The organism is Azotobacter salinestris, from assembly GCF_009363155.1.
Classification (GTDB): Bacteria; Pseudomonadota; Gammaproteobacteria; order Pseudomonadales; family Pseudomonadaceae; genus Azotobacter; species Azotobacter salinestris.
On sequence record NZ_CP045302.1, the window covers coordinates 3,931,415 to 4,157,408 of the forward strand.

At 66.5% G+C, this 225,994-nt stretch carries 204 protein-coding genes and 1 tRNA gene (1 of these 205 only partly in view); 141 read left to right on the plus strand and 64 right to left on the minus strand.

Annotated elements, in window-relative coordinates; all coding sequences use genetic code 11:
* The 5 genes from GCU53_RS18440 to GCU53_RS18460 all read left to right on the plus strand — a co-directional run.
* Window positions 1–1,218, plus strand: partial view of a TolC family protein gene (locus GCU53_RS18440; protein ID WP_152388888.1) — the 3' portion only. 39 nt of this gene lie to the left of the window's left edge; only the last 1,218 of its 1,257 coding nucleotides appear in the window; the start codon falls outside the window, past its left edge; its stop codon occupies window positions 1,216–1,218.
* On the plus strand, window positions 1,215–2,699 hold the full coding sequence (locus tag GCU53_RS18445; RefSeq protein WP_152388889.1) for an efflux RND transporter periplasmic adaptor subunit: 1,485 nt from the start codon (window positions 1,215–1,217) through the stop codon (window positions 2,697–2,699). The genes GCU53_RS18440 and GCU53_RS18445 overlap by 4 nt, the downstream gene beginning before the upstream one ends.
* Window positions 2,696–5,860 (plus strand): efflux RND transporter permease subunit, encoded by a 3,165-nt coding sequence (locus GCU53_RS18450; protein ID WP_152388890.1) that lies wholly within the window; start codon window positions 2,696–2,698, stop codon window positions 5,858–5,860. Before GCU53_RS18445 ends, GCU53_RS18450 begins: the two co-directional genes overlap by 4 nt.
* Window positions 5,857–6,219 carry a copper-binding protein gene (locus GCU53_RS18455; protein ID WP_152388891.1) on the plus strand — a complete coding sequence of 121 codons (363 nt, stop codon included), beginning with the start codon at window positions 5,857–5,859 and terminating at the stop codon, window positions 6,217–6,219. The genes GCU53_RS18450 and GCU53_RS18455 overlap by 4 nt, the downstream gene beginning before the upstream one ends.
* Window positions 6,220–6,590: 371 nt before the next feature.
* The gene (locus GCU53_RS18460) at window positions 6,591–7,736 is read left to right on the plus strand and encodes a hypothetical protein (RefSeq protein WP_152388892.1); all 1,146 of its coding nucleotides are present in this window, start codon (window positions 6,591–6,593) and stop codon (window positions 7,734–7,736) included.
* A 22-nt stretch (window positions 7,737–7,758) separates the two neighbouring features.
* Here the strand turns inward: GCU53_RS18460 and GCU53_RS18465 are convergent, their stop codons facing one another.
* From GCU53_RS18465 to xseA, 3 genes are read right to left on the minus strand one after another with little or no spacing between them, the layout of a single operon-like run.
* Window positions 7,759–8,583, minus strand: coding sequence for a peptidoglycan DD-metalloendopeptidase family protein (locus tag GCU53_RS18465; protein ID WP_152388893.1), 825 nt, complete (start codon window positions 8,581–8,583; stop codon window positions 7,759–7,761).
* A 21-nt stretch (window positions 8,584–8,604) separates the two neighbouring features.
* Complete coding sequence (locus GCU53_RS18470) at window positions 8,605–9,369, minus strand: M15 family metallopeptidase (protein WP_152388894.1); 765 nt, start codon at window positions 9,367–9,369, stop codon at window positions 8,605–8,607.
* A gap of 4 nt (window positions 9,370–9,373) precedes the next feature.
* A complete protein-coding gene (gene xseA, locus GCU53_RS18475) occupies window positions 9,374–10,744 on the minus strand; it encodes an exodeoxyribonuclease VII large subunit (protein WP_152389959.1) in 1,371 nt (456 codons plus the stop codon).
* A gap of 161 nt (window positions 10,745–10,905) precedes the next feature.
* Between xseA and GCU53_RS18480 the strand changes: the two genes are divergently transcribed.
* Window positions 10,906–11,562, plus strand: a complete 657-nt coding sequence (locus tag GCU53_RS18480; RefSeq protein WP_152388895.1) for a TIGR02117 family protein — start codon at window positions 10,906–10,908, stop codon at window positions 11,560–11,562.
* A 170-nt stretch (window positions 11,563–11,732) separates the two neighbouring features.
* Here the strand turns inward: GCU53_RS18480 and GCU53_RS18485 are convergent, their stop codons facing one another.
* Window positions 11,733–12,710 carry a D-2-hydroxyacid dehydrogenase family protein gene (locus tag GCU53_RS18485; protein ID WP_152388896.1) on the minus strand — a complete coding sequence of 326 codons (978 nt, stop codon included), beginning with the start codon at window positions 12,708–12,710 and terminating at the stop codon, window positions 11,733–11,735.
* A gap of 185 nt (window positions 12,711–12,895) precedes the next feature.
* On the opposite strand from GCU53_RS18485, the gene GCU53_RS18490 reads away from it, so the two are divergent.
* The 6 genes from GCU53_RS18490 to tadA all read left to right on the plus strand — a co-directional run bounded on the left by GCU53_RS18490 (window position 12,896) and on the right by tadA (window position 21,168).
* Window positions 12,896–14,746 carry a DEAD/DEAH box helicase gene (locus GCU53_RS18490; RefSeq protein WP_152388897.1) on the plus strand — a complete coding sequence of 617 codons (1,851 nt, stop codon included), beginning with the start codon at window positions 12,896–12,898 and terminating at the stop codon, window positions 14,744–14,746.
* Between the two features lie 63 nt (window positions 14,747–14,809).
* Window positions 14,810–16,279, plus strand: a complete 1,470-nt coding sequence (gene guaB, locus GCU53_RS18495) for an IMP dehydrogenase (protein ID WP_152388898.1) — start codon at window positions 14,810–14,812, stop codon at window positions 16,277–16,279.
* A gap of 224 nt (window positions 16,280–16,503) precedes the next feature.
* Window positions 16,504–18,084, plus strand: coding sequence for a glutamine-hydrolyzing GMP synthase (guaA, locus tag GCU53_RS18500; RefSeq protein WP_152388899.1), 1,581 nt, complete (start codon window positions 16,504–16,506; stop codon window positions 18,082–18,084).
* A gap of 506 nt (window positions 18,085–18,590) precedes the next feature.
* A complete protein-coding gene (locus GCU53_RS18505; protein WP_152388900.1) occupies window positions 18,591–18,959 on the plus strand; it encodes a 2Fe-2S iron-sulfur cluster-binding protein in 369 nt (122 codons plus the stop codon).
* A 310-nt stretch (window positions 18,960–19,269) separates the two neighbouring features.
* Window positions 19,270–20,640: a multicopper oxidase family protein gene (locus GCU53_RS18510; protein WP_152388901.1), complete on the plus strand. Its 1,371-nt coding sequence runs from the start codon at window positions 19,270–19,272 to the stop codon at window positions 20,638–20,640.
* 51 nt (window positions 20,641–20,691) lie between these two features.
* Complete coding sequence (gene tadA / locus GCU53_RS18515; RefSeq protein ID WP_152388902.1) at window positions 20,692–21,168, plus strand: tRNA adenosine(34) deaminase TadA; 477 nt, start codon at window positions 20,692–20,694, stop codon at window positions 21,166–21,168.
* A 13-nt stretch (window positions 21,169–21,181) separates the two neighbouring features.
* Here the strand turns inward: tadA and mltF are convergent, their stop codons facing one another.
* A complete protein-coding gene (mltF, locus tag GCU53_RS18520; RefSeq protein WP_152388903.1) occupies window positions 21,182–22,651 on the minus strand; it encodes a membrane-bound lytic murein transglycosylase MltF in 1,470 nt (489 codons plus the stop codon).
* Window positions 22,652–22,814: 163 nt separating this feature from the next.
* Between mltF and purL the strand changes: the two genes are divergently transcribed.
* The gene (purL, locus tag GCU53_RS18525; protein ID WP_152388904.1) at window positions 22,815–26,711 is read left to right on the plus strand and encodes a phosphoribosylformylglycinamidine synthase; all 3,897 of its coding nucleotides are present in this window, start codon (window positions 22,815–22,817) and stop codon (window positions 26,709–26,711) included.
* A gap of 112 nt (window positions 26,712–26,823) precedes the next feature.
* The gene (gene cutA / locus GCU53_RS18530; protein WP_152388905.1) at window positions 26,824–27,141 is read left to right on the plus strand and encodes a divalent cation tolerance protein CutA; all 318 of its coding nucleotides are present in this window, start codon (window positions 26,824–26,826) and stop codon (window positions 27,139–27,141) included.
* Between the two features lie 67 nt (window positions 27,142–27,208).
* Here cutA and GCU53_RS18535 read toward each other — a convergent pair whose 3' ends face one another.
* Together GCU53_RS18535 and GCU53_RS18540 are read right to left on the minus strand one after the other, a co-directional pair.
* A complete protein-coding gene (locus tag GCU53_RS18535; protein WP_152388906.1) occupies window positions 27,209–27,715 on the minus strand; it encodes a L,D-transpeptidase family protein in 507 nt (168 codons plus the stop codon).
* Between the two features lie 13 nt (window positions 27,716–27,728).
* Entirely contained in the window at window positions 27,729–28,304 is a 576-nt protein-coding gene (locus tag GCU53_RS18540) for an NUDIX hydrolase (RefSeq protein ID WP_152388907.1), read from the minus strand.
* 112 nt (window positions 28,305–28,416) lie between these two features.
* Here GCU53_RS18540 and GCU53_RS18545 point away from each other — a divergent pair, with 112 nt between their 5' ends.
* The 3 genes from GCU53_RS18545 to purT all read left to right on the plus strand — a co-directional run bounded on the left by GCU53_RS18545 (window position 28,417) and on the right by purT (window position 30,517).
* Complete coding sequence (locus GCU53_RS18545) at window positions 28,417–29,019, plus strand: CoA pyrophosphatase (protein WP_152388908.1); 603 nt, start codon at window positions 28,417–28,419, stop codon at window positions 29,017–29,019.
* A 67-nt stretch (window positions 29,020–29,086) separates the two neighbouring features.
* Window positions 29,087–29,275: a DUF1289 domain-containing protein gene (locus GCU53_RS18550; RefSeq protein ID WP_152388909.1), complete on the plus strand. Its 189-nt coding sequence runs from the start codon at window positions 29,087–29,089 to the stop codon at window positions 29,273–29,275.
* Window positions 29,276–29,335: 60 nt separating this feature from the next.
* Window positions 29,336–30,517 (plus strand): formate-dependent phosphoribosylglycinamide formyltransferase, encoded by a 1,182-nt coding sequence (gene purT, locus GCU53_RS18555; RefSeq protein ID WP_152388910.1) that lies wholly within the window; start codon window positions 29,336–29,338, stop codon window positions 30,515–30,517.
* A 33-nt stretch (window positions 30,518–30,550) separates the two neighbouring features.
* Here purT and GCU53_RS18560 read toward each other — a convergent pair whose 3' ends face one another.
* Window positions 30,551–31,837, minus strand: coding sequence for an HlyC/CorC family transporter (locus GCU53_RS18560; RefSeq protein WP_152388911.1), 1,287 nt, complete (start codon window positions 31,835–31,837; stop codon window positions 30,551–30,553).
* A gap of 105 nt (window positions 31,838–31,942) precedes the next feature.
* Window positions 31,943–32,743: a cytochrome C assembly family protein gene (locus GCU53_RS18565; protein ID WP_152388912.1), complete on the minus strand. Its 801-nt coding sequence runs from the start codon at window positions 32,741–32,743 to the stop codon at window positions 31,943–31,945.
* A gap of 155 nt (window positions 32,744–32,898) precedes the next feature.
* On the opposite strand from GCU53_RS18565, the gene ffh reads away from it, so the two are divergent.
* From ffh to GCU53_RS18620, 11 genes are all read left to right on the plus strand, one after another.
* On the plus strand, window positions 32,899–34,275 hold the full coding sequence (ffh, locus tag GCU53_RS18570) for a signal recognition particle protein (RefSeq protein WP_152388913.1): 1,377 nt from the start codon (window positions 32,899–32,901) through the stop codon (window positions 34,273–34,275).
* 177 nt (window positions 34,276–34,452) lie between these two features.
* Window positions 34,453–34,704: a 30S ribosomal protein S16 gene (gene rpsP / locus GCU53_RS18575; RefSeq protein ID WP_152388914.1), complete on the plus strand. Its 252-nt coding sequence runs from the start codon at window positions 34,453–34,455 to the stop codon at window positions 34,702–34,704.
* 7 nt (window positions 34,705–34,711) lie between these two features.
* Window positions 34,712–35,248, plus strand: a complete 537-nt coding sequence (gene rimM / locus GCU53_RS18580) for a ribosome maturation factor RimM (RefSeq protein WP_152388915.1) — start codon at window positions 34,712–34,714, stop codon at window positions 35,246–35,248.
* A 2-nt stretch (window positions 35,249–35,250) separates the two neighbouring features.
* Window positions 35,251–35,994 carry a tRNA (guanosine(37)-N1)-methyltransferase TrmD gene (trmD, locus tag GCU53_RS18585; RefSeq protein ID WP_152388916.1) on the plus strand — a complete coding sequence of 248 codons (744 nt, stop codon included), beginning with the start codon at window positions 35,251–35,253 and terminating at the stop codon, window positions 35,992–35,994.
* Between the two features lie 42 nt (window positions 35,995–36,036).
* Window positions 36,037–36,387 carry a 50S ribosomal protein L19 gene (gene rplS / locus GCU53_RS18590; protein ID WP_012702467.1) on the plus strand — a complete coding sequence of 117 codons (351 nt, stop codon included), beginning with the start codon at window positions 36,037–36,039 and terminating at the stop codon, window positions 36,385–36,387.
* Window positions 36,388–36,534: 147 nt separating this feature from the next.
* Window positions 36,535–36,966 (plus strand): acyl-CoA thioesterase, encoded by a 432-nt coding sequence (locus GCU53_RS18595; protein WP_152388917.1) that lies wholly within the window; start codon window positions 36,535–36,537, stop codon window positions 36,964–36,966.
* 69 nt (window positions 36,967–37,035) lie between these two features.
* Window positions 37,036–37,932, plus strand: coding sequence for a site-specific tyrosine recombinase XerD (xerD, locus tag GCU53_RS18600; protein ID WP_152388918.1), 897 nt, complete (start codon window positions 37,036–37,038; stop codon window positions 37,930–37,932).
* A 65-nt stretch (window positions 37,933–37,997) separates the two neighbouring features.
* Window positions 37,998–38,732, plus strand: a complete 735-nt coding sequence (locus GCU53_RS18605; RefSeq protein WP_152388919.1) for a DsbC family protein — start codon at window positions 37,998–38,000, stop codon at window positions 38,730–38,732.
* A gap of 146 nt (window positions 38,733–38,878) precedes the next feature.
* Window positions 38,879–40,183 (plus strand): homoserine dehydrogenase, encoded by a 1,305-nt coding sequence (locus GCU53_RS18610; protein WP_152388920.1) that lies wholly within the window; start codon window positions 38,879–38,881, stop codon window positions 40,181–40,183.
* Window positions 40,184–40,268: 85 nt separating this feature from the next.
* Entirely contained in the window at window positions 40,269–41,678 is a 1,410-nt protein-coding gene (thrC, locus tag GCU53_RS18615; RefSeq protein WP_152388921.1) for a threonine synthase, read from the plus strand.
* A gap of 262 nt (window positions 41,679–41,940) precedes the next feature.
* Window positions 41,941–42,225, plus strand: a complete 285-nt coding sequence (locus tag GCU53_RS18620) for a DUF3509 domain-containing protein (RefSeq protein ID WP_152388922.1) — start codon at window positions 41,941–41,943, stop codon at window positions 42,223–42,225.
* Window positions 42,226–42,301: 76 nt separating this feature from the next.
* Here the strand turns inward: GCU53_RS18620 and GCU53_RS18625 are convergent, their stop codons facing one another.
* Window positions 42,302–43,501 carry a CaiB/BaiF CoA transferase family protein gene (locus GCU53_RS18625; protein WP_152388923.1) on the minus strand — a complete coding sequence of 400 codons (1,200 nt, stop codon included), beginning with the start codon at window positions 43,499–43,501 and terminating at the stop codon, window positions 42,302–42,304.
* A gap of 145 nt (window positions 43,502–43,646) precedes the next feature.
* On the opposite strand from GCU53_RS18625, the gene GCU53_RS18630 reads away from it, so the two are divergent.
* The 14 genes from GCU53_RS18630 to GCU53_RS18695 all read left to right on the plus strand — a co-directional run bounded on the left by GCU53_RS18630 (window position 43,647) and on the right by GCU53_RS18695 (window position 57,506).
* A complete protein-coding gene (locus GCU53_RS18630) occupies window positions 43,647–44,792 on the plus strand; it encodes a GGDEF domain-containing protein (RefSeq protein WP_208845315.1) in 1,146 nt (381 codons plus the stop codon).
* Between the two features lie 69 nt (window positions 44,793–44,861).
* The gene (locus GCU53_RS18635; protein WP_152388925.1) at window positions 44,862–45,401 is read left to right on the plus strand and encodes a YaeQ family protein; all 540 of its coding nucleotides are present in this window, start codon (window positions 44,862–44,864) and stop codon (window positions 45,399–45,401) included.
* An 81-nt stretch (window positions 45,402–45,482) separates the two neighbouring features.
* A complete protein-coding gene (recJ, locus tag GCU53_RS18640; RefSeq protein WP_152388926.1) occupies window positions 45,483–47,192 on the plus strand; it encodes a single-stranded-DNA-specific exonuclease RecJ in 1,710 nt (569 codons plus the stop codon).
* Between the two features lie 215 nt (window positions 47,193–47,407).
* Window positions 47,408–48,514: an NADH:flavin oxidoreductase/NADH oxidase gene (locus tag GCU53_RS18645; RefSeq protein WP_152388927.1), complete on the plus strand. Its 1,107-nt coding sequence runs from the start codon at window positions 47,408–47,410 to the stop codon at window positions 48,512–48,514.
* Window positions 48,515–48,553: 39 nt separating this feature from the next.
* Window positions 48,554–49,267 (plus strand): tellurite resistance TerB family protein, encoded by a 714-nt coding sequence (locus tag GCU53_RS18650; protein WP_152388928.1) that lies wholly within the window; start codon window positions 48,554–48,556, stop codon window positions 49,265–49,267.
* A gap of 105 nt (window positions 49,268–49,372) precedes the next feature.
* Window positions 49,373–50,468, plus strand: a protein-coding gene (gene prfB / locus GCU53_RS18655; RefSeq protein WP_152388929.1) for a peptide chain release factor 2 whose coding sequence is annotated in 2 segments (ribosomal slippage) — window positions 49,373–49,444 and window positions 49,446–50,468 — 1,095 coding nt in all. Because the reading frame shifts where the segments join, the coding sequence is not laid out codon by codon here.
* Between the two features lie 171 nt (window positions 50,469–50,639).
* The gene (lysS, locus tag GCU53_RS18660) at window positions 50,640–52,142 is read left to right on the plus strand and encodes a lysine--tRNA ligase (RefSeq protein WP_152388930.1); all 1,503 of its coding nucleotides are present in this window, start codon (window positions 50,640–50,642) and stop codon (window positions 52,140–52,142) included.
* Between the two features lie 169 nt (window positions 52,143–52,311).
* A complete protein-coding gene (locus tag GCU53_RS18665; RefSeq protein ID WP_167520087.1) occupies window positions 52,312–53,034 on the plus strand; it encodes a TetR/AcrR family transcriptional regulator in 723 nt (240 codons plus the stop codon).
* Window positions 53,035–53,093: 59 nt separating this feature from the next.
* Entirely contained in the window at window positions 53,094–53,648 is a 555-nt protein-coding gene (locus tag GCU53_RS18670) for a hypothetical protein (protein ID WP_152388932.1), read from the plus strand.
* 7 nt (window positions 53,649–53,655) lie between these two features.
* Window positions 53,656–54,951: a flavohemoglobin expression-modulating QEGLA motif protein gene (locus GCU53_RS18675; RefSeq protein WP_152388933.1), complete on the plus strand. Its 1,296-nt coding sequence runs from the start codon at window positions 53,656–53,658 to the stop codon at window positions 54,949–54,951.
* Window positions 54,952–55,046: 95 nt separating this feature from the next.
* The gene (locus tag GCU53_RS18680; protein WP_152388934.1) at window positions 55,047–55,793 is read left to right on the plus strand and encodes a TIGR00266 family protein; all 747 of its coding nucleotides are present in this window, start codon (window positions 55,047–55,049) and stop codon (window positions 55,791–55,793) included.
* A complete protein-coding gene (locus GCU53_RS18685; RefSeq protein WP_152388935.1) occupies window positions 55,793–56,683 on the plus strand; it encodes an alpha/beta hydrolase in 891 nt (296 codons plus the stop codon). Before GCU53_RS18680 ends, GCU53_RS18685 begins: the two co-directional genes overlap by 1 nt.
* A complete protein-coding gene (locus GCU53_RS18690; RefSeq protein ID WP_152388936.1) occupies window positions 56,680–57,006 on the plus strand; it encodes a PA3694 family proteiin in 327 nt (108 codons plus the stop codon). Before GCU53_RS18685 ends, GCU53_RS18690 begins: the two co-directional genes overlap by 4 nt.
* Window positions 57,003–57,506 (plus strand): O-acetyl-ADP-ribose deacetylase, encoded by a 504-nt coding sequence (locus GCU53_RS18695; RefSeq protein ID WP_152388937.1) that lies wholly within the window; start codon window positions 57,003–57,005, stop codon window positions 57,504–57,506. The genes GCU53_RS18690 and GCU53_RS18695 overlap by 4 nt, the downstream gene beginning before the upstream one ends.
* 3 nt (window positions 57,507–57,509) lie before the next feature.
* On the opposite strand, the gene GCU53_RS18700 is transcribed toward GCU53_RS18695, so the two are convergent.
* Window positions 57,510–57,854 (minus strand): pilin assembly protein, encoded by a 345-nt coding sequence (locus tag GCU53_RS18700; RefSeq protein WP_152388938.1) that lies wholly within the window; start codon window positions 57,852–57,854, stop codon window positions 57,510–57,512.
* 206 nt (window positions 57,855–58,060) lie between these two features.
* On the opposite strand from GCU53_RS18700, the gene ppc reads away from it, so the two are divergent.
* From ppc to GCU53_RS18730, 6 genes are all read left to right on the plus strand, one after another.
* A complete protein-coding gene (gene ppc / locus GCU53_RS18705) occupies window positions 58,061–60,697 on the plus strand; it encodes a phosphoenolpyruvate carboxylase (RefSeq protein WP_152388939.1) in 2,637 nt (878 codons plus the stop codon).
* A 239-nt stretch (window positions 60,698–60,936) separates the two neighbouring features.
* Window positions 60,937–61,584: an adenylate kinase gene (gene adk / locus GCU53_RS18710; protein ID WP_152388940.1), complete on the plus strand. Its 648-nt coding sequence runs from the start codon at window positions 60,937–60,939 to the stop codon at window positions 61,582–61,584.
* Between the two features lie 111 nt (window positions 61,585–61,695).
* Window positions 61,696–62,373, plus strand: coding sequence for a tRNA (adenosine(37)-N6)-threonylcarbamoyltransferase complex dimerization subunit type 1 TsaB (tsaB, locus tag GCU53_RS18715; RefSeq protein WP_152388941.1), 678 nt, complete (start codon window positions 61,696–61,698; stop codon window positions 62,371–62,373).
* A gap of 4 nt (window positions 62,374–62,377) precedes the next feature.
* Window positions 62,378–63,235, plus strand: a complete 858-nt coding sequence (locus GCU53_RS18720) for a DUF72 domain-containing protein (RefSeq protein WP_208845317.1) — start codon at window positions 62,378–62,380, stop codon at window positions 63,233–63,235.
* Between the two features lie 36 nt (window positions 63,236–63,271).
* Window positions 63,272–63,961, plus strand: coding sequence for an extensin-like domain-containing protein (locus GCU53_RS18725; protein WP_208845319.1), 690 nt, complete (start codon window positions 63,272–63,274; stop codon window positions 63,959–63,961).
* 107 nt (window positions 63,962–64,068) lie between these two features.
* Window positions 64,069–64,848, plus strand: a complete 780-nt coding sequence (locus tag GCU53_RS18730; protein WP_425278154.1) for a class I SAM-dependent methyltransferase — start codon at window positions 64,069–64,071, stop codon at window positions 64,846–64,848.
* Window positions 64,849–64,858: 10 nt separating this feature from the next.
* Here GCU53_RS18730 and GCU53_RS18735 read toward each other — a convergent pair whose 3' ends face one another.
* A complete protein-coding gene (locus GCU53_RS18735; RefSeq protein WP_152388942.1) occupies window positions 64,859–65,536 on the minus strand; it encodes a DUF4197 domain-containing protein in 678 nt (225 codons plus the stop codon).
* A 325-nt stretch (window positions 65,537–65,861) separates the two neighbouring features.
* On the opposite strand from GCU53_RS18735, the gene GCU53_RS18740 reads away from it, so the two are divergent.
* The 4 genes from GCU53_RS18740 to GCU53_RS18760 all read left to right on the plus strand — a co-directional run bounded on the left by GCU53_RS18740 (window position 65,862) and on the right by GCU53_RS18760 (window position 69,854).
* On the plus strand, window positions 65,862–66,782 hold the full coding sequence (locus tag GCU53_RS18740) for an ABC transporter ATP-binding protein (RefSeq protein WP_152388943.1): 921 nt from the start codon (window positions 65,862–65,864) through the stop codon (window positions 66,780–66,782).
* Window positions 66,779–67,513 (plus strand): ABC transporter permease subunit, encoded by a 735-nt coding sequence (locus GCU53_RS18745; RefSeq protein WP_152388944.1) that lies wholly within the window; start codon window positions 66,779–66,781, stop codon window positions 67,511–67,513. The genes GCU53_RS18740 and GCU53_RS18745 overlap by 4 nt, the downstream gene beginning before the upstream one ends.
* Window position 67,514: 1 nt before the next feature.
* On the plus strand, window positions 67,515–69,350 hold the full coding sequence (locus GCU53_RS18750) for a GldG family protein (RefSeq protein WP_152388945.1): 1,836 nt from the start codon (window positions 67,515–67,517) through the stop codon (window positions 69,348–69,350).
* A 294-nt stretch (window positions 69,351–69,644) separates the two neighbouring features.
* On the plus strand, window positions 69,645–69,854 hold the full coding sequence (locus GCU53_RS18760) for a cold shock domain-containing protein (protein WP_152388946.1): 210 nt from the start codon (window positions 69,645–69,647) through the stop codon (window positions 69,852–69,854).
* Window positions 69,855–69,923: 69 nt separating this feature from the next.
* Here the strand turns inward: GCU53_RS18760 and GCU53_RS18765 are convergent, their stop codons facing one another.
* The 4 genes from GCU53_RS18765 to GCU53_RS18780 all read right to left on the minus strand — a co-directional run bounded on the left by GCU53_RS18765 (window position 69,924) and on the right by GCU53_RS18780 (window position 74,983).
* Window positions 69,924–70,298, minus strand: coding sequence for a hypothetical protein (locus GCU53_RS18765; protein ID WP_152388947.1), 375 nt, complete (start codon window positions 70,296–70,298; stop codon window positions 69,924–69,926).
* A gap of 10 nt (window positions 70,299–70,308) precedes the next feature.
* On the minus strand, window positions 70,309–71,112 hold the full coding sequence (locus GCU53_RS18770) for a putative RNA methyltransferase (protein ID WP_152388948.1): 804 nt from the start codon (window positions 71,110–71,112) through the stop codon (window positions 70,309–70,311).
* Window positions 71,106–72,263, minus strand: coding sequence for a succinyl-diaminopimelate desuccinylase (dapE, locus tag GCU53_RS18775; RefSeq protein WP_152388949.1), 1,158 nt, complete (start codon window positions 72,261–72,263; stop codon window positions 71,106–71,108). Before dapE ends, GCU53_RS18770 begins: the two co-directional genes overlap by 7 nt.
* A 128-nt stretch (window positions 72,264–72,391) precedes the next feature.
* Window positions 72,392–74,983, minus strand: a complete 2,592-nt coding sequence (locus tag GCU53_RS18780; RefSeq protein ID WP_152388950.1) for a glycosyltransferase — start codon at window positions 74,981–74,983, stop codon at window positions 72,392–72,394.
* A gap of 243 nt (window positions 74,984–75,226) precedes the next feature.
* Between GCU53_RS18780 and tcdA the strand changes: the two genes are divergently transcribed.
* Both tcdA and GCU53_RS18790 read left to right on the plus strand, forming a co-directional pair.
* Window positions 75,227–76,039 (plus strand): tRNA cyclic N6-threonylcarbamoyladenosine(37) synthase TcdA, encoded by an 813-nt coding sequence (gene tcdA / locus GCU53_RS18785; RefSeq protein ID WP_152388951.1) that lies wholly within the window; start codon window positions 75,227–75,229, stop codon window positions 76,037–76,039.
* A 312-nt stretch (window positions 76,040–76,351) separates the two neighbouring features.
* Window positions 76,352–77,284, plus strand: a complete 933-nt coding sequence (locus GCU53_RS18790) for an alpha/beta hydrolase (RefSeq protein ID WP_244306843.1) — start codon at window positions 76,352–76,354, stop codon at window positions 77,282–77,284.
* On the opposite strand, the gene GCU53_RS18795 is transcribed toward GCU53_RS18790, so the two are convergent.
* The 5 genes from GCU53_RS18795 to GCU53_RS18815 form a co-directional block, all read right to left on the minus strand.
* Window positions 77,281–77,691: a SufE family protein gene (locus GCU53_RS18795; RefSeq protein ID WP_152388952.1), complete on the minus strand. Its 411-nt coding sequence runs from the start codon at window positions 77,689–77,691 to the stop codon at window positions 77,281–77,283. The two genes, GCU53_RS18790 and GCU53_RS18795, sit on opposite strands and share 4 nt — an antisense overlap.
* Window positions 77,688–78,893 (minus strand): aminotransferase class V-fold PLP-dependent enzyme, encoded by a 1,206-nt coding sequence (locus tag GCU53_RS18800; RefSeq protein ID WP_152388953.1) that lies wholly within the window; start codon window positions 78,891–78,893, stop codon window positions 77,688–77,690. Before GCU53_RS18800 ends, GCU53_RS18795 begins: the two co-directional genes overlap by 4 nt.
* A gap of 155 nt (window positions 78,894–79,048) precedes the next feature.
* Window positions 79,049–80,083 carry a 2,3,4,5-tetrahydropyridine-2,6-dicarboxylate N-succinyltransferase gene (gene dapD / locus GCU53_RS18805; RefSeq protein WP_152388954.1) on the minus strand — a complete coding sequence of 345 codons (1,035 nt, stop codon included), beginning with the start codon at window positions 80,081–80,083 and terminating at the stop codon, window positions 79,049–79,051.
* A 39-nt stretch (window positions 80,084–80,122) separates the two neighbouring features.
* Entirely contained in the window at window positions 80,123–80,479 is a 357-nt protein-coding gene (locus GCU53_RS18810; RefSeq protein WP_152388955.1) for an ArsC family reductase, read from the minus strand.
* 159 nt (window positions 80,480–80,638) lie between these two features.
* Window positions 80,639–81,943, minus strand: coding sequence for a sensor domain-containing diguanylate cyclase (locus GCU53_RS18815; protein ID WP_152388956.1), 1,305 nt, complete (start codon window positions 81,941–81,943; stop codon window positions 80,639–80,641).
* Window positions 81,944–82,213: 270 nt separating this feature from the next.
* On the opposite strand from GCU53_RS18815, the gene GCU53_RS18820 reads away from it, so the two are divergent.
* From GCU53_RS18820 to GCU53_RS18840, 6 genes are all read left to right on the plus strand, one after another.
* Complete coding sequence (locus GCU53_RS18820; RefSeq protein ID WP_152388957.1) at window positions 82,214–85,888, plus strand: ATP-binding protein; 3,675 nt, start codon at window positions 82,214–82,216, stop codon at window positions 85,886–85,888.
* Window positions 85,889–86,530 carry a hypothetical protein gene (locus GCU53_RS18825; protein ID WP_152388958.1) on the plus strand — a complete coding sequence of 214 codons (642 nt, stop codon included), beginning with the start codon at window positions 85,889–85,891 and terminating at the stop codon, window positions 86,528–86,530.
* A complete protein-coding gene (locus tag GCU53_RS18830; RefSeq protein ID WP_152388959.1) occupies window positions 86,527–87,747 on the plus strand; it encodes a phosphoenolpyruvate carboxylase in 1,221 nt (406 codons plus the stop codon). The genes GCU53_RS18825 and GCU53_RS18830 overlap by 4 nt, the downstream gene beginning before the upstream one ends.
* Window positions 87,748–87,758: 11 nt before the next feature.
* Complete coding sequence (locus GCU53_RS26240; protein WP_244306846.1) at window positions 87,759–87,980, plus strand: hypothetical protein; 222 nt, start codon at window positions 87,759–87,761, stop codon at window positions 87,978–87,980.
* Window positions 87,977–88,561 carry a DUF7281 domain-containing protein gene (locus GCU53_RS18835; RefSeq protein ID WP_244306848.1) on the plus strand — a complete coding sequence of 195 codons (585 nt, stop codon included), beginning with the start codon at window positions 87,977–87,979 and terminating at the stop codon, window positions 88,559–88,561. The genes GCU53_RS26240 and GCU53_RS18835 overlap by 4 nt, the downstream gene beginning before the upstream one ends.
* 92 nt (window positions 88,562–88,653) lie before the next feature.
* On the plus strand, window positions 88,654–90,291 hold the full coding sequence (locus GCU53_RS18840) for a Na+/H+ antiporter (protein WP_152388960.1): 1,638 nt from the start codon (window positions 88,654–88,656) through the stop codon (window positions 90,289–90,291).
* A 47-nt stretch (window positions 90,292–90,338) separates the two neighbouring features.
* On the opposite strand, the gene dapC is transcribed toward GCU53_RS18840, so the two are convergent.
* From dapC to map, 3 genes are all read right to left on the minus strand, one after another.
* Entirely contained in the window at window positions 90,339–91,535 is a 1,197-nt protein-coding gene (dapC, locus tag GCU53_RS18845) for a succinyldiaminopimelate transaminase (protein ID WP_152388961.1), read from the minus strand.
* Window positions 91,536–91,605: 70 nt separating this feature from the next.
* Entirely contained in the window at window positions 91,606–94,305 is a 2,700-nt protein-coding gene (locus GCU53_RS18850; protein WP_152388962.1) for a [protein-PII] uridylyltransferase, read from the minus strand.
* 47 nt (window positions 94,306–94,352) lie between these two features.
* Window positions 94,353–95,198 (minus strand): type I methionyl aminopeptidase, encoded by an 846-nt coding sequence (map, locus tag GCU53_RS18855; RefSeq protein ID WP_280115842.1) that lies wholly within the window; start codon window positions 95,196–95,198, stop codon window positions 94,353–94,355.
* Between the two features lie 210 nt (window positions 95,199–95,408).
* Between map and rpsB the strand changes: the two genes are divergently transcribed.
* From rpsB to GCU53_RS26245, 33 genes are all read left to right on the plus strand, one after another.
* Window positions 95,409–96,149: a 30S ribosomal protein S2 gene (rpsB, locus tag GCU53_RS18860; RefSeq protein ID WP_152388964.1), complete on the plus strand. Its 741-nt coding sequence runs from the start codon at window positions 95,409–95,411 to the stop codon at window positions 96,147–96,149.
* A 136-nt stretch (window positions 96,150–96,285) separates the two neighbouring features.
* Window positions 96,286–97,155, plus strand: a complete 870-nt coding sequence (gene tsf, locus GCU53_RS18865; RefSeq protein WP_152388965.1) for a translation elongation factor Ts — start codon at window positions 96,286–96,288, stop codon at window positions 97,153–97,155.
* A 305-nt stretch (window positions 97,156–97,460) separates the two neighbouring features.
* Window positions 97,461–98,210 carry a UMP kinase gene (pyrH, locus tag GCU53_RS18870; RefSeq protein WP_131301327.1) on the plus strand — a complete coding sequence of 250 codons (750 nt, stop codon included), beginning with the start codon at window positions 97,461–97,463 and terminating at the stop codon, window positions 98,208–98,210.
* A complete protein-coding gene (gene frr / locus GCU53_RS18875; protein WP_152388966.1) occupies window positions 98,200–98,757 on the plus strand; it encodes a ribosome recycling factor in 558 nt (185 codons plus the stop codon). The genes pyrH and frr overlap by 11 nt, the downstream gene beginning before the upstream one ends.
* A gap of 23 nt (window positions 98,758–98,780) precedes the next feature.
* Window positions 98,781–99,536 (plus strand): polyprenyl diphosphate synthase, encoded by a 756-nt coding sequence (gene uppS, locus GCU53_RS18880; protein ID WP_152388967.1) that lies wholly within the window; start codon window positions 98,781–98,783, stop codon window positions 99,534–99,536.
* Window positions 99,536–100,339 (plus strand): phosphatidate cytidylyltransferase, encoded by an 804-nt coding sequence (locus GCU53_RS18885; RefSeq protein ID WP_152388968.1) that lies wholly within the window; start codon window positions 99,536–99,538, stop codon window positions 100,337–100,339. The genes uppS and GCU53_RS18885 overlap by 1 nt, the downstream gene beginning before the upstream one ends.
* 5 nt (window positions 100,340–100,344) lie before the next feature.
* Window positions 100,345–101,535 carry a 1-deoxy-D-xylulose-5-phosphate reductoisomerase gene (gene ispC / locus GCU53_RS18890; protein ID WP_152389963.1) on the plus strand — a complete coding sequence of 397 codons (1,191 nt, stop codon included), beginning with the start codon at window positions 100,345–100,347 and terminating at the stop codon, window positions 101,533–101,535.
* A 193-nt stretch (window positions 101,536–101,728) separates the two neighbouring features.
* Window positions 101,729–103,081, plus strand: a complete 1,353-nt coding sequence (rseP, locus tag GCU53_RS18895) for an RIP metalloprotease RseP (protein WP_152388969.1) — start codon at window positions 101,729–101,731, stop codon at window positions 103,079–103,081.
* Window positions 103,082–103,152: 71 nt separating this feature from the next.
* Complete coding sequence (gene bamA, locus GCU53_RS18900; RefSeq protein ID WP_152388970.1) at window positions 103,153–105,528, plus strand: outer membrane protein assembly factor BamA; 2,376 nt, start codon at window positions 103,153–103,155, stop codon at window positions 105,526–105,528.
* Window positions 105,529–105,572: 44 nt separating this feature from the next.
* Window positions 105,573–106,076: an OmpH/Skp family outer membrane protein gene (locus GCU53_RS18905; RefSeq protein ID WP_152388971.1), complete on the plus strand. Its 504-nt coding sequence runs from the start codon at window positions 105,573–105,575 to the stop codon at window positions 106,074–106,076.
* A complete protein-coding gene (gene lpxD / locus GCU53_RS18910; RefSeq protein ID WP_152388972.1) occupies window positions 106,076–107,146 on the plus strand; it encodes a UDP-3-O-(3-hydroxymyristoyl)glucosamine N-acyltransferase in 1,071 nt (356 codons plus the stop codon). The genes GCU53_RS18905 and lpxD overlap by 1 nt, the downstream gene beginning before the upstream one ends.
* Before the next feature lie 37 nt (window positions 107,147–107,183).
* The gene (gene fabZ, locus GCU53_RS18915) at window positions 107,184–107,624 is read left to right on the plus strand and encodes a 3-hydroxyacyl-ACP dehydratase FabZ (protein WP_152389964.1); all 441 of its coding nucleotides are present in this window, start codon (window positions 107,184–107,186) and stop codon (window positions 107,622–107,624) included.
* Window positions 107,621–108,397: an acyl-ACP--UDP-N-acetylglucosamine O-acyltransferase gene (lpxA, locus tag GCU53_RS18920; RefSeq protein ID WP_152388973.1), complete on the plus strand. Its 777-nt coding sequence runs from the start codon at window positions 107,621–107,623 to the stop codon at window positions 108,395–108,397. Before fabZ ends, lpxA begins: the two co-directional genes overlap by 4 nt.
* 1 nt (window position 108,398) lies before the next feature.
* On the plus strand, window positions 108,399–109,541 hold the full coding sequence (lpxB, locus tag GCU53_RS18925; RefSeq protein WP_152388974.1) for a lipid-A-disaccharide synthase: 1,143 nt from the start codon (window positions 108,399–108,401) through the stop codon (window positions 109,539–109,541).
* Entirely contained in the window at window positions 109,541–110,176 is a 636-nt protein-coding gene (gene rnhB, locus GCU53_RS18930; RefSeq protein WP_152388975.1) for a ribonuclease HII, read from the plus strand. Before lpxB ends, rnhB begins: the two co-directional genes overlap by 1 nt.
* An 80-nt stretch (window positions 110,177–110,256) precedes the next feature.
* A complete protein-coding gene (gene dnaE / locus GCU53_RS18935) occupies window positions 110,257–113,784 on the plus strand; it encodes a DNA polymerase III subunit alpha (protein ID WP_152388976.1) in 3,528 nt (1,175 codons plus the stop codon).
* A gap of 142 nt (window positions 113,785–113,926) precedes the next feature.
* Entirely contained in the window at window positions 113,927–114,877 is a 951-nt protein-coding gene (locus tag GCU53_RS18940; RefSeq protein WP_152388977.1) for an acetyl-CoA carboxylase carboxyltransferase subunit alpha, read from the plus strand.
* A 131-nt stretch (window positions 114,878–115,008) separates the two neighbouring features.
* Window positions 115,009–116,316, plus strand: coding sequence for a tRNA lysidine(34) synthetase TilS (gene tilS, locus GCU53_RS18945; RefSeq protein ID WP_152388978.1), 1,308 nt, complete (start codon window positions 115,009–115,011; stop codon window positions 116,314–116,316).
* 162 nt (window positions 116,317–116,478) lie between these two features.
* Complete coding sequence (locus GCU53_RS18950) at window positions 116,479–118,110, plus strand: CTP synthase (RefSeq protein ID WP_152388979.1); 1,632 nt, start codon at window positions 116,479–116,481, stop codon at window positions 118,108–118,110.
* A gap of 1 nt (window position 118,111) precedes the next feature.
* On the plus strand, window positions 118,112–118,957 hold the full coding sequence (kdsA, locus tag GCU53_RS18955; protein ID WP_152388980.1) for a 3-deoxy-8-phosphooctulonate synthase: 846 nt from the start codon (window positions 118,112–118,114) through the stop codon (window positions 118,955–118,957).
* Between the two features lie 40 nt (window positions 118,958–118,997).
* Window positions 118,998–120,287 carry a phosphopyruvate hydratase gene (eno, locus tag GCU53_RS18960; protein ID WP_152388981.1) on the plus strand — a complete coding sequence of 430 codons (1,290 nt, stop codon included), beginning with the start codon at window positions 118,998–119,000 and terminating at the stop codon, window positions 120,285–120,287.
* A gap of 123 nt (window positions 120,288–120,410) precedes the next feature.
* Window positions 120,411–120,698 carry a cell division protein FtsB gene (ftsB, locus tag GCU53_RS18965; protein ID WP_152388982.1) on the plus strand — a complete coding sequence of 96 codons (288 nt, stop codon included), beginning with the start codon at window positions 120,411–120,413 and terminating at the stop codon, window positions 120,696–120,698.
* Entirely contained in the window at window positions 120,695–121,402 is a 708-nt protein-coding gene (gene ispD, locus GCU53_RS18970) for a 2-C-methyl-D-erythritol 4-phosphate cytidylyltransferase (RefSeq protein WP_152388983.1), read from the plus strand. The genes ftsB and ispD overlap by 4 nt, the downstream gene beginning before the upstream one ends.
* 115 nt (window positions 121,403–121,517) lie before the next feature.
* A complete protein-coding gene (locus GCU53_RS18975; protein ID WP_152388984.1) occupies window positions 121,518–122,633 on the plus strand; it encodes an S-(hydroxymethyl)glutathione dehydrogenase/class III alcohol dehydrogenase in 1,116 nt (371 codons plus the stop codon).
* Between the two features lie 80 nt (window positions 122,634–122,713).
* On the plus strand, window positions 122,714–123,559 hold the full coding sequence (fghA, locus tag GCU53_RS18980) for an S-formylglutathione hydrolase (protein WP_152388985.1): 846 nt from the start codon (window positions 122,714–122,716) through the stop codon (window positions 123,557–123,559).
* Between the two features lie 69 nt (window positions 123,560–123,628).
* The gene (ispF, locus tag GCU53_RS18985) at window positions 123,629–124,102 is read left to right on the plus strand and encodes a 2-C-methyl-D-erythritol 2,4-cyclodiphosphate synthase (protein ID WP_152388986.1); all 474 of its coding nucleotides are present in this window, start codon (window positions 123,629–123,631) and stop codon (window positions 124,100–124,102) included.
* Window positions 124,099–125,157 (plus strand): tRNA pseudouridine(13) synthase TruD, encoded by a 1,059-nt coding sequence (gene truD / locus GCU53_RS18990; protein ID WP_152388987.1) that lies wholly within the window; start codon window positions 124,099–124,101, stop codon window positions 125,155–125,157. The genes ispF and truD overlap by 4 nt, the downstream gene beginning before the upstream one ends.
* A complete protein-coding gene (surE, locus tag GCU53_RS18995; RefSeq protein ID WP_152388988.1) occupies window positions 125,145–125,894 on the plus strand; it encodes a 5'/3'-nucleotidase SurE in 750 nt (249 codons plus the stop codon). Before truD ends, surE begins: the two co-directional genes overlap by 13 nt.
* On the plus strand, window positions 125,894–126,574 hold the full coding sequence (locus GCU53_RS19000) for a protein-L-isoaspartate(D-aspartate) O-methyltransferase (protein ID WP_152388989.1): 681 nt from the start codon (window positions 125,894–125,896) through the stop codon (window positions 126,572–126,574). The genes surE and GCU53_RS19000 overlap by 1 nt, the downstream gene beginning before the upstream one ends.
* Before the next feature lie 17 nt (window positions 126,575–126,591).
* Complete coding sequence (locus GCU53_RS19005; RefSeq protein WP_152388990.1) at window positions 126,592–127,530, plus strand: polyprenyl-phosphate transporter; 939 nt, start codon at window positions 126,592–126,594, stop codon at window positions 127,528–127,530.
* 50 nt (window positions 127,531–127,580) lie between these two features.
* Window positions 127,581–128,447, plus strand: coding sequence for a peptidoglycan DD-metalloendopeptidase family protein (locus GCU53_RS19010; protein WP_152388991.1), 867 nt, complete (start codon window positions 127,581–127,583; stop codon window positions 128,445–128,447).
* A gap of 99 nt (window positions 128,448–128,546) precedes the next feature.
* Complete coding sequence (gene rpoS / locus GCU53_RS19015; protein ID WP_152388992.1) at window positions 128,547–129,551, plus strand: RNA polymerase sigma factor RpoS; 1,005 nt, start codon at window positions 128,547–128,549, stop codon at window positions 129,549–129,551.
* Window positions 129,552–130,245: 694 nt separating this feature from the next.
* Window positions 130,246–132,063 carry a methyl-accepting chemotaxis protein gene (locus GCU53_RS26245; RefSeq protein WP_152388993.1) on the plus strand — a complete coding sequence of 606 codons (1,818 nt, stop codon included), beginning with the start codon at window positions 130,246–130,248 and terminating at the stop codon, window positions 132,061–132,063.
* Between the two features lie 60 nt (window positions 132,064–132,123).
* Here the strand turns inward: GCU53_RS26245 and fdxA are convergent, their stop codons facing one another.
* Both fdxA and mutS read right to left on the minus strand, forming a co-directional pair.
* Window positions 132,124–132,447 carry a ferredoxin FdxA gene (gene fdxA / locus GCU53_RS19025; RefSeq protein WP_152388994.1) on the minus strand — a complete coding sequence of 108 codons (324 nt, stop codon included), beginning with the start codon at window positions 132,445–132,447 and terminating at the stop codon, window positions 132,124–132,126.
* 134 nt (window positions 132,448–132,581) lie between these two features.
* Window positions 132,582–135,155, minus strand: coding sequence for a DNA mismatch repair protein MutS (gene mutS, locus GCU53_RS19030; protein ID WP_152388995.1), 2,574 nt, complete (start codon window positions 135,153–135,155; stop codon window positions 132,582–132,584).
* Window positions 135,156–135,364: 209 nt separating this feature from the next.
* On the opposite strand from mutS, the gene GCU53_RS19035 reads away from it, so the two are divergent.
* The 3 genes from GCU53_RS19035 to recX all read left to right on the plus strand — a co-directional run bounded on the left by GCU53_RS19035 (window position 135,365) and on the right by recX (window position 137,514).
* A complete protein-coding gene (locus tag GCU53_RS19035; protein WP_152388996.1) occupies window positions 135,365–135,898 on the plus strand; it encodes a CinA family protein in 534 nt (177 codons plus the stop codon).
* A gap of 87 nt (window positions 135,899–135,985) precedes the next feature.
* Complete coding sequence (gene recA / locus GCU53_RS19040) at window positions 135,986–137,035, plus strand: recombinase RecA (RefSeq protein ID WP_152388997.1); 1,050 nt, start codon at window positions 135,986–135,988, stop codon at window positions 137,033–137,035.
* Between the two features lie 11 nt (window positions 137,036–137,046).
* Complete coding sequence (gene recX, locus GCU53_RS19045; RefSeq protein ID WP_152388998.1) at window positions 137,047–137,514, plus strand: recombination regulator RecX; 468 nt, start codon at window positions 137,047–137,049, stop codon at window positions 137,512–137,514.
* Between the two features lie 194 nt (window positions 137,515–137,708).
* On the opposite strand, the gene GCU53_RS19050 is transcribed toward recX, so the two are convergent.
* The gene (locus GCU53_RS19050; protein WP_152388999.1) at window positions 137,709–138,788 is read right to left on the minus strand and encodes an LOG family protein; all 1,080 of its coding nucleotides are present in this window, start codon (window positions 138,786–138,788) and stop codon (window positions 137,709–137,711) included.
* Between the two features lie 145 nt (window positions 138,789–138,933).
* Window positions 138,934–140,340, minus strand: a complete 1,407-nt coding sequence (locus GCU53_RS19055; RefSeq protein WP_152389000.1) for an MBL fold metallo-hydrolase RNA specificity domain-containing protein — start codon at window positions 140,338–140,340, stop codon at window positions 138,934–138,936.
* A gap of 251 nt (window positions 140,341–140,591) precedes the next feature.
* Here GCU53_RS19055 and GCU53_RS19060 point away from each other — a divergent pair, with 251 nt between their 5' ends.
* Window positions 140,592–143,021 (plus strand): phosphoketolase family protein, encoded by a 2,430-nt coding sequence (locus GCU53_RS19060; protein WP_152389001.1) that lies wholly within the window; start codon window positions 140,592–140,594, stop codon window positions 143,019–143,021.
* A 30-nt stretch (window positions 143,022–143,051) separates the two neighbouring features.
* Here the strand turns inward: GCU53_RS19060 and GCU53_RS19065 are convergent, their stop codons facing one another.
* Window positions 143,052–143,450, minus strand: coding sequence for a quorum-sensing-regulated virulence factor family protein (locus tag GCU53_RS19065; protein WP_152389002.1), 399 nt, complete (start codon window positions 143,448–143,450; stop codon window positions 143,052–143,054).
* A gap of 207 nt (window positions 143,451–143,657) precedes the next feature.
* On the opposite strand from GCU53_RS19065, the gene GCU53_RS19070 reads away from it, so the two are divergent.
* Window positions 143,658–144,368 (plus strand): tRNA-uridine aminocarboxypropyltransferase, encoded by a 711-nt coding sequence (locus GCU53_RS19070; RefSeq protein ID WP_208845322.1) that lies wholly within the window; start codon window positions 143,658–143,660, stop codon window positions 144,366–144,368.
* 183 nt (window positions 144,369–144,551) lie between these two features.
* Window positions 144,552–145,199: a response regulator transcription factor ErdR gene (gene erdR / locus GCU53_RS19075; protein WP_152389004.1), complete on the plus strand. Its 648-nt coding sequence runs from the start codon at window positions 144,552–144,554 to the stop codon at window positions 145,197–145,199.
* A 23-nt stretch (window positions 145,200–145,222) separates the two neighbouring features.
* Here the strand turns inward: erdR and GCU53_RS19080 are convergent, their stop codons facing one another.
* The gene (locus GCU53_RS19080; RefSeq protein ID WP_152389005.1) at window positions 145,223–146,149 is read right to left on the minus strand and encodes a LysR family transcriptional regulator; all 927 of its coding nucleotides are present in this window, start codon (window positions 146,147–146,149) and stop codon (window positions 145,223–145,225) included.
* Between the two features lie 112 nt (window positions 146,150–146,261).
* Between GCU53_RS19080 and fpr the strand changes: the two genes are divergently transcribed.
* Entirely contained in the window at window positions 146,262–147,038 is a 777-nt protein-coding gene (fpr, locus tag GCU53_RS19085) for a ferredoxin-NADP reductase (RefSeq protein ID WP_152389006.1), read from the plus strand.
* Between the two features lie 61 nt (window positions 147,039–147,099).
* Here fpr and tsaA read toward each other — a convergent pair whose 3' ends face one another.
* From tsaA to GCU53_RS19100, 3 genes are all read right to left on the minus strand, one after another.
* Entirely contained in the window at window positions 147,100–147,792 is a 693-nt protein-coding gene (tsaA, locus tag GCU53_RS19090) for a tRNA (N6-threonylcarbamoyladenosine(37)-N6)-methyltransferase TrmO (protein WP_152389007.1), read from the minus strand.
* Window positions 147,793–147,851: 59 nt separating this feature from the next.
* On the minus strand, window positions 147,852–148,103 hold the full coding sequence (locus GCU53_RS19095) for a hypothetical protein (RefSeq protein ID WP_152389008.1): 252 nt from the start codon (window positions 148,101–148,103) through the stop codon (window positions 147,852–147,854).
* A 132-nt stretch (window positions 148,104–148,235) separates the two neighbouring features.
* Window positions 148,236–149,756 carry a fumarate hydratase gene (locus GCU53_RS19100; RefSeq protein ID WP_152389009.1) on the minus strand — a complete coding sequence of 507 codons (1,521 nt, stop codon included), beginning with the start codon at window positions 149,754–149,756 and terminating at the stop codon, window positions 148,236–148,238.
* Window positions 149,757–149,940: 184 nt separating this feature from the next.
* Here GCU53_RS19100 and GCU53_RS19105 point away from each other — a divergent pair, with 184 nt between their 5' ends.
* Window positions 149,941–151,098: a GGDEF domain-containing protein gene (locus GCU53_RS19105; protein WP_152389010.1), complete on the plus strand. Its 1,158-nt coding sequence runs from the start codon at window positions 149,941–149,943 to the stop codon at window positions 151,096–151,098.
* Between the two features lie 241 nt (window positions 151,099–151,339).
* Here the strand turns inward: GCU53_RS19105 and pyk are convergent, their stop codons facing one another.
* Both pyk and GCU53_RS19115 read right to left on the minus strand, forming a co-directional pair.
* Window positions 151,340–152,791, minus strand: a complete 1,452-nt coding sequence (gene pyk / locus GCU53_RS19110) for a pyruvate kinase (RefSeq protein WP_152389011.1) — start codon at window positions 152,789–152,791, stop codon at window positions 151,340–151,342.
* Between the two features lie 70 nt (window positions 152,792–152,861).
* A complete protein-coding gene (locus GCU53_RS19115) occupies window positions 152,862–153,779 on the minus strand; it encodes a universal stress protein (protein WP_152389012.1) in 918 nt (305 codons plus the stop codon).
* A 197-nt stretch (window positions 153,780–153,976) separates the two neighbouring features.
* On the opposite strand from GCU53_RS19115, the gene GCU53_RS19120 reads away from it, so the two are divergent.
* Entirely contained in the window at window positions 153,977–154,336 is a 360-nt protein-coding gene (locus GCU53_RS19120) for a PilZ domain-containing protein (RefSeq protein WP_152389013.1), read from the plus strand.
* Here the strand turns inward: GCU53_RS19120 and GCU53_RS19125 are convergent.
* From GCU53_RS19125 to GCU53_RS19150, 6 genes are read right to left on the minus strand one after another with little or no spacing between them, the layout of a single operon-like run.
* Complete coding sequence (locus GCU53_RS19125; RefSeq protein ID WP_152389014.1) at window positions 154,333–155,664, minus strand: DUF58 domain-containing protein; 1,332 nt, start codon at window positions 155,662–155,664, stop codon at window positions 154,333–154,335. The two genes, GCU53_RS19120 and GCU53_RS19125, sit on opposite strands and share 4 nt — an antisense overlap.
* Window positions 155,661–156,647 (minus strand): AAA family ATPase, encoded by a 987-nt coding sequence (locus tag GCU53_RS19130; RefSeq protein WP_152389015.1) that lies wholly within the window; start codon window positions 156,645–156,647, stop codon window positions 155,661–155,663. The genes GCU53_RS19125 and GCU53_RS19130 overlap by 4 nt, the downstream gene beginning before the upstream one ends.
* Window positions 156,644–157,801, minus strand: coding sequence for a DUF4350 domain-containing protein (locus GCU53_RS19135; RefSeq protein ID WP_152389016.1), 1,158 nt, complete (start codon window positions 157,799–157,801; stop codon window positions 156,644–156,646). The genes GCU53_RS19130 and GCU53_RS19135 overlap by 4 nt, the downstream gene beginning before the upstream one ends.
* The gene (locus GCU53_RS19140; protein WP_208845324.1) at window positions 157,798–159,297 is read right to left on the minus strand and encodes a DUF4129 domain-containing protein; all 1,500 of its coding nucleotides are present in this window, start codon (window positions 159,295–159,297) and stop codon (window positions 157,798–157,800) included. The genes GCU53_RS19135 and GCU53_RS19140 overlap by 4 nt, the downstream gene beginning before the upstream one ends.
* Window positions 159,284–160,261 (minus strand): stage II sporulation protein M, encoded by a 978-nt coding sequence (locus GCU53_RS19145; RefSeq protein ID WP_152389017.1) that lies wholly within the window; start codon window positions 160,259–160,261, stop codon window positions 159,284–159,286. The genes GCU53_RS19140 and GCU53_RS19145 overlap by 14 nt, the downstream gene beginning before the upstream one ends.
* Window positions 160,258–160,986: an RDD family protein gene (locus GCU53_RS19150; protein ID WP_152389018.1), complete on the minus strand. Its 729-nt coding sequence runs from the start codon at window positions 160,984–160,986 to the stop codon at window positions 160,258–160,260. Before GCU53_RS19150 ends, GCU53_RS19145 begins: the two co-directional genes overlap by 4 nt.
* Before the next feature lie 119 nt (window positions 160,987–161,105).
* Here GCU53_RS19150 and sbcB point away from each other — a divergent pair, with 119 nt between their 5' ends.
* Window positions 161,106–162,536, plus strand: coding sequence for an exodeoxyribonuclease I (gene sbcB / locus GCU53_RS19155; protein WP_152389019.1), 1,431 nt, complete (start codon window positions 161,106–161,108; stop codon window positions 162,534–162,536).
* A gap of 76 nt (window positions 162,537–162,612) precedes the next feature.
* Here sbcB and mvaT read toward each other — a convergent pair whose 3' ends face one another.
* Entirely contained in the window at window positions 162,613–162,993 is a 381-nt protein-coding gene (gene mvaT / locus GCU53_RS19160; RefSeq protein WP_152389020.1) for a histone-like nucleoid-structuring protein MvaT, read from the minus strand.
* Between the two features lie 522 nt (window positions 162,994–163,515).
* On the opposite strand from mvaT, the gene purU reads away from it, so the two are divergent.
* The 12 genes from purU to pcaC all read left to right on the plus strand — a co-directional run bounded on the left by purU (window position 163,516) and on the right by pcaC (window position 175,119).
* Entirely contained in the window at window positions 163,516–164,367 is an 852-nt protein-coding gene (gene purU, locus GCU53_RS19170; RefSeq protein WP_152389021.1) for a formyltetrahydrofolate deformylase, read from the plus strand.
* Between the two features lie 137 nt (window positions 164,368–164,504).
* Complete coding sequence (gene pcaQ, locus GCU53_RS19175; protein ID WP_152389022.1) at window positions 164,505–165,437, plus strand: pca operon transcription factor PcaQ; 933 nt, start codon at window positions 164,505–164,507, stop codon at window positions 165,435–165,437.
* Window positions 165,438–165,562: 125 nt separating this feature from the next.
* Window positions 165,563–166,282, plus strand: a complete 720-nt coding sequence (gene pcaH / locus GCU53_RS19180) for a protocatechuate 3,4-dioxygenase subunit beta (protein WP_152389023.1) — start codon at window positions 165,563–165,565, stop codon at window positions 166,280–166,282.
* A 13-nt stretch (window positions 166,283–166,295) separates the two neighbouring features.
* Complete coding sequence (gene pcaG, locus GCU53_RS19185) at window positions 166,296–166,901, plus strand: protocatechuate 3,4-dioxygenase subunit alpha (protein WP_152389024.1); 606 nt, start codon at window positions 166,296–166,298, stop codon at window positions 166,899–166,901.
* Window positions 166,891–167,952 (plus strand): cell division protein ZapE, encoded by a 1,062-nt coding sequence (zapE, locus tag GCU53_RS19190; RefSeq protein WP_152389025.1) that lies wholly within the window; start codon window positions 166,891–166,893, stop codon window positions 167,950–167,952. Before pcaG ends, zapE begins: the two co-directional genes overlap by 11 nt.
* Before the next feature lie 110 nt (window positions 167,953–168,062).
* Window positions 168,063–168,902, plus strand: a complete 840-nt coding sequence (locus GCU53_RS19195; RefSeq protein WP_152389026.1) for an IclR family transcriptional regulator — start codon at window positions 168,063–168,065, stop codon at window positions 168,900–168,902.
* A 201-nt stretch (window positions 168,903–169,103) separates the two neighbouring features.
* Window positions 169,104–169,958 (plus strand): CoA transferase subunit A, encoded by an 855-nt coding sequence (locus GCU53_RS19200; RefSeq protein WP_152389027.1) that lies wholly within the window; start codon window positions 169,104–169,106, stop codon window positions 169,956–169,958.
* Window positions 169,955–170,737: a CoA-transferase subunit beta gene (locus GCU53_RS19205; protein ID WP_152389028.1), complete on the plus strand. Its 783-nt coding sequence runs from the start codon at window positions 169,955–169,957 to the stop codon at window positions 170,735–170,737. Before GCU53_RS19200 ends, GCU53_RS19205 begins: the two co-directional genes overlap by 4 nt.
* Window positions 170,734–171,939, plus strand: a complete 1,206-nt coding sequence (gene pcaF, locus GCU53_RS19210) for a 3-oxoadipyl-CoA thiolase (protein ID WP_152389029.1) — start codon at window positions 170,734–170,736, stop codon at window positions 171,937–171,939. Before GCU53_RS19205 ends, pcaF begins: the two co-directional genes overlap by 4 nt.
* Before the next feature lie 208 nt (window positions 171,940–172,147).
* Window positions 172,148–173,500 (plus strand): 3-carboxy-cis,cis-muconate cycloisomerase, encoded by a 1,353-nt coding sequence (locus tag GCU53_RS19215; protein ID WP_152389030.1) that lies wholly within the window; start codon window positions 172,148–172,150, stop codon window positions 173,498–173,500.
* 276 nt (window positions 173,501–173,776) lie between these two features.
* A complete protein-coding gene (gene pcaD, locus GCU53_RS19220) occupies window positions 173,777–174,565 on the plus strand; it encodes a 3-oxoadipate enol-lactonase (RefSeq protein ID WP_152389031.1) in 789 nt (262 codons plus the stop codon).
* 161 nt (window positions 174,566–174,726) lie between these two features.
* Window positions 174,727–175,119: a 4-carboxymuconolactone decarboxylase gene (pcaC, locus tag GCU53_RS19225; protein ID WP_089168853.1), complete on the plus strand. Its 393-nt coding sequence runs from the start codon at window positions 174,727–174,729 to the stop codon at window positions 175,117–175,119.
* A gap of 78 nt (window positions 175,120–175,197) precedes the next feature.
* Here the strand turns inward: pcaC and GCU53_RS19230 are convergent, their stop codons facing one another.
* The 4 genes from GCU53_RS19230 to GCU53_RS19245 form a co-directional block, all read right to left on the minus strand.
* Window positions 175,198–176,031, minus strand: coding sequence for an aldo/keto reductase (locus GCU53_RS19230; protein ID WP_152389032.1), 834 nt, complete (start codon window positions 176,029–176,031; stop codon window positions 175,198–175,200).
* Between the two features lie 17 nt (window positions 176,032–176,048).
* Window positions 176,049–177,758: an FAD-dependent oxidoreductase gene (locus GCU53_RS19235; protein ID WP_152389033.1), complete on the minus strand. Its 1,710-nt coding sequence runs from the start codon at window positions 177,756–177,758 to the stop codon at window positions 176,049–176,051.
* Window positions 177,759–177,971: 213 nt separating this feature from the next.
* Complete coding sequence (locus tag GCU53_RS19240) at window positions 177,972–179,237, minus strand: OprD family porin (protein WP_152389034.1); 1,266 nt, start codon at window positions 179,235–179,237, stop codon at window positions 177,972–177,974.
* Window positions 179,238–179,686: 449 nt separating this feature from the next.
* Window positions 179,687–180,967 carry an OprD family porin gene (locus tag GCU53_RS19245; protein WP_152389035.1) on the minus strand — a complete coding sequence of 427 codons (1,281 nt, stop codon included), beginning with the start codon at window positions 180,965–180,967 and terminating at the stop codon, window positions 179,687–179,689.
* A 432-nt stretch (window positions 180,968–181,399) separates the two neighbouring features.
* On the opposite strand from GCU53_RS19245, the gene quiC reads away from it, so the two are divergent.
* Both quiC and GCU53_RS19255 read left to right on the plus strand, forming a co-directional pair.
* The gene (gene quiC, locus GCU53_RS19250) at window positions 181,400–183,301 is read left to right on the plus strand and encodes a 3-dehydroshikimate dehydratase QuiC (RefSeq protein WP_152389036.1); all 1,902 of its coding nucleotides are present in this window, start codon (window positions 181,400–181,402) and stop codon (window positions 183,299–183,301) included.
* A 91-nt stretch (window positions 183,302–183,392) separates the two neighbouring features.
* A complete protein-coding gene (locus GCU53_RS19255) occupies window positions 183,393–184,058 on the plus strand; it encodes a TetR/AcrR family transcriptional regulator (RefSeq protein ID WP_152389037.1) in 666 nt (221 codons plus the stop codon).
* 75 nt (window positions 184,059–184,133) lie between these two features.
* Here GCU53_RS19255 and GCU53_RS19260 read toward each other — a convergent pair whose 3' ends face one another.
* A complete protein-coding gene (locus tag GCU53_RS19260) occupies window positions 184,134–184,988 on the minus strand; it encodes a shikimate dehydrogenase (RefSeq protein WP_152389038.1) in 855 nt (284 codons plus the stop codon).
* 4 nt (window positions 184,989–184,992) lie between these two features.
* Entirely contained in the window at window positions 184,993–185,436 is a 444-nt protein-coding gene (gene aroQ / locus GCU53_RS19265; RefSeq protein ID WP_152389039.1) for a type II 3-dehydroquinate dehydratase, read from the minus strand.
* A gap of 319 nt (window positions 185,437–185,755) precedes the next feature.
* Between aroQ and GCU53_RS19270 the strand changes: the two genes are divergently transcribed.
* From GCU53_RS19270 to GCU53_RS19295, 6 genes are all read left to right on the plus strand, one after another.
* Window positions 185,756–185,829, plus strand: a tRNA-Gly gene (locus GCU53_RS19270).
* Window positions 185,830–186,006: 177 nt separating this feature from the next.
* The gene (locus tag GCU53_RS19275; RefSeq protein WP_152389040.1) at window positions 186,007–187,293 is read left to right on the plus strand and encodes a tyrosine-type recombinase/integrase; all 1,287 of its coding nucleotides are present in this window, start codon (window positions 186,007–186,009) and stop codon (window positions 187,291–187,293) included.
* A gap of 193 nt (window positions 187,294–187,486) precedes the next feature.
* Window positions 187,487–188,194 (plus strand): hypothetical protein, encoded by a 708-nt coding sequence (locus tag GCU53_RS25800; RefSeq protein ID WP_208845326.1) that lies wholly within the window; start codon window positions 187,487–187,489, stop codon window positions 188,192–188,194.
* A gap of 158 nt (window positions 188,195–188,352) precedes the next feature.
* Window positions 188,353–188,604, plus strand: a complete 252-nt coding sequence (locus GCU53_RS19285; RefSeq protein WP_244306851.1) for a helix-turn-helix transcriptional regulator — start codon at window positions 188,353–188,355, stop codon at window positions 188,602–188,604.
* Window positions 188,605–188,913, plus strand: coding sequence for a helix-turn-helix domain-containing protein (locus GCU53_RS19290; RefSeq protein WP_152389041.1), 309 nt, complete (start codon window positions 188,605–188,607; stop codon window positions 188,911–188,913).
* Complete coding sequence (locus GCU53_RS19295) at window positions 188,910–189,149, plus strand: hypothetical protein (RefSeq protein WP_152389042.1); 240 nt, start codon at window positions 188,910–188,912, stop codon at window positions 189,147–189,149. The genes GCU53_RS19290 and GCU53_RS19295 overlap by 4 nt, the downstream gene beginning before the upstream one ends.
* A 220-nt stretch (window positions 189,150–189,369) precedes the next feature.
* On the opposite strand, the gene GCU53_RS19300 is transcribed toward GCU53_RS19295, so the two are convergent.
* Genes GCU53_RS19300 through GCU53_RS19310 form a run of 3 tightly spaced genes read right to left on the minus strand, consistent with a single transcriptional unit; the run spans window position 189,370 to window position 190,234 of the window.
* A complete protein-coding gene (locus GCU53_RS19300; RefSeq protein ID WP_152389043.1) occupies window positions 189,370–189,621 on the minus strand; it encodes a BrnA antitoxin family protein in 252 nt (83 codons plus the stop codon).
* Between the two features lie 10 nt (window positions 189,622–189,631).
* Window positions 189,632–189,934 carry an addiction module antidote protein gene (locus tag GCU53_RS19305; RefSeq protein ID WP_152389044.1) on the minus strand — a complete coding sequence of 101 codons (303 nt, stop codon included), beginning with the start codon at window positions 189,932–189,934 and terminating at the stop codon, window positions 189,632–189,634.
* Between the two features lie 9 nt (window positions 189,935–189,943).
* Complete coding sequence (locus GCU53_RS19310; protein ID WP_152389045.1) at window positions 189,944–190,234, minus strand: type II toxin-antitoxin system RelE/ParE family toxin; 291 nt, start codon at window positions 190,232–190,234, stop codon at window positions 189,944–189,946.
* Between the two features lie 325 nt (window positions 190,235–190,559).
* Between GCU53_RS19310 and GCU53_RS25565 the strand changes: the two genes are divergently transcribed.
* From GCU53_RS25565 to GCU53_RS19355, 9 genes are all read left to right on the plus strand, one after another.
* Window positions 190,560–190,730, plus strand: a complete 171-nt coding sequence (locus tag GCU53_RS25565; protein WP_167520088.1) for a hypothetical protein — start codon at window positions 190,560–190,562, stop codon at window positions 190,728–190,730.
* Entirely contained in the window at window positions 190,727–191,029 is a 303-nt protein-coding gene (locus GCU53_RS19320) for a hypothetical protein (protein WP_152389047.1), read from the plus strand. Before GCU53_RS25565 ends, GCU53_RS19320 begins: the two co-directional genes overlap by 4 nt.
* Before the next feature lie 365 nt (window positions 191,030–191,394).
* Complete coding sequence (locus tag GCU53_RS19325) at window positions 191,395–191,934, plus strand: hypothetical protein (RefSeq protein WP_152389048.1); 540 nt, start codon at window positions 191,395–191,397, stop codon at window positions 191,932–191,934.
* Window positions 191,931–192,152, plus strand: coding sequence for a hypothetical protein (locus GCU53_RS19330; protein WP_152389049.1), 222 nt, complete (start codon window positions 191,931–191,933; stop codon window positions 192,150–192,152). The genes GCU53_RS19325 and GCU53_RS19330 overlap by 4 nt, the downstream gene beginning before the upstream one ends.
* Window positions 192,149–194,263, plus strand: a complete 2,115-nt coding sequence (locus tag GCU53_RS19335; protein ID WP_152389050.1) for a DUF927 domain-containing protein — start codon at window positions 192,149–192,151, stop codon at window positions 194,261–194,263. Before GCU53_RS19330 ends, GCU53_RS19335 begins: the two co-directional genes overlap by 4 nt.
* A 308-nt stretch (window positions 194,264–194,571) precedes the next feature.
* Window positions 194,572–194,943 (plus strand): hypothetical protein, encoded by a 372-nt coding sequence (locus GCU53_RS19340; protein WP_152389051.1) that lies wholly within the window; start codon window positions 194,572–194,574, stop codon window positions 194,941–194,943.
* A 3-nt stretch (window positions 194,944–194,946) separates the two neighbouring features.
* Window positions 194,947–195,861, plus strand: coding sequence for a hypothetical protein (locus tag GCU53_RS19345; protein WP_152389052.1), 915 nt, complete (start codon window positions 194,947–194,949; stop codon window positions 195,859–195,861).
* A 59-nt stretch (window positions 195,862–195,920) separates the two neighbouring features.
* Window positions 195,921–196,598: a hypothetical protein gene (locus tag GCU53_RS26250; protein ID WP_244306853.1), complete on the plus strand. Its 678-nt coding sequence runs from the start codon at window positions 195,921–195,923 to the stop codon at window positions 196,596–196,598.
* A gap of 182 nt (window positions 196,599–196,780) precedes the next feature.
* Window positions 196,781–197,404, plus strand: a complete 624-nt coding sequence (locus GCU53_RS19355; RefSeq protein ID WP_244306856.1) for a hypothetical protein — start codon at window positions 196,781–196,783, stop codon at window positions 197,402–197,404.
* Window positions 197,405–199,744: 2,340 nt separating this feature from the next.
* Here the strand turns inward: GCU53_RS19355 and GCU53_RS19360 are convergent.
* Window positions 199,745–200,764: a substrate-binding domain-containing protein gene (locus GCU53_RS19360; protein WP_152389053.1), complete on the minus strand. Its 1,020-nt coding sequence runs from the start codon at window positions 200,762–200,764 to the stop codon at window positions 199,745–199,747.
* Between the two features lie 660 nt (window positions 200,765–201,424).
* Here GCU53_RS19360 and GCU53_RS19365 point away from each other — a divergent pair.
* Window positions 201,425–201,652, plus strand: coding sequence for a hypothetical protein (locus tag GCU53_RS19365; RefSeq protein WP_152389054.1), 228 nt, complete (start codon window positions 201,425–201,427; stop codon window positions 201,650–201,652).
* Between the two features lie 345 nt (window positions 201,653–201,997).
* Here the strand turns inward: GCU53_RS19365 and GCU53_RS19370 are convergent, their stop codons facing one another.
* The 7 genes from GCU53_RS19370 to GCU53_RS19400 form a co-directional block, all read right to left on the minus strand.
* Window positions 201,998–206,242, minus strand: coding sequence for a two-partner secretion domain-containing protein (locus GCU53_RS19370; RefSeq protein WP_152389055.1), 4,245 nt, complete (start codon window positions 206,240–206,242; stop codon window positions 201,998–202,000).
* A gap of 102 nt (window positions 206,243–206,344) precedes the next feature.
* A complete protein-coding gene (locus tag GCU53_RS19375) occupies window positions 206,345–208,000 on the minus strand; it encodes a ShlB/FhaC/HecB family hemolysin secretion/activation protein (RefSeq protein WP_152389056.1) in 1,656 nt (551 codons plus the stop codon).
* A 194-nt stretch (window positions 208,001–208,194) separates the two neighbouring features.
* Window positions 208,195–209,289, minus strand: a complete 1,095-nt coding sequence (locus tag GCU53_RS19380; RefSeq protein ID WP_152389057.1) for a DUF1513 domain-containing protein — start codon at window positions 209,287–209,289, stop codon at window positions 208,195–208,197.
* An 8-nt stretch (window positions 209,290–209,297) separates the two neighbouring features.
* Complete coding sequence (locus GCU53_RS19385) at window positions 209,298–210,362, minus strand: imelysin family protein (protein ID WP_152389058.1); 1,065 nt, start codon at window positions 210,360–210,362, stop codon at window positions 209,298–209,300.
* Between the two features lie 14 nt (window positions 210,363–210,376).
* On the minus strand, window positions 210,377–211,792 hold the full coding sequence (locus tag GCU53_RS19390) for a di-heme oxidoreductase family protein (RefSeq protein ID WP_152389059.1): 1,416 nt from the start codon (window positions 211,790–211,792) through the stop codon (window positions 210,377–210,379).
* Window positions 211,793–211,849: 57 nt separating this feature from the next.
* On the minus strand, window positions 211,850–213,175 hold the full coding sequence (locus GCU53_RS19395; RefSeq protein WP_152389060.1) for an imelysin family protein: 1,326 nt from the start codon (window positions 213,173–213,175) through the stop codon (window positions 211,850–211,852).
* A 120-nt stretch (window positions 213,176–213,295) separates the two neighbouring features.
* Window positions 213,296–215,350, minus strand: a complete 2,055-nt coding sequence (locus GCU53_RS19400) for a putative bifunctional diguanylate cyclase/phosphodiesterase (protein WP_167520089.1) — start codon at window positions 215,348–215,350, stop codon at window positions 213,296–213,298.
* Between GCU53_RS19400 and GCU53_RS25570 the strand changes: the two genes are divergently transcribed.
* Window positions 215,351–215,515 (plus strand): hypothetical protein, encoded by a 165-nt coding sequence (locus tag GCU53_RS25570; protein WP_167520090.1) that lies wholly within the window; start codon window positions 215,351–215,353, stop codon window positions 215,513–215,515. It begins immediately after the preceding gene.
* Here the strand turns inward: GCU53_RS25570 and sodB are convergent.
* Window positions 215,503–216,084 (minus strand): superoxide dismutase [Fe], encoded by a 582-nt coding sequence (sodB, locus tag GCU53_RS19405; protein ID WP_152389062.1) that lies wholly within the window; start codon window positions 216,082–216,084, stop codon window positions 215,503–215,505. The two genes, GCU53_RS25570 and sodB, sit on opposite strands and share 13 nt — an antisense overlap.
* A gap of 249 nt (window positions 216,085–216,333) precedes the next feature.
* Between sodB and GCU53_RS19410 the strand changes: the two genes are divergently transcribed.
* Window positions 216,334–217,245 carry an ATPase gene (locus tag GCU53_RS19410; RefSeq protein ID WP_152389063.1) on the plus strand — a complete coding sequence of 304 codons (912 nt, stop codon included), beginning with the start codon at window positions 216,334–216,336 and terminating at the stop codon, window positions 217,243–217,245.
* A gap of 52 nt (window positions 217,246–217,297) precedes the next feature.
* Here the strand turns inward: GCU53_RS19410 and GCU53_RS19415 are convergent, their stop codons facing one another.
* Complete coding sequence (locus GCU53_RS19415) at window positions 217,298–218,347, minus strand: alkene reductase (RefSeq protein ID WP_152389064.1); 1,050 nt, start codon at window positions 218,345–218,347, stop codon at window positions 217,298–217,300.
* Between the two features lie 83 nt (window positions 218,348–218,430).
* The gene (locus GCU53_RS19420) at window positions 218,431–218,733 is read right to left on the minus strand and encodes an ArsR/SmtB family transcription factor (protein WP_152389065.1); all 303 of its coding nucleotides are present in this window, start codon (window positions 218,731–218,733) and stop codon (window positions 218,431–218,433) included.
* Between the two features lie 120 nt (window positions 218,734–218,853).
* On the opposite strand from GCU53_RS19420, the gene GCU53_RS19425 reads away from it, so the two are divergent.
* Entirely contained in the window at window positions 218,854–219,435 is a 582-nt protein-coding gene (locus GCU53_RS19425; protein WP_152389066.1) for an acyl carrier protein phosphodiesterase, read from the plus strand.
* Between the two features lie 4 nt (window positions 219,436–219,439).
* On the opposite strand, the gene GCU53_RS19430 is transcribed toward GCU53_RS19425, so the two are convergent.
* On the minus strand, window positions 219,440–220,210 hold the full coding sequence (locus tag GCU53_RS19430; RefSeq protein WP_152389067.1) for a lysophospholipid acyltransferase family protein: 771 nt from the start codon (window positions 220,208–220,210) through the stop codon (window positions 219,440–219,442).
* A gap of 66 nt (window positions 220,211–220,276) precedes the next feature.
* Window positions 220,277–221,035, minus strand: a complete 759-nt coding sequence (olsB, locus tag GCU53_RS19435; RefSeq protein WP_152389068.1) for an L-ornithine N(alpha)-acyltransferase — start codon at window positions 221,033–221,035, stop codon at window positions 220,277–220,279.
* 273 nt (window positions 221,036–221,308) lie between these two features.
* Between olsB and GCU53_RS19440 the strand changes: the two genes are divergently transcribed.
* From GCU53_RS19440 to GCU53_RS19460, 5 genes are all read left to right on the plus strand, one after another.
* Window positions 221,309–222,094: an oxygen-binding di-iron domain-containing protein gene (locus GCU53_RS19440; RefSeq protein ID WP_152389069.1), complete on the plus strand. Its 786-nt coding sequence runs from the start codon at window positions 221,309–221,311 to the stop codon at window positions 222,092–222,094.
* 84 nt (window positions 222,095–222,178) lie between these two features.
* Window positions 222,179–223,297, plus strand: coding sequence for a serine hydrolase domain-containing protein (locus tag GCU53_RS19445; RefSeq protein ID WP_152389070.1), 1,119 nt, complete (start codon window positions 222,179–222,181; stop codon window positions 223,295–223,297).
* Complete coding sequence (locus GCU53_RS19450) at window positions 223,297–223,629, plus strand: amidase (protein ID WP_152389071.1); 333 nt, start codon at window positions 223,297–223,299, stop codon at window positions 223,627–223,629. Before GCU53_RS19445 ends, GCU53_RS19450 begins: the two co-directional genes overlap by 1 nt.
* Before the next feature lie 198 nt (window positions 223,630–223,827).
* Window positions 223,828–224,988: a phospholipase D-like domain-containing protein gene (locus GCU53_RS19455; protein ID WP_152389072.1), complete on the plus strand. Its 1,161-nt coding sequence runs from the start codon at window positions 223,828–223,830 to the stop codon at window positions 224,986–224,988.
* Window positions 224,989–225,052: 64 nt separating this feature from the next.
* Window positions 225,053–225,640: a DJ-1/PfpI family protein gene (locus GCU53_RS19460; protein ID WP_152389073.1), complete on the plus strand. Its 588-nt coding sequence runs from the start codon at window positions 225,053–225,055 to the stop codon at window positions 225,638–225,640.
* The last annotated feature ends 354 nt before the right edge of the window (window positions 225,641–225,994 follow it).

Consider the following 225,994-nt stretch of genomic DNA (forward strand, 5'->3'; position numbering starts at 1 on the left):
GCCGTCCTGGCCACGATGCTGCTCGCCCTGCCGCGTCAGGGCGCGGCGCTGACGCTGGAAGAGGCCTTGCAGTTGGCCGAGCGCAATGCCCCGTCGTTGACTGCCCAGGCCGCCAAGCTCGAAGCGGCCAGAAACGCGGCCATTCCCGCAGGCGAGCTGCCCGACCCCAGGCTCGCGCTCGGCGTGCAGAACCTGCCGATCGAGGGCGACGGGCGCTGGAGCCTCGACAGGGACTTCATGACCATGCAGATGGTCGGGGTCATGCAGGAGGTGCCCAACCGCGACAAGCGCCGGGCACGGGTCGAGGCTGCCGAGGCGGCCGTCGACCGGGCTGCCGCCGAAAGCCGGATCGAGTATCTGAACGTCCGTCAGGCCACCGCGCAGGCCTGGATCGGCAGTCATGCCATCGAGCGCAAGCAGGCGCTGTTCCGGGAATTCTTCCGTGAGAATCGCCTGCTGGCCGAAGCTGTCCGGGCGCAGATAGCCGGCGGCCGCGCCCGGGCCGCCGATGCCGTGACCCCGCAGCAGGAGGCGGCCCTGCTGGCGGAGCAGGAGGACGAGCTGGTGCGCTCGCGCGCCCAGGCCCGTGCCGCACTCAGGCGCTGGATAGGCCCGGCCGCCGACGAGCCGTTGGCTGGCACTTTGCCCGAGTGGCCCATCGAGGCTTCGGAATATACCCGCAGGCTGCGCCACCATCCGGAACTGGCCGTCTTGGTGCCGATGACCCGCGAGGCCGAGGCCAGAGTGCGCGAAGCGCAGGCGGAGAAGAAATCCGACTGGAGCTGGGAGCTCGACTATCAGCGCCGCGGCCCCGAGTTCGGCGACATGATGAGCGTGCAGGTTTCGGTCGATCTGCCGCTGTTTCCGGGCTCCCGACAGAACCCGAATATCGCCGCCAGACAGGCCGAGCTGAGCCAGGTGGAGGCCGAGCGCGAGGCCCTCATCCGCGAGCATGCCGAGCGTCTGGAGGGCGAACTGGCCGAGTACGAGCGCCTGAGCCGCGCCGTGCGGCGCAGCCGGGACAGCCTGCTGCCCCTGGCCAGGGAAAAGGTCGAGCTGAGCCTGGCCAGCTACCGTGCCGGCATCGGCGATCTGGCCGCCGTCGTCGCCGCCCGCCGCGAGCTGGTCGCGGCGCGCCTGAGGCATATCGACTTCGAGGAGCAGCGCGCCTTGAGCGGCGCCCGCCTGCACTTCACCTACGGGGAGACCCGCCAATGACCGCCCGTATCTGGAAAAGCGTGTTGCTGGCGGGGTTGTCGGCCGCTCTCGGTGCTACCGGCGGCTACTGGCTCGGCCATCGACAGGACATGGGCGGTGCGCTCGGAGGCACGCCGGCCGGACCGGGTCACAGGCCGGACGAGCGCCAGGTCCTGTACTGGTACGACCCGATGTACCCGCAGCAGAGGTTCGACAAGCCAGGCAAATCGCCCTTCATGGACATGGACCTGGTGCCCCGCTATGCCGATGCCGGGGAAGAGGAAAGCGTTGTTAGCATCGACCCGAGAGCGACCCAGAATCTCGGCCTGCGCCTGGCCCGGGTCACCCGCGGTTCCTTTTCCTCCAGCCTGGAGGCAGTCGGCGTGCTGACGCTCAACGAGCGGGACATCGCGGTGATCCAGGCGCGCAGCGCCGGCTTCGTCGAGCGGGTCTATGCCCGTGCCCCGGGGGATGTGCTCAAGGCGGGTGCCCCCCTGGCCGACCTGCTGGTGCCGGAATGGGCAGCGGCCCAGGAGGAATTCCTGGCGCTCAGGCGCAGCGGCGACGCGGGCCTGCTGGCTGCGGCCCGGCAACGTCTGCGCCTGGCCGGGATGCCGGCGGCGCTGATCGGGCGTGTCGAGCGCAGCGGCAGGCCCCAACCGGTGCTGACCATCTCCACTCCTCTGGGCGGCGTGCTGCAGGAGCTGAATGTCCGGGCCGGAATGGCCGTGGCGGCCGGCGATACCCTGGCCCGGGTCAACGGCCTGGACAGGGTCTGGCTGGCGGTGGCCGTTCCCGAGGGCGAGACCGGCGGGATCGCCGTGGGCCTGCCGGCTGAGGCGCGGCTTTCGGCCTTTCCCGGCGAGACGCTGGAGGGGACGGTTGCCGCCATCCTGCCCGAGACGGACCCGAACAGCCGCACGCTGCGGGTGCGCGTCGAGCTGCCCAATCCGGACGGACGCCTGCGCCCCGGCATGACGGCCCAGGTGCGCCTGACCCGTCCGGGCGGGCAGGACGCGCTCTGGGTACCGAGCGAGGCCGTCATCCGTACCGGCCGCCGAGCCTTGGTGATGCGTGCCGAGGAGGCCGGACACTACCGTCCCGTGGAAGTCCGGCTGGGGCGGGAAAGCGACGGCAAGACCCAAGTGCTGCAAGGCCTCGAGGAAGGCCAGCAGGTGGTCGCCTCCGGACAGTTCCTGCTCGACTCCGAAGCCAGTCTTCGCGGGATCGTCGCCTCGGCTCCGGATACGCCGACGTCCGGGCCCGTGTCTGTCCTGCACGAGGCCGAGGGGCGGGTCGTGGCGATCGACGAGGGCGACGTGACCCTGGCCCATGGTCCGTTCAGGACGCTGGGCATGCCCGGCATGACCATGACTTTCCCGGTGGCCAGTGCCGCGCTGCTGCAGGATGTGCAGGTCGGCGACAAGGTACGGGTGGCGGCGAGCCAGAGCGACGAGGGCTTGCGGATCGAGCGCCTGGAGAAGATCGGAGACCGGCCATGATCGCCGCGCTGATCCACTGGTCGGTGGCCAACCGCTTCCTGGTGCTGCTGGCCACGCTGTTCGCCAGCGCCTGGGGCGTCTGGTCGCTGCAGAGCACTCCCGTCGATGCGCTGCCGGACCTCTCCGACGTGCAGGTGATCATCCGCACCTCCTATCCGGGACAGGCACCGCAGATCGTCGAGAACCAGATCACCTATCCGCTGGCCACCACCATGCTTTCGGTACCCGGCGCCAAGACCGTCCGCGGCTTCTCCTTCTTCGGCGACAGCTTCGTCTACGTGCTGTTCGAGGATGGCACCGACCTGTACTGGGCCCGCTCGCGGGTGCTGGAATACCTCAGCCAGGTTCAGAGCCGCCTGCCCCCTACGGCCAAGCCCGCCCTCGGGCCGGATGCCACCGGCGTCGGCTGGATCTACCAGTACGCCCTGGTGGATCGCAGCGGCCGGCACGACCTCGCCCAGCTCCGCGCCCTGCAGGACTGGTTCCTCAAGTTCGAGCTGAAGAGCCTGGCCGACGTCGCGGAAGTGGCCACCGTGGGCGGCATGGTGAAGCAATATCAGGTGCTGCTCGATCCGCTGCGCCTGGCCAGCCTGGGCATCACCCAGGCCGAGGTGATCGAAGCCATCGGCAAGGCCAACCAGGAAACCGGCGGCGCCGTGCTGGAGATGGGTGAGGCCGAGTTCATGGTACGGGCGTCCGGCTACCTGGAGACGCTGAACGACTTCCGCGCCATTCCGCTCAGGCTCGGTGCCGGCGGCATACCCGTCAGCCTCGGCGACGTGGCAAGCATCCAGCTGGGGCCGGAGATGCGTCGGGGAATCAGCGAACTGGACGGCGAGGGCGAGGTGGTCGGCGGCGTGGTGATTCTGCGCAGCGGCAAGAACGCCCGCGAAACCATCGCCAGGGTCAAGGAGCGGCTCGACGAGCTGCGGCAGAGCCTGCCGTCCGGAGTGGAGATCGTCACCACCTACGACCGCAGCAAGCTGATCGACCGCGCCGTGGAGAACCTCGGCCACAAGCTGCTCGAGGAGTTCGTCGTGGTGGCGCTGGTCTGCGCGGTCTTTCTCTGGCACCTGCGCTCTTCCCTGGTGGCGATCATCTCGCTGCCGATCGGCGTGCTGATCGCCTTCATCGTCATGCGCCAGCAGGGGATCAACGCCAACATCATGTCCCTGGGCGGGATCGCCATCGCCATCGGTGCCATGGTGGACGCCGCGGTGGTGATGATCGAGAACGCCCACAAGAGGGTCGAGGCCTGGTGTGCAGCCCATCCGGGTCAGGTGCTGCAGGGCGAGCGGCACTGGCAGGTGATGACCGAGGCGGCGACGGAGGTCGGGCCGGCGCTGTTCTTCTGCCTGCTGATCATCACCCTGTCGTTCATCCCGGTGTTCACCCTGGAGGCTCAGGAGGGGCGCCTGTTCGGCCCGCTGGCCTTTACCAAGACTTACGCCATGGCCGCCGCCGCCGGGCTGTCGGTGACCCTGGTGCCGGTGCTGATGGGCTACTGGATTCGCGGGCGGCTTCCCCGGGAGGAGCAGAATCCGCTGAACCGCTGGCTGATCAGCCTTTACCGGCCAGCCCTGGATGCGGTGCTGCGCCACCCGAAGGCCACGCTGTTGCTGGCGCTGCTGGTCTTTCTCAGCGCGCTGTGGCCGATTTCCCGGCTGGGCGGCGAGTTCCTGCCGCCGCTGGACGAGGGTGACCTGCTGTACATGCCTTCGGCGCTGCCGGGGCTGTCGGCGCAGAAGGCTGCCCAACTGCTGCAGCAGACCGACCGCCTGATCAGGACGGTGCCGGAGGTCGAGCATGTGTTCGGCAAGGCCGGCCGCGCCGAGACCGCCACCGACCCGGCGCCCCTGGAGATGTTCGAAACCACCCTGCAGTTCAGGCCCCGTGAGCAGTGGCGTCCCGGCATGACCCCGGAGAGGCTGGTGGAGGAGCTGGACCGGGTGGTGCAGGTGCCGGGGCTGACCAACATCTGGATTCCTCCGATCCGCAACCGCATCGACATGCTCGCCACCGGGATCAAGAGCCCGATCGGCGTGAAGATCGCCGGCACCAATCTGGCGGAGATCGACCAGGTCGCCCAGACGGTCGAGCGTGCGGCCCGGAGCGTGGCAGGGGTGAGTTCGGCCCTGGCCGAGCGGCTGGTTGGCGGGCGCTATGTCGACGTGGACATCGACCGGCGGGCCGCCGCAGGTTACGGGTTGAACATCGCCGATGTGCAGTCGATCGTGGCCAGCGCCATCGGGGGCGAGAACATCGGGGAAACCATCGAGGGCCTGGCCCGCTTCCCGATCAATGTGCGCTATCCGCGCGAGTGGCGCGACTCGCTCGAGGCCCTGGAGCAGTTGCCGATCTACACTCCGCAGGGGAGCCAGATCACCCTGGGGATGGTGGCGAGGATCAGGGTCGATGACGGCCCGCCCATGCTCAAGAGCGAGAACGCCAGGCCCTCGGGCTGGGTGTATATCGACGTGCGCGGCCGGGACATCGCCTCGGTGGTGGCCGACCTGCGCCAGGCCATCGACGAGCAGGTCGAGCTGCCGGCTGGCACGAGCCTGAGCTACTCCGGCCAGTTCGAGTATCTCGAGCGCGCCACGGCCAGGCTCAAGCTGGTGGTGCCGGCGACCTTGCTGATCATCTTCGTGCTGCTCTACCTGACCTTCCGCCGCCTCGACGAAGCCCTGCTGATCATGCTGATCCTGCCGTTCGCCCTGACCGGCGGGGTGTGGTTCCTCTACCTGATGGACTTCAATCTTTCCGTGGCCAGTGGTGTGGGCTTCATCGCCCTGGCCGGGGTCGCGGCCGAATTCGGCGTGATCATGCTGCTCTATCTGGGGCATGCCTGGCACAGAAGTCTGGCAGCCGGGCAGAGCGGCGATGGCGACCTGCTCGAGGCCATTCGCCAGGGGGCGGTGCAGCGCGTGCGGCCCAAGGCGATGACGGTGGCGGTGATCGTCGCCGGCCTGCTGCCGATCCTCTGGGGCAGCGGCACCGGCGGCGAAATCATGAGCCGGATCGCCGCGCCCATGGTCGGCGGCATGCTCAGCGCGCCACTGTTGTCTCTATTCGTGATCCCGGCTGCCTATCGGCTGCTGCGGCGCCCCGAACATCCGAACACTTCACCCATGAATCCCACAGAAGGAAGTCAGCAATGAAATACGCACTGATCGCCGGCATGACAGTTGTTCTCAGCCAGGCGGCAATGGCCGCAGATGGTCAACCCAAGCCGATGGACAGGATGTCCATGGGCCAACAAGGCACGCCGGCGGAGGAGCCGGGCAGCGTTGCGCCAACGGCCGAGGCCAGCGGTACGATCAAGGCCATCAATACCGAGAAAGGTACGGTCACCATTGTCCATGGTCCGGTGCCCACCTTGAAATGGCCGGCGATGACCATGGACTTCTCGGCCACTCCCGAGCAGATGAAAGGGCTTGAAGCCGGTGACGAGGTGAAATTCCAGTTTCGCGCAGAGGGCATGGAGGCCAAGATCCTTTCCATCCAGCCAATGCAATAAGACTGCGCCGATACTGGCTCAGGAAATTGAGCCAGTATCACTGGCAAAGGCTCACGGGCTTACTGTCGAATTGAGTTCACGGCTTCTATATCGTGCTCACGATAATTGAGTAAAGTCGGGAGCTGACAAGTTGTGGCTCTAAACGGTCAAGTTGGTATTGTTTCGATAGCAAAGTGGTTGTTGTCTTGCTGCTGGCGTTCTGCAGCCGCATTTTTTCTTGAGGCTGACATCTGCGCTTAATGTTTATCGGGTATGCAGAAGAATGCCGGGGCCGCTGTCCATGCAGCGGCCGTGTCGATACGGCGGGCCATCTTCCGGGAAGTGATGGGCGTCTGGAAGGTATCTTTTTACGGAAAAAAGGTTACCTGGTTATGGAAAGGCTCATTGGCATTCTTGCCCGGATAAGCACGACCCGTACTTTCAATTCGACAGTCGTGGCGCTCACCCTCATGGCCGTACTGATTGCGGGAGCCGGTTTTCCGCGTCACGACTGGGATCTGATCGGCTACGTGGCTTCCCTCTACAAGGCCGATGGTCTCGAAGGCCGGGCATTGAAGGACGCCGTGTACGGGGATGTCCTCGACAAGGTCGGAGACGAGGATTTCTCGAGGCTGATCGATGGCGAAGAATTCGGCGGGTACCGGGCAGCGGTATACCAGGATCCGCAGGCGCTGGAAGAGCAGATTCCCTTTTATTCCATAAGGCCTCTTTATCTGGCGGCCATGAAGTTCATGGGTTTGCTGGGCGAGTCCTATGCTTCCGCGGCCTATATGGCGAGCGCCCTGTTTGGCGCACTGTGCGTACTGGTGGCTTCCGGGATTCTGGCCCAGCAACGGATTCCGCAAGTGTTTCTGCCGGTGATGCTGATATTCGCCGGGGTATTCGGTGTGGCCAGACAGGCGTCGCCGGACTCGCTCGCCTGCCTGCTTTCCCTGGGGCTGATGTTCTGCTTTCTGCAAAGAAGCGCACTTTCCCTGCTGCTCGCGGCGCTGCTGCCGCTGGCGCGCACGGACTTCATCCTGCTCTCTCTGCTGTTCGCCGTGGTCGCCTGCTGGTTCTTCCCGAGGAAATGGGTGGCGTTGTCCGCCGGGGTGGCGCTGGCGCTCCATGTCGCCGTGAACCAGGCCAGTGGCAATTACGGTTACCTGACGATCTTCAATTTCACCTTGCTGGGCTTCGATCCCTATCCGGCGAGCATGCGTATTTCCACGGATATCGGCGAGTACGCCCGGGCCTACGCCACGGGCCTGGCGCAGGCGGTGCTCCATCCGCACTTTCTGGTCTATTTCCTGGCCGCGCTTTCGCTGCTGAACGGCTACCGGGCGGGTCGCAGGCTCGATGAGCTCGACTGCACCCTCATCCTCGCCCTGGCCTTCGTCATCTGTCACCTGGCGCTTTTCCCGCTGTACCTGGAGCGGTTCTTCCTGTTCCCGGCCCTCGTGTCCCTGATCTATGTGATCGAGCGGCCCAGGCTGCTCGTCAGATCGAGCGCAAAGCGGCGCCTGCACACCGCCTGAGGAGAGGCCGGGCCGGCGGCACTCACTTGCTGAAGGCGCCGATGAAGATCGCCGGATCGACCCTGGCATCGTTGAGGCTGACGTTCCAGTGCAGGTGCGGCCCGGTGGCCCGGCCGGTGGCGCCGACCCGGCCGAGCACGGCGCCGCGGGGCAGTTCGTCGCCGGTCTTCACCTCGACCTTGGAGAGGTGGCAGAACATGCTCACCAGGCCTTGGCCGTGGTCGACGAACACCGTCCTGCCGTTGAAGAAATAGTCGCCGACCAGGGTCACCCGGCCGGCCGCCGGGGTCTTGACCGGGGTGCCGGCCGGCACGGCGAAGTCCAGCCCGGAGTGCGGGTTGCGTTCCTCGCCGTTGAAGAAGCGGCGCAGGCCGAAGGGGCTGGAGAGGGGGCCGGCGACCGGCTTGTCGAACAGCAGGTTGCTCGGCTGGCGCGGCTCGAAGCGCCGGTAGGCGTCGCTCTGCTCGGCCAGCTCGCGCTCGATGCGTTTGAGGTCGTCCGGGTTCGGGTCGACCTGGCGCTGGTTCTTCAGGGTGATGCGCTGCTCGCGGTAGTGGCGGGGCTCGACCCGGAAGGCGAGGCTGCGGCCGTCCGCCTCGATCCGCTGCTCTCCCGGCTTGACCGACAGCGGGATGCCGACGATGGCGAGCCAGCGCTTGCCGTCCTCGCGGATCGTCAGCACCGGCTTGTCCTGGTAGCGCACCTTCGGCGCCGTGGGGCCGTCGCCCAGCTCGATGACCGCCACGCCGCCGGGGACCGGCTTGTCCAGCAGGCGGGAGATGAAGCCGTCGGCGTGGGCGGGCAGGGCGAGAAGCAGGGCACAGCAGGCGGCGAGCAGGCGTGACATGGCGGGTTCCGGTGGTCGGGTTCAGGTGGGGCTGGCGAAGCGCTCGGCCAGTTGCTGCTGCCACAGGCCTTCCAAGGTCGGCGGTGCGGTCGGGCCGTAGAGCGCCGCCGGCTGGCCGCGATACCAGGCCCACAGCTGGTCGCCATAGTCGTAGTGCCACCACTCGCTCGGCAGGTTGCTGAAGCCGGCCGCGAGCATGGCGTTGTGCAGCAGCCTGCGGCGGTCGCGGATCGCCAGCGCAACGCTGTCGCCGGCGGCCGCGCTCTCGTAGTGGGTGCTCAACGAGCGCGGGCCGACTTCGTCGAAGCGCGAGCCCATGTCCAGCCAGCGGCCCTGGGCGTCGCAGAGGGTCACGTCCACCGCGCCGCCGGTCAGGTGCGGGCTCGGCGCCTCTGGATCGCTGCTGGGCGGCGAGACGAACTGGCGGGTCAGGCGCTGCAGGGTCGCCGCGTCGGCCTGCGGATGATGCTGCGCCATGGCCGCTTCCAGGGTGCGGTACAGGTGCTGCTGCACGGCGATCGGCCGCCAGCCGTCGAGCACCACCAGCATCAGGCCGGCGGGCAGGCATTCGGCGGCGCGCAGAAGGCGCTCGAAGACCTCCTGGCGCACCTGGCAGTCGTCGACCGCCTGGGGGATGCCGAGATGGCGGTAGGCCGGGTAGACCCGCAGTGCGGGGGCCAGGCGCAGGCTGCTCAGCGCCTCGCCGCATTCGGCCACGGGGATGCGGGCGACCTGCGCCCAGTCGGGTTCGGCGAAGGCCGGGATCGCCCGGTTCGGCTCGTTCATCGGTTCAGTCCGGCTGTGGCAGGGAGGAGGAAGCGGCCTCGACCCGCAGCTCCAGCCCGCCCTCGGCGAGACGCGCATGCAGATGCTGGCCGGGCTGGGTCTGGGCGGCGGCGCGGATCGCCCGGCCTCGGTCGTCGAGGAGGATCGCATAGCCGCGGCCGAGGGTCGCCAGCGGGCTGACCGCCTGCAGGGTCTGCGCGGCGGCTTCGAGACGCTGGCGCCGCTCGCGCAGGGTGCCCTGCATGGCGCGCGGCAGGCGCTCGCCCAGGTGCTCCAGGCGTTGGCGCAGCAGGCCGAGCAGGCGTTCGGGATGCTGGGCGGCGAGGCGGGTGTCGAGGCGTGCCAGGCGCTCGCTGCCGTCCTGCAGACGACGCTGCATGGCGCGCCTGAGGCGCAGCTCGAGGTCGTCGAGACGCTGGGCCTGCTGCTGCAGGCGCTCGCCGGGATGGCGCAGGCGCCGGCGCAGGCCGTCGAGCTGCAGGCGGCGGGCGGCGAGCAGGTGCTGCATGCGCAACTGCAGGCGGCGCTGCAGGCCGTCGAGGCGGCGTTCGAGGTCGCTGCTGTCGGGGGCCAGCAGTTCGGCGGCGGCCGAGGGCGTCGGCGCGCGCAGGTCGGCGACGAAGTCGGCGATGGTCACGTCGGTCTCGTGGCCGACGGCGCTGACCAGCGGCGTCGCGCAGGCGGCGACGGCGCGGGCCACGGCTTCCTCGTTGAAGCACCAGAGGTCCTCCAGCGAGCCGCCGCCGCGGGCCAGGATCAGCGCGTCGAAGCCTTGGCGGTCGGCCAGTTCGAGGGCGTGGACGATCTGCGCGACCGCCTCGCGGCCCTGCACCGCGGTGGGCACCAGGGTCAGCTCGACCTGCGGCGCGCGGCGGCGGAACACCGAGACGATGTCGCGGATCACCGCGCCGGTCGGCGAGCTGACGATGCCGATGCGCTGCGGATGGGCCGGCAGTGGGCGCTTGCGCCCGGCGGCGAACAGGCCTTCGGCGGCGAGCCGCTCCTTGAGCGCCTCGAAGGCCAGGCGCAGGGCGCCGTCGCCGGCCGGCTCGACCAGGTCGAGGATCAGCTGGAAGTCGCCGCGGCCCTCGTACAGCGAGACCTTGCCGCGCACCCGCACCGCCAGCCCGTCGCGCAGGATCTCGCGCACGCGCAGGGCGTTCTGCCGGAACAGCGCGCAGCGCACCTGGGCCTGGCGGTCCTTGAGGGTGAAGTAGAGGTGGCCGGAGGCCGGGCGGGCGAGGTTGGAGATCTCGCCCTCGACCCAGACCTGGGCGAACACGTCCTCCAGCAGCATGCGGGCGCGGCCGTTGAGCTGGCTGACGGTGAGGATTTCCCGGTCGAGGCCGAGGCGTTGGAAGGGATCGGTGAGCATGGCCGGCATGATAAGCCGCCACGGCGACGGCGGGAACCGCGCTGGCACCCGCGTTCCGGCCTGGATGTATCGGTGTGTTCACGGCGGAGCGGCCGTGAAGGCCGTGGCGCTCCGGGGTTGTCCGTGTCTTATGCTGAAGTACCGCTCATGAAAGCCATGCCATGAAGAACATTCTGTCGGTAATCCTGGTGGTGCTCATCTCGGGATGTTCGGCGCAACCGGCCGTGGTTCCGCCTTCCGAGGGCAGTGCGGGGAAGGGTCATAACGAAATATACATAGTGAGCCATGGGTGGCATACCGGCTTCGTTCTTCCGGCAGAAGATGTGCAAAGACGGCTTCCTGAGCTGAAGAGGCGGTTCGGAAGCACGGCCTATATCGAGTTTGGCTGGGGTGACGAGGGGTTTTATCAGGCTGAAGAAGTCACCTCGGGGCTAACGCTGAAGGCGATACTCTGGCCGAGCGAATCGGTGATGCATGCGGTTGCTGTGCCGGTTGCGGCCGATGAGTACTTTTCCGGCCATGAGATGGTGAAGTTGTGTCTCACCGGTGGCGAGCTTCGCTCATTGGTGGACTTTATCGAAGGCAGTTTTTACAAGGATGAAAGGGGAGAAATACGCCGGTTGGGAGATGGCATCTATGGGGATAGCCAGTTTTACAAGGGAGTGGGTGAGTATCATCTGATGAATACTTGCAATAAGTGGACGGCGAAGGGCTTGAGAAGCGCCGGAGTGGACATATTTCCTGCATTCAAATTGACTGCGGGCAGCATCATGAAGTCGATCGCGAAGGTTGAGTGCAATACCCGAGCAGTCCCCTGAGCTGCTGGTCTTGCCCAAGGAGTGCAACGGATCGGAGTGTCTTGCAACGCCCTCTCCCCGCGGGGGGAGGCTGGCATCTTGGCCAACCTCCTTCTTCCCGGCTCCTCGGCTTTGGCCTTCTGCACCCATGCGGATGTTTTCCAGGCATGAAAGGGTGAATCCTCGTACGCCTAGTGCCCCGCCAGCACCTGCGGATTGGCCAGGTTGCGCGGCTCGCCGGCGAAGAACGCCAGCAGGTTGTCGAAGGCGTCGCCGAAGTACAGCTCGTAGCCGTGCTTCTCGACATAGCCCAGGTGCGGGGTGCAGAGCACCCGCGGGTGGTTCAGCAGCGGATGGGCGGGGTCGAGGATCGGCTCCTGCTCGAACACGTCGAGGGCGGCGAAGCCGGGGCGGCCGGCGTCCAGGGCGCGGAGCAGGGCGCCGGGGGCGATCAGTTCGGCGCGGCTGATGTTGACCAAGAGGGCGTCAGGCTTCATCCGCGCCAGGTCGTCGAAGCCGACGATGTGCCGGGTGGCGGGTGCCAGGCGCAGATTGAGGCTGAGCACGTCGGCCGCGGCGAAGAAGGCTTCGCGGGAGGCGGCGGCGCGGTGGCCGTGGGCGACGGCGGTCTGGCGCGAGGTCTCACTGCCCCAGACCAGCACCGGCATCTCGAAGGCCTGGGCGTAGCGGGCCAGGCGCTGGCCGATCTTGCCGTAGCCCCAGATACCCAGGGTCAGCCCGGCCAGGCGTTCGCCGAGATTGGTCTGCCAGCGGCCCGCATGGAAAGCGGCGATGGCCGGCAGCAGTTGGCGGCGGGCGTTGAGGATCAGTGCCCAGGCCAGCTCGGCCGGGGCGACCGGCGAGCCGCGCCCCTCGGCCACGGCGACGCCGTGGCGGGTGCAGGCGTCGAGGTCGAGGTGGGCGGCGATCTTGCCGGTCTGGCTGATCAGCCTGAGCCTGGGCAGACGGGCCAGCAGGGCTTCGTCGATGCGCGTGCGCTCGCGGGTCAGCACCAGCGCGTCGGCGTCGGCGAAGCGCTCGGCGAGGCGTTGCGGGTCGCTCTCGGCGTCGTGGAAGACCTCGACGCTGTGGCCGGAGTCGCGCAGGCGGGCGAAGCAGTCGAGGGTGCGGATGACGTCCTGGTAATCGTCGGGGATGACGATGTGCATGGCGGTGTTTCCCTGGCCGGTGGGCCGAGTTCTAGCAGAGAGGAAGTGGGGCCGTCACGCTCGGGAGAGCGTCGTTCCCGGCTCGATCCGTTGTCGAAGTGAGACGTACGTACAGGAAGTCCTCTACCATTTGTGCCTCGTCCTGCCCGTGGGGCGGAGTCATTGCAATCGAAACAGGGGACTTCATGGCCAAACTCATCCCGGCGCCCGACGCCTGTCTTTCGCGCATGACGGCTGGGGAGCGGCAGGTCGCCCGCGTGCTGCTGGACAGGCTCGAGGACGATTGCCTGGTCTGGTACGACCTTTTCCCCGGCGAGCGTCGCTACCCCGGTTTCATCGTCCTGCATCCCGAACGCGGCCTGCTGTTTCTCGAGGTGCGGGATTGGCGGGCGGCCACTCTCAAGCGGATGTCCCGCACCACCTGTACCCTGGAGACCGACGAGGGACGCCGGGAGGTGACGCATCCCCTGGAGCTGGCGCGCCAGTGCGCGCAGCGGGTGCTGAAAGACCTGCTGGGCGATCCGCGGCTGTGCCGGAACGAGGAGGAACATGTTGGCCGACCGGTCTTCCCCTGCGGTTGGGGGCTGGTCCTCACCGGCATCGCGCGTGCCCAACTGGAGCGTGGCATGCCCGCCGAGGCGCGCGAGCAGCTGCTGCCGTCCCGGCGAGTGCTCCATGGGGACGAGCTGCACGAGTTGGAGCCCGCTGTCCTGCGCCGGCGCCTCGAGCAGATGTGCGAGCCGGACGGTTCCGTCCGGCTGACGCGCGCGCAGATCGACGTCATCCGCTGGCACCTGTTCCCCGAGCTGCGCATCGGCGACGACGGCCTGCCATTGCCCCGCAATGCACCGGTGCCGGCCGGCGGCATGCGCGTCATGGACCTGCGCCAGGAGTACATCGCCCGCAATCTGGGCGAGGGGCAGCAGGTCGTCCACGGTGTCGCCGGCTCCGGCAAGACGCTGATCCTCGGCTACCGCTGTCTGCATCTGGCCGCGACGCTGCACCGGCCGATCCAGGTGCTGTGCTTCAACGCCGCCCTGGCGGCCAGGCTGCGCGACTTCGTCGCCGCACATGGGGTCGACGAGCGGGTGCAGGTCCAGCACTTCCACGACTGGTGCGAGCGGCAGCTCGAGACCTGGCGGGTCGAGTTGCTGGAAGGGGAGGACGAGCACTACTGGCGTGTCGCCGATTCGGTGATCGCCGGAGTGGAGCGCGGGCAGATTCCCGACGGCCAGTACGGCGCGCTGCTGATCGACGAGGGCCACGACTTCGAGCCGGAATGGCTGCGCCTGCTGACCCGCATGACCGATCCCGCGGGCGGTTCGCTGCTGCTGCTTTATGACGACGCCCAGTCGCTCTGCCGGAAGCGTTCGGCGCAGGGCTTCAGTCTGGCCAGCGTGGGTATCCGGACGCCGGGCATACGGGCGCCGGGCCGCAGCTCCGTTCTGCGCCGCAACTACCGCAACAGCCGGGAGATCCTCGCATTCGGCCGCCGTCTGCTCGGCGAGCATCTGACCGACGGCGAGGCGGGCATGCCGCTGCTGGAGCCGCAGGTGGTCGGCGATCCGGGGCCGCGGCCGGCGCTGCGGCATTTCCCGCGGCTGTCCGGCGAGACGGCCCATGCCGCCTGCTGCCTGCGCCAGTGGCATGCCGAGGGATTGCCCTGGAGGGATATGGCGGTCCTCTATCCTCAGGGGGGGGCCGGCGAGGCCATGGTCGAGGCGCTGGCTGCGCTCGGCATTCCCCATGCCTGGCTCGAGGAGATCGAGGCACGCCGCGGCTACCGCGCCGATGCGGAGCGGGTGTCGGTCATGCCCATCCAGGCCGCGAGGGGGTTGGAGTTCGCCGCGGTGGTGCTGCTCGACGCCTCCTTCGTGGCGCCGGGCGAGGAGGCCGGCAGCACGTTGCCCGAGCGGCTGCAGCTGCTGCATGTCGGCATCGCTCGGGCGAGGCAGCGATTGGTGATCGGGTTCCACCGCAGCAATGCGGTTGCCCGGGCACTGGTCAGGGACGAACTGAGCTGCTATGCACATTGAGCCGGGCCTGGGGGCTGGGTATAATGTCGCGCTTCCATTTTTTCCCGCCTGGGAGCCCCCGCCATGCTGCGTATCAGTCAAGAAGCCCTGACTTTCGACGACGTTCTTCTCATCCCTGGATATTCTGACGTACTGCCCAAGGATGTCAGCCTCAAGACTCGCCTGACGCGCGGCATCGAGCTCAACATTCCGCTGGTGTCCGCCGCCATGGACACCGTCACCGAGGCCCGCCTGGCCATCGCCATGGCCCAGGAAGGCGGTATCGGCATCATCCACAAGAACATGACCGTCGAGCAGCAGGCCGCCGAGGTGCGCAAGGTCAAGCGCTTCGAGTCCGGGGTGGTCAAGGATCCGATCACCATCGACGCCGATGCCACCGTCCGCGATCTCTTCGACCTGACCCGTCAGCACAACATCTCCGGCGTGCCGGTGCTTTCCAACGGCGATCTGGTGGGCATCGTCACCTCCCGTGACGTGCGTTTCGAAAGTCGCCTGGATGCCCGGGTGCGCGAGGTGATGACGCCGAAGGAGCGTCTGGTCACCCTGCGCGAGGGCGCCGACAAGGAGGAGGCCCGCCAGCTGCTGCACAAGCACCGCATCGAGCGCGTGCTGATCGTCGACGACGCCTTCCGCCTGAAGGGCATGATGACCGTCAACGACATCGAGAAGGCCAAGGCCTACCCGCTGGCCAGCAAGGACGACCAGGGCCGCCTGCGCGTCGGCGCCGCGGTGGGCACCGGCGCCGAGACGCCGGACCGCGTGGCCGCGCTGGTCGCCGCCGGGGTCGACGTGGTGGTGGTGGACACCGCCCACGGCCACTCCAAAGGCGTGATCGAGCGGGTGCGCTGGGTCAAGCAGAACTTCCCCGAGGTGCAGGTGATCGGCGGCAACATCGCCACCGGCGAGGCTGCCCTGGCGCTGGCCGAGGCCGGCGCGGACGGCGTCAAGGTGGGCATCGGGCCGGGCTCGATCTGCACCACCCGCATCGTCGCCGGGGTCGGCGTGCCGCAGATCAGCGCCATCGCCAACGTTGCCGCGGCCCTGCAGGGCACCGGCGTGCCGCTGATCGCCGACGGCGGCATCCGCTTCTCCGGCGACCTGTCCAAGGCCATCGTCGCCGGCGCCTACTGCGTGATGATGGGCTCCATGTTCGCCGGCACCGAGGAGGCGCCGGGCGAGGTCGAGCTGTTCCAGGGCCGCTCCTACAAGGCTTACCGCGGCATGGGCTCGCTGGGTGCCATGGCGCAGAGCCAGGGCTCGTCCGACCGCTACTTCCAGGACTCCTCGGCCGGCGCCGAGAAGCTGGTGCCGGAAGGCATCGAGGGGCGCGTGCCGTACAAGGGCGCGCTGGCGGCGATCATTCACCAGCTGATGGGCGGCCTGCGTGCCTCCATGGGCTATACCGGGAGTGCCGACATCGAAGCGATGCGCACCAAGCCGCAATTCGTGCGCATCACCGGTGCCGGCATGGCCGAGTCGCACGTGCACGACGTGCAGATCACCAAGGAGGCGCCCAACTACCGCGTCGGCTGAAAAATCGATTTGACGCTGCTGCGCTTGGCCATGCCGCGTTGGAAAGAGATTCGGAATGCTCATTTGCTTCAGCAAACTCCGCTTCCTCGCCTCTTTCCGCCTTGCCTGACCTGCGCTCGCGACGCGGCAAATCGATTTTCAAGAACTGAAGACACGGGGCTGCTGCTGTTGTGAGAAACGCGGCAGCCCCGTGTCGTTTGTGAATTCCGCCAAGAGAGATGGCCATGGCCCACCAAGACATCCACGCCCACCGGATCCTGATCCTGGATTTCGGCTCCCAGTACACCCAACTGATCGCCCGCCGGGTGCGCGAGATCGGCGTCTATTGCGAACTGCACCCGTTCGACATGAGCAACGAGGACATCCGCGCCTTCGCCCCGCGCGGCATCATCCTCGCCGGCGGGCCGGAGTCGGTGCACGAGGCCGACAGCCCGCGCGCGCCGCAGGCGGTGTTCGACCTGGGCGTGCCGGTTCTGGGCATCTGCTACGGCATGCAGACCATGGCCGAACAGCTCGGCGGCAAGGTGCAGGGCTCGGACCTGCGTGAGTTCGGCTATGCCCGGGTCGACGTGGTCGGCAAGGCGCGCCTGCTCGACGGCATCGAGGACCACGTGGACGACGACGGCGTGCTCGGCCTCGACGTGTGGATGAGCCATGGCGACAAGGTCACCGAGATTCCCCCGGGCTTCCACGTGCTCGCCAGCACCCCGAGCTGCCCGATCGCCGCCATGGCCGACGACAAGCGCTGCTACTACGGCGTGCAGTTCCACCCGGAGGTGACCCACACCAAGCAGGGCCTGCGCATCCTTTCCCGCTTCGTGCGCGAGATCTGCGGCTGTGAGGCGCTGTGGACCCCATCCAACATCGTCGAGGACGCCATCGCCCAGGTGCGCGCCCAGGTCGGCGGCGCCAACGTGTTGCTCGGCCTCTCCGGCGGCGTCGACTCCTCGGTGGTCGCCGCGCTCTTGCACCGCGCCATCGGCGACCGGCTGACCTGCGTGTTCGTCGACAACGGCCTGCTGCGCCTGCACGAGGGCGACCAGGTAATGGCCATGTTCGCCGAGAACATGGGCGTCAAGGTGATCCGCGCCGACGCCGAGGCGCAGTTTCTCGCCAACCTGGCCGGCGTGGCCGATCCGGAGCAGAAGCGCAAGATCATCGGCCGCACCTTCATCGAGGTGTTCGATGCCGAGGCGGCCAAGCTCGAAGGCATCAAGTTCCTCGCCCAGGGCACCATCTACCCCGACGTGATCGAGTCGGCCGGCGCCAAGACCGGCAAGGCCCACGTGATCAAGTCCCACCACAACGTCGGCGGCCTGCCCGAGGAGATGAACCTCAAGCTGGTCGAGCCGCTGCGCGAACTGTTCAAGGACGAGGTGCGCAAGATCGGCCTGGAGCTGGGCCTGCCCTACGACATGGTCTATCGCCACCCGTTCCCCGGTCCGGGCCTCGGTGTGCGGATCCTCGGCGAGGTGAAGAAGGAATACGCGGATCTGCTGCGTCGCGCCGATCACATCTTCATCGAGGAGCTGCGCAAGGCCGACTGGTACCACAAGACCAGCCAGGCGTTCGTGGTGTTCCAGCCGGTGAAATCGGTCGGTGTGGTCGGCGACGGCCGCCGCTACGCCTGGGTGGTCGCCCTGCGCGCGGTGGAAACCGTCGACTTCATGACCGCCCGCTGGGCGCATCTGCCCTACGAACTGCTGGAGAAGGTCTCCAACCGCATCATCAACGAAATCGACGGCATCTCCCGCGTCACCTACGACGTGTCGAGCAAGCCGCCGGCCACCATCGAGTGGGAGTGAGGCGCCGGCCCGTACGCTCGGCGTCCGTCATCGCGCTTCCCCGCCTGCTGTCTGCTGCCGATGCCCCCTCCGGGCGTCGGCAGCGTCCTTTCCGGACGTTCCCTTTCCATAGCTCCTTCCGCTTCGGGCAAGTTGTGCTGCCTTCCTCGTCCATGCCCTCCGCAGCGCGGAACTATGCTGTGCGGCATGAAGTTGTTATTCGCATTTGAGAAATCAGTGCAAGTAAGAAGCATATGAAAGTTCCGGCGAGACAGCCGTGAAAGTTATTTAGATACTTTGCTAATGATTTGCATGGAAACTTTTTTGAAAAATTTCCATGATTAAAATCATTGTGCTGGCGGATTTCTATAAGTACTATCGTCCTCACGGTCCTTGAGGATAAAGGGCTGTCTCTACAGTGATTTACAACTTTCGCAAGTTGCTATTCAGTGTTGCCGCGCCTCCGCGATTAATGTGGCGGATGCACGTGAGTTGGTCTGGTAATTAATTACGGAAAGGATTTTTGTATGGCTACGATTTATTTCTCTTCGCCGCTCATGCCGCATAACAAGAAAGTCGAAGCAGTCGCCGGCAAGCGTTCCACGCTGCTGGGCGTTGCTCAGGAAAACGGCATCAAGATTCCTTTCGAGTGCCAGGATGGCAACTGCGGTTCCTGTCTGGTCAAGATCACCCACCTCGATGGCGAGCGTATCAAGGGCATGATGCTGACCGACAAGGAGCGGAACGTGCTCAAGTCCGTCGGCAAGCTGCCGAAGTCCGAAGAGGAGCGCGCCGCCGTGCGCGACCTGCCGCCGACCTACCGTCTGGCCTGCCAGACCATCGTCACCGACGAAGACCTGCTGGTCGAGTTCACCGGGGAGCCGGGCGGCGCCTGATCGCCCCGGTCTTCGCCAGAAACCCCATGGCCGTTGCGGTCATGGGGTTTTGCATTTCTGGAAGGCCGATGGCCGTCGTTCTGCCACCTTCTGTCTTTCCTGTCGGCCTTGCCGTGCCTTGTGCATCCTTCCGCGCTCATCGCGCGTCCGACTGGTTGTTGGGGCTTTCGGGCACGACGGGAGAGTGGTTGATGCAGTGTTGGTCGATCTCGATGGATAATGAGAAAATATTTCATCCATGGCGCGAATACCGCGCCCACGATCGACCGCCCGACAATGGCTGTGTCCTGCCGGGCAGGAGACTGATTTCATGAGCTTTACCCGCAGACAGATCCTTGCCGGCCTGGCCGGCGCCTCCGTGCTCGGTCTGGGGGCCGGCGGCGCGCGCTACTGGCTGGGGCGGCCGGAGGAGGCGAAAACCCACGACTACGAGCTCATCGCCGCGCCGCTGGACATGGAGCTGGTGCCGGGGCACAGGACCTCGGTCTGGGCCTATGGCGGCCAGGCGCCGGGGCTGGAGTTGCGGGCGCGGCAGGGCGATTGGCTGCGGGTGCGCTTCGTCAACCGCCTGCCCGAGCCGAGCACCATCCACTGGCACGGTGTCCGTCTGCCGCTGGAAATGGACGGCGTGCCCTATGTGTCGCAACTGCCGGTGCTGCCGGGCGAGTATTTCGACTACCGCTTCCGGGTGCCGGACGCCGGCAGCTTCTGGTACCACCCGCACACCGCCAGCGGCGAGCAGCTCGGCCGCGGGCTGGTCGGCCCGCTGATCGTCGAGGAGCGCGAGCCGACGGGTTTCCGGCATGAGCGCACCTTGAGCCTGAAGAGCTGGCATGTGGACGGGCAGGGCGTCTTCGCCGAGTTCAGCGTGCCGCGCGAGGCGGCCCGCGGCGGTACGCCGGGGCGACTGACCACGGTCAACGGCGAGGCGGCGCCGACCCTGGAGCTGCCCGCCGGGCAGATCGTGCGCCTGCGCATCCTCAACCTCGACAATACCCTGACCTATCGCCTCAACCTGCCGGATGCCGAGGCGCGCATCTACGCGCTGGATGGCAACCCCGTCACGCCGCGCCCGCTGGGCAAGGAGTACTGGTTGGGCCCGGGGATGCGCATCGAGCTGGGTCTCAGGGTGCCGGCGGCCGGGGTGGAGCTGCCCTTGCGCAACGGCCCGCTGCGCCTGGCCACCCTGAAGAGCGTGGACGGCGACGGGGCGTCCGGCGACTGGCCGGCCGCGCTGCCGGCCAATCCCGTCCCGGAACCCGATCTGGCCGCTGCAGAGAGCCTGCGCTTCAACTTCGAGTGGGCCGGCGCCCTGTCGACGAACATGGAGCAGGGCGGGGCCTTCAAGTTCTGGCAGATCAACGGCCAGGCCTGGGATATCAACGACAAGAGCTGCGCCGAGCGGCCCATCGTCACCCTGCGGCAGGGGCGCAGCTACATCTTCGAGCTGCGCAACGTCAGCCAGTACCAGCACCCCATCCATCTGCACGGCATGACCTTCAAGGTGCTGGACTCCAACCGCCGGAAGATCGACCCGTACTTCACCGACACCTATCTTTTGGGGCGCAACGAAACCGCACGGGTCGCGCTGGTGGCGGACAATCCGGGGATATGGATGTTCCACTGCCATGTCGTCGACCACATGGAGACGGGGCTGATGGCGGCGATCAAGGTGACCTGAGCGGCTCCGGCCGCTGGCGCCAGGCGAATTTCCCACCCGCACGACGAGCGAATGAAAAGACCGCAGATCATCGACCGCAGCCACGACGAGCGTTTCATGCGCGAAGCGCTGGTCCTGGCTGCCGAAGGAGCCGAACTGGGCGAGGTGCCGGTAGGGGCCGTGCTGGCGCAGGGCGACGAGATCGTCGGGCGCGGCTTCAATTGCCCGATTTCCCGCCGCGACCCCAGCGCCCATGCCGAGATGGTGGCGATCCGCGCCGCCGCCGCCGCGCTGGACAACTACCGGCTGCCCGGCAGCACCCTGTACGTGACGCTGGAGCCCTGCAGCATGTGCGCCGGGCTGATCGTCCATGCGCGCATCGCCCGGGTGGTATTCGGTGCCTGCGAGCCGCGTGCCGGCGTGGCGGTCAGCCGCGGCAGCTTCTTCGCCCAGGATTTTCTCAATCACCGGGTGCTGGTCGAGGGCGGGTTGCTGGAGGAGGAGTGCGGGGCGATCCTCAGGGCCTTCTTCAAGGCACGGCGCGGCTGAGGCCGGCGGGGGACTACAGCTGCGGCTTCGCGGCCGGCGGCTCGCCCTTCGGCAGGCCGGGCACGTGCAGGCCGCTTTCGGCGATGCGCGAGCCTTCCATCTGCGGCTGGGTCACCCAGGTGAGGATGTCGTAGTAGCGGCGGATGTTGGCCACGAAATGCACCGGCTCGCCGCCGCGGGCATAGCCGTAGCGGGTCTTGCTGTACCACTTCTTCTCGGCGAGACGCGGCAGGATTTTCTTCACATCCAGCCACTTGTTCGGGTTCAGGCCCGCGGCCTTGGTCAGCTTGCGGGCATCGTCCAGGTGGCCGCTGCCGACGTTGTAGGCGGCCAGGGCGAACCAGCTGCGGTCGGGCTCCTGAATGCTGTCCGGCAGGCTCTGGTAGACGTGGACGAAGTATTTGGCGCCGCCATGGATGCTCTGCCGGGGGTCCAGGCGGTTGGCCACGCCCATGGCTTCCGCAGTCCGCTGGGTGAGCATCATCAGGCCGCGGACCCCGGTCTTGGAGGTGGCGCTGGGCTGCCAGTGGGACTCCTGGTAGCCGATGGCGGCCAGCAGGCGCCAGTCGACCTCCTGCTTCTTCGCCGCCTCGCGGAAATGCTGTTCGTAGCGCGGCAGGCGCTGCTGCAGGTGCTGGGCGAAGGTGTAGGCGCCGACATAGCCGAGCACCTCGACATGTCCGTAGTAGCGCTCCTTCAGCTGCTGCAGGATGCCCTTCTTCTGGGCCTGGGCGAGGAAGGCATCGACTTTTTCCAGCAGGCTGCGGTCGCTGCCGGCGGCCACCGCCCAGCTCAGCGCGCGAGCGTCGCCCAGGTCGAAGGCGACGCGCACGTTGGGAAAGTACACCTGGTTCATCGCCAGTTCGTTGGAGTCGACCAGGGTCAGGTCGATCTGGCCTTCGTCGACCATGTGCAGCAGGTCGGCGATTTCCAGCTCGGCGGTTTCCTCGTACTTCAGTTCCGGCAGCTGCCGCTTGATCTCTTCCAACTGGTCGGCATGGCTGCTGCCCTTGAGGACCAGGATGCGCTTGCCGACCAGATCCTGCGGGCGGGTGGGGCGGCGCTGGCCATTGCGGTAGACGACCTGGGGGGTGACCTCCATGTAGGGGCGGGAGAACAGCGCCAGGTGGCTGTGGGCCGCGCTGGGGATCAGGCCGGGCGTGGCCAGCTCGGGGCCGTTGGGCTGGTTGAGCTGGACGAAGATGGCGTCGAGGTTGTCCGCGGTCTCGATCTGCAGGTTGACGCCCAGGTCATCGGCGAAGCGCTTGACCAGTTCGTATTCGAAGCCGGTTTCGCCGTTGCGGTCCTGGAAGTAGGTGGCCGGGCTGTTGCGGGTGACGACCCGCAGCACGCCTTCCTCCTGCACGCGTTGAAGGGTCGACGGCCGGGGAGACTCGCTGCAACCCATGAGCATCAGGAAAAGTAAGGTCGGCAACAGCCGGCGGTGGGCGCGGCGCCCGCGGAGCGCGGTTCGGTCGGTCATCGGCGTAGTATACGCAATTCGACAGGCGAGTGGCGCGGCCGTCGGCGTGCTGCCAGGGGCAGACCTGCCGGCTGGTGCGGCCGGCAGGGCGTCCTTAGCGTCCGACGGCTCCATGGAGTAGAATGAGCGGCTTCCAAGCTCCCCCTTCGAGGCTGTTCCGACGATGTTGATCCTGCGCGGCGCTCCCGCCCTTTCCGCCTTCCGTCATGGCAAGCTGCTCGCTCAGTTGACCCAGAAGGTCCCCGCCGTCAGCGGACTGTATGCCGAGTTTGCCCACTTCGCCGAGGTGAGCGCAGTCCTTTCCGGCGACGAGGAGAAGCTGCTGGCCCGTCTGCTCGAGTACGGGCCCAGCGTGCCGGTGCAGGAGCCCGTCGGCCGGCTGTTCCTGGTCCTGCCGCGCTTCGGCACTATCTCGCCCTGGTCGAGCAAGGCCACCGACATCGCCCGCAACTGCGGCCTGGCCAGGGTCGAGCGCCTCGAGCGCGGCATCGCCTACTACGTCGCCGGCGAACTGTCCGAGGCCGATGCCCAGGTCGTTGCCGCGACGCTGCACGACCGCATGACCCAACTGGTGGTGGACAGCCTGGAGCAGGCGGCCGGCCTGTTCAGCCACGCCCAGCCCAAGCCGCTGAGCGTGGTCGACGTGCTCGGGGGCGGGCGGGCGGCCCTGGAACGGGCCAACGTCGAGCTGGGTCTGGCCCTGGCCGAGGATGAAATCGATTATCTGCTCAAGAGCTTTACAGAGTTGGGGCGCAATCCCCACGACGTCGAGCTGATGATGTTCGCCCAGGCCAACTCGGAGCACTGTCGGCACAAGATCTTCAACGCCAGCTGGGAGATCGACGGACAGGCGCAGGAGAAGTCCTTGTTCGGCATGATCAAGAACACCTACGAGCTGCACCGCGAAGGCGTGCTCTCCGCCTACAAGGACAACGCCGCAGTGATCGAGGGCTTCACCGCCGGGCGCTATTTCCCCGACCCCGGAACCCGTCAGTACGGCGCCAGCCAGGAGCCGGTGCATATCCTGATGAAGGTGGAGACCCACAACCACCCGACCGCCATCGCCCCCTTCCCCGGCGCCTCCACCGGCTCCGGCGGCGAGATCCGCGACGAGGGCGCCACCGGCCGCGGCGCCAAGCCCAAGGCCGGCCTGACCGGCTTCAGCGTTTCCAACCTGAACATCCCCGGCTTCGAGCAGCCCTGGGAAGAGCCCTACGGCAAGCCCGAGCGCATCGTCAGCGCCCTGGATATCATGATCGAGGGTCCACTGGGCGGCGCGGCGTTCAACAACGAATTCGGCCGTCCGGCGCTGACCGGCTACTTCCGCACCTTCGAGCAGAAGGTCGGCAGCCCGCGCGGCGAAGAAGTGCGCGGCTACCACAAGCCGATCATGCTCGCCGGCGGTATGGGCAACATCCGTGCCGAGCACGTGCAGAAGGGCGAGATCTCGGTCGGCGCCAAGCTGATCGTGCTCGGCGGCCCGGCCATGCTGATCGGTCTGGGCGGCGGCGCGGCCTCCTCGATGGCGACCGGCGCCAGCTCGGCGGACCTGGACTTCGCCTCGGTGCAGCGCGACAACCCGGAAATGGAGCGCCGCTGCCAGGAGGTCATCGACCGCTGCTGGCAGCTGGGCGAGGCCAACCCGATCAAGTTCATCCACGACGTCGGCGCCGGCGGCCTGTCCAATGCCTTTCCCGAGCTGATCAACGACGGCGGCCGGGGCGGGCGCTTTGAACTGCGCAACGTGCCCAACGCCGAGCCGGGCATGAGCCCGCTGGAAATCTGGTGCAACGAGTCCCAGGAGCGCTACGTCCTGTCTGTCGACGCGGCCGACTTCGAGCGTTTCAAGGCCATCTGCGAGCGCGAGCGCTGCCCCTTCGCGGTGGTCGGCGAGGCCACCGAGGAGCGCCGGCTGACGGTGAGCGACAGCCACTTCGCCAACGATGCCGTGGACATGCCGCTCGAGGTGCTGCTCGGCAAGCCGCCGCGCATGCACCGCAGCGTCGGCCGCGAGGCCGGGCAGGGCGACGATTTCGCCGCCGGTGGGCTGGACATCGGCGAGGCGGTGTCCCGCGTGCTGCGCCATCCGGCAGTGGCCAGCAAGAGCTTCCTGATCACCATCGGCGACCGTTCGATCACCGGCCTGGTGGCCCGCGACCAGATGGTCGGCCCCTGGCAGGTGCCGGTGGCCGACTGCGCGGTGACCGCCACCAGCTTCGACGTCTATACCGGCGAGGCCATGGCGATGGGCGAGCGCACCCCGCTGGCCTTGCTGGATGCCCCGGCCTCCGGGCGCATGGCCATCGGCGAGACCCTCACCAACCTGGCGGCGGCAGGCATCGGGAAAATCTCCGACATCAAGCTGTCGGCCAACTGGATGGCCGCCGCCGGCCATCCGGGCGAGGACGCCCGCCTGTACGACACCGTGAAAGCGGTCGGCATGGAGCTGTGCCCGGCGCTCGGCATCACCATTCCGGTGGGCAAGGACTCCATGTCGATGAAGACCCGCTGGCAGGAGGTGGGCGAGGACAAGAGCGTCACCGCGCCGCTGTCGCTGATCGTCTCCGGCTTCGCGCCGGTCCAGGACGTGCGCCGCACCCTGACTCCGCAGCTGCGCCTTGACAAGGGCGAGACCGACTTGGTCCTGATCGACCTGGGGCGCGGCCGCAACCGCCTGGGGGGCTCCATCCTCGCTCAGGTGTACGGCAAGCTCGGTCGCGAGGTGCCGGATGTCGACGACGCCGAGGACCTCAAGGCCTTCTTCGCGGTGATCCAGGGGCTGAATGCCGACGGCCATCTGCTGGCCTACCACGACCGCTCCGATGGCGGCCTGCTTGCCACCGTACTGGAGATGGCCTTCGCCGGCCACTGCGGTCTGGACCTCTACCTCGACGGCCTGGCCGACGGTCGCGACGGGCTGGCCGGCGTGCTGTTCAGCGAGGAGCTGGGGGCGGTGATCCAGGTGCGCCAGGACGCCACGCCGGAGGTGCTGGCGCAGTTCAGTGCCGCCGGTCTGGGCGACTGCGTGGCGGTGATCGGCCGGCCGATCAATGGTGCCGAGGTGGCCGTCAGCTTCAACGGCGAGCCGGTGTTCGCCGCCGAGCGCCGCGTGCTGCAACGCCAGTGGAGCGAGACCAGCTACCACATCCAGCGCCTGCGCGACAACGCCGACTGTGCCGATCAGGAGTTCGACGCCATTCTCGAGGAAGACAACCCCGGATTGTCGGTGAAGCTCTCCTTCGATGTGGATCAGGACATCGCTGCGCCCTATATCAAGCGGGGCGTGCGTCCGCAGGTGGCGATCCTCCGCGAGCAGGGCGTCAACGGCCAGGTGGAGATGGCGGCGCCCTTCGACCGTGCCGGCTTCGCCGCGATCGACGTGCACATGAGCGACATCCTCGCCGGGCGCGTCGATCTCGCCGAATTCAAGGGGCTGGCGGCCTGCGGCGGCTTCTCCTATGGCGATGTGCTCGGCGCCGGCGAGGGTTGGGCCAAGTCGATCCTGTTCAACGGCCGTGCCCGCGACGCCTTCCAGGCCTTCTTCGAGCGCAAGGACAGCTTCGCTCTCGGCGTGTGCAACGGCTGCCAGATGATGTCCAACCTTCACGAGCTGATTCCCGGCACCGAGTTCTGGCCGCACTTCGTGCGCAACCGTTCGGAGCAGTTTGAGGCGCGAGTGGCCATGGTGCAGGTGCAGGAGTCGGCCTCGATCTTCCTGCAGGGAATGGCCGGTTCGCGTCTGCCGATCGCCATCGCCCATGGCGAGGGGCATGCCGAGTTCGAGAGCGAGGAGGCCTTGCTCGAGGCCGACCTGTCCGGCTGCGTGGCACTGCGCTTCGTCGACAACCACGGCAAGGTCACCGAGCGCTACCCGGCCAACCCCAACGGCTCGCCGCGGGGGATCACCGGGCTGTCCAGCCGTGACGGCCGCGTGACCATCATGATGCCGCACCCGGAGCGGGTGTTCCGTGCCGTGCAGAACTCCTGGCGGCCGGATGCATGGCAGGAGGATGCCGGCTGGCTGCGGATGTTCCGCAATGCCCGGGTCTGGGTGGACTGACGGCGGGGATGCGTTTTCCTGGGGCGCCGGATCGTCGGGCGCTCCTCCATTACCGGGGAACAGGGGGCAGGCTGCTGTAGTGCCCGAACCTGCCCGCCTTAGGGGAATTCCGATGTACAAGCTGTGCTTTTACGTACCGGAGAGTCACGTGGAAACGGTCAAGGAAGCCGTGTTCGCCGCCGGAGGCGGGCGCATCGGGGCTTACGACAGTTGCTGCTGGCAGGTCCTGGGGCGAGGGCAGTATCGCCCGCTGGAGGGCAGCCAGCCCTATCTGGGGCAGGCCGGCAAGCTGGAGCAGGTGGCGGAGTGGAAAGTGGAGATGGTGGTCGCCGACGAGCGTATCCATGATGCCGTCAAGGCGCTGAAGCAGGCCCATCCTTACGAGACGCCGGCCTTCGAGGTCTGGCGGCTGTCCGACATGCAGTTCTGACTCCGCTCCGGCAAGAACAGGAAAAGCCCCGCCCCGTCGATGACGGCCGGGGCTTTTTCTGCGTGAGTCAGGGGCGGATCTCGATCAGGGTGCCGTCCTTGACCAGGCTCCAGACCTCGCGCATGTCGTCGTTGCGCATGGCGATGCAGCCTTCGGTCCAGTCCAGCCCGTGGAAGTACCATTCGGGATAGGTTTCATCCAGCGGCGTGCCATGGAGCATGATCATGCTGCCGGGTGGTACGCCCTCGGCACGGGCCCTGGCCAGGTCGCGGATGTTGGGGTAGGAGATGTGCATGGACAGGTTGTATTTGTCGCTGGTCTTGCGCCAGTCGAGCCAGTAGAGGCCTTCCGGGGTGCGCTGGTCGCCTTCGCGCTGCTTGGGCCCCTTGGGCTGCTTGCCCAGGGAAATCCGGTAAGACTTGAGCGGTTGGCCCCGACTGAGCAACATGAGCTTGCGTTCGGACTTCACCACCAGCACCTTGTCGACGATCGACTGTGCTTCTCCGGTCGTGGGAACGCTGGCCTGCGAGAGGCCGGCAACGAACAGGCAAAGGGATGCAAGCAACCAGCGCATCGAAAGTTCCATATCAGCGATCAAAGTTGTTCCAAGGGGTTCGTCGGGAGAGTGCAATCAAGGGCGCGAGGGGCTCGTTGCGCACCGGGTAGAGCTGGCGAACCCTGTCTTCGAAAAAATATTCTAGGGTATGACCGACGGTCGGAAAAGCCAGCTCCGGCCAGGGAATCTCGGCTTCATGAAACAGCCCTACTTCGAGGCTTTCCTCGCCGGCGGCAAAGTTCGTGTCGACCAGGCGGGCGCGGAAGAATACATGCACCTGATGGATATGTGGCAGATCGAACAGGGTATACAACTCGAGTCCTTCCACGCGCACGCAGGCTTCCTCCAGGGTTTCCCGGACTGCCGCCTGTTCCATGGTTTCGTTGTTCTCCATGAACCCGCCGGGCAGCGTCCAGAAGCCGCGGCGTGGCTCGATGGCGCGCCGGCACAGCAGCACCTGTCCACGCCAGAGCGGCAGACAGCCGGCGACTATCTTGGGGTTCTGGTAATGCACGGTGCTGCAAGACGAGCAGACGAAACGCGGGCGGTAGTCGCCGCTGGGGGTCTGCCAGCTCACCGGGCTGCCACATTGGCTGCAGAATTTCATGGGTCTTCCCGAAGGTTCGTTGTCGGCCGGTTGCCGCTGGTAGGGCAAGGGTTGGGCCGGTTGTGTGGTTCGTGTCATGATGTTTCTCATGGAGTAAAGATAGAGAATGGCGATGCAGGAAGATCTACTCCGGCGCGTGCGCAACTATTCGCCTCGCCCCCTGAATACCGGCGGGCGTTTTGCCGAGGCGGCGGTGCTGATGCCGATCACCCGCAGCGACGAGCCCGAACTGGTGCTGACCCTGCGTGCCAGCGGCCTGTCCACCCATGGTGGCGAAGTGGCCTTTCCCGGAGGGCGCCGTGACCCCGAAGATCTCGATCTGGTGCATACCGCCCTGCGCGAAGCGGAGGAGGAGGTCGGCCTGCCGCCAGGGCTGGTCGAGGTGGTGGGGCCGCTCAGTCCGCTGGTGTCGCGTCACGGCATCCAGGTGACGCCCTACGTGGCGCTGGTGCCCGATTATGTCGAATACCGGCCCAACGACGGCGAGATCGCTGCGGTCTTCTCCGTGCCTCTGGCGTTCTTCTGCGAGGACCCTCGGGAAACCACCCATCGCATCGACCACCAGGGGCGCAGCCAGTACGTACCCTGTTACCGCTACGGCCCGTACAAGATCTGGGGACTGACGGCGATGATGGTGGTCGAGCTGGTGAACCTGCTGTTCGATGCCGGAATCGAGACCGAGCAACAGCCGGCGAGCTTCGTCGAATTGGGCTGAGGATCATGACGATAGGCTTGCCGTCACCGCGTGCCGGCAGTGCGCAAAGGCTTGCGGTGGAAGATCGATGAGCGAAGAACGGCCCGTCCCTTCGCCCTGCGTACAGTTGTGCGCCCTGGATGAAGACGATGTCTGCCTCGCCTGCCAGCGTACGGTGGATGAAATCAGGCGCTGGCGACGATTGGACAATTCCGAACGCCGCCAGATATTGGCATTGTGTGCCGAACGGGCCCGCGCCAAGGGCCTGCTCTCATAGGTTGCGTCCGTTCTCGCCCACTGGTGCGGGCAAGGCGCGCGCATGTTGAAGGAAACCCCCATGTCCCGTATTGGAACTCCGCTGTCGCCGAGTGCGACCCGTGTATTGCTGTGTGGCTCAGGCGAGCTGGGCAAGGAGGTGGTGATCGAACTGCAGCGCTTCGGTGTGGAAGTGATCGCCGTGGATCGCTATGCCGATGCGCCGGCCATGCAGGTCGCCCACCGCAGCCATGTGCTCAACATGCTCGATGGCGCCGCCCTGCGCGCCGTGATCGAGCAGGAGCAGCCGCACTACATCGTGCCGGAAATCGAGGCCATCGCCACGGCGACCCTGGTCGAACTGGAAAGCGAAGGCTTCACGGTGATTCCCAGCGCGCGTGCTGCCCACCTGACCATGAATCGTGAGGGTATCCGCCGTCTGGCGGCCGAGGAGCTGGGCTTGCCGACCTCGCCCTACCGTTTCGCCGACAGCTTCGAGGAGTGCCGTGCGGCGGCGGAAGCGCTCGGCTTCCCTTGCGTGGTCAAGCCGATCATGAGCTCCTCCGGCAAGGGCCAGAGCCTGGTGAGGGGGCCGGAACAGCTGCAGGCGGCCTGGGATTACGCCCAGGAAGGCGGACGGGCCGGCAAGGGGAGGGTGATCGTCGAGGGGTTCATCGATTTCGATTACGAGATCACTCTGCTCACCGTGCGCCATGCGGGAGGAACCACCTTCTGCGCACCTATCGGCCACCGTCAGGAGAAGGGCGACTACCAGGAGTCCTGGCAGCCGCAGGCGATGAGCGCCACGGCGCAGACCGAATCCGAGCGCATCGCCAGGACGGTCACCGAGGCATTGGGCGGGCGCGGACTGTTTGGTGTCGAGCTGTTCGTCAAGGGCGACCGGGTCTGGTTCAGCGAGGTCTCGCCGCGTCCCCACGATACCGGTCTGGTAACGCTGATCTCTCAGGATCTCTCCGAGTTTGCCCTGCATGCACGGGCCATTCTCGGCCTGCCGATCCCAACGATCCGCCAGCTCGGTCCGGCCGCTTCGGCGGTGATTCTGGTCGAGGGGCAGTCCCGCGAGGTGAGCTTTTCCAATCTGGGTCAGGCGCTCGCCGAACCGGATACCGCTCTGCGCCTGTTCGGCAAACCGGAGGTCGCCGGTCTGCGGCGGATGGGCGTAGCCTTGGCGCGGGATGCATCGGTGGAGGCTGCACGGCAGAAGGCGACGCGTGCCGCGCAGGCGGTCGAGGTGCAGTTGTAACGGTTCGGAGGCTGCTCGCCGGGCAGCCTCTCCTCACTCAGCTTCCGACGTCGTCGAGGAGGAGGTATCGGCCTCCCAGGCGCGCACGTTCTTCACCCGGTTCCCCGAGGTCTCGAGGATCTCCAGGCGATAGGGGCCGATGGCCAAGCAGACCCCGCAATCGGGAAGGCTCTGCAAGACTTCGGTGATCAAGCCGTTGAGGGTGCGCGGGCCGTCGCTCGGCAGCTGCCAGCCGAGCACCTTGTTGACCTCGCGTATGTGGGCGGCGCCATCGATGATCTGGGTGCCGTCTTCCTGCGGCCGGATATCCGGGGCGAGCAGGCTGTCGCGATTGGTGAACTCGCCAACGATTTCCTCCAGGATGTCTTCAAGGGTGACAATGCCCTGCACGTCGCCGTATTCGTCGACCACTATGGCGATGCGCCGCTTCTGTTGCTGGAAATGGATCAGCTGGGTAGCCAGCGGTGTGTTTTCCGGAACGAAGTAGGGCTCCTGACAGGCGGCGCGCAGATTCTCCTTGCTCAGCCGCTTCTCGGTGAGCAGGCGCGCTATGTGGCGCATGTGCACCACGCCCTCGATCTGATTGATGTCTCCGCGGAACACCGGCAGGCGCGTGTGCGAGGTGCTGCGCAGCTGGTTGATGATGGCTTCCATCGGCTCCTCCAGATCGATGCCGATGACCTCGTTGCGCAGAATCATGATGTCGTTGACGCTGACCTTCTCCAGATCGAGTATGCCGAGCAACATGCCCTGGCGGTTCAGCGGCAGCGCCCCGCCGGACTCGTGGAGCACGCTGCGCAACTCCTCGCTGGTCAGGCTCTCGCTGCCCTTGCTCTGCGGACTGATGCCAACCAGCCGGAGCAGGCCGTTGCTGATCCAGCCGAGCAGGATCACCAGCGGATAGAAGATCCTCTGCAGCTGTGCCAGTGGCAGGCTGAAGGGGTAAGCCACTATTTCCGGGCGTACGGCTGCCAGGGTCTTCGGAGTGATCTCGCCGAAGATCAGCAGGGCGAGGGTCAGGCCGAGGGTGGCAATGGCGATGCCAGCCTCGCCCCAAAGGCGTGTGGCCAGCACAGTGGCGATGGCGGACGCGAGGATGTTGACGAAGTTGTTGCCGATCAGAATGGTGCCGAGCAGACGGTCGGGACGCTCGAGCAATGCATTGACGCGCTGGGCGCCGCGATGCCCCTCCCTGGCTCGGTGGCGCAGGCGATAGCGGTTGAGGCTGAGCAAGCCCGTTTCGGCGCTGGAGAAGAAGGCCGAGCATAGCAGCAGAAAGATCAGCAGGCCGATCAGGTAACCGGGATGCAGGGCGTCCATGGGCGGTCCGGGGTGTGCTCGGAAGAATGGGCGAGGCATGCCCCGTGCCGGCTTGCTTGCTGGCAGGGACTGCCCTTGCGTCGGGCGGCCTTTGGGGATGGAGCGTTAGACATGCAGGATGAATTCGCGGACCAGCTTGCTGCCGAAGTAGGCGAGCATGAGCAGGCAGAAGCCGCTCAAAGTCCAGCGGATTGCCGTGTGCCCGCGCCAGCCGAGGCGGTGGCGGCCGATCAGCAGGGCGGAGAAGACCAGCCAGGCCAGGCAGGCGAGCAGGGTCTTGTGCACCAGGTGCTGGGCGAACAGGTCGTCGAGAAACAGCCAGCCGGAGACCAGCGACAGCGAGAGCAGGCCCCAGCCTGCCCAGAGAAAGCTGAACAGCAGGCTCTCCATGGTCTGCAGGGGCGGGAAGTTGCGGGTCAGGCCCGAGGGGTGCTTGTGCTTGAGCTGATAGTCCTGCAGCAGCAGCAGCAGGGACTGGAACATGGCGATGGTGAGCATGCCGTAGGCGAGGATCGACAGCAGGATATGGGCGAGAATCCCGGGCTCCTCATCGATTCCCTGCAGGGTGCCGACCGGCATGAACTGGGCCAGCAGCACGGTGAGCGCACTCAGCGGCAGCAGCAGCAGCAGCAGGTTCTCCACCGGCATGTAGCAACTGGCGAGCAGGGTCAGGGCGATCACCGCGGCGGCGATCAGGCTGGAGGCATTGAAGAAGTGCAGGGTCAGGCCGCTCGGTCCCAGCAGTTGCGGGATCAGGCTGAGGCCGTGGGCGATCAGGGCCAGGATGCCCAGCAGGAGCAGCAGGCGCTTGTTCGGCAGGCTGCGTCTGGCCAGGCGCACGCCCTGGTACAGCGTGGCGGAGGCATATAGACCGGCAGCGGCGAGGCTGGGCAGCAGTGGATGCATGAGTCCGTGTCTGGCAGGTCCTAAAGTCCCGAGTGTGGCACACAACGGGCTTCTCACGAAAGACCGCCAGCGGTGTCGGCTCCAGGCGCCTTCGTTTATAATTGCCGACCCGCTGCAAGCCCACCCAGGGCTCTTCGAGCCTGAAAGGAACGCGCATGTTCGAAAACCTTACCGATCGCCTTTCCCAGACCCTTCGCCATGTCACCGGCAAGGCCAAACTGACCGAGGACAACATCAAGGACACCCTGCGCGAGGTGCGCATGGCCCTGCTCGAGGCCGATGTCGCGCTGCCGGTGGTCAAGGAGTTCGTCAATCGGATCAAGGAGCGGGCCGTCGGCACCGAGGTTTCGAAGAGCCTGACTCCGGGGCAGGCCTTCGTGAAGATCGTCCGCGCCGAGCTGGAAGAGCTGATGGGGGCGGCCAACGAGGATCTGGCGCTGAATGCGGCGCCGCCGGCGGTGGTGCTGATGGCCGGTCTGCAGGGGGCGGGCAAGACCACCACCGTGGGCAAGCTCGCGCGCTTTCTCAAGGAGCGCCGCAAGAAGTCGGTCCTGGTGGTGTCCGCCGACATCTATCGCCCGGCAGCGATCAAGCAACTGGAGACCCTGGCCGGCGAGGTTGGCGTCGCCTTCTTCCCGTCCGATGCCAGCCAGAAGCCGGTGGACATCGCCCAGGCGGCGATCCGCGAGGCCCGGCTCAAGTTCATCGACGTGGTGCTGCTGGATACCGCCGGCCGTCTGCACGTCGATGCCGAGATGATGGAGGAGATCAAGCTCCTGCACGCCGCCGTCAAGCCGGTCGAAACCCTGTTCGTGGTCGATGCGATGACGGGCCAGGATGCCGCCAACACGGCCAAGGCCTTCGGCGATGCCCTGCCGCTGACGGGGGTGGTGCTGACCAAGGTGGATGGCGATGCGCGTGGTGGTGCGGCGCTGTCGGTCCGCCATGTCACGGGCAAACCGATCAAGTTCATCGGCATGGGTGAGAAGAGCGAGGCGCTGGAGCCGTTCCACCCGGATCGCATGGCGTCGCGCATCCTCGGCATGGGTGACGTGCTCAGCCTGATCGAGGAGGCCGAGCACAAGCTCGACCGCGAGAAGGCCGAGAAGCTCACCAGCAAGCTGAAGAAGGGCAAGGGCTTCGATCTGGAGGACTTCCGCGATCAGCTGCAGCAGATGAAGAACATGGGCGGTCTGGGTGGGCTGATGGACAAGCTGCCGTCCATCGGTGGCGTCAACCTGGCGCAGATGGGCAGTGCCCAGGGTGTGGCGGAGAAGCAGCTGATGCAGATGGAGGCGATCATCAACTCCATGACTCCGGCCGAGCGCCGCGATCCGGACATCATCAGCGGTTCGCGCAAGCGGCGCATTGCCCTTGGCTCCGGCACCCAGGTGCAGGATGTCGGCCGACTGATCAAGCAGCACAAGCAGATGCAGAAGATGATGAAGAAGTTCACCGCCAAGGGGGGCATCACCAAGATGATGCGCGGCATGGGCAGCATGTTCCCGGGCGGTCGGCTGCCGAAGATCTAGCGGTCGGTCCGGCCGCCTCGGCCGTTCGCGGCGTCTCGAGTGGGGCGGGGCTCGTCGGGCGGCTGGTGAAAAGCCGTTTGCAAAATGCGGCATAACCTTTAGAATACGCGGCCTTTCGGGCCATGAGCCCAGTGTGCAATCTGGTTTTGCAGCACCGACTACAGGAACGATGTTCACATGGTAACCATCCGTCTTGCCCGTGGCGGCTCCAAGAAGCGCCCCTTCTACCACCTGACCGTGACCAACAGCCGCAACGCCCGCGACGGTCGTTTCGTCGAGCGCATCGGCTTCTTCAATCCGATCGCCTCGGGTGCCGAAGCCAAGCTGTCCGTGGATCAGGAGCGTGCCGCCTACTGGCTGAGCCAGGGCGCCCAGCCGTCCGAGCGCGTTGCCCAGCTGCTCAAGGAAGCGGCCAAGGCGACTGCCTGAGTTCGCTATGGACACGACGCCTGCATCCGCCGACGAACTGATCGTTCTTGGCAAGATCACTTCGGTGCACGGCGTCCGCGGGGAAGTGAAGGTCTATTCCTTCACCGATCCGATCGACAACCTGTTCGACTATCGTCGCTGGATCCTCAGGCGTGGCGATGAGTGGCGGCAGGTGGATCTGGTCCGGGGGCGCCCGCAGGGCAGGCTCCTGGTGGCCAAGCTGAAGGGAATCGATGATCGCGACGAGGCGCGTGCCTTGGCGGACTTCGAGATCTGCGTTCCCATCGCTCAGCTGCCTCGGCTGGGTGAGGGCGAGTATTACTGGCATCAGCTCGAAGGCCTGCGGGTAATCGATCAGGCAGATCGCTTGCTTGGCAAGGTCGATCATCTGCTGGAAACCGGCGCCAACGATGTGTTGGTGGTCAGGCCTTGTGCCGGCAGCTTGGATGACCGCGAGCGCCTGTTGCCCTATACGGAGCACTGCGTGCTGCAGGTGGACCTGGCAGCTGGCGAAATGCGGGTGGACTGGGATGCGGACTTCTGAGCATGCAGGTCGAAGTCATCAGCATCTTTCCGGAGATGTTCGCCGCCATCCGTGATTTCGGCATAACCAGCCGAGCGGTCAAACAGGGCCTGCTCAGGCTCAACTGCTGGAATCCCCGAAGCTTCACGGAGGACCGCCACCAGACGGTGGACGATCGTCCGTTTGGCGGCGGCCCGGGCATGGTCATGAAGATCCAGCCTCTGGAGCGGGCTCTGGCTGCCGCCAGAGCCGCGGTCGGAGGACGGGCGAAGGTGATCTACCTGTCGCCGCAAGGCCGCCAGTTGAAGCAGCAGGCGGTGCGTGCGCTGGCGCAGGAGGAGGCGTTGATTCTCATTGCCGGCCGTTATGAAGGAGTCGACGAGCGCTTCATCGAAGCGCACGTGGATGAGGAGTGGTCGATCGGCGATTATGTCCTGTCCGGCGGCGAGCTGCCGGCCATGGTGCTGATCGATGCGGTTACCCGGTTGTTGCCCGGTGCGCTGGGGCATGCCGGTTCCGCCGAGGAGGACTCGTTCACCGATGGCCTGCTCGACTGCCCGCACTACACCCGACCGGAGGTGTACGAGGGAAAACGTGTTCCTGAGGTGCTGCTGAGCGGCAATCATGAGCACATCCGGCGCTGGCGTCTGCAGCAGTCCCTTGGGCGGACCTCGGAGCGCCGCGCCGATCTTCTGGATAGCCGCTCGCTTTCTGGAGAAGAGCAAAAGCTGTTGGCGGAATACCTTCGCCAGCGGAACGATAGTTGACGTATCGATGGCAGGCCAGGGGTCTGTCTCAGGAGCACTCAGATGACCAACAAGATCATTCAGCAGCTCGAAGCCGAGCAGATGAGCAAAGAGATTCCGGCTTTCGCCCCGGGCGATACCGTGATCGTGCAGGTGAAGGTGAAGGAAGGCGAGCGCCAGCGTCTGCAGGCTTTCGAGGGCGTGGTCATCGGCAAGCGCAACCGCGGCCTGAACAGCGCTTTCACCGTGCGCAAGATCTCCAGCGGCGTGGGCGTAGAGCGTACCTTCCAGACCTACAGCCCACTGGTCGACAGCATTACCGTCAAGCGTCGCGGTGACGTGCGCAAGGCCAAGCTGTATTATCTCCGCGACCTGTCCGGCAAAGCAGCACGTATCAAGGAAAAACTCTCCTGATCAGGGTTTTTCTCCTCGAAAAAGCAGCCGAAAGGCTGCTTTTTCGTTTGCGCGTCCGCCGGCAGGCGTGTAAGTCCTGCCTTGCAGCGCACAACAAAAAAATCCCGCCAGTGGCAGCCACCTATTTTTTCATCTGGAAGTAGTGGCATGACCCCTAGAGAGCAAGAAATCCAGCGTCGGATCGCGTTATCCGAAACCCGCATCACCAAAGCGGTCTTTCCGTTCACCACCAACCACCACAACACCCTGTTCGGCGGCACCGCGCTGGGCTGGATGGACGAGGTCTCGTTCATCACCGCAACGCGCTTCTGCCGCCTGCCGACGGTCACGGTTTCCTCGGACCGGGTCGATTTCAAGCATCCGATCCCGGGCGGCTCGATCGTCGAGCTGGTCGGGCGTGTGGTGCAGGTCGGCAACACCAGTTGCAAGGTCGAGGTGGAAATCTTCGTCGAAGGCATGTATTGCGGTACCCGCGAGAAGGCGATCACCGGCCTGTTCAGTTTCGTCGCCATCGACGAGAACAAGCGACCGCAGGCGATACTGCCCGGCTTTCCCATGGAAAAGGATGAGGCAGCCTGAACAGGCTGCCGCTGCCAGCGGGCCGGCGGTCCTCTGGCAGCACTTCTGTCCGTTCTGGCAAGGATCAGCATGCCCTCCATCGAGCATCCACAGATCGAGCGTTTTCTCGAGGCCCTCTGGCTGGAGAAGGGGCTTTCGACGCATACCCGGGCGGCCTATCGCAGCGATCTCGAGCTTTTCAACGGCTGGCTGGGTGAGCGTGGTCTGGAGCTGGTCGAGGTGGGGCGCGAACTGATCCTCGATCATCTGGCCTGGCGAGTCGACGCCGGCTACAAGGCGCGCTCCACCGCGCGCTTTCTCTCCGGTCTGCGCGGTTTCTTCCGCTACCTGTTGCGCGAGGGCGTGATCGCCAGCGATCCGACCCTGCAGGTGGATCTGCCGCAATTGGGCCGTCCCTTGCCCAAGTCCCTCTCCGAGGCCGATGTCGAGGCGCTGCTGGCGGCGCCGGAAAGCGACGATCCGCTCGGGCTGCGCGACCGGGCCATGCTCGAGGTGCTCTATGCCTGCGGCCTGCGGGTCAGCGAGCTGGTTGGCCTGCGCCTGGAGCAACTGAACCTGCGCCAGGGCGTGGTGCGGGTCTTCGGGAAGGGCAGCAAGGAGCGCCTGGTGCCGCTGGGCGAGGAGGCCATCGCCTGGCTCGAGCGCTATCTGGTCGAGGCCAGGGTACTGCTCCTCGGAGGGCGGCCGAGCGACGTGCTCTTTCCCAGCCTGCGTGGCGAGCAGATGACGCGGCAGACCTTCTGGCACCGCATCAAGCATCACGCCCGGGTGGCCGGGATCGACAAGAGCCTGTCGCCGCACACCCTGCGCCATGCCTTCGCGACCCATCTGCTCAATCATGGCGCCGACCTTCGCGTGGTGCAGATGCTTCTCGGCCACAGCGACCTGTCGACCACCCAGATCTACACTCACATCGCCCGGGCGCGCCTGCAGGAGCTGCACGCGCGGCATCATCCGCGTGGCTGAATAGACCGTCCGGCATGTCCCGCCTGTGATAGGCTCTGCCCATTCGCACCATCCTCGGAGTATCCATGCGCGTTTCCTCGCTTTTCGCTGCCGTGGCGCTTGGCCTGGCAGGCACTCTGGCCCTGGCGGCCGATCCCGACCAGGCCATTCGCAAGGCCCTGCAGCAGATGCAGCCGGGATTGCCGATCGAGTCCATCGCCGAAAGCCCGATGACAGGTCTCTACCAGGTCCAGCTGAAGGGTGGACGGATGCTCTATGCCAGTGCCGACGGCCAGTTCGTCATGCAGGGCTACCTGTATCAGCTCAAGGACGGCAAGCCGCTCAACCTCACCGAGAAGGCGGAAAGCCGGGCCGTGGCGAAGACCGTCAACGGCATACCGGCCAGCGAGATGGTGATCTTCGCGCCCAAGGAGCCGAAGACCCACATCACCGTCTTCACCGACACCGACTGCGGCTACTGCCAGAAACTGCACAGCGAGGTGCCGGAGCTGAACCGGCTCGGCGTCGAGGTGCGTTACGTGGCTTTCCCGCGCCAGGGTATCGGCTCCCATGGCTACGGGGATCTGGTGAGCGTCTGGTGCGCCAAGGATCGCCAGACGGCGATGAACAAGGCCAAGGCGCGGGAGAAGGTGCCGGCGGCCACCTGCGACAACCCGGTCGCCAGGCAGTTCGAACTGGGCCAGATGATCGGCGTGCAGGGCACTCCCGCCGTGGTGCTGGCCAACGGGCAGATGATCCCGGGCTACCAGCCGGCACCGCAGCTGGCCAAGCAGGCTATCGCCGCCCAGGCGACCAACTGACCGCACGGCCGTCAAGCCGCGCCGTCGGCGCCCTGCGGGCGGTGCGCCAATTGACTAAAGGCCGAGTGCTTCGTAATGTGCGGCTCTTTTCTCTGCGGCCGGGGCATGCCCGGTCGTTCTCTGCGGTGAAGATGGGGAGTTTCAGCGTGAAACCGGTCAAAGTAGGCATCTGTGGACTGGGTACCGTCGGTGGCGGCACCTTCAATGTGCTCAAACGCAATGCCGAGGAGATCGCCCGCCGTGCCGGGCGTGAAATCGAGATCGCCCAGATCGCCATGCGCAGCGCCAACCCGAAATGCGATATCGCCGGCACCCCCATCGCCGCCGACGTTTTCGAGCTGGTCGACAATCCGGAGATCGAGGTCGTCGTCGAACTGATCGGTGGTTGCGGCCTGGCCCGCGAACTGGTGCTCAAGGCCATCGACAACGGCAAGCATGTGGTCACCGCGAACAAGGCGCTGATCGCCGTGCACGGCGACGAGATCTTCGCCAAGGCCCGCGCGAAGGGCGTGATCGTCGCCTTCGAGGCGGCGGTGGCCGGCGGCATCCCGGTGATCAAGGCGATCCGCGAGGGCCTGGCCGGCAACCGCATCAACTGGGTGGCCGGCATCATCAACGGCACCGGCAACTTCATCCTCAGCGAAATGCGCGAGAAGGGCCGGGCTTTCTCCGATGTCCTCAAGGAGGCCCAGGCGCTGGGCTATGCCGAGGCCGATCCGACCTTCGACGTGGAAGGCATCGATGCCGCTCACAAGCTGACCATCCTCGCCTCGATCGCCTTCGGCATCCCGCTGCAGTTCGACAAGGCCTATACCGAAGGCATATCCAGGCTGACCAGCGCCGACGTCAACTACGCCGAGGCGCTGGGCTACCGCATCAAGCACCTGGGCATCGCCCGGCGCACCAGCGAGGGCTTCGAGCTGCGCGTGCATCCGACGTTGATCCCCGCCGATCGGCTGATCGCCAACGTCAACGGCGTGATGAACGCGGTGATGGTCAACGGCGACGCGGTGGGTTCGACCCTGTTCTGCGGCGCCGGCGCCGGCATGGAGCCGACCGCCTCGGCGGTGGTGGCCGACTTGGTGGATGTGGTGCGCGCCATGACCTCCGACCCGGAGAATCGCGTGCCGCATCTGGCCTTCCAGCCCGATGCGCTGTCCGCCCATCCGATCCTGCCGATTTCGGCCTGCGAGAGCGCCTACTATCTGCGCATCCAGGCCAAGGACCATCCGGGCGTGCTGGCCCAGGTGGCGAGCATCCTCTCCGAGCGCGGCATCAACATCGAGTCGATCATGCAGAAGGAGGCCGAGGAGCACGACGGCCTGGTGCCGATGATCCTGGTCACCCACCGGGTCCGCGAGCGCTGCATCGACGAGGCCATCGCCGCCATGGAAACCCTCGAGGGCGTGGTCGGCAAGGTTGTCCGCATCCGCGTCGAACAGCTCAACTAATCCGCTACAAGCCGCCCGCCGCCCGCCGCCAGTGTCCGAGTCGCTGCGGCTCGGGGCCTGCGGCCCGAACCGAAGGTTTGCACACATGCGCTACATCAGCACCCGTGGCCAGGCGCCGGCCCTGAATTTCGAAGACGTGCTGCTGGCCGGCCTCGCCAGCGACGGTGGCCTCTACGTGCCGGAAAACCTGCCGTGCTTCACCGTCGAGGAGATCGCCTCCTGGGCCGGCCTGCCGTACCACGAGCTGGCCTTCCGGGTGATGCGCCCGTTCGTCGCCGGTTGCATCGCCGACGCCGACTTCAAGAGGATCCTCGAAGAAACCTACGGGGTGTTCGCCCACAAGGCAGTGGCGCCGCTGACCCAGCTGGGCGCCAACGAGTGGGTGCTCGAGCTGTTCCAGGGCCCGACCCTGGCGTTCAAGGACTTCGCCCTGCAACTGCTCGGCCGCCTGCTCGACCACGTGCTGACCAGGCGCGGCGAGCGCGTGGTGATCATGGGCGCCACCTCCGGCGATACCGGCTCGGCCGCCATCGAGGGCTGCAAGGCCTGCGAGAACGTCGACATCTTCATCATGCACCCGCACAACCGCGTGTCCGAGGTGCAGCGCCGGCAGATGACCACCATCCTCGGCGACAACATCCACAACATCGCCATCGAGGGCAACTTCGACGACTGCCAGGAGATGGTCAAGGCCAGCTTCGCCGACCAGGGCTTCCTCAAGGGCACCCGGCTGGTGGCGGTCAACTCGATCAACTGGGCGCGGATCATGGCCCAGGTCGTCTACTACTTCCATGCCGCCCTGCAGCTCGGAGCACCGCACCGCTCGGTGGCCTTCTCGGTGCCGACCGGCAACTTCGGCGACATCTTCGCCGGCTACCTGGCGCGCAACATGGGCCTGCCGGTCAACCAGTTGATCGTCGCCACCAACCGCAACGACATCCTGCACCGCTTCATGTCCGGCAACCGCTACGACAAGGACACCCTGCACCCGTCGCTGTCGCCATCCATGGACATCATGGTTTCCTCCAACTTCGAGCGTCTGCTGTTCGACCTGCACGGCCGCAACGGCGCCGCCGTGGCCGCGCTGATGGACAGCTTCAAGGCCACCGGCAGGCTGGCGGTGGAGGACGACCGCTGGACCGAGGCGCGCCGCCTGTTCGACTCGCTGGCGGTGGACGACGAGAACACCTGCGCGACCATCGCCGAGGTGCATGGCGAGACCGGCTACCTGCTCGACCCGCACACTGCGATCGGCGTCAAGGCCGCCCGCGAGTGCCGCCGCAGCCTGGCCCTGCCGATGGTCGTTCTCGGCACCGCGCATCCGGTCAAGTTCCCCGAGGCGGTGGAGAAGGCCGGTATCGGTGCAGCTCCGCAGCTGCCGGCGCACCTGGCCGACCTGTTCCAGCGCGAGGAGCGCTGCAGCGTGCTGCCCAACGACCTCAAGGCGGTGCAGGACTTCGTCAGCCGGCACGGCAACCGCGGCAAACTGCTGTGAAGCATGCAGCTGGCCACTGAAGCTCGCTGACGCTCGAGCAACGAAGCCGCCTCCCGACAGGGGGGCGGCTTTTTTCTTTCATATTCCCTCCGTAGCCTGTCCAGGCATCGCATGGCCGGCCATGGCGACCGCTGGCGGGCTCTGCTCTCCAGTGCGCGCCATGCCCCCGATGCCTGCAGACGAGCCGGATGGAAACTTTCTGCGTGCTGGCAAGTCATTTGCAGGCTGTAAGCAGCCTTCTCGTCACCTGAGGTGTTTGGATATGGAGAGCACGCGTGCATTGCTGGTCGAGGCACTGGCGCCTTACAAGATCGATATAGGAGCGGTTCGCCCGGATGGAGGTCGGTTGCTGACGCTGCAGAGCGGCACTGGCGAGATTCTGATCGAGCGCCTGCTTCGTCCGGCGCAACTGCTGGACAAGTGGTTGCTCATCGATGTGGTGGATGGCCTCCACCGCGACCTGCGCATCCTCGAAGGGCGTCTCCCGCCCAGGGTGATCGCCGCGCTGGAGGGAGGGCAATGCGCTCGGCAGAGCGCCGTGTTCTGAGCATGACGAGCGACGAAAGGGCCCCGCGACCATCGAGGGGCCCTTTCGTTTGTGCCCGGACAGTGCAATGTCGGGGTCAGACCGCTCCGTTTTCGCGCAGGGCGGCAATCCGTTCCGTGCTGTAGCCGAGCGCCTGCAGCAGCTCACTCGTGTGCTCGCCCAGTTCCGGACCGATCCAGTCCGCCGAGCCGGGCGTCTCCGACAGCTTGGGCACGATGCCGGGCACCTTGAACGGCTTGCCGTCCGGCAGCCGGGCGCTGAGAAACATCTCGCGGGCGAGGAATTGCGGGTCGGTGACCATGTCCTCCACCGAATAGATGCGGCTGGCCGGCACCTCGGCGCGGTTGAGCAGGACCATGGCCTGGTCCGCCGGCAGGGACGCGGCCCAGCGGTCGATCACCCCGTAGAGTTCGTCACGGCGCGCATCGCGGCCGGCGTTGTCGGCAAGGCTCGGATCGTCGGCGAGGTCGCCGCGGCCGATGGCCTGCATGAAGCGCCGGAAGATCGCATCGCCGTTGGCGCCGATCTGCAGGTGGCGGCCGTCGGCGCAGGTGTGGATGGAGGAGGGGGTGATGCCGGGCATGATGTTGCCGCTGCGCTCGCGGATGAAGCCGAACACGTCGAACTCCGGCACCAGGCTTTCCATCATGGCGAACACCGCCTCGTAGAGCGCCACGTCCACCACCTGGCCCTGGCCGCCGCCGACCTCGCGGTGACGCAGCGCCATGAGCGCGCCGATCACTCCCCAGAGCGCAGCGATCGAGTCGCCGATGGAGATGCCGGTGCGCACCGGCGGGCGGTCCTCGAAGCCGGTGATGTAGCGCAGTCCGCCCATCGATTCGCCGACCGCGCCGAAGCCCGGCTGGTCCTTCAGCGGCCCGCTCTGGCCGAAGCCGGACAGGCGCACCATCACCAGCTTCGGGTTGAGTTCATGCAGCACCTCCCAGCCGAGGCCGAGTTTCTCCAGCACGCCGGGGCGGAAGTTCTCGATCAGAATGTCCGCGTCGGCCAAGAGCTGCCTGAGGATCGCCAGGCCGTCCGGATGTTTGAGGTTGAGGGTGATCGACTTCTTGTTGCGCGCCTGGACGAACCACCACAGCGAGGTGCCCTCGTAGAGCTTGCGCCACTTGCGCAGCGGATCGCCGCCGTCGGGCGATTCGACCTTGATCACCTCGGCGCCGAACTCCGCGCACAGGCGCGCGGCGAAGGGGCCGGCGATCAGGCTGCCAAGTTCGATCACCTTGAGGCCGGCGAGGGGTTTGGCTGAGCTGGGCATGGCATGGGGTCCGTCGGGCTGGCGATGGCGGCGACTCTAACCCGCGGTGCCATGCCCGACCAGTCCGGGCATGCTATGCCGGGGCTGGCGCCCTGTCCGCGGCGCACGTAAAGTTCCGCCTCCCGGTTCCGGCCCCAGCCTGTCCATGACCCTGCATCTGCCCACTCTGCTGCTGACGGTTGTCTACGTGCTGGTCCTGCTGGGCCTGTTGATGCTGCATGCCTGGTGGCGCAGCGATGGCGAGTCGACCCTCGGCTACATGGCCGGCACGCTTCTGGTGGCCGCGGCGGGCATGTTGCTGGGCAGTCTGCGCGGCATCGGGGTCGACACCCTGTCCATCGTGCTCGGCAACATGCTGCTGCAGCTGTCGGGCGGACTGGGTTGGACGGCCGCGCGCGTGTTCGCCGGGCGCCCGGCCTGCCGCCTGGGAATCCTGGCGGGAGCGCTGCTCTGGGGGCTGCTCTGTCTGTGGCCGCTCTTCCTCGCCTCGCTGCCGCTTCGGGTGGCGGTCAGCAACCTGCTGGTCATTCTCTATACCGGCTTGGGGGCCTGGGAGCTTTGGCGCGCCCGTACGTCCCTGACGGTCTCCATCGCTCCGGCCCTGGTGCTGCTGATTCTGCACTGCGCCTTCTACAGCCTGCGCCTGCTGCTCGATCGCGGCGAATCCATCGGTCAGCACTGGAGCGAGAGCGGCGCCGGCTTCATGGCCTGGCTGGTGCTGGAGGCCTTTCTGTTCGCCAACGGCATCGCCTTCGTCATCCACGCCATGGTCCGCGAGCGCGCCGAGCAGCGCTACCGGACGGTGGCCTATCGCGATCCGCTCACCGATATCGGCAACCGGCGGGCCTTCACCTCCGGCAGCGAGTCCTTGCTCGCCCACTGCGCCGCCGAGGGTCGGCCGGCGACCCTGTTGCTCTGCGACCTCGATCACTTCAAGCGGCTGAACGACACCCATGGGCATGCCGCGGGCGATGCGGCGCTGGTCGCCTTCGGGCGTCTGCTCGCGCTGGGGATCCGCCAGCAGGATGTCTGCGGGCGTATCGGCGGCGAGGAGTTCGCCTGCCTGCTGCCCGGAGGCGACGAGACGGTGGCGCTGCAGGTGGCCGAACGCCTCCGCCAAGCCTGCAGCGAGCTGCTGCTGGAGCCGGGGGGGCGTATCAGCGTCAGCATCGGCATCGCCTCTACCGTGCAGGCCGGCTACGACCTGTCGCGCCTGCTGGCTCTCGGCGATCAGGCGCTGTACCGGGCCAAGGCCAACGGGCGCAACCGGGTCGAGTGCTTCGCCGATTGAGCGCTGCAGCCCGCGCGCCGGATTCGGGGTACACTTGCCGCCCCCTCGGATCGGACCGGATGCCTGCCCATGGCCCTGCAAGCCACCCCCTACAAAGTCGAACTCAACCTCACCGACCTGGACCGCGGGGTCTACGAGAGCCTGCGCTTCACCGTCGCCCGGCACCCTTCGGAAACCGAGGAGCGTCTGGCCGTGCGGCTGATCGCCTATGCCCTCTGGTACGACGAGCAGTTGGCCTTCGGCCGCGGCCTGTCGGACGTCGACGAGCCGGCTCTGTGGCAGAAGAGCCTCGATGACCGCGTCCTGCACTGGATCGAGGTCGGTCAGCCGGACGCCGAGCGCCTGATCTGGTGCTCGCGCCGCGCCGAGCGGGTCAGCCTGCTGGCCTACGGCAGCCTGCGGGTCTGGCAGGGCAAGGTGCTGGACGCGGTGAAGGGTCTGAAGAATCTCAGCGTGGCTGCCGTGGGGCAGGAGGCGCTGGAGGCGCTGGCCCGCGACCTGCCGCGTTCGCTCAGCTGGAGCGTGATGATCAGCGATGGCGCCTTGTTCGTCACCGACGAGCGCGGCCAGCACGAGATTCCTCTGGAGTGGCTGCTCGGCGAACGCTGATTGCTGTCTTCCCATGGGGCGGGAGCAACCCGCCAGGCTTCGAATCCGGCGGCTGCTTCCGCCCTGGAAAATTACCATTCAATGCGAATCGAACCCCGTCCGCTGCCCGAACGCCTGCCCGACCTGGGCGATCTGCCGCCGCTTCTGACCCGCCTCTACGCCGCCCGCGGCGTGCAGTCCGCCGCCGAGCTGGACAAGGGACTGGCGCGGCTGTTGCCTTATAGCCGGCTCAAGGGCATCGAGGCGGCGGTGGAGCTGCTGGTCGAGGCACTGCGCGAGCGCCGGCGCATCCTCTTCGTCGGCGATTTCGACGCCGACGGCGCCACCGCCAGCACGGTCGGCGTGCTCGGCCTGCGCCTGCTCGGCGCGGCGCACGTCGACTATCTGGTGCCGAACCGCTTCGAGTACGGCTACGGGCTGACCCCCGAGATCGTCGCCGTGGCCCTGGCGCGCCAGCCCGAACTCCTGGTGACGGTGGATAACGGCATCTCCAGCCTCGACGGCGTGGCCGCGGCCCGGACCGCCGGCCTGCGCGTGCTGGTCACCGACCACCACCTGCCGGGCCACGAACTGCCGGCGGCGGACGCCATCGTCAATCCCAACCAGCCGGGCTGCGAATTCCCCAGCAAGGCCATGGCCGGGGTCGGGGTGATCTTCTACGTGCTGCTGGCGCTGCGCGCCCGCCTGCGCGAGCTGGGCTGGTTCGCCGGGCGGACCGAGCCGAACCTGGCCGAGCTGCTCGATCTGGTCGCCCTGGGCAGCGTCGCCGACGTGGTGCCGCTGGACGCCAACAACCGCATCCTGGTCCACCAGGGGCTGGCGCGCATTCGCGCCGGGCGGGCGCGGCCGGGGCTGCGCGCGCTGCTCGAGGTGGCCGGGCGCGACCACCGGCGGATCACCTCCACCGATCTCGGCTTCATCCTCGGTCCGCGGCTGAATGCTGCCGGGCGGCTGGACGACATGTCCCTCGGCATCGAATGCCTGCTCTGCGAGGACGAGGGGCTGGCCCGCGAGATGGCGGTGCAGCTCGATCAGCTCAACCAGGACCGCAAGGCCATCGAGCAGGGCATGCAGCGCGAAGCCCTGGCCCAGCTCAAGGAGCTGCCGGTCGAGGCGCTGCCCTTCGGCCTCTGCCTGTTCGAGCCGGACTGGCACCAGGGGGTGATCGGCATCCTCGCCTCGCGCCTCAAGGAGCGCTACCACCGTCCGGCCATCGCCTTCGCCGATGCCGGCGACGGCCTGCTCAAGGGCTCGGCCCGCTCGGTGCCGGGATTCCACATCCGCGATGCGCTGGATGCGGTGGCGGCCCGGCAGCCAAGACTGATCAGCAAGTTCGGCGGGCACGCCATGGCCGCCGGGCTGTCGCTGCCGCAGGCGAACTTCGGCGCCTTCGCCGCGGCTTTCGACGCCGAGGTGCGTCGCCAGCTCTGCGCGGACGACCTGACCGGGCGGCTGCTCTCCGACGGTCGGCTCGGCGTCGAGGAGTTCCACCTCGACCTGGCCCGCGCCCTGCGCCAGGCCGGCCCCTGGGGCCAGCACTTTCCCGAGCCGCTGTTCCACGGGGTCTTCCAGGTCGTCCGGCAGCGGCTGGTCGGCGAGCGTCATCTGAAGCTGGTGGTAGGCAGCGAGTGCGGGGCACTGCAGCTCGACGCCATCGCCTTCAACGTCGACCGCGAGCAATGGCCGAACCCCATGGTGCGCTGGGTCGAGCTGGCTTACCGGCTGGACGTCAACGAGTACCGCGGGCAGGAGCGCGTGCAGTTGGTGGTGGTGCATATCGAGGCACGCTGAGCGGTGCCGAGAAGGGCTGGCCGGGCCGCCTTGCCCGCCTCGTCGGTACCGGTTCGCCGCCGCAGTGGCTGCAGTCATCGCCCGGCGCAGGTAGTCGGCATCGAGGCCAGTCTGCCGGGGAATGCAGGGAGTCTGTTTGCCATATTCCACCGATGCCGGCTTTCCTCCCGTCTAGAGTTGAAGTGTCGACCATTCGTTAGGACCGGAGTGTTGTCATGAGCCTGCTGTTCGAGCCCTTTACCCTGCGTCAGCTGACCTTGCCCAATCGCATCGTGGTATCGCCGATGTGCCAGTACTCGGCCCGTGACGGGCTGGCCAACGACTGGCATCTGGTGCACCTGGGCAGCCGCGCGGTGGGCGGGGCCGGGCTGGTGATCGCCGAGGCCACCGCGGTCACGGCCGAGGGGCGGATCTCCCCTCAGGATCTCGGCCTCTGGTGCGACGAGCAGATCGAGCCGCTGCGCCGTATCACCGCCTTCATCGAGGCCCAAGGCTCGCTGGCCGGTGTCCAGCTGGCCCATGCCGGCCGCAAGGCGGGCGTCTGGCAGCCCTGGCTGGGCCGGCCGGGCAGCGTGCCGCCCGCGGAGGGCGGCTGGACTCCGGTCGGCCCTTCGGCGATCCCCTTCGATCCCCGCCACGCGGTACCCCAGGTCCTTGACGAGAAGGGCATCGGCGGGGTCATCCAGGCCTTCGTGCGTGCCGCCGAGCGTGCCCTGGCCGCCGGCTTCAAGGTCGCCGAGGTGCATGCCGCCCACGGCTATCTGCTGCATCAATTTCTCTCGCCGTTGTCCAATCAGCGTCGGGACCAGTATGGCGGCAGCTTCGACAACCGCATCCGCCTGCTGCTGGAGGTGACCGAGACGGTGCGCGCGGTGTGGCCCGAGAACCTGCCGCTGTTCGTCCGCCTGTCGGCCACTGACTGGGTGGAGGAGGGCTGGAACCCGGAGGAGACGGTGGAGCTGGCCCGGCGCCTGAAGGCGCTGGGCGTCGACCTGATCGACGTGTCCTCCGGCGGCACCGCGGCGGCGGCGGAAATCCCCGTCGGCCCGGGCTACCAGACCCGCTTTGCCGAGCAGGTGCGCCGCGAGGCGGAAATCGCCACCGGCGCGGTGGGCATGATCACCGAGGCAGCGCAGGCCGAGCACATCCTGCGCACTGGTCAGGCCGACCTGATCCTGCTGGCCCGCGAGCTGCTGCGCGACCCCTACTGGCCGCTGCATGCAGCGGACTTTCTCGGCGACAAGACGGTGCCCTGGCCGGCGCAATACGTGCGGGCCGCGCATCGCGACACGCCGTTCCGCGAGGCCGGCGAACTCGACTGACTGCGCCGGCCTCGCCTTTCGACCAGAGGAGACTGCGCGATGAACACCAGCGGATTGCTCGACCAACTTCTCAGGTCCGCCCAGGGCTTTCGCCGTCAGGGGCAGTCAATGCCCGGCAGCGGGGCTGGTGGTGGTGTACTCGGTGACATCCTCGGCGGTGCCGGCGGCGGCGCTCTGGGTGGCCTTACGGGGGGCGGGGGCAAAGGCGCGCTGGCGGCCGGAGCCCTGGGCCTGCTGCTCGGCAAGCGACGGATCGGCAGGTTGGGCGGCAATGCCATGGCCTACGGCGGCCTCGCTGCCCTCGGGATGCTGGCCTACAAGGCCTTCAGCAACTGGCAGGCCCAGCAGGCCGGCGCTCTCCGGCGCGAGCCGCAGACCCTCGACCGCCTGCCGCCGGAGAAGGCCGAGGGACACAGCCAGGCGGTGCTCAAGGCGCTGGTCGCCGCGGCCAAGGCCGACGGGCACGTGGACGAGCACGAGCGCCAGCTGATCGAAACCGAGTTGGTCAAGGTCGCCGAGGACGACGAGCTGAAGCACTGGCTGCACGGCGAGTTGAACAGGCCGCTGGACCCGGCCGATGTGGCCCGGGCCGCCGACACGCCCGAGCTGGCTGCCGAGATCTATCTCGCCAGTCTTCTGGCGGTCGACGAGGAGCAGTACATGGAGCGTGCCTACCTCGACGAGCTGGCCCGGCAGTTGAGGCTCGACCCGCAACTCAAGGCGGAGCTGGAGGCTCAGGCCCGGGCCGCCTGAGCCCGGCTGCGCGGCACGGCGTGCGGACGCGCGGGCTGTCAGGTACGGCCCGCTGCGTTATACTCCCCGGCTTTTCGTACCGTCCGACCGCGAGTGCTGCCCACCATGGAAATCAACCCGATCCTCAACAGCATCAAGGACCTGTCCGAACGTACCCAGACCATTCGGGGGTATCTTTGACTACGATCACAAGCGTGATCGTCTGACCGAGGTCGAGCGCGAGCTGGAAGACCCGAACATCTGGAACAATCCGGAATATGCGCAGAACCTGGGGCGCGAACGCGCCCAGCTGGCGCAGGCCGTGGAGACCCTGGACGAACTCGCCGGCGGTCTGGCCGATTCTCGCGATCTCCTGGACATGGCCGTCGAGGAAAACGACGAAGGCGCGGTGAACGACGTCGCCGCCGAGGTCGAGCGGCTGCGCGAGACTCTCGAGAAGCTGGAATTCCGCCGCATGTTCAGCGGCGAAATGGACGCCAAGAACGCCTATCTCGACATCCAGGCCGGCTCCGGCGGCACCGAGGCACAGGACTGGGCCAACATGCTGCTGCGCATGTACCTGCGCTGGGCCGACAAGCACGGTTTCGACACCGAGATCGTCGAGCTGTCGGAAGGTGAGGTCGCCGGCATCAAGAGCGCGACCGTGCATATCAAGGGCGAATACGCCTTCGGCTGGCTGCGTACCGAGATCGGCGTGCACCGTCTGGTGCGCAAGAGCCCGTTCGACTCCGGCAACCGTCGCCATACCTCCTTCTCCGCGGTGTTCGCTTCGCCGGAGATCGACGACAACATCGAGATCGACATCAATCCCGCCGATCTGCGCATCGACACCTACCGCTCCTCCGGCGCCGGCGGCCAGCACGTGAACACCACCGACTCGGCGGTGCGCATCACCCACCTGCCGACCAACACCGTGGTGAGCTGCCAAAACGAGCGCTCCCAGCACGCCAACAAGGATCGCGCGATGAAGATGCTGCGCGCCAAGCTCTACGAGCTGGAGGTGCAAAAGCGCAACGCTGCGGCCCAGGCTCTGGAAGACACCAAGTCGGACATCGGCTGGGGTCACCAGATCCGCTCCTACGTGCTCGACCAGTCGCGGATCAAGGATCTGCGCACCGGCATCGAGAACAGCAACTGCGATGCGGTGCTGGACGGCGATCTCGACGACTTCATCGAGGCCAGCCTCAAGCAGGGCCTGTAACGCGCCGCGCCCGCGATGCCTGGCAGCCCTGCGGGGCCTTCGATGCCTTTGACTCCCTCTCCGCGCAGGAGAGGGCGGGGGTGAGGGGCTGGCACCAGCTCCGGCGCCACCCCTCTCCCTAACCCTCTCCCCAGGGGAGAGGGAACGAATCAGTGATGGAAACAGACGACCATGAGCGAACAACCGCTGAACCAGCATGCCCTCCACGAGGAAGAAAACAAGCTGATCGCCCTGCGCAAGGAAAAGCTTGCCGCCGAGCGCGCGAAGGGCAACGCCTTCCCCAACGATTTCCGCCGCGACAGCTACTGCGCCGACTTGCAGAAGCGCTACGCCGAGGCGAGCAAGGAGGAGCTGGAAGCGGCGGCGATTCCGGTCAGGGTGGCCGGGCGCATCATGCTCAATCGCGGCGCCTTCATGGTCATCCAGGACATGAGCGGGCGCATCCAGGTCTACGTCGACCGCAAGGGGCTGCCGGCCGACACCCTGGAGGCCGTCAAGCACTGGGACCTGGGCGACATCATCGCCGCCGAGGGCACTCTGGCGCGCTCCGGCAAGGGCGACCTCTACGTGCACATGACCTCGGTACGCCTGCTGACCAAGTCGCTGCGCCCGCTGCCCGACAAGCACCACGGCCTGACCGACACCGAGCAGCGCTACCGCCAGCGCTACGTCGACCTGATGGTCAACGAGGAAACCCGCCACACCTTCCGCGTGCGCTCGCAGATCATCGCCCACATCCGCAAATTCCTCGCCGAGCGCGACTTCCTCGAAGTGGAAACCCCGATGTTGCAGGTCATCCCCGGCGGCGCCGCGGCCAAGCCCTTCCAGACCCACCACAACGCGCTGGACCTGCCGATGTTCCTGCGCATCGCGCCCGAGCTCTACCTCAAGCGCCTGGTGGTCGGCGGCTTCGAGCGGATCTTCGAGATCAACCGCAACTTCCGCAATGAAGGCGTCTCGACCCGCCACAACCCCGAGTTCACCATGCTCGAGTTCTACCAGGCCTACGCCGACTACGAGGACAACATGGACCTCACCGAGCAGCTGTTCCGCGAGCTGGCGCAGCTGGTGCTGGGAACCACCGACGTGCCCTACCAGGGCAAGGTGTTCCACTTTGGCGAGCCCTTCGCCCGCCTGTCGGTGTTCGACTCGATCCTCCATTACAACCCGGAAATCGCCGCCGAGGACCTGCGCGACATCGAGAAATGCCGCACCATCGCCAGGCAGGCCGGTGCCGATGTCAAGGGCTTCGAGGGCCTGGGCAAGCTGCAGACGATGATCTTCGAGGAACTGGTCGAGCACCGCCTGGAGCAGCCGACCTTCATCACCCGCTATCCTTTCGAGGTCTCGCCGCTGGCCCGGCGCAGCGACGATGACCCGAGCGTCACCGACCGCTTCGAGCTGTTCATCGGCGGCCGCGAGATCGCCAACGCCTACTCCGAGCTGAACGACGCAGAGGACCAGGCCGAGCGCTTCATGCAGCAGGTCAGGGACAAGGACGCCGGCGACGACGAGGCCATGCACTTCGATGCCGACTTCGTGCGCGCCCTGGAATACGGCATGCCGCCGACCGCCGGCGAGGGCATCGGCATCGACCGCCTGGTGATGCTGCTGACCGATTCGCCGTCGATCCGCGACGTGATCCTCTTCCCGCACATGCGTCCGGAAGTCTGACCTGGCGGCTGTGCAGCCGCTTGTCGACAAGGCCCGCACCCTGCTGCGGGCCTTGTCGTTGGTGGAGCATTCGCCCCATCGGTCGCATACTTTGGAATCAAAGTGCCAGCATGGATTGCTTCTGGCGCAGAAAGCCCTAACAATGGGCACAGGTCTTAGTTGGAAAAGGATGCCCGTCTTGACCCAGTTCCTTCCGTTGAACAGTGCCGCCCGCGTGGCCAGCGCTGTTGCCCACAGTGTCCAGTATCAAGGTCGAAAGACCAGCCGGCGCGGCAGCGAGCAGCGCCGTCAGGCGATTCTCGACGCAGCCATGCGCATCATCATCCGTGACGGCGTGCGTGCCGTGCGCCACCGGGCGGTGGCCGCCGAGGCCGGCGTGCCGCTGTCGGCGACCACCTACTACTTCAAGGACATCGACGATCTGCTCACGGATACCTTTGCGTTGTTCGTCGAGCGCAGCGCGGCCTACATGGCCGGCTTCTGGGAGCGTACCCAGGGGCTCCTGCTGGAGCAGGCCGACCGCCTGGACGACAGCGGCGACTCGCGCCGCCAGCTGGCGGAGGAGATCGCTCGGCTGGCGGTCGGCTATGTACGTCACCAGTTGCACTTTCGGCGCGACGAACTGGTCGCCGAACAGGCCTTCCAGCAGGAGGCGCTGATCAATCCGCGCCTGCATGAACTGGCCCGTTCCCATCGGCGGATCCTGCAGCAGGGGGCCATCCAGTTTTTCCAGGTGCTCGGTTCGCAGCATCCGGAGCAGGATGCCAGCGTGCTGACCGGGATCATCGGGCGCATGGAGTACCAGGGCCTGCTCGAAGGCGCGGGGCGCCTGGATGACGAGGAGATGCTGGCCATTCTGAGCCGCTACATGTACCTGGTCCTCGGGCTCTGACAAGGTGGCCGTCCCGCTGGCGGACATCGGGGCGGCCCTTCCTGGCGGAGGAAAGCGTTATGCAAGCCTGGCGTCTTCCGGTCCTCCTGCTGTCCTGCCTTTTGCTCGCCGGCTGCCTGGTAAGCTTCACCGAGCGGATCGCCCCCGGCGAAGCGGCCCCCATTCCCCTGCTCGGAGAATGGAGTCGGCGTAACGAATGGGGCGAGCAACTGGCCCTGGAGATCCGCCAGGCCGGCCCCGGTCGCTATCGTGCCCGGCAATACCTGGAGGGGGCCGATGACGGGCAGAGTCCGCCGCAGGCCGAATTCAGCGTGGCCCGCCATGGCCGGCGCTGGTATCTTTCCGCCGGGCTGCCGGACGACCTCGGCGGCGGTTTCCTCATCCTCGGTTTCGAGCTGACGGCGCAGAACGAGCTGGTGCTCTACAACCTGGAGCCGGCACGGATCCGCCAGGCACTGGAGCAAGGCGCGCTGGCCGGCAAGCCGCTTGCCACCGCCCAGGGTCCCGGGGTGCGCGTTCTCAGCCCGCTGGACAGGGTCTTCGCCTACCTGGACGATCCTGCCAATTCCGATGTTTTCAGCGAAGTGGCGCGCTATCGGCGCGTCGGCCAGTGAGAGCTCGATGAGCAGACGCAAGCAGCAGTACGAGTACCAGCAGATCATCCGCAGTCTTTCCGACCGCCTGGTCGAGGCACAGATGCCGATCCGTGTGCTGGATGCGGTGAAATGGGACGACGAGGTGCGTCAGCGCTTCTTCGCCGCCGGTTGCCGCCAGTTGCCGCCGGTGGATCGGACCTACTATGAGAGTCGCCCGCTATCCTTCGATTCGGTGGCGAAAAAGCAGGAATTTCAAGGTATCGAGCGGGATATCACCCGCCAGCTCGGTCAGTTCAGTCCGGTCGGGCAGATCATGCGGCGCATGTGCAAGGAATACCGCATGGTCATCCGCATGCTCGAGGCGCGCGGCACCCCGGACTTCGGGCTGATTTCCGAGGAGCTCTACGGTGCCGCCTCGGATGCCTTCCATGCCGGCGACCCGACCCTGGCCGATCTGGGCCTGATGCTCTCCGACTACCTCAACCAGATCGCCGATCGCGGCGATCTCAAGGACGAGCCCAAGACCCTCAATGCCGGCGTTGCCGTGCAGATGCTCCAGGAGCGCCTGAATCGGGTGTTCGGCGAGCACGAGGGCACGGTTCGTGTGTTCGAGTCCGACGGCATCGTCGCCGACGCCGCGGCCGGGGCCGACTACATCAAGATCCGCAGCGACGCGCTGTTCAACGCACGCGACGTGCGCGCCCTGGAGGTGCACGAGGGGCTGGTCCACGTGGCCACCACGCTCAACGGGCTGAGCCAGCCGATCTGCACCTTCCTGGCCAAGGGCCCGCCGTCCTCCACGGTGACCCAGGAGGGCCTGGCGATCCTGATGGAGGTGATCGCCTTCGCCTCCTATCCCAGTCGCCTGCGCAAGCTGACCAACCGCACCCGCGCCATCCACATGGCCGAGCAGGGGGCGAATTTCCTGGATATCTTCGAGTTCTTCCGCGACCAGGGGCTGAGCGACGAGGACAGCTACACCAACGTCAGCCGCGTGTTCCGCGGTTCGCGGCCGGACGGCATGCCCTTCACCAAGGATCTGTCGTATCTCAGAGGCTTCATCCTGATCTACAACTACATCCAGTTGGCGGTGCGCAAGGGCAAGCTGGAGCAGATCCCGCTGCTGTTCTGCGGCAAGACCACCCTGGAGGACATGCGCACCCTGCGCCAGCTGGTGGACCAGGGCCTGGTGGTGCCGCCGAAGTACCTGCCGGAGCAGTTCCGCGACCTCAATGCCCTGTCGGCCTGGATGTGCTTCTCCAACTTCCTCAACCACCTCAGCATGGAGCGGATCGAGGCGGACTACGCCAACATCCTCTGAGGCGCGCGGCGTGCGGCGCTTCATGTCGCTGCGCGCCCACCGGCAGGCTCACGGAGTATCCTTGCAGGCTTCCCGCCTCGATAAGGACCGTTTCCATGGCCAGTCATCAGCTCGACTACGAAATCCTCGGTTCCCACGCCCAGTCGGTGGAGATCATCCTCGATCCCGGCGAAACGGTGATCGCCGAGGCCGGCGCGATGAACTACATGACCGAAGGCGTGCGCTTCGAGACCCGCATGGGCGACGGTTCGCAGAGCGGCGTGCTGGGCAAGCTGTGGGGCATGGGCAAGCGCATGCTGACCGGCGAGTCGCTGTTCATGACGCACTTCTCCAATCACGGCAAGCGGCAGGCGCGGGTGGCCTTCGCCGCGCCCTATCCGGGGACCGTGGTACCGGTGGATCTCGCCCGGATCGGCGGCACTCTGATCTGCCAGAAGGACAGCTTCCTCTGCGCGGCCCGCGGCACCGAGATCGGTATCACCTTCAGCAAGCGCATCGGCGCCGGCTTCTTCGGCGGCGAGGGCTTCATCCTGCAGAAGCTGTCCGGCGACGGCCTGGCCTTTCTGCATGCCGGCGGCGCGGTGATCCGCAAGGAGCTGCACGACGAGACCCTGCGCCTGGATACCGGCTGTCTGGTGGGCTTCAGCGAGGGCATCGACTACGACATCCAGCTGGCCGGTGGACTGAGGAGCATGCTGTTCGGCGGCGAGGGCATTCTCTTGGCGACCCTCAAGGGCACCGGCTCCGTATGGCTGCAGAGTCTGCCGTTCTCGCGACTGGCCGAGCGGGTCTACGAGGCGACCGTCAAGGCCCGCGAGGACGTGCGCGGCGGTGGCAACTGATGGCGCATCCGAGCCGGGCGCTACGCCTGGCCCTGCTCGGCCTGATCCTGGCCGGCACCGGCTGCAGCTCCCTGCTGTTCTATCCCGAGTCCGGCCAGCCGCTCACGCCGCGGGCAGCCGGGCTGGACTACCGGGACGTCTATTTGCACGCCGAAGACGGCACGCGCCTGCATGCCTGGTGGCTGCCGGCCAAAGCCGGGCAGGAGGTGCGCGGCACCGTGCTGCATCTGCACGGCAACGGCGGCAACCTCGCCTGGCATCTGGGCGGCAGCTGGTGGCTGCCGGAGCGGGGCTGGCAGGTGCTGCTGCTGGATTATCGCGGCTACGGTCTCTCCGAGGGCTCGCCGGCTTTGCCGGAGGTGTATCGCGACCTGGAGGCGGCCTTCGCCTGGCTCGAGGCCGAGCCTGCGGTGCGTGGCAAACCGCTCGCCGTGCTCGGCCAGAGCCTCGGCGGCGCCCTGGCGGTGCATTTCCTGGCGCAGCGGCGAGAGCGTCGTGCCCGGGTTTCGGCGCTGGTGCTCGACGGCGTGCCGGCCAGCTACCGGGAAGTGGCGCGGCACATGCTGGGCAGCACCTGGCTGACCTGGCCGCTGCAGGTGCCGTTGTCCTGGCTGGTGCCGGACGGCGACAGCGCGGTCGAGGCGATGCCGCAGCTGCAGGGCTTGCCCGTACTGATCTACCATAGCCGCGACGATGCGCTGGTACCCCTGTCCAATGGCCTGCGCCTGTATCGGGCCGCGACCCCGCCGCGGTTCTTCCAGGCGACCCGTGGCGGTCATGTGCAGACCTTCGCCGAGCCGGAATGGCGGGCGCTGATGCTGCGCTTTCTCGCCGATCCCACGAATGGGGGTGGGCTGGCCGAACCTTCTCCAGACGAGATTTCCCGATGAGCGTGACCAACCCCGTCCACCTGATCCTCACCGCTGTCGGCAGTGTCGCCGCCACGGTGGCCGCACTCGGCTATTACGGCTATCTGCATGTGGCCAGGCCGGAAGATGCCCTGCTGCTGGCGGAGTTCACCATGCTCAAGACCATCCCCGGCGAGGACTACCGGCTCTCGCTGAAGCCGGCCACCCAGGTAGCGCAGTGCATCGACGGCGTGCTGGTGTTGTTCGATACCGAACAGAAGGGCCTCACCGGCGTGCTGGTGGACCAGCGCAAGCAGGCGGTGCGCTGCTTCGGCCAGGAAACCCCGCAGGTCGAGCAGCGATGAAAATCTTGCTCTGGCAGGGCGATTTGATCTGTCTGGCGGTGGATGCGCTGGTCAATGCCGCCAATCCGAGCCTGCTCGGTGGCGGCGGGGTGGATGGCGCCATCCATCGCGCCGCCGGTCCCGGGATGCTTGCCGCCTGCCGCCGGCTGGGCGGCTGTCCGACTGGCGAGGCGCGCCTGACGCCGGGCTTCCGCCTGCCGGCGCGCTATGTGATCCACACGGTCGGCCCGGTCTGGCAGGGCGGTGACCGGGGCGAAGCGGAACTGCTCGCCGCCTGCTACCGCAACAGCCTGGCCCTGGCCGAACGGCACGGACTGGAGAGCATCGCCTTCCCGGCGATCAGCTGCGGCATCTACGGCTATCCGCCGGAGCAGGCGGCCGCCATCGCGGTGGCCGAGCTGCGTCGCCCACGGCCGACCGGCAGCTCCCTGCGCCAGGTGCTGCTGGTGGCCTTTTCGGCGGACATGGCCGCGCTCTATCGGCGCCTGCTGGACCCCTGATCCTCAATGGCTGGCGCCGTCGCCCTGTGTACTCATCTCCTGCAGGTAGCGGCGCGACAGGGCGAGAAAGCGCGGTGTCGGGCCGATGTCCTCATAGAGCGGGTCGCCCTGCTCGTCGATGGAGACGATCTGGCTGCCCTTCACGTAGGGCATGCTGGCTTCCAGTTCCTCCAGGGCCGCGCCGATCAGCTCGCCGAGCAGCTCTTCGACGCTGCGTCTGGGGTACATCTCGGTCAGCGCGGCAAGGCGTGCGGCGGACTCCAGATCGAGACGGATCTGATATTGGCTGGGCGTCAGACGACCTCTGGCGCCGCGCTCCCAGTGCTGGAGCAGTTCGCGGATCTTCATGAGGCACCTCATCTGCTGCATGGGCTGCCGGGCGACCCGTCGGACAATGACAGGTCGTGCTTTGGTATGAGTTCAGACTAGCTCAGCAGCGCTCCCCCTTGTCAGAAATCGGCATGGTGGGCACTCTACGGCATGTGATTCGGCACACGGAGAGGTGCCGGAGGTCCGGTCGGCTGGATATTCCCGAACTGCTGCTGGAGGTTGTCATGGAGGAAATCGATGCTCGTCTGCGCGAGGAAGTCCGCCTGCTCGGCGAACTGCTCGGCGAATACATCCATGCCCAGTGCGGCGAGGTCTTCTTCGACAAGATCGAGCGCATCCGTCTGGGGGCCAAGACGGGACGCCTGGGCTCGGAGGAGGGCGCCGAGCAGCTGACCCGCACCCTGGGCGAGCTGCAGGAGGACGAGCTGCTGCCAGTGGCGCGAGCCTTCAACCAGTTCCTCAACCTGGCCAACATCGCCGAGCAGTATCACGAGATTCGCCGCCGCGGCCCCGAAGAGCCGCTACCCTTCGCGATGCGTGCCCTGCCCGAACTGCTCGGCCGGCTGCTCGCCACAGGCCATGCTGCCGACGCATTGGCCCGCCAGCTCGGGCGGCTGGATATCGACCTGGTGCTCACCGCCCATCCCACCGAGGTGACACGCCGTACCCTGATCCGCAAGTACGAGGCGATTGCCGCCGAACTGGTCGTGCTGGATCACAGCGACCTGCTGCCGGCCGAGCGCGAAGAGGTGCACGACCGCCTGCGCCGTCTTATTGCCGAGGCCTGGCACACCGACGAGATCCGCCGCAGCCGGCCGACCCCGGTGGACGAGGCCAAATGGGGTTTCTCGGTGATCGAGCACTCTCTCTGGCAGGCCGTGCCGGCCTTCCTGCGCAGCGTCGACCGTGCGCTGCACGAGGCCACCGGTCTGCACCTGCCGTTGGAGGCGGCGCCGATCCGCTTCTCCTCCTGGATGGGGGGCGATCGCGACGGCAATCCGAATGTCACCGCGGCCGTTACCCGTGAGGTGCTGCTGCTGGCGCGCTGGGCGGCTGCCGATCTCTACCTGCGCGACATCGACCAACTGGCCGCCGAGCTGTCCATGCAGGAGGCGAGCAGCGAGCTGCGCGCCCGGGTCGGCGAGGTCGACGAGCCTTACCGGGTGTTGCTCAAGCAGTTGCGCGAACGCCTGCTCGCCACCCGCGACTGGGCCGCGGCAGCGCTGCACGACGAGCCCGCGCGCACTCCGGCGGTGCTGCAGAACAACCGCGACCTCCTGCAGCCGCTCGAGCTCTGCTACCGCTCGCTGCATGCCTGCGGCATGGGGCTGATCGCCGACGGTCCGCTGCTCGACTGCCTGCGCCGGGCGGCCACTTTCGGCCTGTTCCTGGTGCGTCTGGACATCCGCCAGGATGCAGCCCGGCATACCGCGGCGCTCAGCGAGATCACCGAATACCTGGGGCTTGGCCGCTACGCCGATTGGGACGAGGAGAGCCGTACCGCCTTCCTGGTACGCGAGCTGGACAGCCGCCGGCCGCTGCTGCCGGTGCATTTTCCCGCCTCCGAGGAGACGGCCGAGGTCCTCGCCACCTGTCGCGAGGTGGCAGTGGCGCCAGCGGCCTCGCTGGGCTCCTACGTCATCTCCATGGCCGGTGCTCCTTCCGATGTGCTGGCCGTGCAGCTGCTGCTCAAGGAGTGCGGCCTGCCACGGCCGATGCGCGTGGTGCCGCTGTTCGAAACCCTGGCCGACCTGGACAACGCCGCGCCGACGGTGGAGCGGCTCCTGCTGCTGCCGGGCTACCGCGCCCGCCTGCACGGCCCCCAGGAGGTGATGATCGGCTACTCCGACTCGGCCAAGGACGGCGGCACCACAGCCGCCGCCTGGGCGCAGTACCGTGCCCAGGAGAGCCTGGTCGAGGTTTGCCGGCGGCAGGGTGTCGAGCTGCTGCTGTTCCATGGTCGCGGCGGCACCGTCGGCCGCGGCGGTGGTCCGGCCCATGCGGCGATCCTCTCCCAGCCGCCGGGCTCGGTGGCCGGGCGCTTCCGCACCACCGAGCAGGGCGAGATGATCCGCTTCAAGTTCGGTCTGCCGGACACCGCCGTGCAGAACCTCAACCTCTATCTGTCCGCCGTCCTCGAGGCCACCCTGCTGCCGCCGCCGGCACCGGAGCCGGCCTGGCGCGAGCTGATGGACCGCCTGGCCGCCGAGGGGCTGGCCGCCTATCGCGGCGTGGTGCGCGAGCATCCGCAGTTCGTCGAGTATTTTCGTCAGGCCACTCCCGAGCAGGAGCTCGGCCGCCTGCCGCTGGGCAGCCGTCCGGCCAAGCGGCGGGCCGGCGGGATCGAGAGCCTGCGGGCGATTCCCTGGATCTTTGCCTGGACCCAGACACGCCTGATGCTCCCCGCCTGGCTGGGCTGGGAGACGGCCCTGCGCAATGCTCTGGCGCACGGCGAGGGCGAGCTGCTCGAGCGGATGCGCCGATACTGGCCGTTCTTCGGCACGCGCATCGACATGCTGGAAATGGTCCTGGCCAAGTCCGATGCCTCCATCGCCTGGCTCTATGACGAGCGGCTGGTAGAGCCGGGCCTGCGTCCCCTGGGCCAGCAGCTACGTGGCCTTTTGTCGCAAGCCCGCGATGCGGTCCTCGAACTGACGGGGCAGGAGCGTCTGCTCGGCCACAATCCCGAGGTCCGTGCCGCCTTCAGCGTGCGCAATACTTACCTGGACCCATTGCATCTGCTGCAGGTCGAACTGCTGGCCCGCTACCGGCAACACGAGGGGCAGACCGGCAGCCCGCTGGAACAGGCGCTGTTGGTGAGCGTGGCGGGTATCGCCGCCGGTCTGCGCAATACGGGCTGACGAACGGCAAGACTGGAGGGGGCCGGCGCATGGAGGCTCTGGCATGCTGTGTCATCATTTTTCAGCAAGATTTTCAGTCGTTTGCGGCAAGTTCGCTACGGTTTTGGCTGACTTGTGCGCGCGGGGGCGGCTGTGTATCTTGTGCACCCTTTTGGCTGCCGAAAGCGCCAAATTCGTTGTTTGAATAACCGATCAGAGATAATTCGAAGATTTTAACAATCACTCAAGGAGCTACATCGATGCGCATGATCCTGCTGGGGGCGCCCGGTGCCGGCAAAGGCACCCAGGCCCGCTTCATTACCGAGAAGTTCGGTATTCCGCAGATTTCCACCGGCGACATGCTGCGTGCCGCAGTCAAGGCCGGCAGTCCGCTGGGGCTCAAGGTCAAGGGCGTGATGGACAGCGGCGGCTTGGTTTCCGATGACATCATCATCGATCTGATCCGCGAGCGTATCGCCGAGCCCGACTGCGCCCGGGGCTTTCTCTTCGACGGCTTCCCGCGCACCATCCCCCAGGCCGAAGCCCTGCGTGATGCCGGCGTGACCATCGACCATGTGCTTGAAATCGCCGTGGATGACGAGGAGATCGTCTCGCGCATGTCCGGCCGCCGCGTGCATCCGGCCTCGGGGCGCGTCTACCACGTCCTGCACAACCCGCCGAAGGTGCCCGGCAAGGACGACGAGACCGGCGAGGATCTGATCCAGCGCGAGGACGACAAGGAAGAGACCGTGCGTCACCGCCTGGCGCTCTACCATTCGCAGACCAAGCCGCTGGTTGACTTCTACCAGAAGCTCGCCGCGGCTACCGGCACGCCCCGCTATACCCGCATCGAGGGCGTCGGCTCGGTGAGCGAGATCACCGAGCGCGTGCAGGCCGCCCTGGGCTGATTCGCCGCGCCTGCGCTCGACGGCCCGCCCTGTGCGGGCCGTCTGCTTTTCGGTCTCCGGCCGGACGGATGTTTATAATGTTCGTCCTTTTTCTGCCGCCCGGATGACCCGATGACCACTCTGCTGGCCCTGGATACCGCCACCGAAGCCTGTTCCGTCGCCCTCCTGCACGAAGGCCGTGCATTCGGCCGTTATGCGGTGATTCCGCGGCTGCATGCGCAGCGCGTGCTGCCCATGGTGCAGGAGCTGCTGGGCGAGGCGGGTATCGCCCTCTCGGCGGTCGACGCTATCGCCTTCGGCCGCGGACCGGGCGCCTTCACCGGGGTGCGCATCGCCGTCGGCGTGGTCCAGGGGTTGGCCTTCGCCTTGGAGCGGCCGGTGCTGCCGATCTCCAATCTGGCGCTGCTGGCCCAGCGTGCCTATCGGGAGCAGGGCGCCGAGCAGGTGGCTGCGGCCATCGACGCGCGCATGGACGAGGTCTACTGGGGCTGCTATCGCCTGGAGGAAGGCGAGATGCGCCTGGCCGGCGCCGAGGCGGTACTGCCGCCGGAGCAGGTCGAGCTGCCGCGTATGGCGAGCGGCGACTGGTTCGGTGCCGGGACCGGCTGGGCCTACGCCGAGCGCATGCCGATCATGCCCGTCGCCCGGGACGCCGGCCTGTTGCCCGATGCCCAGGACCTGCTGACCCTGGCCGGCTTCGCTTGGCTGCGTGGCGAGGGCGTGCCGGCCGAGCAGGCGCAGCCGGTCTACCTGCGCGACAAGGTCGCCACCCCCAAGGTCGCCCGGTAGGTCCATGATGCTGCCCTATTGCCTCGGCTGTCCCTCCTGGAGCGAGGCGGCCTGGCGCGGCAGTCTCTACCCGGACGGCACACCGGCGTCCGACTACCTGGCACTGTATGCCCGGGTGTTCAACGCGGTCGAGGGCAACACCACCTTCTACGCCCAGCCTTCGGCGGCGACCGTGCAGCGCTGGGCGCAGCGCATGCCGGCGCATTTCCGCTTCTGTGCGAAGCTGCCGTGGGACATCAGTCATTCAGCCGACCTGCGTCAGCAGATATCGGCTACCCAGGCCTTCGTCGCGCTGCTGGCGCCCTTGGGCGAGCGGGTCACGCCGTTCTGGCTGCAGCTGCCGGCCAGCTTCGGGCCGGCGCGCCTCGGCGAGCTGGCGGACTTTCTCGCCTGTTTCGAGAAGCCGCTGGCTGTGGAGGTCCGCCATCCGGCCTTCTTCCAGCGCGGCGAGGAGGAGCGGGCGCTGAACCGCCTGCTGCGCGACCGGGGCATCGAGCGCCTGTGCCTGGATTCCCGGGCCCTGTTCAGCTGCCACGACGACACGCCGGCGGTGCGCCACGCCCAGGCGAAGAAGCCGCGGTTGCCGGTGCGCCCGGCTGCCCTCAGCGCATTCCCGCAGGTGCGCTTCATCGGCCATCCCGTGCTCGCCGCCAATGACCCCTTCATGGCGCCCTGGGTGGACAAGATCGCCGCCTGGATCGAGGAGGGCTGGCATCCCTACGTCTTTCTGCACACCCCGGACAACCTCCTGGCTCCCGAGCTGGCGCGGCGCTTTCATGAGCAACTGAGGACACGTCTGCCGGGACTGCCGCTGCTGCCGGACCCGCCAGCAGTTGGGAGTTCTCAGCTCGATCTGCTTTAAGGTGCAACCAAGCCGCCTGTTCGTTGCCTCAAGGACATGCCCTTCGTTCGCTGGCTCTTGATGTGTGCGCTGCTGGCAGGGATCGTCTGGATCGGCTGGCAGGCCTGGCCGGCCGTGCCGCCCCGCTGGAGTCCCTGGGCGCCGCTGGATGTGCGGGACCCGCCGAACCTGCTCACCCCCTTCAAGCAGTGGCGTCTGCGGCACGATCCCGCACTCTGCGCCGCGGCGCTGGCCAGCTCCGCACTGCGCTACACCGCCTTGGCTGACAGCCGGCCGGCGCCCGACTGCCCGATCGAGAACAGCGTGCGCTTGTATTCCGCCGAGGTCGCCTTCAATGCCAGCCTCACGGTCACCTGCCCGCTCGCCGTCGGCTATGCCCTGTTCGAGCGCCATGGCCTGCAGCCTGCGGCCCGGCAGGTGTTCGGCCAGCCGGTAGTGCGCATCGATCACTATGGCAGCTTCGCCTGCCGCAACATCGCGCGCAGTGCCAGGCGCAGCCAGCATGCCAGCGCCAATGCCCTGGACATCGCCGGTTTCCGCCTGGGTGACGGCCGGCGCATCACCGTGGCCCGCGACTGGGGCGGCGATGACGAGGCGGCACGCTTTCTGCGCCTGGTGCGCGATGCCGCTTGCCGCTTCTTCAACGTCGCTCTGGGCCCGGATTACAACGCCGCCCACCGCGACCACCTGCACGTCGACATGGGGCCGGGACGGCTCTGCCGCTAGAACCGGAGGCTTCAGCCTTCCGAAGCACCGGGAATGGCTCCGACTCTGGCAGAATGCCGGGCCTGGAGTTGACGGCCGCCGCTGCGGCCCTTTTCGAGCGTGTGGTGATGATCGACGAAAGCCCTGCGGTATGCGTTCGGGTCGAGGCCCTGGACCCGGTATTTGATCAGACGGCACAGGCCCTGGCCGAGCGCCTGGGCCTGCCGCTCGACGGCGAGGCGCAGTTCGCCCTGCAGCTCGGCGAGCAGGGGCTGCAACTGGCCGAACTGGGAGCGCAGGCGCCCGGGCCGGTGCGGGTCGACTTCGTCGAGGGGGCAGTGGCGCACCGGCGGCTGTTCGGCGGCGGCAGCGGACAGATGATCGCCAAGGCGGTCGGCGTGCAGCCGGGCGTGCGGCCTCGGCTGCTCGATGCCACCGCCGGGCTGGGGCGCGACGCCTTCGTGCTCGCCTGCCTGGGCTGCGAGGTGACTTTGATCGAGCGCCAGCCGCTGATCGCCGCGCTGCTCGAGGACGGCCTGGCCCGCGCCGCCCGGAGCCCGGAGGTGGGCCCCATCGTCGCGCGCATGCGCCTGCTGCAGGGCGATGCCATCGCGCGGATGCGCCAGTGGCAGGGCGAGCCGCCGCAGGTGATCTACCTCGATCCGATGTTCCCACACCGCGACAAGAGCGCCCTGGTGAAGAAGGAGATGCGCCTGTTCCGCCCGCTGGTCGGCGACGACCTGGACGCGCCGGCCCTGCTTGAGGCCGCCCTGGCGCTGGCCAGCCACCGGGTGGTGGTCAAGCGTCCGCGCAAGGCGCCGATCATCGAGGGGGGCAAGCCGGGGTACAGCCTGGAGGGCAAGTCCAGCCGCTACGATATCTATGCGCTGCAGTCGCTGAAGGGGTAAGGACGCTTCATCACAGCGTGCCGAACACCCTCTTTGCCAGGCTGGTGGCGGCGGTGCCCGGATTTTCGCGAATTCTGGCTTCTTCTGCGGCAATCACCTCGAACAGCCCGTCGAGCGCCTGCTCGGTGACGTAGCCTTCAAGATTGGCGCTCTTCGCATCGAGCGCACCGAAGCTCGCCGCCTGGGCGGCGAAGGCGTTGTACTTCTGGGCCAGGCCGACCTGGTCGGTCGCCTGCCTGACGATGGGCTGGAATCGGGCGCGGATCTGCTCGCGGCTGCTGCGGTCGAGGTACCGGGTGGCCGCATCCTGCGGACCGGCGAGGATCTCTTTGGCGTCGGCCACGGTCATCCGGCGCACGGCGTCGAGCAGCAGGGTCTGCGCCTGCGGCACGGCGGCCTCGGCGGCCTGGTTCATGCGGGCTTCCAACTGCTCGACCTGGCTGCCCATGCCCATCATTTTCATGGTCTTGGCGATCTTGCCGAGGCGGCCCGGCAGCTCGATGCGCACCGCGGGATCGTTGCTGAAGCCGCCGGGCTGGCCCAGTTGCCGTACGGCTAACTGGGCGCCCTGGCTGAGCGCGTCCTTGAGTCCGCCACTGGCGTCCTGTTGCGTGAGATCGGTGAGGGAGAGGGCGAAGACGTTGGCGCTCAGCAGGAGGCCGGCGAGCAGCGGGGCGATTCGACGCATGATGGCATTCCGTGCGAGAAAGGGGCGGCCAGCTTAGCCGAGGCGGGCGGGGCGGAACATCCGGGCGTTCGAGAAGCGGCCGGTGGCCCCGTGGCAGAGCGATCGGGAGGGGCAGGGCGCGGCGCTGGACAGTGTCTTGCCATGCCGGCGGCGGACTCCTTATAGTCCGCCGGCATTCACCACCGGCCGTGGGAAAGCCCCTTGCATGCGGTCATCGGCACCGAGCCGATCCGGACAGGCCGGGCTTTTTCAACGGATCGAACGAGGCGCTTCCTGCGCACGGCTGTCGGCGGACAGGAAGGCTTCACTGCACGGATGAGAGGCCATGATCGAGATAGACAACCTGACCAGGCGCTTCGCGCAGCATACCGCGGTGGACAATCTGTCCTTCCGCGTTCAGCCGGGGGAGGTGCTGGGCTTTCTCGGCCCCAACGGCGCCGGCAAGTCCACCACCATGAAGATGCTCACCGGCTTCCTCGCGCCGACCTCCGGCACCGCGCGCATCCTCGGCTTCGACATCCGGCGCCAGACCCTCCAGGCCCAGCGGCAGATCGGCTATCTGCCGGAGGGTGCGCCCTGCTATGGCGACATGCGCGTGGCCGGCTTCCTCGGCTTCATCGCCGAGGTACGCGGCTTTCGCGGTGCGGAGAAGCGGCGCCGGATCGCGGTGGCGGTCGAGCGGCTGGAGCTGGAGAGGGTGCTCGGGCAGACCATCGACACTCTCTCCAAGGGCTTCAAGCGTCGGGTCGGTCTGGCCCAGGCGATCCTCCACGAGCCCCCGGTGCTGATCCTCGACGAGCCGACCGACGGCCTCGATCCCAACCAGAAGCACCAGGTGCGCCAGTTGATCGGCGATCTGGCTCGCGACCGCATCGTCATCATCTCCACCCATATCCTCGAGGAGGTGGCGGCGGTGTGCAGCCGCGCGCTGATCATCGCCGCCGGCCGGCTGGTGGCCGACGGTACGCCGCTGGAGCTGGAAAGCCGCTCGCGCTACCACCAGGCGGTGACCCTGGTCGGCGAGGGCCTGGAGCAGGACGCGCTGGCGGCGCTGCCGGGCGTCGTCGGGGTCGAGAGCAATCCCCAGGAGGGCAGTCTCACCGTGCTGGCCAGGCCCGGAGAGGTGATCTTTCCCCAGGTCAATGCACTGATCCACCAGCGCGGCTGGAAGGTGCGCGAGCTGGACGTGGAGCGCGGCCGCCTCGATGAGGTGTTCCGCGCCCTGACCCGGGGGGAGGCGGCATGAGACAGCTACCGGTGGTCTTCAGGCGCGAGCTGGGCAGCTATTTCGCCACGCCCCTGGCCTATGTGTTCATTCTGATCTTCCTGGTCCTCTCCGGGGTGTTCACCTTCTACCTGGGCCGCTTCTTCGAGAGCAACCAGGCGAGTCTCGCGCCCTTCTTCAATTTCCATCCCTGGCTCTACCTGTTCCTGGTGCCGGCCATCGCCATGCGCCTCTGGGCCGAGGAGCGCAAGTCGGGCTCCATCGAGCTGCTGATGACCCTGCCGATCAGCCGCTTCGAGGCGGTCGCCGGCAAGTTCCTCGCCGCCTGGGCGTTCGCCGGCCTGGCCCTGCTGCTGACCTTTCCCCTGGTGCTCACCGTCAACTATCTGGGCGAGCCGGACAACGGCGCGATCCTCACCGGCTACCTCGGCAGCTGGCTGCTGGCCGGCGCCTACCTGGCGATCGGCTCGTGCATGTCGGCGCTGGCGAAGAACCAGGTGATCGCCTTCATCCTCGCCGTCAGCCTGAGCTTTCTGTTCGTCGTCAGCGGCTTCCCGCTGGTGCTCGACGCCTTCGCCGGCTGGGCGCCGCAGTGGCTGCTCGACGCGGTGGCCTCGCTGAGCTTCCTGGTGCGCTTCGACGCGATCAGCAAGGGCGTGCTCGACCTGCGCGACCTGCTCTACTTCGTCTCCCTGATCGCCGCCTGGCTGGCTGCCACCGCCGTGGTGATCGATCTGAAGAAGGCCGACTGACATGAAGAAGATCCTGCATTCCGGCGCCGGGCTGCTGTTCATCGCCGCAGCGTTCCTCGCCTTCAACATCCTCTCCGGCCAGTTGCTGGGCAATGCTCGCCTGGACCTCACCGAGCAGAAGCTCTACACCCTGTCCGCCGGCACCGAGCGCGTCCTCGCCGGGTTGGAGCAGCCGCTCGACCTGTACTTCTTCTACTCCGACCAGGCCACCCGCGAGCTGGCGCCGCTGCGCAACTACGCCCGGCGCGTCGAAGAGATGCTCAAGGCCTACGAGCGGGTCGCGGACGGCAAGCTGCGCCTGCACATCGTCGATCCCGAGCCGTTCTCCGAGGACGAGGACCGCGCGGCCGAGTTCGGCCTGCAGGCGGTGCCGCTGAACCAGGGCGGCGAGCAGATCTACTTCGGCCTGGCCGGCCGCAATCCGGCGGGCAACACCCATGCGATCCCGTTCTTTCCCCTCGACCGCGAGGAGTTCCTCGAATACGAGATCAGCCGCCTGGTGCAGAGCCTGGCGCATCCCGAACTGCCGGTGGTCGGGGTGCTTTCCGGGCTGCAGCTCGGCGGTGGCTTCGACATGCTGGCCGGGCAGCCGATGCCGCCCTGGATGGTGCTCGAGGAAATCCGCCAGCTGTTCCACATCGAGAGCCTGGAGGCCGGCATCGACCAGATTCCCGAGGAGGTCTCGGTGCTGCTGCTGGTGCATCCGAGGCAGTTGCCGGAACAGACCCTCTACGCCATCGACCAGTTCGTGCTGCGCGGCGGCAAGCTGCTGGCCTTCGTCGATCCGCTCGCCGAGAGCGACACCGGCATGAGCCTGTCCGGCGAGATGGGCAGCGGTCGGGCCTCCGACCTGGAGCCGCTGTTCAAGGCCTGGGGCCTGCGCCTGCGCCCCGGCGAGGTGCTCGGCGACGCTGCCTACGCCATGGCCGTGAGCGTCGATCAGGGACAGCGGGCAGTGCGTCATCCCGCCTGGCTGAGCCTGCCGCCCGCGGCACTGGACGAGCAGGATGTCAGCACCGCCGGACTGGAAACCCTGACCGTCGCCAGCGCCGGTATTCTCGACCCCGTGGAGGGTGCCTCGACCCGCTTCGTGCCGCTGATCAAAAGCTCCGTCTACGCCATGCCGCTGGATGCCGAGCGGGTCGCCGCCGTCGACGATCCGCAGGCCCTGCTCGGCGACCTGCAGCCGACCGGCGAACGCTATACCCTCGCCGCGCGGATCAGCGGGCCGGCCAGGTCGGCCTACCCGGAGGGCATCGAAGGGCGCCGGGACGGACTCAAGGGAGCCGACAACATCAACCTGATCGTGGTCGCCGACAGCGACCTGCTCAGCGACCGCATGTGGGTGCGGGTGCAGGACTTCTTCGGCCAGCGCATTTCGCAGCCGTTCGCCGACAACGCCAGCTTCGCGATCAACGCGCTGGACAACCTGGCCGGCTCCGACGCGCTGATCGAGGTACGTTCGCGCGGCCGCTTCAGCCGTCCGTTCGTGGTGGTCGAGGCGCTGCAGCGCGAAGCCGAGGCGCGCTTCCGCGAGAAGGAGGAGATGCTGCAGCAGCGCCTGGCCCAGACCGAACAGCAGCTCGCTGCCCTGCAGCAGAGCGAGGAGCCGGGCAAGGCCCTGGAGCTGAGTCCCGAGCAGCAGGCCACGCTGCAGCAGTTCATGCAGGAGAAGCTGCGCATCCGCAAGGAGCTGCGCGAGGTGCGCTACCAGCTCAACGCCGACATCGAGGCGCTCGGGCGCACCCTCAAGTTCCTCAACATCGCCCTGGTGCCGATGCTGTTGACCCTGGGGGTGCTGGCGGTCTGGCTGTGGCGTCGTCGGCGACGGGTCTGAGGGGATAAATCGCTTACAAGATATGTGGTTATCGCTGCTGGCGCGGGTGAAAACGCTGAAATCAGTCGAAAATAGTCGGATTTTCGACTGATTTATTGACCTGAGGGGCTTGCATACCTGCGACAAAAAGTCCTTTCCAGCCGGATCGGTTGCTTTATACTGCCCGAGCGGTGCTTCCAGGGATGCGCCTTCAACACCCAGGCCTAGAGCATGTTTGAGGGTTTGGAGCACGTCCGCGGGCCTCTGCGGCCTCTGGTAAGGCAAACAAAAATTGTATGTTTGGAGAGAGTGGTAATGGCTGATCGTGAGGTCGGAACCGTCAAGTGGTTCAATGATGCCAAAGGCTATGGATTCATTCAGCGCGAGAGCGGCCCGGACGTGTTCGTCCATTACCGCGCCATCCGCGGCGATGGTCATCGTTCCCTGATCGAGGGACAGAAGGTGGAGTTTTCGGTGATCCAGGGCCAGAAGGGCCTGCAGGCGGAAGACGTCTCCAAGGTGTAAGACCTGACAGGCCCGTCAGCGACGGGCCTGTCTGTTCCTGTCCTCGGCGCTCGCCGATGATTCCGGCCCTCAGTGGGTCCGCCAGATGAACTCCTGCTCGCCCTCGCTGTTGACCTTGATCCAGCGGTCGGCGGCGTCGATGTCTTCCTCTTCCTGCCAGCCCCCCGGTGCACAGCGGATTTCCACGCCCAGTGCGGCGAAGGCAGCGCGCGCGAAGGCCAGGTCATTCTCCCAGGGGGTCTGCTCGCTTTCGATGAACAGGCTGTGCCACTTGCCCACCGCATTCGGCAGCCAGGTGATGGGCGCGCCGTTGGCGGCCTGGCACTTGAAGGTCTGGCCCTGGCGCCGCCAGGGCGTGCAGGGGCCTATCGTTGCGTTCAGCCAGTCGGTGACTGCCTGCTGATCGCCGTCCTTCAGGTAAATCTCGATATCGGGCTGGCGCATGGCGGGTTCCCTAGCTTCGTTCGATCCAATCGTAGCGTATGGCGATCGTGACCTCTAAGGGCGCGGCGATCACCGCGACACGGCGCTCGGCATTGGCGCGCCAGCCGTGCGGAGTCATCGCCAGCAGGTCGGCGCGATCCCCGGCGTTGTCCAGCCGCAGCCGGTAGCTCAGCGTTTCGCTGTGTGCCAGGTGCAGGCCGGACGGAATCAGCGACAGGTGCTTGGCATCCTCGTACTCGCGTACTTCGTCATACAGCAGGCCGCGCAGCTCCAGCAGGTGCTCGCGGGTCGGTCCCATGCGCAGCAGACCGCCGCCGGGGGCCAGCAGGCGCCGGGCCTCCTGCCAGTCGAGCGGGCTGAACACGCTGGCCAGCAGCTCGCAGCTGGCGTTGGCCAGCGGCACCCGCGCCATGCTGGCCACTAGCCAGGTTAGCTGCGGAGCCCGGCGGCAGGCCCGTTTGACCGCCTCGCGGGAGATGTCCAGGGCATAACCGTCGGCCGCGGGCAGGGCCTCGGCCAGCTGTGCCGTGTAGTAGCCCTCGCCGCAGCCGATGTCCAGCCAGCGGCGCGGCGCGCGCTCGGCGGCCAGCTCGGTCAGGCGCCGGGCCAGCGGGGCGTAGTGACCGGCATCCAGGAAGCGCCGGCGCGCCTCGACCATCGCCTGGTTGTCGCCGGGATCGCGGCTCTTCTTGTGCTGCACCGGCAACAGGTTCAGGTAGCCCTGGCGGGCGCGGTCGAAGCGGTGTCCGGCCGGGCAGGCGACGCCTTGCCCGTCCTGTTGCAGCGCGCCTTGGCAGAGGGGACAGATCAGCATGCCAGCAGCCGCACCAGGGTCTGGTAGTAGATCTCGGTGAGCAGGTCCAGGTCGCTGGCCAGGATGCGCTCGTCGAGCTGGTGGATGGTGGCGTTGAGGGGACCGAGCTCGACCACCTGGGTGCCCAGGGTAGCGATGAAGCGTCCGTCCGAGGTGCCACCGCTGGTCGAGGGCGTGGTGTCCCGGCCGGTCACCGCACGGATGCTGGCCGACACGGCATACAGCAGCTCGCCCGGTTCGGTGAGGAAGGGCAGGCCGGACAGCGCCCAGTCGATGTGCCAGTCCAGGCCATGGCGGTCGAGGATCGCTGCGACGCGTTGTTGCAGGTCCTCCACCGTGGACTCGGTGGAGAAGCGGAAGTTGAACAGCACCTGCAGCTCGCCGGGGATCACATTGGTGGCGCCGGTGCCGGCCTTGATGTTGGAGATCTGGAAGCTGGTCGGCGGGAAGAAGGCGTTGCCGTCGTCCCAGTGCTCGGCGGCGAGCTCGGCGAGCGCCGGCGCGGCCAGGTGGATGGGGTTTTTGGCCAGCTGCGGGTAGGCCACGTGGCCCTGCTTGCCGCGCACCCTCAGGGTCGCGCCGAGCGAGCCGCGCCGGCCGTTCTTCACCACGTCGCCGAGCGTCTCGCTGCTCGACGGCTCGCCGACGATGCACCAGTCGAGGCGCTCGCCGCGCGCGCGCAGGCGCTCGACCACCGCCTGGGTGCCGTGCAGCGCCGGGCCCTCCTCGTCACTGGTGATCAGGAAGGCGATTGCCCCGCGATGGCGCGGATGATCGGCGACGAAGCGCTCCACTGCGACCAGCATGGCCGCCAGGCTGCCCTTCATGTCCGCCGCGCCGCGTCCGCGGAGCATGCCGTCCGCATCGAGGGTGGCGGTGAAGGGCGGGGTCTGCCAGGCGTCGTGCGGGCCGGTCGGTACCACGTCGGTATGGCCGGCGAAGCACAGCACCGGGCCCTCGCCCGTACCGCCGTCGCGACGGGCCCAGAAGTTCTCCACGTCCTCGATGCGCATCGGCTCCAGGGCGAAACCGGCAGCGTCCAGGCGGGCCATCATCAGCGCCTGGCAGCCTTCGTCCAGCGGCGTGACCGAGGGACGGTTGATCAGCTCGCAGGCGAGCGCCAGGGTCGGGGAGAGGGCTGGGGCAGTCATTGCAGCTCCGGAGCGGCGGGAAAAGGGCGCCATTTTACGGCAAAAGCCGCTGGCGGGCTGCAGCGGCTTTGGGGAATGAGAGAAGGCCGCATCGCTGCCGGGGATGCCCCCGGCAGCGATGCCCGGCCTCAGGCGGCCTCGGCGAGCGGGGCTTCCTGGACCTTCTTCGGCAGAGACGACAGCAGGGCCATGATCAGTGCCGCCAGGTAGGGCAGCGACTGGATCAGCAGGACCACCACCCAGAAGATCACGTCGTTGCTCGGGAAGCCCTGCACCAGGGCGATGCCGGCTGCGGCGCCCCACAGCACGAGCATGATCACGACTTCCTCGCGGGCCTCCGCCAGCGCCACCAGGAAACCGTGGCTGCTCGCCATCTTCGGCGTGCGGAAGAACGGGATGCTGCTGGTGAAGAAGCCATAGAGCACCGCCTTGGCGATGGTGTGCGACAGCGCCAGGCCGGCGATCGCGGCATAGAAGGCGTCCTTGAGATTGACGCCCACCGCGCGGCGGTAGAGGAACAGGATCTTGCCGACCTTGAAGGCGAACAGCGCCAGCGGCGGAATGGCGAAGATCATCAGCGGCGGATCGACCCGGTGCGGCACGATGATCATCGCCGCCGACCACAGCAGGGCGCCGAGGGTGAAGAAGATGTTCAGCCCGTCGGCGATCCACGGCAGCCAACCGGCCAGGAAGTGGTAGCGCTGGCCGCGGGTCAGCTCGGTATCCCTGCCCCACAGCAGGCTGCGGGTGTGGCGCTTCATGATCTGGATGGCGCCGTAGGCCCAGCGGAAACGCTGCTTCTTGAAGTCGATGAAGGTGTCGGGCATCAGACCCTTGCCGTAGCTGCGTTCCGAGTAGGCGGCCGAGAGGCCCTTCTCGAACACCCGCAGGCCCAGCTCGGCGTCCTCGGTGATGCACCAGTCGGCCCAGCCCAGCTCGTCCAGCACCGAGCGGCGGGTCATGGTCATGGTGCCGTGCTGGATGATCGCATCGCGGTCGTTGCGGGTGATCATGCCGATATGGAAGAAGCCCTTGTATTCGGCGTAGCAGAGCTTCTTGAAGGCGCTTTCCCGGTCGTCGCGGTAGTCCTGCGGCGACTGCACCACGGCGATCTTCGGATCGGCGAAGTGCGGCACCATGTGCTTGAGCCAGTCGCGCTCGACGCAGTAGTCGGAGTCGATCACCGCGATCACCTCGGCATCCGGTGCGGTGTGCTGCATCACATAGTTCAGCGCGCCACCCTTGAAGCCGGCCAGCGGCGCGACGTGGAAGAACTTGAAGCGCGGGCCGAGGCGCGCGCAGTGCTCCTCGAGGGGCTGCCAGACCGCCGGGTCCTTGGTGTTGTTGTCGATCACCAGCACTTCATAGTCCGGATAGTCCAGACGGGCGAGGGCGTCGAGGGTCTGCTTGACCATCTCCGGCGGCTCGTTGTAGCAGGGCACGTGGATCGACACCTTGGGCCGGTAGGCGTCGTCGCCGGTGACCGGCGGGAACGGCCGGCGGCGGTTGTACATCCACACCGTCTCGGCCAGTTCGTGGGCCTCGGTGAGCAGCACGATGAACACGCCGAGTGCGCCGAGGGCGAGGAGGAAGCCGACGGTGAGGCTGAACCAGGTGCTGTACTGCTGGCTGTAGTCGTAGGCGATCCACACCAGGATCGAGCCGCAGGCGAAGGCGACGAAGGTCAGGAAGGTGCGGCCGCGCTGGCGCAACGCGCTGCTGTCGATCAGCAGCAGGGCCAGGGCCAGCAGGGCGAGGACCACCGAGCCGACCGCCAGCAGGCGCCACTGGGGAATGGCTACCACCGGTCCCTCGAAGGCGAACTTGGGCTGGCGCTCGAAGTTGTAGACGCCCCAGTAGGCGCCGACCGAGCCCTCGTCGTCGATCTTCCAGGGCTGGTCGAAGGCCTCGATGACGAAGTAGTTGTAGCCCTGGGCGTTCAGGGTGTTGACCAGGGTGCGCAGGTAGATCGCCTGGTCGATCTGGGAGGCCTCGGCGCCACCGCGGGTGCGGCCGTTGCTCGGCCAGCCGACTTCCGAGAGCAGCAGCGGCTTTCTCGGGAACAGCTTCTTCAGGTCGCGGGCGCGGTCGAGGACGAACTGGACGGAGTCCTCCATCGGCACGAATTCCCAGTAGGGCAGGATGTGCGCGGCGATCAGGTCGACGTGGCGGCCCAGTTCGGGGTATTCCTGCCAGATGTGCCACTGCTCGGAGGTGGTCACCGGCACCTTGACCGCGGAGCGGACCCGGTCGATGTAGGCGATCAGCGCATCCACGCTGATCTCGCTGCGGTACAGCGCCTCGTTGCCGACCACCACGCGCACCACGCTGCGTGAGTTCCTGGCCAGTTCGATGGCCCTGGCGATCTCCCGCTCGTTGCGCTCGATATCCTCGCTGATCCAGATGCCCAGGGTCACGCGCAGGCCGAGCTCCTCGGCCAGGCGCGGCACGTTGGCCAGGGCGCCGTCCACCGAGTAGGTGCGGATGCTGTCGGTCTGCCGGCTGAGCAGCTCCATGTCGGCGCGGACTTCATCGTCGCTCGGGTAGACGTTTTCCTGGGGGTTCTGCCCCGGGCGGAACGGTGAGAAGGAGTAGCCGGAAATCTGCTCGGGCCAGTCCGGTGCGCTGACTGGCAGGTTGTAGAGCGCCCAGAAGCCGGTGAAGAGCGCAGCGACCGCCACGACCACCACCAGGTTGAGTCCGAATTTATGCGATGACATGACTGATTCAGGTTCCAAGGGGTGGAGCTGGGGAAGCCGGCGAGCGCCGTCGGCGCATCCTACTTTGCCATCCCTGACCTGTATAGCTCCCGTCTGTCCCGCCACGCCAGGGCCGGCGCAGCCTGCAGCCGTTTGGCAACGACCGGGCAGGCAAGTTCGGGGCGCTGCTCGCGGGAGCACGGCGAAGGCTTCAATCCCGCCTCGCCAGCGTCGATAATACCCGCCTGTTCGCGAGGTGGGTCAATGACTACAGAGGATCAGCGTTTCGGCGGCATTGCCCGCCTGTACGGCCGTGACGGCCTGTCCCGGCTGGCTGCCGCCCATGTGGCGGTGGTCGGCATCGGCGGGGTCGGCTCCTGGGCGGCGGAAGCGCTGGCGCGCAGCGGAGTCGGCGAGGTTTCCCTGTTCGATCTGGACGACGTCTGCATCACCAATACCAACCGGCAGATCCATGCCCTGGGGGGGGCGGTGGGCCGGCCCAAGGTGGAGGCGATGGCCGAGCGCATCCGGGCCATCAATCCGGCCTGCCGGGTGCATCCGGTGGCCGATTTCGTCACCCGCGAGACCATGGCCGCGCTGATCACCGAGGATCTGGACTTCGTCATCGACTGCATCGACAGCGTGGCGGCCAAGGCGGCGCTGATCGCCTGGTGCAAGCGGCGCAAGATCGGCATCGTCACCACCGGTGGCGCCGGCGGGCAGATCGACCCGACGCAGATCCGGATTTGCGATTTGAACAAGACCTTCAACGACCCGCTGGCCGCCAAGGTGCGCTCGACCCTGCGCCGCGACTACGGCTTCTCGCGCACGCCGGGGCGGACCTACGGCGTGCCCTGCGTGTTCTCCAGCGAGCAGCTGCGCTATCCCAAGCCGGACGGCACGGTGTGCCAGAGCAAGGGCTTCGTCGGTGAGGGCGTGAAGCTCGACTGCGCCGGCGGCTTCGGTGCGGTGACCATGGTCACCGCCAGCTTCGGCATGGCCGCCGCGGCGCGTGCGGTGGACAAGCTGGTGGCCGGCGCGCGGCGGCCGGCGGAGCGGCGCGCACCTTCCGCCTGAGGAGGGGCCGGGATTCTTTACCCGACGCTTACCGAATCCTGACCCCCGCCTGCCGTTCCGGCTGGCAGCATCGACGGCCGTTCCGATCGTTCCGGGGGCCGTGCGCATGCCGAAATCCATGCTCTTGCGCCATTTCCTGCCACTTGCCGTGGGCACCGCACTGGCCGCCTGCGTTGGCCGGCCCGAGCCCCCCGGTGCGCCCGGCAGGAGTCATGAGCAGCACTTGGAGGGTGCCTACCGGCCGCTCGCGCGGCTGCCGGTGCGCGGCTGGGACGGCGAGTTGCAGGTGGCCGGACAGGCGGTCGAGGTCAGTTGGATGGCCCCGGAGCAGGCCCGGGGCGCGCCGCTGATCCTCTCCTGCCCGGGCTCGGCGAGGGCAGCCGGGGCGGCGCCCAGTGGCGACGGGCCTGGGCCGAGGCCGGCTATGCGGTACTCGCGGTGCAGCCCCGGCAGTACGGGCGGGCGATCCATTCCAGCCCCGAGGCGCAGGCCGGGGTATTCCGCTCCCTGGCGCAGAAGAGCTTTGCCGACAAGGCCCTGGCGGCACGCATCGCCGTGCTCGAGCAGGTACTGGCGGAGCTGCGCAGCCGCGCCCAGGCCGGCGAGCCGAGTCTGGCTGGCGTCGACTGGCAGACGCTGACGGTGGCCGGCTTCGACCTCGGCGCGCAGGCCGCCGCCGCGCTGGCCGGCGAGCGTGCTAGCGGGGAGGCGGCGCGGCCCGGCTGGCAGCCGAAGGCGGCGATCCTGCTCAGTCCCTACGTGGCCGAGGTGCGCGAGGATGGGCGCTTCGGGCGCATCGGCACGCCGCTGCTGGCGCTCACCGGGCCGCGCGACGAGGACCCCTTCGGCTGGGGCGAGCCGCCGAGCCGCCGCCAACGGCTCTGGCAGGAGCTGCAGGTGCCCGGCAGCTACCAGCTGATCGCCGGCGAGGCCAGTCATCGGCTGCTGAGCGGCTCGTTCGAGGATATGTCGGGGCTGGGCGGCGGGCGGGAGGCTGGACGTCCGCCGCAGGGTCGGCCGGCAGGAGGCGGCGCTCCGGGCGGTGGTCCCGGCGGTTCCGGCCGGCTGGGACATGGCCAAGGCATGGAGGAGCGCGTCGATCCGCGCCAGATGGCCAGCCTGCTGAGCCTCAGCCTGGCCTTCCTCGACGCCCGGGTGCGCGACGCTGCGCCGGCGCGCCTGTGGCTGGAGCGCGATGCCGCCCACTGGCTGGCGCCGACCGGCCGGCTCGAACGGAAACCCTAACCCGGCGCAGCCAGTTCGCGCATCCGCTGCAGCACGGCGTTCAGGCCGTTGCTGCGCGACGGCGAGAGCTGGCGCGACAGGCCGAGGCGGGCGAACCAGTCGGCCAGATCCACGGCCTGCACTTCTGTCGCGCTGAGGCCATCGACCCGTGCCAGCAGCACCGCCAGCAGGCCGCGCAGCAGCCGTGCATCGCTGCCGGCGCGGAAATGCCAGTGGCCATCCCGCTGCTCGCCGAGCAGCCAGACTTGGCTCTCGCAACCCTGCACGAGGTTGGCCGGGCAGCGCTCTTGCTCCGTCAGCGGCTGCAGGCGTTCGCCCCACTGCAGCAGCAGGCGCGCGCGCTGCTCCCAGCCGGGGCACTGGGCGAAGGCCTCCAGGGCCTCGCGGGCGGTGGCGGGCAGGTTCATCGCAGCAGCTCCAGGGCATGTCGAAGGGCGGCGAAGAGGCGCTCGAGGTCATCGCCGTCGCTGTACAGTCCCAGCGACACGCGCAGTGCGCCGGGCAGGCCGAGGCGGCGCAGCAGCGGCATGGCGCAGTGCTGACCGGCGCGCACGGCGATGCCCTGCTCGGCGAGCAGGTGGGACAGGTCGGCGTTGTGCACCCCCTCGATCACGAAGCTGGCCAGCGCGGTGTGCGGCTCGGCGAGCAGGTGCAGGCCATCGACGGTGCGCAGCCCGGCGAGCAGGCGCGCGTGCAGGGCCGCCTCGTGGGCGGCGACCGCCGCGCCGTCCAGGCTTTGCAGGTAGTCCAGGGTGGCGCCGAAGGCGATGGCCGCGCCGATCGCCGGGGTGCCGGCCTCGAAGCCGAGCGGTGCCGGACGGAAGCGTGCCTCCAGGTAGTCGGCCTGCTGGACCATCTCGCCGCCGAACTGCCAGTGACGCAGCCGCTCCAGCGCCTGCGGGCGGCCGTAGAGCACGCCGAGGCCGTCCGGGCCGTAGAGCTTGTGCGCGGAGAACACGTAGAAGTCGCAATCCAGCGCCTGCAGGTCGTGGCGGCCGTGGACCGCGCCCTGGGCGCCGTCGACCACCGTCAGGACGCCCCGGGCACAGGCCAGGGCGAGCAGCGTCTCGAGCGGCTGCCAGCGGCCGAACACGTTGGACAGCTGGCTGACGGCGAGCAGCCGGGTGCGCGGGCCGATCAGCCGTCCGGCCTGTTCGAGGTCGATGTCGCCGGCCGCATCCAGCGGCAGCACCTGCAGCACCAGGCCACGGCGTTGCGCCAGCTGCTGCCAGGGCAGCAGGTTGGCGTGGTGCTCCAGGGCACTGACGACGATCTCGTCGCCCTCGACGAACAGGTGCTCGAGGCCGTAGGCGAGCAGGTTGAGGGATTCGGTGGCGCCACCGGTGAAGACGATCTGGCTGGCGCTTTCGGCGTTCAGCCAGGCGGCGACCTTCGCCCGCGCGTCCTCGAAGGCGCGTGTGGCGCGCTCGCCGGGGGCATGCTGGGCGCGGTGCACGTTGGCCGCGCCGCCGGCGTAGTAGCCGAGCAGGGCGTCCAGCATCGCCTGCGGCTTCTGCGCGGTGGCGGCGCTGTCCAGGTAGGTCTGGCCGTCCCGGGCGAAGGCGGCGAAGGCCGGGAAGTCGGCCCGCCAGGGGGAGGGGAGGGACATGGTCGGCGCTGCTGTAGTGAGTGGGGGAAGTCGGCAGGATCGCCGGCGATCACTGGTCGGAGTGATGCAGTCCAGTGTAGGAGCGAGCGTGCTAGCGATCCAGACCGCTCGGGCACATCGCCAGCAGGCTGGCTCCTACGTTCGGGCGCTGCGGATCAGTTGTGGGCGTGCAGCGCCTCGTTCAGCTCGATGGCCGACTTGTGGGTCTTGCACTCCACGGCGCCGGTCTGCGAGTTGCGGCGGAACAGCAGGTCCGGCTGGCCGGCCAGGTCGCGGGCCTTGACCACCCTGACCAGCTGGTTCTGCTCGTCGAGCAGGTTGACCTTGGTGCCGGCGGTGACATAGAGGCCGGACTCCACGGTGTTGCGGTCGCCCAGCGGGATGCCGATGCCGGCGTTGGCGCCGATCAGGCAGCCCTCACCCACGGAGATCACGATGTTGCCGCCGCCGGACAGGGTGCCCATGGTCGAGCAGCCGCCGCCCAGATCCGAGCCCTTGCCGACGAACACGCCGGCCGAGACGCGGCCCTCGATCATCCCCGGACCTTCGGTGCCGGCGTTGAAGTTGACGAAGCCCTCGTGCATCACCGTGGTGCCCTCGCCGATGTAGGCGCCCAGGCGGATGCGCGCGCTGTCGGCGATGCGCACCCCGGACGGCACCACGTAGTCGGTCATCTTCGGGAACTTGTCCACCGAGAAGACCTCCAGCAGTTCGCCCTTCAGGCGCGCTTCCAGCTGGCGGGCCGGCAATTCGGCGAGGTCGATGGCGCCCTGGTTGGTCCAGGCCACGTTGGGCAGCAGCGGGAAGATCCCGGCGAGGTTCTGCCCGTGCGGCTTGACCAGCCGGTGGGAGAGCAGGTGCAGCTTGAGGTAGGCCTCCGGAGTGGAGGTGAGGGCGGCGTCTTCGGCCAGCAGGGTGGCGACCAGCGGCTTCTGGGACTCGGCCAGGCGGGTGAGCAGGGCGGACTGGGCCGGATCGATGCTCTTCAATGCCTTGGCCAGCTCGGCGGCCTGGGTGGTGTCGAGGGCGATCGCCTGGTTGCCGCCGGCGTAGCCGAGGATCGGGCTGACCGCATCGACCAGCTCGGCGGCCGGATGCAGCAGCGGCTGGGCGTAGAAGACTTCCAGCCAGGCGCCCTGGCGGTTCTGGGTGCCGACGCCGAAGGCCAGGCTGAACAGGGTAGTGGACATGCGGGTGTTCCTTGTTGCTGATTCGTGGAGGCGCCGGCTTCAGGCCAGCGCGGCGGAATAGAGGTCCGGCTTGAAGCCGACCAGGCTGCGCGCGCCGAGGTCGAGCACCGGGCGCTTGATCATCGAGGGCTGGGCGAGCATCAGCTCGATGGCCCTGGCCTGATCAAGATCGGCCTTCTGTGTGTCATCCAGTTTGCGGAAGGTGGTGCCGGCGCGATTGAGCACGACCTGCCAGCCGTGCTCGGCGCACCACTTCTCCAGTTGCGCGCGGTCGATGCCGGCGCTCTTGTAGTCGTGGAAGCGGTAGGCCACGCCCTGCTCGTCGAGCCAGGCGCGGGCCTTCTTCATGGTGTCGCAGGCCTTGATGCCGTAGAGGACCGGGGTTCCGTCTGTCATCTGGGTATCGTGTGGTCGGGAAGGAGGGCAGGGATTATGCCACGTCGGCTTTCTGCCGGCCGCTGCTCGAAGGCGCGGCGGCCGATCGGCCAAGGCCCGGGGGCGGGCCTGTTCCATCTGGTGCGGCCCCGAGCAGGGCGCGGGGCCAGGCGCCCGCCGCTATGCGCCGCACACCCGGTTGCGCCCTTCCTGCTTGGCCCGGTACAGGGCCTTGTCCACCCGTTCGACCAGGTCCGTCAGGGATTCGCCTTGCCGTGCCTGAGCCACGCCGATGGACAGCGTGATGCGACCCACGCCCGGCTGTGGCGTCCTGTCCAGGCGCTCGCGGATGCGTTCGGCCAGCTTGTTCGCCGCCGCCACTTCGCAGCAGGGCAGCACCAGCAGGAATTCCTCGCCGCCCCAGCGCGCCACGCTGTCGGTGGCCCGTACGCTGGACTGCAGCAGGGCGGCGACCGCCTGCAGGACCGCATCGCCGGCCGGATGTCCCCAGGTGTCGTTGATGCCCTTGAAGTGATCGATGTCGGCCAGCATCACGCAGAAGGACTGGCAGCCCTCGCGCGCGGCCTGGTGGGCCCTCTCCAGCTGCAGCTCGCCGGAGCGGCGGTTCAGCAGGCCGGTCAGTCCGTCCAGCCTGGCCTGCTGGCGCAGCTCCCGCTCGACCTGCACGCGCTCGGTCAGATCCTTGATGATGCTGACGAAGTGGGTGACCTCGCCGTGGTGGTCGTGGATCGGCGTGACGGTTTCCTCGCAGTGGATCAGCCGGCCGTCCTTGTGCCGGTTGGCCACCGTGGCCCGGAACGTCTGGCCGCTCTTCAGGTCGTGCCACAGCCGGCGGTAGAACGCCTCGTCCTGCTTGCCCGACTTGAACAGGGCCGGCGTGCGGCCCTGCACCTCGGCCGCGCTGTAGCCGGTGACCAGCTCGAAGCCCTGGTTGACGAATTCGATCATGCCTTCCGCGTTGGTGATGAAGATCGCATCCTGCGCCACGTCGAGTGCGCGTACCAGCAATTGGCTGGAGTGCTGCGCGGCTACCAGGTCGCTGATGTCCTGCTGCACCGATACGAAGTGGGTGATGGTGCCCGCCTCGTCGCGCACGGGCGATATGCTCCATTCGACCGTGTAGGGCGTGCCGTCCTTGCGGTAGTTGACGGTCGAGCTCCGGAAGTGGCGTCCCGTGCGCAGGTGCTCGCGCAGGGATTCGAGCACCGCAGGATCGGTCTGCGGCCCCTGCAGCAGGCGCGGCGTCTTGCCGAGGAGTTCTTCCACGGCATAGCCGGTCATCCGGCAGAACGCCGGGTTGGCGTACAGGATGCGCGGCCCCGAGGGGCCGGGCTGGGCGTCGGTGATCAGCACGGCGTTGAACGCCTGCCTGATGGCCTGCTGGAGCAGGGCGGGCAGGATGTCCGGTTCGGGAATGAGCGTATCCCTCTCCAGCGTGCCCGTGGTGCCCGGAGCGGGTGCCATGTCGTCGTGCAGGGGGCGTGAAGAGGAAATGGCCGGGTTCTCCAGAGAGGGCTCTTGAGGTCCGCAGGCGAAACCTGACGGATCCAGGGTTCGACAGTGCAACGCGCGGAATGGATGCGAAACATTAAACACAGGACAAAAAGCCCGTCGAGGGCTTTCGTCCGTCGCGGGGCCCGCCGAGAAAAACCCGGCCCTTCGCAAATTCCCTCCAGGCGCTACACTGCCTGTCCCCTCTTTCAGCCGCCACCACCGTTTTTCCGAAGGTCCTGCATGCCCAGCCTGAACCGCATCATCCTGATCAACACCCACCTCCAGGGCGTGGTGGAATTGGTCGTGGACGACCACACCAACATCTGCGGCACCAACGCCTCCGGCAAGACCACCCTGCAGCGGCTGGTGCCGGTGTTCTACGGCGAATACCCGAGCCGCGTGGTGCCGGCCACCCGCGACAGCTTCGAGCGCTGGTACCTGCCCACCGAGCAGAGCTTCATCGTCTACGAATACCAGCGCATGGACGGCCAGCTCTGCCAGGCCGTGCTGGCCGCCGCCGCCGACGGCAAGGGCGTCGCCTACCGCCTGGTGCAGAAGGCCTTCGTCCTCGACGACTACATCAAGAGCCGCCAGGGCGATGCCATCACCTGCCTGAGCATGACCGAACTGGGCCGCCAGCTGAAGCAGGCCGGTATTTTCGCCACCACCCTGCTCAACACCCGGCAGTTCCGCGCGATCATCCAGAACGACCGCGGCCTGCTCGCCGCCGACGGCCAGCGTGCCGAGCTGCGCAGCTGGGCCCGGCAGTTCTCCCTCTGCGACCCCGAGCACTCCCTGCGCCACATCGAGAAGCTGGCCAGGGCCGTGCATTCCCGGGAAGGCAAGATGGAGACCATCAAGTCGATGATCGCCGCCATCCTCGAGGAGGACGGCGTCAGTCCGCCGGCCTCCCACCTCAACCTGCAGCGGGTCGAGGCATGGATCCGCGAGAGCCTGCTGATCCAGGGCTTCAACGCCATCCGCCCGGAGTTCGACAAGCTCGAGCGCGAATACCAGGAACTGCTCGCCTGCGAGCGCCGCCTCGGCGGCCTGCTGCAGGGCTACCGGACCGAGGAGCCGCGCCTGTACCAGCGCCAGGAGGAGAACGCCGCGACCATCGAGCAGACCGGCTTCCAGCTCCGCCAGCTGGAAGAGCGCTGGAAGGACCAGCGCGACGCCCTCAACCTGGACCTCTCCGCGGCCAGGGGCGACATCGCGCGCAGCGAGGACGAGCTGGACCGGATCGAAAGCCAGTATCAGGCCTTCCTCGATGCCGACATCGAGCAGGCCAAGGCCGACTTGGAGCAGGTCGGCGCCTGGCGCGACGACCTGGACAACCTGCAGGCCCGCCACCGCCTGCTGACCGAGCAGCATCAGGACGTGGAGCGCGCCTACCTGGAGCGCCAGCAGGCGATCAAGGACCAGCGCGAGGCCGCCCTGGAGCAGTTGCGCGAGCAGCAGGAGGCTCTGCAGGAGGAGCGCGCCCTGCAACGCGAGCAGCAGGCAGAAGCGCTGGCCAGCCTGGAGCAGGGCTTCAACCAGCGCCGCCAGCAGGGCCAGGACGGCTTCCGCGAGCGCGAATACCAGCTGCAGCTGGAGCAGAACCGCCTGCAGCAGCAGATCGCCAGCGCCGGTTACAGCGAGGAAGAGAACCGCAGCCTGACGATCTTCGACCAGCGCCTGGAGCGCGCCGATGAGGACGCCGAGACGGCCGAAGCCCGGGTTCGTCAACTCGAAATGCAGGAGCGCCAGCTGCGCAGCCGGCGCGACGAGGCCAACACGGCCTTCTCGCTGACCAGCCGGCGGGTGGTCGAGCGCCAGGAGCAGCTGAGCGATGTAGAGCGGATGCTCTATCCCGGCCACCAGACCCTGCTGGAGTTCCTCCGCCGCGAGCAGCCCGGCTGGGAGAGCCGCCTCGGCAAGGTGATCCATCCGGCGCTGCTGCAGCGATCCGATCTCAAGCCGACGCTCGGCGCGGCGGACGCGGACGGCCTGTTCGGCGTGCGCCTGGACCTGGCCGCCATCGACACCCCCGAGCACGCGGCCAGCGAGCAGGAGCTGCGCCAGCGCCTGCAGGTCGCCAGGGATGCCCTACAGGATGCGCAGAACCAGCAGCAGGAGGCGGAAAAGCTGCTGGTCGAGGCCGGCGCCGCGCTGGACGAACTGCAGCGCCAGCTGGTGTTCGCCCGCACCGAACTGCAGAACCGCCGCGACGACCGCCAGCGCCTCAAGGACGAGCGGCGAGCCCAGAAGGACAAACTCGACGCCGCCCTGCAGGAGCGCAAGCTCAAGGCCAGGAAACAGCTCGCCGAACTCGGCGGCGCCCTGCAGCAGCTCGCCGGCGAGCGCGACCAGTGGCTGGCCGAGCTCAAGGAGCAGCACGGCGAGGCCCGCCTGGAGAAGGCCGCCCACTGGCAGCAGGTCATCGGCAGTCTCGATGCCCAGATCCAGCAGCTCAAGTCGGCCGCCGACGAGCGCCGCGGCAAGGCCAGGGCCGAACTCGACGAGTGCGAGCGCTGGTACAGGGCCGAGCTCAAGTCCCGCGGCGTCGACGAGAACGCCATCGTCGCGCTCAAGCAGCAGATCCGCAGCCTGGAGCAGAGAATCCAGCGCACCGAGCAGCGCCGCTCCGAGGTGCTGCGCTACGACGACTGGTACCGGCACAGCTGGCTGCTGCGCAAGCCCAGGCTGCAGGGCGAGCTCGGCGAGAGCCGCAGCCGGGCGAGCAGCCTGGACCAGCAGCTGAAGAGCGCCTCGGCCGACTACAAGGCCGAACGCAGCCGGCTGGAGGAGGCCCGCCAGCAGGCCCTGCAGGAGAAGGGCGCCCTCGACGAGGCGCTGGCCCGCCTGAAATCCCTGCTGCGCCGCCTGGGCGAGCTGAAGCTGCCGCGCGAGGGCGAGCCCGCCGCCGGCGAGCTGGACGAGCGCCTGCGCCTGGGCGAGGAGCTGCTGCACGGCCGCGAGCAGATGCTCTCGGCGATCAGGGGCCATGTGGAGCACTTCGACAGCGTGATCGCCGGCCAGTCCGGCTCCAGCCTGGCGGAAACCTGGGAGCGCAGCCGCGAGGAGTGCACCCTGGTCAGCGACCGCGGCATCCCGAGCCTGGACTACCGCCGGCTGGTGCCGCACCTGGAGCAGTTGCTCAACGTGATGGTGCCGCAGAGCCTCACCGCCCTGCGCGAGCAGGGCAAGATCTTCGGCATCGACCTCAACAACTACTACGACGTGCTGGCCGACATCGACCGGCGCATCGCCTCGCAGAGCGCGCGGATCACCCGCGAGGTGAGCGAGGAACTGTTCCTCGAGGGTGTCTCCGACTCGGCGGTGCGCATCCGCTCGCGGATCAGCGAGCTGGAGTTCTGGCCGGAACTCAAGGCCTTCATCAAGGCCTTCCGCGACTGGCGCGAGGCCGGCTTCAGCGAGCTGCCCGGCGAGGACTACACCAGCAGCATGCGCCGGGCGCTGGACATCATCGGCCGCTCGGCGCTTTCCGGCGGCATCGCGGGGCTGCTGGAGATCGAGCTGCGCCTGCGCGAGGGCAACAGCGACCTGGTGATCCGCACCGACCGCCAGCTCAACGAGTCCTCCAGCCACGGCATGGCCTACCTGATCCTCTGCAAGTTCCTCCTGGCCTTCACCCGCCTGCTGCGCGGCCCGTCGCCGGCGACCATCCACTGGCCGATCGACGAGCTGGGGACCCTGCACCACAACAACGTGAAGAAGATCTTCGAGGCCTGCCGCAACAACAACATCCGCGTGCTCGGCGCCTTCCCCAACCCGGACTCCGAGGTGCTGGCGCTGTTCGCCAACCGCTACATCGTCAACAAGCAGACGCGCCAGCTGCAGATGGTCAAGCCGCGCCCGGACGCGATCGCCGAGAGGCTGAAGAAACTGCACACCGAGGAGGCGCTGTAAATGCTCTCGACGAAAGGACAGGTCATCGAGCGCCTGCTCAAGGGCGACTTCATCTGCCGCACCACCGACGAGGACGGCTGGCGCTTCCTGAAGAACGCCGCCAACCGCGCCCAGGTGGACGACTACCTCGCCCAGCTCAACCGCATGGTCGCCCAGGTCGGCGCCAATGCCGACGGCGAGGTGTTCTTCTGCGGCTACCGGCAGCTCGGCGAGGACGAGCGCAAGGTCATCGGCCAGCAGTTCCGCGACATCTGCAACGCCCTGACGCCGCTGGTCGAGTGGCTGGTGCTGGTGCAGGAGGCCGGCGCCCAGGATGCGCCGCTGACCGAGGGCACGCCGGTGCGCCTCAACGAGCTGCAGGGCATCGTCGAGGACACCCCGGCGTTCCGCGAGCAACTGGCGCGGATCAGCCACTACCGGCTGTTCGGCTCCACCAGCGCCAGCGTCGACGGGCAGATCAAGCAGGTCTTCAAGCGCCTGTGCGAGCTGGGCTACCTGACCCGCCCCAATCCGGACAAGCAGATCTACCTGGCCACCGGCAAGCTGGACTACCTGTACGAGGTGATCCGCTTCATCGACGAGACCGAGGGCCTGGACCTCGAAGGCCGCGCGGAAAGCGCCAGCCAGGGGCAGCTCATATGAGCGGCAACCTGCATCAGGCCGGGGTGCGCTTCCTGCGCCAGCTGGGCCGGCACGCCGAGCCGATCATGGCCGCCTACCTGTCCGGCTCGGTGCCGGACCAGGCGCTGGAGCCGGCGGTCGAGGAGCGGCTGGTCAAGGACGGCATCCTCTACCGGCCCGAGCCCGGCGCCGACCTGCACCTGCGCCGGGCGGTGCGCGCCCTGCTGGAGGAGGCCCTGCGCGACGACCGCAACCGGCAGATCGATGCCAACACCGGCTCCGCGCTGGCCACCTTCAAGACCCTCGCCGCCCACTACAAGGAGGCCCGCCACCAGGGCGACTACGCCGCGGCGGACGCCTACCTGGGCGACCTCAAGGAGCACGTCTACGCCTTCGGCGAGACCCTGAGCCACAGCATCCGCGTACTGTGGAGCCGGCTGAACAACGAGTTCGGCTACGTCGGTACCCTCAACGCGAAGATCCGCGAGAACGAACTGGCCCAGTCCCAGGTGAGCGAGCTGCTCGCCGGGCTGGAGATGATCAGCTTCGAGGAGCTGGCGGAGACCGCCGGCGACCTGCGCGAGCTGCGCCGTCTGCTGGTCACCAGCCTGCAGCGCACGGTCAGTGCCTGCGCCCAGGAGCTGAGCGTGGTCCAGGGACGCCTGCTGGAGCTGCTCGGCCGCTTCCGGCAGATCCGCGGCCGCACCCGCCTGCTCAAGGGCTGGCTGCTGCACATGGAGCAGCAGCCGGACTATCGGGTGGGCAACCACGCCGCCCACCCGAACGTGCCGCAGCTGTTCAACCTGGCGGCACCCGTGCTGGCGCCGGCGGCGCTGGACATCCACAGCCCGCAGCACGAAGCCGACCTGCTGGCGTTGGTGGCGCAGATCCGCGCCCTGCAGCCGCCGGACCGCTTCGCGCCGCCGCCGGGCGAGGCCGGCGAGCTGATCCTCGGCGAGGTGGAGGCCTTCGAGGTGCAGGGCAACCCGATCCGCGAAGCCGTCGAGGCCTATTTCTGCAGGGTCATCGACAGTGGCGAGCGGCTCTCGGCCCTGGAATACCGGGATCGGCACCACCTTCCCTGGGATGCGGAAAGCTGGCTGTACCAGGTGATCGGCGGCTATGAAGGTCTGCCCGAGGAGCAGAAGCGCCACTTCGAGCTGGACGCCATCGGCGAACCGCATCCGCTGTATTCCGGCAATTTCATCGTCCGGGACGTGGCGCTGTGGCTGGCCTGAACCGGAGACACATGCAGGCCGTCCATCGCCTGCTGCGCGAGCGCCTTGAGCGGGTCGAGCTGAATTCGCTCTGGAAGCCGATTCACGCGGCCTTCGAGGTGGGCGAGGCGCTGGGCAACTGGCTGCATTTCAACCGGGAGCAACGGGAAATGCTCCGGGAACTGGCCCGGCGCGCATGGGGCTTCGACCCGCTGGAGGCGTTCCGGACGGCACGCGCCGGGAGGTGGCGATGACGGCCATCGACGAGAAGCTCGCCCGCCAGCGCCCCGACGATGGCTTCGTGCTGGTCAAGGGGCGCCTGCCTGCGCCGCTTCCTCCATTGGGCTCGGAGTTGAGTCTGCGCGTGCCGCTGGTTGGCCTGGACCTCGGGGCCGTCGCGTCGGTCGTGGTGATCGAGAACCTCGACAGCTTCGACGATTGGCACGCCTATCCGGCCCCGGCCGGGCTGACCGACAGCCTGGTGGTGTACCGCGGCCACGGCGGCCTCGCCCGCGGCGCATGCCGGCTGCTGGCGATGCTGCCGGCAGGCTGCGAAGTCACCGTCTTCCCCGACTGGGACCCGGCGGGCCTGTTCATCGCCCAGACTCTGCCGCGGGCCGATGCCTTGCTGGTGCCGCAGTCGATCGAGCCCCTGCTGGTCTTGGGCAGCCGGGAACACTTCGACCGGCAGCATCTGGCTGCCCGTCATCTGGAAGCGGCCGAACTGGACGGCTGGCAGGGCATCTGGGAAGCGATGAAGGCCGCACAGGTCAGTGTGAAGCAGCAGCACATGCTGGCGCTCGGCACTGTCCTGCGGCAGGTGCCACGTCACTGACTCGAAAAGATTTTCACCTCGACCTTCGCAAGGTTCGCCGCTTCGCTTGAGGGAGTAGACTGGAGGCTCCTCCCGGCTGCTCCTTCCCGCGTATGCAACTTCTCTACACCATCCTGATCATGCTGCTGGTCGTCGGCGGCACGCGCATCACTGCGCAGTTCATCCCCATCCCGCTGCCGCTCATCCAGATCGCCATCGGTGCGCTGCTGGCGGTGCCGGCGCTGGGGCTGCACGTGCGGCTCGATCCCGAGCTGTTCCTGCTGCTGTTCATCCCGCCCTTGCTGTTCGTCGACGGCTGGCGGATGCCCAAGGGCGAGTTCTGGCGGCTGCGCACGCCGATCCTGCTGCTGGCCTTCGGCCTGGTGCTGTTCACCGTGCTGGGCGCGGGCTGGCTGATCCATCTGCTGTTCCCGGGCATTCCCACGGCGGTGGCCTTCGCCCTGGCAGCGGTGCTGTCGCCCACCGATGCCGTGGCGGTGTCGGCGATCGTCCACGGCCGCCTGCCGCGCACCTTGATGAACATCCTCCAGGGCGAGGCGCTGATGAACGACGCTTCCGGCCTGGTGGCCTTCAAGTTCGCCGTGGCGGCCGCGCTGACCGGGGCCTTCTCGCCCGCCGAGGCCGGTCTGGAATTCGTCCTGGTAGCCCTCGGCGGACTGGCGGTCGGGGTCGCCCTGAGCTATGCGCTGGGGCGCTTTCGCGCCTGGATGATCGGCCTCGGCTGGGAAGAGCCGGCGCCGCACGTGATGTTCATGCTGCTGCTGCCGTTCGCCGCCTATGTGGCGGCCGAGCACCTGGGCGTCTCCGGGATTCTCTCGGCGGTGGCGGCGGGCATGATGCAGAGCCGTCTCGACCTGCTGCCGCGGCAGACCACCACGCGGCTGCTCAACCGCAGCGTCTGGGCGCTGCTGGAGTTCACCTTCAACGGGCTGATCTTCCTGCTGCTCGGCCTGCAGCTGCCGGACATCGTCAAGGCCTCGCTGGAGGAGGGCGAGCTGCTCTGGGCGAGCGCCGGACAGCTGGCGCTCTACGTGGGCCAGGTGTACCTGGCGCTGATCCTGCTGCGCTTCGTCTGGACCTGGCTCTACTGGCTGGTGTCCGGCGCGCTGCGTCGCTGGCGCGGCCTGCCCAGCGGCTTCGCCGGGCAGTCGTCGCTGCGTCTGGCCGCGCTGCTCACCCTGAGCGGGGTGCGCGGCGCCGTGACCCTGGCCGGCGTGCTGTCGCTGCCCTTGCTGCTGGGCAATGGCGAGGCCTTCCCGCAGCGCGACCTGCTGATCTTCATCGCCGCCGGAGTGATCCTGCTGTCGCTCCTGGTCGCCACCCTCGGGTTGCCGCTGCTGCTGCGCGGTCTGCCGGCGGACAATGAGGAGGCGCGCGAGCAGGAGCTGCGGCGCCAGCGGGCGAAGACCATCGAGGCGGCGATCCGCGCCCTGGAGGCGCAGAGCGACGACCCCGGCCTGAGCCCCGAGGGCATGGCGCTGGCCGCCGAGGTCAAGGCCAGGATCATGGCCGAGTACCGCCAGCAGCTGGAGCGCGACGATTCCGGGGAGGCGCGCACGCGCCTGCGCCAGATGGATGCGCTGGAGCAGCGCCTGCGTCTGCAGGCGCTGCGCTCCCAGCGTCTGGAGCTGTACCGCCTGCGCCACCGCAACCAGGTCGACGACGACCTGCTCGGCGAGATCCTGCGCGAACTGGACATCAGCGAGGCACGGCTGTACCGCAGCAGTTGAGGGAGGGCGGACGGAGCGCCTGGGGCGCCCCGCCGACGGCGTTTGGCTCAGCCCGCGCGGACGAAGTCGCGGATGCGCTCGGCGGCTTCCACGCATTCGGCCAGCGGCGCGACCAGGGCCATGCGCACGCGCTGGGCGCCGGGGTTGAGGCCGTTCACGCTGCGCGACAGATAGCTGCCCGGTACCACGGTCACGTGCTCGCGGGCGAACAGCTCGCGGGTGAAGGTCTGGTCGTCCACCGGGGTGCGTGGCCACAGGTAGAAGCTGCCGTCCGGGCGCTTGACGTCGAGCACCGGCTGCAGGATGTCCAGCACGGCGTCGAACTTCTCCCGGTACAGCACCCGGTTGGCGCGGACGTGAACTTCGTCGTTCCAGGCCGCGATGCTGGCCAGCTGGGTGGGCACCGACATGGCGCAGCCGTGATAGGTGCGGTAGAGCAGGAAGCTCTTGAGGATCTCGGCGTCGCCGGCGACGAAGCCCGAGCGCAGGCCCGGCAGGTTGGAGCGCTTGGACAGGCTGTGGAACACCACGCAGCGGCGGAAGTCGCTGCGGCCCAGCTCGGCGCAGGCGGTGAGCAGGCCGGGCGGCGGGTTCTGCTCGTCGAAGTACAGCTCGCTGTAGCACTCGTCGGCAGCGATCACGAAGTCGTGCTCGTCGGCCAGGGCGATCAGCTTCTTCAGGGTGGAAAGCGGCACCAGGGCGCCGGTGGGGTTGCCCGGCGAGCAGAGGAACAGCAGTTGGCAGCGCTGCCAGACGTCCGCCGGCACCGCGTCGAAGTCGGGGTTGAAGCCGTTCTCCTCGAGGCACGGCAGGTAGTGCGGCGTGGCCCCGGCGAGCAGGGCCGCGCCTTCGTAGATCTGGTAGAAGGGGTTGGGGCTGACCACCAGGCCGTCGCTTGCGCGGTCCACCACGGTCTGGGTGAAGGCGAACAGCGCCTCGCGGGTGCCGTTGACCGGCAACACGTGGCGCGCCGGGTCCAGCCAGCCGGTCGGCACCCGGAAGCGCCGCTCGCACCACTGGGTGACGGCTTCGCGCAGCGCCGGCAGGCCGAGGGTGGTGGGATAGACCGAGAGCTGCTCGAGGTTGGCGGTCAGGGCCTCGGCGACGAAGCTCGGCGAGCGGTGCTTGGGTTCGCCGATGGACAGGGCGATGGGCTTCTTGTCGGCCGGCGGCTGCACGCCGGCGAGCAGCGCGCGGAGCTTCTCGAAAGGATAGGGTTGCAGCAGGTTCAGGGCGTCGTTCATGGGGCTTTCCTGGTGGCCGCAGGCGGCGGCCGCCCGTGGCTTCGGGGCGGGCCGCCGTCTGCTTCAAGGTTCAGATGCTGATCCGGCTCGGCTGGATGTGGCTGTCGCCATCGGCCAGCTGTTCGACGATCGCCAGCTGCAGGCGGGCGCAGAACTCCGGATCTGACAGCGGCTGGTGGTGCGCGTCGGTGACGAAGAACACGTCCTCGATCCGCTCGCCCAGGGTGGCGATCTTGGCGTTCTGCAGCGACAGGTCGAAGTCCAGGAAGATCTTGCCGATCCGCGCCAGCAGGCCGGGGCGGTCCGGGGCGATGATCTCGAGGATGGTCACCGGGCGCAGGGCATCGTTGTGGATGGTGACCTGTGGCGCGAAGGCGAAGTGCTTGAGCTGGCGCGGCACGCGGCGCTGGATGATGGTGGGGTAGTCGGCCGGGTTGCGCAGGGCCTCCACCAGCCCCTGGCGGATCTCCTTGATGCGCGCCGGGTTGTTGCCGATCGAGCCGCCGTCGGCGTCGAGCACTATGTAGGTGTCGAGGGTGAACTGGCTGGTCGAGGTGATGATGCGGGCGTCGTGGATGCTCAGGTTGAGCTGGTCCATGGCGGCCACGGTCACGGCGAAGAAGTCGTGCTGATCCGGTGCGTAGATGAAGATCTGGGTGGCGCCCTCGAATTCGCGCTGGGTGGTTTCCTTGATCAGCACCAGCGGTCCGCCGTTGCTCGGGTGCTGCAGGATCGCCTCGGTGTGCCAGGCGATGTCGTTGGAGGTGTGGCGCAGGAAGTAGTCGTCGCCCAGCTGCGTCCAGAGGTGTTCGGCGTCGTCGGGGTCGGTGCCGCTGCGCACCAGGATGTCCAGCGCGGCGTTCTGCGTCTGGCGGATCTGCTCCTCGCGGGCGACCGGCTGCTCCAGGCCGCGGCGCAGGGCATGCTTTGTCTCGGTGTAGAGCTGGCGCAGCAGGCTGGCCCGCCAGGAGTTCCAGAGGGTCGGGTTGGTGGCGTTGATGTCCGCCACGGTCAGCACGTAGAGGTAGTCCAGGTAGGTCTGGTCGCGGACCTTCTGGGCGAAGTCGAAGATCACCTGCGGGTCGGAGAGGTCCTTGCGCTGGGCGGTGGTCGACATCAGCAGGTGGTTGCGCACCAGCCAGACGATCAGTTGGGTATCCCAGCCCGGCAGCTGGTGGCGCTGGCAGAAGGCCAGGGCGTCGGCGGCGCCGAGGTCCGAATGGTCGCCGCCGCGGCCCTTGCCGATATCGTGGTAGAGCCCGGCCAGGTAGACCAGTTCGGGCTTGGGCAGCTTCTCGATCAGCTTGCTGGCCAGCGGGTATTTTTCCGCCAGTTCCGGCCAGAAGAGTTTGCGCAGGTTCTTGATCAGGTGCAGGGTGTGGGCGTCGACCGTATAGATGTGGAACAGGTCGTGCTGCATCTGGCCGACGATATGGCCGAACTCCGGCAGATAGCGCCCGAGGATGCCGTAGCGGTTCATGCGCCGCAGGTTGCGGTGGATGCCCTGGCGGCTCTTGAACAGCTCGATGAACAGGCCGGTGTTGTGGGGATCGCGGCGGAAGGCATCGTCGATCAGGTAGCGGTGGTCGCGCAGCAGGCGGATGGTGTCGGCGCGCACGCCGCGGATTTCCGGGTGCCGAGCCAGCAGCACGAAGATCTCCAGGAGGGCGGAAGGGGTTTCCTGGAAGACCTTGCCGTGGGTGATCTCCAGATAGCCGTCGCGTACCTGGAAGCGCTCGTTCAGCGGCTCGACGCGCCCGGCGCTGTCGCCGGGCAGGATGACCTCCTCGAAGTGCTGGAAGACCAGCTCGGTCAGCTCGGCGATGCCCATCACCACCCGGTAGTACTTCTGCATGAAGCGCTCGACGGCGAGCTTGGCGTCGCTGTCCTCGTAGCCGAGCAGGCCGGCGATCTGCCGCTGCAGGTCGAACAGCAGACGGTCCTCGGCGCGTCCGGCGAGCATGTGCAGGGCGTAGCGCACCTTCCAGAGGAACTCCTGGGAGGCGGCGAGCAGGGTGTATTCGCTTTCCAGCAGGAAGCCCTGGCCGACCATGGCGTGCAGGTTGATGGTGCCGAACTGGCGGCGGGCGATCCAGAGAAGGGTCTGGATGTCGCGCAGGCCGCCGGGCGAGCCCTTGACGTTGGGTTCGAGGTTGTATTCGGTGTCGTTGTAGCGGGCGTGACGGGCCTTCTGCTCGTCGCGCTTGGCGAGGAAGAAGGCCCGGCTCGGCCACATCCGCTGCGCGCTGGTGACTTCCTGCATGCGCTGGCGCAGGTGTTCGGGGCCGGCGAGGGTGCGGCTTTCCATCAGGTTGGTGATCACCGTCAGGTCGGCCTGCGCCTCCTCGGCGCACTCGGCCAGCGAGCGCACGCTCTGCCCGACTTCCAGGCCGATGTCCCAGAGCAGGGTGAGAAAGCCCTCGATCGGCTCGCGGAAGACCTCATGATCCGCGCCGTCCATCAGGATCAGCAGGTCGATGTCCGAGTAGGGGTGCAGCTCGCCGCGGCCGTAGCCGCCGACGGCGATCAGGGCGATGTCGGCGTCCTCGCTCCAGTCGAAGCGGTTCCAGGCCAGGGCGAGAATCTGGTCGACGAACCAGGCCCGGTCCTCGATCAGCCGGCGGATGTCGCGGCCTTCCCGGAAGCGTGCGTCGAGCACCTCCCGGGCGCGCCGCAGGGCCTTCTTGAAGGCGGGGATGGGACTGGACTTCAGGGCCAGCTCGGCCTGGAACTGGCCAGGGTCGAACAACTCGGGATCCACCTGCGGCATGGCGTCACCTTTCTACTGCGGTCGGATATTCATGGGCCGGTACGGGATCAGCGCGGCGTGCGGGCAAGGGTGTCGTCGCGGCGCAGGGTCAGGACCTCGTAGCCGTCGGCGGTGACCAGTACGGTGTGCTCCCACTGGGCGGAGAGCTTGCGGTCCTTGGTGATGGCGGTCCAGCCGTCGCCGAGCAGGCGGGTTTCCGCGCGTCCCTGGTTGATCATCGGCTCGATGGTGAAGGTCATGCCTTCCTTGAGCTCCAGACCGGTGCCGGCACGGCCGTAGTGGAGCACCTGGGGCTCCTCGTGGAACACCGCGCCGATGCCGTGTCCGCAGTATTCGCGGACCACCGAGAAGCCGTTCTTCTCGGCGTGCTTCTGGATCGCCTCGCCGATGTCGCCCAGGTGGGCGCCCGGGCGCACCAGTTCGATGCCTTTGTACAGGCATTCCTGGGTCACCTGGCACAGGCGTCTCGCCCAATCCGGGGTGTTGCCGACCAGGAACATCATGCTGGTGTCGCCGTGATAGCCGTCCTTGATCACGGTGATGTCGAGGTTGACGATGTCGCCGTCCTTCAGCGGCTTGTCGTTGGGGATGCCGTGGCAGACCACATGGTTGACCGAGGTGCAGATCGACTTGGGAAAGCCCTTGTAGTTGAGCGGGGCGGGAATGGCGTGCTGCACATTGACAATATGGTCGTGGCAGATGCGGTCCAGTTCCTCGGTGGTGACGCCCGGCCTGACGTGTTCGCCGATCATTTCCAGCACCTCGGCGGCCAGGTGGCCGGCTGCGCGCATTTTTTCGATTTCCTCGGGCGTCTTGATGGTGACGGTCATGCGGACTCTCTCTCGGCGCCTGAGGCGCGGGGCATACGTTCGGAAGGCGCGATGATAAACCAAATTGCCCGCGTGCCGCGCGGAAGGCAGGGGCTGTCATCTGTCAGCCGGTAGCCTGCGGTCGGCTTTTATGCTATAAAACGCGCCGCTCGGCGGACTTGTCGTTCGCGAGCACCAAACCCCACACACGTATCGGCACGGTATCCTGGGTGCCCGCAAGGGTTGGATATCGGGATGCGTGGAGGCTTAACCCGACTCGATCGAGGAATTGAAATGTCCCAAGTCAATATGCGCGACATGCTGAAGGCCGGTTGCCACTTCGGCCACCAGACCCGTTACTGGAACCCGAAGATGGGCAAGTACATCTTCGGTGCGCGCAACAAGATTCACATCATCAACCTGGAAAAGACCCTGCCGATGTTCAACGAAGCCCTGAGCTTCGTCGAGAAGCTGGCAGCGGGCAAGAACAAGATCCTGTTCGTCGGCACCAAGCGTTCCGCCGGCAAGCTGGTCCGTGAAGAGGCCGCCCGTTGCGGCATGCCCTACGTCGACCACCGCTGGCTGGGCGGCATGCTGACCAACTACAAGACCATTCGCGCTTCCATCAAGCGTCTGCGCGAACTGGAAACCCAGTCCCAGGACGGCACCTTCGCCAAGCTGACCAAGAAAGAGGCGCTGATGCGCACTCGCGATCTGGAGAAGCTGGAGCGCAGCCTGGGCGGCATCAAGGAGATGGGCGGTCTGCCGGACGCCATGTTCGTGATCGACGTCGACCACGAGCGCATCGCCATCTCCGAAGCCAACAAGCTGGGCATTCCGGTCATCGGCGTGGTCGATACCAACAGCAGCCCCGAGGGCGTCGACTACATCATCCCGGGTAACGACGACGCCATCCGCGCCGTGCAGCTGTACCTGAGCGCCGTGGCCGATGCCGTGCTGCGTGGTCGTCAGAACGCCGGCGCCGGTGACGAGTTCGTCGAGGAAGTTGCTGCCTCCGAGGCTGCGGAAGGCTAAGCGCGGGGCGCCAGGCGGTACCCGCTGCGCAAGAAAGGGGGCTAGGCCCCCTTTTTGCCACTTTTACATTTGAAGATCGGAAACGCCCGGCCCAGCGGGCGGAATGGTTGAAAACCTTTTCAAGAGGATTGCGAACATGGCAGAGATTACCGCGGCGCTGGTCAAGGAACTGCGCGAGCGCACCGGCCAGGGCATGATGGAGTGCAAGAAGGCTCTGGTCGCCGCCGGTGGCGACATCGAGAAGGCCATCGACGACATGCGTGCCTCTGGCGCAATCAAGGCTGCCAAGAAGGCCGGCAACATCGCCGCCGAAGGCTCCATCGCGGTCAAGGTGTCCGACGACAACAAGGCGGCCGTGATCATCGAGGTCAATGCCCAGACCGACTTCCTGGCCCTGCAGGACGACTTCAAGGCGTTCGTGGCCGACAGCCTCGAGAAGGCCTTTGCCGGCAAGCTGACCGACGCCGCTCCGCTGGTCGCGGCCCAGGAGCCGGCTCGCGAGGCTCTGGTGGCCAAGTGCGGCGAGAACGTCAACATCCGCCGTCTGACCCGTGTCGAGGGCGACGTGGTGGGGGCCTATCTGCATGGTCACCGCATCGGTGTTCTGGTCAGCCTGAAGGGCGGCAGCGCCGAGCTGGCCAAGGAAATCGCCATGCACGTGGCGGCCAGCAACCCGCAGTTCCTGGACCCGTCCCAGGTGTCCGAGGAGGCGGTCGCCAAGGAGAAGGAGATCTTCCTGGCGCTGAACGCCGACAAGATCGCCGGCAAGCCGGAAAACATCGTCGAGAACATGGTCAAGGGTCGCATCAACAAGTTCCTCGCCGAAGCCAGCCTGGTCGAGCAGCCGTTCGTCAAGGATCCGGAAGTCAAGGTGGGCGATCTGGCCAAGAAGGCCGGGGCCGAAATCGTCTCCTTCGTCCGCTACGAAGTGGGTGAGGGCATCGAGAAGGCCGAAGTCGACTTCGCTGCCGAAGTGGCTGCCCAGCTCGCTGCCAGCAAGCAATAAGACGGCTTCGACTCCGTCGTCCCGACAAGAGGCTGCCCGCTCGCGCGTGCGGCCTCTTTGTCGAATGGCGGCCCGCGGTTTGCCGGTCCGGCGCCCGACGGCTCGGGACATGGCGATGGGTGATATTGCTGGCCGCAGCACCGGAGTCGGTCGTCAAACCAATTTGCAGGCAGCCGGGGCAACTGGGGCAGCCGCTTCGCCAGCCGCTTCCCGGCCGTCGGTCCGCGCTGGCTGCGGTGCAGGGCAACGGCAGGCACGCGTGCCTGTTTCGACTGATACAGATAGAGCCGCAGGAGAGATACGCAATGGCCCAGCAGGTGAGTGGTCGTCAACCTCGCTATAAACGCATTCTGCTCAAGCTCAGCGGCGAAGCTTTGATGGGCTCCGAAGAGTTCGGCATCGATCCCAAGGTACTGGACCGCATGGCGCTGGAGGTCGGTCAACTGGTCGGCATCGGCGTGCAGGTCGGCCTGGTGATCGGCGGCGGCAACCTGTTCCGCGGCGCCGCGCTGTCCGCCGCGGGCATGGACCGGGTCACGGGCGACCACATGGGGATGCTGGCCACGGTGATGAACGCCCTGGCCATGCGCGATGCCCTCGAGCGCTCCAATATTCCGGCGACCGTCATGTCGGCGATCTCCATGGTCGGGGTGACCGATCACTACGACCGACGCAAGGCCATGCGCCATCTGGTTTCCGGCGAAGTAGTGATTTTTGCCGCGGGAACCGGCAATCCCTTCTTCACCACGGACTCGGCCGCCTGCCTGCGTGCCATCGAGGTCGATGCCGACCTGGTACTCAAGGCCACCAAGGTGGATGGTGTCTATACGGCTGATCCCTTCAAGGATCCGAATGCCGAGAAGTTCGAGTACCTGACCTACGACGAGGTGCTGGATCGCAAGCTGGGCGTGATGGATCTGACCGCCATTTGTCTATGTCGCGATCACAAGATGCCGCTGCGCGTCTTCAATATGAACAAGCCGGGAGCCCTGCTGAACATCGTGGTCGGCGGTGCTGAAGGAACCCTGATCGAGGAAAGCAAGCATGATCAATGAGATCAAGAAGGACGCGCAGGCGCGCATGAAGAAGAGTCTGGAGTCGCTGGAGCACGCCTTCGCCAAGATTCGTACCGGTCGGGCCCACCCGAGCATCCTGGATGGCGTCATGGTTTCCTACTACGGTGCCGATACCCCGCTGCGCCAGGTCGCCAACGTGGTCGCCGAGGATGCGCGCACCCTGGCCCTGACCGTGTTCGACAAAAGCATGATCCAGGCTGTGGAAAAGGCCATCATGACCTCCGATCTGGGGCTCAATCCGGCGACTGCCGGCACCACCATTCGCGTGCCGATGCCGGCTCTGACCGAGGAAACCCGCAAGGGCTATACCCGCCAGGCGCGCGCCGAGGCGGAAAACGCCCGCGTCGCGGTGCGCAACATCCGCCGCGATGCCCTGGCCCAGCTCAAGGACCTGGTCAAGGAGAAGGAGATCAGCGAGGACGACGAGCGCCGTGCGGCCGATGAGGTGCAGAAGCTCACCGACAAGGCCATCGCCGAGGTCGACAAGGCGCTGGAGGCCAAGGAGGCCGACCTGATGGCCGTGTAGTCGCGGCTGCTACGGGAAATTTCATGGATAAATACAAGACCGCTGCTCCTGCTGTGGTGCCGCGCCATGTCGCCATCATCATGGATGGCAACAACCGCTGGGCGAAGAAGCGCCTGCTGCCCGGCATTGCCGGGCACAAGGCGGGAGTCGATGCGGTGCGCGCAGTGATCGAGGTGTGCGTCGAGGCGGGGGTCGAGGTGCTGACCCTGTTCGCCTTCTCCAGCGAGAACTGGCAGCGTCCGGCCGCCGAGGTCAGCGCCCTGATGGAGCTGTTCCTGGCGGCCCTGCGGCGCGAGGCGAAGCGCCTCGGCGAGAACGGCGTCTGCCTGCGCATCATTGGCGATCGCTCGCGCTTCAGCTCCGAATTGCAGGCTGCCATGCGCGAGGCGGAACTGCAGACTGCCGGACAAACGGGCCTGCTTCTGCAGGTCGCCGCCAACTACGGCGGGCAATGGGACATCGCCCAGGCTGCACAGCGTCTGGCGCGCGAGGTTCAGGTCGGCCATCTGCAGCCGGACGACATCACTCCGCAGCTCCTGCAGAGCTGTCTGTCGACCGGCGACCAGCCGCTGCCGGACCTGTGCATTCGCACCGGGGGAGACCATCGCATCAGCAACTTTCTGCTCTGGCAGCTGGCCTATGCCGAGTTGTACTTCACCGATCAATACTGGCCAGACTTCAAGCAGGACGCCATGCGTCAGGCATTGGCCGACTTCGCTTCCCGTCAGCGCCGCTTCGGCAAGACCAGCGAACAGGTGGAAGCAGAGGCACGAACCTGATGCTCAAGCAACGAATCCTCACGGCGCTGGTGCTGCTGCCCCTCGCTCTGGCCGGTTTCTTCCTGCTCGAGGGCGGAGTCTTCGCGCTGTTCATCGGTGCGGTGGTCACTCTCGGCGGCTGGGAATGGGCGCGGCTCGCCGGCTTCGCCGGGCAACTGGTCCGGCTGGGCTTCGCCGCGGCGATCGCCGCGCTGCTGCTCCTTCTCTATTGGTTGCCGGTGCTGGCGGCCGGGGTCATGGTGCTCGGCATCCTCTGGTGGCTGCTGGCCGTGCCGCTGGTCCTGAGCTACCCGCAGAGCAGTCATTGCTGGGCAGGTAGGGAGAGGCGGCTGGCAATCGGTCTGCTGATTCTTCTGCCGGCCTGGCAAGGTCTGCTGTTACTCAAACAGTGGACGCTGGGCAATCAGCTGATTCTGGCGGTGATGGCGCTGGTCTGGACCGCGGATATCGGCGCCTATTTCGTCGGCCGGGCCTTCGGGCGACGCAAGCTGGCGCCGCAGGTCAGTCCCGGCAAGAGCTGGGAGGGGGTGGCTGGTGGCCTGCTCGCCTGCCTGGTACTCACCGTCGCCGTCGGGCTGTTTCGCGGCTGGCTGGCGGGCGAGTTGGTGCTGGCCCTGGCCGGCACGACCCTGGTGGTACTGATCTCGGTGGTCGGCGATCTGACCGAGAGCATGTTCAAGCGCCACGCCGGCCTCAAGGACAGCAGCAATCTCCTGCCTGGACATGGGGGGGTGCTGGATCGTATCGACAGCCTGACCGCGGCCATCCCCATGTTCGTCATCATGCTCTGGTTCGCGGGTTAGGGGGTATTTTGAAGCCGCAGCAGATAACCGTGCTAGGTGCCACCGGCTCCATCGGCCTGAGCACCCTGGATGTGATTGCCCGTCATCCCGAGCGTTACCGGGCCTTCGCGCTGACAGGGTTTGCCCGCCTGGAGGAGTTGCGCGTCCTCTGCCTGCGTTTTGCTCCCCGCTATGCCGTGGTGCCCGAGGAGGGGGCGGCTCGCCGGCTTGAGGACGAGCTGCGCGCTGCCGGACTGACCACCCGGGTACTGGCCGGCGGCGAGGGGTTGTGCGAGGTGGCGGCCCATCCCGAGGTGGATGCGGTGATGGCGGCGATCGTCGGTGCTGCCGGACTGCGTCCCACGCTGGCGGCGGTGGAGGCGGGCAAGAAGGTTCTACTGGCCAACAAGGAGGCGCTGGTGATGTCCGGCGCCCTGTTCATGCAGGCGGTACGCCGCAGTGGTGCGCAATTGCTGCCGATCGATAGCGAGCATAATGCCATCTTTCAGTGCCTGCCCGCCGCCTATGGGAACGGCCTGTCGGCGGTCGGAGTGCGTCGCATCCTGCTGACTGCCTCTGGTGGGCCGTTCCGGGAAACCCCTGCAGTCGAACTGGCCGAAGTGACGCCGGCGCAGGCCTGTGCCCATCCCAACTGGTCGATGGGGCGGAAGATCTCCGTGGATTCGGCCAGCATGATGAACAAGGGGCTGGAGCTGATCGAGGCCTGTTGGCTGTTCGATGCGCGTCCCGCGCAGGTCGAGGTGGTGGTTCACCCCCAGAGCGTGATTCATTCCCTGGTCGATTACGTCGATGGCTCGGTGCTGGCGCAGCTGGGCAATCCGGATATGCGCACGCCGATCGCCCATGCGCTGGCCTGGCCCGAGCGAATCGATTCCGGCGTCGCGCCCCTGGACTTGTTCGCCATCGCCCGTCTGGACTTCCAGGCGCCCGACCATGCGCGCTTTCCCTGTCTGCGCCTGGCCCGGGAGGCGGCCGAGGCCGGCAGCAGCGCGCCGGCCATGCTCAATGCCGCCAACGAGGTGGCCGTGGCGGCCTTCCTCGACGGGCGCGTCCGCTTTCCGGAAATCGCGAGTATCATCGAGGAAGTCTTGCAGGGCGAACCGATCGTAACCATCGACGACCTCGAGACCGTGCTGCACGTCGATGGCCAGGCCCGGGCGCGGGCCGAGGCCTGGCTGCGGCGTCACGATCGCTGAGCTTGGCTGACGGGCCCGGCCGGCGAGCATTCTTCTGCTGTGCCATGCCGGGGCTGGCCGGCCAGTAACAAAGGTGGCGCATGGCGAAGGGGCGAGCACGTCTCTTCCGGCAGGGGGCGGAGTCGCCAGCCTGTTCCGGAGCCTACACCACGACTTGCGTCTGGCGTCACGATCGCCGGACCGGAGGAGTTCAATGAGCGCTCTGTATATGATCATCGGCACTCTGGTCGCGCTCGGGGTGCTGGTCACCTTCCACGAGTTCGGCCACTTCTGGGTTGCCCGTCGCTGCGGAGTCAAGGTGCTGCGCTTTTCCGTCGGCTTCGGTGCGCCCTTGCTGCGCTGGCATGATCGACAGGGAACCGAGTTCGTGATCGCCGCGATTCCCCTGGGTGGTTACGTCAAGATGCTCGACGAGCGCGAGGGCGAGGTTCCTCCGGCGTTGCTCGAGCAAACCTTCAATCGCCAGGGCGTCCGTCGGCGCATCGCCATCGTGGCGGCTGGTCCCGTCGCCAACTTCCTTCTCGCCCTGCTGTTCTTCTGGGTGCTGGCCATGCTCGGCAGCCAGCAGCTGCGTCCGGTCATCGGTGCCGTGGAGGCAGGCAGCGTGGCGGCGGCTGCAGGGCTGCAGGCTGGCGAGGAGGTCCTCGCCGTGGATGGCGAGGAGGCGACCGACTGGGCGGCGGTCAACCTGCAGATGGTGCGGCGCCTGGGGGAGAGCGGCACGCTCGAGATCACCGTGCGCGAATCGGGTTCCAGTGTGGCTGCCCAGCGTCATCTGGTTATCAAGAACTGGCTCAGGGGTGTCGAGGACCCCGATCCCATAGCGAGTCTCGGCATTCGCCCGTGGCGGCCTGCACTGCCGCCGGTACTGGCGCGGCTGGATCCGAAGGGGCCGGCGCAGGCGGCCGGCCTGCAGGAGGGTGACCGCCTGCTTGCGCTCGACGGGGTGCCTCTGGAGGATTGGCAGCAAGTCGTCGATCGGGTGCGCGCCCGTCCCGGTGCCCGCGTCGTCTTCCTGTTCGAGCGGGACAGGCAGCGCGTCGAGCTGCCGGTCGAGCTGGCGGCGCGTGGTGAAGGCGAAGCGCGCAGCGGCTATCTCGGGGCCGGGGTGGAGCCGGTCGGATGGCCGCCGGAAATGGTCCGTGAAGTCCGTCACGATCCCTTGGAAGCGGTCGGCGAGGCCCTCCGGCGGACCTGGAACATGAGCGCTCTTACCCTTGATTCTCTGAGAAAAATGCTCTTTGGCGAGCTCTCGGTAAAAAACTTGAGCGGGCCGATAACCATTGCTAAAGTGGCGGGCGCTTCAGCCCAGTCAGGGGTGGGAGACTTCCTGAATTTTCTCGCCTATCTGAGCATAAGCTTGGGGGTGCTCAATTTGCTGCCGATTCCAGTGCTCGATGGCGGGCACCTGCTTTTCTATTTCGTCGAGTGGGTCCGGGGGCGCCCCTTGTCGGAACGAGTCCAGGCTTGGGGAATGCAGATTGGGATCAGCCTTGTCGTTGGGGTCATGCTGTTGGCTTTGGTCAATGATCTAAGTCGCTTGTGACGCATTGCCGAGTTTCGAAACTGCCGCGTTTCGCGGCGGTTTCTTTATTGTCAGTTGAAAAAAAGGACTTCATGAAACGCCTGCTGCTGCCTGCGGTCCTCGCCGCCATGATGATCGCCGAGGTTCACGCCGAGTCCTTCACCATCTCCGATATCCGTGTCAATGGTCTGCAGAGGGTTTCCGCCGGTAGCGTATTCAGCGCCTTGCCGCTCAGCGTTGGCGATCAGGTGGACGACCGGCGCCTCGTGGAGGGTACGCGTGCCCTTTTCAAGACTGGTTTCTTTCAGGATATCCAGCTTGGTCGCGATGGCAATGTCCTGATCATCACGGTCGTCGAGCGGCCTTCCATTTCCAGTATCGAACTGGAGGGCAACAAGGCTATCAAGTCGGAAGACCTGCTGAACGGACTGAAGCAGTCCGGCCTGGCCGAAGGCGAGATCTTCCAGCGGGCGACCCTGGAAGGGGTGCGCAACGAGCTCCAGCGCCAGTATGTGGCCCAGGGCCGCTATTCAGCCTCGATCGAGGCCGAAGTCGTGCCGCAGCCGCGCAACCGGGTAGCGCTGAAAATCAAGATCAACGAAGGTTCGGTCGCCGCCATCCAGCACATCAACGTGGTGGGCAACACGGTCTTTTCGGACGAGACCCTGCTCAGCCTGTTCGAGCTGAAGACCACCAACCTGCTGTCCTTCTTCCGCAACGACGACAAGTATGCCCGCGAGAAGCTGTCCGGTGACCTGGAGCGTCTGCGCTCCTACTACTTGGATCGTGGCTACATCAACATGGATATCGCCTCCACCCAGGTATCCATCACGCCGGACAAGCGCCATGTCTACGTCACCGTCAATATCGACGAGGGCGAGAAGTACAGCATCCGCGACGTCAAGCTCACCGGCGACCTGAAGGTGCCGGCCGAGGAGATCGAGTCCCTGCTGCTGGTCAAGGAGGGGCAGGTGTTCTCCCGCAAGGTGATGACCAGCACCTCCGAGCTGATCACCCGGCGCCTGGGCAACGAGGGCTATACCTTCGCCAACGTCAATGCCGTGCCCGAGCCCCATGACGAGGACAAGACGGTTTCCGTGACCTTCGTGGTCGATCCGGGCAAGCGGGCCTATGTCAACCGCATCAACTTCCGCGGCAACACCAAGACCGAGGACGAAGTGCTGCGTCGCGAGATGCGTCAAATGGAAGGCGGCTGGGCCTCGACCTATCTGATCGACCAGTCGAAGACCCGTCTCGAGCGCCTGGGCTTCTTCAAGGAAGTCAGTGTCCAGACGCCGCAGGTGCCGGGTACCGACGATCAGGTCGACGTCAATTTCACGGTCGAGGAGCAGGCTTCCGGCTCCGTCACCGCCAGCGTCGGTTTTGCCCAGAACGCCGGTCTGGTGCTCGGCGGTTCGATCAGCCAGAACAACTTTCTCGGCAGCGGCAACAAGGTTACCATCGGTCTGACCCGCAGCGAGTACCAGTCCAACTACAATTTCGGCTTCGTCGATCCCTACTGGACCGAGGATGGCATCAGCCTCGGCTACAACGTGTTCTTCCGGACCACCGACTACGACGATCTGGATGTGGACTATTCCAGCTACTCGGTGGACAGTTTCGGCACCGGCGTCAATATCGGCTATCCGATCAGCGAAACCTCGCGCCTGAGCTTCGGTCTCACCGCCCAGCAGGATACCATCGATACCGGAACCTACACGGTCGACGAGATCTTCGAGTTCCTCGACGAAGAAGGCGACAATTACCTGAACCTCAAGGCCTCGGCAGGCTGGTCGAAATCGACCCTGAATCGCGGGGTGATGCCTACCCGCGGTGCCTCGCAGAGCCTGACGTTCGAAACCACGCTGCCCGGCAGCGATCTGTCGTTCTATAAAATTGATTACAACGCCCAGATGTTCAAGGCGTTGACGGACGACTACACCCTGCGTTTTCATACCAAGTTCGGCTATGGCGACAGCTTCGGCTCCACGTCGAAGATGCCCTTCTACGAGCACTACTATGCCGGCGGCTTTTCCTCGATCCGCGGCTTCAAGGACAACACCCTGGGTGCGCGCAGTACGCCGAGCCGGGGCGAGGCGGTAACCGGCAACGAAGGAACCGAGGAGGATCCGGATCAGGACGAACAGCCGTTCGGCGGCAACGTGCTGATGCTCGGCGGCGTCGAAATGATGTTCCCGATGCCGTTCGTCAAGGATCAGCGTTCGCTGCGTACCTCCGTATTCTGGGATGTGGGTAACGTGTTCGATACCAACTGCAGTTCCTCGCAGGAGGAGCGTAACGACGAAAGTTGCGATATCGACTTCAGCAACATGGCCAGCTCCATCGGGCTGGGCGTGACCTGGGTCAGCGGCTTCGGTCCGCTGAGCTTCAGTCTGGCCGTGCCGGTCATGAAGCCTGACGATGCCGAAACCCAGATATTCCAGTTCTCAATGGGTCAGAGCTTCTAACGAGTCTGCCCAATCACGTAAATGCTGCAAAGCGGGAGTTCATCGTGCGCAAGCTGACTCAATGGGTTTTGTTCAGTGCTGCCCTTCTGGCGACACCGGCCTTCGCGGAAATAAAGATTGCCGTGCTCAATTATCAGATGGCCCTGCTCGAGTCCGATGCGGCGAAGAAATATGCCGTGGATGCTGAGAAGAAGTTCGGGCCTCAGTTGAACAAGCTGAAAACTTTGGAGAGTGATGCCAAGCGTATCCAGGATCGCCTGGTGAAAGAGGGTGAGAAGATGCAGACTGCCGAGCGCGAGCGTCTCGAGCTCGAGTTCAAGCAGAAGGCCCGTGACTTCCAGTTCCAGTCCAAGGAGCTGAACGAGGCCAAGGCAGTCGCCGACCGCGACATGCTCAAGCAGCTCAAGCCCAAGCTGGACAAGGCTGTCGAGGAAGTCATCAAGAAGGGAAGCTACGACCTGGTGCTCGAGCAGGGCTCGGTGGTCGAGGTCAAGCCTCAATATGATATCACTCGCCAGGTCATCGAGCGCATGAACCAGATGCGTTGATGATGAGCATGCCCGCATTCACTCTCGGCGAGCTGGCCGAGCGCCTCGGCGCCACGTTGCGCGGTGCGGCGGACAGAACCGTCCGCGGGCTTGCCACCCTGGAGGAGGCGGGCCCGGAGCATCTGAGCTTTCTCGCCAACTCGAAGTACCGCAAGTATCTGGGGAGCACCCGTGCCGGTGCCCTGCTGCTGACCCCGGAGGACGCCGAGTCCTACGCAGGGGATGCCCTGCTGCTGGGCAATCCCTATCTGGCTTACGCGCAGCTGTCGCATCTGTTCGATCCGAAACCTGCAGCTCCCGCCGGGGTGCACGTCACTGCCCTGGTCGCACCGGATGCCAGTATCCATCCGACGGCCAGCATCGGCGCCTACGCGGTGATCGAGGCCGAGGCGCGGATCGAGGCGGGGGTCACGGTCGGTGCCCACTGTTTCATCGGCGCCCGCAGCCTGATCGGCGAGGGTGGCTGGCTGGCCCCGCGGGTGACGCTCTACCACGACGTGCGGATCGGCCGGCGGGTGGTCATCCAGTCCGGTGCGGTGATCGGCGGAGAAGGGTTCGGATTCGCCAACGAAAAGGGTGTCTGGCGCAAGATCGCCCAGATCGGCGGGGTGACCATCGGCGACGATGTGGAAATCGGTGCCAATACCACCATCGACCGCGGTGCGTTGGCCGACACCCTGATCGGCAACGGTGTGAAGCTGGATAACCAGATCATGATCGCGCACAACGTGCAGATCGGCGATCACACCGCGATGGCCGGCTGCGTCGGTATTTCCGGCAGCACCAAGGTCGGCAGGCACTGCATGATCGCCGGCGGTGTCGGCATGGTGGGGCATATCGAGGTATGCGACGGGGTGTTCGTCACCGGGATGACCATGGTCACCCGCTCGATTCACGAGCCGGGCGCCTATTCCTCCGGCACGGCCATGCAGCCTGCCGCCGAATGGAAGAAGAGTGTCGCCCGCATTCGCCAGCTGGACGATCTGGCGCGGCGCCTGCAACAGATGGAAAAGCGTCTGACGGCCGTGACCTCCGGCGGAGATGCTACATCAGAGGCTGACCCACTTTGATGTGCGTCCCCAACTTTACCTACAGGCTTCCCTGGAAATGATGGACATTAACGAGATTCGCGAATACCTGCCGCACCGCTACCCTTTCCTTCTGGTGGATCGGGTGGTGGACCTTGATGTTGAAGGCCAGCGCATTCGCGCCTACAAGAATGTCAGCATCAACGAGCCGTTCTTCAACGGCCATTTTCCCCAGCATCCGATCATGCCGGGCGTGCTGATCATCGAGGCAATGGCCCAGGCTGCCGGTATCCTGGGTTTCAAGATGCTGGACGTGAAGCCTGCCGACGGCACCATCTACTACTTCGTGGGGTCGGACAAGATGCGCTTTCGTCAGCCGGTGATGCCGGGCGATCAGCTGATCCTCGAAGCCAGGTTCCTCAGCGCCAAGCGCAGCATCTGGAAGTTCGAGTGCCAGGCCATGGTGGACGACAAGCAGGTCTGCTCGGGCGAAATCATTTGTGCGGAACGTAAGCTATGAGTTTGATTGATCCTCGCGCCATCATTGACCCGACCGCTACCCTGGCGCCCGATGTACGTATCGGTCCCTGGACCCTGATCGGGCCGAACGTGCATATCGGCGAAGGCACCGAGATCGGACCCCATGTGATCGTCAAGGGACCCACCTGGATCGGCCGGCACAACAAGATCTTCCAGTTCTCCACCATTGGCGAGGACACCCCCGACCTGAAATACAAGGGCGAGCCGACCCGGCTGGTGATCGGTGACCACAACGTGATCCGCGAGGGGGTCACCATCCATCGCGGCACCGTCCAGGACCGTTCGGAGACCACCATCGGCGATCACAACCTGATCATGGCCTATGTGCACATCGGCCATGACAGTGTGATGGGCAGTCACTGCATCCTGATCAACAATGCCTCCCTGGCCGGCCATGTGCACGTGGGCGATTGGGCGATCCTCTCCGGCTATACCCTGATCCACCAGCATTGTCAGATCGGCGCACACAGCTTCGTCGGCATGGGCAGTGGTGTGTCCAAGGATGTGCCGGCCTTCGTCACCGTTCTCGGCAGCCCGGCCCAGGCCCGCAGCATGAACTTCGAGGGCATGCGCCGGCGCGGCTTCACGCCCGAGGTGATGAATGCGCTGCGTCGGGCCTACAAGGTGGTCTACCGCCAGGGGCTGACGGTGGAGCAGGCGCTGGTGGAGTTGGAGGAGGCGGCCGCGCAGTTCCCCGAGGTCGCCCTCTTCCGCGACTCCGTCCGCGCCTCCACCCGCGGCATCACCCGCTGAGATGGCTAAAATGCTGCGCGTGGCCCTGGTGGCCGGCGAGGCGTCGGGCGACATTCTCGGCGCTAGCCTGATGCAAGCCCTGAAGGCGGCCCGCCCGGACATCGAGTTCATCGGCATCGGTGGCCCGCGCATGCAGGCTGAGGGCTTGCAGTCGTATTTCCCCATGGAGCGCCTGGCGGTCATGGGCCTGTTCGAGGTACTCGGCCGCCTCCCCGAGCTGCTGCTGCGCCGCCAGCGGCTGATTCGCACCCTGATTGAAGCCCGGCCCGATGTGTACATCGGCATCGATGCGCCGGATTTCAACCTGGGGGTCGAGCTCAGGCTGCGTCGCGCCGGCATTCGTACCGTGCATTATGTCAGTCCGACCGTCTGGGCCTGGCGCCAGAAGCGCGTGCTGAAGACTCGCCAGGCGTGCGACTTGATGCTCACTCTGTTTCCCTTCGAGGCGCAGTTCTACGAGGCACAGGACGTACCGGTCCGCTTCGTCGGCCATCCGTTGGCCGATCAAATTCCCCTGCAGACCGATCGCGCCGCCGCCCGCGCCGCGCTGGATCTGACCGCCGGGGAAGCCATCATCGCCCTGCTACCAGGCAGCCGCGGTGGCGAGTTGGCCCGTCTCGGCCCGCTGTTCCTCAAGGCTGCCGAGCGTCTGCTGGTACTGCATTCCGGGGCGTTGCGCTTCGTGGTGCCCTGCTCCAGTCCCGAACGGCGCAGGCAGCTTGAGGAGATGCTCAGCCATACCCGCCGCGACCTGCCGGTGATGCTGCTCGACGGTCGCTCCCACGAGGCGCTGGCTGCTTGCGACGCGGTGCTCATCGCTTCCGGTACCGCGACCCTGGAGGCCCTGCTGTACAAGCGGCCGATGGTCGTGGCCTATCGCCTGGCGCCGCTGACCTATCAGGTCGCTAGGCACCTAGTGAAGACGCCGTTCTTCTCCCTGCCCAATCTGCTCGCCGGCCGAGCGCTGGTGCCCGAGTTGCTGCAGGATCGCGCGACTCCCGAGGCGCTGGCCGAGGCCTTGATGCCGCTGCTGGAGATTGGGCGGGAGCAGACCGAGTGCTTCGATGCCATCCATCGCTCGCTGCGCCGGGATGCCTCGCGCCAGGCGGCCGAGGCGGTGCTCGAGCTGGCGGAGCGCGCCTGATGCAGTTGGGCCTGGATTTCGGCCGGGTCGAGGCGCTGGTCGCCGGCGTCGACGAAGTTGGTCGCGGCCCGCTCTGCGGGGCGGTGGTCACTGCTGCAGTGATCCTCGATCCGGCGCGGCCGATCCTGGGGTTGAACGATTCGAAGAAGCTTTCCGAAGCCCGGCGCGAGGCGCTGTTCGAGGAGATCCGCGAGAAGGCGCTGGCCTGGTGCATTGCCCGTGCCGAGGTGGAGGAGATCGATCGGCTGAACATCCTCCAGGCAACGATGCTGGCCATGCAGCGTGCCGTCGAAGGACTCGCCGTGACGCCGCGTCTGGCGCTGATCGACGGCAACCGCTGTCCGAAGCTGACGATACCCTGTGCGCCGGTAATCAAGGGTGACGCCCAGGTGCCGGCCATTGCCGCGGCCTCCATCCTCGCCAAGGTTGCCCGGGACCGGGAAATGCTCACGCTCGACGCCCTTTATCCCGGCTATGGGCTGGCCCGGCACAAGGGCTATCCCACGGCCATGCACCTGGAGGCCCTGGTCCGTCTGGGGCCGAGTCCGATCCATCGGCGCTCCTTCGCACCGGTGCGCGAGCTGCTCGACGCCGCCTCCCGCTACTGTGCTCTATCCGACGCTCCGGCTTCCTGAGCGAACGCGCGTCGCCAACAGTTGCCGTTGGGCCGGTTACAATTCCGCCTCTGCCGTTTCCCTGTGAGTCAAGGTCTGCCATGTCCGTTTCCTTCGTCCACCTGCGCGTGCACACCGAGTTTTCCCTGGTCGACGGTCTGGTGCGGGTCAAGCCGCTGATCAAGGCGGTGACCGGGGCGGGCATGCCCGCGGTGGCGGTCACCGACCAGAGCAACATGTGCTCGCTGGTGAAGTTCTACAAGGCGGCCATGGCGGGCGGAGTCAAGCCGATCTGCGGCGCCGACCTCTGGTTGGCCAGTCCCGAGCCCGACGGGGCGTTGTCGCGGCTGACCCTGCTGGCGATGGATGCCAAGGGCTACCGCAACCTCACCGAGCTGGTTTCGCGGGGCTGGACCGAGGGGCAGCACGGCGACGGCCTGGTGATCATCCGGCGCGACTGGGTGAGGGAGGCCGCCGAGGGGCTGATCGCGCTGTCCGGGGCCCGGGAAGGGGAGATCGGCCAGGCGCTGCTCAACGGCCATGTCGACCAGGCGGCGGCGCTGCTCGAGGAATGGTCGGCGGTATTCCCCGACCGCTTCTATCTGGAGGTGCAGCGCACCGGCCGAGTCGGCGACGAGGAATACCTGCATGCCGCCGTCGGGCTGGCCGATCGCTGCGGTGCCCCGCTGGTGGCTACCAACGACGTGCGTTTTCTCAGGCAGGAGGACTTCGAGGCCCACGAAACCCGCGTCTGCATCGGCGAGGGACGCGTCCTCGGCGATCCGCGCCGGCCGCGCAACTACTCCGACCAGCAGTACCTGAAGACGCCGGCGGAGATGTGGGAGCTGTTTTCCGACCTGCCCGAGGCGCTGGAGAACAGCGTGGAGATCGCCCGGCGCTGCAACATCGAAGTGCGCCTGGGCAAGTACTACCTGCCGAACTTTCCGGTGCCGGCCGGCATGACCATCGACGACTACCTGCGCCAGGTGGCCTACGAGGGGTTGGAGGAGCGTCTGACGGTGCTCTGGCCGAAGGAGACCACGCCCGACTACGAGGAAAAGCGCAAGGTTTACGTCGAGCGCCTGGAGTTCGAGCTGGGCACCATCATTCAGATGGGCTTTCCCGGCTACTTCCTGATCGTGATGGACTTCATCAAGTGGGCGAAGAACAACGGCGTGCCGGTCGGTCCCGGCCGCGGCTCCGGCGCAGGCAGTCTGGTGGCCTATGTGCTGAAGATCACCGACCTCGACCCGTTGGCCTACGACCTGCTGTTCGAGCGTTTCCTCAACCCCGAGCGGATTTCCATGCCCGACTTCGACGTCGACTTCTGCATGGACGGCCGCGACCGGGTGATCGACTACGTGGCCGAAACCTACGGGCGCAACGCCGTGAGCCAGATCATCACCTTCGGCTCGATGGCAGCCAAGGCGGTGGTGCGCGACGTGGCGCGGGTGCAGGGCAAGTCCTACGGTCTGGCCGACCGCCTGTCGAAGATGATCCCCTTCGAGGTCGGCATGACCCTGGAAAAGGCCTACGAGCAGGAGGAGATGCTCCGCGAGTTCCTCAGGGGCGACGAGGAGGCCCAGGAAATCTGGGACATGGCCTTGAAGCTCGAAGGCATCACCCGCGGCACCGGCAAGCATGCTGGCGGTGTGGTGATCGCGCCGACCAAGCTCACCGACTTCGCGCCGATCGCCTGCGACGAGGATGGCGGCGGCCTGGTGACCCAGTTCGACAAGGACGACGTGGAGGCGGCCGGCCTGGTCAAGTTCGACTTCCTCGGCCTGCGCACCCTGACCATCATCAAGTGGGCGATGGAAACCATCAACCGCGAGCAGGCGAAGAAAGGCCGGCCGGCGGTGGACATCGATCGCGTTCCGCTGGACGACAAGGCCACCTACGCGCTCCTGCAGAAGGCCGAGACCACTGCGGTATTCCAGCTGGAATCGCGCGGCATGAAGGAGCTGATCAAGAAGCTCAAGCCCGACAATATCGAGGACATGATCGCGTTGGTGGCACTGTTCCGCCCCGGTCCGCTGCAGTCGGGCATGGTGGACGATTTCATCAACCGCAAGCACGGGCGTGCGGAGATTTCCTACCCGCATCCCGATTACCAGTATGCGGGCCTGGAGCCGGTGCTGAAGCCCACCTACGGCATCATCCTCTATCAGGAGCAGGTGATGCAGATCGCCCAGGTGATGGCCGGCTATACCCTGGGCGGTGCGGACATGCTGCGCCGCGCCATGGGCAAGAAAAAGCCCGAGGAAATGGCCAAGCAGCGCGGCGGCTTTATCGAAGGCTGCGCGAATAATGGCATCGGTGCCGAGCTGGCGGGTAACATCTTCGATCTGGTGGAAAAGTTCGCCGGGTACGGCTTCAACAAGTCGCACTCGGCTGCCTACGGCCTGGTGTCCTACCAAACGGCCTGGCTGAAGACCCACTATCCGGCGCCCTTCATGGCTGCGGTGCTGTCCGCGGACATGCACAACACCGACAAGGTGGTGACCCTGATCGAGGAGTGCCGCAGCATGAAGCTGCGCATCGTCGCGCCGGACGTGAACAACTCCGAGTTCATGTTCACCGTCGATGACGAAGGGCGCATCGTCTACGGCCTTGGCGCGATCAAGGGGGTCGGCGAGGGGCCGGTCGAGGCCATCGTCGAGTGCCGGGCCGCCGGCGGGCCTTTCCAGGATCTGTTCGACTTCTGCGCGCGGGTCGATCTCAAGCGGATCAACAAGCGCACCCTCGAGGCGCTGATCCGCGGCGGGGCGCTGGACCGTCTGGGGCCGTATTTCTCCGACGAGCCCAAGGCCTACCAGGCGAACATCGACCGCAACCGGGCAGTCCTGCTGGCCTCCGTGGAGGAGGCCGTACAGGCCGCCGAGCAGACCGCGCGCAGTGCCGACAGCGGTCACCTGGACCTGTTCGGGGGGCTGTTCGCCGAGCCTGAGGCGGATGTCTACGCCAATCATCGCAACGCCCGCGAGCTGTCGCTCAAGGAGCGTCTGAAGGGCGAGAAGGATACTCTGGGCCTGTACCTGACCGGGCATCCTATCGACGAGTACGAAGGCGAGATCCGCCGCTTCGCCCGCCAGCGCATCGTCGAGCTGCGCCCGGCGCGCGAGGTCCAGACGATCGCCGGACTGATCGTCAATCTGCGGGTGATGAAGAACAAGAAGGGCGACAAGATGGGCTTCATCACCCTCGACGACCGCTCCGGGCGCATCGAGGCCTCGCTGTTCGCCGATGCCTTCGCCTGCGCCCAGGCGCTGCTGCAGACCGACGCCCTGGTGGTGGTGGAGGGCGAGGTCAGCAACGACGACTTCTCCGGGGGGCTGCGTCTGCGCGCCAAGCGGGTGATGAGCCTGGAGGAGGCGCGTACGGGGCTGGCCGAGAGCCTGCGGCTGCGGGTCGCCAGCGAGGCGCTGGGGGGGGACCGCCTGCGCTGGCTGGCGGAGCTCTGCAGCCACCATCGAGGCGCCTGTCCGATCACCCTGGACTACACCGGGCGCGAGGCGCGCGCCCTGCTGCAGTTCGGCGAGGCGTGGCGGATCGATCCGGCGGACAGCCTGATCCAGGCGCTGCGTGACCAGTTCGGCAAGGACAACGTCTTTCTGCACTACCGCTGAGACGAATGCCGGCGGAATCATCGTGCGCGAGGATCGTTCCGGATTGCTCCGATCCTCGACGCCAGGTGCCCGATCCCGTAAGGTTGGGGCGCCAAACGGAACAGCAAACGGCCGCCTGGCCGTCGACTCAAGACGGAAACTTATGAACCCGAACTTTCTGGATTTCGAACAGCCGATTGCCGACCTGCAAGCCAAGATCGAAGAGCTGCGTCTGGTCGGCGATGACAATGCGCTGAACATCAGCGACGAGATTTCCCGCCTTCAGGACAAGAGCCATGCGCTCACCGCGAGCATCTTCGGCAACTTGACCAGCTGGCAGATTGCCCAGCTGGCACGGCACCCGCGGCGGCCCTATACCCTCGACTACCTCGAACACATCTTCACCGAGTTCGAGGAGCTGCACGGCGACCGTCACTTCACGGATGATGCCGCCATCGTCGGCGGTGTGGCGCGTCTGGACGATCAGCCGGTAATGGTCATCGGCCATCAGAAGGGCCGCGACGTACGCGAGAAGGTGCGTCGCAACTTCGGCATGCCGCGCCCCGAGGGCTACCGCAAGGCCTGTCGCCTGATGGAGATGGCCGAGCGCTTCAAGTTGCCGATCCTGACCTTCATCGACACGCCCGGCGCCTATCCGGGCATCGATGCCGAAGAGCGCAACCAGAGCGAGGCCATCGCCTGGAACCTGCGGGTCATGGCGCGCCTGAAGACGCCGATCATCGCCACGGTAATCGGCGAGGGTGGCTCCGGCGGCGCGCTGGCGATCGGCGTCTGCGACCGTCTGAACATGCTGCAGTACTCCACCTACGCGGTGATTTCGCCGGAAGGCTGTGCCTCGATCCTCTGGCGTACCGCCGAGAAGGCCGCCGATGCCGCCGAGGCGATGGGCATCACTGCCGCGCGTCTGAAGGACCTCGGCATCGTCGACGAGGTGATCGGCGAGCCCCTGGGTGGCGCCCATCGCGATCCGGCCGCCACTGCCGAAGGCGTTCGTCAGACGCTGCTGGCCCAGCTGGACATCCTGCGCAGCCTGGATAGCGACGCCTTGCTCGACCAGCGCTACGAGCGTCTGATGAGCTACGGCAGGGGCTGATGCGCAGCGGCCGGCGATACTCCGCTGGAGCCGGGCGGCGATGCCTGGTCCGTCAGGCCTCTGCCTGGCGACCGGCATGCCGCATGGCGGCTCCCGCTCCGTCGTGTTGAGGCCTTCCAGGTTTCCCCGGCATGTCCCTGGAATCCCGTCTGCTCGCCGCCCTGGCGCCCTGGCGCGATGCGCCGGCCTGGCGCCTGGCCTTCTCCGGCGGGCTGGACTCCACCGTTCTCCTGCATCTGCTGGTACGGCTCGCCCAACATCATGCTCTGCCGCCGCTGACAGTCCTGCATGTCCATCATGGGCTGCAGCGCGTGGCCGACGGCTGGCCGGAGCATTGCCGGCAGGTCTGCGCGCGGCTGGGGGTTCCTCTGGATATCCGCCGGGTTCGGGTCGAGACGGGGGCCAGCCTGGAGCGTGCTGCCCGCGAGGCGCGCTATCGGACCTTCGCCGACGTGCTCGGCGAGGGCGAACTATTGCTGACCGCCCAGCACCGCGACGATCAGGCGGAAACCCTGCTGTTTCGCCTGCTGCGCGGTGCCGGTGTGCGCGGTCTGGCGGCCATGCCGGACGTGCGTCGGCTCGGTCGTGGCTGGCTGGCGCGGCCGCTGCTGGAGGTCTCCCGCAGCGAACTGGAGCAGTATGCCGTCTCGCAGGGCTTGCACTGGGTCGAGGACCCGTCCAACCGGGATCTGCACTTTTCCCGCAATTTCCTGCGTCATCGGATGCTGCCGCTGCTTGCCGAGCGCTGGCCGCAGGCCGTACGGAGCATGGCCCGCAGCGCTGCGCATATGGCCGAAGCGCAGGAGTTGCTGGACGATCTGGCGCGGCTGGATCTGGCCGCCGCCGAGGGGGAGGGCGACTTCGCCTGGCTCGGCCTGCCATCGCTGGCCCGGGTGCCGCTGCTCGGGTTGTCTCCGGCGCGCCAGCGCAATGCCCTGCGCCATTGGCTGGGGTCCTTCACGGCCCTGCCGGACACTGCCCACTGGGCGGGCTGGGAGGCGCTGCGCGATGCGGCGGCGGATGCCTCGCCAGTCTGGCGGCTGGCCAGCGGCGAGTTGCATCGCGCCTCGGGGCGGATCTGGTGGCTTGCCGAGGATTGGCTGCGTCCGCCCGTCGGGCCGCTGTCCTGGAGCCGGCCGGCCGAGCCCCTGATGCTGCCGGGCAATGGTTGCCTGCGGCTGCAGGGCAGGGCGCCGGACGGTCCTCTCGAGGTTCGCTACCGGCGGGGCGGCGAAACGCTGACAGTGCCGGGGCGCGGCCATCGAGACCTCAAGCGGCTGCTCAACGAGCGCGGGCTGCCGGCCTTCGCCCGTGGTCGCCTGCCGCTGCTCTACCGCGGAGGCGAGCTGCTCGCCGTGGCCGCGCTGCCCGGCCTCGACGGGCCGGTCGAGGGGACCTGGCGGCTGCTCTGGAGGCCGCCGGGCAATGTCGAGGTTTGAGCTGAACCCCCCTTTCCGGTAGACTACGCTCCCGTCTTACATTGCTACTGCGGCCTCCGGCCAGGGAACCCGCAGTGCTTTGCTGTTGTCGCACAGTGCGCAATCGCTCCTTCGCTTCCCCGGCGGCGCCAGCCGCTTAAACGCAGACTTCTAGGGTTATTCATGACGCGCTACATCTTCGTCACGGGCGGTGTTGTTTCTTCTTTGGGGAAAGGCATCGCATCGGCATCCTTGGCGGCTATCCTGGAGGCGCGGGGGTTGAAGGTCACCCTGCTCAAACTGGATCCCTACATCAACGTCGATCCGGGCACCATGAGCCCCTTCCAGCACGGAGAGGTGTTCGTCACCCATGACGGGGCTGAGACCGACCTCGACCTGGGGCACTACGAGCGCTTCGTGCGTACCACCATGACCCGCAACAACAACTTCACCACCGGCCGCGTCTACGAGGATGTGCTGCGCCGCGAGCGCCGCGGCGATTACCTGGGGGCCACCATCCAGGTCATCCCGCACATCACCGACGAGATCAAGCGGCGCATCATCAAGGGCGCCGGCAACGCCGACGTGGCCATGGTGGAGATCGGCGGCACCGTCGGCGACATCGAGTCCCAGCCGTTCCTCGAGGCGATCCGTCAACTGCGCCTGGAGGTCGGTGCCAAGCGCGCGATGCTGATCCACCTGACCCTGGTGCCCTACATCGCCACCGCCGGCGAGACCAAGACCAAGCCGACCCAGCACTCGGTGAAGGAGCTGCGCTCGATCGGCCTGCAGCCGGATGTGCTGATCTGTCGCTCCGACCATCCGATCGACATCTCCTCGCGGCGCAAGATCGCCCTCTTCACCAACGTGGAAGAGCGTGCGGTGATCGCCCTGGAGGACGTCGACACCATCTACAAGATTCCTTCGGTGCTGCACGCCCAGGGCCTCGACGACATCGTCGTCGAGCGCTTCGGCCTCGACTGCAGGAGCGCCGATCTCTCCGAATGGGACCGCGTGGTCGATGCCAAGCTGCATCCGGAGAAGGAAGTCACCATCGCCATGGTCGGCAAGTACATGGAGCTGCTGGATGCCTACAAGTCGCTGATCGAGGCCATGGGGCACGCTGGCATCCAGAACCGCACCCGTGTCAACCTGCGCTACATCGACTCGGAAGACATCGAGAATCAGGGCACCGCGCTGCTGGAGGGCGCCGATGCCATCCTGGTGCCGGGTGGCTTCGGCCTGCGCGGTGTGGAAGGCAAGATCGCGGCGGTCAAGTATGCCCGCGAGAACAAGGTTCCCTACCTGGGCATCTGTCTCGGCATGCAGGTGGCGGTCATCGAGTACGCCCGCAACGTGCTGGGCTGGGCGGACGCCAACTCCACCGAGTTCGACAAGGCCTGCGGCCATCCGGTGGTCGGTCTGATCACCGAGTGGCAGGATGCCACTGGCGCCACCGAGACCCGCAGCGAGTCCTCCGACCTGGGTGGAACCATGCGCCTTGGGGCCCAGGACTGCCAGCTGGAGGAGGTCTCCCAGGTACGCCAATGCTACGGCAAGGATGTGATCGTCGAGCGTCACCGCCACCGCTACGAGGTCAACAACAACCTGTTGCCGCAACTGACCGAGGCCGGCCTCAAGATCACCGGCCGCTCCGGTGACGGCGCGTTGGTGGAGGTGATCGAGGTGGCCGACCATCCCTGGTTCGTCGCCTGCCAGTTCCACCCGGAATTCACCTCGACCCCGCGCGACGGCCATCCGCTGTTCAGCGGCTTCGTCAATGCCGCGCTTGCGCAGAAAGCCCGGAAGGCCTGACATGACCCAGAAGACCATTCGAGTCGGCTCTATCGAGATCGCCAACGACAAACCCATGGTGCTGTTCGGCGGGATGAACGTGCTGGAGTCCCGCGATCTGGCGCTGAAGGTCTGCGAGGAGTACGTGCGGGTCACCGAGAAACTCGGCATTCCCTACGTGTTCAAGGCCAGCTTCGACAAGGCCAACCGCTCGTCGATCACGTCCTTCCGCGGCCCCGGTCTGGAAGAGGGCATGCGGATCTTCGAAGAGGTGAAGAAGGCCTTCGGCGTGCCGGTGCTCACCGACGTGCACGAACCCTGGCAGGCGGCTCCGGTGGCGGAGGTCTGCGACATCCTCCAGTTGCCGGCCTTCCTGTCTCGGCAGACCGACCTGGTGGTCGCCATGGCCAAAACCTCCGCGGTGATCAACATCAAGAAGGCCCAGTTCCTCGCCCCTCAGGAGATGAAGCACATCCTCGGAAAGTGCGAGGAGGCCGGCAACGAGCAACTGATCCTCTGCGAGCGCGGCACCTCCTTCGGCTACAACAACCTGGTGGTCGACATGCTTGGCTTCGGCATCATGAAGCAGTTCGGATACCCGGTGTTCTTCGACGTGACCCATGCCCTGCAGATGCCGGGCGGACGCGCCGATTCCGCTGGTGGCCGCCGCGCCCAGGTCTCCGACCTGGCCAAGGCCGGTATCAGCCAGGGGCTGGCCGGATTGTTCCTCGAGGCCCATCCGGACCCCGAGAATGCCAAGTGCGACGGTCCCTGCGCCCTGCGCCTGGACAAGCTCGAGCCCTTCCTCGCTCAACTCGCGCAGCTGGATGCGCTGGTCAAGAAATTCCCGCCAATCGAAACTGCTTGAACCCTGTCGCTTGCAGCTATCTATGGAGTGTTGAACAACAATGGCAAAGATCGTCGACATCAAGGGACGCGAAGTGCTCGACTCCCGTGGCAACCCCACCGTGGAAGCCGACGTGATTCTCGACAATGGCATCATCGGCAGTGCCTGCGCCCCTTCCGGTGCCTCCACCGGCTCCCGCGAGGCACTGGAGCTGCGTGACGGTGACAAGGCCCGTTATCTGGGCAAGGGCGTGCTGAAGGCCGTGGCCAACGTCAACGGCCCCATTCGCGACCTGCTGCTGGGCAAGGATCCGGCCGACCAAAAGGCACTGGACCAGGCGATGATCGAGCTGGACGGCACCGAGAACAAGGCCAGCCTGGGCGCCAACGCGATCCTCGCCGTGTCCCTCGCCGCCGCCAAGGCTGCCGCCAAGGACAAGGGCGTGCCGCTGTATGCGCACATCGCCGATCTGAATGGCACCCCGGGCGTCTACTCCATGCCGGTGCCGATGATGAACATCATCAACGGCGGCGAACATGCCGACAACAACGTCGACATTCAGGAGTTCATGGTACAGCCGGTCGGCGCCAAGACCTTCGCCGACGCGCTGCGCATGGGCGCCGAGATCTTCCACCACCTCAAGGCCGTGCTGAAGGCCCGTGGCCTCAATACCGCAGTGGGTGACGAGGGCGGCTTCGCGCCGAACCTGGCCTCCAACGAGGATGCCCTGGCCGCCATCGCCGAGGCGGTCGAGAAAGCCGGCTACAAGCTGGGCAGCGACGTGACCCTGGCCCTGGACTGCGCTTCCAGCGAGTTCTACAAGGACGGCAAGTACGACCTGGCCGGCGAGGGCAAGGTGTTCGACGCCGCCGGCTTCGCCGATTACCTGGCCGGCCTGACCCAGCGCTATCCGATCATCTCCATCGAGGACGGCATGGACGAGTCCGACTGGGCCGGCTGGAAGGGGCTGACCGACAAGATCGGTGCCAAGGTGCAACTGGTCGGCGACGACCTGTTCGTGACCAACACCAAGATCCTCAAGGAGGGCATCGAGAAGGGCATCGCCAACTCGATCCTGATCAAGTTCAACCAGATCGGCTCGCTGACCGAAACCCTGGAGGCCATCCAGATGGCCAAGGCTGCCGGCTACACCGCGGTGATCTCGCATCGCTCCGGCGAAACCGAGGACAGCACCATCGCCGATCTGGCCGTGGGCACCGCTGCCGGCCAGATCAAAACCGGCTCGCTGTGCCGCTCCGACCGCGTGTCCAAGTACAACCAGCTCCTGCGCATCGAGGAGCAACTGGGCGCCAAGGCTCCCTACAAGGGGCGTGCCGAGTTCCGCAGCTGATCTCGCGGTAGGCTTTGAAAAGGGGCGGCGCAAGCTGCCCCTTTTCGTATGTCAGGCGAGCCAATCCAATGAGCGGAGGCCTGGAGAGGCCTCTGTGCCCCGGTACCCAAGCGAAGTGTCGACATGTCATTCCTGCGTAGTCACTACTGGCTTTTCGTCGTGCTGGCCCTGCTGCTGGGGGGGCTGCAGTATCGCCTGTGGGTGGGCGATGGCAGCCTGGCGCAGGTGGCGGACCTGAAGCGGCAGATCGCCGAGCAACAGAGCGAGAACAAGCTCCTGCACGAGCGCAACCGGATTCTCGAGGCCGAGGTGCGCGAGCTGAAGAAGGGGATGGAGACCGTCGAGGAACGCGCCCGCCATGAGCTCGGCATGGTCAAGGACGGCGAAACCCTCTATCAGTTGACCAAATGAACATTTCCGACCTGCCATTCTTCTGGGTCGTGATCCCGGCGGCCGGCATCGGCAGCCGCATGCGCGCCGATCGTCCCAAGCAATATCTGCCGCTCGGCGGCAGGACCATTCTCGAACATACCCTCGACTGCTTTCTCGGCCATCCCCGCCTGAAGGGGCTGGCGGTCAGCCTGGCGGCAGACGATCCCTACTGGCCGCAGCTGTCCTGCGCCGCCGATGGGCGCATCCTGCGCGCCGCCGGCGGCCGCGAGCGTGCCGATTCGGTATTCAATGCCCTGCAACTGCTCGCCGGGCAGGGCGCGGATGCCACTGATTGGGTGCTGGTGCACGATGCCGCACGACCCAATCTGGCGCGATCCGACCTGGACCGGCTGCTGGCCGAACTGGCCGACGATCCGGTGGGCGGCCTGTTGGCGGTGCCGGCGCGGGACACCCTCAAGCGCATCGATGCCGACGGCCGGGTGCGCGAGACCGTGGAGCGTTCGGTGATCTGGCAGGCTTATACGCCGCAGATGTTTCGCTTCGGTGCGTTGCGTCAGGCACTGGGCGATGCATTGCGGGCCGGCGTGGCGATCACCGATGAATCCTCTGCGATGGAATGGGCTGGACACGCCCCGCGCCTGATCGAGGGGCGTGCGGACAACCTGAAGATCACCCGTCCTGAGGATCTGGAGTGGCTGGCCCGGCGCTGGGTGGACACCTGAGCGCCCAGTCACTGCTCGTCGGAAGGGCTGGCGGGAATCTTTTCCCGATGACCGGTCATCCTCTCCGACCCTTGAATTAGACTTCTGCTTTTCCAACGCATCGAGATTGCCTGTCATGACCATCAAATCCCGTGCCGCCGTCGCTTTCGGCCCGAACCAGCCGCTGCAAGTCGTCGAAGTGGATGTGGAGCCGCCGAAGAAGGGCGAGGTGCTGGTGCGCATTGTCGCCTCCGGGGTCTGCCATACCGATGCCTATACCCTGTCGGGCCAGGACTCCGAAGGCGTGTTTCCGTGCATCCTGGGTCACGAGGGCGGCGGTATCGTCGAGGCTGTGGGCGAAGGCGTCACCTCCCTGCAGGTGGGCGACCACGTGATACCGCTGTATACCGCCGAGTGCCGCGAGTGCAAGTTCTGCAAATCCGGCAAGACCAACCTGTGCCAGGCGGTGCGCGCCACCCAGGGCAAGGGCCTGATGCCGGATGGCACCACCCGGTTCAGCTACCAGGGCCAGCCGATCTACCACTACATGGGGTGCTCGACTTTCTCCGAGTACACTGTGTTGCCGGAAATCTCCCTGGCCAGGATCCCCAAGGACGCGCCGCTGGAGAAGGTCTGCCTGCTCGGCTGCGGCGTGACCACCGGCATCGGTGCGGTGCTCAACACCGCCAAGGCCACCGAGGGCTCCACCGTGGCCATCTTCGGCCTGGGCGGCATCGGTCTGGCGGCGATCATCGGCGCGAAGATGGCCAAGGCTTTGCGGATCATCGGCATCGACATCAACCCGGCCAAGTTCGAAGTCGCCAGGCAGCTGGGCGCCACCGACTTCGTCAACCCGAAGGAACACGCGAAGCCGATCCAGGAGGTCATCGTCGAGATGACCGACGGTGGCGTGGACTACAGCTTCGAGTGCGTCGGCAACGTGCAACTGATGCGTGCGGCGCTGGAGTGCTGCCACAAGGGCTGGGGCGAGTCGACCATCATCGGCGTGGCCGGCGCCGGCCAGGAGATCAGCACCCGGCCGTTCCAGCTGGTCACCGGGCGGGTCTGGCGCGGCAGCGCCTTCGGCGGCGTGAAGGGGCGCACCGAGCTGCCGAGCTATGTGGAAAAGGCGCAGAAGGGCGAAATCCCGCTGGACACCTTCATCACCCACACCATGGGCCTGGAGGATATCAACAAGGCTTTCGACCTGATGCACGAGGGCAAGAGCATCCGTACCGTCATTCACTTCTGAAGGGGACGGCTGCAGGCCTCGTGACCTCGTCCACGCTCCGGCGTGGACGCTCCATTCCGGGATACTGCTCAGGAGCATCCATGACTCTCGAATTGCTCTCCAGCCAGAAAAGCTTCGGCGGCCGGCACAACCGCTACCGTCACCGCTCCGACACCCTGCAGTGCGACATGGTGTTCGCCGTCTACCTGCCGCCGCAGGCAGGGCAGGGCGGCCTGCTGCCGGTGCTCTACTGGCTGTCGGGACTGACCTGCACCGACGAGAATTTCATGCAGAAGGCCGGTGCGCATCGGCTCGCCGCCGAGCTCGGCCTGGTGCTGGTCGCACCGGACACCAGCCCGCGCGGTGCCGATGTGCCGGGCGATCCGGACGGCGCCTGGGACTTCGGCCATGGCGCCGGCTTCTACCTGAATGCCAGCCAGGAGCCCTGGGCGCAGCATTACCGCATGCACGACTACGTGGTGCATGAGCTGCCGGCCCTGGTCGAAGCCGGCTTTCCGGTGAGCGATCGGCGGGGCATCAGCGGACACTCCATGGGCGGCCATGGCGCGCTGGTCTGCGCCCTGCGCAATCCGGGGCGCTACCGCTCGCTGTCGGCCTTCGCGCCGATCGCCAACCCGATCAACTGCCCTTGGGGCGAGAAGGCCTTCAGCCGCTATCTGGGCGCAGACCGCAAAACTTGGAAGAGCTGGGATGCCTGCGCACTGCTCGCCGAGGCTCGGGAGCGTCTGCCGATCCTGGTCGACCAGGGCGATGCCGACGGCTTTCTCGCCGACCAGCTCAGGCCCGAGGCCCTGCAGGCTGCGGCGGCCACCGCTGGCTATCCCCTGACCGTGCGTCTGCAACCCGGCTACGACCACAGCTACTACTTCATCGCCAGCTTCATCGATGACCATCTGCGTCATCATGCCACTGAGCTGAATCTGTAGGCACAGGCAGGCTTTTGCCGGGCGCAAGTCCTGTAGAATCGCGGCCCGACTTCTCAGGGCGTTCTTATCATGCGTATCGGCCACGGCTATGACGTGCACCGCTTCGCCGAGGGAGATTTCGTCACCCTCGGCGGGGTACGAATTCTCCACCGTTTCGGGCTGCTCGCCCATTCCGACGGCGATGTGCTGCTGCATGCGCTCTGTGACGCGCTGCTCGGCGCCGCAGCGCTGGGCGATATCGGCCGGCACTTTCCGGACAACGACCCGCAGTTCAAGGGAGCCGACAGCCGCGTGCTGCTGCGCCACGTCGTGGCGCTGGTACGGGAAAAGGACTGGCGGGTCGGCAACGTCGACGCCACCATCGTCGCCCAGGCGCCGAAGATGGCTCCGCATATCGAACAGATGCGCCTGCTGATCGCCGAGGACCTGCAGGTGAGTGTGGAGCAGGTCAACGTCAAGGCCACCACCACCGAGAAACTCGGTTTCACCGGCCGCGAGGAGGGTATCGCCGTGCATGCGGTGGCCCTGCTGCTGCCGCTATGAGCGAACTCGAACTGCTCGGTCCCAGGGCGTATGGCGAAGCCTGCGGCCAGGCGCTGCTCAAGGCCTGTGCAGAGGACTTCCAGGTCGACGAGGTGCTGGATATCCCGCTGAGCGGGCAGGGCGAGCATCTCTGGCTATGGGTGGAGAAGCGCGGGTTGAACACCGAGGAGGCAGCAAGGCGTCTGGCCCGTGCCGCCGGAGTGCCGCTGAAGGCAGTCAGCTATGCCGGCCTGAAGGATCGTCAGGCACTGACCCGCCAGTGGTTCAGCCTGCACCTGCCGGGCAAGGCCGATCCCGATCTCGCTGCTGCGGAAGGCGACGACCTGCGCATCCTCGAGCGCATCCGCCACTTGCGGAAGCTGCAGCGCGGCGCCCATGCGGCCAACGGCTTCACCCTGCGGCTAACCAGTCTCGCCGCCGATCGCCCGGCGCTGGATGCGCGTTTGGAGCGGCTTGGCCGCGAGGGGGTGCCCAACTACTTCGGCCTGCAGCGCTTCGGCCACGATGGTGGCAATCTCGCCGCGGCCCGGGCCTTCGCCGCGCAGCGGGAGCTGCCGGGCCAGCGCAACCTGCGCTCGCGGCTGCTCTCGGCGGCACGCAGCTACCTGTTCAACCAGGTGCTGGCCGAGCGGGTCGCAGCAGGCAACTGGAACCGGGCGCAGCCGGGGGACCTGCTGGCCTTCACCGACAGCCGCAGCTTCTTTCTGGCGGGAGAGGCCGAATGCGCGGACCCGCGCCTGGCGCTGCTCGACCTGCATCCCACCGGACCGCTCTGGGGCGCGGGCGACTCTCCGGCCGGCGCGGCTGCCAAGGCGCTGGAGGAAGCCGTCGGCCGGCGCGAGGCGCCGTTGTGCGACTGGCTGGGAGATGCAGGCCTGGTGCACGAACGGCGCATCCTGCGCCTCCCCATCGACCGGCTGGCGTGGCATTATCCCACTACCGACATCTTGCAACTGGAATTCGCCCTGCCGGCCGGCTGCTTCGCCACTGTTGTGGTTCGCGAGCTCGTCGATCTGTTGCCGGCGGGCCCAATGGACACTTCATGCGTATTCTGATCGCCAACGACGACGGGGTTTATGCTCCCGGCATAGCCGCGCTTCACGACGCCCTGGCCGACATGGCCGAGTGTGTGGTCGTCGCCCCCATCAAGGACATGAGTGGCGTCAGCAGTTCGCTGACCCTGGACCGGCCGCTGCACCCGCAGCCGCTGCCGAGTGGCTTCATTGCCCTCGACGGAACCCCCACCGACTGCGTCCACCTGGGACTCAACGGCCTGCTGGACCCGGTCCCGGATATGGTGGTGTCCGGCATCAACCTGGGCGCCAATCTGGGGGACGACGTGCTCTATTCGGGGACCGTGGCTGCGGCCATCGAGGGACGCTTCTGCAACCGGCCGGCCTTCGCCTTCTCGCTGCTATCGCGTGAGCCGGACAACCTGCCCACGGCCGGGCACATCGCCCGCATCCTGGTCGAGCATCATGAGCAGCTCAAGCTGCCGCCCCGTACCGTGCTCAGCGTGAACGTTCCCAACCTGCCCTTGGACCATATCCGCGGCATCCGCCTGTGCCGCCTCGGTCACCGGGCCCGGGCCAAGGCACCGGTCAAGGTGGTCAATCCACGCGGCAGGGAAGGCTACTGGATCTCGGTGGCCGGCGATGTCGAAGATGGTGGGCCGGGAACTGATTTCCATGCCGTGATGCAGGGCTATGTATCCATCACTCCGCTACAGCTCGACCGCACCTTCCACGAGGCCTTCGCCGGCCTCGACAGCTGGCTGGAGGACTTGCTCTGATGCGCCGCCGGCCTGAAGACCTGCTGCACAGCGGCATCGGCATGACTTCGCAGCGTACCCGCGAACGGCTGATCCAGCGTCTCTGCGAGGAGGGGCTGTCCAGTGCCGCGGTGCTCGAAGTGATCCGCCGCACACCACGCCATCTGTTCGTCGACGAGGCCCTGGCGCATCGGGCCTACGAGGACACCGCTCTGCCGATCGGCCACAACCAGACGATTTCCCAGCCTTACATGGTCGGTCGCATGACCGAGCTGCTGCTTGCCGGCGGCTCGCTCGACAAGGTGCTGGAGATCGGCACCGGTTCCGGTTACCAGACCGCGGTACTGGCGCAACTGGTGGAGCGGGTGTTCTCCGTCGAGCGGATCCAGACGCTGCAGGAGCGTGCCAAGGCGCGGCTGCTCGAACTCGGGCTGCGCAATGTGGTCTTTCGCTGGGGCGATGGCTGGGAGGGCTGGCCGGCGCTGGCAACCTACAATGGCATCATGGTCACTGCCGCCGCTTCGGATGTCCCTCCGGCATTGCTGGAGCAGCTGGCTCCCGGCGGGCGTCTGGTGATTCCGGTCGGCATCGGCGACGAACAGCAGCTGTTGCTGATCGTGCGCGAGTCCGATGGCAGCTTTCGCCGCCATGTACTGGAGACCGTGCGGTTCGTGCCCTTGCTCCAAGGCTCCTTGTTCTGACCGTTCGGATGGACTCCGTGAAAGCTTCTCTGCTGCTTTTCCTGAAAGGCGCCGCCATGGGGGCGGCCGACGTCGTACCCGGCGTCTCCGGTGGTACCGTCGCCTTCATCACCGGTATCTATGATGAATTGCTGCACTCCATCGGTCGTCTGCCCGACGCGCTGCCGCTGCTGTTGCGCGGGCGTGTCGCGGAGGCCTGGCAGCGTGCCAATGCGACCTTCCTGCTGATCCTGCTGAGCGGCATCCTGGGCAGTGTGTTCAGCCTGGCGCGCTTGATCACCTGGCTGCTGGAGCATCAGCCGATCCCGCTCTGGTCGTTCTTCTTCGGCCTGATCCTGGTGTCGAGCTGGCTGGTCGGGCGCGAGATCAGCCGCTGGAGCTGGCCGAGCTGGCTGAGCCTCGTGGTGGGCGCATCGCTCGCCTGGTGGATCACCGTGTCGGCGCCGATGCAATGGGGACACGACCCGCTGAGCCTGTTCTTTGCCGGCGCCATCGCCATCTGCGCGATGATCCTGCCGGGGATTTCCGGCAGCTTCCTGCTGGTGCTGATGGGGCTGTATGGCTTCGTGCTCGATGCGGTCAAGGGGTTCGATCTGTCCGTGCTGCTGGTGTTCGCCGCCGGCTGTGCCTGCGGCCTGCTCAGCTTCGCCCGTCTGCTGAGCTGGATGCTGGACAACATACGCAACCTGACCCTGACCTTTCTCACCGGCCTGATGATCGGTTCGCTGAACAAGGTCTGGCCCTGGAAGCAGACGCTGGCTTGGCAGACCGGCAGTCATGGGAAGCCTGTGGCGATACTGCAGGAAAACCTGCTGCCGACCGACTTCGCTGCCGTCAGCGGGCAGGATCCGCAGCTGTTGCTCGCCATTGTCCTGGCCCTGTCCGGTATCGGACTGGTGCTGTTCCTCGAGTCGCTGGCAGGGCGCCGCCAGCCGGCAGGCAATGCGGCCGAGTAGCCAGGGCTCGTCTGAATTCCAGAGTCACGTCATCGAAAGGGGATGCACGGGTGCGTTTCAGAGTTCTTCAATTTCGGATTGGCGGTCGTATTTCCCGGCTTGCGCTGGGAGGGGTCGCCTTCACCCTGCTGTTGGCCGGTTGTGCCAACTCCTCCCGGGATAACGTGCAGGTGGTGGAGCGCCAGGAGGTTCCGCGCGTCACCAGCGGTCACCATGTGGTCAGTCGTGGCGAGTCGATCTCATCCATCGCCATGCGCTATGGCTGGGACTGGCGGGAGCTGGCCGCCCGCAATGGCATCGCCGCACCCTATATGATCCATCCGGGCCAGAAAATTCAGCTGGGGCCGGTGCAGCAGACCGGCGCCTCGCCGGTCGTTCGGCAGCCGGCTCCGGCTCCGGTTCCGGCAGCGGCCAGGGCTCCAGTCGCCTCCCCGACGAGCCCGCCTGCCATGGCGGCGCCTCAGGTCAGGCCGGCTCCCGAGAAAGTCCAGCCGAAACCTGCGCCAACGGCGCCTGTCGCGCAGCCGGCGGCGCCTGCCCGATCGCCCTCGGGCTGGGCCTGGCCGGCCGAGGGGCCTTTGGTGGGACGCTTTTCCTCAAACGGCAGTTTGAATAAAGGCATTGATATCGGCGGTCAATTGGGCCAGCCTGTTCTGGCTGCGTCTGATGGATCGGTTGTGTACGCCGGAGGTGGTTTGCGGGGCTACGGCGAGCTGATCATCATCAAGCATAGCGACATTTACGTCAGTGCCTACGGCCATAACCGCAGGCTGCTGGTTCGGGAAGGACAACAGGTCAAGGCGGGGCAGGTTATTGCCGAGATGGGATCGACGGGCACTGATCGGGTGAAGCTCCATTTCGAGATTCGCCGCCAGGGAAAACCAGTGAATCCTCTGCAATATCTACCTTCGCGCTGAACCGTCGCAGCCCGTTCCAGTCAGAAATAAGGGCTCAGGTATCCGCCATGGGATGGTGGCGCCGGAGCTTGTTGTTGAACATAGCAGGGGACAGCAACGATGGCTCTCAATATAAAAGCAAAAGAAGCGCCGGAGTTTGATGTGGACGATGATGTGCTCCTGATGGATGCCGATATCGTGCTGGAGGATGTCCTGGACGAAGAGCCGGACCTTCCTGTCGCGAAATCCAAGCAGGCGAACCTGAAGCAGCACAAATACATCGACTACAGTAGGGCGCTGGATGCGACCCAGCTCTACCTCAATGAAATCGGCTTCTCGCCGCTGCTGACGCCGGCGGAAGAGGTGCATTTCGCACGGCTGGCGCAGCGGGGCGACCCGGCTGGCCGCAAGCGGATGATCGAAAGCAACCTGCGACTGGTGGTCAAGATCGCCCGCCGCTATGTCAACCGCGGTCTGTCGCTGCTCGATCTGATCGAGGAGGGCAATCTGGGCCTGATCAGGGCGGTGGAAAAGTTCGACCCGGAACGCGGCTTCCGTTTCTCGACCTACGCTACCTGGTGGATTCGCCAGACCATCGAACGGGCCATCATGAACCAGACCCGGACCATCCGTCTGCCGATCCATGTGGTCAAGGAGCTCAACGTCTATCTGAGGGCGGCGCGCGAGCTGACCCAGAAGCTCGATCACGAGCCTTCGGCCGAGGAGATCGCCAACCTGCTGGAGAAGCCGGTCGCCGAGGTCAAGCGCATGCTCGGACTCAACGAGCGAGTCACCTCCGTCGATGTCTCGCTGGGCCCGGACTCGGACAAGACCCTGCTCGACGTGCTGACCGATGATCGTCCCTCCGATCCTTGCGATCTGCTGCAGGACGATGATTTGTCGCAGAGCATAGACCAGTGGTTGTTCGATCTGACCGAGAAGCAGCGGGAAGTGGTGGTGCGCCGCTTCGGTCTGCGCGGTCACGAGAGCTGTACGCTGGAGGAGGTGGGCCAGGAGATCGGTCTGACCCGCGAGCGGGTACGTCAAATCCAGGTCGAAGCGCTCAAGCGCCTGCGGGAGATTCTCGAGAAGAATGGCCTTTCCAGCGATGCGCTGTTCCAGTGAGGGCTTCGCTGGAGAAAAATCAGATAGCAAAGCAATCGCACATATGACTAGCCGGAAAGGCCCCGGCTAGCCGGCTAGTTGGTGTGCGAGTCTCGCAGGTGCAAGCCAATATGTAGCGCCTGTGTACTGCTGTAAGAGCAATTGAGCGGCTTGCAGCTCGTGATCCGTACGGACTCGAAAGGGTGGAAGTGTGGCTTCCGCCCTTTTTCATTTTCTGCGGCAGACTTTGATCGCTCCAGAACGATTGGCGGAAAGCTTGTCGGCCAATCACTCGCCTGCCTTTCGAGCCCAAAGGACAGGAGCCGGCTTCTCCGTGCTCCTCTGCATCATCCGGCCTGCTTTTCGCTCTATGGGGGCATGGTTCACGAGAGAGTGAGCATGCCTCGATCGCGGCTGACCGGCCAAGCGCCCTTGCTCCATACCAATGGTGCTTCTGTGCGGGGGACGCAATAGGTCGAAGCGCTTCCGATTGGTGTTTCCCGGTACGCTTTAATGGCGTAAAGCTATCAATGTGCCCTGGAAATTTTGTCGGAAAGCCTGCATTTTTTGTGCTGTCCCGGAAAATCGGGCTCTGCAAAATGTGGCTCATTTCTTGCAAAATCCTAATTTAGAGTTCTCCCCTATGGCAGCCCATACCTGACCGCTGCCTCTCCATGGCGCTCCACTCCCTGCATGCATATCCAAGGTAGTCGACATGAAGTCCAGTTGTCTTGTTACCCAGCATGAATACGAGTTGAGGGACGATCAGAACCTGCTCTCCAGGACTGACCTGAATGGACGCATCACCTACGCCGCACCCGGCTTCATCGAGGCCAGCGGCTACAGCCGAGAGGAGTTGATCGGTGCACCCCATAGTCTGGTACGTCACCCGGACATGCCTGGAGAGGCCTTCGCCAATCTCTGGGAAACCCTCCAGCACGGAGAGGTCTGGACGGGACTGGTCAAAAACCGTCGCAAGAATGGAGATTTCTACTGGGTTCGCGCCAATGTGGCGCCAATCATCGAAAGCGGCAAGGTGCTTGGCTATTCGTCGGTCCGCGTCAAGGCCAGTCCTCAGGAGCGGGCAGAAGCCGAGCGGGTCTACGCGCGGATTCGTGCAGGCGACACCCGGGGCATCCGCCTCGAACGTGGAGCCATCGTTCGAACGGGGATTCCCGGATGGTTCCGGCACCTCAATACGAGTGCCTTCAAGGTCTGTCTGAGCGGCATGATCGGCCTGAATCTGGTATTGCTCGCCATCTGTATCGGTCTTGGTTATCTCGGATACGAGCGGGCCGGCAGCTATATCCAGCAGCTCCAGGCAGACTTGGAGGGCAGTACTTCAGCCACGCTTTTGGTGGCCCTGCAGGATCATCAGCAAAGTCTTTTCTGGGCCCAGCTGGGGTTGCTTCTGCTGGTTGGTTCGGTGATGTCGGTGGCTGGTCTGGCAGTAATGCGTGGCTTCCTGCGCCAGCTTCGGGAGGCCGTGGATTTTTCCATGCAGATCGCCACTGGCAATCTTGCGGCCACGCCGCCAGCTCCGACGAGCAGCGAGATCGGCACGCTGATGGACATGCTGATCATCATGCGCAAGAGCCTCAGCAATATCGTCACCGACGTCTATCAGTGCCTGGGGGAGGTTCAGCCGGCGACCCAGTCGATCGCCAAGGGCAACGTCGATCTGTCCGGGCGTACCGAGCAACAGGCGGGCGCCCTGCAGCAGACTGCTTCGAGCATGGAGCAGATTACCGCCACCGTGCAGCAGAACGCAGCCAATGCGCGGCAAGCCAGCGCCTTGTCCAATAGTGCCGCCGCGGAGGTGCAGGCCACCGGCTCGGCGATGAAGTCGGTGGTGCAGAGCATGGAGCGGATCAGTACCAGCTCCGCAAAGATCGCCGAAATCATCCAGGTCATCGACAGCATCGCCTTCCAGACCAACATTCTTGCCCTCAATGCCTCGGTCGAGGCCGCCCGGGCCGGCGAGCACGGGCGTGGTTTCGCGGTGGTCGCCAGCGAGGTGCACAACCTCGCTACCCGGAGCGCAGCTGCCGCGCAAGATGTACGGGCGCTGATCGAGCTGTCGGGTCGCGAGGTTCATGCCGGCGAGCAGCATGTCGCAAAGGCCGAAGCAGCCATCCAGCAGGTGGTCGAGGCGGTGCTCAGGGTCAACGGCATCATGAACGAGATTGCCGCAGCCTCGGATGAGCAGACCCGCGGCATCGAGCTGGTCAACCAGGCGGTCGCGCAGATGGACGAAGTCACCCAGCGCAACGCCGAACTGGTCCAGCAGTCGGCCAGGAATGCCGCGAACCTGGATACCCAGGTGGCCGACCTGTCCAACGTGATCTCGGTGCTGAGGCTCGGCGGACGGGGCCTGGAGCATGTGAGCCGCGAGGCTCGCTTCGCCGCCCGTGCCGCTCGGCGGCACAGCGAGACTGGTCGGATTGTTGCTGCCAGAAGCGGCAAGGTGGGTTCGCTTCCCAAGCCAGGAGGCGCTGCCGCCACACCTCAAGAACAATGGACTGGATTCTGAGCGTCTTGCCCCAACGAAAAGGGCCCGCCGATTGGCGGGCCCTTTTCGTTTCTTGCCAGCTCAGCGTTCCAGGTGCTGCAGCTTGCCCTTCACGCCATCCCAGTCTTCGGCGTCCGGCAGGGCCTCTTTCTTCTCGGTGATGTTCGGCCAGACCTCCGCCAACTCGGCGTTCAGCTGGATGAACTCCTGCATGTCCTCGGGCACTTCGTCTTCGGAGAAGATGGCCTGGGCAGGGCACTCGGGCTCGCAGAGCGCACAATCGATGCACTCGTCCGGATGGATGACCAGAAAGTTCGGCCCTTCGTAGAAACAGTCTACCGGGCAGACTTCAACACAATCGGTGTACTTGCATTTGATGCAGTTGTCGGTGACGACGAAGGCCATTCCTGTGTTCTCCTCAGGCGCAGCTGTGGAGCCGAGCCGGCTCCCTGCTTGTATGTGAAGGGCGCCGGGCTTCAGGCTAAAGGTTCCGGCGCCTCCTGAAAGCGCGCGATTCTAGCAGTTTACTCGGGTATGCGTTAGAGCCGCGTTTTCCAGGTGTATAACAGTTCAAGCGCCTGGCGCGGGCTCAGATCGTCCGGCTTGAGATATGCCAATTCCTCCAGCAGGGGATGCGGCAGGCTGGCAAACAGATCGTTCTGGATCGGCGGCTGCGGTTTCCCCGCCTCGCGGCGCGGTGCCTCGTGGGGCAGGCTGGTGGTTTCCAGGCGCGCCAGGTGTTCGCGGGCGCGGGCGATCACCGGACCCGGCACGCCGGCCAGCTGGGCGACCGCCAGGCCGTAGCTCTGGCTGGCCGGCCCCGGCAGCACATGGTGCAGGAAGACGATGCGCTCGTTGTGCTCGGTGGCCGAGAGGTGCACGTTGGCTACCACGGGATGGCTCTCTGCCAAGGCGGTCAGCTCGAAGTAGTGGGTGGCGAACAGGGTCCAGGCGCGCAGCCCGGCCAGGTGTTCGGCCGCCGCCCAGGCCAGCGACAGGCCGTCGAAGGTGCTGGTGCCGCGGCCGACCTCGTCCATCAGCACCAGGCTGCGTTCGCTGGCATTGTGCAGGATGTTGGCGGTCTCGCTCATCTCCACCATGAAGGTGGAGCGTCCGCCGGCCAGGTCGTCGCTGGAGCCGATGCGGGTGAAGATGCGGTCCACCAGCGACAGCTCGCAGCTCGCCGCCGGGACGAAGCTGCCGATGTGGGCAAGCAGCACGATCAGCGCGGTTTGCCGCATGTAGGTGGATTTACCGCCCATGTTCGGCCCGGTGATGATCAGCATCCGGGTGCTGTCGTCGAGTTCCAGGTCGTTGGCGACGAAGGGTGTGTCCAGCACCTGCTCGACCACCGGGTGGCGGCCCTGGCGGATGTTCAGACGGGGCTCCTCGACGAAGCGCGGGCGATTGAAGTCGAGGTTCAAGGCCCGTTCGGCGAGGTTGGCCAGCACATCCAGCTCGGCGAGGGCGGCTGCGGTCTCCTGCAGTGGCGCCAACTGGGCGATGAGGGTCTCCAGGAGTTCCTCGTAGAGCGCCTTTTCCCGTGCCAGGGCGCGGCTCTTGGCCGACAGGGCCTTGTCCTCGAAGGCCTTGAGTTCGGGGGTGATGAAGCGTTCGGCGCCCTTCAGGGTCTGCCGGCGGATATAGTCGGCTGGTGCCTGCTCGGCCTGCACCCGGGGCAGTTCGATGTAATAGCCGTGGATGCGGTTGTAGCCGACCTTGAGGTTGGGCAGGCCGGTTCGCGCCTTCTCCCGCGCCTCCAGGTCCATGAGGAACTGGCCGGCGTTCTCGCTGAGCGAGAGCAGCTCGTCCAGCTCGGCATCGTAGCCCTGCTTGAGCACGCCGCCGTCGCGGATCACCGCCGGCGGATTGTCGATGATGGCGCGTGCCAGCAGCTCGGCCAGTTCCGGATAGGTCCGGATGCTGCCGGCCAGTGTCTGCAGGTGCGGCGCCTCCAGAGGGGTCAGCGCCGTCTGCAGCTGCGGCAGCGCGGCGAGGGCGTCGCGCAGGCGGGCGAGGTCGCGCGGGCGAGCGTTGCGCAGGCCGATGCGGGCGAGGATCCGCTCCACATCGCCGATCTCCTTGAGCTGCGGCTGCAGGCTCTCGAAGCGATAGTTCTCCTGCAGGCAGGCGATGGCATCCTGGCGCGCCATCAGCACGACGCGGTCGCGCAGCGGGCGGTTCAGCCAGCGGCCGAGCAGGCGACTGCCCATGGCCGTCTGGCAGCGGTCGACCACCGACTGCAGGGTATTGTCGCGTCCGCCGGCAAGATTGACGTCCAACTCCAGGTTGCGGCGGCTGGCGCCGTCGAGGATCACGGTATCGTCCAGGCGCTCGTGGCGCAGGCTGCGCAGATGCGGCAGGGCGGTGCGCTGGGTTTCCCTGGCGTAGGCCAGCAGACAGCCGGCGGCGCCGATGGCCAGGCTCAGGCCGTCGCAGCCGAATCCCTTCAGATCCTGAGTGGCGAACTGTTGGCAGAGGCTCTTGTACGCACTGTCGCAATCGAAGTCCCAGGGCGCGCGGCGGTGCGCGCCGCGGCGCTTCTCCAGCGGCAAGCCGGTCGGCCAGTCGTCGGGATACAGCAGCTCCGCGGGGTTGAGGCGTTCCAGTTCGGCCAGCAAATTCTCCCAGCCCTTGATTTCCTGCACGCTGAAGCGCCCGCTGGTGATGTCCAGCACTGCCAGGCCGAACAGCCGCTCATCGCCGAGCACCGCAGCCAGCAGGTTGTCGCGGCGCTCGTCGAGCAGGGCCTCGTCGCTGACCGTGCCGGGAGTGATGATGCGCACCACCTGGCGCTCCACCGGCCCCTTGGTGGTGGCCGGGTCGCCGATCTGCTCGCAGATCGCCACCGACTCGCCGAGCTTGACCAGCTTGGCCAGGTAGCCCTCGACCGAGTGGAAGGGAATGCCGGCCATGGGAATCGACTTGCCGGCCGACTGGCCGCGGGCGGTGAGGGTGATGTCGAGCAGCTTGGCGGCTTTCCTGGCGTCCTCGTAGAACAGCTCGTAGAAGTCGCCCATGCGGTAGAACATCAGCTGGTCCGGATGCTCGCGCTTGAGCTTCCAGTATTGCTGCATCATCGGGGTGTGTGCGGAGAGGTCTGGTTTATCCATCAGGATCAATAACTTGTGAAATGATCGGGCATGTGGGGCGGGGGGCTATTCAAGCACGGTTTCGCCTCTTTGGGCGCGGGTGGTGCGCTGGAATCCGCCGGGCAGGCGGCTGTGCGATGCGGTCTGGCCGCTGCGACCGTCCGAGCGCTTGCCCCGTGCCCGCATTGGAGTAGGGTATCGTCCTGCTGCGATTCTGCTTGGAGAACACCATGGACGAAATCACCCGACTCGCCGCCGAACTCGGCGAGGGTCTGCGCGCGCGCGGCGAGCAGGCGAGTACCGCCGAGTCCTGTACCGGCGGCGGCATTGCCGAGGCGATCACCCGCATTCCCGGCAGTTCGGCCTGGTTCGAGGCCGGCTACGTCACCTATTCGGACCGTCAGAAGAGCGCCCAGCTGGGTGTGCCGACCGACTTGCTCGAGCACTTCGGTGCGGTCAGCCGAGAGGTGGTCGAGGCCATGGCGCGCGGTGCCCAGGCGCGCAGCGGTGCTCGCTATGCCGTGGCGGTGAGCGGCGTCGCCGGCCCCGATGGCGGCTCGCCGGAGAAGCCGGTCGGCACCGTCTGGCTGGCCTGGGCCGATGGCGAGCGCTTGTCCGTGATGCGTCGGCAGTTTCCCGGCGATCGTGGCGAAGTGCGCCGACGAACGGTGCAGGCTGCCCTGGCCGGTCTGATCCGCCTGATTGCCGGCGAGACGTCCGAAGGAGGTGTCGGGCATCACGGAAATGGAGCGGTCCAGGGGTAGGCGGACGGACTTTTCCTGTGCTCTAATACTGTCTACTTATACAGTGTGTGGTGGCCGTCAGGCCCTTCTGAATACGCGAGGTCTTCAATGGACGAGAACAAGAAGCGTGCCTTGGCTGCGGCCTTGGGCCAGATCGAAAAGCAGTTCGGCAAGGGCGCGGTGATGCGCATGGGCGACCACGAGCGCCAGGCGATTCCGGCCATTTCCACCGGCTCCCTGGGTCTGGACATCGCGCTTGGCATCGGCGGCCTGCCCAAGGGACGGATCGTCGAGATCTATGGCCCCGAGTCCTCCGGCAAGACCACCCTGACCCTGTCGACCATCGCCGAGGCGCAGAAGCAGGGCGCCACCTGCGCCTTCGTCGACGCCGAGCACGCGCTCGATCCGGACTATGCCGCCAAGCTCGGGGTGAACGTCGACGACCTCTTGGTCTCGCAGCCCGATACCGGCGAGCAGGCTCTGGAGATCACCGACATGCTGGTGCGCTCCAACGCAGTGGACGTGATCATCGTCGACTCCGTGGCAGCACTGGTGCCCAAGGCGGAGATCGAGGGGGAGATGGGCGACCAGCACGTCGGCCTGCAGGCGCGTCTGATGTCCCAGGCCCTGCGTAAGATCACCGGCAACATCAAGAACGCCAACTGCCTGGTCATCTTCATCAACCAGATCCGCATGAAGATCGGCGTGATGTTCGGCAACCCGGAAACCACCACCGGCGGCAATGCCCTGAAGTTCTACGCCTCCGTGCGTCTGGATATCCGCCGTACCGGCGCGGTGAAGGAGAGCGACGAGGTGATCGGCAGCGAGACCCGCGTCAAGGTGGTGAAGAACAAGGTCGCGCCGCCGTTCCGCCAGGCCGAGTTCCAGATTCTCTACGGCAAGGGCATCTACCGCAACGGCGAGATCATCGACCTCGGTGTGCAGCTCGGCCTGCTGGAGAAGTCCGGCGCCTGGTACAGCTACCAGGGCAACAAGATCGGCCAGGGCAAGGCCAATGCGGCCAAGTTCCTCGAGGATAATCCGGAAGTCGCTGCAGCCATCGAGAAGAGCATCCGCGATCAACTGCTCGCCTCGCCTGCCAATGCCCGTCCGGCAGCCTTGGCCGAAGAGCCCGCCGATGCGGATCTTGACTACTAAGTTCGTCGGCAATGGGCCCGCTCGACAATCCCGCCGCTGTGCGGCGGGCTGCCATGGACCTGCTGGCCCGTCGTGAGCACGGGCGGGTCGAACTGGCCCGCAAGCTGCTCCGGCGCGGTGCCTCGCCTGAGCTGGTCGAGACTGCCCTCGACCGTCTGGCGGACGAGGGGCTGCTCAGCGAGTCCCGCTATCTGGAAGCCTTCGTGGCCAGCCGTGCCCGTGCCGGCTACGGTCCCCTGCGGATTCGCGAGGAGCTGGCCCAGCGCGGTCTTCCGCGGCAGGCCATCGAGCAGGCGCTGCGCGAGAGCAGCTTGGACTGGGCCGAGCTGCTGACCGACACCTGGCGACGCAAGTTCGCCGGCTGCCTGCCCGGCGACGCGCGCGAGCGTGCCCGCCAGGGGCGTTTCCTTGGCTACCGCGGTTTCCCTCCAGAAATGATCAACCGCTTGCTGCGTGGTGGCTTGTCCGGCGACTGCTGAGTCTTGCCACTTGCGGAGGCGCCCGGCTGTCGTGGCGTTGGTTCAGCGTAGAGCGACCTTCCGCATTCCTGCCGTTCAGGGCCAGGGCGCTCGCTGCCATGCCATGCATGGCGGCGCGTGCCGAGTGTGGTGGGCATTGCGCTGTGTCTGCGCGGCCGGTGGCCTGGCTGTGCAGGCCTTGGCATCGCGCGGGGTCAGGCCTTGACGGCCCAGTTCCGCGAGAGGTTGATGAAGTTGAGCAGTTCGCGCAGCCGGCCGTGGTCGCGGGCATTGAAGATGAAGCTCAGACGCGTCAGATGGCAGAGTTCCGGTTCGTCCTGTTCGCTTTCGCAGGAGCCCTGCTGCTCGAAGGTGCCACTCAGGCAGAGGTCGGCGAACTCGTCGCACAGGTGGGTCAGCGCTGCCTCGCTCAGGAGGTGATGCATGCGGATGACGAAGCGGTCCTTGATCCAGCGACTGGAGTGGTAGTTGCGGTAGAACTGGGCAATTTCCTCGGCCGCTTCCTCGGCGCTGTTGGCCAGGTTGAGCAGATGCATGTCGCTGGGCAGGATGTAGCGGTTGCCTTCCAGCTGCTTGCGGATGAACTGCAGGGCATCCGCCCAGTAGGTGCCGCCCGGCTCGTCCAGCAGGACCACCGGAACCAGCGGGCTCTTGCCGGTCTGGATCAGGGTCAGCACCTCCAGCGCCTCGTCCAGGGTGCCGAAGCCGCCGGGGCAGAGGATCAGCGCATCGGCTTCCTTGACGAAGAACAGCTTGCGCACGAAGAAGAAGTGGAAGGACATCAGGTTCGGCGTGCCTTCGACCGTGGGGTTGGCATGCTGTTCGAAGGGCAGGGTGATGTTGAAGCCGAGGCTGTTTTCCAGCCCGGCGCCTTCGTGGGCGGCGGCCATGATGCCGCCGCCGGCTCCGGTGATGACCATCAGGTCATGACGTGCCAGGGTGCGGCCGAGTTCGCGTGCCAGGGCGTACAGCGGGTGTTCGATCGGCGTGCGCGCCGAGCCGAATACGGTGACCTTGCGGCGACGCTTGAACTGCTCGAGGCGGCTGAAGGCCTGCTCCATTTCACGCAGGGTCTGCAGCATGATCTTGGCGTCCCAGCGGTTGCGGTCGGCCTGGGCCATGCGGATGACGGTGTACAGCATCTCCCGGTAGAGGGGGAGGTTGGGGCTGGTTTCAGGAACGATTTCATCGACCAGGGCATCGACGAGCGCATTGATGTCGACGCCGCTGGTCTGGAAATGACGAGAAAGGAACTCGTCCGATTCGAAAGGCATGGACTTCTCCTTGGGCGCGGAATCTTGACGATGCTGTGGACAGCATCGCTCCGATGGCAGGCCTGGTCATCATGACGGCCCGGTATGGCGGCGGTCGGTCCATTTTTTATTCCGGCTCGCTCGGCCATCTTACTGCCGCTTTGCCTTAGATTGCTATTTGCTCACCTCGCTCGGGAATGGTGGCTGTCCAGTTCAGGCGTTCATGCAGGACCTGCTGCAGGACCTGCATCTTTTCCCGTTCTCCATGTACCAGATATAGCTCGGGACGGTGATCGAAGTGCCGCACCCAGTCGATTAGCTGGGACTGACCGGCATGGGCTGAGAAGCCGCCGAGGGTATGCACCTGGGCGCGCACGGCGATGCGCTGATGAAGCACCTTGACGTTGCTGGCGCCGTCGACGATGCGTCGTCCCAGAGTGCCCTGTGCCTGGAAGCCAGGGAACACCAGATGGCATTCCTGACGCCACAGGTTGTGCTTGAAGTGATGCACGATGCGCCCGCCGGTGCACATGCCGCTGCCGGCGATGATGATGGCGCCGCTCTTGATCCGGTTGATTGCCATCGATTCCTCCGGGGTGGGCGTCGTGCGCAGGATCGGCAGCCAGTCTTCGGCGCGCTTGACCCCCTTGGCCTGCAGCAGGCTGCGATCCACCGGGTCGAACTCTTCCGCGAAGTGCGAATAGATGGCATTGGCGCGGATCGCCATGGGACTGTCGAGGAACACCGCCTGCTGAGGCAGGCGACCCTCCTGGTAGAAGCGCCCCAGGTAGAAGAGCAGGTCCTGGGTGCGGCCGACGGCGAAGGAGGGGATCAGCACGTTGCCGCCGTCGCGATGGGCCTTCTGCAGGATCTCGGCGAACTCTTCGAGGGTTTCTTCGCTGTTGCGGTGGTCTCGATCGCCGTAGGTGGATTCGAGCAGCACCAGGTCGGCCCGCGACAGTGGCGTCGGGTCGCGCATCAGGGGAGTGCAGGTGTTGCCGAGGTCGCCGGAGAACACCAGATGGCGAGTCAGGTGGTGATCATGCAGCTCCATCTCGACGATGGCCGAGCCGAGGATATGCCCGGCCTGGTGAAAGGTGACGATCACGCCCGGTGCCACCTCCAGCGGGGTACCATAAGGCTGCGGGCGGCACAGGGAGAGCGCCTTCTCGGCGTCGGCCGTGGTGTAGAGCGGCTGCACCGGCGACTTGCCGAGACGGGCCCGCCACTTGTTCTCCCATGCCGCGTCGTTTTCCTGCAGGTGGGCTGCATCCAGCAGCATCAGGTCCATCAGTTCGCAGGTGGCTTCGGTGGCGAAGATCGGCCCCCGGTAGCCGGCGGCGGCCAAGCGCGGCAGCAAGCCGCTGTGATCGATGTGCGCATGGGAAATGACCACGGCGTTGAGGCTGCCCGGGTCGAAGGGAAACGGCCGGGCGTTGACCTCCTCTTCCTCGCGGCGGCCTCCCTGGCGCATGCCGCATTCGAGCAGCACGCGGCTGCCGTCGCGCGTCTCGACCAGGTAGCAGGAGCCGGTCACTTCTTGAATCGCACCGAGAAAGCTGAGCAGGGCCATGTTATTTCCTTGACTGCGGACAATGGGGGGCAGAGTGTCGGCGCTGACCGTCAGCTCGCCCTGATATGAATCATCATAGTTGCAGACCGAACTAATCGATCTATAAGAACGCTCCCCGTGGCTGCCTGGCCAGGAAAGGGCAGCCGGCTGCACTGTGCCCGGGTTGCCGGCCGGCCGAGAGACCCCGTCGATGAGTTCAGGCGCGGGGAAGATGGCATAGACTGCAATGGATATTCATGATGGAGCCCGCAATGCCTCAGATTCTCCCGCCCCTCGCCGAGCTGGACGAGCACGCCCGGGTCGAGCCTTCGTTTGAGCAGTGGCGCCAGGGCTATGGTCCCCTGCAGCATGCCGCCGAAACCCAGGCCGGAGTATTCCGTCTGGCCCACCAACTGGTCCAGGCCGGCCTGCAGCCCGATGTGGCCAGCGTCTACCGCCTGCTGTACGCGCTCGACCGTCTGGCCGCCGCGGGGCTCTGGCTGGTGGTGCACATGACCTATGCCCGGCGCGTGCGCCTGGATGGCACGCCGCTCGAGGCCGAGGACTTCAAGGCCAATCCGGAAGGCCATACCGGCGGCGCGCTGAACATGGTGCCGGCTTATGCCGGCTATCTCGCCCTGAACGTCCTGAGCGGCGAGAACCGCGGCTGGCTGATGGGCCAAGGACATTGCGTGGCGGCCATCGACGCGCTCAACCTGCTGACCGGCAACCAACTGCCCGAGCAGGCTCGTGCCTATCCCGGCGACGAGGCCGGCATGACCCGTCTGGTGCAGGATTTCTACAGCTACCGGCAGGCTGCCGACGGTCGTCCGGCCGTGCCGCTGGGCAGCCATGTCAATGCCCATACCGCCGGCGGGATCGCCGAAGGCGGCTACCTGGGCTTCGCCGAGCTGCAGTATGCGCACCTGCCCCTGCCCGGGGAGACCTTGGTGGCCTTCCTCTCCGACGGCGCCGCCGAGGAGCAGCGCGGCAGCGACTGGATGCCGCGCTGGTGGCGCGCCGAGGACTGCGGCGCGGCGCTGCCGGTGATGATCGCCAACGGCCGGCGCATCGAACAGCGCACCGAACTGGGCAGCCACGAGGGGCTGGAGGGTTTCCGCCAGCACTTGCGCCGCTGTGGCTTCGATCCGATCGGCTTCGACGGTCGTGATCCGGCGGCCTTCGCCTGTACGCTCTGGGAAATGCAGCAGCGCCTGGGGCGGCGGGTGGAGGAGCTGGAGCGGGGCATCCTCGGCTACCCGCTGCCGATTCCCTATGGCATCGCCGAGACGATCAAGGGTTTCGGCTTTTACGGTGCCGGCAGCAATGCCGCACACAATCTGCCGCTGCCGGGCTGCCCGCAGCGCGACGCCGATTCGCGGGTGCTGTTCAACCGCCATGCCGCAGCGCTGTGGGTTCCACCACAGGAGCTTTCGGCCGCCTGCGCGCTGTTCACCGGCGCGCGCCAGGGCCGTCCGTTGCCGCGCGACAACCCGCTTGCCCTGCGCCATCCGCCGGCACCGGCAATGCCTGCACTGCACTACTGCAAGCCGGGCGAGCGGATATCGCCGATGGCGGCGCTGGACCGTTTCTTCGTCGATCTGGTGCTGGCCAATCCGGAGCTGCGCCCGCGCGTCGGCAATCCCGACGAACTGGCCAGCAACCGTCTGGGCAGTGTGCTCAAGGCGCTCAAGCATCGCGTCTGTCAGCCCGAGAGCGAACTCGAGGCGCTGGACGGCAAGGTCATCACCGCGCTGAACGAGGAGGCGGTGGTCTCCGCCTGTCTGGGCAACCAGGGCGGGCTCAACCTGGTGGCCAGCTACGAGGCCTTCTGCGTGAAGATGCTCGGCGCGGTGCGGCAGTGCCTGATCTTCGCCCGCCAGCAGAAGGAGGTCGGCCGACCGGCCGGCTGGCTGGGCTGGCCGCTGGTGGCCACCTCGCATACCTGGGAAAACGGCAAGAACCAGCAGTCGCACCAGGACACCACCTTCAGCGAGGCGCTGCTCGGCGAGATGGGCGACATGCTGCGGGTGCTCTTCCCGGCCGACCACAACAGCCTGCTCGCTCTGCTGCCGTCACTCTACGAGGCACGCGGACAACTGGCCTGCCTGGTCGTGCCCAAGCGCGACCGCCCGGTGCTGTTCGATCGCTCGCAGGCCGAGCAATTGGCACGCGAGGGGGCATTGATCGTCGAGGAGTTGGCCGGAGCCGAACCGTTGCTGCTGATCGCCAACGGCAGCTACCAGCTGGCGGAGATGTGCCGCGCGGCCGAGCGTCTGAGGGCGGCCGGCCAGGCCTATCGGCTGGTCTATCTGCAGGAGCCGGGACGCTTCCGCGCACCGCGCGATCGCTGGGAGTCGGCGGCGCTGGCCAATCCTCAGGTGATCGCTCGGCTGTTCCCGGACAGCCACGCGCGCCGTGTGCTGCTGACCCACATGCGTCCGGAGGTCGCCCGTGGACATCTCTGGTCGATCCTGCCGGATGCGCGCCGCACGCTGGCACTTGGCTACCGCAATGTCGGGGGTACCTTGGACGAGGCCGGCATGCTGTTCGCCAACCACGCCAGCTGGGCCCATGTCCTGGAGGCCTGCGCCACGCTGCTGGAGGTGCCGGCCACCACGCTGCTTACCCGGGAGGAGGCCGACATTCTCGCCGGGCGAGGCGATCCGGCGCAGCTGCATGCGTCCTGTCAGGGCGTTTGAGGCGATATCGGGCGTCGCCGGCTGTGCTGCTTACAGGTTGCAGTCGGCGGCGCGGTAGCGTTCTGTGGTCACCGGGCGGTTGCTCTGGTACTCGGTGAACTGGTAGCGCAGCACTGCGCCCTTGGCGAGCAGTTGGCGAAAGCCCCGGTTGCTGCACACGCTGCCGAGCAGCTGGCTGCGCACGGCATCGGGATGGGCACGCATCTGCTGGGCGTGCGAGGTCCGCACGCTGAGGTGGTTGACCAGCTCGTTGCCCTCCACCGTATAGCCTTGGTCGAGGATGTCTTCGTTGATCGCGCGCGGGGTGCCTGTGCTGCTTTCCTTGGCCACCTTCTCCAGCATCCTGGTCAGCTCGTAGTCCTTCAGGGAGGCGGCCAGGGCCGCTGCCGGCAGAAGAAGGAGGAGGGCAAAAGCAGTCGGTCGCAACATGGGAATCTCCTGGAGTGGGGTGCCGGCGATCCGGGCCGATATTCCGGCAGTCGAGGCGTCGCATTATAGGTGCGTCTGCAGTGGGGACAATGTCGGACTTCCCGTCCGCCGGGCTGGGCTTGTCCGGGGCTCTGCTAGACTGCCGCTCCCCGATTCCTGCCCGTACCGACGATCGTGCCCATTTCCCATGACCTTTGCGCCATACCCGTGAGCCATGCCGTGTCCCGCCTGCGCGAGGAGCGTCTGACACGCAGCCTGAAGCCCTTCCAGGCGCGCGGTTCGCGAACGCCACGCTGTCCGGCCTGCCGGGTACCCGTCAGCCATTGCCTGTGTGCCTGGCGTCCGCGGATCGCAACCGAGTCCGGCGTCTGCCTGCTGATGCACGACATCGAGCCGCTCAAGCCGAGCAACACCGGATGGCTGATCGCCGACGTGGTGGCCAATACCACCGCCTTCGGCTGGTCGCGTACCGCGGTGGATGCGCGTCTGCCGGCGCTGCTCGACGATCCGCAGTGGCAGCCCTATGTGGTGTTTCCCGGCGAGTATGCGGCGCCGCAGCGGGTGGTGGGCGAGGTGTGCCGGGAGGAGGGTCGGCGGCCGCTGTTCATTCTCCTCGATGCCACCTGGACCGAGGCGCGCAAGATGTTCCGCAAGAGCCCCTATCTCGATGATCTGCCGGTGCTCGGCCTGCAGCCGGAGCAGCTGTCGCGCTACCGTCTGCGCCGCTCGAAGCGCGACGACCACCTGTGCACCGCGGAGGTTGCCGCACTCTGCCTTGAGTTGGCTGGCGACGAGCGGGCTGGCGAGGCGTTGGCCGCCTACCTGGATGTGTTCACCGATCATTACCTGGCGGCCAAGCGGAATCGCCCCCTGGATTTCAACGACGAGCTTCATCGGCGCCTGCGTACCTTTCTCTGAGGCACGAAAACTCTGCGCAGGACAAGCGAAGCGCCCCCGCCCGCCGCGAAAAACGCGTAAACTGCTGTTTTCCGCCTGAATGACCGGCCACACCCGTCCTGCGGGTGTGGAGCCGCTGGTCAGATTGTCCTGTCCCGGCTCGCTGTCGCATCAGGTCTACACGACAAGAAACGGGATCCGCCAATGCTTTCTTATGAAATCCTGATCGCCGATGACCATCCGCTGTTTCGCAGTGCCTTGCAGCAGGCCCTGACCCTCGGGCTGGGTCCCGTGGTGCGGCTGGTGGAGGCGGACAGCATCGCCGCGCTGGAGGCCCGCCTCGAGGAAAAGGCGGACTGGGACCTGGTCCTGCTCGATCTCAACATGCCTGGCGCTCATGGTTTTTCCGGGCTGGTCCTGCTGCGCGGACAGTACCCGCAGATTCCGGTGGTGATGATCTCTGCCCAGGAGGACGCCGCAGTGGTGGCGAGAGCCCGCGAATTCGGTGCGTCCGGCTTCATTCCCAAATCGAGTCCCCTGGAGACCCTGCAGCAGGCGGTGCGTGCGGTGCTCGACGGCGACGAGTGGTGGCCCCCGCAGATCCAGGAAACGGTCAGCGTTTCCGCCGAGGCCAAGGCCGCCAGCGCCGGCCTGGCCAGCCTGACGCCCCAGCAGTTCCGCGTGCTGAGCATGGTCTGCGACGGTCTGCTGAACAAGCAGATCGCTTATGAGCTGAACGTCTCCGAAGCGACCGTCAAGGCCCATGTGACGGCGATCTTCCGCAAGCTCGGAGTGCGCACCCGCACCCAGGCGGCCCTGCTGCTGCAGCAGCTGGAGTCGCTGCCGGCCTGAGCCGCCGATGCAGCCGCCGCTCGTCAAGCGATCGGCGGCAGGACAATCTCGTCGCTGCGCCGCACTCCGGCGGTCAGTGCCCGGCACTGTTCGAGAAATTCGCGCATGGCCGCGGTATGCAGCTTCTGCTTGTGCCAGAGGAAGCAGAACTGTCGCCTCAGATCCAGCTCTGGAGTTTCCACCGGCACCAGGCTGCCGCGGCGAAAGGCGTCGCGCAGGGCCAGGCGGGAGATGCAGCCGATTCCCAGGCTGGACTCGACCGCACGCTTGATCGCCTCGGTATGCTCCAGCTCCAGACGGATATTCAGCGCCGGGCAATGATGGCGCATGGCCTGATCGAAGGTCAGGCGCGTGCCTGAGCCCTGTTCGCGAAGGATCCAGGCCTCGCCGACGAGCTCGCCCAGACTCGCCCGGCCGCGCTGCGCCAAGGGGTGCTGCGGGGCGCAGAACACCACCAGTTCGTCTTCCACCCAGGGCTGCAGCTCCACGTCGGGATGCTGGCAGCTGCCCTCGATCAGGCCGAGATCCAGTTCGTGATTGGCCACCTGCTGGACGATGTGCGCAGTGTTCTGCACGTGCAGCCGGACCCGCGACTCCGGGTGGCGCTGCATGAAGGCGCCGATCAGTAGGGTCGCCAGGTAGTTGCCCACGGTCAGCGTGGCGCCCACGGCCAGCGAGCCGAACCCCTCCTTGCCATTGAGCAGCTCCTCGATCTCCCGTGCCTGGTTGAGCAGCGCCATCGCCTGGGGCAGCAATTGCCGGCCCAGGGCATTGAGCTTCAGGCGCTTGCCGGCGCGATCGAAGAGCAGGCAGTCGGACTGGCGCTCGAGTTCAGTCAGCGAGGTACTGGCCGCCGACTGGGAGAGGGCGAGGGATTCGGCCGCGCGGGTGACGCTTTCCAGACGGGCCACGGCGGCGAAGACCTCAAGCTGGCGCAGGGTGAATCGCATATCTATATAACCGATTATCCATATCTTGATAATTTACTTAACAGATAGTTTGCCGGCTCCTAGAATTGGCGGCAATCCTGCCGCCAGGCAGCACCAGCCGAAGGAGCCCCTAATGAGCAATCTGAACGTAGAGCGTGTCCTCAGTGTTCATCACTGGAACGATACCCTGTTCAGTTTCAAGACCACCCGCAACCCCGGCCTGCGTTTCGAGAACGGTCAGTTCGTGATGATCGGCCTCGAGGTCGAGGGGCGCCCCCTGATGCGGGCCTACAGCATTGCCAGCCCGAACTACGAGGAGCATCTCGAGTTCTTTAGCATCAAGGTGCAGAACGGTCCGCTCACTTCGCGCCTGCAGCACCTGAAGGAGGGCGACGAGCTGATGGTCAGCCGCAAGCCCACCGGTACCCTGGTGACCGGCGACCTGCTGCCCGGCAAGCACCTCTACATGCTCAGCACCGGCACTGGCCTTGCGCCCTTCATGAGCCTGATCCAGGATCCGGAGGTCTACGAGCGTTTCGAGAAGGTGGTGCTGATCCACGGCGTGCGTCAGGTCAGCGAGCTGGCCTATCAGCAGTTCATCACCGAGCACCTGCCGCAGAACGAGTACTTCGGCGATGCGGTGAGGGAAAAGCTGATCTACTACCCGACCGTCACCCGCGAGCCCTATCGCAATCAGGGGCGCCTCACCGATCTGATGCGCAACGGCAAGCTGTTCGAGGATATCGGCCTGCCGCCGCTCAACCCGCAGGACGACCGCGCGATGATCTGTGGCAGCCCGAGCATGCTCGACGAGACCTGCGAGGTGCTGGACAGCTTCGGCCTGAAGATCTCTCCGCGCATGGGCGAGCCGGGCGACTACCTGATCGAGCGCGCCTTCGTCGAGAAGTAGAAGCGCATTTTTCTCTCGCGAAGCCCGGCCTGTCCGGGCTTCTTCGTTTCTGGTACGCGGCTCAGGCCTGCAGCACTTCCAGCACGCGGATTCGTCCCGGCTGCGGGTAATGCCAGCGCACCTCCACATCCCAGAACCGCACCCCATAGCGACGCGAGGGCTCCGGTACCTGGTAGGCCGGGCGCGGATCCTGGGCCAGGCATTGCTCGATCAGCTCGACCAGCGGCTCGCCGAGGCGAGTGGCCTGTGCCTGCGCCTGCAGTCGTGCCGATTCGCTCCAGTCGACGGGAATCGCCGGCGGCGGCGCCTCGGCGATAGCGTTGCGGGCCTGCAGAAGACAGTCTGCATAGGGGACGTAGGGCTTGATGTCGAGCACCGGGGTACCGTCCAGAAGATCGATGCCGGACAGCCACAGGCGTCCTGCCTCGACCTTCTCCAGCCTGACCACCGACTGGCCGATACCATTGGGTCTGTGGGTCGAGCGGGTGGCGAACACCCCGAGCGAGCGGTTGCCGCCTAGGCGGGGAGGGCGGACCTTGAGGCGTGGTTTTTCCTCCAGGGCCTGATGGAAGAGGAACAGCAGCCAGACATGGCTGACCTGCTCGAGCCCCTCGACAGCCTGGCCCTGATCGAAGGGCGGCAGCAGCTCCAGCACACCTCGGGCGGCCGGCGCCAGTTGCGGCTGACGCGGAATGGCGAATTTTTCCTTGAAGCAGGAGCGCAGGTAGCCGATCGGCGAGACGGAATGGAGCATGCTGGCAGGCGTATGCGGGCGGGCCGCCATGGTAGCGCATTCGCCGGACGTCTGCCCCTTCAGCGGGGGCTCTCGGCCCTGTGCGGATCGTTCTTGCGCAGACCACGGACGTTCATCAGCGCCAGGCACAGTTGCAGGACGATCAAGGCCCAGGCATGGGCATGCCAACCCCAGAGGACCCACAGGGCATTGCTGAGCAGGAAGCACCAGAAACCGATGGTGCGCCTGCGCAGATTCAGCGAGCCGATCAGCCAGGCTGCCACCACGGTGGCAACCATCGCTGGCCATTGGATGAGATCGAGCCAGTCCACTGCGACAACCCTCCCGGCGTGCCAGCCGGCCGGGGGATAAGCAGGCCGGAGGCTTCTACCATTGAGAGCCTCCAGCGCAGCGGACGTTCGGCGAGGCGCCCACCGCGATACGACGGGCGTTGCAGCAGGGGCTTACTTCAGTTGCACCAGGCTTTCGGCGATCTTCTGCTTCCAGATCTGCGGGCCGGTGATGTGCACCGACTCGCCCTTGGCGTCGACGGCCACGGTGACCGGCATGTCCTTGACCTCGAACTCGTAGATCGCTTCCATGCCCAGTTCCGGGAAGGCGATGGTCTTGGACGCCTTGATCGCCTGGGCGACCAGGTAGGCGGCGCCGCCGACGGCCATCAGGTACACGGCCTTGTTGTCCTTGATCGCCTCGATGGCGATCGGGCCGCGCTCGGACTTGCCGATCATGCCCAGCAGGCCGGTGCTTTCCAGGATCTGACGGGTGAACTTGTCCATGCGGGTCGCGGTGGTCGGGCCGGCCGGGCCAACCACTTCGTCACGGACCGGATCGACCGGGCCGACGTAGTAGATGAAGCGGCCTTTCAGGTCCACCGGCAGCTGTTCACCGGCGTTCAGCATGTCGACCATGCGCTTGTGGGCGGCATCGCGGCCGGTCAGCATCTTGCCGTTGAGCAGCAGGGTCTCGCCCGGCTTCCAGCTCTGCACTTCTTCCGGGGTGACGGTGTCGAGGTTCACACGGCGAGCGCTCGGACCGGCTTCCCAGACGATTTCCGGGTAGGCGTCCAGGCTCGGGGCTTCCAGGCTGGCCGGGCCGGAGCCGTCGAGCACGAAGTGGGCATGACGGGTAGCGGCGCAGTTGGGGATCATGCACACCGGCAGGGAGGCGGCGTGGGTCGGGTAGTCCTTGATCTTCACGTCGAGCACGGTGGTCAGGCCGCCCAGGCCCTGGGCGCCGATACCCAGCTGGTTGACCTTCTCGAACAGCTCGAGGCGCAGTTCCTCGATGCGGTTCTGCGGGCCGCGGGCCTTCAGCTCATGGATGTCGATCTCGTCCATCAGCGACTCCTTGGCGAGCAGGGCGGCCTTCTCGGCGGTACCGCCGATGCCGATGCCGAGCATGCCCGGCGGGCACCAGCCGGCACCCATTTCCGGCACGGTTTTCAGGACCCAGTCGACGATGGAGTCGGAGGGGTTGAGCATGCCCATCTTCGACTTGTTCTCGGAGCCGCCGCCCTTGGCAGCGACGTCCACTTCCACCTTGTCGCCGGGGACGATGGAGTAGTGGATAACCGCCGGGGTGTTGTCCTTGGTGTTCTTGCGGCTACCGGCCGGATCGGCCAGGATCGAGGCGCGCAGGACGTTTTCCGGCAGGTTGTAGGCGCGGCGTACGCCCTCGTTGATCATGTCGTCTACACTCATGGTGGCGCCATCCCAGCGGACGTCCATGCCGACCCTGACGAACACGGTGACGATGCCGGTGTCCTGGCAGATCGGGCGATGACCGGTGGCGCACATGCGCGAGTTGATCAGAATCTGGGCAATGGAGTCGCGGGCAGCCGGCGACTCTTCGCGCAGGTAGGCCTCGTGCATGGCCTGGATGAAGTCGACGGGGTGGTAGTAGGAGATGAACTGCAGGGCGTCGGCGACGCTTTGAATCAGATCATCTTGCTTGATCACGGTCATGCTGCGCTCCTTATTGGGCAGGAACTTCGATGCGCCGAACTCGTGTCCGGTGCGGAAAATCGCCGCAGTATAACGTGCCCGGGATGACCGGGAGCAACCGCTTGGGCCAAAGGCGTATGACGGCTAGGCAGGCGCTTGGACAGTCGGTAGAGTGTCCCATTGGCGTTGTCACGGGATGGACCCCATGAACACTTCCACTATGCGGCTGGAGCCGCAGGCCTTGCAGCGTCTGCTGCTGCACAGGTTCGCCATGGCACTGGGAACCTACGCCCTGGCACTGCTGTTGCTGGCACTGGCGATGGCGACCGGGCATGTCCGGGTTCCGCCCGCCACGCTGCTGCTCGGCGGCATTCCCCTAGTATTCAGCCAACTGGTGTTCTTCCTGCTGCTGCGCAGCGGACGCAGCCTGCGCTTCCAGGATCCCGGAATGATCGAGGCGCAGGTGCTGGTCGCCCTGTTCTGGCAGACAGTGCTGCTTGGCTGTCTGGACGACGAGGCCCGCGGTACCCTGATGGCATTCTATGTGCCGATCCTGCTGTTCGGTCTCTTCCAGCTGCGTCCGCGTGCCTTCGTGCGGTGTGCGGTCTTCGCCTTCGTCGGCTTCGTCGCGCTCGAATGGCGGGACGCTTTCTTCCGGCCGCAGGCCTATGTCGAACCGCCTTTCCTGCAACTGGCAACCCTGTTCGTCTTGCTCTTCTGGCTCTGCCTGTTCGGCCGCTACATCAATGCGATGCGCCAGCGCATGCGCCAGCGTCGCCATGCCCTGGTAGCGCACCAGAACACCCTGCGCGGCATGATGCGCCAGCTGGAGGACCAGGCTTCTACCGACGAGTTGACCGGGCTCTGCAATCGGCGGCATTTCCTGCGCCTGGCGGAGCGCGAGCTGCTCCATCTGCCGGCCCACGCCCAGTATGGCCTGGCCCTGATCGATCTGGACCATTTCAAGCGCATCAACGACCGCTACGGACATGCGGCCGGGGACCGGGTCCTGCAGACCTTCGCGACGCTGGCGCAGGCCTGCCTGCGCGAGGGCGACGTGCTGGCCCGCTATGGTGGCGAGGAGTTCGTGCTGCTGCTGCCCAATGTGAATCTGGACCAGATTTCGGTCTGCTGCGAGCGGCTGCGCGAGGCTTTCGCCGCCGCCGAGCCTCTGGGGCTGTCGCTGGGGGGGCTCAGTCTGTCGATCGGCATGACTCGCCTGCAGCGTGGCGACAACCTGGACCTCGCCCTGCAGCGGGCCGATCAGGCCCTCTACCGGGCCAAGCACAACGGCCGGAACCGCTGCGAGGCAAGCTGGGAGCCCAGCGACGCCCATACCGATCGTCGCTCGGCTTCCTCCTGAAGGAAAGATGGCCGCCCGTCAGGCTGTGTGAAAGCTGCGGCGCTCGGGCTTGGTCATGCGGCGTTGCAATCAGGCCGGGACGCGGCGTCTCGGAGTGCGCGTTTACAGCATGTGAACTGCGCTTCTTCGCTGGATTGACTCGCAGCGCCCGCCCTGCGGGCCAGCTTCCGGCTGTTACTTCGCTGTGCCTGGCCTTCGCTCGCCATGTTCTCACACGGCTTGCCCTGGGCGGCCATTCGGCTCAGACCAGTGGCTCGCCCACGTGGAGGATCTTCATGCCGTTGGTCCCGCCAATGGTGTTGTAGCTGTCGCCCTTGGTGAGAATCACCCAGTCGCCCGGCTCGACCACGCCACGCTTGAGCAACTCGTCCACCGCCGCCTGGCTGAGCTTTTCCGGGGCCACGGCCGCCGGATCGAAGGGCACCGTGTAGACGCCGCGGAACAGAGCCACGCGCGCCTGGGTCTCGCGGTGCGGCGAGAAGGCGAAGATCGGCACCGAAGAGCGGATGCGCGACATGATCAGCGGCGTATAACCGCTTTCGGTGAGGCTGATGATCGCCTTCACGCCGGGGAAGTGGTTGGCGGTGTACATGGCCGCCAGGGCGATGCTCTCGTCGCAGCGCTCGAAGGTCTGGCCGAGACGATGGCTGGAGCGGGTGCTGGTCGGATGGCGTTCGGCGCCGAGGCAGACGCGCGCCATGGCCTGCACCGCTTCCACCGGATATTCGCCGGCGGCGCTTTCCGCCGAGAGCATCACCGCGTCGGTGTTGTCGAGCACCGCATTGGCCACGTCCGAGACTTCCGCACGGGTCGGCATCGGGCTGTGGATCATCGACTCCATCATCTGCGTCGCGGTGATCACCGCCTTGTTGTAGCGGCGGGCATGGAGAATGATCTTCTTCTGGATGCCGACCAGCTCGGCGTCGCCGATTTCCACACCGAGGTCGCCGCGCGCCACCATCACCGCATCGCTGGCGCGGATCAGGCCGTCGAGGGCCGCGTCGTCGGCCACGGCCTCGGCGCGCTCGATCTTGGCCACCAGCCAGGCCTTGCCGCCGGCCTCGTCGCGCAGGCGCCTGGCAAGTTCCATGTCGGCAGCGTCACGGGGGAAGGAAACCGCCAGGTAGTCCAGGTCCAGTTCCGCGGCCAGCTTGATGTCCTGCTTGTCCTTGGCGGTCAGGGCCGGCGCGGTGAGGCCGCCACCGCGCCGGTTGATGCCCTTGTGGTCGGACAGCGGGCCGCCGATCAACACCGTGCAGTGCAGCTCGTCGGCAGTCTTCTCGAGGACCTGCATGACCACCCGGCCATCGTCGAGCAGCAGTTCGTCGCCGACGTTGCAATCCTTCACCAGGTCCGGGTAGTCGATGCCGACCACCTCCTGGGTGCCGGCCTCGCGTGGATGGGTGACGGAGAAGCGGAAGTGGTCGCCAATGGCCAGTTCGATGCGCTTGTCGACGAATTTGGCAATGCGGATCTTCGGCCCCTGCAGATCGCCGAGCAGGGCGACGAAGCGACCGTGCTTGGCGGCCAGTTCGCGGACCAGATGGGCACGGGCGCGGTGTTCGTCCGCACTGCCGTGGGAGAAGTTGAGACGGGCGACATCGAGCCCGGCGAGGATCAGCTGCTCGAGACGTTCGGGCGAGCTGGTGGCCGGGCCGAGGGTGGCGACGATTTTGGTGCGGCGAAACGTCATGCGGAACTCCTTATGGGACGCGGCCTGCGAGGCTACTACGCCGGAGGGCTTTAGTCATTGTCATGCCGCACTACTTTCCCCGGGCTTGTGGCCTGAGCACCAGGAGGTCGCACTCCAGCGCCTCCAGTATCCGCTCGGCGGTATTGCCGATCAGCGCGTTGTCCAGATGGCCGCGGGCGACGGCGCCCATCAGCAGCAGATCGACCTGCCGGTCGCGCACGAAGCGGGGGATCACCTCTTCCGGATAGCCCTGTTCCAGATGACGGTGGCTGGCAGGAATCGCATAGGGCGCAAGCAGTTGCTCGAAGGCTTGGCGGTGCTGGCGGCTGCCTCGCTCGACATAGGCATCGTAGGTGGCGACCAGCTCGGCGTCGAAGACCAGGCTGCGCGGCAGCGGCGCATGGCAGTGCAGGTAATGGGCGTCCATCTGCAGGCGCTCGGCCAGCCCGCGTGCGGTGGCGATCAGCCGATGGTCGAGATGGGCCGGCTTGTCGGCGCTGTGCAGCGGATCGAGGGCGGCGCACAGGCGCCGGCCCTGCCAGTGGCCGTGATGGGCCAGCCAGAGCGGCGCCGGACAGTGGCGCAGCAGCTGCCAGCAGGTGTTGCCCAGCAACAGGCGCTGGAGCAGACCGTGGCTGCGGGTGGCGGCCTTGAGCACCAGGTCCGGCTTGAGCTCCTCGACGCGGATCAGGATCATCCGGTGCAACGGTCTGCCCCAGCGTGCCTCGATCTGAACCTGCAGGCCGTCGGCGCGCAACGGTGCAGCCAGCTCCTCGAGCCGTGCCCGGCGGTGGGCGAGCAATGCGCTGCGCGCCTGCTCGCTCTGCCGGTCGTCGAAAAGCAGGCTGCCGTCGAGGGCCTGTTCGAACTCGCAGGCTAGCAGCTCCAGAGCCGCACCGGTATGGCGGGCCAGCCAGGCTGCCCGCTCCAGGGCCGGCTGGGCCTCCTCGGCAGGATCGATCACGACGAGCAACTGGCGCAGGTTCATCTTTGTCTCCTTGGCTCTTGGATACCGCAGCGTACCCGGGCGGCGGCCGGGATGTCCGCTCGGTAACAGACTAACTCAACCGGGATGTTCCGTGCCGGGAGCATAAAAGCGAAACGGCTGGTCTGATAATTGGGACACTGGTTCCTAACCGACCTTGGGGTCATACTCAAAATCCGGAATAGCGGTTGTTACACATCATGCCTATCCAGCGCCGCATCGAACGTCACCAACTGCCTTACTATCTCAAGGTGTTCAATCGGGTCACCGACAAGCCCATGGGTTACATCGGCAACATTTCACGGGAAGGTCTGATGCTGATCAGCCCGTGGCCGATGCTGGTGCTCGCCGAGTTCGACATGCGCTTGAAGATCCCGGGGCGCGATGGCCTGCAGCAATACATCGACTTTTCCGCCACCTGTCGCTGGACCCGCGAGGACGTGACACCGGGCAGCTTCGACTCGGGCTTCGAACTGGCCGACCCGCCCGTCGAATATCTCGAGCTGGTCGAGGTCCTGCGCCAGTACTTCACCTTCCATCCCAACGCCGCGTCGGCTTAGAGCACCCCGGCCCGCTTCCAGGCCAGATAGCGGGCGACCAGCTCGGGGCCCAGCTCGGCGGGACGTGCATCGAGCAGCGGGATGCCCGCCGCCGCCAGGCGCTGGTGCAGACCGGCGCGGGCGTTCAGATAGTCGATCGTGCCGCAGTAGGCCAGGGCGTCCGCATGGCTTTCCACCGGCGCATGGCTCAGCCGGTCGAGTACCTCCTCGCGCAGGCTGGCGACCAGTACCCGATGACGACGGGCCAGGCGGCGAATCGCCGCCGGCAGTTCGCCGTCGTCCTCGTCGCGCAGGTTGCTGAGGATCACCACCAGGGCGCGGCGGCGCTGGCGCTGCAGCAGCAGGTTTGCCGCGGCGACGAAGTCCGCGGGGCGCCGGGTGGTCTGCAGGTCGTGGACGGCATTGAGCAGCGCATGCAGCTGGGCATCGCCCTTGGCCGGAGCCAGGTAGCGGTCCTGCTCGCCGGCGAGGGTCGCCAGCCCCACCGCGTCGCCCTGGCGCAGCGCCACGTAGGCGAGCAGCAGGCAGGCGTCCAGGGCATGGTCGAAGTGGGCGAGTTCGCCGTCCCGGCTGCGCATGTGCCGGCCGCAGTCGAGCAGGAAGAGGATCTGCTGGTCGCGCTCGTCGCGGTACTCGCGAACGATGGGGGTGTGCTTGCGTGCCGTCGCCTTCCAGTCGATCTGCCGCAGGGTGTCGCCGTCGCGGAACTCGCGCAGCTGGTGGAAGGACTGGCCGAGGCCACGGCGCGGCAGCTGGCGGACGCCGAGGCGGCCGAGCCAGGTGTCCACCGCCATCAGCCGGGCCCGGTAGAGGCGGCTAAAGTCCGGATAGACGCGGGTTTCGCCGGGCAGCTCCAGCCGGCGCCGTCCCTGCCACAAGCCGAGCGGGCTGGGCAGGGTGACTTCGCAGTGCAGGAAGCAAAAGTGTCCGCGCTCGAGGGGGCGGAGCCGGTAGCCGCATTCGGCGTCTTCGCCAGGATGCAGCTGCAGGCGCAGCGGCAGCGGCTCGCCGTTCATGCCGGCTGGCAGGTAGTCGAAGAGCTCCACGGGCAGGGCCCTCCGGTAGTCGTGCTCCAGGCGCAGGCGCACCTCGCTCCAGCGCCCCTGCGGCAGATGGCCCGGCAACTGGCGGCTCAGGCGGGGCGAGGGGCGCCAATGCAGCCAGACGGCATCGAGAGCGGCGAGTAGCAGCAGGGCGAGCAGCAGTCCCCACCAGAGCGCCGTGAAGGCCGGCGATCCTTCACCGTGCAGGGCCGACTGGACGCCGGGCGGCAGGGCGGCGAGGAACAGGACGCCGAGCAGGGCGAGGAGCCGGCGTGCGGGCTTCATGGCCGCGGCGCCGCGACCTGCTCGAGCAGTTGCTCGAGCACCCGGTCCACCGACAGGCCCTCGATGTCCAGCTCCGGCGCCAGGCACACGCGGTGGCGCAACACGGCCAGGGCGCAGCCCTTGATGTCGTCCGGGGTCACGAAGTCGCCGCCGCGCAGCAGGGCCCGGGCCCGGCCGCAGCGCACCAGATCGATCGAGGCGCGCGGCCCGGCGCCCAGGGTCAGGCCGGACCAGTCGCGGGTGCGGCGCACCAGGCGCACGGCGTAGTCGAGCACCTGCTCGTCGAGCGGCAAGTCGCTGGCCAGCTGCTGCAGCGCCAGCACATCGGCGGCCTGCAGCAGGGGCCGCAGCACGGCGACCTCGAGCATGTCGGCGCGGGTCGAGCGGGCGACCTGGCGGACCAGGGCCATCTCGTCGGCGGCTTCCGGGTAGTCCATGCGCAGCTTGAGCATGAAGCGGTCCAGTTCGGCCTCAGGCAGCGGATAGGTGCCCTCCTGCTCGATCGGATTCTGCGTGGCCAGCACCAGGAACGGCTGCGGCACCGGCAGGGCGCAGCCTTCCAGGGTCACCTGGCGCTCCTGCATGACCTCCAGCAGGGCTGCCTGGGTCTTGGCCGGGGCGCGGTTGATCTCGTCGGCGAGCAGCAGGTGGGTGAACACCGGTCCCTTGCGCAGCTTGAACTGCTCGCTGGCCAGGTCGTACACCGCATGCCCGGTGACGTCGCTGGGCATCAGGTCGGGGGTGAACTGGATGCGCCCGAAGTCGCCGCCGAAACAGCGGGCCAGGGCCCGCACCAGCAAGGTCTTGCCGAGCCCCGGGACACCTTCGACGAGAACGTGGCCGTTGGCGATCAGTGCGGTCAGGATATCGTCGATGGCCGCCTGCTGGCCGATCACCGCCTTGCACATCTCCGTGCGCAAGGCCTGGAGCAACTGGCCGGCCTGCTGGCGGGAAAGCGGCGGAGGAGAGCTTGCATCGTTCATAGCGCGTTCCTGAGTCGTTGCAGGTCGGCGACCTGGCGGGTGAAGTCGGCGGCAGGCAGCGCCTTGTCCGGCGGTCGCATGAGCCGGGCGACGTGGCCGGCCGGCAGCCGGGCAAGCCGGGCCAGCAACTGCCACTGCGCATCCTCGGACAGGTCGGCGAAGTGCGGTGCGCGCCGACCGGCGCAGCGCTGGATATCCTGCTGCAGGCCCTGCAGCAGGCCGGCCTGGCCGCAGCGGCGGTGCAGGAAGTCGGCGCCGGCGCGCAGGTGTTCCTCCAGTTGCCGGCGCGCCGGGCCGGCAGCCGGCAACGGCGGGCCCTGGCGCAGGCCGGCGCGCCAGAGCAGGCCGCCGGCCAGCAGGGCCAGCGCCAGCAGGGCGGCGGGGAAATGGCGCAGCAGCAAGGTCGCCAGACCGTCGCCGGCGACCCGGTAGACCAGGGTGACTCGACTGTCCCGGCTCAGATACCAGAGCAGCCAGGCGTGGTCGTGGTCGCCGATTTCCGCGTTTTCCCAGATCCAGGCGTCGGTCAGCACCGTGGCGTTTCCCTGTCCGTGGTGCACCTGCAGCAGATGGGTGGCTTCGCCGCTGTTGGCCCAGGCATAGGCGCGGTGACGACTGTCGTAGAGGTGGAAGGCGTTGTCGAAGGCCAGATAGGCCGGGGTCTTCTCGTTCTGCTGGTAGAAGCGGGCCAGCCCGTCCCGGCGCCGGTCGCGGTTCCGCGGCTCGCCGATGGCCAGGGCTGCGCTCAGGTGCTGCTGGATGCCCAGCCCGTCGAGCAGCAGGTCGCCGCTGCGGCCGGTCTTCTCGTCCCACAGGCGCTCGGCGACGAACACCAGATGGCCGCCGGCGGCAGTCCAGTCGAGCACCCGTTCGGCCTGATGCGGGGTCATGTGCTCGCGATCGCCGAGCAGCAGCAGGGTCTGGGTGCGTCCGGCGGGAGTCGCCAGGGCCTCGAGTCCGCTGGCGTGTCGTACCTCGAGGCCCTGGCGGCGGAGGAACAGCTCGGCGGCCAGATAGGGATTGGCGCGCGCCTGCGGTGTCGGGCCGCGCTCGACGATTTCCCGATAGGGATGCAACTGGCCGAGCAGCCAGGTTCCAAGCAATGCCAGGGCCAGCCCGGTGGTCGCCAGGGCGAGGCGATACCGGCCGTTCATGCTGGACTCCCGCTGCCGAACCGGGCTCGCCAGGCCGACAGCAGTTCGTCCTTCACAGCGGCCGGCGGCAGGTGCCTGCCGTAGGCGAAGTTCTGCCAGTGCCGGATCAGGGTTTCGGCCAGATGCTGCAGCTCGGGCCGCTCCAGACGGCGGACCCGGCGCAGGATCTCGCCCTCGGTATCGGCCTCGCTCAGCGGCAGCTGGTAATCCTCGCGCAGGCGCTCCAGCAGGCCATGGTAGAGCAGGGCGAGCGCCTGTCCGGGGTCTTCGGCCCACAGCCGTTCGGCCTGTGTGGCGATATCCGCGGGCAGCGTCGGCGATGCGGCGGGCCGGGGGGCCGAGTGTCCGGGCGGCCGCGGCGGGGCGCGACGGGCGGCTGGCGTGCGGCGCCCGGCGAAGGCCGCCAGCCAGGCGCGGTAGCGCCAGGCCAGCAGCATTGCTCCGCTACCCACGGCCAGCCAGAGGAGCACCTCCAGCGCCTGGGCCAGCCGCTGGACGAAATCGGCGGGCACGGCTGGCAGGGACTCGATGTCCGAGACCTGCGCCGGGTCGCCGAAGCGCCAGCGGGTGGTTTCTTCGCGCCGACTGAAGGGCGGTTGTCCGAGCATGGCCCGGATATCCGCACGGGCGGCTTGGCGGCCCAGCGTCTGGGATGCCTGCGAAGCCGGCGGCTCGGCCATGGCCGGGCCGGGAAGCTGCGCCAGCACCAGGCCGGTAGCGAGCAGCAGGATGCCGGTTGCGCTGCCCAGACGCCGGCGCAGGCGCTGGAAGGCCGCCTCGAGGTCCCAGGCCTCGAGATGCACGCGGCGATTCAGGTAGAGGCCGAAGCCGCCGGCGACATACAGTGGCTCCCAGATCATCAGCACCAGGGCATAGAGCCCGTTGGTCAGGTGCTCCAGCCACAGCCGATCCGGCGGCGTGTCCTCCAGCAGTTGCTGCCAGTCGAACTCGACGCCCGCCTGTGCCGGCAGCAGCAAATAAAGGAAGGCCAGCAGGCCGAGCCAGAGGGCCAATTCCAGGTGCAGGCCGACCAGGGTCAGCCAGCCGGCACCGCGTTTGCCGCGGCATGCCGCGAGCACGGCGCGGCGCTGCCACAGCTCCTTGCCGGCGAGTCCCTCGAGCAGCAGGACCGGCAGGTCGAAGCTGCGGGTCGGATTGAAGCGGCGCTGGGTCAGGCTGGCCAGCCATTCCGCGCGGAGCAGGCCGGGCAGGGCGCGCAGGCTTTCGCCCAGGCGTGGCGTCTCGCCGAACAGGGTGCGGGAGAGGATGAACAGCGGCAGGCGCTCGCCGAGCGGCTTCAGCCACCAGAAGATCAGCAGGGCCAGGCCGGGGCTTTCCCAGAGCAGCAGACTGAGCAGGGCCAGCAGCGGCCAGGCCGGGATCGCCCAGGCGAGCATCAGCAGGCCGGCATGGCGCCGCGCCAGCGCCATGCCGAAGTCCATGGCCTCCCAGGGGCTGCGTGGATGGAGGACCGCAACGCTGTCACTCAGGCGCATGACGCGTGCGTCCGGCGAGCAGGAAGTAGGCGGCCACCAGCAGCCAGAGCAGGACGCCGACCGCGTACTTGAGCGGTGCCCCGGTGAAGGTCATGGACGACCAGTAGGCCTCGATGAAGGCGGCGATCAGCAGCAGGAGCAGCACCCCGGCGATCAGCCGCACGCTGCGTGCCGCGGCCTGGCGCAGGGCTTCGCCGCGCCGCAGCCGGCCGGGGGCGCACAGCGCCCAGCCGAGCTTGAGGCCGGCGGCGCCGGCGAAGGCGATGGCGGTCAGCTCGAAGGCGCCATGGCCGATCACGAAGGGCCAGAAGGTATCGGTGTAGCCGATGCCGCTCAGGTGGCCGGCCACCGCACCGATGGACAGGCCGTTGATCAGCAGGAAGAACAGGCTGCCGAGGCCGAACAGCAGGCCGCTGGCGAAGGTCTGGAAGGCGATGCCGAAGTTGTTCATGACGTAGTAGCCGAACATCATCCAGTCGGCCGCGGAACTGCGCTCGCCGAAGCGGCCGAGGCGGCTGGCGTCGGGGTCGTACATGGCCTCCATCTGCGCCACCTGCTCGGGGGCGAGCAGGCTGTAGACCAGTTCCGGAAACAGGTAGACCAGCAGTCCCATGGCGAGCAGGCTGCCATAGAACAGCAGGCTGGCGGCCAGCACCGGGCGCCACTCCTCGCGCACCAGGCGCGGGAAGCCGCCGAGCAGGAAGCCCAGGCAGCGTGCGGCCAGCGGATTGCGGTGGCGGTAGAACTGGCGGTGGCCGCGCAGGGCCAGTTGCTGCAGTCGCTCGACCAGCCGGCTGCCGTAGCCGCGCTCCTCGGCCAGGGCCAACTGACGGCACAGGCGCCGGTAGGTGGCGGGGAAGTGGCGGCTGTCCGCCCCTGCCCTGCCGTGTTCGAGGGCGTCGAGCTGGCGGGCGAAGTCCTGCCATTCGGCCAGGTGGCGTCGTTCGAACGCATTCTGCTTCATGGCGGCCCCATGAGTTCGCGGGCGATACCGAGGAGCCTGGCCTCGGCCTGCTCTTCCGGCACCTGCAGCGGCCCGGCGAGAATGCCCGCCAGTTCCTGGCGGCGGCCGACCGACAGCCTGGCCCGGCGTTCGGCGAAGGCGAGCAGGGCGCGCCGCTCGTCCGCCTGCAGGGCGAAGGGCACCGGTTGTGCGTCGATCTCGGGCAGGGACGGATGCGGCTGTGGTCGTTCCCCATAGACCACCAGGGTGCCGGCGGCCAGGTCGCCCAGGCGCTTGAAAAGCGGATGGGCGAGACAGCTGAGAATTCCCAGGGTATAGCCGAACGGCAGCAGGTCGACCACGCGCAGCAGGTTGCGGGTCAGCGAGGCGGCCCAGCCGACCGGGGTGCCGTCGTCGTGCACCACCTGCAGGCCGAGCAGTTGCTTGCCGGGCGAGCGGCCCTGGTTGAGCACCTCGAAGAGCACCATGTACCACCAGGTGACGAGGAAGAAGAGCAGGCTGGCCAGGCCCAGGCCCAGTTCGCCGAACTGGCCGAGGACCAGGAAGGACAGCAGCAGGATCGCCCCGCGGACCGCCAGGTCGACGGCGAAGGCAAGGGCGCGCGGCACCAGGCCGGCCGGATGCAGCACGAGGTCGATGCCCTCCGGCGTTTCCACCAGGTGGCAGGTGTCCAGGAGCGGCTGCCGGGCGGTGCCGGCAGAGGGCTTGGCGAGGGACGCGGACATCGGTCTGCCGTAGTCGGGAAAGCCCGATGCTAGCCAGCCTCCGGCCGCCAGGCAACCGCCCGGGGCCGGCCCGGGGCGAATGGTAGACTTGCGCCACTCCATCGACGGGAATCCTCCCAGTGACTTCCAGCATCTTCTGGTACGACTACGAAACCACCGGTATCAATCCGCGCTGCGACCGTCCCCTGCAGGTGGCGGGAATACGCACCGACGAAGCGCTCAACGAGATCGGCACGCCGCTGAACCTCTACTGCCGGCCGGCCGACGACATCCTGCCGCATCCGGCCGCCTGTCTGGTCACCGGCATCACCCCGCAGCTGCTCGCCGAGCGGGGCCTGTGCGAGGCCGAGTTCGTGACCCGCCTGCACGCCGAACTGGCCCGCCCCGGCACCTGCACGGCAGGCTACAACAGCCTGCGCTTCGACGATGAGATCAGTCGTCACGCCCTCTACCGCAACTTCTTCGATCCCTATGCCCGCGAGTGGCAGGGCGGCAACAGCCGCTGGGACCTGATCGACCTGCTGCGCACCGCCTACGCCCTGCGCCCCGAGGGCATCCACTGGCCGCAGGAGGAGGGGCGGGTCACCCTGCGTCTGGAGCGGCTCACCGCGGCCAACGGCATCGATCACGGCCAGGCCCACGATGCCCTGGCCGACGTGCGCGCGACCATCGCCCTGGCCCGGCTGCTGCGCGAGCGCCAGCCGAAGCTGTACGGCTACCTCTACCAGTTGCGCAGCAAGCAGCGGGTGCTGGAACAGGTCAGGCTGCTGCGGCCCACGGTGCACGTCTCCGGACGCTTCGCCGCCGAGCGTGGCTACCTGGCAGTGGTCCTGCCGCTGGCCTGGCATCCGTCCAACCGCAATGCCCTGATCGTCTGCGACCTGCAGGCCGACCCTTCGCCGCTGCTCGATCTCGACGCGGAAGTTCTGCACCGGCGTTTGTATATCCGTCGGGAAGAATTGACGGACAATGAATTGCCGGTGCCCCTGAAACTCGTGCATATCAACCGTTGTCCGGTATTGGCGCCATTGTCGGTATTGCGGGAAGAGGATATCGGGCGTCTGCAACTGGACATGGCAGAATGCCAACGGCGTGTGGACTTGTTATGTGCGGCGCAAGGGCAGTGGCAGGAAAAACTGCCGCAAATTTATGCGGGCGATGAATTTTCCGTCAGCAACGACCCGGAACAGCAGTTGTATGGCGGATTTTTCGGAGAGCGGGACCGGCGTCTTTGCGAGCAAGTGCGCCGGGCCGAGCCACAAAGTCTGGGCAGGCTGAACTGGGGATTCGATGATGAGCGTCTCCCCGAGTTGCTGTTCCGCTATCGGGCGCGCAATTTTCCGGAAACTTTGGTGGCGACCGAAGGGGAGTGCTGGCGGGAATTCTGCCGGCGACGTCTGAGTGATGCTGCCTGGGGAGCACCCAACACACTGGAGGATTTCAATGTGCAGCTGGAACAACTGCTCGCACAGGCCGACAGCGCACATCGACCGATACTCGTGGCCTGGCGCGAATATGCACGGCAGTTGCGCGAGCGCTATGCCGTGTAAAGTATTGGACTGAATCTGGATCTATAAAGGAACGCCGGCACTACCGGCGTTTCTTTGACTGTCCGGCAATTTCCGCTCAATCGAGCAGAGTGGCCCAGCCCTCGACGACGTCGGCGCCATACTGGGCTTTCCACTCCTTCAGGGTCTTGTGATTGCCCCCCTTGGTTTCGATGGTTTCGCCGGTATAGGGATTCTTGTATTGCTTGACTTTGCGGGCGCGCTTGGTGGGTGCCGGAGCGGGCTTGGCACCGCGGCTGCCACGTGCGGGCTTGGCCTCCGGATCGAGCAGGGCGTTGATGTCGCGCAGGGACTTTTGATATTCGCCCATCAGCTTGCGCAATTTGCCCTCGAACTCCAGTTCCTTCTGCAGCTTGTCATCCTGGGAAAGATTCTTCAGGCGTTCCTGAAGCTCCTTGATGGCCTCTTCGGTGGCACGGTATTCATTGATCAGGGACATTTTACTTACCTTGAACCCCGGAGGGGTGATTAGACGAGTTCTGGGACAATGATAGTCAGGCATTCTTGGCAAGTAAATATGCTGGAAAACTTTGTTCAACTTTAGTTGCGTCCTTTGTCGCAGCCGGCAAAAGTCCCGGCAGAAATAGCCGGTCCGGGATTTATGGGGGCTAATACTTGCGCAGAGTCGCGCGGGAAGCGAGTCAGGCCATCATGATCGCTAATAGAGTCGCAAGCACGGCTCCGGGGGAGCGCATGCCGAAAACTCCAGTCCGCGTCCGCTGGACAGCTAATAAAAGGCGACTGGAGAAGAGTTCCGGTCTGGCCTGTTTGATGCGCTCCTTCAATCTGCAACAGCGTGGCGATATCCCTCATTTATCCGGTCGTGCAGTGCAATCCGGCTGCCGCACGAAGTGTTGCGGGTGCTTGTTGGAGGATCTCCCCATCTCGCGTGTGGGTTACTGAAGTTTTTCGGCGCTGTGGCTAGAATGGTGCTTTCGCGAGTTCTGGAGTTGTTCCCATCATGCGTACATTTCGGCTGGTGATCGCCTGTCCCGACCGGGTCGGCATCGTCGCCAAGGTCAGTAACTTCCTGGCCACCTACAACGGCTGGATCACCGAGGCGAGCCACCATTCGGATACCCAGAGCGGCTGGTTCTTCATGCGCCATGAAATTCGCGCGGACTCCCTGCCGTTCGACCTCGAAGAGTTCCGTCACGCCTTCGCGCCGATTGCCCGGGAGTTCTCCATGAAGTGGCGGGTCACCGACTCGAGCGAGCTCAAGCGCGTGGTGCTGATGGCCAGCCGCGAGTCGCACTGCCTGGCCGATCTGCTGCACCGCTGGCACAGCGGCGAGCTGGCCTGCGAGATTCCCTGCGTGATCTCCAACCATGACGAACTGCGCAGCATGGTCGAGTGGCATGGCATTCCTTATTACCATGTGCCGGTCGATCCGCAGAACAAGGAGCCGGCCTTCGCCGAGGTATCCCGGCTGGTCCGGGAGCGTGCCGCCGATACCGTGGTGCTGGCCCGCTACATGCAGATCTTGCCGCCGCAGCTGTGCCAGGAGTTCGCCATGCAGGTGATCAACATCCACCACAGCTTCCTGCCGTCCTTCGTCGGCGCCCGGCCCTATCATCAGGCCTCGTTGCGCGGCGTGAAGCTGATCGGCGCGACCTGCCACTACGTCACCGAGGAACTGGATGCCGGCCCGATCATCGAGCAGGACGTGGTGCGCATCACCCACCGCGACAGCGTCGAGGACATGGTGCGCCTCGGCAAGGATGTGGAGAAGATGGTGCTGTCCCGTGGGCTGCGCTATCACCTCGAGGACCGGGTGCTGGTGCACGACAACCGCACGGTGGTATTCGCCTGAGAAGGGGGGGGCCGGCAGGCTGACGGGCCGTTGCCGGTCGTTCGCCGGCCGGGCGCCTTGGCGGGGCTGGCAGTCTGGCGGAGAATGCCTCGTACAGCCGGCGGACGCCCTCCGCCGGGCCGGCTCCGGGGTTGCTCATGCTCGTCGACAACCGCATCAAGTTCCGCCATCTGGTCAGCTTTCTCGAGGTGGCTCGCCAGCGCAGCTTCGCCAAGGCGGCGGACGCCCTGGCGGTGTCCCAGCCGGCGATTTCCAAGACCCTCAAGGAGCTGGAGGAGATTCTCGACGCCCGGCTGTTCGAGCGCAGCAAGTCCGGGGTTTCCCTGACGCCGGCGGGCATCACCTTCCTGCGCTATGCCGGCCCCTGCGTGCAGGCCCTGCGCGATGGCGTCAACACCCTGCGTGGCGACGACCAGGCCGGCGGGGTGGTGCGCGTCGGGGTGCTCTCGACGGTGGAGAGCCAGGTGGTGCCGGAGGTGGTGCTGCGCCTGCACCGCAATCACCCGGCGCTGGTGGTCAGCATCGCCACCGGCCTCAGCGCCTACCTGCTCGCGCAGCTGCGGGTCGGCGAGCTGGATCTGGTGGTCGGGCGGATGACCGACAGCCCGGAGATCCGCGGGCTGACCTTCGAGCACCTTTATAGCGAGTCCATGGCGCTGGTGGTACGGCCCGGGCATCCGCTGCTCAAGGCCGACCTCTCCGACCTGGCGCCGCTCGGCGACTACCCGCTGGTCCTGCCGCTGGCCGGCACCACCATTCGCCAGTATGCCGAGAGCTTCTTCGTCCAGTGCGGAATTCCCCTGCCGGCGCAGCGCCTGGAAACCCTCTCGCCAGTGCTGAGCCGGCGCTATGTGCTGTCCAGCGACGGGCTCTGGCTGGCGCCGCTGGATGCGGTGCGCCTGGACCTGCAGGCCGGCGAACTGGTCGAGCTGTCGCTGGGGGTGCGCGAGGCGGGCGGCTCGATCGGCTTCTGCTGGAACTCGGCGCTGCCGCTGCCGCTGGCCGCGCAGTGGTTCTGCGACGAGCTGCGGCAGGTGGCCAAGGAGCTGAGCGGTGGCGCAGATACATAACCATAAGGTTATGTATGCGGATGTTCTTTTCAATTTTCATCGGGCCGGGCGGGTGTGACACTTCGTCTCGCGTAGCCGCCTTGCGGTTCTAGCGACTCCACAATCCCAAGAACAAGGAGCCTGAGATGTCCGAGCTCGATACCCGCCGTTTCGTCGCCCGTGACCGGAATTGGCAGCCGAAGGGTTATACCCCGGATTACAAGACCACCATCGCCCGTTCGCCGAGCCAGGCGCTGGTCAGCATCCCGCAGTCCCTCTCGGAAACCACCGGTCCGGACTTCAGCCATCTGAAGATGGGCAAGTACGACAACGACCTGCTGCTCAACTTCAACCACGGCGGCCTGCCGGTCGGCGAGCGCATCATCATGTGCGGCCGGGTGGTCGACCAGTACGGCAAGCCGGTCCCGCACACCCTGGTGGAAATGTGGCAGGCCAACGCCGGCGGCCGCTACCGCCACAAGAACGACAGCTACCTGGCGCCGCTGGATCCCAACTTCGGCGGGGTCGGCCGCACCCTGACCGACGCCGACGGCTACTACTTCTTCCGCACCATAAAGCCGGGTCCCTACCCGTGGCGCAACGGCCCCAACGAGTGGCGCCCGTCGCACATCCACGTATCGATCAGCGGCCCGTCGATCGCCACCAAGCTGATCACCCAGATGTACTTCGAGGGGGACCCGCTGATCCCCAAGTGCCCGATCGTCCGCACCATTGCCAACCCGGACGCGGTCGAGACCCTGATCGGTCGTCTGGACCTGAGCAGCAACGTGCCGATGGATTGCCTGGCGTACCGTTTCAATATCGTGCTGCGTGGCCAGCGTCAGACCCGTTTCGAGAATCAGTGAGAAGGAGCCGACCATGAACTACGAACTGCTGCCGGAAACCCCCTCGCAGACCGCCGGCCCCTACGTGCACATCGGCCTGGCCGGCGCCGCCGCCGGCAACCCGACCCGCGAGCAGGAAATCTGGAACGAGATGGCCAGGGATGACGCCCCGGGCGAACACATCATCCTGATCGGCAAGGTCATCGACGGCAACGGCCACCTGGTCCGCGACTCCTACCTGGAGCTCTGGCAGGCCAACCACGAGGGCGTCTACGACACCGTCTACGATCTGGAGAAGTCCTTCAACGGCTTCGGCCGCACCGCCACCACCTTCGACGCCGGCGAATGGACGGTGAAGACCGTCAAGCCGGGCATGGTGAAGAACGCCGCCGGCAAGCCGATGGCGCCGCACATCAACGTGTCGCTGTTCGCCCGCGGCATCAATATCCAGCTGCAGACCCGCATCTACTTCGAGGACGAAGCCGAGGCCAACGCCGCCGACCCGGTGCTGAACCTGATCGAGCAGCCGGAGCGTCGCAAGACCCTGATCGCCAGGCGTTGCGAGGTGGACAACAAGACCGCCTACCGCTTCGACATCCGCATCCAGGGCGAAGGGGAAACGGTGTTCTTTGACTTCTGAGGTCCTGCAACCGCTGGCGCCCGCCGAGGCGGTGCGCCGGCACTTCGCAGAGCGACTGGCGGCGTCGGGCTTTCAGGCCGACGCCGCGCAGTCGTCTGCGCTCGATGCGCTGGCCGACTGGCTGGATAGCCTGCTGAGCGGCAAGCGCGGCTGGCTGCGTCGGCCCGTCGGCGGCCTCTATCTGTGGGGCGGGGTGGGGCGCGGCAAGAGCCTCGTCATGGACTGCTTCTTCCAGGGGGTGCCGCTGGCGGCCAAGCGCCGGGTGCACTTCCATGCCTTCCTGCAGGAGCTGCAGGTGCGCCTGCTGGCCCATGCGGGACAGCCCGATCCGCTGGCGCGGGTCGCCGCGGAGCTGGCCGGCGAGGTGCGCCTGCTCTGCTTCGACGAATTCCACGTGCACGACATCGGCGACGCCATCCTCCTCGGGCGTCTGCTCGAGGCGCTGCTGCGGGCGCGGGTCGGGGTGGTGGTCACCTCCAACTATGCGCCGGCCTCGCTCTGCCCGAATCCGCTGCACCACGAGCGCTTCAAGCCGTTCATCCGCGTGCTCGAGCGGCACATGCGCATCGTCGAGCTGGACGGCGGGGTCGACTACCGCTCCTGCAGCGGCCGCGATTGGGGCCAGTATCACTGGCCGGAGTCGCCGCAAAGCCTGCAGGACTGGCGCCACGCGCTGGGCCTGGGCGTGCCGGCGGCGTCGCTCGCGGTCAACCGGCTGAACCTGCAGCCGCTCGGCCAGGACGCGCGCAGCCTCTGGCTGGACTTCGCCGCGCTGTTCCCGGTGCCGTCCTCGACCCGCGACTACCTCTGGCTCTGCGAGCGCTTCGAGCGCATCGCCATCAGCGGGCTGCCCTGTCTGGACCGGCACTCGCCGGACGTCCGGCAGCGCTTCCTGAACTTCGTCGACATCGCCTACGACGCCGGCGTCGAGCTGCTGCTGAGCAGCCGGACGAGCCTGGATGACCTCTGCCGCGAGCGGGCCCACGAGGACTTCGCGCGCACCCGCAGCCGTCTGGCCCAGCTACGGCCGCGACGGCTGGAGGAGTTCTGAAGCGGCGCCGGGCGGTCAATTGTGATCGCCCGGCCACTGGCCGATAATCGAGCACGCCGCCTTCGCCCCCTTTTGCCATCGTTCCGGGGCGAGCCAGTCAAGGAGACCCCATGAGTGAGTCGCGTCAGGCCGTGCCCACCCTCGCGCCGCCGCCCTACATTTCCCCTGCCAAGCGCATCGAGGCTCTGAGCGGCGACCCGAATTTCATGACCTCCCTGGCCCGCGGCCTGGCGGTGATCGGCGCCTTCCAGGAGCGCAAGCGCCACCTGACCATCGCCCAGATCAGCCACCGTACCGAGATCCCTCGGGCCGCCGTGCGTCGCTGCCTGCACACCCTGATGAAACTCGGCTTCGCCACCACCGACGGGCGCACCTACTCGCTGACGCCCAAGGTGCTGACCCTCGGTCACGCCTACCTGTCCTCCACGCCGCTGGCGGTGTCCGCGCAGCCCTATCTCGACCGCATCAGCGAGCAGCTGCACGAGGCCTGCAACCTGGCCACCCTGGAAGGCGAGGAGGTGCTCTACATCGCCCGCTCGGCGATTCCCCAGCGGCTGATTTCGGTCGACCTCAGCGTCGGCAGCCGGCTGCCGGCCTACTGCACCTCGATGGGCCGCGTGCTGCTCGCCGCACTGGACGACGTCAGCCTGCAGGAATACCTGGAGCACGCCGACCTGCTGCCCAAGACCAGCCGCACCCTGCACACCCGCGAGGCGCTCTGGGAATGCCTGCAGCAGGTGCGCCGGCAGGGCTGGTGCATCGTCGACCAGGAGCTGGAGCAGGGTCTGCGTTCGCTGACGGTGCCGATCCAGGATTCCTCGGGACGGGTGCTGGCGGCGATGAACGTCAGCACCCACGCCGGACGGGTGTCCATCGCCGAGCTGGAAAAGCACTACCTGCCGATCATGCTGGCGGCCAGTCGCGAACTGAGCGCCCAGCTGTTCGCCTGAGCGGAGCGCCCGGCCACGGGGCGTGCAATCCTGCGTCCCGGGTGCTGCCGGCGTCTTCCCGGCCGCTCGATAGTGTCCTCACAAGTCGTTCGATAAACGAACGGATTGGCGATTATCGGATTGTTCCGTTCCGCTCTTGTCCGTAATTTGGCTGCAAACCACATCCGGCGCAGCCGATCCTCCGACAAGAGCACGTACGAAATGGCCGAAATCCTCACCCTGCGTGAAGCGGTACAGCGCTTCGTCAACGATGGCGACACCGTCGCCCTCGAAGGCTTCACCCACCTGATTCCCACCGCCGCCGCCCATGAGCTGATCCGCCAGGGCAGGAAGGACCTGACCCTGGTGCGCATGACCCCCGACCTGGTCTACGACCTGCTGATCGGCGCCGGCTGCGCCAGGAAGCTGATCTTCTCCTGGGGCGGCAACCCCGGCGTGGGGTCCCTGCATCGCCTGCGCGACGCGGTGGAGAAGGGCTGGCCGCAGCCGCTGGAGATCGAGGAGCACAGCCACGCCGACCTGGCCAACGCCTACGTGGCCGGCGCCTCCGGCCTGCCGTTCGCGGTGCTGCGCGCCTACGCCGGCTCCGACCTGCCGAAGGTCAACCCGCTGATCAGGAGCGTCACCTGCCCGTTCACCGGCGAGGTGCTGGCCGCGGTGCCCTCGGTGCGCCCGGACGTCACCGTGATCCACGCGCAGAAGGCCGACCGCAAGGGCAACGTGCTGATCCAGGGCATCCTCGGCGTGCAGAAGGAGGCCGCGCTGGCCGCCAAACGCTGCATCGTCACCGTCGAGGAGATCGTCGACGACCTCAAGGCGCCGATGAACGCCTGCGTCCTGCCGACCTGGGCGCTGAGCGCGGTCTGCCTGGTGCCCGGCGGCGCCCATCCGTCCTACGCCCACGGCTACTACGAGCGCGACAACCGCTTCTACCAGGACTGGGACCCGATCGCCCGCAGCCGCGAGGGCTTCACCGCCTGGATCGACGCGTTCATCCGCGGCACCGCCGACTTTTCCGAGTACCAGGCCAAGCTGGCCGCCCAGGAGGCCAAATGATGACTTACTCCACCAATGAAATGATGACCGTCGCCGCCGCCCGCCGCCTGGGCAACGGCAGCGTCTGCTTCGTCGGCATCGGCCTGCCGTCCAAGGCCGCCAACCTGGCGCGCCTGACCCACGCCCCGGACGTGGTGTTGATCTACGAATCCGGCCCGATCGGCGCCAAGCCCTCGGTGCTGCCGCTGTCGATCGGCGACGGCGAGCTGGCCGAAACCGCCGACACCGTGGTGCCCACCGGCGAGATCTTCCGCTACTGGCTGCAGGGCGGGCGCATCGACGTCGGCTTCCTCGGCGCCGCCCAGGTCGACAAGTACGGCAACATCAACACCACGGTGATCGGCGACTACCACAAGCCCAAGGTGCGCCTGCCGGGCGCCGGCGGCGCGCCGGAGATCGCCGGCAGCGCGAAGAAGGTGCTGATCATCCTCAAGCAATCGCACCGCACCTTCGTCGACAAGCTGGCCTTCATCACCTCGGTCGGCTTTGGGGAGGGCGGCGATCACCGCAAGCAGCTCGGCCTGCCCGGTGCGGGACCGGTGGCGATCATCACCGACCTGTGCATCATGGAGCCGGAAGCCGGCACCCACGAGTTCATCGTCACTTCCCTGCACCCGGGCGTGACCCGCGAGCAGGTGGTCGAGAACACCGGCTGGGCGATCCGCTTCGCCGATAAGGTGGCGGTCACCGAGGCGCCGAACGCGACCGAACTGGCCGCCCTGCGCGAGCTGGAAGCCCGCACCGCCGCCACCCACGGGCAGGCCGGAGGTGAAGAATGAGCCGCGACGTCTTCATCTGCGATGCCGTGCGCACGCCCATCGGCCGCTTCGGCGGCGGCCTGGCCGGCGTGCGCGCCGACGACCTGGCCGCCGTCCCGCTGAAGGCGCTGCTGGCGCGCAACCCGCAACTCGATCCGGCCGCCGTCGACGAGGTGTTCCTGGGCTGCGCCAACCAGGCCGGCGAGGACAACCGCAACGTGGCGCGCATGGCGCTGCTGCTCGCCGGCCTGCCGGAGACGGTGCCGGGCGTGACCCTCAACCGCCTGTGCGCCTCGGGCATGGACGCGATCGGCACTGCCGCCCGCGCCATCGCCTGCGGCGAGATCGAGCTGGCCATCGCCGGCGGTGTGGAGTCCATGTCGCGCGCGCCCTTCGTGATGGGCAAGGCCGACGCCGCCTTCTCGCGCAACATGAAGATCGAGGACACCACCATCGGCTGGCGCTTCGTCAACCCGCTGATGAAGCAGCAGTACGGCGTGGACTCCATGCCGGAAACCGCCGACAACGTCGCCGACGACTACCGGATCGGCCGCGCCGACCAGGACGCCTTCGCCCTGCGCAGCCAGCAGCGCGCGGCGGCGGCCATGGAGTCCGGCTACTTCGCCGAGGAAATCGTCCCGGTGGTCATCAAGACCAGGAAGGGCGAGACGGTGATCGATGCGGACGAGCATCCGCGCCCGGACACCACCCTGGAGGCCCTGGCCAGGCTCAAGCCGGTCAACGGCGAGGGCAGGACGGTCACCGCCGGCAACGCCTCGGGGGTCAACGACGGCGCCGCGGCGCTGGTCCTGGCCTCCGCCGAGGCGGTGCGCAAATACGGCCTGAAGGCCCGCGCCCGGGTGCTCGGCATGGCCAGCGCCGGGGTCGCGCCGCGGATCATGGGCTACGGCCCGGTGCCGGCGGTGCGCAAGCTGCTGCAGCGCCTGGAGCTGAGCATCGACGCCTTCGACGTGATCGAGCTCAACGAGGCCTTCGCCGCACAGGGGCTGGCGGTGACCCGCGATCTCGACCTCGCCGACGACGATGCGCGGGTCAACCCCAACGGTGGCGCCATCGCCCTCGGCCATCCGCTGGGCATGAGCGGCGCGCGCCTGGTGCTGACCGCCCTGCACCAGCTGGAGAAATCCGGCGGCAAGAAGGGCCTGGCGACCATGTGCATCGGCGTCGGCCAGGGGCTGGCATTGGCCATCGAGCGCGTCTGAGCCGGTTTGGCCGGCTGGTGGCGGAAGCGCCGGTGCGGTTTTCCGCCTTGCGAAACGGCAACGGCGCAAGGGGTAGGGTGGACAACGCCGCAGGCTTGTCCACCATGGTGGATGGCTTCGGCCATCCACCCTACGGCTGGACCGCCCCCGTGCCGCGCTGCCAATCTGGGCCGTACCGCCATCGCTTTCTGTTTCAGGACGAATCGACGTGAGCAACCACCTCTTCGATGCCTACTTCACCAGCGCGCCGATGCGCGCGGTGTTTTCCGACCGCGGGCGGCTGCAGGGCATGCTCGACTTCGAGGCCGCGCTGGCGCGGGCCGAGGCGAGGGTCGGACTGATTCCCGAGGCCGCCATGGCGCCGATCGCCGACGCCTGCGTGGCCGAGCGCTTCGATGTCGCCGCCCTGGCCCAGGCCATCGCCAGCGCCGGCAACTCGGCGATCCCGCTGGTCAAGGCGCTCGGCCGGCAGATCGCCGCCGTGGATGCCGAAGCCGAGCGCTACGTGCATCTGGGTGCCACCAGCCAGGACGCCATGGACAGCGGCCTGGTGCTGCAGCTGCGCGACGCCGTCGCGCTGTTCGAAACCGAGCTGGCGCAGCTGGCCGAGGACCTCGCCGTGCAGGCCGAGCGCCACGCCGACACCCCGCTGGCCGGGCGCACCTGGCTGCAGCACGCGACCCCGGTGACCCTCGGCATGAAGCTCGCCGGCCTGCTCGGCGCGGTCACCCGTCAGCGCCAGCGGCTGGCCGAATTGAAGCCGCGCCTGCTGGTCCTGCAGTTCGGCGGTGCTGCCGGCACCCTGGCGGCGCTGGGCGAGCACGCCCTGCCGGTGGCCGAGGCGCTGGCCCGCGAACTGGACCTGAGCCTGCCCGAACAGCCCTGGCACACCCAGCGCGACCGTCTGGTCGAGTTCGCCGGCTGGCTCGGCCTCTTGGCCGGCACCCTCGGCAAGTTCGGCCGCGACCTGTCCCTGCTGATGCAGACCGACGTCGCCGAGCTGTTCGAGCCCTCGGCACCGGGCAAGGGCGGTTCCTCGACCATGCCGCACAAGCGCAACCCGGTCGGTGCCGCCGTGCTGATCGGCGCCGCCACCCGCGCGCCGGGGCTGGTCGCCACCATGCTGTCGGCCATGCCCCAGGAGCACGAGCGCAGCCTCGGCCTCTGGCATGCCGAGTGGGAAACCCTGCCCGAACTGTGCTGTCTGGTTTCCGGCGCCCTGCAGCAGGCGCGCCTGCTGCTGCCGGGACTGGAAGTGGACGCCGCGCGCATGCGCGAGAACCTCGACCTGACTCGCGGCCTGGTGCTCGCCGAGGCGGTGAGCATCGCCCTGGCCCAGCGGTTGGGCCGCGAGCGCGCCCATCATCTGGTCGAGCAGTGCTGCCGCCAGGCCGTCGCCGAGGGGCGCCACCTGCGCGCCGTGCTCGGCGCCAATGCCGAAGTGAGCGGCGAGCTGTCCGCCGCCGAGCTGGATCGCCTGCTCGATCCGTCCCATTACCTCGGCCTGGCGCAGCGCTGGGTCGCCCGTGCCGTGGCCGAACACCGCGCCACCCACCGCTAGGGTCTGTTGACGTTTTGGCGTAGGCCGCGACGGAGGCCCGTTTAGCGCAGAACAAGGAGCGAGGAGAGAGGTTTGGTCATTCCAAATGAACGACGAGAGACGCGGTGCTGCGCCAAACGGGCCCCGTCCCTGCGGGTTGCGCGGCAAATGCCGCCATGCAGCGTTGCGGGTCTTGGCAAGGGAACACCATTGCCGGCGACCCGCGCCTTGCCTGGCGGCATTTGGCGCGGCAACGCGGCTCACGCCAAAACGTCAACAGACCCTAAGGAGTCATAGATGCCGACCGTGCAACTCGCCGATGGCGCACTGAACTACCAGATCGACGGCCCCGCGGGCGCGCCGGTGCTGGTGCTGTCCAACTCGCTGGGCACCGACCTGCGCATGTGGGACACCCAGATCCCGGCCTTCGCCGGACACTTCCGCGTGCTGCGCTACGACACCCGCGGCCACGGCCACTCGGTGGTCAGCCCGGGACCGTACCGCATCGAGCAGCTCGGCCGCGACGTGCTGGCGCTGGCCGATGCCCTCGACATCCGCAAGTTTTCCTTCTGCGGCCTGTCCATGGGCGGGCTGATCGGCCAGTGGCTGGGCGTCAACGCCGGCGAGCGCCTGCACAAGCTGGTGCTGTGCAACACCGCGGCGAAGATCGGCAACGACGAGGTCTGGAACACCCGCATCGATACCGTGCAGAAGGGCGGCCAGCAGGCCATGCGCGACCTGCGCGACGCCTCGATCGCCCGCTGGTTCACCCCGGAATTCTCCGCCGCCCAGCCGGGCAAGGTCGAGCCGGTCGTCGGCATGCTGGCGCAGACTTCGCCCGAGGGCTATGCCGCCAACTGCGCGGCGGTGCGCGATGCCGACTTCCGCGAGCGGCTCGGCGCCGTCGCCGTGCCGACCCTGATCGTCTGCGGCACCCAGGACGCGGTGACCACCCCGGAGCATGGCCGCTTCATGCAGGAGTGCATCCAGGGCGCCGAGCTGGTCGAGCTCCATGCCGCGCACCTGTCCAACGTCGAGGCTGGCGAGGCCTTCACCCGGGCGGTGCTGGATTTCCTGCGCAAGTAAGTACAGGCGTAGGGTGGACAACGCGCGAAGCGCTTGTCCACCACGGGCCACGGTGGGCAAGGCTTGCGCCGTTGCCCACCCTACGAAAATGCCAAGCCCGCCATGATTATTATCAGGCCAGCCGCCCAGGCGAGCTGGCCGAACCTCTCACGGAGCCAGCAATGGACGAGAAAGAACGCTACGACGCCGGCATGCAGGTGCGCCGCGCGGTGCTCGGCGACGCCCACGTCGACCGCAGCCTGAAGAACCTGACGCCGTTCAACGAAGAGTTCCAGGAGATGATCACCCGGCATGCCTGGGGCGACATCTGGACCCGTCCGGGCCTGCCGCGCCACACCCGCAGCCTGATCACCATCGCCATGCTGATCGGCATGAACCGCGAGGGCGAGCTGAAGCTGCACCTGCGCGCGGCGAAGAACAACGGCGTGACCCGCGACGAGATCAAGGAAGTGCTGATGCAGAGCGCCATCTACTGCGGAATTCCGGCGGCCAACGCCACCTTCCACCTGGCCGAGGAGGTCTGGGACGAGCTGGGCGTGGAGTCGCTGGGCTGAAACCCCTGAACCGGCCGATCCGCCTTCTGCTGGTGGGCGAAGGCGCCGAGGTGGTCTGCCTCGCCGCCGTACCACGCTCTATTCGTCGCAGGTATCCCACTCGGGGGCGAAGTCGGGACTGACCAGACGCTGGTTCTTCGGCAGGGCATCGATCAGGGCGCGGTCCGCATCGTCCAGCGTCACCTCGAGCGCGCCGAGGTTGATGCGCTGGTTGGCGATGCTGCTCGCCTTGGGAATGGCCGCGACCGCGGGCTGGTCGAGCAGCCATTTCAGGGCGATTTGCGCAGGCTGGGCCCGGTGCCTGGCGGCGATATCGCGGATTTCCGCCACGTCCGCAATGCGGTTGCGGGCCAGCGGGCTGTAGGCGATCAGCGCCATGCCGTGCCGGCGGGCGTAGTCGAGCAGCTGCCGCTGGCCGAGCAGGACGTGGTATTCCACCTGGATGGCGGAGAGCGGCGCGCCCAGCTCCTCGACCGTCCGGCGCAGCAGCGCCAGCGGGAAGTTGGCCACGCCGATGTGCCGGGCCTTGCCTTCCTCGCGCAGGGCGACCAGGGTTTCGATGCTGCGCGGCAGGTCCCAGTCCCTGCCCGGCCAGTGGATCATGAACAGGTCGACGCGATCGGTGCGCAGGGCGTCCAGGCTGCGCTCCAGCGAGGCGCGCATGGCCGCCGGCTGCAACTGGTCCCACCAGACCTTGGTAGTCAGGTGCACGTCTTCGCGGGACACCGGCGACTGTTCCAGCGCCCGGCCCACGGCCGCCTCGTTCTCGTAGGCGGCCGCCGTGTCGATATGCCGGTAGCCCAGCTCCAGGGCGCTCTGCACGGCGCGGGCGCATTCCTCGCCGAGCATCGGCCAGGTGCCGAGGCCCAGTCTGGGCAGGACCAGCCGGTCGTGGGTGACGATGTTCTGCATGGGTTCTTCTCCTGGCGTCATTCCGCAGTGACGGCGCCCGCGACATGGCGCGCGGCGATATAGCCGAAGGTCATCGCCGGGCCGAGGTTGATGCCGCCCGAGGGGTAGTGGCCGCCCATGATGCTGGCCATGTCGGTGCCCGCCGCGTACAGCCCGTCGATGGGCGCGCCGTCGCCGTCCAGCACCTGGGCATGGGCATTGGTTTTGAGCCCGGCGAAGGTGCCGAAGCAGCCCGGCTCGACCTTGACGGCGTAGAAGGGGCCGCTGGCGATCGGCGCGAGGCAGGGGTTCGGGCCGGTATGCAGGGGATCGCCCTGCTTGCGGTTGTAGGGGGTCGAGCCCTTGCCGAAGGCCGGGTCCTTGCCCTGGTAGGCCTGCAGGTTGTACTCCTCGACGGTCGCGGCCAGTCCGGCCGGGTCGATGCCGCAGGCTTCGGCCAGTTTCTCGAGGGTCTTGCCGCGTTTCAGATAGCCCGAGCGCAGCGCGCCGGCCAGCGGTACCGGGAACGGGCGGGCGAAACCGAGCCCGTAGCGGCGCAGGAAGCGATGGTCGCAGATCAGCCAGGAGGCCACCGGCTGGCCTTCCGGCGCGCTGGCCAGCATGGCCGCGACATAGTCGTAGTAGCCGTTGGCTTCGTTGACGAAGCGCTTGCCATTGGACAGCACGCCGATCACGCCGGGCTTGGCGCGGTCGATGATGTGCGGAAAGTGGCCGAAGCTGCCGTCCCAGTGCGGCACGCGGGACACCGGCGCCCAGGCCACCGGCGAGGCGAGGTCGGTGACCAGCCGGCCGCCGGCGGCTTCGCCCAGGCGGATGCCGTCGCCTTCGCAGGCGGCCGGCGGCAGCGCCAGATGCTCGCGGCCAGTGGGCGTGCGCGGGAACAGCGCCCTGCGCCGGGCGACGTCGTTGGGGAAGCCGCCGGCGGCGAGCACCACGGCCCTGGCGTGGATGGCGACATCGCCGCGGGTGGTGGCCACCACGGCGCCCCGGACTTGGCCGTCCTTCTGGATCAGCTGTCTGGCCGGCGCCGACTCCCAGAGTTGCACGCCCAGGTTTTCGGCGGACTTGGCCAGGCGGGCGACCAGCGCCACGCCGTTGACCAGTTGCATGGCCCGGCCATGGAAGGCGAGGTCCCACAGGTGCTGGAGGAAGCGCCTGCCGACGTGGAGGGTGGAGCGCAGCGAACGGGTCACGCTCAGGAACGCCGCCAGATCCGGGCCGGCCATGATCGGCATGCCCATGAAGGAGGTCTCGCGCATGGTCCTGCGCAGGCGGCGCAGCAGCGGGCCGACCTTGCGCCCGTTGTAGGGCGCGGCGATCACCTGGTGGCCGCCGGTGGCGGCGCCCGGGGTGTCGCCGTGGATGTCGGGGATGCCGTTGCCGTCGACGAACTGCAGCGCGGTGTGCTTCTCGAAGAAGGCGACCATGTTCGGGCCGTTGTCGAGGAAGGCGTCGACCAGCGCCGCGTCGTAGCGCTCGCCCAGTTCGTGCCTGAGATAGATGCGCAGCTGCTCGGGGTCCTCGTGGATACCGGCGCGCCTGGCCAGCGGGTTGCCGGGCACCCATATCCAGCCGCCGGACCAGGCGGTGGCGCCACCGAAAACCGGCTCCTTTTCCACCACGATGACTTTCAGGCCATGCCAGGCGGCGGTGACCGCGGCCGACAGGCCGGCGGCGCCGGAGCCTATGACAAGCAGATCGCATTCGACAGACGGGGACGTGGGCATTCGGGACTTCTCCTGGGGGCCTGGCGCCGTGGGGGACCAGCCCGGTCGTGCATTTTTATGATTGTGGAACGTGGTTCCAATAGTAATGCGGGGCGGCACTCACGCCAAGCCCGGATGCTGGCGGCAGCGATGTTCGACGGGGGCGAGCCAGCGGCATGGCCGCCGCTCGGCGGGAGTGCGGCCCGCCTGTCCGGCGGGCTGGGGGAGGGGGCTTCAGAACAGCGAGATCGGATAATTGACGATGATGCGGTTTTCGTTCCAGCTGGTGTTGGTGCCCCAGTTGGCGCGCTTGGTGGAGTTGCGCAGCTTGACGGAGAGGTTTTTCAGCGAGCCGCTCTGGAACACGTAGGCCAGTTCGTTCTCGCGGCTCCAGGTCTCGCCGTTGGTCACGCCATTCCTATGCACGTTCCTGCCGTCGATGTAGCGGCTCATGAAGGTCATGCCGGGAATGCCGAGGCTGGCGAAGTCGTAGTCGTGGCGGATCTGCCAGGATATTTCCTTGGGGTTGTTGTAGGGGCCGGCATAGACGTCGTTGGGCAGGGGATCGGCACTGGTGCCGTTGACCTGCAGCCAGCGGTCCTTGCCGGTGAGTTTCTGGTAGGCGAAGGTGAAGGTGTTGCTGCCGGTCTTGAGGGCGAAGCGGCCGAAGAAGGTCTTGTTGTCCAGGTCGCCGGCGAGGGCCTGGCCATCCTCCTCGCCGTCGAAGAGCCCCAGCTTGGCGTTGAGCGATGTCTTGTCGCCCAGCGGCTGGGTATGGCGGATCTCGAAGTAGCGCTGTTTGTAGAGGTCCTCCAGTTGCGCGAACCAGGCGCTGAGCATGGTCCTGCCGTCGTTGAAGGTGTATTCGACGCCGCCGAAGTTGAAGCGGTCGGAGCTGCCGCCGCTGATGCCGTCGATGGTCATGTCCTGCATGCTGGCATCGTTGCGCGGACTGGTCTCGCGCATTTGTCCGGCATAGAGCGTCACGTTCTTGATTTCCCTGGAGGTGAGCATGCCGCCCTGGAAGGTCTGCGTCAGGCCGCGTCCGTCGTCCGAGCTCAGGATCGGCAGCACCGGATTCCATTCGCCGACCTTGATTTCGGTATCGGAATAACGTGCCTTGAAGGCGACGCCGAAGCGGCCGAAATCGTCGGCCGGCTTGTTGCCATCGTGTGTGGGCAGCAGCTGGGTACCGTATGTGCCCCTGCCGCCATCGAGCTTGACCGACCAGAGCCCGAGCAGATCGATGCCGAAGCCGACCGGGCCCTCGGTGAAGCCCGATTGCACGTTCAAGATGAAGCTCTGCGTCCACTCCTCGGCCTTGCCCCGAGTGGCCCCGTGGTCGTAATCGCGGTTCAGATAGTAGTTGCGCAGGTTCAGGGTGCCCTTGGCGTCCTCGAAGAAGGCGGCCTGGAGCGGGCCGGACGAAAGGGATGCGGCTATCGCGAAGGGGAGCGCGACTCGGCAAGGCTTCACCAGCCGAACAGGGGGAACTCTCATTATTTTTATCCTGAAAAGGTGACTTCCGGGCATGCAGGCGCCCGTCCGCCATGGCGGACGTCTACATATTCGGGGGCTTCGGCGCGATGGCTACTGCCGGGGCGGGCTGGGTCTGGGCATGGGGGCGGGAACCTCGAAAGTCTTGTTGTTGTTATCGAAAGAGCCCCGTTCATACACTGGGGGCTGCTTGGGCTATCGGCATTCAGGGTGGTCCTGATGGCGATGTGTCGATGCTAGTAACAAAAGCTTTCAGCAGCCTTTCATGAGACTTTCAGGGCGTGTCCGCCGATTGGCGGCATGGGTTCGTGCGCGTTGTCCGCTCGTTGGAGGGGGAGGGTTTTCCCGGTAGCGGTGTGCCGAATCTGCCGCCTCCCCTGGGATTTCGCGAAGAAGCAAAAAAGACCCGCCATGGAGGCGGGTCAAACTCTCGCAGAAGCAAAGAGTGACGGTCAGAACAGTGACAGCGGGTACTGGACGATCAGGCGCTGCTCGTTGAACTGGTTGTTGCTGCCGTAATCGCGACGCATGGTGGTGTTGCGCCAGCGCAGGGTCAGGTTCTTCGCCGCGCCGCTTTGCACGACGTAGGCCAGTTCGCTCTCGCGGCCCCATTCCTCGCCGTCGTCGACGGTGCCGACATGCACGTTGTGGCCCTTGATGTAGCGGGTCATGAAGGTCAGCCCCGGCACGCCCAGCGCGGCGAAGTTGTAGTCGTAGCGCAGCTGCCAGGAGCGTTCGCGGGCGTTGTCGTAGCTGGAGTTGTAGCTGTCGTTGGCCAGGGTGCCGCCGCTGGTGCCGTTGACCCGCAGCCACTTGCTGTCGCCGCTGACCCGCTGCAGGCCCAGGTAGAAGGTGTGCGCGTTGTGCTTGAGGGAGAACAGCCCGGACAGCACCTTGTTGTCCAGATGGCCTTCCAGCGCCTCGCCGTCCTCCTCGCCGTCGAAGTAGCCGATGTTGGCGCCGAGGGTCCATTCCTTGCCGAGCGGCTGGGTGTGCAGCAGCTGGACGTAGCGCTGCTTGTAGATGTCCTTCAGGCGCGCGTACCAGAGGCCGACGGTGGTGCGCTTGTCGTTGAAGGCGTATTCGGCGCCGGCGAAGTCGAAGTCGTCGGAGGTGCGGTCGCTGGTGTAGGGGCTGGTGCCGAACAGCGTCATGTCCTCCATGCTGCCGTCGTCGCGCGGGCTGTTGCCGGTGATGTGGCCGGCATGGAGGGTCAGGTTCCTGATCTCCTTCGAGGTGAGCATGGAACCCTGGAAGGTCTGCGGCAGCGAGCGGCCGTCGTCGGAACGCAGGATCGGCAGCACCAGGTACCACTCGCCGACGTGCAGCTCGGTCTCGGAATATTTCATCTTGCCGGAGACTGCGATGCGTCCGAACTTGTCGGCCGGATCGCCGTCGCGGCCGAGGGGCAGCAGCTGGGTGCCGCCGGTGCCCTTGCCGCCGTCGAGCTTGACCGAGTACAGGCCGAGCACGTCGACGCCGAAGCCGACCGGCCCTTGGGTGTAGCCGGACTTGAAGTCGAGGATGAAGTTCTGGGTCCATTCCTCGGCCTTGCTGCGGGTGGCGTTGTCGTGCTTGAAGTCGCGGTTGATGAAGAAGTTGCGCAGGGTCAGGATGCCCGTGGCGTCTTCGACGAAGCCGGCGGCGTTCGCGGCGAGGGGCAGGCACAGGGCTGTGCCGAGAGTCAGGCTTGCGCTGCCGCGCACCATCGACAGCAGGTTGCGTGAAGGCATTGGGATTCTCCGTGGTTCTTGTAAGGCATGACCCTCTCCTCCGGACGGACACGGAATGGTGGGGGAGTGGGGTGCTGGAGGGGCAACTGCGATCAGCGCGGGTGTGCCGGCAAACGGACGCAACGGAGAGGCGTTAAGGCGGAAATGCACGACATCGAAAGAATTCCTTTTGAAATTATTGTTGGAATCGGATGGCAATGGAGAAGCTCCCCAAGTCGGGCTCATGGTTGCTGTCCGTCGCTATGGGGGTCAATCGGGGAGCAGCGCTTTGGTTCGGTAATCGAACGAATAATTAACCATTTAGTACATTCGTGTTGCCCGTCTCGAAGTCCCGTCCAATAATTGATGCGGTTTTCCCCTTCGCCAGTCCGACCTGCCCGCCCCATGGCTCCGGCAGCCGCTGGCGGCCGACTGCTCCAATGCGGAGGACTCATGCACCGTTCCATAGCCACCGTCTCGCTCAGCGGAACCCTGCCGGAAAAGCTCGAGGCGATCGCCGCCGCCGGCTTCGACGGCGTGGAGATCTTCGAGAACGACCTGCTCTACTACGGCGCCAGTCCGCGCGAAGTGCGCAAGCTGGCCGCCGACCTGGGCCTGGCCATCACCCTGTTCCAGCCGTTTCGCGACTTCGAGGGCTGCCGCCGCGACCGCCTGCAGCGCAATCTCGACCGCGCCGAGCGCAAGTTCGACCTGATGCAGGAGCTGGGCACCGACCTGGTGCTGGTGTGCAGCAACGTCGCCGGCGATTCCCTGGGCGACCGGCAGATCCTCGCCGACGACCTGCGCCTGCTCGCCGAGCGCGCCGGCGCGCGCGACCTGCGCATCGGCTACGAGGCGCTGGCCTGGGGTCGCCACGTCAATACCTGGCAGCAGGTCTGGGATATCGTCCGGGAAGCCGACCACCCCAGCCTGGGCATGATCCTCGACAGCTTCCACACCCTGTCGCTGAAGGGCGATCCGAGCGCCATCGCCGAGGTGCCCAGGGAGAAGATCTTCTTCGTGCAGATGGCCGACGCGCCGATCCTGGCCATGGACGTGCTGGAGTGGAGCCGGCATTTCCGCTGCTTCCCGGGCCAGGGCGAGTTCGACCTGCCGGGCTTTCTCGCGCCGATCCTCGCAAGCGGCTACCGCGGGCCGCTGTCGCTGGAAATCTTCAACGACGGCTTCCGCGCCGCGCCGACCCGCAGCAACGCGGTGGACGGCTACCGCTCGCTGCTCTATCTGGAGGAGAAGACCCGTCTGCTGCTGAAGCAGCAGGGATATCCGCTGGAGCCTGGAGTGCTGTTCGCGCCGCCGCCGGCCAGTCGCTACGAGGGCATCGAGTTTCTCGAATTCGCCGTCGACGATACCCATGCCGCTCGGCTGAGCCAGTGGCTGACCCAGCTGGGCTTCGCCGAGGCCGGCCGCCATCGCTCGAAGAACGTCAGTCTGCTGCGCCAGGGCGACATCAACCTGGTGCTCAATGCCGAGCCCTATTCCTTCGCCCACAGCTATTTCGAAGCCCACGGCCCGTCGCTGTGCGCCACTGCGCTGCGGCTGCGCGACAGCCATCAGGTGCTGGAGCGTGCCTGCGGCTTCGGCGGTCAGCCCTATCGCGGTCTGGTCGGCCCCAACGAGCGCGAGGTTCCCGCGGTGCGCGCACCGGACAGCAGCCTGATCTATCTGGTCGATCGCGATGCCGAGGGCCACAGCATCTACGAGACCGATTTCGAGCTGAAGAAAGGCCCTGCCGACAGCGGCGTGCTGCAGCGCATCGACCACGTGGCCATGGCCCTGCCGGCCGAAGCCATGGATTCCTGGGTGCTGTTCTACAAGAGCCTGTTCGACTTCGCGGCCGACGACGAGGTGGTGCTGCCCGACCCCTACGGGCTGGTCAAGAGCCGCGCGGTGCGCAGCCGCTGCGACTCGGTGCGCCTGCCGCTGAATATCTCGGAGAACCGCAACACGGCGATCTCCCGCTCGCTCTCCACCTATCGCGGCTCCGGGGTGCACCACATCGCCTTCGTCTGCAACGACATCTTCGCCGCCGTCGAGCAGGCCAAGGAGGCCGGCGTGCCCCTGCTGGAAATCCCGCTGAACTATTACGACGATTTGGCCGCACGCTTCGACTTCGACGATGACTTCCTTAGCAAGCTTGCCTATTTCAACATCCTCTACGACCGCGATGCCCAGGGCGGCGAACTGTTCCATGTCTATACGGAGCCGTTCGCCGAGCGCTTCTTCTTCGAGATCCTGCAGCGCAAGGATTACGCGGGCTACGGGGCGGCCAACGTCGCCGTGCGCCTGGCGGCCATGGCCCAGGCGCGCAGCGGACACGGCAAGCCTAGGCTGTGAGGCGGCGAAGCCACGGCAACTTCTGCCGTGGCTTTCCTCCCGTCGTGCGGCCATGAATAATGGCAGTTCCACTCCTTCAAGATGCGTTCCCATGCCCGACGCCAAGCCTGCCGCCGACTCCGCTGCGCGCCTGCGCCAGCCACGCAAGAACAATCCGGAAAAGACCCGGCAGGACATCCTTCTCGCGGCGATCCACGAGTTTGCCGAGCAGGGCCTGAGCGGTGCACGGGTAGATGCCATCGCCGAGCGCACCAGCACCTCCAAGCGGATGATCTACTACTACTTCGGCAGCAAGGAGCAGCTCTACCTGGCCGTGCTGGAGAAGCTCTACGGCGACATCCGCGCCACCGAGGCCACCCTCCGGCTCGACGAACTGGAGCCGGAGGCGGCCATTCGCCGGCTGGTCGAATTCACCTTCGACCACCATGACGCCAATGTCGATTTCATCCGGGTGGCGAGCATCGAGAACATTCATCACAGCGAACATATCGCCCAGTCCTCGTTGATCCGCTCGCTGAGCAAGTCGATCGTCAGCCAGATTGCCGCGATCCTCGCCCGTGGTGTCACGGCCGGGGTGTTCCGCGCCGGCATCGACCCGCTCGATCTGCACCTGCTGATCAGCTCGTTCTGCTTTTTCCGCGTCTCCAACCGCTATACCTTCTCGACCATCCACCAGCTCGATCTCGGCGAGCCGGAGGCCAAGGCACGGCACCGGGAGATGATCTGCGAGGCGGTGATCCGGTACGTCAGGGCGTGAGAGGGGAGCTCTCGGGGGCTCGAGAAGCTGTTGTGCCTGGCCACTGCCGGAGCAGTGGCCCACGTCTGCCGAGGATCAGCCAAGGCTGGCAAAGTGCGCCATCATCCGCCCGGCATCGGCCTGGGTGCCGCTGAACAGCTCGAACGCCTTGACCGCCTGGAACACCGCCATGTTGCTGCCGTCGAGGGTCAGGCAGCCGAGGGCGCGGGCAGTGCGTAGCAGCTCGGTTTCCAACGGGAAGTAGATGATCTCCGCCACCCACAGGTCGGCATGCAGCAGCTCGGCCGGCAGCGGCATGCCTGGCAGCTTGGCCATCCCCACCGGCGTGGTGTTGACCAGCCCCTGGGCCTCGGCCATGGCGGCCGGCAGATCGCTGCCGACGCGTGCCCGGCCGGCGCCGAAGCTGGCGTTGAGATTGGCGACCAGGTCGGCGACGCGACTCGGCTCCACATCGAAGATGGTCAATTGGCGCACCCCTGCCTGCAACAGGGCGTGAGCCACCGCCGCTCCGGCACCGCCGGCGCCCATCTGCACCACGCGCTCGCGTACCACGCCCGGCAGGCCGCGGCGAAAGCCCTCGGCGAAACCCAGGCAGTCGGTGTTGTGACCGATGCGCTTGCCGTCCTTGAATACCACGGTGTTGACCGCGCCGATACCGCGGGCCTCCGCCGACAGCTCGTCGAGCAGCGGGATGACTGCCTGCTTGCAGGGAAAGGTGATGTTCAGGCCGGTGAAGCCCATGCGCTCGGCGGCACTCAGCAGTTCGGGCAGGGCCTCGCTGGTCAGGCCGAGCGTGTCCAGATCGATCAGCTGGTACAGGTAGCGGATGTCCTGGGCGTCGCCCTCGTGCTCGTGCATGGCCGGGGTGCGCGAAGCCTGGATACCGGCGCCGATCAGGCCGGCAAGGATGCTGTTCGGTTTGACGGTCATGGACTCAATCCTTCTTCAGAAGCTGACTGAAATGCTGCAGGGCCATGCGGTAGCCATGGCTGCCGAGGCCACAGATCACACCGACGGTGATGTCCGACACGAAGGAGTGGTGGCGGAAGGGCTCGCGCTTGTGCACGTTGGAAAGGTGCACTTCGATGACCGGCAGCTCGCTGGCGAGCAGGGCGTCGCGGATGGCCACCGAGGTGTGCGTCCAGGCGGCGGGATTGATGAGGATGCCGGCGCAGCGACCGCGGGCCAGGTGGATCCACTCGATCAGCTCGCCCTCATGGTTGGTCTGACGGAACTCCACGGCCAGGCCGCATTCCTCGGCGGTGCGTGTGCAGAGCGCGGAAATATCGGCCAGGGTTTCCCGCCCGTAGGTGGCTGGCTCGCGTGTACCGAGCAGGTTGAGATTGGGGCCGTTGAGCACGAGGACTGTGTGTGTCACGCGATTCTCCATTGTTATTGGATGGTCGGAGTTTCGAGTAAAATGTACTGATTGGTTAATTCGGTCAATCCGTCAGGCGTGCTCCAAGAAGACATGGCGAGCGGCAGATGGCAGGCGAGCCGCTCAAAAAGGCCTGCGGGCCCGATGGAGCGGGCTTTTCGTGGATTGGCGGGGTAGCTGGCGGCGGCGCTGAAAGTGTGCGGTTATCGGCCAGCAGACGCTGGGGGCAAGAGGGACGGCTTGGGCGGGCCGCGGGAAAGCCTCGCGGGAAAGATTGCACTTCACCTGCCGGCCTGCTTCTGGTAAAAAGGCAGCGCTTGCGGGCGTCGTATAATGGCATTACCTGAGCTTCCCAAGCTCATGACGAGGGTTCGATTCCCTTCGCCCGCTCCAATATCATGTTTCCGAGTTCTCCTAAGTTCCCCCGGAAACGCCGCAAACCCAGAGAAACCGGCCCTTGTAGCTGGTTTTTTTGTGCCTGAGTTCTCCCGCGTTCTCCCGTGTATGCCTAGGCACCGTGTATGCCTCCTTGTATGCTTCCGTGTAACTCGAACTTAGGCATACAAGGAAATGAAGCGAAGCGAGATCAAGCGCCGCCCCCTGGCCGATACCACCCTGGCCAGTCTGGAGCCGGAAGCCACTGCGTACAGGGAGCTGGACGGCGACGGCCTGTACTTCCGGGTGAAGCCCAACGGCACCAAGTCCTGGGAACTGCGCTACAAGAAGCCGGACAGCAAATGGAGCTGGCACGGGCTGGGAGGCTATCCCGATCTGTCCGGCGCCATGGCCCGTGAAAAGGCGCGGGAAGCAAAGCGCTTGGTGGCCAGCGGCACCGATCCGGTACAGCACAAGGTCGCCCAGCGAGAGGCCAAGGAGGCAGCCAGCGCCAACACCTTTGCCGCCGCTGCCGAGTATTGGTTTCAGCGAAAGGCGCAGGACGGACGCGCCGACAGCACCCTGCGCCTCATGCGCGGCTATCTGGACAACGACGTGCTGCCCGCCCTGGGCGATAAGCTGCTGACCGAAATCACCCGCCGCGACTGCGCCGACCTACAGGAGCGCATCGAGGCCCGAGGCGCGCTGAACACCCGCGACAAGATTCGCGTCGCCCTGCGCCAGATATTCAGCCAGGCCATTGCCCGTGGGCTGTGCGAGAACAACCCGGCCAGCGAGCTGGGCGCCATCGCCGCGCCGACCCCGAAGGCCAAGCAATACCCGCATCTGCTGGAGCCTGAGCTGCCGGCCTTCCTGCAAGCCCTGCGCCGCAGCACCAGCCGCACCCCGGCCCGTGTCGCCACCTGGCTGGTGCTGTGGACGGCCAGCCGGCCCGGCGTGGTGCGCTATGCCGAGTGGAGTGAAATCGACTTCGAGCGTGCCCTGTGGAGCATTCCCGCCGACAAGATGAAAGCGCGCCGGGATCACGTCACCCCGCTGTGCCGGCAAGCCCTGGAGGCTCTGCGCGAGCTTCACCGCATGACCGGTCGCGGTCGCTACCTGTTCCCCGGCATCGGCGCGAAAAAGCCCGTCATCAGTGAAAACACCATCAACCTGACGCTGAACAAGGTGGGGTACAAGGGCCGCCTTGTAGGGCACGGCAGCCGCCACACGGCTAGCACCCTGCTACGGGAACACGGCTGGGAAAAAGACTTCGTGGAAGCCCAATTGGCGCACAAGGAGCAAGGCGTGGCAGGCGTCTACAACCAAGCCGCCTACCTGGAGCAGCGCCGCGCCATGCTCCAGTGGTACGCCGACTATCTGGACGCGCTCGAAGCCGGCATGACCCCGGCACAGCGAATCGACTTTGACGCCATGGTGAACACCACCGGAACCAACGTGGTGACGCTCAAGCGCGCATAACCGACCAGATACCCACTGATTCCCAACACGGCGCAACCCATACGAAAAGTACGGGTATAATGCGCCATCACTGTTGATTCATACAGGAACCGAGTTACCGGCCAACCTAGCCCGACGGGGCGAAAAGCGGATTTCCCACCCGCCTGGTTGGCCGACCTATTCGAGGAGTGGGAGCGCCTGGGAGGGCGTGGCGATGGACTACGAAGACGACCTGCCGAACCTTGATCACTGGAAATCGGTGATGGAGTTCACCGGTGAGCGGGCCGCTTTGCTGATGGCCATGATTGACCCGTTCGACGTGGAAAGCCTGGAGGAGGCCAAGAGGTTACAGGTGCCCCGCTGGAAGAAAGCGCACGCGCATGCGCTCGCCATCGTTTCCGCCATCCGGCAAGGGGTTATCTCGCCTGTAGCGTGCTGCGCATATGTTCTTGAGGACGGCCAGTGGGGAGGCTGGATTGCGGCGCCAATTAAGCCATCTGATCGCACCATGGAAATCAGCCCGGCGCACACGATCATTACCCGCGCTTCGCTGGTCAACTGGGTGGTAACTGAGAAGGTTGAAGTCACCAGACCGCGCCCCCGGCAGATAGCGCCCGCCGCCGTGCAGCTAGTAACCGAGTCGATCACTATCGAGGCCAAGCCGGAGCCGCTGGCGCTGCCGCGCTGGGGCCACACGTCCGAGGGCTTGGAGCTTGTTGATGATGCGATCTATCAATTCTGGAGCACTGTAGACCCTGGAGACCCAGCTACAGCGCCAACCAAGAGCGAAGTGGTCGAGTACCTAGAGGGCAGAGGGGCAAGCAAGAATGTAGCGCAAGCGGTTGACCTGATCCTGCGCCCTGAAAATATGCGAAAGGCAAAGCTGCGAAACAGGAAAGTACCCACCCGAGAAACCCAGTAACCACGCGGCTTACAGCCAAAGTACCCACCCGAGCGGGAAGCCTTGGTGGGTACTTTGCGCCGTTGTCGTGTGACCATCGCTACCCACCCGAGGAGGCTTGATAGCCACCCGAACTGAGCCAGTACGGTGCGTCCTGTCACAACACAGGAGCAACCGACGTGACCACTACCAACCCCGCCGCAACGCCCTACAACACTCAGACGCAAACCCTTCCCGAGCTGTGGACGATGGCCGAAGTGGCGCACTTCATGCGCCGCACCCGCTCCGGCGTGGACAAGCTGCGCGCCCGTGATCCGAATTTCCCCAAGCCCTTGAAGGACGGCGACAACCGCCGCAGCCGCATCTACTTCGTGCGGTCGGAAATCGAGGCGTACCTGTCCGCCCGGCTGGAAGCGCGTGAGGTGGCCTGAATGACGGACAAAAAGAAGGCCGACCAACAGGCCAGCCCCAAGAAATCACGCATCCATGATACCAACGCCGACGCACAACGCTCTCGATTGCTGGCGCGCCTGCAAGCCTGCCCAGTGGACACGATCACCGCCAGGCGCGATCTGAACATCATGATGCCGGCAGCCCGAGTAAAGGAGCTGCGCGAGCTGGGGCACGCGATCAAGACCCATCGCATCACCCTGACCGACGATCACGGGCGCATCCATCGTGGCGTGGCCCTGTACTACATCGGCACCTTGCCGGAAGCACGCCAGGAGGCCGCCGCATGACGACCTACACCGGACACCGCGTCGAGGATCACGAGGATTTCATCCTGGAGCAGCTCCTGCCGCTGATCGTTGACCATGCTGGCGCCAGCGACACCCCCACGGAGGTAGTCACCTTTGCCGCGTTCCTGACCCTGGCGACGATCCTGCAAGCCAAGGGGCTGGGCCGTGACGTGCTGATGCGTGCCATTGACGCCGCCCGCTTGCCGACCCACGACGCGCCGGAGGGTGTGCAATGACGATCCAGACTTTGTGTTTTGGTGGGAGAACTGAGGGAACCGGGGGAACCGCCAGTAATGGCGCGGCTTGCAGCGGTTCCCTCGGAAAAAACACTGAGGGAACCGAGGGAACCGGCCAGCGCCTGGAGAATGAAAAACGCGGGGCCACGGCAGATCGCCGCCCCCGCGCTACTGGCTCAACCTTGACGGGAGCCAGATTCCTGCCGGCTGGTGCCGGTGACTACAGCGGTATATCCGTTGGCGCGTGCGTCTTCAACCAGTCCGCCAGCGCGGCATCCATGCGGGTCTGCCAGCCGGGGCCGGACGCCCTGAAGGCGAACAGAACATCGGTCGATAGTGTCAGCAGGATGGGTATTTTCCGGCTTTCGGGATACCGGCCTCGCGGGCGTGCGCGGCTGCGCAGCCTGGCGGCTTTCATCTGGCGGGCAGACTCCAGCAGGTCAGCGTGGGATCGCTTCTGCTCGTCATCCATGCCCGATGTCCTATGCCGGCCGGGCAGGTACAAGCTCGGCGTGGAGCTTGATGCCCAGCGCTCCCATCACCTTCATGATGGTGGCCAGGCTGGGATTGCCGTCCGCAGACAACGCCTTGTACAGCCCCTCGCGGGTCAAGCCGGTGTCGCGGGCAAGCTGGGCCATGCCGCGGGCACGGGCAATATCGCCCAGCGCAGCAGCCAGCAACGCGGGATCGTTCTCTTCGAGGCAGGCCTCCAAGTACAGGGCCATGTCCTCTTCGGTCGCCAGGTGGTCAACAACGTCCCATTGGGTCAGCGTGGTTTTCGTCATGGTGTCCTCCTACAGGTCACGCGCCAGCTTGATGGCTGTCTTGATGTCTTTGTCCTGGCTGGACTTGTCGCCGCCGGCCAGCAGGATGACCAGTTCATGGCCACGCTGGACGAAATACACCCGGTAGCCTGGGCCGTAGTCGATCCGCAATTCCGACACGCCTTCGCCCACCGGCTTGCAGTCACCCAACGCGCCAAGTCCGACCCGGCGCAGCCTGGCGTTGATACGGGCTCGCGCTCGCGCATCCCGCAAGGCGGAGAACCATTTGCTGTAGGTGTCGGTTTGAATGAGTACGGGCATGGGCAAACTGTAAACCACAGTTCACGCATCATCAATCTGAAACCGGGGGTTGCACGCGCCAGCAGCTGGCGCTACTCTGCGCCCGTCACGGTCAATCCCGTGGCCGGGCGTCGCGGCCCGAACTACCAAACGGCGCAACAGCGCCCCACTCCGACAGCAGGCGCTTTTTTTGTGCCCGCTGTTCTGTGTTATGGCGGCTGTGCGTGGGAGACCGAAAGGTCTGCCGGTCTCCGTTTGGGCCGGTCCGCGAACCTGCGCACAGCTGCCACCCTAAATCGCGTCGCGGCGATTCGTGGCAGCTCCACACCAAACGGAGCTGTACCCCATGAAGCACGACCCCGCCCTCAATCCGTCCGCATTCCGACAACGCGCCGCCGCGCACCGCGCCATGGCCCTGGCCGCCCTGCGCGCCGACTCCTCCCTGTCCGTCCGCCTCAAGCGCTACAACGACCACATGGCCAAGGCCCGCGCCCTGGAAGCGGAGGTGCTGGCATGAGCGCCCCGGACTGGAATGCCCTGCTGCCGAATCACGAAGCCATCGTGGCCATGAGCCCGGAGAAGCTGGAAGCCGTAGCCATGGCGGCCGATAGCTATTCCTCGACCCTCGGTCACGGGATCGCCGCCATCGGCAACCTGCTGGCGGGCGCCGCATCGAGCAATCAAGGCCTCGATCCTGATGCGATCCACGACCTGGGCTGGCTGCTCGAATCGCTCGGGAAGCTCTCCGCCAAGCTGGCCGACACCGGCAACTGCATCAACGACTGCCGCAACGCCAAGCAAGGGGGTGCGCAATGAAGCCAATCAGGCTCGGTAGCGGCCAGCTGGTGACAGTCGCCCATGCGGGATTTGCTCAGGCTTACGTAGCCATTCATTTCCCTGACGGCCTCCGGCGAACGATGCCCGGCGTTATCAGCGGAGCACTTGCTGGTGAGCTGCTCGGGATGCTCGCGCCCGAGTTCCCTGAGTGCAAACTGAGCATCTGCCGCATACCCCGCGAACTGCATGACTTTCCCGAGGCTGAGCGCAAGTCCGACCGTGTGAAGGATTTAGTCATCCGCCTACGCGGATCGCATCGTCCTGGCCATGAGTTCCTTCGACTCATTGGCTACTTCGGATCAGACGCCAAGCCACTGCCACACGCCAAGCTGAGGGCTTAACCCATGACTGATTTTCAACGCTGCCAGAAGGCGGCGCAGGCCTCGCTCGGCCTGAAGAAAGCCATTGCCTACCTGGAAGGCCAACCAATGAGCATGGTTCATCACTACACGACCGAGCTACATCACCTGCCGCTGATCCTCGTATCTGGTGAACTGCGCCCCAGCAATGCCGGTGCCGAGCATGAGCCGCCGCTGCTGTGGTTCTCCCGCGCCCAACGCTGGGAGGCGACGGCCACCAAGATGATCCACGGCCCGAGCGGGCTGCGCCTGCTGACCTTTGCCGAGCAACTGGCCGCCTTCGGGTGCGTGCGCCTCTCGCTGCCTGCCGACGATCCGCGCCTGATGAGTTGGGCGGATGCCTGCAAGTACGCGGGGATTGGCAGCACCGCCCGCCGCAAGCTTGAGGCTGTGGGGCGCAAGCGTGGCGGCTTGCCGTCCGACTGGCTGGCCATCGCTGGCGCTGTGTCGCTGGCTGACGTGCGCTCGCAACGCTTCGACGGCAGCGCATGGGTAGACCTGGAGAACATCGGGGGGGCCGTATGAGCATCGTCCCGTTCAAGTCGAAGCGTGGCGGCAACGGCGGAGAGCCGCCGCACATCGATAACGAAAGCTACACGCAGCTGCTCGATACCCTCATCGGCCTTTTCGAGCTGTGCGTCAAGGAAAGCAGCCAGGGCCGGGATATCACCGAGTTGGAGCGCCTGACCCGGCAGTTGGAGCGTCTGACCGAGCGGTTCACCCCGCCGAAGGGGGCCGCATGAACGGTCCTTGCGATCCGCTGGACCTGCTGCTGTCGCGGCTGCACGGCGTGAAGAAGCACGGCGAGCGTCACGTCGCCTGCTGCCCTGCCCACCAAGACAAGTCGCCCTCCCTGAGCCAGGAGCAGCGCCAGCAGTACCGACGCGAGCAGCTGGAGAAGGAGCGCTATTTCGAGCGCCTGATCGTCGAGTCGGGCAACGGCGCACTGGCCAAGGGTACGGAACTATCCGGCGAGGACGTCGCCCGGATGGCGCTGGCGCAGGAGCGGATAGACCGGCTCGACCGGCAACTCGCCGAACCGGCCGAGTTCGAGCCGCCCATGGTGGAACCGGAGCGCCCCTGCTGGGGCGTCTACGAGGGCTGGGTACGGAACGAGAAGGGCGCCAGGCTCAAGCCGGGCGTGTACTGGCACGGCTACCGGCGCACCAAGGAGGACGAGGAGGCAGAGCTGAGCGACGACCGCGAGCGCCCGTTGCGCGACGACTGGATCGCCACGCCGGTGTTCGTCGTGGCCCGCACCCTCAACAGCGACGACGGCACGGAGGGCCGCCTGCTGCGCCTGGTGACGCATGGCGGGGACAGGGAATGGACCATGCCCATGGAGACGCTGGGCGGCAGCGGCGAGGAAATCAGGCGCGCCCTGTTCGCCCTGGGGGCGGTGATCGCCCCGCGCCAGCGTGGCCGCTTCATGGAGTACCTGCTCGACCAGCAGCCCCGCCAGACCATCGCCACCACCGGCCGGCCGGGCTGGCACGAGTCGGGGATGTTCGTCCTGCCCCACCGCACCCTCGGCGGCGACGGCGTGCGCTACCAGTCGTCCGGCCGTGCGCCGGACCTATTCCGCGTGCGCGGCGAGCTGGCGCAGTGGCAAGAGCAGATCGCCGCCCGCTGCCTGGGCAATCCGGTGTTGACCCTGGCCGTCGGCTGCGCGCTGGCCGGACCGCTGCTCAACTTGGTCAAGGTGAACGGCGGCGGGGTCCACCTGGTCGGCGACAGCTCCAAGGGCAAGTCGCTGGCGCAGTTGATCGGCGCCTCGGTGTGGGGCGATCCGGGGCCGGCGGGCTTCGGTGCCTCCTGGTGCATGACCAAGAACGGACTGGAGATCGAAGCCGCCTCGCGCAACGACACCCTGCTGTCGCTGGACGAGATCAAGCGCGCCAACCCGAAAGACATTCAGGAGATGGCCTACTCGCTGGCCAACGGGTGCGGCAAGGGCACCATGAACCGCGAGCGGGAAGGACGCGCCAAGCTCTCCTGGCGCCTGCTGACTCTCTCCAGCGGTGAGCGGTCGCTCTCCGAGCATGCGGCGCTGTCGGGCGATCCGGCCCATGCTGGCGCCGAGCTGCGCATGGTGGACGTGGACGCCGGCAACCGCACTCACGGCGCTTTCGACGATTGTCATGGCCTGGACGGGGCGACATTTCACCGCGCCCTAACCGGCGCCGTCGGCGAGCATTACGGCCACCTGGGGCCGGCCTTCGTCGAGAAGCTGACCGCCGGCAATGACCGTGACGGGCTGCTGGAAGCCTTCGCCAAGGTACGCGCCCACTTCCAAGCCGACAGCGCGCAGGCCGGGCGGGTAGCGGATCGCTTCGCCGTCGTCGCCCTGGCCGGCGAGATGGCCATCGCCTACGGCCTGCTGCCCTGGCCGGTGGGCACCGGCCTGGCCGACAGCCTGCTGCTGTACCGCGAGTGGCTGGAGCGGGTGGGCAGCGGCAATGCCGAGGACCGCCAGATACTCGCCAGCATCGCCCGGTTCATCGAGCGCCACGGCGACAGCCGATTCTCCAGCGTGCATGCCGCCGAGACGGACAGCCGCGTCACCAACCGGGCCGGCTACTGGGAGGACGAGCCAGGACGGCGCCTGTACCTGTTCAACACCTCCGGCTTGCAGGAGGCCGCCCATGGCTTCGGGCTGGCGCGCATCGTCACGGCGCTGGATACGGCCGGCGCCATCGCCAAGCGCGACATCGAGAAGGGCCAGAAGCGCAACACCAAGAAGTACACGCTGCCCGGCAGCGACGGCAAAGGACGGCGCCCCGGCCTGTACGTGATCGACCCCGACCGACTGGAGATGGCCGGCACCGACGACAACGAACACACAGGAACCTAGAAACCAAGGGACAGCAGGGACAAAGGGACAGAGCCAGTAGCGGCGCGGCTTCCAGCCATGTTTTGGACTGTCCCTTAGAGAGAGAGCGGAGGGACAAAGGGACACACACCACCTTGTGAATAAAGGAGCCTCGCCATCTGCTCCATTCCGGTTTGCCTGTCCCTGAAAACTGGCCAGGGACTGCCGTCCCTAGGTTGCAGGGACGGCTAAAACCCGCGCGGCACTAAGGCTGTAGAGGTTTTGTCCCTTGGTCCCTCGGATTTTTGATTTCTAGAGAAACATTTGATGAGTAACGCGAGGAAGGCCCCATGACCCTGCTGGCGGAACTGTTCGAGCGACTGAAAAACGAGCCCGAAAAAGCAGGCAACTTCCCTGAAAATGCAGGTAAGTCCATCCCTTTGGCGAGCGTGGTGGAGGTCGCCAGCAGGCCGACAGCCATCAATGACCACCAGCCCGCCCCGGAGCCGCTACAAGCGACGACAGCAGCACCGGCAGCATCAACCCCAGCGCCAGCAGCGGAGCGCCCAGCAGAGGCCGTCACGGAGCCTAAGCGCAACGCCTGGACGATCACCCGAGGCGGAAAGCCGATCTGCACGATCTGCGGCGCCCCCATGACCTATGCCGAAGCCCTGGCCGAAGCGCGCTGGCGCTGGCCGGATGCCGACATTCTGGAGAACTGATCCATGACCACGACCACGAAACAGCGGGTTTCAGAGCAACAGCGCCAGCAGGTTCTCGATCTGCGCCGCCGGCTGTCGCTGCGCGAGGTGGCCACCGCCACCGGCCTGCCGCTGGGCACGGTGAAGACCCTGGTTTCACGCTCCGGCGCCTTCCGCGACAACGAGCAGCACCGCGCCCTGTTCGCCCTGCCGCCGATCCACGAGAGCGTCGGGACGCTGCCGTCCGTACCGGAGCTGCCGCCGCAGGAAGCCGTCACCGGCGACAAGGAGGTGGATGCCGTGCTGTGGCTGCATAGCGTGATCGGCACCGGGCAGGCCGTGCTGATCGAGCGGGCCATGGAGGCCGCCAAGAAGATCGAGACGCCGCTCGCCGTGCTGGAGAAGCGCTATCGGGACCATCTGGTGAGGACCAATCCCGGCAATCCGTTCGCGGCCATGTCCTCCTTCGGCTTCGCCGACCTGGAGGGACTGGCGGCCCGTGCCATCGAGAAGCACCGGCTACGGCTGGAGGGGGCCGCCCGCTTCGGCGACGTCCTGCTGGCCGACACCGAGGCCGAGGTCTTCTGCATCAAGGCGCTGCGCGGGTTGAAGCGTGGCGGGATGCTGGACGATTACGACAAGGACAAGGCGGCCCAGCGCTTCCGGGCCAATCCCGAGCTGATGCCGCACACCCTGGCCGACTGCCTGCACGAGCTGGACTACTGGGACCGGCTCTATCGGCTGCGGAACGCCGTGGACATCTACGCCAGCGACGGCCCGCCCCAAGCGAGAGCCCGCGAGTGGTTCGTGTTCGGCCTGCTGGCGGAGATTCGCCCCCAACACAAGGACGAGGCCAAGGCGGTATTCCGCTACCTGGTCGAGCACCAGCGGCAGGACGCGAGCGAGGCCGACGCCATCCTGGAAAACCTGATCGGCTGACCTGAAAACCTGCGCCATGCAGGTTTCGGCAGCACCCCCGATTCTTGGAGAACTGATCCATGACCATGAGCCACCCTCAAGCCGTTCTGATCCTGGCCGGCATCGCGCAGAAGCCGGGCACCACCAAACGCGACAGCCTGACCATTGCCCGCCGCGTGCTGCGCCGTATCTGCGCCTACCGCGAAGCCATCCACGACCAGCGCCGCGCCCTGCGCCGGGAGGCCGCCAAGCTGCGGGCGTTCGAGCCGTTCACCAAGCAACAGGCCGATGCCCTGGAGCAGCAGGCGCGGGACTATGGTGCCGCCCAGCTGGAAGCTGTCCGCCCGGTGCTGCTGGCCTATGGCGGCGACCTGATCCGCGACCATTCCGGCTATATGGAAGCCTTGGGCTTCGACGCCGTGTGCGATCTGCTCAACGTCAACACCGTGGAGCGGGAACAGGCCCGCCGCGACGGGGTGGACGATCTGTCCGGGCTGGTGTTCGTTCACAACCTGGAGGACAGCGCCAGCCATCGCGGCGAGGACTTCAAGCAGGGTCCGCTGTTCGAGGCGTGTTTCGCGGCCATGGGCCACTTCATCCGCACTGCGCCCAAGGGCACGCTGCCCGATCCGTTCAGCCCGCATGGCCCGCTGTACGGCGCACCGGTTCGCATGGTCCAGCCGGACGGCACTGTGACCGTCAAGCGCCCGGACTTGACCGTCCACGACGCCAGCGGCTCCCGCGTGGTGAAGCGGTAAGTTCGCACTGTTGGTTCGCACCCCCTTACGCGCAAGTGCGAACCGCGAACTTGAAGCGGTAAGTCCGCAGTCCGCAGTCCGCAACCCCCTACGCGTGAGTGCGGACTGCGGACCAGCCGACTGCTGGAGTACGCACGCTGGTTTCCAGTCACCAAACTTTCCAATTGATTTAGGTTCGCCCAATGAGCAGAGACAAGGAGAAGGACGCGACCGAGGACTACCGCGCCCTGGACGTGCGAGCGCTTCATCGTGCTGGCGTGCTGGTGCCGGGCTGGCGCGGCAACTGGCAATGGACGCGACGGGGCGCCGTGGTGGCAACCATCGGCATCGAGGCCGAGAACCGGGACCGCGTGCGCCTGCGTTATCAAGTAACGATCCGGGGCGAGCGCCAGGCGAAGGACTACGCTGTGCCGATCACCTGGACGTCCTGTCACCTTGGAGGGGAACGCCCGTGGTTCCTATGCCCCTGCTGTGGCCGGCGCGTGGCGAAGCTGTACGCACACCGGATATTCGCCTGCCGTCACTGCCTGCGCCTGAACTATCGCAGCCAGCAGGCCAGCAAGCGGGACGCCCCTTGTGACCGCTCATGGACGCTGCGCCGCGCCCTGGGCTGTGATGAGGGGTTCCTGTCCCTGCCTGCCGAGTTCATCCGCAAGCCCAAGGGCATGCACTGGCGGACCTTCGAGCAGAAGATAGAACAGCTCAAGCGGGTGGACGCCCGCGCCCTGGACGAAGCCCGCGCCCTGCTCGCCAGCATCGAACGCGATGTGAAGGTTGCCGAGGCGGCTCTGTCGCCGCGCTGCTGATGACAGCACCAGACCAGCACCAGACCAGCACCAGACCAGCACCGGGCCGAGCATCGCCAGGGCTGTGACCCGCCCCCCGTCATGGGTCCTTCCAGCCCCCGCCACCCCCTGCGGGTAATTCGCGCCCCGATCCTGGACTACATACGGGCAATTTCCCGCATGGCTGTTTCCGGTTCCGGTTTTGCCTGGGAGCCGCGCCAGCAGCCGCACAGAGGCCGGTAGCCATGCGGAAACGACCGGACATAGCCGGCCACCCTGAGCGGCACCGCCCAGCTACCCCGAATCAGGGGGAATTGTCGGGCTGGCCGGCATTACTCGATCCGGCCTTTCTACATGCCCGGAAAGCCGGGAATGATCGCCGGCCAGTCCGGGGCGGCACCCCCGTCTGCGAAAACACCCCATGCAAGCCGCCTGTAAAGCGCGTTTACAGTCATGCCCCGGCTTTGCGAGAACCAACCCCATGGAAGGCCAGCGTCAAGCCCTGGATTACCCCAAGATCACCGCAAGGCCGATTTGCGAAATTAACCCCATGAATGAGGCCGGGAACGGTAAGAACACGGTAAGGCGGCAAGGGTGAGGTTGGGGTGAGGTGGAACGGCAAGATCACGGCAAGGCGGGGGTTTCTTGACTCCCTAAAAGGCCGGCATTCCGGCTTTTGCGAAAACAACCCCATGAATGCCCGCCGTCAAGCCCTGGGCGCAGCAAGATCGCAACAAGGCCGGGGGGTGACGCAAGCGCCTGACAGCAGGCCGGAACAGGCACCCCAAGATCACCGCAAGGCCGAAGGGTGAGGTTAGGGTGATGCCGGACGGTGAGAACACGGTAAGGCCGAAGGGGTGACCATGATGACCACACCCAAAGGCATCCCCGCGTAAAGCCGGGAAAATCCCGGAATAGCACGCGCCAGTGATCCGGGTAGCCGATGGCCCGGCCTGATCCTGTTCGCGCCTGGTGCTGGTGGGAGGGGGGACTGTTGAAGTTCGGGAGGCTCCGAAATGTAAACCGCGCCCGATCCCATGCAGAGAAAATTTCCCCGTTAACGAAAGGCGTTAACCGACTTAACAAGGCGGGAATCACCGCCCTGATGCTGCTGGTTTCGGTGATCGGCGGAAAACTTCGCCGATTGCCGCCCCGGTGGAAACCGACTCGGTTTCGGCTGGGTTTCGCCTGGGTTTCTCCGTTTGAAATGGAAGAACCCGACTGCATGAGGGGCTGACGCAGCTACTCGGGAAAACTCACGTTGCAGAGGCTACCCGCCGGCGTGTGCCTGGGACTGGTGGCAGTTCCCAAACTTATGGGGGCTGACGGTTGCAAAACTTTTGTAAGCGGGCTCACCCACCTGCGCCTGGGGCATCAGCTGGAAGTTCAGCCGATCTACCTGCCACGCGTGCGCGTAGGGACTGCGCGGGGTGCCGGAAAATTTTCCGACACCTGCCGTACCTTCCCGCGCTCGCCTGGGGCATCGCCTGAAAACTCAGGAGGTCTACCCGCCGCAGCCTGCTGGCAGTTCCCGAAAGCTCGGGAGCTGTTCGCCGTGCGCGGGGCTGACCACAAAACTTTTGTGGTGATCGCCCGAGAAGTCGGGAGATGTTCGACGCGCCGGCTGCTGATGGATGATCGCCTGGAAGGCTGCCCCGATCTGAGGCCCCCATGCCGAGCAGTACGCGCACGCACGCGAGGGGCGGGCCGATCCTCCCCCACCGGGGGAACACCACCCCGAGGCGGGGGAGTGACGACGATCACCAGCGCCGGCAGGGCGTCATCCTGGTGGGCTTGGAACTGGTCAAAAAGCAGCCGAAAAGAGGCCAGCAGCCGGCGCCTTGTATGCCTGTGTGTATGCCCGAACTTTGAAAGTGGCTGCGAGTACCGCTATTGCTGGTCACTTCGATTCCCTTCGCCGCTGAAACCCAGAGAAACCGGCACTTACAGCCGGTTTTTTTGTGCCTGCATGCTCACTTGCTCATCCGTATATGCTTTCGTGTAGCTTGAACTTAGGCATACAAGGTCATGAGGCGAAGCGAGATCAAGCGCCGCCCTCTGGCCTCCATTTCCCTGTGGCCAAGTCCTCTCCCGCATCCTTTACGGAATCGGCAGACGATCCGGTTCGATGGCCTCCGCCAGAACTCTCGCTCGCCGAGCGCGTGATTTCCCGAGGCTTCCCCGAGCAAATGGCCGTTTGTCTCCTGCAGCGCTTGCCGGCTGATGACTTGCAGATGCATGCCGCGAAGCCGGTGATCGCATCGTATTCTGGGAATCTGTATGGCGGAGCAGGAGTACGCTGAGAAGCCATGCCCATGCCGTCCTGGTTGTGTACGGAGTGTGAGGTGGCAGTTGGCCATCTCAAGGTTCCGCGGGGGCCTCTGAGCGCGTTTTAGGCAAGTGGATGTGGCTGTCGACGATAATCTTTTCCGGGATGGGCAAGCCTAACGCCAAGCGTTTCATCATTCGGTAGCTCTGACGACCGATTTCGCGGCCTTCCAGACTCAGGTAGGCCTGTACCAGGCCATCATCGAGCAGTGCGCGATGTGCTGCATCCGGCTCGTTCGTCGCGATGACGATAGCCGGGCTGACCCCCTTTGTCGCGAGCTTGGCAAGCAGCGGACCCAGGTGCTGGCGATAGGCCTGGGCTTCATAGATGGGCCAGCTGCCGGTACTGATGATGGCATCGACGGGCCCTGCATGCAGCAGGGCAGCAAGCTGGAGCACGGCCTTCTCCGGATTTTCGGCACGATAGAGCGGGCAGCGGTTCGGTTCGCTCCAGCCATTCTGTCCGTTCAGGCGGCCGACTCCTTCATTGGTGCTCTGGATGCCGCGCAACTGCTGGCGAATGCCACGGATCCGTTCCTGATGATTGGGGTCGCGCGGGCTGCCGGTCAGGATGCACAGTCTGCCGCCCTCCGGCCTGAAGCGCTGAATCAGCATGGCCAACTGCCGGCCGAAGGCCAGGTTGTCGAGCCCGACATAGCCTTGGCGCAGATGCTGCTCCGCAGGCTCCAGATCCGATTCGAAGGTGATCAGTGGTGTCTTGCCCACTCGCTGCAAGGCATGGGTGGCCAGCCATTTCGAATGGGTCACCGACAGCGCGATACCGTCCAGGTCTCTTGTGAGGGCCTGTTCCAGAGCCTGATTCTGCTGGCGAAAGTGTTCGGGGCCTTGAGTGCCCAGTAGCAGGCAGGTATCGCCCTGGGCCTGCGCGGCTTCGGCACAGCCTTCACCTGCCTGAATGAAAAAGCGATGATCGATCCGTTTGGCAAGCAGTGCGAACTGGAAGGATTCGGCACTGGTAAAAGGAGTTGGTAGCAGCCAGGAGAGCAAGCCAGCAGCATGGCAAAGCAAGCGAAACGATAGCCGTCTTTTCAATGCGTATCCTTGTAGGCGTGGGCTCCTGTGTCAAACAGACTGGATGCCATATTGCTCGAATGGCATGCGCCCGACTTGGCGGCCCTGACCCAATGGGATTGGAGGCTGGCTGGCGATTGGAAAACTTATTGAGGTTAGAGGCCTGCTGCCTATCAAGCTAAGCGGTCGGGGCCACTCTTCCAACATTGCAAGGCATTGCAAGGCCTGTGCTTGGCCGTGTTCTGCCTATTGATCCGAGCGGTTTGTGCACTGTTATCTGGCGGGGCGCACCGTCATGACGCATTTTGACGGTACTTAGGGGGAGGGTAGATAAACGCAACGGCAATGCGGCCTATGCGGATAGGCGCTGTTTTTCTCCGATCGGTCTGATCAAGCAGTGTTTGGCCTCCTTGATACCTGACAGGCCATGACGCGGATTTTTCGAGCTTTTCTTGCTTTGTTCTCTGGCTGTACATGCGACGAAGGCAAAAGCGCCATGGTCGTCGAGCGTTGGAGGTAGGCCTCTGTCTGAGTGAGCTCAAGACTGTGCCAAGGCAGGCACAGGCGGTGCATGCCCCCTACCACCCGGCTTTTTGTTGCCATGGATCAAGGCAACAGGTCTGTGGGTGATCTAACGTGTTAAGTGTGTTCGTCAGCAAACACAAGCAGGGGATGACAAGAATGAAACTAGCACTCGCACGGGGTCTTTTTTTTGTAGGTTCCTTGGCCGTTGCTTCCCTGGCTGTGGCAGCTTGGCACGAGCCAGCACCTGGTGTGATCAGCGTCAAAAGCGGCCTCGATCACTGCCCGTTGCCTCCCAATGCCAGAGGCGCCACTCAAACCCGCCCCGATCAGGATCTGATGTTGCTTCTATTCGGTCTGTCGCAGGGCCTGAAAGCATACAACTGATGATTCAGCTGTGCATGCGTTCCCTTATCATCAGCTGGCTGCCAGCAGGCGCCAGCTGATTTCATAACGCAGCTTCGTGAGAAGCTGTGCCATTGCTTGAGCGTCATACTGGCTTGTACGGCTGGTTAACTCAAGGTCTTTTGTTCGAAAGTCTAAGTGAAATTTAGCCCAGCCCTGGCGGGACCCGGATATACAGCTCTCGGCTATCCAAGCCAAGGGGAAACGCGCTGCCGGGCCGTTCGCCTGGACCGCTTCCGGCATCGCCGTGGGCCGTACGGTTCGGTGCAGGCATGGCGGTGTGGAGTTTGTCGCGGCCAGCCAGGGAAGCCGACCGCGTTGCGTCGGTCAGATTCCTTCCGGTAGGCGCAGGCCTCCATCTTCGATCGTATAGGGAGTTGCCTCGATTGCTGCCTGATCTGGATTGTCGTTCATGATCGGGCAGCGGTAGCGTTGGCGAATATCCAATCGCTGGTCTGCCGTTCTGCAGGGTTCCCTGGTAGCCAAGACAGCCAGATAGGCAGGTGATAGCCGGACAAGGTTATCCTCACCGCCCGGGTTGTCATTGCCGCCGCCTCCGGCTCCACCGTTGCCGCCATCTCCGCTGCCTCCAGTTCCGCCGCCGTTGTCACCGGTTCCACCGCCGCCGTTATTGCCGCCGTTGCCACCGCCGCCGGTGCCTCCGTCACCGCCACCATTGTCCGTGGCGGCGCGAATGGTGCCGTTGGCGCTTTGGCGAATCACCTCGTAGTTGTTTCCGTCATTGCCGTCCTCGATGGTGACTTCACTCACCAGCAGAGTGCGTTCGCCGACTTCAGCCGAATCGTATTTCTGGGTTGCCGAAACCGTATCGCCAGTAGCGAGGCCATTGGCTCCGACCGTGCCTCTGGAGGTGGTGGTGCCATCATAGGTCTTGCTGTCCGAGCTGGCGCTCAGGATCAACAGAGCCTTCTGGATGGTCAGGGTGCCGGGATCGTAGCTGATGTCGTAACCCAACTGGCTGGAGTAGAGGCCGTCGTCGATCGCGTAGGTGCCGGCATTGCGCGCCGGCTGGCTGGTATTGATGGCGCCGTAGATCAGGTTGTGGTTGACCTTGGGGGAACGGTGCCAGAAGTTCGGGGTTATCGAGCCGGTCGTGTAGCCGCTTCCTCCGGACCATACGGTACCGTCGTAGGTGATGGTCACATCGTCGGTGGTGATCGTCAGCGGCGTCATGAAGGCGCGCAGCAGGGGAGTGGTGTGGCCTTCGTAGATTCGCCAGACTGCACTGCTGCCCCCAATGTTGGAGATGTCCCAGCCGGCATAGCTGGACATTTGCATCATCTGCTCGCCGGTCAGTCCACTGGCTCCGCTGAGGTCCCCATCGCCGATACCGGGCAGACTGCCGGCCATAGTGGCATTCCAGTAGCTTCTGCTGAGGCTGCCGCCGTTGTAGCCCAGCAGGGCTCCGACGTTGCTGCTGGTGCCGGAGACGGTGCCGATGGCATAGCTGGTATCGATGCTGCCGCCGTTGTAACCCACCAGACCGCCGACTTCGCTGGTGCCGGAAACGCCGCCGGTAGCGTAGGTGTTGGCGATCAGTCCGGCGTTGGAGCCGGCCAGTCCACCACTGCGGGCGGAGGCGCTGGAGACATGGCCGGTGGCGAAGCTGTTCTCGATGCTGCCGCTGTTCGCGCCCACCAAGCCGCCTGCGTCACCTCCCGAGGCCGTATCGATGACGACATTTCCTGCGGCATAGTTGGTATCCATGCTGCCACTGTTGAGGCCCACCAGGCCGCCGACCCTGTTCTTGCCGGCGACGGCGCCCGTGGCGTAGTTGACCTTGACCGTGCCGCTGTTGTAGCCGACCAGTCCGCCCGCGTTCTGCTCCAGGCCCATGACCGAGCCCGAAGCACTGTTGCCGAAGACCAGGCCGCTGCTGGAGCCGACCAGTCCACCGACGTTGTTATAGCCATAGGTGTTGCCGAAGTTGTGACTGCCGGCGACGATGCCGGCTTCATTGGCGCCGACCAGTCCGCCGACATTGGTGTACCCGTGAACACTGCCGAGCAGGTCCGCATAGCCCTCCAGAAGGCTGCTGTCGAACGCGGACAGGTTGGCGAAGGGGTCCAGCCCTACGAGGTGATTGCCGGCTGCCGCCAGATGGCTTTCGATGTGGGCCTTCAGGCCGTCCAGGGTCATGATGCCGCCCAGGCTGCCCAGCCCGTAGCTGCCGGCGAGTAGGGTGCTGTCATCGAATCCCGGCAGTCCGATGCCGGTGGCGATACTCGTCAGGTTGCCGATGCTGTAGCCGCTGGCGAGCAGCACGCTGCCGTCGAGTCCGAACAGGCTGGCCAGCTCGCCCAGGGTGCCGACGCCGACGCCGCCACCGGCCACCAGCCCTCCGAGGTTGAGTCCTACGAGACCGCCGACGTTGGTATTCCCATTGACGACTGCGTTGCTGTAGTTGCCGGCGACGATGCCTGCGGTATTGGTACCGACCAGCCCGCCAATATTGATGTTTCCGGTGACCAGTCCGGCGCTGTAGTTTCCTGCGACGATCCCGCCGTCATTGCCACCCACCAATCCACCGACGTTGAGGTTTCCAAGGGTGTTGCCAACGGCAAAGTTACCCAGGAGTACCCCTGTGTTGTGGCCCACCAGTCCACCGATATTCGATCCCGGTCCGCTGGTTTGGGCGACGGCATAGGTGTTGATGAGCTGGCCGCCATTGCTGCCGCCCAGGCCGCCCAGGTTGTTCATCCCGATGATGTTGCCGATGCTGTGGCTGTTGGCGACAAGGCCGCTGTTGCTGCCCGCCAGTCCGCCGACGTACTGGTAGCCGCTGACGCTGCCGGTGGCGTAGACGGCCTCGATGGTGCCTGAGGTGGCCTGGCCCACGAGGCTGCCGGCGTAGTTCAGGCCATTGATGCTGGCCCCGGACAAGCCCAGCTGGCGTATCGTCGCGCTCTGCGTCGCGCCGAACAGACCGACGTTGTCGGTCGTTGGCCGGTTGATGGTCAGTCCGGAAATCACATGACCCAGCCCATCGAAGATGCCCGTGAATGGAGTACTGGCGCTGCCGATCGGTTCGAAGCCGGCTCCCGAACTCCAGTTGCCAGTGTCGCTGGCAGCGATGTCGTTGCCCAGCACGTAGCGACCGCCGAGATCGCTGCTGCCGACCCCCTGCAGGGCGGCAAGGGTCTGGATCACGGTATAGGCATCGCCGTTCACGGAGAAGCCGGCGCCGCTACCGGAAAGGGTGATGCTGGAGCCGTTGAGCAGGCGGTAGGTGGCATTGCTCCCATGGTTCAGCGCCAGGCCTGCACCGTTGCCCGTGGCGCTAATGTCGGCATTGATGTTGATGTCGTTGTAGGCGCTCAGGGTCAGCGTGGTGCCGGCATCCCAGCCGACGGCGGCGTTGACGTTGATGTCGCCGGGTTCCGCGCCGCTGTTGCCGGTGGCCACTTCGACGTTGGTGGTCGCCAGGTTGGTGGACAGGGTAGCGGCATCGATGTTGCTGCCGGTAAGGGAACTGCCGGCGCCGATGGTGAAGTTGCTCGGGTCGATGCGCCAGGTGCCGGTCTTGCCCGTGCTGGCCTTGGTGGTCACCCTGGCCGTGTCGGCGACCCGCACCGTGGCGCCGCTGGTTTCGATGAAGCCGCCGTCGCCCCCGTCCGGAGCCGAAGCGTCCAGGGTGCCGCCGACCTGGACGATGCCCAGGTCCATGTCGCCGAGCAGGGCGATCTTGCCGTTCCTGCTGCCCAGGGTCTGCGCCTCGATGACCCCCTCGTTGTTGACCACGGTCTTCAGCAGGGTGTCGCTGCTCCTGGCGGTCATGAGCACCGTGCCGCCATCGGCCTTGATCAGGTTGCCGTTGCGGGCCAGGGCGTCGGCGGCGACCTGGTCGACCTGAACATTGAGCAGGCCGTCGCCGGCGAAGTCGAGGGTGATCTGGCTGCCGGCGGCCAGGGCGACCGTGCCCAGCTTCGCCTGGATGACTCCGTCATTGCTGACCTGGCCACCGAGCAGGGCCACAGCCCCGCCGTCGCTGGCAGTGATGTTGCCCTGGTTGCTGACGCCGGCCAGATGATGACCGTTACCCTTGAAGCGGTAGTTGCCGGCCTCGAAGTCTTCGTTGCCGAGGTCCAGCGTCGATGCGACCAGTCCGCCGACATTCACGCTGGCGCCCGGGCCGAAGAGGATGCCGTTGGGGTTGATCAGGAACACCTGGCCATTCGCATCCAGCTTGCCGAGGATGGCGCTGCCATCGCTGCCAATCACCCGGTTCAGGGCAATGGCGCTGCTGTTCGGCTGCTGGAAGGTAACGCTCTTGTCCGCGCCGATGTTGAAGGTCTGCCAGTCGATGGCCATCTTCTGACTGCTCTGCTGGATCTGCAGGTGGTTGCCTGCGGGTGTGCCGATGGCGCCGCTACCCAGGACGATCTGTCCGCCCTCGGGAAGGTCGGCGGCCAGCAGGGACAGCGGCGAGAGGCAGAGGGCAAGGACTGGCAGGCGCAGCCTGCCGGATTTGCCGCGCTTGTCGGCATGCTCGCTGGTGACGATCCAGGTGTTTTGCGCATGACTCCAGACGACGTTGAAGATCCTGTTCATGATTGGCGTGTCCCCTTCCGATGGGCGTACGTACGACTGCGGACATGATCGGTGCGCTAAGGCCGTACTGCCTGCTCGGCGATGAGGCGCATGCCGCTCGGTTTAAAAATAGCGGACCAACTGAACCCAGACGCGTGGTGTGCGGTTGACATCGCTCTCGGTGCGCTCGCTGCCGAGCTTCCAGGCGGAGACGGCACTGATCCGCCAGCCATGGTCGTTCCAGTTGACACCGACCCCGGCGCCGGAAAGGCGGCGGTGGTTTTCGCCGTCGTCCCAGGTGTCCTCGTTAAGGCGTACCTCTCCGTGGTCCACGAAGGTGGAGAGCTGCCAGGTCGGGGTCAGGGCGTAGCGCAGCTCGACGTTGGCCAGCCAGCCCTGGTCGCCGGTAGCTTCGCCCTGCGGGTAGGCGCGCACGCCATAGGGGCCGCCAAGCCAGAACTTTTCCGCGGAGTCGAGGTTGCCGTCGCTGAGTTGGGCCTGCAGATGGGTGTAGAGGCTGAGGCGTTCGGTCAGACGCTGCAGGCGCAGAATGGCCGGGTTCCACTTGTTGAAGGTGCCCTGGGTGCGGGCCGTGGCCGCATCCAGTCGTTCCACGTCGCCGCTGTCGATGTTCAGGTCGCCATGGGTATAGGTCAGGGCGAAGCTGGTGACGCCGCCGCCACCCAGGCTGTCGTGGGCGTTGCCGCTGAGGGTCGCGCTCCAGTTGCGCAGGCGCTTGTCGCTGCGGCTGGAGAACAGGTCGATATCGTCCTCGAGGAACTTGTCCTCGAACTGCAGGTGGCCGTAGAGGTTGAATGCGCGGCTGCGGATCAGCGGCTGCAGCACGAAGGCCGTGGCGATGCGCGCATTGCCGTGGGCATCCAGTTCGTCGAAATCCTTGGACAGCTCGTAGTCCATGTCGGAGTAGGCCACGCCGACCTGGGTCCCGGCCGGGCCGACCGGCAGCTGATAGCTGACGCGCTGGTAGTTCTGGTCCTCGTCGGAGCGCATGCCGCGCAGGGTCAGCAGGTCGCCCAGCCCCAGCGGGCTGTTCAGGTTGAGGGTGAGGCCCAGACGATTCTGACCCATGAAGCGGTTGCCGTAGTTGTCTGCATCGATCGAACCACTCACCAGCCGGGCCGGGCGGGTCTCGACGACAAGATCCGTGGTGCCGACGCTGGTGCCGGGACGCAGGGTGGACTTGACCTCCACGCCGGGCGTGTCCTGCAGCAGCAGCAGGCTGCGCTCGAGCTCCCTGGCCTCGACCGCAGTTCCATTCTCCAGGGAGGAGAGCGGCCCCCTGAGGACACGGTCGCTGACGCGCGAGCCGTTCTGCAGACGGACCTGGCCGTAACGGCCTTCGAGCAGGGCGATCTCGACAATGCCCTGCTCGATCTCCTGCGGCGGCAGGTAGGCGCGGGCAAGCGGATAGCCGCGCTGGCGATAGTGGTTGGAGAGACGCCGTGCGGCCTGTTGCAATTCGCCGAGACCGAGGTCGCGGCCCTTCAGGTTGTCGAGCAGGGGCAGGAGCTCGCTGCTCGGAATGGCCTGGTTGCCGCTGAGGCGAAATCCCTTCACGGTCAGTTTCGGACCGCCAGGGGCTGCCTGACCGTTGCCGTTGTCCGGCAGGGTCAGGTCAAGGCGCTGGGGGGCGGGGATGGATAGTGGTACGGATTCGATGTCCTGGATCAGACGGCCTGCATCGGGAGCTATGGCCGCAAAGACGCTACAGACAGGCAGGGAGGTGCACAGGGCAAACAGAGGCCGCAGATGGCGCATCGCTTGGATTCCTTTCCAAGAAGCTCGGTCATCCGGCAGGCCTTCGGGCGAGCCGGATACAACACGCTTCAATCCTTGAGGGTTGGGTTTGCCCAGATCGGGCTCTGTAAGCTTAAAAGCTGATAGTCAAAGCTGACAGGCGGTCGATCAAAGTAAGCCGAGGCATTCGATGGTCACTTTGCCTCTCATTGGCATCAGGCCAGCCGCAGATGGTTGTCCCAGAGTCCCGCCGGCAGCTCCAGGTGGCGGATTTCGATCTGGGAGCGGCGGCAGTCGAACAGCCGGCAGCGGCTCTGCCCGGAGCTGACGACAAAACCGTCGGCGACCGCGGCGACGCCGGCGCAGTCGGCCAGTGGCACATCCAGGCGCAGCTCGGTGGTATCCAGATCCCAGACGAATACCCGGTTGCCGCGTGGCGCAGTCACGGCCAGCAGGCGCAGGTCGCTGTGGATCGCCACGCTGGCGGTGTACTGGTTCATCGCCCGGCGCTGGGCCTCGCCGAGGGGAAAGGCCTGGAAGGCCTGGCCGGGTCGCTTGATCGCCAGCAGCGGCACGGTATCCTGCGGGTCTCCCTCGTACTGCTGGCCGGTGACCACGGTGCCATCGCCGGCCACGGCCAGATGACGCACGCTGTTCATCCGCTCGGGCAGTTGCTCCCTGCCGAGCAGGACGCCGTCACGACGCATCAGCACCAGGCTCGGCTCCATGGCGTCGAGGTTCATTTTCTCGCGGCTGTCGGCTTCGGTGCGAATGCCGCCGTTGGCCACCACCAGCGTCTCGCCGTCGGGCATCCACAGCAACTGGTGCGGGCCTATGCCGTGGCTTGAATGCTCAGCCACACGCTGCAGGCGATCCGCCTGCAGGCGATAGACGCCGACCACCCCGCGGCCGGGTTCGCGGGTATCGTTCTCGGTGCTGTAGAACCACTCCCCACCGGCGTGGAACACGCCGTGTCCGTAGAAGTGCCGGTCGGCGGGAGTGGCCAGCGTCTGCAGCAGACGGCCGTCGCGAATATCGACGAGGTAGCTCTCGCGGCTCGGCCGGCGGCCGACGAACAATGCCAACGGCAGACGCGGGTGCGGCACCACGTCATGGCAGCGCTCGGTCACCCGGATAACGAAGACCTGGCTGCCGTCCAGCCGGTAGCCGACCGCATAGTGATGGCCGTCGGCGTCGTCGCGGGCGGAAAGCAGCAGCGGCTGGCGGTTGCCGGATGTCAGGCGCCAGCTACCCAGAGCGGCTGCGGCGAGCAGGGCGCCACCGCCGGTGAGCAGGGTGCGTCGCTTCATCGTCATCCTCAATCGCCGTCATGGGCGTTGAAGCCGAGCTGAATGTCGAGCGCCTTGGCGAGCTCGCGCTCGTGCAGGCGATGCAGGCGGTCGAGGCTGTCGTAGAGGGCATTCAACTGATCGCGCCCGGCCTTGTCGGCGAGCAGTTCGTCGAACGGACGCTGCAGGGCGGCAAGCTGGCCGCGGCTGTCGCCGAAGGCCTGGTCGAGGCGCCGGGCGAGTTCTGCCTGATCCTCGTCGAGCAGGCTGCGGATGCCATCCTGCTTGACGCCGAGCCACAGGCGCTCGGCCGTCGCCAGGCTGGCGGCGAGGTTCGAGAGCGTGGACTGGCTGCGCCAGGACTCGGCCTGCAGCGGCTGCGGCACGCCCTTGCTCTGCCGGCCGAGCGGGGTGCCGAGCTTCTTCTTGAGGGCGTCGAGGGCGGTGACCTCGGCGCGCAGGATCTCGGCGATGGCCTCCTTGGCATCGGCGTAACGGCTGTTGGGGAAGCGCTTCAGCTGTGCGGCCATGCCGGCATCTCCCTGCCATTGCTGGAGGATTGCCGCGGAGAGGGTCTGCTGGTGCTTGCCGATGGCGATCAGCAGCGGACAGTAGCGCTGGCGCTGGGAGGCATCGGCGAGGTCCAGGTTCTTGTCGAAGAGCAGGTATTCGTAGGCGCTGAGGCCCTTGACCACCACGCTGGCCTGGTCCAGGTCGGCCTGGGTCAGCGCCGGCTTCTGCTGCAGCAGGCTTTCGACCTGGCGGGCGACCAGGTTTTTCTTGTCCGGCCAGAACTGCACCTGCCAGCTCAGGTTGCCCTCGGCGAGCGGTCCGAACAGCAGGGGCTGCAGGGCGGCCCAACCGTTCTGGGCGGTCAGAAAGGTCTGCCGCGCCTGCTGCAGGTCCTCGTTGCCGGCGCAGAAGGACAGGGCGCTGGCCGCCAGCTGGCGGTCGGCTTCGGTCCAGGTGCTGTAGGCCGGCAGCAGCACGCCGTCGGTCAGGGCGATGCTGGTCTGCTGATCGGGCTCCTTGGGCGTACAGGCACCGAGCAGAAGGCCGGTCAGGGCAAGGAGGAGGGGGGTACTGCGGAACATGCTTCGGTTCCTTTTCAGAGGGAGTTCAGGAAGGCCAGGAGTGCCGCACGCTGGCCGGCGTCGAAGGTCAGGACCCGGTCCCGGGCCGGTTGCGCTTCGCCAGCATGCCAGAGGATCGCTTCCAGCGGATTGCGCGCCCGGCCGTCATGGAGGAGCCGGGTGTGGCCGCCGACCCGTTGCGTCAGGCCGAGTCCCCACAGCGGCGGAGTCCGCCATTCGCGGCCGCTGGCCTCGAATTCCGCACGATTGTCGGCCAGACCGTCGCCCATGTCATGCAGCAGAAGGTCGCTGTAGGGGTGGATCTTCTGGTTGGCCAGCTCCGGTTCGGCGGTATCCGCAGCGGTCACGAACGTGGGAATGTGGCAGCGCGCGCAGCCTGCGCGATGGAACAATGCCTTGCCGGCCAGCACCTGTGGGTCGTCCACGGCTCGTCGGGCCGGCACGCCCAGGTGGCGGGTGTAGAACAGCACGCGAGCGAGCAGGTGATCGTCGACCTCCGGTCTCCCTCCGTCGGCGCTGGTCAGGCAGGCGGTCTGGGCCGGAGTGCAGCTGCTGCCGGACAGCAGGCGGGTGGAAAGGCCCAGGTCGTTGAAGAAGGCGTCGGCGTTCTGCTGGTTGAGGTTCGGTTGTCCGGCCTTCCAGCCGAAGCGGCCGAGGGCGGTGCTCTGGGTGGTGTGGTCGCGGACCCGGTTGGGGCGACCGGAGATGCCATCGCCATCGGCGTCGTCGGGATCGGCCTTGGCAAGAATGGCGGCTTCGGGAATCGCCTCCAGCAGGCCGAGGCCGATCATCGGCGGAGCGATGCGCAGGGAAAAGCGCGTGTCGGGATGCAGCGCGCCGTAGCCCAGGCGGTCGAGCTGCAGTCGGGGCCGGCGCAGTTCCACTTGGAAACCGTCGGCGAAGCGCAGGCTGTGGGGCTCATACCTCAGGCGTACCCGGGCCTCCGGGGGCACGCCGGGCACCGCCATGTCCTGCAGCTGGTTGCCGTAGACCGGTTCGGGAACCACGCCGAGACGTTCGGCGAGGTGCGCGGTCTCCGGTGTCGCCGGGATCGACAGGCGCACCAGCAGGGACACGGCATTGTCCGCCTGCGCCTCCGGCGGGTGGCCGCGGCCGTCGCGGATGTGGCAGTTCTGGCAGGCGTTGGTATTGAACAGCGGACCTAGCCCGTCGCGTGCGGTGGTGCTGGAGGGGGCGCTGACCCAGGGCTTGCGGAAGAAGCTGTTGCCGACGGCGAAGTCCATGCGCTGCGCAGACGTCAGGTTGGCCGAGGGCTGGGCGAAGGCGTCCCGGTCGCTGCGCTGGACGGTGGCACCGCCGGCCGACAGGGCTTCGCCGGGCTCGGCCCGGCTGAAGTCCGGCGACTGTCCGTCGCAGGCGCCGAGGCCGAGCACCAGCAGCAGGGTAAGACGATGAAGCGGTGACGGCATCGACGGCGTTCCAGGCGAGGGCGCGGTGATGTCCCGCGCCCGGCGTGCGGCGGAGGGTCAGAAGTTGTGGTCGGCGCTGTCCGGACTCAGGTCGCCGATGCCCAGCCGGGCCGCAGCCTGCTCGATGGAGGCGGTCTGCTTGACCAGCGCGGCGATGGCGTCGCGCACCAATTGCTGCCCGGCGGCATTGTCGGCGGCGATCAGCTGATCGAAGTGCCGGCCCTTGGCGGCGCTGTCGACCAGGGCCTGCAGACGCGCCTCGCTGGCCTCGAGATCGGCCTTGAGAGTGGCGTCGGCCCGGGCGTCGGCCTTGGCGACCAGCGACGACAGGCTCGGACCGCTCAGCAGGCTGCCGTCGAGCCTGCGGTATTCGCCCAGGTAGACATTGCGGATGCCCTTGCCGTTGTAGAAGTGCGCGTTGTGGGTGTTGTCGCTGAAGCAGTCCTGCTCGTCCTCGGTGGAGTTGGCTTCCAGCGGCACCTTCATGCGCTCGCCGGCCAATTCGCCGAGGGACAGGCTGCCCATGCCGAAGAGCATCTTGCGCAGGCCGTTGGCGGCCGATTCCTGTTCAAGGCTGGCGCGGTAGTTGTCGGCCGCCTGGGGCTGCCACTGGCCGACCATGTACGCCAGATCGCTGACCAGCAGGTCGGTGACCGCCTTGAGGTAGGCGCGGCGGCGCTCGCAGTGGCCGCCGCTGCAGCCCTCGCCGGCCAGGTAGTCGCTGGCCGGGCGCTGGCCGGCACCGGGAGCGGTGCCGTTCAGATCCTGGCCCCAGAGCAGGAACTCGATGGCGTGGTAACCGGTGGCCACGTTGGCTTCCGAGCCGGCCAGTTCGTTGAGGCTGGCCAGGGTTTCACCGCTGATCTCGGTGACGTCGACCTTCTCCTCGCCCACCTGGATCTCGGTGTTGGCGACGATGTTGGCGGTGGCGCCGGGATTGCCGAGGGCGTGCTGGTAGTCGGCGGCGACATAGTCGATCAGCCCCTCGTCCAGCGGCCAGGCGTTGAGCTGGCCCTCCCATTCGTCCACCACCGGGTTGCCGAAGCGGAACACCTCGCTCTGCATGTAGGGGACGCGTGCGGCAATCCAAGCTTCGCGGGCTGCCTGCAGGGTGTCGGTGTCCGGCTTGGCGAGCAGGGCGTCGACCGCCTGCTGCAGGGCCTTGGCGCTGCTCAGGGCGTCGCTGTACACGGCCAGTGCCAGATCGGCGTAATGCGTCACCACTGCCCTGGCAGCAGCCTCGTCGGTCTGCGCTGTGGCGGCGGGAGCAATGGCTGCCGGGGCGACGGTCTGGCTGGACGCTGGTTCCTTTTTGTCATCGCAGCCGGCGAGCGAGATGGCGACGGCGAGCAGGCTGGCGGTAGCCAGGGGAATGCGGGGCATGCTGAAAGTCCTTGCGGCAGTGTCGGCGGGGCGCAATGCGCGGTTGCGGTTATAATGCGAAGGATTTGCATTTTTGAAAAGCGAACCGAGGTCGATCGCCGCTGTTCTGGCCGCCGGGAGTCAGCTGACGGGAGCCTGGCGCAGCTGTGCCTGGCGGATGAAGGCGGCCAGCTCCACCGCTGGCAGTGGCTTGCTGTACAGGTAGCCCTGCCCCTCGTGGCAGTCCTGGCTCACCAGGTAGGCCTCCTGCGCAGCGGTTTCCACGCCTTCGGCGGTCACCTGCTTGCCCAGGTTGCGGGCCAGTTGGATGATGGTGCGGATGATGGTGCCGGCATCGTGGTCGTCGTCGTTGAGCAGGTCCAGGACGAAGCTCTTGTCGATCTTGATCTTGTCCAGAGGAAGGCTCTTCAGGTAGCTCAGCGAGGAGTAGCCGGTGCCGAAGTCGTCGATGGCGATCCGTGCGCCGCAGCGGCGCAGGCTGCGCAGATGCCGGGCGGCGACCTGGATGTCCTCCATCAGGCTGGTTTCGGTGACCTCCAGCTCCAGGCTGCCGGCAGGCAGCCGGTAGGTGCGCAGCAGCCGATCGATCAGGCGCGGCAGACCATCGTGGCGCAGTTGCACGGCGGACAGGTTGACCGCCATGTGCAGTTCGCTGAAACCCTGGTCATGCCATTCCCGCAACTGCCGGCAGGCCTGCTCGAGAACCCATTCGCCGATGGGGATGATGCTGCCGCTGTGTTCGGCCAGCAGCACGAACTGGTCCGGCGGCACCAGGCCGTGGCGCGGATGGCGCCAGCGCAGCAGGGCTTCGACGCCTTCCACCCGCTGGCTCCGGTAGTTCAGTTGCGGCTGGTAGAGCAGTTGCAGCTCGCCGCGCGCCAGGGCCTCGCGCAGGTCCTTCTCCAGTTCGCGCCGATAGCGCATCTCCCGGTCGACGCTGGCGATGTAGAACTGATAGCGGCTGTGCGAGCGCTTGGCCAGGGTCATGGTTTGCTCGGCCTTCTGCAGCAGCTTCTCGGGAGAGCGGCCGTCCTCGGGGTAGAGGGTGATGCCGATGCTGGCATGCAGGTGGACGTCCTGCTGCTCCAGACGAAAGGGGACCTCCAGGTCGTCGAGAATGCCCTGAGCCAGCTCGGCGGCCATGTAGGGCTCGTCGATATCGGCGCGGACCAGCACGAAGCGGTCGCCGCCCAGGCGCGCCAGGGCTCCGGGGGCGGTATCGTGGCTGCGCAGGCGGTCGGCCAGGGCCAGCAGCAGCTCGTCGCCGAACCGGTAGCAGAATTGCTCGTTGATCGACTTGAAATCGTCCAGTCCCACGCAGAGCACGGCGACTCGCCGCTGGTGGCGTCGCGCATCCAGCAGGACCTGGCCGAGCAGGCGCAGCAGATGCTGGCGGTTGGGCAGGCCGGTGAGGACGTCGTAGTAGGCCATGCGCTGCAGGCTGTACTCCGCCTCGTGGCGCAGGCGCGTGTTGCGCTCGATGGAGGCGAGCAACTGGTTGGCGGTGCGGATCCACAGGCCCAGCTCGTTCCTCTCGTTGCCCTCCAGCATGGGCAGTTGCCGGGCGCCGGGATATTCCGGGTCGATCTGCGCCAGATTGGCGATGATCCTGTCCAGCGGTTTGCTCAGCAGCCGTTGATAGATCAGGTAGAGCAGCATCGCCAGCAAGACGGCGTGCAGCAGGCCGGAGAGGAGAATGAGCTGCGCGCGGATCAGGAAGTCATGGCCGTAGGTGGCGGTGTCCAGGCTGATGTGCAGGTCGCCATGGCGTGCGTTGTCCGGGGGAAGGTCGAACAGCGGAGTGCCGAACTGCTGCTCGCGTCCGAGCAGTGCATCGGTCAGGACCCGGGAGGGGGAGGCCTGCAACTCGCGGGAGCGCTCGGCGAGGGGGATGCCGGAGGCCGGGGCGATGCTGGCCGAAGTGATGGCTTCATGCTGCAGCAGGCCCTCGATGACCTGCTGGCCCGTGTCCCGGTCCAGGCTGTGGAGCGCCTGGGACGAGGGGGCACGGAACATGGCGAGGATCCGTTGGGCCTCGAGATCGATCTGCTGGTGAGTCTTCTGCAGTTCGAAGGCGATCTGGACACAACTGAACAGCAGTCCGAGCAGAAGGGCACAGAGTAGTACCACACGTAGCAGTTTGAGGGACAGGCTGTTGCGCGGAGCCGGCTTCACATGGGTGTCCTGGTGGAATACCGCCTCGGTCAAGTATTGGCGCGCCTGGAGAAGACGTCAAAAACTGGTTATTTTGCAGTGCGGGATGGCTTTTTCGCCGCCAGAAACGAGAAAACCCGACCGGAGTCGGGTTTTCTGCGGCAAGCAGGGGATCAGGCGGCGTAGTTGGCGGCCACGAAGTCCCAGTTCACCAGGTTCCAGAACGCTTCGACGTACTTCGGACGCAGGTTGCGGTAGTCGATGTAGTAGGCGTGTTCCCAGACGTCGCAGGTCAGCAGCGGAGTGTCGCCGGAGGTCAGCGGGTTGCCAGCGCCGATGGTGCTGGCCAGGGCCAGGGAGCCGTCGGCCTTCTTCACCAGCCAGGCCCAGCCGGAGCCGAAGGTGCCGATGGCGACCTTGGTGAACTCTTCCTTGAACTTGTCGAAGGAGCCGAAGGCGGCGTTGATGGCGTCGGCCAGGGCACCGGTCGGCTGACCGCCACCCTGGGGCTTCATGCAGTTCCAGTAGAAGGTGTGGTTCCACACCTGGGCTGCGTTGTTGAAGATGCCGCCGGAGGAAGTCTTGACGATCTCTTCCAGGCTCTTGCCTTCGAACTCGGTACCCGGAATCAGGTTGTTCAGGTTCACCACGTAGGCGTTGTGATGCTTGCCGTGATGGTATTCCAGAGTCTCGGCGGAAATGTGCGGCTCGAGGGCGTTTTTCTCGTAGGGCAGCGGCGGCAGTTCAAAAGCCATGATCAACTCTCCATCTTCATCAGATCGTGGGGCGCGCGACATGGGCGCGACCGGTTCGGGTGCTGCTTGGAGCGGGGCGCAAGGCGCCGCAGGTCACGGATCATAGCACCGGGGTTGCGACATATCCACGCAGCATGCGTGTGGGAAAGCCCATGCTAGAGCCTCGTTGTCGAAGGGGATGAGAGCCCGGCCACAGGCCCGAATCGCTATACTGCAGATCCTGTTGGCAGCGCCTTTGCGAAGATTCCCATGCGCAACGATTCCTTCGATGAAGTGGAGCATATTCCCAGCCTGCGAACGGAAATTCGCGATCCGGCCCTGCGCCATGCCGTGATCGAGGAGAAGCGGCCGGCGCGGCGGGCCGGCAATGGTTTCCTGTGGACGCTGATCGGCGCGCTGAGCCTCTCCCTGGCCGGACTCGGCTGGTGGAGCCAGCAGCGCCTCGCGCTGATGGAGCAGCAACTGGTGGCGACCCAGGAGAGTTTCGCGCGGATCAGCGAGGATGCAGCACTGCGCATCCAGAACATCAGCGGCAAGGTAGTGGCCGCCGAATCCAGCGTGACCTCCGGCAGCGAAGCCCTCAAATTGCAGATCCGCCAGCTGGAGAGCCGCCTGGCCGAGCAGGACAGGCGCCAGCAGGCGCTGCAGGCCCGTCAGGAGGAGCAGGATCTGCGCCTCGGGCAACTGGCCGGTGACCTGCAGAAGCAGCAGGAGGTGGCCATGGAGCTGGTGGCCCGGCTGGACGGCAGGCTGCGCCAGACCGACGAGCGGCTGCAGGTACTCGCCGGCGAACAGGCGACGCTGAAGAGCCTGCAGGTCGAGCAGGAGCAGCGGTTGACCGAGCGACTGAGCGGTCTCGACGGGACGGTGGCGGCGCTGAAGGAGCAGCAGGCCGGGCAGGAGCAGCAACTGGCTACACGCTTGAATGGCTTGGACGGGCAAATGACGGTGCTGAAGAAGCGCGCCGACCCGGCCCCGGCCATCAGCCGTCTCGAGCAGGAGCTCTTGGTACTGCGCAGCGAGCTGGACAACCGGCCGACCCCACGCAGCGGCGTGGCCGACACTGCCGAGTTCGATGCCTTCCGCGCGCAGACCACGCGCAGCTTCACCACCCTGCAGAGCCAGATGCGCAGCCTGCAGCAGCAGTTGAACAGGCGCTGAGACGGAGCCGGCCCCGGCACGGCCGGCGCGGGGGGCCGGATCCGATGGCGGACTACAGGGTCGGGTAGTCCAGGTAGCCCTGCGGGCCCGAGCTGTAGAAGGTTTCCGGATGCGGCTCGTTGAGCGGTGCATCGGCTGCCAGGCGCGCCGGCAGGTCGGGGTTGGCGATGAAGGGGACGCCGAAGGCCACGGCATCGGCCTTGCCTTCGGCCAGCCAGCGGTTGGCCTGTTCCCTGGTGAAGCGCTCGTTGGCGATCACCACACCGCCGAAGGCCTGCTTGAGCTGTGGCGTCAGGCTGTCGGCGTCTTCCTTCTCGCGGGTGCAGATGAAGGCGATGCCGCGCTTGCCCAGCTCGCGGGCCACGTAGCCGAAGGTTTCGGCACGGTTGGCGTCGCCCATGTCGTGCAGGTCGGCGCGCGGCGCCAGATGCACGCCGACCCGGCCAACTCCCCATACCGAGATCGCCGCGTCGGTCACCTCCAGCAGCAGGCGGGCGCGGTTCTCCAGACTACCGCCATAGCGGTCGCTGCGCCGGTTGGTGCTGTCCTGGAGGAACTGGTCAAGCAGGTAGCCGTTGGCCGCGTGGATCTCCACGCCGTCGAAGCCGGCTGCCCTGGCGTTCTCGGCGCCCTTGCGGTAGGCCTCGACGATGCCGGGGATCTCGTCGGTTTCCAGGGCGCGCGGGGTTTCGAAGCCCTTCATCGGGCGGACCAGACTGACATGACCCTTGGGCTGGATGGCGCTCGGCGCCACCGGCAGTTCGCCGTTCAGGTAGAGCGGATCGGAGATCCGGCCCACGTGCCAGAGCTGCAGGACAATGCGCCCGCCGGCAGCGTGCACCGCCTGGGTGACGTTCCTCCAGCCGGCGATCTGCTCTTGCGACCAGATGCCGGGCGTGTCGGGATAGCCGACACCCATCGGACAGACCGAGGTGGCTTCACTGATGATCAGGCCGGCGCTGGCGCGCTGCACGTAGTACTCGGCCATCAGCGCGCCGGGCACGCGGCCGGGTTCGGCGCGGCAGCGGGTCAGCGGGGCCATGACGATGCGGTTGGGCAGTTGCAGGTCGCCGATCTTGATGGGATCGAAGAGTGTGCTCATGGATGGTTCTCTCTGTGGGTCGATCGGAGGGGCAGGGCTGTCAGCCAGGGGCTGTACTGCCGGCGAAAAGGGGCCGCCGCGCCTTACAGCGCGTCGTGCAGCTGCTCGAGGAAGGCCTGGATGGCCGCCTCGTTGCGCCTGAAGAAGCACCACGGGCCGACCTTGCGCACGCTGACCAGGCCGGCGCGCTGCAGGGTTGCCAGGTGGGCCGAAACGGTGGACTGCGACAGCCCGGTGCGCTGGTCGATCTGGCCGGCGCAGACGCCGAACTCCAGAGAGTGTTCCTGATGGGGGAAGTAGCGTTCGGGCTCCTTCAGCCAGTGCAGGATCTGCCGGCGCACGGGGTGGGCAAGGGCCTTGTAGACCTCGTCGAAAGCATCGGACATGGGGCGAGCCTGCCTGGCTGAATCGTGTTGGTTCGAACCCTATATCGGTGTATCGCGATATATCAATACTGGCGTCCGGCTGTCTTTGTAGCAATCGGCGATCGGAATTAGAGTGTCGCCATGAACTATCTTGCCCATCTCCATCTGGGCGGCCCGCAGCCGGCCGACCTGCTCGGCAGTCTCTACGGCGATTTCGTCAAGGGTCCCCTGCAGGGGCGCTGGCCGGCGGATATCGAGGCCGCCATCCGCCTGCACCGGCGCATCGATGCCTTCACCGACAGCCATCCCATCGTGTGCCAGGCCCGGATGCGCTTTCCCGAGGCGCGGCGTCGCTATGCCGGCATTCTCCTGGACCTGTTCTTCGACCATTGCCTGGCCCGGTGCTGGGCGGATTATGCGCAAGAGCCGCTCCCGGTATTCACTGCGCGGGTCTACGCGCTGCTCGCCGGCGAGGCGCAACTGCCCGGCCGGCTGGCCGAGCTGGTGCCGCGCATGGCGCAGCAGGACTGGCTGGGCAGCTATCGCGACTTCACCGTGCTGGAGCGGGTGCTGCTGGGGATGCAGCGGCGCCTGTCCCGCCCCGAGGGGCTGGATGGCGCCCTGGACGAGCTGGAACGGCTCTACGAGCCGTTGAGCGATAATTTCCATGCCTTTTATCCGCAACTACAGGATTTTGCCCGCAGGCACAGGGGCGAGCCCTGAGCCTTCAGGCGGCAACCGGCAGGGCCGCGGTGCTGCCGAACAGGCATTGGGCAATCGCCGTGTGCGCCTGGCGGCTCAGTTCGGTGCGGCTGAGGCCCTGGCTGTCCAGCGGCGGCAGCAGGTGGATCTCCACCTCGCTGCGTTCGCTGCGCAGCAGGCGCAGCAAATGCGAAACCAGATCGTCGTCGCCGATGAAGGGCGCGACCGGATCGATTGCGCCGTCGCGCAGATAGCGGATCGCCACTGGCTGCACCGGTACCTGCGCTTCCAGCGCGCTGGCCAGCAGGCGGCTGTGGAAGGTGCGCAGGCCGTGTCCATCGGTGGTGGTGCCCTCGGGGAAGATCAGCAGGTCGTGGCCGTGCTGCAGGTGGCGTAGCAACTGGCTCCTGACCAGGCCGCTGTCGCCCGCGCCGCGGCGGATGAACAGCGTGCCGGCCTTGTGCGTCAGCCAGCCGGCCAGCGGCCAGCTGCGCACCTCGGCCTTGGATAGAAACGACAGCGGGACGAGCCCGCCGAGCAGGGGGATGTCGGTCCAGGAGACATGATTGCCGACCCACAGCATGGGGCGGTCCGGCACCTTGCCGTGCAGGCTCAGGCGAAAGGGCAGGGCGGCGGCCAGTTGGGCGAGAAAGCGACGGGTCAAACGTTGGCGCAGGGCCATCATGTCGTCGCGCCGGAGGCGCTCCAGCAGGGTAACCCAGCCGGCCATGGCCAGGCCGAAAAGGAGCACCGCCAATAGGCGGAAAAGGCGTATATGGAAGCGGAATTTCTTCATGGGCTCTCGCAGGGCAAGACCACGACGGGAAGGACGCCGGCAAGGGCGTCCTGCCCGCCAGGGAAATCAGACGGCAGCCTTGAAATGGCGGGCGTAGCGCGGGCACAGCTCGTCGCGCTTGAGCAGGATGAACACGTCGGCCACCTGGAAGTCCGGGTCCCAGCAAGGCTCGCCGCAGACCTTGGCGCCCAGGCGCATGTAGGCCTTGAGCAACGGCGGCAGTTCGGCGGTGACGTTGCCGGGCAGCTCCAGGTGCGGCAACGGGGTCCTGGGCTCGGCGCGCAGCTGCTCGGTGCACAGGTGGCGTTCGCGCAGGCGCTGCATGACTGCCTGGGCCTGGATGCCGCCGTCCTTCATGGGGATGCTGGCGCAGCCCATCAGATAGCGGTAGCCGCCCTCGTTGAGCACCTCGGCCAGTTCGCTCCAGAGCACGGCGATGGTGGCGCCACTGCGATAGCCGGGAGCGACGCAGGTGCGGCCGATTTCCAGCAGCGGTCCCTGCAGGCGGGCCAGGCCGTGCAGGCGGAACTCCTCTTCGCTGTAGAAGCGTCCGAGGTCGGCGGCAGCCTGGTGGTCGAGCAGCCGGGTGGTGGCGACCAGCTCGCCGCTGCCAAGATCGCGCACGCCGATGTGGCTGCAGTGCGGGTCGTAGTCGTCCATGTCCAGCCCCAGTTCGGCTCCTTTGAGCTTGGCGCCGAATTCCGTGCTGAACACGCGAAAGCGCAGGGCCTGGGCCTCGCGCAGCGCGTGCGTGCCGAGCAGGCGCTCGGCGCGCAGATGACGTTCTGGGGTCTTGCGTTCGGAGGTAATGGCACCGTGGGTCATAGGGGGGTCTCCGTGAGCCGCCTGATGCGCCTTCGGCAGGACTGGCGCAAGGCGCGCGTCCCTGCCCGGCTGCTGTCGTTGTAGGGTCGGATCGACTTGGTCGGGTACGCTCAAGCTAGGCGGGGGCGGTGTCACGTCCGTGACGTTTGGGTGATCCTTGCGTGACAGGCCGCTCAGTGGGGAAATGGCGGCGGGAGAGCGGTTGATTTGCGTCACTAAGCCGGCGAGTGTTGCGGAGTATTTTGGCGGGCCTCTGCATCCGGCGAGGTTTTCATGCGACGCGAACCCCATGTGCTGTTCGACAACGGCACTCATCAATGCCTGCTTTTCGATGATCTGGTCAGGGGCGAGGGCGTACAGACCAACCAGTTCCTGATCACCGACCACGGCCAGTACCTGCTGCTCGATCCGGGCGGCGATCTGACCTACACACCGCTGTCGCTGGAGCTGTCGAAGCGCATCTCGCTGCAGGAGCTGACCTACATCTTCGCCTCGCACCAGGACCCGGACATCATCTCCTCGCTGGGCAAGTGGCTTTTGCACACCAAGGCCAAGGTGCTCTGCTCGAAGCTGTGGGCGCGCTTCCTGCCGCACCTGACCGCCAACTATCTGGCCATGAGCCATGGCATCTCCACCTACGACCGGATCATCGCCCTGCCGGACCGTGGCGACTCGATTGCTCTTGGTCGCTGCCAGCTGAAGGCGGTGCCGGCGCACTTCCTGCACTCGGTGGGCAACTTCCAGCTGTACGACCCGGTGAGCCGGATCCTCTTCTCCGGCGACATGGGCGCCTCGCTGGTGGACGACGCCATGCCGGTGCGCGATTTCGCCAGTCATATCCCGCACATGGATGCCTTTCATCGCCGTTACATGGCCAGCAACAAGGTCTGCCGACTGTGGGCGGGCATGGTGCGCAACATGAAGGTGGATATGATCGTGCCGCAGCACGGCCGCCCCTTCGTCGGCAAGGAAATGATCGACGCCTTCCTCAACTGGATCGAGCATCTGGAGTGCGGCATCGATCTTCTCGGGCCGGACGACTACCAACTGCCGAAATAGGCCGTTCACCCCCGGCCGGGCCGTGTCCATTTCGTCATCCGGCCCGTGCTAGGCTTCGCGCTCTGCCCGTCGCGAGGTCGATGCATGTCCGCCATTGGGTTTTCCGTCCGCTTCCTGGTCGCTGGCCTGGCGGCCGCCGTGCTCGCTGCCGGCCGGGCCGTCGCCGAGGACTGGCCGGGTGCCGACTGGGCCCGTCAGCCCGTCGCCCGGGGGCCGGCGCTCGAGGCCTTCGAGGCCTATGCCTTTCCGCCGCGGGACGAGGTCGAGCGCCGCGGCGTGCGCAGCGACGCGGTGGTGGTGATTCGTGACGGTGTGCTGGTCTACGAGCACTATGCCGCTCCGACCACCGCGAACACGCCGCATCTGGTCTGGTCGGTGAGCAAGAGCCTGCTCGCCTGTCTGCTCGGCGTGGCCTACGGCGAGGGCCGCTTCCGGCTCGACGATCCGGCGCTGCAGTACTATCCGCCGCTCGCCGGCCATCCCGACCTGCGCATGCGCCACCTGCTCAACTGGACCTCCGGCCTGGCCTGGGAGGAGGACTACGAGTACTCGCCGCTGAAGTCCTCGGTTATCGCCATGCTCTACACCCGTGGCCATAACGATATGGCCCGTTTCGTCGCTCGGCATCAGGCAGATGCCGGGCCCGGCACGCGCTTCAGCTATTCGAGCGGCGACAGCGTGCTGCTCGCGGCGGCGCTGAAGGGCATGCTCCCGGCCGAGCGCCATGCGGACTACCCCTGGCGGGCACTGTTCGAGCCGCTCGGCATCACCTCGGCGGTCTGGGAACGGGACGCGACCGGCACCTTCATCGGTGCCTCCTACGCCTACCTGAGTGCCCGCGACCTGGCCCGGGTCGGCCTGCTGATGCTGCGCGACGGCCGCTGGGGCGAGCGCCGGCTGCTGCCGGCGGATTGGGTCGCCTTCAACCGCGCGCCGGTGCCCGGCTACCAGCCGCGTGGGGAAGGATTGGTGCCGGGCGGGCACTGGTGGCTGAACCTGCCGCTGGCGAGAGCGTCGCGGCCCTGGCCGAACGCGCCGGCGGACACCTTCGCCGCGCTGGGCCACTGGGGCCAGGCGCTCTACGTGCTGCCGGCGGAGAAGCTGGTGATCGTCCGCTTCGCCGACGATCGCGATTCGAGCTATCGACACAACGATTTCCTGCGTTTGGTCCGCGCGGCCTTCGCCGTCGGGGAGGCTCCCTGATGCGCCGCCGTCTCGTCCTGCTGCTGGGCTCAACCGCGCTGCTGGTGGTCGCCGTGGGCTGGCCGAACCGTGCGCACCTGGCCGCCTTCCCCGACATCATCGGCGCCTATAGCGCCAAGGAGTACTGCTCCTGCCGCTACGTGAGCGGCAACCCGGCGGATTATTGTCAGGTCTATATCCAGCAATACATTCCGATCGACCTGCTGCACGACGAGCCGGCCACTCGGACGGTGACCGCCCGCGGCCTGGGGCGTACCCACAGCGCCAGCTGGCTCGGCCCGCGCGAGGGCTGCCGCCTGCTGGCTGAGGGGGAGAACCCACCCATGCCCTGAGCATGGCCCGTGCGTCAGGTCGCGCCGGCACGCTTTCGGTGCCGGCCTGGAGCGGTTATTGTCCTGCGCCGGTCTTCAAGCGAGAGGTTGCATGCACCAGCCCTTTACCCATCAGCTGTCCAGACGGTTGCCGCCGGCCGGGGGACGCTCTACCCCGCTGGGAGCGTCGGTCGCCGCCTCCGCAGGCGGAGGCCAATGATGCAGGGCGGTGCGGTCTTTCCCTGGCGGGGCGGCAATCGCCTCAGCCTGCTGGTCGATGGCGATGCGTTCTTCCCGCGCATGCTGGCGGCCATTGCCGAGGCCAGATGGCGGATCGACCTGGAGTTGTATTTGGTCAAGGATGGCCACTGCGCCGGCCTGCTGATCGATGCGCTGGTCGCCGCGGCGCAGCGCGGCGTGCAGGTGCGCTGCCTGTTCGATGGCTTCGGAGCGCTCGGATTCGGCGCTACCCTGCGCGCCCGGCTGACCGAGGCGGGCGTCGCCCTGGTGCTGTTCAATCCCCTGCGCTGGCGCTTTGGACTGCATAATCTGCATCGCGATCATCGCAAGATGCTGCTGGTGGACGATCGTTTGGGTTATATCGGCGGCACGGGAGCTACCGACGAGTTCTGGGATCCGCAGGACACAAGCGGTTTGTGGCATGAAGTCATGGTGGAAATCGCCGGTCCGCTGCTGGCCGACTGGCGGACGCTGTTCGATCACCAGTGGATGCTCTGCCATGAGTGGGGCCGCTGGCGCTCGCAGCGACCGCCGAAGCCGCCGCGCATCCCGCCAGTGCCGCTGCGCCGCGAGGGTTCCGGACGACTCGCCTATGCCGAGGCGAGCCAGCACCGCGACGTGCTGCAATCCCTGATCCGCAGCCTGCACCGCGCGAACCGGCGCATCTGGCTGGCCACTCCGTATTTCCTGCCGACCTGGAAGGTGCGCCGCGCCCTGCTCAAGGCGGCCCGGCGCGGGGTGGAGGTGCGCCTGCTGCTGGCTGGACGCAACACCGACCATCCGCCGGTGCGCTATGCCGGTCAGCGCTACTATCGCCGTCTGCTGCGGGCCGGCGTGCGCATCTTCGAATACCAGCCGCGCTTCCTGCACCTGAAGATGGTGCTGGTCGACGACTGGGTCAGTGTCGGCTCCTGCAATTTCGACCACTGGAACCTGCGCCTGAACCTGGAGGCCAATCTCGAAACGCGGGATCCGGCCTTCATCGCCGAAGTGGTCGAATGTTTCCTGGCCGATTTCCAGGTCAGCCACGAGGTGGACCGGCAACAATGGCAGGCCCGGCCCTGGTATCGCCGGCTGCGCCAGAGGCTGTGGGGCTGGCTGGACCGGCTGGTGGTCGATCTGCTGGATCGTGGCGGTTGAGTGGTCGACGGCCGGAAAGCGGCAGGGTAGGGTGGGGCTTCTTCGTCTCGTCCAGGAGTTACCCATGTCCGCCAAGAAGATCCTCATGCTGGTCGGCGACTACGCCGAAGACTACGAAACCATGGTGCCGTTCCAGGCGCTGCTGATGGTCGGCCATAGGGTGCATGCCGTGTGCCCGGGCAAGAGTGCCGGGCAGAGCGTGCGCACCGCCATTCACGATTTCGAGGGCGATCAGACCTACAGCGAAAAGCCGGGGCACAACTTCGCCCTGAATTTCGACTTTGAGCAGGTGCGCGCCGAGGATTACGACGCGCTGCTGATTCCGGGCGGCCGGGCGCCCGAATACCTGCGTCTCGACGAGCGCGTGCTGGAACTGGTGCGGGCCTTCGCCTCGGCGAACAAGCCGATCGCCGCCGTTTGCCATGGTGCCCAGCTGCTGGCGGCGGCCGGGGTGCTCGACGGGCGTTCGTGCAGTGCCTATCCGGCCTGCGCTCCGGAGGTGCGACTGGCGGGCGGCGAGTATGCGGATATTCCGCTGGATCAGGCGCATGTGGACGGCAATCTGGTCACGGCACCGGCCTGGCCGGCGCATCCGGCCTGGCTGGGCAGCTTCATCGCCCTGCTGGGTACCCGGATCGTCCACGAGGGCTAGGAACTTTCGCGGGTACCGGTCAGGCCGGTGCCCCAGTCTGGCGCCGCGGCACACTCGAATGCCTGGCCAACAGGTAACCTATGCCAGGTGTTGCATTTTTTTGGTGCGCAATGGATCTTGCCTGTGGGATATGAGGCTATTTTGGTGCATGCCTCTCCCGACTCTGCCATCCCTGTGTGCGATACGGCAAGCCGGACGGTGTGCCGGGATCGCTTGGGACGGTGAATATCGAAAGAACAGCAACACGGACGAGGAGCCGAATGGGCTCTTCAGCCGCTCCCGATTTGTCGCCGCTACCGTCGGCACATCTCCAAGCCATTGATAGGACTAGGAACTTGGCAACTGGCATGAGCT

Excerpts from the sequence above, each read along its gene's own strand:
- erdR (WP_152389004.1), top strand. The coding sequence starts at position 144,552 with ATGCTTTCTTATGAAATCCTGATCGCCGATGACCATCCGCTGTTTCGC.
- GCU53_RS19365 (WP_152389054.1), top strand. The coding sequence starts at position 201,425 with ATGAAACTAGCACTCGCACGGGGTCTTTTTTTTGTAGGTTCCTTGGCC.
- GCU53_RS19240 (WP_152389034.1), bottom strand. The coding sequence starts at position 179,237 with ATGAGAGTTCCCCCTGTTCGGCTGGTGAAGCCTTGCCGAGTCGCGCTC.
- dapE (WP_152388949.1), bottom strand. The coding sequence starts at position 72,263 with ATGACTGCCCCAGCCCTCTCCCCGACCCTGGCGCTCGCCTGCGAGCTG.
- GCU53_RS18680 (WP_152388934.1), top strand. The coding sequence starts at position 55,047 with ATGGCCAGTCATCAGCTCGACTACGAAATCCTCGGTTCCCACGCCCAG.
- rpsP (WP_152388914.1), top strand. The coding sequence starts at position 34,453 with ATGGTAACCATCCGTCTTGCCCGTGGCGGCTCCAAGAAGCGCCCCTTC.
- GCU53_RS18780 (WP_152388950.1), bottom strand. The coding sequence starts at position 74,983 with ATGTCATCGCATAAATTCGGACTCAACCTGGTGGTGGTCGTGGCGGTC.
- GCU53_RS19260 (WP_152389038.1), bottom strand. The coding sequence starts at position 184,988 with ATGACCGTCAAACCGAACAGCATCCTTGCCGGCCTGATCGGCGCCGGT.
- GCU53_RS18565 (WP_152388912.1), bottom strand. The coding sequence starts at position 32,743 with ATGCATCCACTGCTGCCCAGCCTCGCCGCTGCCGGTCTATATGCCTCC.
- GCU53_RS19330 (WP_152389049.1), top strand. The coding sequence starts at position 191,931 with ATGAGCATCGTCCCGTTCAAGTCGAAGCGTGGCGGCAACGGCGGAGAG.
- guaA (WP_152388899.1), top strand. The coding sequence starts at position 16,504 with ATGGCCCACCAAGACATCCACGCCCACCGGATCCTGATCCTGGATTTC.
- GCU53_RS18650 (WP_152388928.1), top strand. The coding sequence starts at position 48,554 with ATGAACACCAGCGGATTGCTCGACCAACTTCTCAGGTCCGCCCAGGGC.
- GCU53_RS19340 (WP_152389051.1), top strand. The coding sequence starts at position 194,572 with ATGACCCTGCTGGCGGAACTGTTCGAGCGACTGAAAAACGAGCCCGAA.
- GCU53_RS19410 (WP_152389063.1), top strand. The coding sequence starts at position 216,334 with ATGCGCAACGATTCCTTCGATGAAGTGGAGCATATTCCCAGCCTGCGA.
- GCU53_RS19105 (WP_152389010.1), top strand. The coding sequence starts at position 149,941 with ATGAACACTTCCACTATGCGGCTGGAGCCGCAGGCCTTGCAGCGTCTG.
- tsf (WP_152388965.1), top strand. The coding sequence starts at position 96,286 with ATGGCAGAGATTACCGCGGCGCTGGTCAAGGAACTGCGCGAGCGCACC.
- GCU53_RS18505 (WP_152388900.1), top strand. The coding sequence starts at position 18,591 with ATGGCTACGATTTATTTCTCTTCGCCGCTCATGCCGCATAACAAGAAA.
- GCU53_RS18540 (WP_152388907.1), bottom strand. The coding sequence starts at position 28,304 with ATGAAATTCTGCAGCCAATGTGGCAGCCCGGTGAGCTGGCAGACCCCC.
- GCU53_RS19195 (WP_152389026.1), top strand. The coding sequence starts at position 168,063 with ATGAGTGAGTCGCGTCAGGCCGTGCCCACCCTCGCGCCGCCGCCCTAC.
- xerD (WP_152388918.1), top strand. The coding sequence starts at position 37,036 with ATGCCCTCCATCGAGCATCCACAGATCGAGCGTTTTCTCGAGGCCCTC.
- GCU53_RS19145 (WP_152389017.1), bottom strand. The coding sequence starts at position 160,261 with ATGAAGCAGAATGCGTTCGAACGACGCCACCTGGCCGAATGGCAGGAC.
- GCU53_RS18665 (WP_167520087.1), top strand. The coding sequence starts at position 52,312 with ATGCCCGTCTTGACCCAGTTCCTTCCGTTGAACAGTGCCGCCCGCGTG.
- GCU53_RS18825 (WP_152388958.1), top strand. The coding sequence starts at position 85,889 with ATGCTCTCGACGAAAGGACAGGTCATCGAGCGCCTGCTCAAGGGCGAC.
- GCU53_RS25565 (WP_167520088.1), top strand. The coding sequence starts at position 190,560 with ATGAAGCACGACCCCGCCCTCAATCCGTCCGCATTCCGACAACGCGCC.
- GCU53_RS19395 (WP_152389060.1), bottom strand. The coding sequence starts at position 213,175 with ATGCCCCGCATTCCCCTGGCTACCGCCAGCCTGCTCGCCGTCGCCATC.
- GCU53_RS18850 (WP_152388962.1), bottom strand. The coding sequence starts at position 94,305 with ATGCCGCAGGTGGATCCCGAGTTGTTCGACCCTGGCCAGTTCCAGGCC.
- GCU53_RS19205 (WP_152389028.1), top strand. The coding sequence starts at position 169,955 with ATGATGACTTACTCCACCAATGAAATGATGACCGTCGCCGCCGCCCGC.
- GCU53_RS18635 (WP_152388925.1), top strand. The coding sequence starts at position 44,862 with ATGGCCCTGCAAGCCACCCCCTACAAAGTCGAACTCAACCTCACCGAC.
- fabZ (WP_152389964.1), top strand. The coding sequence starts at position 107,184 with ATGATGGACATTAACGAGATTCGCGAATACCTGCCGCACCGCTACCCT.
- GCU53_RS18645 (WP_152388927.1), top strand. The coding sequence starts at position 47,408 with ATGAGCCTGCTGTTCGAGCCCTTTACCCTGCGTCAGCTGACCTTGCCC.
- dnaE (WP_152388976.1), top strand. The coding sequence starts at position 110,257 with ATGTCCGTTTCCTTCGTCCACCTGCGCGTGCACACCGAGTTTTCCCTG.
- GCU53_RS19355 (WP_244306856.1), top strand. The coding sequence starts at position 196,781 with ATGAGCAGAGACAAGGAGAAGGACGCGACCGAGGACTACCGCGCCCTG.
- GCU53_RS19300 (WP_152389043.1), bottom strand. The coding sequence starts at position 189,621 with ATGGATGACGAGCAGAAGCGATCCCACGCTGACCTGCTGGAGTCTGCC.
- GCU53_RS19445 (WP_152389070.1), top strand. The coding sequence starts at position 222,179 with ATGTCCGCCATTGGGTTTTCCGTCCGCTTCCTGGTCGCTGGCCTGGCG.
- surE (WP_152388988.1), top strand. The coding sequence starts at position 125,145 with ATGCGTATTCTGATCGCCAACGACGACGGGGTTTATGCTCCCGGCATA.
- pcaG (WP_152389024.1), top strand. The coding sequence starts at position 166,296 with ATGAACTACGAACTGCTGCCGGAAACCCCCTCGCAGACCGCCGGCCCC.
- dapD (WP_152388954.1), bottom strand. The coding sequence starts at position 80,083 with ATGTCCACTACCCTGTTCAGCCTGGCCTTCGGCGTCGGCACCCAGAAC.
- GCU53_RS26250 (WP_244306853.1), top strand. The coding sequence starts at position 195,921 with ATGACCATGAGCCACCCTCAAGCCGTTCTGATCCTGGCCGGCATCGCG.
- GCU53_RS18740 (WP_152388943.1), top strand. The coding sequence starts at position 65,862 with ATGATCGAGATAGACAACCTGACCAGGCGCTTCGCGCAGCATACCGCG.
- GCU53_RS19460 (WP_152389073.1), top strand. The coding sequence starts at position 225,053 with ATGTCCGCCAAGAAGATCCTCATGCTGGTCGGCGACTACGCCGAAGAC.
- lpxA (WP_152388973.1), top strand. The coding sequence starts at position 107,621 with ATGAGTTTGATTGATCCTCGCGCCATCATTGACCCGACCGCTACCCTG.
- GCU53_RS18510 (WP_152388901.1), top strand. The coding sequence starts at position 19,270 with ATGAGCTTTACCCGCAGACAGATCCTTGCCGGCCTGGCCGGCGCCTCC.
- GCU53_RS19425 (WP_152389066.1), top strand. The coding sequence starts at position 218,854 with ATGAACTATCTTGCCCATCTCCATCTGGGCGGCCCGCAGCCGGCCGAC.
- GCU53_RS18620 (WP_152388922.1), top strand. The coding sequence starts at position 41,941 with ATGGAGAGCACGCGTGCATTGCTGGTCGAGGCACTGGCGCCTTACAAG.
- GCU53_RS19140 (WP_208845324.1), bottom strand. The coding sequence starts at position 159,297 with ATGCGCCTGAGTGACAGCGTTGCGGTCCTCCATCCACGCAGCCCCTGG.
- GCU53_RS19455 (WP_152389072.1), top strand. The coding sequence starts at position 223,828 with ATGCAGGGCGGTGCGGTCTTTCCCTGGCGGGGCGGCAATCGCCTCAGC.
- GCU53_RS18560 (WP_152388911.1), bottom strand. The coding sequence starts at position 31,837 with ATGGACGCCCTGCATCCCGGTTACCTGATCGGCCTGCTGATCTTTCTG.
- GCU53_RS19150 (WP_152389018.1), bottom strand. The coding sequence starts at position 160,986 with ATGTCCGCGTCCCTCGCCAAGCCCTCTGCCGGCACCGCCCGGCAGCCG.
- GCU53_RS19115 (WP_152389012.1), bottom strand. The coding sequence starts at position 153,779 with ATGAACCTGCGCCAGTTGCTCGTCGTGATCGATCCTGCCGAGGAGGCC.
- GCU53_RS18760 (WP_152388946.1), top strand. The coding sequence starts at position 69,645 with ATGGCTGATCGTGAGGTCGGAACCGTCAAGTGGTTCAATGATGCCAAA.
- GCU53_RS18460 (WP_152388892.1), top strand. The coding sequence starts at position 6,591 with ATGGAAAGGCTCATTGGCATTCTTGCCCGGATAAGCACGACCCGTACT.
- GCU53_RS18630 (WP_208845315.1), top strand. The coding sequence starts at position 43,647 with ATGACCCTGCATCTGCCCACTCTGCTGCTGACGGTTGTCTACGTGCTG.
- GCU53_RS18675 (WP_152388933.1), top strand. The coding sequence starts at position 53,656 with ATGAGCAGACGCAAGCAGCAGTACGAGTACCAGCAGATCATCCGCAGT.
- purT (WP_152388910.1), top strand. The coding sequence starts at position 29,336 with ATGTCCCGTATTGGAACTCCGCTGTCGCCGAGTGCGACCCGTGTATTG.
- GCU53_RS19065 (WP_152389002.1), bottom strand. The coding sequence starts at position 143,450 with ATGTTGCGACCGACTGCTTTTGCCCTCCTCCTTCTTCTGCCGGCAGCG.
- GCU53_RS19080 (WP_152389005.1), bottom strand. The coding sequence starts at position 146,149 with ATGCGATTCACCCTGCGCCAGCTTGAGGTCTTCGCCGCCGTGGCCCGT.
- GCU53_RS19305 (WP_152389044.1), bottom strand. The coding sequence starts at position 189,934 with ATGACGAAAACCACGCTGACCCAATGGGACGTTGTTGACCACCTGGCG.
- tadA (WP_152388902.1), top strand. The coding sequence starts at position 20,692 with ATGAAAAGACCGCAGATCATCGACCGCAGCCACGACGAGCGTTTCATG.
- purL (WP_152388904.1), top strand. The coding sequence starts at position 22,815 with ATGTTGATCCTGCGCGGCGCTCCCGCCCTTTCCGCCTTCCGTCATGGC.
- GCU53_RS19125 (WP_152389014.1), bottom strand. The coding sequence starts at position 155,664 with ATGAAGCCCGCACGCCGGCTCCTCGCCCTGCTCGGCGTCCTGTTCCTC.
- GCU53_RS19055 (WP_152389000.1), bottom strand. The coding sequence starts at position 140,340 with ATGGCCCTGCTCAGCTTTCTCGGTGCGATTCAAGAAGTGACCGGCTCC.
- fghA (WP_152388985.1), top strand. The coding sequence starts at position 122,714 with ATGACTCTCGAATTGCTCTCCAGCCAGAAAAGCTTCGGCGGCCGGCAC.
- thrC (WP_152388921.1), top strand. The coding sequence starts at position 40,269 with ATGCGCTACATCAGCACCCGTGGCCAGGCGCCGGCCCTGAATTTCGAA.
- GCU53_RS18685 (WP_152388935.1), top strand. The coding sequence starts at position 55,793 with ATGGCGCATCCGAGCCGGGCGCTACGCCTGGCCCTGCTCGGCCTGATC.
- recX (WP_152388998.1), top strand. The coding sequence starts at position 137,047 with ATGGGCCCGCTCGACAATCCCGCCGCTGTGCGGCGGGCTGCCATGGAC.
- GCU53_RS19430 (WP_152389067.1), bottom strand. The coding sequence starts at position 220,210 with ATGAAGAAATTCCGCTTCCATATACGCCTTTTCCGCCTATTGGCGGTG.
- uppS (WP_152388967.1), top strand. The coding sequence starts at position 98,781 with ATGGATAAATACAAGACCGCTGCTCCTGCTGTGGTGCCGCGCCATGTC.
- trmD (WP_152388916.1), top strand. The coding sequence starts at position 35,251 with ATGCAGGTCGAAGTCATCAGCATCTTTCCGGAGATGTTCGCCGCCATC.
- rnhB (WP_152388975.1), top strand. The coding sequence starts at position 109,541 with ATGCAGTTGGGCCTGGATTTCGGCCGGGTCGAGGCGCTGGTCGCCGGC.
- tsaA (WP_152389007.1), bottom strand. The coding sequence starts at position 147,792 with ATGCTCCATTCCGTCTCGCCGATCGGCTACCTGCGCTCCTGCTTCAAG.
- GCU53_RS18810 (WP_152388955.1), bottom strand. The coding sequence starts at position 80,479 with ATGACAGACGGAACCCCGGTCCTCTACGGCATCAAGGCCTGCGACACC.
- fdxA (WP_152388994.1), bottom strand. The coding sequence starts at position 132,447 with ATGGCCTTCGTCGTCACCGACAACTGCATCAAATGCAAGTACACCGAT.
- GCU53_RS19135 (WP_152389016.1), bottom strand. The coding sequence starts at position 157,801 with ATGAACGGCCGGTATCGCCTCGCCCTGGCGACCACCGGGCTGGCCCTG.
- GCU53_RS19245 (WP_152389035.1), bottom strand. The coding sequence starts at position 180,967 with ATGCCTTCACGCAACCTGCTGTCGATGGTGCGCGGCAGCGCAAGCCTG.
- GCU53_RS18745 (WP_152388944.1), top strand. The coding sequence starts at position 66,779 with ATGAGACAGCTACCGGTGGTCTTCAGGCGCGAGCTGGGCAGCTATTTC.
- pcaH (WP_152389023.1), top strand. The coding sequence starts at position 165,563 with ATGTCCGAGCTCGATACCCGCCGTTTCGTCGCCCGTGACCGGAATTGG.
- GCU53_RS18735 (WP_152388942.1), bottom strand. The coding sequence starts at position 65,536 with ATGCGTCGAATCGCCCCGCTGCTCGCCGGCCTCCTGCTGAGCGCCAAC.
- GCU53_RS19390 (WP_152389059.1), bottom strand. The coding sequence starts at position 211,792 with ATGCCGTCACCGCTTCATCGTCTTACCCTGCTGCTGGTGCTCGGCCTC.
- mutS (WP_152388995.1), bottom strand. The coding sequence starts at position 135,155 with ATGGATAAACCAGACCTCTCCGCACACACCCCGATGATGCAGCAATAC.
- ispD (WP_152388983.1), top strand. The coding sequence starts at position 120,695 with ATGAACATTTCCGACCTGCCATTCTTCTGGGTCGTGATCCCGGCGGCC.
- GCU53_RS18725 (WP_208845319.1), top strand. The coding sequence starts at position 63,272 with ATGCCCTTCGTTCGCTGGCTCTTGATGTGTGCGCTGCTGGCAGGGATC.
- tsaB (WP_152388941.1), top strand. The coding sequence starts at position 61,696 with ATGACCACTCTGCTGGCCCTGGATACCGCCACCGAAGCCTGTTCCGTC.
- truD (WP_152388987.1), top strand. The coding sequence starts at position 124,099 with ATGAGCGAACTCGAACTGCTCGGTCCCAGGGCGTATGGCGAAGCCTGC.
- GCU53_RS19345 (WP_152389052.1), top strand. The coding sequence starts at position 194,947 with ATGACCACGACCACGAAACAGCGGGTTTCAGAGCAACAGCGCCAGCAG.
- GCU53_RS18465 (WP_152388893.1), bottom strand. The coding sequence starts at position 8,583 with ATGTCACGCCTGCTCGCCGCCTGCTGTGCCCTGCTTCTCGCCCTGCCC.
- fpr (WP_152389006.1), top strand. The coding sequence starts at position 146,262 with ATGAGCAATCTGAACGTAGAGCGTGTCCTCAGTGTTCATCACTGGAAC.
- GCU53_RS18490 (WP_152388897.1), top strand. The coding sequence starts at position 12,896 with ATGGCCAAACTCATCCCGGCGCCCGACGCCTGTCTTTCGCGCATGACG.
- GCU53_RS19100 (WP_152389009.1), bottom strand. The coding sequence starts at position 149,756 with ATGACCGTGATCAAGCAAGATGATCTGATTCAAAGCGTCGCCGACGCC.
- GCU53_RS18695 (WP_152388937.1), top strand. The coding sequence starts at position 57,003 with ATGAAAATCTTGCTCTGGCAGGGCGATTTGATCTGTCTGGCGGTGGAT.
- adk (WP_152388940.1), top strand. The coding sequence starts at position 60,937 with ATGCGCATGATCCTGCTGGGGGCGCCCGGTGCCGGCAAAGGCACCCAG.
- rimM (WP_152388915.1), top strand. The coding sequence starts at position 34,712 with ATGGACACGACGCCTGCATCCGCCGACGAACTGATCGTTCTTGGCAAG.
- frr (WP_152388966.1), top strand. The coding sequence starts at position 98,200 with ATGATCAATGAGATCAAGAAGGACGCGCAGGCGCGCATGAAGAAGAGT.
- lpxD (WP_152388972.1), top strand. The coding sequence starts at position 106,076 with ATGATGAGCATGCCCGCATTCACTCTCGGCGAGCTGGCCGAGCGCCTC.
- GCU53_RS18545 (WP_152388908.1), top strand. The coding sequence starts at position 28,417 with ATGCAGGAAGATCTACTCCGGCGCGTGCGCAACTATTCGCCTCGCCCC.
- GCU53_RS18535 (WP_152388906.1), bottom strand. The coding sequence starts at position 27,715 with ATGCGCTGGTTGCTTGCATCCCTTTGCCTGTTCGTTGCCGGCCTCTCG.
- sodB (WP_152389062.1), bottom strand. The coding sequence starts at position 216,084 with ATGGCTTTTGAACTGCCGCCGCTGCCCTACGAGAAAAACGCCCTCGAG.
- GCU53_RS18940 (WP_152388977.1), top strand. The coding sequence starts at position 113,927 with ATGAACCCGAACTTTCTGGATTTCGAACAGCCGATTGCCGACCTGCAA.
- GCU53_RS19035 (WP_152388996.1), top strand. The coding sequence starts at position 135,365 with ATGGACGAAATCACCCGACTCGCCGCCGAACTCGGCGAGGGTCTGCGC.
- pcaF (WP_152389029.1), top strand. The coding sequence starts at position 170,734 with ATGAGCCGCGACGTCTTCATCTGCGATGCCGTGCGCACGCCCATCGGC.
- GCU53_RS26245 (WP_152388993.1), top strand. The coding sequence starts at position 130,246 with ATGAAGTCCAGTTGTCTTGTTACCCAGCATGAATACGAGTTGAGGGAC.
- mvaT (WP_152389020.1), bottom strand. The coding sequence starts at position 162,993 with ATGTCCCTGATCAATGAATACCGTGCCACCGAAGAGGCCATCAAGGAG.
- GCU53_RS19235 (WP_152389033.1), bottom strand. The coding sequence starts at position 177,758 with ATGCCCACGTCCCCGTCTGTCGAATGCGATCTGCTTGTCATAGGCTCC.
- GCU53_RS19440 (WP_152389069.1), top strand. The coding sequence starts at position 221,309 with ATGCGACGCGAACCCCATGTGCTGTTCGACAACGGCACTCATCAATGC.
- rplS (WP_012702467.1), top strand. The coding sequence starts at position 36,037 with ATGACCAACAAGATCATTCAGCAGCTCGAAGCCGAGCAGATGAGCAAA.
- GCU53_RS18800 (WP_152388953.1), bottom strand. The coding sequence starts at position 78,893 with ATGTCCCTCCCCTCCCCCTGGCGGGCCGACTTCCCGGCCTTCGCCGCC.
- GCU53_RS18750 (WP_152388945.1), top strand. The coding sequence starts at position 67,515 with ATGAAGAAGATCCTGCATTCCGGCGCCGGGCTGCTGTTCATCGCCGCA.
- GCU53_RS18550 (WP_152388909.1), top strand. The coding sequence starts at position 29,087 with ATGAGCGAAGAACGGCCCGTCCCTTCGCCCTGCGTACAGTTGTGCGCC.
- GCU53_RS18885 (WP_152388968.1), top strand. The coding sequence starts at position 99,536 with ATGCTCAAGCAACGAATCCTCACGGCGCTGGTGCTGCTGCCCCTCGCT.
- GCU53_RS19230 (WP_152389032.1), bottom strand. The coding sequence starts at position 176,031 with ATGCAGAACATCGTCACCCACGACCGGCTGGTCCTGCCCAGACTGGGC.
- GCU53_RS18820 (WP_152388957.1), top strand. The coding sequence starts at position 82,214 with ATGCCCAGCCTGAACCGCATCATCCTGATCAACACCCACCTCCAGGGC.
- ispF (WP_152388986.1), top strand. The coding sequence starts at position 123,629 with ATGCGTATCGGCCACGGCTATGACGTGCACCGCTTCGCCGAGGGAGAT.
- GCU53_RS19120 (WP_152389013.1), top strand. The coding sequence starts at position 153,977 with ATGCCTATCCAGCGCCGCATCGAACGTCACCAACTGCCTTACTATCTC.
- bamA (WP_152388970.1), top strand. The coding sequence starts at position 103,153 with ATGAAACGCCTGCTGCTGCCTGCGGTCCTCGCCGCCATGATGATCGCC.
- GCU53_RS18445 (WP_152388889.1), top strand. The coding sequence starts at position 1,215 with ATGACCGCCCGTATCTGGAAAAGCGTGTTGCTGGCGGGGTTGTCGGCC.
- tilS (WP_152388978.1), top strand. The coding sequence starts at position 115,009 with ATGTCCCTGGAATCCCGTCTGCTCGCCGCCCTGGCGCCCTGGCGCGAT.
- GCU53_RS18480 (WP_152388895.1), top strand. The coding sequence starts at position 10,906 with ATGAAGAACATTCTGTCGGTAATCCTGGTGGTGCTCATCTCGGGATGT.
- GCU53_RS19415 (WP_152389064.1), bottom strand. The coding sequence starts at position 218,347 with ATGAGCACACTCTTCGATCCCATCAAGATCGGCGACCTGCAACTGCCC.
- GCU53_RS18605 (WP_152388919.1), top strand. The coding sequence starts at position 37,998 with ATGCGCGTTTCCTCGCTTTTCGCTGCCGTGGCGCTTGGCCTGGCAGGC.
- olsB (WP_152389068.1), bottom strand. The coding sequence starts at position 221,035 with ATGACCCACGGTGCCATTACCTCCGAACGCAAGACCCCAGAACGTCAT.
- GCU53_RS19000 (WP_152388989.1), top strand. The coding sequence starts at position 125,894 with ATGCGCCGCCGGCCTGAAGACCTGCTGCACAGCGGCATCGGCATGACT.
- rseP (WP_152388969.1), top strand. The coding sequence starts at position 101,729 with ATGAGCGCTCTGTATATGATCATCGGCACTCTGGTCGCGCTCGGGGTG.
- GCU53_RS19295 (WP_152389042.1), top strand. The coding sequence starts at position 188,910 with ATGACGACCTACACCGGACACCGCGTCGAGGATCACGAGGATTTCATC.
- GCU53_RS19320 (WP_152389047.1), top strand. The coding sequence starts at position 190,727 with ATGAGCGCCCCGGACTGGAATGCCCTGCTGCCGAATCACGAAGCCATC.
- GCU53_RS18700 (WP_152388938.1), bottom strand. The coding sequence starts at position 57,854 with ATGAAGATCCGCGAACTGCTCCAGCACTGGGAGCGCGGCGCCAGAGGT.
- xseA (WP_152389959.1), bottom strand. The coding sequence starts at position 10,744 with ATGCTCACCGATCCCTTCCAACGCCTCGGCCTCGACCGGGAAATCCTC.
- pcaD (WP_152389031.1), top strand. The coding sequence starts at position 173,777 with ATGCCGACCGTGCAACTCGCCGATGGCGCACTGAACTACCAGATCGAC.
- pcaC (WP_089168853.1), top strand. The coding sequence starts at position 174,727 with ATGGACGAGAAAGAACGCTACGACGCCGGCATGCAGGTGCGCCGCGCG.
- eno (WP_152388981.1), top strand. The coding sequence starts at position 118,998 with ATGGCAAAGATCGTCGACATCAAGGGACGCGAAGTGCTCGACTCCCGT.
- lpxB (WP_152388974.1), top strand. The coding sequence starts at position 108,399 with ATGGCTAAAATGCTGCGCGTGGCCCTGGTGGCCGGCGAGGCGTCGGGC.
- GCU53_RS19255 (WP_152389037.1), top strand. The coding sequence starts at position 183,393 with ATGCCCGACGCCAAGCCTGCCGCCGACTCCGCTGCGCGCCTGCGCCAG.
- GCU53_RS18840 (WP_152388960.1), top strand. The coding sequence starts at position 88,654 with ATGCAACTTCTCTACACCATCCTGATCATGCTGCTGGTCGTCGGCGGC.
- rpsB (WP_152388964.1), top strand. The coding sequence starts at position 95,409 with ATGTCCCAAGTCAATATGCGCGACATGCTGAAGGCCGGTTGCCACTTC.
- GCU53_RS18690 (WP_152388936.1), top strand. The coding sequence starts at position 56,680 with ATGAGCGTGACCAACCCCGTCCACCTGATCCTCACCGCTGTCGGCAGT.
- ffh (WP_152388913.1), top strand. The coding sequence starts at position 32,899 with ATGTTCGAAAACCTTACCGATCGCCTTTCCCAGACCCTTCGCCATGTC.
- GCU53_RS19310 (WP_152389045.1), bottom strand. The coding sequence starts at position 190,234 with ATGCCCGTACTCATTCAAACCGACACCTACAGCAAATGGTTCTCCGCC.
- rpoS (WP_152388992.1), top strand. The coding sequence starts at position 128,547 with ATGGCTCTCAATATAAAAGCAAAAGAAGCGCCGGAGTTTGATGTGGAC.
- guaB (WP_152388898.1), top strand. The coding sequence starts at position 14,810 with ATGCTGCGTATCAGTCAAGAAGCCCTGACTTTCGACGACGTTCTTCTC.
- GCU53_RS19450 (WP_152389071.1), top strand. The coding sequence starts at position 223,297 with ATGCGCCGCCGTCTCGTCCTGCTGCTGGGCTCAACCGCGCTGCTGGTG.
- GCU53_RS18830 (WP_152388959.1), top strand. The coding sequence starts at position 86,527 with ATGAGCGGCAACCTGCATCAGGCCGGGGTGCGCTTCCTGCGCCAGCTG.
- GCU53_RS18485 (WP_152388896.1), bottom strand. The coding sequence starts at position 12,710 with ATGCACATCGTCATCCCCGACGATTACCAGGACGTCATCCGCACCCTC.
- GCU53_RS18470 (WP_152388894.1), bottom strand. The coding sequence starts at position 9,369 with ATGAACGAGCCGAACCGGGCGATCCCGGCCTTCGCCGAACCCGACTGG.
- GCU53_RS26240 (WP_244306846.1), top strand. The coding sequence starts at position 87,759 with ATGCAGGCCGTCCATCGCCTGCTGCGCGAGCGCCTTGAGCGGGTCGAG.
- ftsB (WP_152388982.1), top strand. The coding sequence starts at position 120,411 with ATGTCATTCCTGCGTAGTCACTACTGGCTTTTCGTCGTGCTGGCCCTG.
- kdsA (WP_152388980.1), top strand. The coding sequence starts at position 118,112 with ATGACCCAGAAGACCATTCGAGTCGGCTCTATCGAGATCGCCAACGAC.
- GCU53_RS19060 (WP_152389001.1), top strand. The coding sequence starts at position 140,592 with ATGCCTCAGATTCTCCCGCCCCTCGCCGAGCTGGACGAGCACGCCCGG.
- GCU53_RS18670 (WP_152388932.1), top strand. The coding sequence starts at position 53,094 with ATGCAAGCCTGGCGTCTTCCGGTCCTCCTGCTGTCCTGCCTTTTGCTC.
- GCU53_RS18950 (WP_152388979.1), top strand. The coding sequence starts at position 116,479 with ATGACGCGCTACATCTTCGTCACGGGCGGTGTTGTTTCTTCTTTGGGG.
- GCU53_RS18455 (WP_152388891.1), top strand. The coding sequence starts at position 5,857 with ATGAAATACGCACTGATCGCCGGCATGACAGTTGTTCTCAGCCAGGCG.
- GCU53_RS19200 (WP_152389027.1), top strand. The coding sequence starts at position 169,104 with ATGGCCGAAATCCTCACCCTGCGTGAAGCGGTACAGCGCTTCGTCAAC.
- recJ (WP_152388926.1), top strand. The coding sequence starts at position 45,483 with ATGCGAATCGAACCCCGTCCGCTGCCCGAACGCCTGCCCGACCTGGGC.
- cutA (WP_152388905.1), top strand. The coding sequence starts at position 26,824 with ATGTACAAGCTGTGCTTTTACGTACCGGAGAGTCACGTGGAAACGGTC.
- GCU53_RS19335 (WP_152389050.1), top strand. The coding sequence starts at position 192,149 with ATGAACGGTCCTTGCGATCCGCTGGACCTGCTGCTGTCGCGGCTGCAC.
- purU (WP_152389021.1), top strand. The coding sequence starts at position 163,516 with ATGCGTACATTTCGGCTGGTGATCGCCTGTCCCGACCGGGTCGGCATC.
- GCU53_RS19370 (WP_152389055.1), bottom strand. The coding sequence starts at position 206,242 with ATGAACAGGATCTTCAACGTCGTCTGGAGTCATGCGCAAAACACCTGG.
- GCU53_RS18720 (WP_208845317.1), top strand. The coding sequence starts at position 62,378 with ATGATGCTGCCCTATTGCCTCGGCTGTCCCTCCTGGAGCGAGGCGGCC.
- GCU53_RS19375 (WP_152389056.1), bottom strand. The coding sequence starts at position 208,000 with ATGCGCCATCTGCGGCCTCTGTTTGCCCTGTGCACCTCCCTGCCTGTC.
- mltF (WP_152388903.1), bottom strand. The coding sequence starts at position 22,651 with ATGACCGACCGAACCGCGCTCCGCGGGCGCCGCGCCCACCGCCGGCTG.
- GCU53_RS25570 (WP_167520090.1), top strand. The coding sequence starts at position 215,351 with ATGGGTGTCCTGGTGGAATACCGCCTCGGTCAAGTATTGGCGCGCCTG.
- GCU53_RS19050 (WP_152388999.1), bottom strand. The coding sequence starts at position 138,788 with ATGCCTTTCGAATCGGACGAGTTCCTTTCTCGTCATTTCCAGACCAGC.
- lysS (WP_152388930.1), top strand. The coding sequence starts at position 50,640 with ATGAGCGAACAACCGCTGAACCAGCATGCCCTCCACGAGGAAGAAAAC.
- quiC (WP_152389036.1), top strand. The coding sequence starts at position 181,400 with ATGCACCGTTCCATAGCCACCGTCTCGCTCAGCGGAACCCTGCCGGAA.
- recA (WP_152388997.1), top strand. The coding sequence starts at position 135,986 with ATGGACGAGAACAAGAAGCGTGCCTTGGCTGCGGCCTTGGGCCAGATC.
- GCU53_RS19380 (WP_152389057.1), bottom strand. The coding sequence starts at position 209,289 with ATGAAGCGACGCACCCTGCTCACCGGCGGTGGCGCCCTGCTCGCCGCA.
- GCU53_RS18625 (WP_152388923.1), bottom strand. The coding sequence starts at position 43,501 with ATGCCCAGCTCAGCCAAACCCCTCGCCGGCCTCAAGGTGATCGAACTT.
- GCU53_RS19325 (WP_152389048.1), top strand. The coding sequence starts at position 191,395 with ATGACTGATTTTCAACGCTGCCAGAAGGCGGCGCAGGCCTCGCTCGGC.
- GCU53_RS18450 (WP_152388890.1), top strand. The coding sequence starts at position 2,696 with ATGATCGCCGCGCTGATCCACTGGTCGGTGGCCAACCGCTTCCTGGTG.
- GCU53_RS18730 (WP_425278154.1), top strand. The coding sequence starts at position 64,069 with ATGATCGACGAAAGCCCTGCGGTATGCGTTCGGGTCGAGGCCCTGGAC.
- GCU53_RS18795 (WP_152388952.1), bottom strand. The coding sequence starts at position 77,691 with ATGAACCTGCCCGCCACCGCCCGCGAGGCCCTGGAGGCCTTCGCCCAG.
- GCU53_RS18835 (WP_244306848.1), top strand. The coding sequence starts at position 87,977 with ATGACGGCCATCGACGAGAAGCTCGCCCGCCAGCGCCCCGACGATGGC.
- pcaQ (WP_152389022.1), top strand. The coding sequence starts at position 164,505 with ATGCTCGTCGACAACCGCATCAAGTTCCGCCATCTGGTCAGCTTTCTC.
- GCU53_RS19385 (WP_152389058.1), bottom strand. The coding sequence starts at position 210,362 with ATGTTCCGCAGTACCCCCCTCCTCCTTGCCCTGACCGGCCTTCTGCTC.
- GCU53_RS18765 (WP_152388947.1), bottom strand. The coding sequence starts at position 70,298 with ATGCGCCAGCCCGATATCGAGATTTACCTGAAGGACGGCGATCAGCAG.
- GCU53_RS19420 (WP_152389065.1), bottom strand. The coding sequence starts at position 218,733 with ATGTCCGATGCTTTCGACGAGGTCTACAAGGCCCTTGCCCACCCCGTG.
- GCU53_RS25800 (WP_208845326.1), top strand. The coding sequence starts at position 187,487 with ATGGACTACGAAGACGACCTGCCGAACCTTGATCACTGGAAATCGGTG.
- GCU53_RS19290 (WP_152389041.1), top strand. The coding sequence starts at position 188,605 with ATGACGGACAAAAAGAAGGCCGACCAACAGGCCAGCCCCAAGAAATCA.
- GCU53_RS19275 (WP_152389040.1), top strand. The coding sequence starts at position 186,007 with ATGAAGCGAAGCGAGATCAAGCGCCGCCCCCTGGCCGATACCACCCTG.
- GCU53_RS18975 (WP_152388984.1), top strand. The coding sequence starts at position 121,518 with ATGACCATCAAATCCCGTGCCGCCGTCGCTTTCGGCCCGAACCAGCCG.
- ppc (WP_152388939.1), top strand. The coding sequence starts at position 58,061 with ATGGAGGAAATCGATGCTCGTCTGCGCGAGGAAGTCCGCCTGCTCGGC.
- tcdA (WP_152388951.1), top strand. The coding sequence starts at position 75,227 with ATGACTACAGAGGATCAGCGTTTCGGCGGCATTGCCCGCCTGTACGGC.
- GCU53_RS18595 (WP_152388917.1), top strand. The coding sequence starts at position 36,535 with ATGACCCCTAGAGAGCAAGAAATCCAGCGTCGGATCGCGTTATCCGAA.
- pyk (WP_152389011.1), bottom strand. The coding sequence starts at position 152,791 with ATGACGTTTCGCCGCACCAAAATCGTCGCCACCCTCGGCCCGGCCACC.
- GCU53_RS18815 (WP_152388956.1), bottom strand. The coding sequence starts at position 81,943 with ATGGCACCCGCTCCGGGCACCACGGGCACGCTGGAGAGGGATACGCTC.
- dapC (WP_152388961.1), bottom strand. The coding sequence starts at position 91,535 with ATGAACGACGCCCTGAACCTGCTGCAACCCTATCCTTTCGAGAAGCTC.
- GCU53_RS18770 (WP_152388948.1), bottom strand. The coding sequence starts at position 71,112 with ATGCTGATCTGTCCCCTCTGCCAAGGCGCGCTGCAACAGGACGGGCAA.
- GCU53_RS19130 (WP_152389015.1), bottom strand. The coding sequence starts at position 156,647 with ATGAACGATGCAAGCTCTCCTCCGCCGCTTTCCCGCCAGCAGGCCGGC.
- pyrH (WP_131301327.1), top strand. The coding sequence starts at position 97,461 with ATGGCCCAGCAGGTGAGTGGTCGTCAACCTCGCTATAAACGCATTCTG.